This window comes from Prosthecobacter algae, assembly GCF_039542385.1.
Taxonomy (GTDB): Bacteria; Verrucomicrobiota; Verrucomicrobiia; order Verrucomicrobiales; family Verrucomicrobiaceae; genus Prosthecobacter; species Prosthecobacter algae.
The window spans coordinates 173,015-403,700 of sequence record NZ_BAABIA010000001.1 but is presented as its reverse complement, the minus strand read 5'-3'; the positions used below and the strand labels follow the sequence as shown (position 1 = coordinate 403,700).

The 230,686-nt window shown below is 58.2% G+C and carries 174 protein-coding genes (2 of these 174 cut by a window edge); 100 read left to right on the top strand and 74 right to left on the bottom strand.

Translation table 11 applies throughout. The features are described from left to right. Positions 1-577 carry the 5' portion of a TetR/AcrR family transcriptional regulator gene (locus tag ABEB25_RS01540; protein WP_345734614.1) on the bottom strand. 32 nt of this gene lie to the left of the window's left edge, so 577 of the gene's 609 nt are visible here — the first part of the coding sequence; it begins with the start codon at positions 575-577; the stop codon falls past the left edge of the window. Positions 578-678: 101 nt separating this feature from the next. On the opposite strand from ABEB25_RS01540, the gene ABEB25_RS01535 reads away from it, so the two are divergent. Together ABEB25_RS01535 and ABEB25_RS01530 are read left to right on the top strand one after the other, a co-directional pair. After that, positions 679-1,425 carry an SDR family NAD(P)-dependent oxidoreductase gene (locus ABEB25_RS01535; RefSeq protein ID WP_345734613.1) on the top strand — a complete coding sequence of 249 codons (747 nt, stop codon included), beginning with the start codon at positions 679-681 and terminating at the stop codon, positions 1,423-1,425. Between the two features lie 33 nt (positions 1,426-1,458). Beyond that, positions 1,459-1,881: an organic hydroperoxide resistance protein gene (locus tag ABEB25_RS01530; protein WP_345734612.1), complete on the top strand. Its 423-nt coding sequence runs from the start codon at positions 1,459-1,461 to the stop codon at positions 1,879-1,881. A gap of 524 nt (positions 1,882-2,405) precedes the next feature. On the opposite strand, the gene ABEB25_RS01525 is transcribed toward ABEB25_RS01530, so the two are convergent. The 4 genes from ABEB25_RS01525 to ABEB25_RS01510 all read right to left on the bottom strand — a co-directional run bounded on the left by ABEB25_RS01525 (position 2,406) and on the right by ABEB25_RS01510 (position 7,306). Continuing rightward, positions 2,406-2,636 carry an FmdB family zinc ribbon protein gene (locus tag ABEB25_RS01525; RefSeq protein ID WP_345734611.1) on the bottom strand — a complete coding sequence of 77 codons (231 nt, stop codon included), beginning with the start codon at positions 2,634-2,636 and terminating at the stop codon, positions 2,406-2,408. A gap of 149 nt (positions 2,637-2,785) precedes the next feature. Continuing rightward, positions 2,786-4,276 carry an MFS transporter gene (locus tag ABEB25_RS01520; RefSeq protein WP_345734610.1) on the bottom strand — a complete coding sequence of 497 codons (1,491 nt, stop codon included), beginning with the start codon at positions 4,274-4,276 and terminating at the stop codon, positions 2,786-2,788. A 205-nt stretch (positions 4,277-4,481) separates the two neighbouring features. Continuing rightward, positions 4,482-5,996, bottom strand: a complete 1,515-nt coding sequence (locus ABEB25_RS01515) for an MFS transporter (protein ID WP_345734609.1) — start codon at positions 5,994-5,996, stop codon at positions 4,482-4,484. An 89-nt stretch (positions 5,997-6,085) separates the two neighbouring features. Then, entirely contained in the window at positions 6,086-7,306 is a 1,221-nt protein-coding gene (locus ABEB25_RS01510) for an FG-GAP repeat domain-containing protein (RefSeq protein ID WP_345734608.1), read from the bottom strand. A 113-nt stretch (positions 7,307-7,419) separates the two neighbouring features. Between ABEB25_RS01510 and ABEB25_RS01505 the strand changes: the two genes are divergently transcribed. The 11 genes from ABEB25_RS01505 (at position 7,420) to ABEB25_RS01455 (ending at position 20,281) form a co-directional block, all read left to right on the top strand. Then, positions 7,420-7,674 carry a type II toxin-antitoxin system VapB family antitoxin gene (locus ABEB25_RS01505; protein ID WP_345734607.1) on the top strand — a complete coding sequence of 85 codons (255 nt, stop codon included), beginning with the start codon at positions 7,420-7,422 and terminating at the stop codon, positions 7,672-7,674. Beyond that, on the top strand, positions 7,664-8,062 hold the full coding sequence (vapC, locus tag ABEB25_RS01500; RefSeq protein ID WP_345734606.1) for a type II toxin-antitoxin system VapC family toxin: 399 nt from the start codon (positions 7,664-7,666) through the stop codon (positions 8,060-8,062). The genes ABEB25_RS01505 and vapC overlap by 11 nt, the downstream gene beginning before the upstream one ends. Positions 8,063-8,182: 120 nt before the next feature. Beyond that, positions 8,183-10,687, top strand: coding sequence for a DEAD/DEAH box helicase (locus ABEB25_RS01495; protein WP_345734605.1), 2,505 nt, complete (start codon positions 8,183-8,185; stop codon positions 10,685-10,687). A 186-nt stretch (positions 10,688-10,873) separates the two neighbouring features. Further along, a complete protein-coding gene (locus ABEB25_RS01490; RefSeq protein ID WP_345734604.1) occupies positions 10,874-11,521 on the top strand; it encodes a hypothetical protein in 648 nt (215 codons plus the stop codon). 303 nt (positions 11,522-11,824) lie between these two features. Continuing rightward, positions 11,825-13,075, top strand: a complete 1,251-nt coding sequence (gene fabF / locus ABEB25_RS01485) for a beta-ketoacyl-ACP synthase II (protein ID WP_345734603.1) — start codon at positions 11,825-11,827, stop codon at positions 13,073-13,075. 697 nt (positions 13,076-13,772) lie between these two features. After that, entirely contained in the window at positions 13,773-14,117 is a 345-nt protein-coding gene (locus ABEB25_RS01480) for a hypothetical protein (RefSeq protein WP_345734602.1), read from the top strand. Positions 14,118-14,224: 107 nt separating this feature from the next. Next, complete coding sequence (locus tag ABEB25_RS01475) at positions 14,225-14,605, top strand: DUF423 domain-containing protein (protein ID WP_345734601.1); 381 nt, start codon at positions 14,225-14,227, stop codon at positions 14,603-14,605. Between the two features lie 67 nt (positions 14,606-14,672). Beyond that, positions 14,673-17,099 (top strand): SUMF1/EgtB/PvdO family nonheme iron enzyme, encoded by a 2,427-nt coding sequence (locus ABEB25_RS01470; RefSeq protein ID WP_345734600.1) that lies wholly within the window; start codon positions 14,673-14,675, stop codon positions 17,097-17,099. Between the two features lie 231 nt (positions 17,100-17,330). Continuing rightward, entirely contained in the window at positions 17,331-18,167 is an 837-nt protein-coding gene (locus tag ABEB25_RS01465; protein WP_345734599.1) for a ParB/RepB/Spo0J family partition protein, read from the top strand. Positions 18,168-18,179: 12 nt separating this feature from the next. Further along, complete coding sequence (locus ABEB25_RS01460) at positions 18,180-18,614, top strand: nuclear transport factor 2 family protein (RefSeq protein ID WP_345734598.1); 435 nt, start codon at positions 18,180-18,182, stop codon at positions 18,612-18,614. 107 nt (positions 18,615-18,721) lie between these two features. Then, positions 18,722-20,281, top strand: a complete 1,560-nt coding sequence (locus ABEB25_RS01455) for a fused MFS/spermidine synthase (protein WP_345734597.1) — start codon at positions 18,722-18,724, stop codon at positions 20,279-20,281. Positions 20,282-20,539: 258 nt separating this feature from the next. Here ABEB25_RS01455 and ABEB25_RS01450 read toward each other — a convergent pair whose 3' ends face one another. From ABEB25_RS01450 to ABEB25_RS01440, 3 genes are all read right to left on the bottom strand, one after another. After that, positions 20,540-21,880, bottom strand: a complete 1,341-nt coding sequence (locus tag ABEB25_RS01450) for an outer membrane protein assembly factor BamB family protein (protein WP_345734596.1) — start codon at positions 21,878-21,880, stop codon at positions 20,540-20,542. 98 nt (positions 21,881-21,978) lie between these two features. Beyond that, positions 21,979-22,983 (bottom strand): hypothetical protein, encoded by a 1,005-nt coding sequence (locus ABEB25_RS01445; RefSeq protein ID WP_345734595.1) that lies wholly within the window; start codon positions 22,981-22,983, stop codon positions 21,979-21,981. A 334-nt stretch (positions 22,984-23,317) separates the two neighbouring features. Beyond that, a complete protein-coding gene (locus tag ABEB25_RS01440) occupies positions 23,318-24,091 on the bottom strand; it encodes an SDR family NAD(P)-dependent oxidoreductase (RefSeq protein WP_345734594.1) in 774 nt (257 codons plus the stop codon). 159 nt (positions 24,092-24,250) lie between these two features. On the opposite strand from ABEB25_RS01440, the gene ABEB25_RS01435 reads away from it, so the two are divergent. From ABEB25_RS01435 to rpoD, 3 genes are all read left to right on the top strand, one after another. Further along, the gene (locus ABEB25_RS01435; RefSeq protein ID WP_345734593.1) at positions 24,251-25,453 is read left to right on the top strand and encodes a saccharopine dehydrogenase family protein; all 1,203 of its coding nucleotides are present in this window, start codon (positions 24,251-24,253) and stop codon (positions 25,451-25,453) included. A 154-nt stretch (positions 25,454-25,607) separates the two neighbouring features. Then, the gene (locus tag ABEB25_RS01430) at positions 25,608-26,843 is read left to right on the top strand and encodes an exo-beta-N-acetylmuramidase NamZ family protein (protein ID WP_345734592.1); all 1,236 of its coding nucleotides are present in this window, start codon (positions 25,608-25,610) and stop codon (positions 26,841-26,843) included. A 125-nt stretch (positions 26,844-26,968) separates the two neighbouring features. Continuing rightward, positions 26,969-28,837, top strand: coding sequence for an RNA polymerase sigma factor RpoD (rpoD, locus tag ABEB25_RS01425; protein ID WP_345734591.1), 1,869 nt, complete (start codon positions 26,969-26,971; stop codon positions 28,835-28,837). Between the two features lie 36 nt (positions 28,838-28,873). Here rpoD and ABEB25_RS01420 read toward each other — a convergent pair whose 3' ends face one another. Next, positions 28,874-29,191 carry a DUF4339 domain-containing protein gene (locus tag ABEB25_RS01420; RefSeq protein WP_345734590.1) on the bottom strand — a complete coding sequence of 106 codons (318 nt, stop codon included), beginning with the start codon at positions 29,189-29,191 and terminating at the stop codon, positions 28,874-28,876. 75 nt (positions 29,192-29,266) lie between these two features. Beyond that, positions 29,267-30,445, bottom strand: a complete 1,179-nt coding sequence (locus ABEB25_RS01415) for a metallophosphoesterase family protein (protein WP_345734589.1) — start codon at positions 30,443-30,445, stop codon at positions 29,267-29,269. Between the two features lie 168 nt (positions 30,446-30,613). On the opposite strand from ABEB25_RS01415, the gene ABEB25_RS01410 reads away from it, so the two are divergent. Further along, a complete protein-coding gene (locus ABEB25_RS01410; RefSeq protein ID WP_345734588.1) occupies positions 30,614-32,050 on the top strand; it encodes an O-antigen ligase family protein in 1,437 nt (478 codons plus the stop codon). 20 nt (positions 32,051-32,070) lie between these two features. On the opposite strand, the gene ABEB25_RS01405 is transcribed toward ABEB25_RS01410, so the two are convergent. The 4 genes from ABEB25_RS01405 to ABEB25_RS01390 are packed head-to-tail and all read right to left on the bottom strand — an operon-like array spanning position 32,071 to position 35,562. Next, entirely contained in the window at positions 32,071-33,399 is a 1,329-nt protein-coding gene (locus tag ABEB25_RS01405; protein WP_345734587.1) for a dipeptidase, read from the bottom strand. Between the two features lie 28 nt (positions 33,400-33,427). After that, the gene (locus ABEB25_RS01400) at positions 33,428-34,072 is read right to left on the bottom strand and encodes a site-2 protease family protein (protein WP_345734586.1); all 645 of its coding nucleotides are present in this window, start codon (positions 34,070-34,072) and stop codon (positions 33,428-33,430) included. Positions 34,073-34,081: 9 nt separating this feature from the next. Further along, positions 34,082-34,528: a hypothetical protein gene (locus tag ABEB25_RS01395; RefSeq protein ID WP_345734585.1), complete on the bottom strand. Its 447-nt coding sequence runs from the start codon at positions 34,526-34,528 to the stop codon at positions 34,082-34,084. A 50-nt stretch (positions 34,529-34,578) separates the two neighbouring features. Then, a complete protein-coding gene (locus ABEB25_RS01390) occupies positions 34,579-35,562 on the bottom strand; it encodes a lysophospholipid acyltransferase family protein (protein ID WP_345734584.1) in 984 nt (327 codons plus the stop codon). A gap of 42 nt (positions 35,563-35,604) precedes the next feature. On the opposite strand from ABEB25_RS01390, the gene ABEB25_RS01385 reads away from it, so the two are divergent. The 3 genes from ABEB25_RS01385 (at position 35,605) to ABEB25_RS01375 (ending at position 38,343) form a co-directional block, all read left to right on the top strand. Then, positions 35,605-36,609 (top strand): M28 family peptidase, encoded by a 1,005-nt coding sequence (locus ABEB25_RS01385; RefSeq protein WP_345734583.1) that lies wholly within the window; start codon positions 35,605-35,607, stop codon positions 36,607-36,609. 126 nt (positions 36,610-36,735) lie between these two features. Then, positions 36,736-37,941: a glycogen synthase gene (glgA, locus tag ABEB25_RS01380; protein WP_345734582.1), complete on the top strand. Its 1,206-nt coding sequence runs from the start codon at positions 36,736-36,738 to the stop codon at positions 37,939-37,941. Positions 37,942-37,962: 21 nt separating this feature from the next. After that, entirely contained in the window at positions 37,963-38,343 is a 381-nt protein-coding gene (locus ABEB25_RS01375; RefSeq protein WP_345734581.1) for a RidA family protein, read from the top strand. 12 nt (positions 38,344-38,355) lie between these two features. Here ABEB25_RS01375 and ABEB25_RS01370 read toward each other — a convergent pair whose 3' ends face one another. Beyond that, positions 38,356-39,489 carry a hypothetical protein gene (locus ABEB25_RS01370; RefSeq protein ID WP_345734580.1) on the bottom strand — a complete coding sequence of 378 codons (1,134 nt, stop codon included), beginning with the start codon at positions 39,487-39,489 and terminating at the stop codon, positions 38,356-38,358. A gap of 388 nt (positions 39,490-39,877) precedes the next feature. Here ABEB25_RS01370 and ABEB25_RS01365 point away from each other — a divergent pair, with 388 nt between their 5' ends. Beyond that, positions 39,878-42,379 carry an Amuc_1098 family type IV pilus outer membrane protein gene (locus tag ABEB25_RS01365; RefSeq protein WP_345734579.1) on the top strand — a complete coding sequence of 834 codons (2,502 nt, stop codon included), beginning with the start codon at positions 39,878-39,880 and terminating at the stop codon, positions 42,377-42,379. 71 nt (positions 42,380-42,450) lie between these two features. Next, complete coding sequence (locus tag ABEB25_RS01360; protein WP_345734578.1) at positions 42,451-43,998, top strand: sulfatase family protein; 1,548 nt, start codon at positions 42,451-42,453, stop codon at positions 43,996-43,998. A gap of 18 nt (positions 43,999-44,016) precedes the next feature. Here the strand turns inward: ABEB25_RS01360 and ABEB25_RS01355 are convergent, their stop codons facing one another. Together ABEB25_RS01355 and pssA are read right to left on the bottom strand one after the other, a co-directional pair. Next, positions 44,017-45,228 (bottom strand): glycosyltransferase family protein, encoded by a 1,212-nt coding sequence (locus ABEB25_RS01355; RefSeq protein WP_345734577.1) that lies wholly within the window; start codon positions 45,226-45,228, stop codon positions 44,017-44,019. Positions 45,229-45,269: 41 nt separating this feature from the next. Beyond that, the gene (gene pssA / locus ABEB25_RS01350) at positions 45,270-46,148 is read right to left on the bottom strand and encodes a CDP-diacylglycerol--serine O-phosphatidyltransferase (RefSeq protein WP_345734576.1); all 879 of its coding nucleotides are present in this window, start codon (positions 46,146-46,148) and stop codon (positions 45,270-45,272) included. Positions 46,149-46,232: 84 nt separating this feature from the next. Between pssA and ABEB25_RS01345 the strand changes: the two genes are divergently transcribed. Both ABEB25_RS01345 and ABEB25_RS01340 read left to right on the top strand, forming a co-directional pair. Further along, positions 46,233-46,796 carry a rhodanese-like domain-containing protein gene (locus ABEB25_RS01345; protein ID WP_345734575.1) on the top strand — a complete coding sequence of 188 codons (564 nt, stop codon included), beginning with the start codon at positions 46,233-46,235 and terminating at the stop codon, positions 46,794-46,796. Continuing rightward, complete coding sequence (locus ABEB25_RS01340; RefSeq protein WP_345734574.1) at positions 46,793-47,716, top strand: hypothetical protein; 924 nt, start codon at positions 46,793-46,795, stop codon at positions 47,714-47,716. Before ABEB25_RS01345 ends, ABEB25_RS01340 begins: the two co-directional genes overlap by 4 nt. On the opposite strand, the gene proB is transcribed toward ABEB25_RS01340, so the two are convergent. Beyond that, positions 47,696-48,484, bottom strand: coding sequence for a glutamate 5-kinase (gene proB, locus ABEB25_RS01335; RefSeq protein ID WP_345734573.1), 789 nt, complete (start codon positions 48,482-48,484; stop codon positions 47,696-47,698). The genes ABEB25_RS01340 and proB overlap by 21 nt on opposite strands. 115 nt (positions 48,485-48,599) lie before the next feature. Here proB and thiH point away from each other — a divergent pair, with 115 nt between their 5' ends. Next, positions 48,600-49,745 (top strand): 2-iminoacetate synthase ThiH, encoded by a 1,146-nt coding sequence (thiH, locus tag ABEB25_RS01330; RefSeq protein ID WP_345734572.1) that lies wholly within the window; start codon positions 48,600-48,602, stop codon positions 49,743-49,745. Positions 49,746-49,765: 20 nt separating this feature from the next. Then, positions 49,766-49,966: a sulfur carrier protein ThiS gene (thiS, locus tag ABEB25_RS01325; RefSeq protein WP_345734571.1), complete on the top strand. Its 201-nt coding sequence runs from the start codon at positions 49,766-49,768 to the stop codon at positions 49,964-49,966. 32 nt (positions 49,967-49,998) lie between these two features. Here thiS and ABEB25_RS01320 read toward each other — a convergent pair whose 3' ends face one another. Together ABEB25_RS01320 and ABEB25_RS01315 are read right to left on the bottom strand one after the other, a co-directional pair. Continuing rightward, on the bottom strand, positions 49,999-52,395 hold the full coding sequence (locus ABEB25_RS01320; RefSeq protein WP_345734570.1) for a hypothetical protein: 2,397 nt from the start codon (positions 52,393-52,395) through the stop codon (positions 49,999-50,001). Positions 52,396-52,585: 190 nt separating this feature from the next. Next, positions 52,586-54,223 (bottom strand): arylsulfatase, encoded by a 1,638-nt coding sequence (locus tag ABEB25_RS01315; RefSeq protein WP_345734569.1) that lies wholly within the window; start codon positions 54,221-54,223, stop codon positions 52,586-52,588. A gap of 139 nt (positions 54,224-54,362) precedes the next feature. Between ABEB25_RS01315 and ABEB25_RS01310 the strand changes: the two genes are divergently transcribed. From ABEB25_RS01310 to ABEB25_RS01295, 4 genes are all read left to right on the top strand, one after another. Beyond that, complete coding sequence (locus ABEB25_RS01310; RefSeq protein ID WP_345734568.1) at positions 54,363-55,154, top strand: TatD family hydrolase; 792 nt, start codon at positions 54,363-54,365, stop codon at positions 55,152-55,154. A gap of 74 nt (positions 55,155-55,228) precedes the next feature. Beyond that, a complete protein-coding gene (locus ABEB25_RS01305; RefSeq protein WP_345734567.1) occupies positions 55,229-55,891 on the top strand; it encodes a L,D-transpeptidase family protein in 663 nt (220 codons plus the stop codon). A gap of 48 nt (positions 55,892-55,939) precedes the next feature. Next, positions 55,940-56,710 (top strand): 3-keto-disaccharide hydrolase, encoded by a 771-nt coding sequence (locus tag ABEB25_RS01300; RefSeq protein ID WP_345734566.1) that lies wholly within the window; start codon positions 55,940-55,942, stop codon positions 56,708-56,710. Positions 56,711-57,017: 307 nt separating this feature from the next. Further along, a complete protein-coding gene (locus ABEB25_RS01295) occupies positions 57,018-57,335 on the top strand; it encodes a hypothetical protein (protein WP_345734565.1) in 318 nt (105 codons plus the stop codon). An 11-nt stretch (positions 57,336-57,346) separates the two neighbouring features. On the opposite strand, the gene ABEB25_RS01290 is transcribed toward ABEB25_RS01295, so the two are convergent. Then, on the bottom strand, positions 57,347-58,669 hold the full coding sequence (locus ABEB25_RS01290) for a homoserine dehydrogenase (protein WP_345734564.1): 1,323 nt from the start codon (positions 58,667-58,669) through the stop codon (positions 57,347-57,349). Positions 58,670-58,811: 142 nt separating this feature from the next. On the opposite strand from ABEB25_RS01290, the gene ABEB25_RS01285 reads away from it, so the two are divergent. Next, positions 58,812-59,756 (top strand): lysylphosphatidylglycerol synthase transmembrane domain-containing protein, encoded by a 945-nt coding sequence (locus ABEB25_RS01285; protein WP_345734563.1) that lies wholly within the window; start codon positions 58,812-58,814, stop codon positions 59,754-59,756. On the opposite strand, the gene ABEB25_RS01280 is transcribed toward ABEB25_RS01285, so the two are convergent. Continuing rightward, positions 59,741-61,027 carry an NAD(P)/FAD-dependent oxidoreductase gene (locus tag ABEB25_RS01280; protein WP_345734562.1) on the bottom strand — a complete coding sequence of 429 codons (1,287 nt, stop codon included), beginning with the start codon at positions 61,025-61,027 and terminating at the stop codon, positions 59,741-59,743. The genes ABEB25_RS01285 and ABEB25_RS01280 overlap by 16 nt on opposite strands. 139 nt (positions 61,028-61,166) lie before the next feature. Here ABEB25_RS01280 and trpC point away from each other — a divergent pair, with 139 nt between their 5' ends. Both trpC and ABEB25_RS01270 read left to right on the top strand, forming a co-directional pair. Then, the gene (trpC, locus tag ABEB25_RS01275) at positions 61,167-61,949 is read left to right on the top strand and encodes an indole-3-glycerol phosphate synthase TrpC (protein ID WP_345734561.1); all 783 of its coding nucleotides are present in this window, start codon (positions 61,167-61,169) and stop codon (positions 61,947-61,949) included. A 248-nt stretch (positions 61,950-62,197) separates the two neighbouring features. Continuing rightward, the gene (locus ABEB25_RS01270) at positions 62,198-62,686 is read left to right on the top strand and encodes a hypothetical protein (protein WP_345734560.1); all 489 of its coding nucleotides are present in this window, start codon (positions 62,198-62,200) and stop codon (positions 62,684-62,686) included. 3 nt (positions 62,687-62,689) lie between these two features. Here the strand turns inward: ABEB25_RS01270 and ABEB25_RS01265 are convergent, their stop codons facing one another. The 3 genes from ABEB25_RS01265 to prmC form a co-directional block, all read right to left on the bottom strand. Further along, entirely contained in the window at positions 62,690-62,977 is a 288-nt protein-coding gene (locus ABEB25_RS01265; RefSeq protein ID WP_345734559.1) for a hypothetical protein, read from the bottom strand. A 48-nt stretch (positions 62,978-63,025) separates the two neighbouring features. Continuing rightward, on the bottom strand, positions 63,026-64,288 hold the full coding sequence (murA, locus tag ABEB25_RS01260) for a UDP-N-acetylglucosamine 1-carboxyvinyltransferase (RefSeq protein WP_345734558.1): 1,263 nt from the start codon (positions 64,286-64,288) through the stop codon (positions 63,026-63,028). A 193-nt stretch (positions 64,289-64,481) separates the two neighbouring features. Next, positions 64,482-65,330, bottom strand: a complete 849-nt coding sequence (prmC, locus tag ABEB25_RS01255; RefSeq protein ID WP_345734557.1) for a peptide chain release factor N(5)-glutamine methyltransferase — start codon at positions 65,328-65,330, stop codon at positions 64,482-64,484. Between the two features lie 282 nt (positions 65,331-65,612). On the opposite strand from prmC, the gene ABEB25_RS01250 reads away from it, so the two are divergent. Further along, entirely contained in the window at positions 65,613-66,356 is a 744-nt protein-coding gene (locus ABEB25_RS01250) for an ATP-grasp domain-containing protein (protein ID WP_345734556.1), read from the top strand. Positions 66,357-66,366: 10 nt separating this feature from the next. Here the strand turns inward: ABEB25_RS01250 and prfA are convergent, their stop codons facing one another. Then, complete coding sequence (gene prfA / locus ABEB25_RS01245) at positions 66,367-67,443, bottom strand: peptide chain release factor 1 (protein WP_345734555.1); 1,077 nt, start codon at positions 67,441-67,443, stop codon at positions 66,367-66,369. Between the two features lie 117 nt (positions 67,444-67,560). After that, a complete protein-coding gene (gene rpmE, locus ABEB25_RS01240) occupies positions 67,561-67,803 on the bottom strand; it encodes a 50S ribosomal protein L31 (RefSeq protein WP_345734554.1) in 243 nt (80 codons plus the stop codon). Positions 67,804-68,047: 244 nt separating this feature from the next. Here rpmE and ABEB25_RS01235 point away from each other — a divergent pair, with 244 nt between their 5' ends. Next, positions 68,048-70,591 carry a bifunctional serine/threonine-protein kinase/formylglycine-generating enzyme family protein gene (locus tag ABEB25_RS01235; protein ID WP_345734553.1) on the top strand — a complete coding sequence of 848 codons (2,544 nt, stop codon included), beginning with the start codon at positions 68,048-68,050 and terminating at the stop codon, positions 70,589-70,591. Between the two features lie 6 nt (positions 70,592-70,597). On the opposite strand, the gene tilS is transcribed toward ABEB25_RS01235, so the two are convergent. Then, positions 70,598-71,542, bottom strand: a complete 945-nt coding sequence (gene tilS, locus ABEB25_RS01230) for a tRNA lysidine(34) synthetase TilS (RefSeq protein ID WP_345734552.1) — start codon at positions 71,540-71,542, stop codon at positions 70,598-70,600. Between the two features lie 120 nt (positions 71,543-71,662). On the opposite strand from tilS, the gene ABEB25_RS01225 reads away from it, so the two are divergent. The 4 genes from ABEB25_RS01225 (at position 71,663) to murJ (ending at position 77,681) form a co-directional block, all read left to right on the top strand. Then, complete coding sequence (locus ABEB25_RS01225; protein ID WP_345734551.1) at positions 71,663-74,146, top strand: DUF6600 domain-containing protein; 2,484 nt, start codon at positions 71,663-71,665, stop codon at positions 74,144-74,146. A 79-nt stretch (positions 74,147-74,225) separates the two neighbouring features. Beyond that, positions 74,226-74,696, top strand: a complete 471-nt coding sequence (locus tag ABEB25_RS01220; RefSeq protein WP_345734550.1) for a c-type cytochrome domain-containing protein — start codon at positions 74,226-74,228, stop codon at positions 74,694-74,696. Between the two features lie 78 nt (positions 74,697-74,774). Continuing rightward, positions 74,775-76,265: an OmpA family protein gene (locus ABEB25_RS01215; protein WP_345734549.1), complete on the top strand. Its 1,491-nt coding sequence runs from the start codon at positions 74,775-74,777 to the stop codon at positions 76,263-76,265. A 129-nt stretch (positions 76,266-76,394) separates the two neighbouring features. Further along, positions 76,395-77,681 (top strand): murein biosynthesis integral membrane protein MurJ, encoded by a 1,287-nt coding sequence (gene murJ, locus ABEB25_RS01210; RefSeq protein ID WP_345734548.1) that lies wholly within the window; start codon positions 76,395-76,397, stop codon positions 77,679-77,681. Positions 77,682-77,821: 140 nt separating this feature from the next. Here murJ and ABEB25_RS01205 read toward each other — a convergent pair whose 3' ends face one another. Beyond that, positions 77,822-78,241, bottom strand: coding sequence for an exosortase system-associated protein, TIGR04073 family (locus ABEB25_RS01205; protein WP_345734547.1), 420 nt, complete (start codon positions 78,239-78,241; stop codon positions 77,822-77,824). A 128-nt stretch (positions 78,242-78,369) separates the two neighbouring features. Between ABEB25_RS01205 and ABEB25_RS01200 the strand changes: the two genes are divergently transcribed. The 4 genes from ABEB25_RS01200 (at position 78,370) to ABEB25_RS01185 (ending at position 83,538) form a co-directional block, all read left to right on the top strand. Next, positions 78,370-79,398 carry an NAD-dependent epimerase/dehydratase family protein gene (locus tag ABEB25_RS01200; protein WP_345734546.1) on the top strand — a complete coding sequence of 343 codons (1,029 nt, stop codon included), beginning with the start codon at positions 78,370-78,372 and terminating at the stop codon, positions 79,396-79,398. Continuing rightward, complete coding sequence (locus ABEB25_RS01195; protein ID WP_345734545.1) at positions 79,385-80,407, top strand: dihydrodipicolinate synthase family protein; 1,023 nt, start codon at positions 79,385-79,387, stop codon at positions 80,405-80,407. Before ABEB25_RS01200 ends, ABEB25_RS01195 begins: the two co-directional genes overlap by 14 nt. Positions 80,408-80,564: 157 nt before the next feature. After that, a complete protein-coding gene (locus tag ABEB25_RS01190; RefSeq protein ID WP_345734544.1) occupies positions 80,565-82,097 on the top strand; it encodes a PTPDL family protein in 1,533 nt (510 codons plus the stop codon). Between the two features lie 103 nt (positions 82,098-82,200). Next, positions 82,201-83,538 carry a Gfo/Idh/MocA family protein gene (locus tag ABEB25_RS01185; protein WP_345734543.1) on the top strand — a complete coding sequence of 446 codons (1,338 nt, stop codon included), beginning with the start codon at positions 82,201-82,203 and terminating at the stop codon, positions 83,536-83,538. A 7-nt stretch (positions 83,539-83,545) separates the two neighbouring features. On the opposite strand, the gene ispD is transcribed toward ABEB25_RS01185, so the two are convergent. Both ispD and ABEB25_RS01175 read right to left on the bottom strand, forming a co-directional pair. Next, positions 83,546-84,205, bottom strand: coding sequence for a 2-C-methyl-D-erythritol 4-phosphate cytidylyltransferase (ispD, locus tag ABEB25_RS01180; protein WP_345734542.1), 660 nt, complete (start codon positions 84,203-84,205; stop codon positions 83,546-83,548). A gap of 54 nt (positions 84,206-84,259) precedes the next feature. Continuing rightward, positions 84,260-85,090, bottom strand: a complete 831-nt coding sequence (locus tag ABEB25_RS01175) for an NlpC/P60 family protein (protein WP_345734541.1) — start codon at positions 85,088-85,090, stop codon at positions 84,260-84,262. 93 nt (positions 85,091-85,183) lie between these two features. Between ABEB25_RS01175 and ABEB25_RS01170 the strand changes: the two genes are divergently transcribed. Beyond that, a complete protein-coding gene (locus ABEB25_RS01170; protein ID WP_345734540.1) occupies positions 85,184-86,536 on the top strand; it encodes a caspase family protein in 1,353 nt (450 codons plus the stop codon). A 4-nt stretch (positions 86,537-86,540) separates the two neighbouring features. On the opposite strand, the gene ABEB25_RS01165 is transcribed toward ABEB25_RS01170, so the two are convergent. From ABEB25_RS01165 to ABEB25_RS01155, 3 genes are all read right to left on the bottom strand, one after another. Next, positions 86,541-87,848, bottom strand: coding sequence for an ABC1 kinase family protein (locus ABEB25_RS01165; protein ID WP_345734539.1), 1,308 nt, complete (start codon positions 87,846-87,848; stop codon positions 86,541-86,543). Between the two features lies 1 nt (position 87,849). Next, the gene (locus tag ABEB25_RS01160) at positions 87,850-88,512 is read right to left on the bottom strand and encodes a hypothetical protein (protein ID WP_345734538.1); all 663 of its coding nucleotides are present in this window, start codon (positions 88,510-88,512) and stop codon (positions 87,850-87,852) included. Positions 88,513-88,591: 79 nt separating this feature from the next. After that, positions 88,592-90,439 (bottom strand): GreA/GreB family elongation factor, encoded by a 1,848-nt coding sequence (locus tag ABEB25_RS01155; protein WP_345734537.1) that lies wholly within the window; start codon positions 90,437-90,439, stop codon positions 88,592-88,594. 244 nt (positions 90,440-90,683) lie between these two features. Between ABEB25_RS01155 and ABEB25_RS01150 the strand changes: the two genes are divergently transcribed. The 20 genes from ABEB25_RS01150 to ABEB25_RS01055 all read left to right on the top strand — a co-directional run bounded on the left by ABEB25_RS01150 (position 90,684) and on the right by ABEB25_RS01055 (position 109,522). Then, positions 90,684-91,850, top strand: a complete 1,167-nt coding sequence (locus ABEB25_RS01150) for an aminotransferase class V-fold PLP-dependent enzyme (protein WP_345734536.1) — start codon at positions 90,684-90,686, stop codon at positions 91,848-91,850. Between the two features lie 123 nt (positions 91,851-91,973). Next, positions 91,974-92,615 carry a hypothetical protein gene (locus tag ABEB25_RS01145; protein ID WP_345734535.1) on the top strand — a complete coding sequence of 214 codons (642 nt, stop codon included), beginning with the start codon at positions 91,974-91,976 and terminating at the stop codon, positions 92,613-92,615. Between the two features lie 135 nt (positions 92,616-92,750). After that, complete coding sequence (locus ABEB25_RS01140) at positions 92,751-93,416, top strand: c-type cytochrome (RefSeq protein WP_345734534.1); 666 nt, start codon at positions 92,751-92,753, stop codon at positions 93,414-93,416. 18 nt (positions 93,417-93,434) lie between these two features. Further along, positions 93,435-94,811 carry a hypothetical protein gene (locus ABEB25_RS01135; protein ID WP_345734533.1) on the top strand — a complete coding sequence of 459 codons (1,377 nt, stop codon included), beginning with the start codon at positions 93,435-93,437 and terminating at the stop codon, positions 94,809-94,811. 8 nt (positions 94,812-94,819) lie between these two features. Continuing rightward, positions 94,820-95,203, top strand: coding sequence for a hypothetical protein (locus ABEB25_RS01130; RefSeq protein WP_345734532.1), 384 nt, complete (start codon positions 94,820-94,822; stop codon positions 95,201-95,203). 6 nt (positions 95,204-95,209) lie between these two features. Beyond that, positions 95,210-96,703 (top strand): cbb3-type cytochrome c oxidase subunit I, encoded by a 1,494-nt coding sequence (locus tag ABEB25_RS01125; RefSeq protein ID WP_345734531.1) that lies wholly within the window; start codon positions 95,210-95,212, stop codon positions 96,701-96,703. Continuing rightward, entirely contained in the window at positions 96,700-97,389 is a 690-nt protein-coding gene (locus tag ABEB25_RS01120) for a cbb3-type cytochrome c oxidase subunit II (RefSeq protein ID WP_345734530.1), read from the top strand. The genes ABEB25_RS01125 and ABEB25_RS01120 overlap by 4 nt, the downstream gene beginning before the upstream one ends. A gap of 27 nt (positions 97,390-97,416) precedes the next feature. Further along, positions 97,417-98,136, top strand: a complete 720-nt coding sequence (locus tag ABEB25_RS01115) for a c-type cytochrome (protein WP_345734529.1) — start codon at positions 97,417-97,419, stop codon at positions 98,134-98,136. Between the two features lie 267 nt (positions 98,137-98,403). Next, entirely contained in the window at positions 98,404-100,356 is a 1,953-nt protein-coding gene (locus ABEB25_RS01110; RefSeq protein WP_345734528.1) for a cytochrome c oxidase subunit I, read from the top strand. Positions 100,357-100,402: 46 nt separating this feature from the next. Further along, positions 100,403-101,818, top strand: a complete 1,416-nt coding sequence (locus tag ABEB25_RS01105) for a cytochrome c oxidase subunit 3 (protein ID WP_345734527.1) — start codon at positions 100,403-100,405, stop codon at positions 101,816-101,818. A gap of 36 nt (positions 101,819-101,854) precedes the next feature. Then, positions 101,855-102,181, top strand: coding sequence for a cytochrome C oxidase subunit IV family protein (locus tag ABEB25_RS01100; protein ID WP_345734526.1), 327 nt, complete (start codon positions 101,855-101,857; stop codon positions 102,179-102,181). Positions 102,182-102,197: 16 nt separating this feature from the next. Then, the gene (locus tag ABEB25_RS01095) at positions 102,198-102,404 is read left to right on the top strand and encodes a hypothetical protein (protein WP_345734525.1); all 207 of its coding nucleotides are present in this window, start codon (positions 102,198-102,200) and stop codon (positions 102,402-102,404) included. 22 nt (positions 102,405-102,426) lie between these two features. Further along, a complete protein-coding gene (locus ABEB25_RS01090) occupies positions 102,427-102,618 on the top strand; it encodes a hypothetical protein (RefSeq protein WP_345734524.1) in 192 nt (63 codons plus the stop codon). A 20-nt stretch (positions 102,619-102,638) separates the two neighbouring features. Continuing rightward, positions 102,639-103,439, top strand: coding sequence for a cytochrome c oxidase subunit II (locus ABEB25_RS01085; protein ID WP_345734523.1), 801 nt, complete (start codon positions 102,639-102,641; stop codon positions 103,437-103,439). A gap of 84 nt (positions 103,440-103,523) precedes the next feature. Then, on the top strand, positions 103,524-104,552 hold the full coding sequence (locus ABEB25_RS01080; RefSeq protein WP_345734522.1) for a COX15/CtaA family protein: 1,029 nt from the start codon (positions 103,524-103,526) through the stop codon (positions 104,550-104,552). A gap of 12 nt (positions 104,553-104,564) precedes the next feature. Then, positions 104,565-105,509 (top strand): heme o synthase, encoded by a 945-nt coding sequence (cyoE, locus tag ABEB25_RS01075; RefSeq protein WP_345734521.1) that lies wholly within the window; start codon positions 104,565-104,567, stop codon positions 105,507-105,509. Between the two features lie 35 nt (positions 105,510-105,544). Continuing rightward, the gene (locus ABEB25_RS01070; protein ID WP_345734520.1) at positions 105,545-106,249 is read left to right on the top strand and encodes an SCO family protein; all 705 of its coding nucleotides are present in this window, start codon (positions 105,545-105,547) and stop codon (positions 106,247-106,249) included. A gap of 31 nt (positions 106,250-106,280) precedes the next feature. Next, on the top strand, positions 106,281-106,715 hold the full coding sequence (locus ABEB25_RS01065) for a DUF420 domain-containing protein (RefSeq protein WP_345734519.1): 435 nt from the start codon (positions 106,281-106,283) through the stop codon (positions 106,713-106,715). Positions 106,716-106,813: 98 nt separating this feature from the next. Then, positions 106,814-108,223: an ATP-binding protein gene (locus tag ABEB25_RS01060; RefSeq protein ID WP_345734518.1), complete on the top strand. Its 1,410-nt coding sequence runs from the start codon at positions 106,814-106,816 to the stop codon at positions 108,221-108,223. A gap of 6 nt (positions 108,224-108,229) precedes the next feature. Then, entirely contained in the window at positions 108,230-109,522 is a 1,293-nt protein-coding gene (locus ABEB25_RS01055; protein WP_345734517.1) for a tetratricopeptide repeat protein, read from the top strand. Positions 109,523-109,552: 30 nt separating this feature from the next. On the opposite strand, the gene ABEB25_RS01050 is transcribed toward ABEB25_RS01055, so the two are convergent. The 5 genes from ABEB25_RS01050 to ABEB25_RS01030 form a co-directional block, all read right to left on the bottom strand. Beyond that, positions 109,553-112,585, bottom strand: coding sequence for a DUF7133 domain-containing protein (locus ABEB25_RS01050; RefSeq protein ID WP_345734516.1), 3,033 nt, complete (start codon positions 112,583-112,585; stop codon positions 109,553-109,555). A 144-nt stretch (positions 112,586-112,729) separates the two neighbouring features. After that, positions 112,730-115,660: a M28 family peptidase gene (locus tag ABEB25_RS01045; protein ID WP_345734515.1), complete on the bottom strand. Its 2,931-nt coding sequence runs from the start codon at positions 115,658-115,660 to the stop codon at positions 112,730-112,732. Positions 115,661-116,107: 447 nt separating this feature from the next. Further along, positions 116,108-116,872 (bottom strand): 3-keto-disaccharide hydrolase, encoded by a 765-nt coding sequence (locus tag ABEB25_RS01040; protein ID WP_345734514.1) that lies wholly within the window; start codon positions 116,870-116,872, stop codon positions 116,108-116,110. Between the two features lie 46 nt (positions 116,873-116,918). Continuing rightward, positions 116,919-117,527, bottom strand: coding sequence for a phosphatase PAP2 family protein (locus ABEB25_RS01035; RefSeq protein WP_345734513.1), 609 nt, complete (start codon positions 117,525-117,527; stop codon positions 116,919-116,921). Beyond that, positions 117,527-119,095, bottom strand: coding sequence for an ArnT family glycosyltransferase (locus ABEB25_RS01030; protein WP_345734512.1), 1,569 nt, complete (start codon positions 119,093-119,095; stop codon positions 117,527-117,529). Before ABEB25_RS01030 ends, ABEB25_RS01035 begins: the two co-directional genes overlap by 1 nt. A 123-nt stretch (positions 119,096-119,218) precedes the next feature. Here ABEB25_RS01030 and ABEB25_RS01025 point away from each other — a divergent pair, with 123 nt between their 5' ends. Both ABEB25_RS01025 and ABEB25_RS01020 read left to right on the top strand, forming a co-directional pair. Next, positions 119,219-119,773 (top strand): YqgE/AlgH family protein, encoded by a 555-nt coding sequence (locus ABEB25_RS01025; RefSeq protein ID WP_345734511.1) that lies wholly within the window; start codon positions 119,219-119,221, stop codon positions 119,771-119,773. Positions 119,774-119,895: 122 nt separating this feature from the next. Next, positions 119,896-120,543: a transposase gene (locus ABEB25_RS01020; protein ID WP_345734510.1), complete on the top strand. Its 648-nt coding sequence runs from the start codon at positions 119,896-119,898 to the stop codon at positions 120,541-120,543. A gap of 140 nt (positions 120,544-120,683) precedes the next feature. On the opposite strand, the gene ABEB25_RS01015 is transcribed toward ABEB25_RS01020, so the two are convergent. Beyond that, positions 120,684-122,921, bottom strand: coding sequence for a heavy metal translocating P-type ATPase (locus ABEB25_RS01015; protein WP_345734509.1), 2,238 nt, complete (start codon positions 122,919-122,921; stop codon positions 120,684-120,686). A gap of 93 nt (positions 122,922-123,014) precedes the next feature. On the opposite strand from ABEB25_RS01015, the gene ABEB25_RS01010 reads away from it, so the two are divergent. Beyond that, positions 123,015-124,352, top strand: a complete 1,338-nt coding sequence (locus ABEB25_RS01010) for a DUF1552 domain-containing protein (RefSeq protein ID WP_345734508.1) — start codon at positions 123,015-123,017, stop codon at positions 124,350-124,352. A gap of 27 nt (positions 124,353-124,379) precedes the next feature. On the opposite strand, the gene ABEB25_RS01005 is transcribed toward ABEB25_RS01010, so the two are convergent. Next, the gene (locus ABEB25_RS01005; protein WP_345734507.1) at positions 124,380-125,813 is read right to left on the bottom strand and encodes an FAD-dependent oxidoreductase; all 1,434 of its coding nucleotides are present in this window, start codon (positions 125,811-125,813) and stop codon (positions 124,380-124,382) included. Positions 125,814-125,878: 65 nt separating this feature from the next. Beyond that, a complete protein-coding gene (locus tag ABEB25_RS01000; RefSeq protein ID WP_345734506.1) occupies positions 125,879-127,324 on the bottom strand; it encodes an ATP-binding protein in 1,446 nt (481 codons plus the stop codon). Positions 127,325-127,509: 185 nt separating this feature from the next. Between ABEB25_RS01000 and ABEB25_RS00995 the strand changes: the two genes are divergently transcribed. Both ABEB25_RS00995 and ABEB25_RS00990 read left to right on the top strand, forming a co-directional pair. After that, positions 127,510-128,454, top strand: coding sequence for a helix-turn-helix transcriptional regulator (locus ABEB25_RS00995; RefSeq protein ID WP_345734505.1), 945 nt, complete (start codon positions 127,510-127,512; stop codon positions 128,452-128,454). A 109-nt stretch (positions 128,455-128,563) separates the two neighbouring features. Then, positions 128,564-128,935 carry a VOC family protein gene (locus ABEB25_RS00990; protein ID WP_345734504.1) on the top strand — a complete coding sequence of 124 codons (372 nt, stop codon included), beginning with the start codon at positions 128,564-128,566 and terminating at the stop codon, positions 128,933-128,935. A 441-nt stretch (positions 128,936-129,376) separates the two neighbouring features. Here ABEB25_RS00990 and ABEB25_RS00985 read toward each other — a convergent pair whose 3' ends face one another. Together ABEB25_RS00985 and ABEB25_RS00980 are read right to left on the bottom strand one after the other, a co-directional pair. Next, positions 129,377-130,810 carry an FAD-dependent oxidoreductase gene (locus ABEB25_RS00985; protein ID WP_345734503.1) on the bottom strand — a complete coding sequence of 478 codons (1,434 nt, stop codon included), beginning with the start codon at positions 130,808-130,810 and terminating at the stop codon, positions 129,377-129,379. Positions 130,811-130,877: 67 nt separating this feature from the next. Continuing rightward, positions 130,878-132,170, bottom strand: a complete 1,293-nt coding sequence (locus ABEB25_RS00980) for a Gfo/Idh/MocA family protein (protein WP_345734502.1) — start codon at positions 132,168-132,170, stop codon at positions 130,878-130,880. A 137-nt stretch (positions 132,171-132,307) separates the two neighbouring features. On the opposite strand from ABEB25_RS00980, the gene ABEB25_RS00975 reads away from it, so the two are divergent. After that, positions 132,308-133,453, top strand: coding sequence for a cysteine desulfurase family protein (locus ABEB25_RS00975; RefSeq protein WP_345734501.1), 1,146 nt, complete (start codon positions 132,308-132,310; stop codon positions 133,451-133,453). Positions 133,454-133,599: 146 nt separating this feature from the next. Here ABEB25_RS00975 and ABEB25_RS00970 read toward each other — a convergent pair whose 3' ends face one another. Next, a complete protein-coding gene (locus ABEB25_RS00970; protein WP_345734500.1) occupies positions 133,600-134,514 on the bottom strand; it encodes a dihydrodipicolinate synthase family protein in 915 nt (304 codons plus the stop codon). A 96-nt stretch (positions 134,515-134,610) separates the two neighbouring features. Between ABEB25_RS00970 and gpmI the strand changes: the two genes are divergently transcribed. Continuing rightward, on the top strand, positions 134,611-136,161 hold the full coding sequence (gpmI, locus tag ABEB25_RS00965; protein WP_345734499.1) for a 2,3-bisphosphoglycerate-independent phosphoglycerate mutase: 1,551 nt from the start codon (positions 134,611-134,613) through the stop codon (positions 136,159-136,161). Between the two features lie 245 nt (positions 136,162-136,406). Further along, positions 136,407-137,777, top strand: a complete 1,371-nt coding sequence (locus tag ABEB25_RS00960; RefSeq protein ID WP_345734498.1) for an MBL fold metallo-hydrolase — start codon at positions 136,407-136,409, stop codon at positions 137,775-137,777. A 212-nt stretch (positions 137,778-137,989) separates the two neighbouring features. On the opposite strand, the gene ABEB25_RS00955 is transcribed toward ABEB25_RS00960, so the two are convergent. The 8 genes from ABEB25_RS00955 to ABEB25_RS00920 all read right to left on the bottom strand — a co-directional run bounded on the left by ABEB25_RS00955 (position 137,990) and on the right by ABEB25_RS00920 (position 155,856). After that, positions 137,990-139,087, bottom strand: a complete 1,098-nt coding sequence (locus ABEB25_RS00955; RefSeq protein WP_345734497.1) for an aminopeptidase — start codon at positions 139,085-139,087, stop codon at positions 137,990-137,992. Between the two features lie 102 nt (positions 139,088-139,189). Continuing rightward, a complete protein-coding gene (locus ABEB25_RS00950; RefSeq protein ID WP_345734496.1) occupies positions 139,190-140,068 on the bottom strand; it encodes a CvfB family protein in 879 nt (292 codons plus the stop codon). A 128-nt stretch (positions 140,069-140,196) separates the two neighbouring features. After that, a complete protein-coding gene (locus ABEB25_RS00945; RefSeq protein ID WP_345734495.1) occupies positions 140,197-141,201 on the bottom strand; it encodes a ThuA domain-containing protein in 1,005 nt (334 codons plus the stop codon). An 18-nt stretch (positions 141,202-141,219) separates the two neighbouring features. Continuing rightward, a complete protein-coding gene (locus ABEB25_RS00940; RefSeq protein WP_345734494.1) occupies positions 141,220-145,176 on the bottom strand; it encodes a PVC-type heme-binding CxxCH protein in 3,957 nt (1,318 codons plus the stop codon). A gap of 185 nt (positions 145,177-145,361) precedes the next feature. After that, positions 145,362-148,913, bottom strand: coding sequence for a c-type cytochrome domain-containing protein (locus tag ABEB25_RS00935; RefSeq protein WP_345734493.1), 3,552 nt, complete (start codon positions 148,911-148,913; stop codon positions 145,362-145,364). An 85-nt stretch (positions 148,914-148,998) separates the two neighbouring features. Beyond that, positions 148,999-151,851 carry a DUF1549 domain-containing protein gene (locus ABEB25_RS00930; protein ID WP_345734492.1) on the bottom strand — a complete coding sequence of 951 codons (2,853 nt, stop codon included), beginning with the start codon at positions 151,849-151,851 and terminating at the stop codon, positions 148,999-149,001. Between the two features lie 140 nt (positions 151,852-151,991). Then, the gene (locus ABEB25_RS00925; RefSeq protein WP_345734491.1) at positions 151,992-154,403 is read right to left on the bottom strand and encodes a PVC-type heme-binding CxxCH protein; all 2,412 of its coding nucleotides are present in this window, start codon (positions 154,401-154,403) and stop codon (positions 151,992-151,994) included. Positions 154,404-154,449: 46 nt separating this feature from the next. After that, positions 154,450-155,856 (bottom strand): N,N-dimethylformamidase beta subunit family domain-containing protein, encoded by a 1,407-nt coding sequence (locus tag ABEB25_RS00920; RefSeq protein WP_345734490.1) that lies wholly within the window; start codon positions 155,854-155,856, stop codon positions 154,450-154,452. Between the two features lie 217 nt (positions 155,857-156,073). Here ABEB25_RS00920 and ABEB25_RS00915 point away from each other — a divergent pair, with 217 nt between their 5' ends. From ABEB25_RS00915 to ABEB25_RS00890, 6 genes are all read left to right on the top strand, one after another. Next, on the top strand, positions 156,074-165,013 hold the full coding sequence (locus tag ABEB25_RS00915) for a tetratricopeptide repeat protein (protein ID WP_345734489.1): 8,940 nt from the start codon (positions 156,074-156,076) through the stop codon (positions 165,011-165,013). A gap of 152 nt (positions 165,014-165,165) precedes the next feature. After that, on the top strand, positions 165,166-166,827 hold the full coding sequence (locus ABEB25_RS00910) for a hypothetical protein (RefSeq protein WP_345734488.1): 1,662 nt from the start codon (positions 165,166-165,168) through the stop codon (positions 166,825-166,827). Positions 166,828-166,927: 100 nt separating this feature from the next. Further along, positions 166,928-167,917 (top strand): AAA family ATPase, encoded by a 990-nt coding sequence (locus ABEB25_RS00905; protein ID WP_345734487.1) that lies wholly within the window; start codon positions 166,928-166,930, stop codon positions 167,915-167,917. Between the two features lie 159 nt (positions 167,918-168,076). Beyond that, entirely contained in the window at positions 168,077-168,940 is an 864-nt protein-coding gene (locus ABEB25_RS00900) for a DUF58 domain-containing protein (protein WP_345734486.1), read from the top strand. A 12-nt stretch (positions 168,941-168,952) separates the two neighbouring features. Beyond that, positions 168,953-170,725 carry a vWA domain-containing protein gene (locus ABEB25_RS00895; RefSeq protein ID WP_345734485.1) on the top strand — a complete coding sequence of 591 codons (1,773 nt, stop codon included), beginning with the start codon at positions 168,953-168,955 and terminating at the stop codon, positions 170,723-170,725. Between the two features lie 20 nt (positions 170,726-170,745). After that, entirely contained in the window at positions 170,746-173,253 is a 2,508-nt protein-coding gene (locus ABEB25_RS00890) for a VWA domain-containing protein (protein WP_345734484.1), read from the top strand. A gap of 117 nt (positions 173,254-173,370) precedes the next feature. Here ABEB25_RS00890 and ABEB25_RS00885 read toward each other — a convergent pair whose 3' ends face one another. The 8 genes from ABEB25_RS00885 to ABEB25_RS00850 all read right to left on the bottom strand — a co-directional run bounded on the left by ABEB25_RS00885 (position 173,371) and on the right by ABEB25_RS00850 (position 188,626). Continuing rightward, positions 173,371-175,806 (bottom strand): PPC domain-containing protein, encoded by a 2,436-nt coding sequence (locus ABEB25_RS00885; RefSeq protein WP_345734483.1) that lies wholly within the window; start codon positions 175,804-175,806, stop codon positions 173,371-173,373. 149 nt (positions 175,807-175,955) lie between these two features. Further along, positions 175,956-177,290 (bottom strand): DUF1501 domain-containing protein, encoded by a 1,335-nt coding sequence (locus ABEB25_RS00880; RefSeq protein WP_345734482.1) that lies wholly within the window; start codon positions 177,288-177,290, stop codon positions 175,956-175,958. 97 nt (positions 177,291-177,387) lie between these two features. Next, a complete protein-coding gene (locus tag ABEB25_RS00875; protein WP_345734481.1) occupies positions 177,388-177,918 on the bottom strand; it encodes a hypothetical protein in 531 nt (176 codons plus the stop codon). A gap of 111 nt (positions 177,919-178,029) precedes the next feature. After that, positions 178,030-181,113 carry a TonB-dependent receptor gene (locus tag ABEB25_RS00870; RefSeq protein WP_345734480.1) on the bottom strand — a complete coding sequence of 1,028 codons (3,084 nt, stop codon included), beginning with the start codon at positions 181,111-181,113 and terminating at the stop codon, positions 178,030-178,032. 26 nt (positions 181,114-181,139) lie between these two features. After that, positions 181,140-182,435, bottom strand: coding sequence for a hypothetical protein (locus tag ABEB25_RS00865; protein ID WP_345734479.1), 1,296 nt, complete (start codon positions 182,433-182,435; stop codon positions 181,140-181,142). A 355-nt stretch (positions 182,436-182,790) separates the two neighbouring features. Continuing rightward, entirely contained in the window at positions 182,791-184,821 is a 2,031-nt protein-coding gene (locus tag ABEB25_RS00860) for a hypothetical protein (protein WP_345734478.1), read from the bottom strand. Next, positions 184,802-187,558, bottom strand: a complete 2,757-nt coding sequence (locus tag ABEB25_RS00855) for a putative Ig domain-containing protein (protein ID WP_345734477.1) — start codon at positions 187,556-187,558, stop codon at positions 184,802-184,804. The genes ABEB25_RS00860 and ABEB25_RS00855 overlap by 20 nt, the downstream gene beginning before the upstream one ends. Positions 187,559-187,591: 33 nt before the next feature. Then, on the bottom strand, positions 187,592-188,626 hold the full coding sequence (locus tag ABEB25_RS00850) for a hypothetical protein (protein ID WP_345734476.1): 1,035 nt from the start codon (positions 188,624-188,626) through the stop codon (positions 187,592-187,594). A 542-nt stretch (positions 188,627-189,168) separates the two neighbouring features. Here ABEB25_RS00850 and ABEB25_RS00845 point away from each other — a divergent pair. The 6 genes from ABEB25_RS00845 to ABEB25_RS00820 all read left to right on the top strand — a co-directional run bounded on the left by ABEB25_RS00845 (position 189,169) and on the right by ABEB25_RS00820 (position 197,329). Further along, positions 189,169-190,839 (top strand): hypothetical protein, encoded by a 1,671-nt coding sequence (locus ABEB25_RS00845; protein WP_345734475.1) that lies wholly within the window; start codon positions 189,169-189,171, stop codon positions 190,837-190,839. 111 nt (positions 190,840-190,950) lie between these two features. After that, a complete protein-coding gene (gene hflK / locus ABEB25_RS00840; RefSeq protein WP_345734474.1) occupies positions 190,951-192,738 on the top strand; it encodes a protease modulator HflK in 1,788 nt (595 codons plus the stop codon). Continuing rightward, the gene (hflC, locus tag ABEB25_RS00835) at positions 192,735-193,718 is read left to right on the top strand and encodes a protease modulator HflC (protein WP_345734473.1); all 984 of its coding nucleotides are present in this window, start codon (positions 192,735-192,737) and stop codon (positions 193,716-193,718) included. The genes hflK (ABEB25_RS00840) and hflC overlap by 4 nt, the downstream gene beginning before the upstream one ends. Beyond that, on the top strand, positions 193,715-194,812 hold the full coding sequence (gene hflK / locus ABEB25_RS00830) for a protease modulator HflK (RefSeq protein WP_345734472.1): 1,098 nt from the start codon (positions 193,715-193,717) through the stop codon (positions 194,810-194,812). Before hflC ends, hflK (ABEB25_RS00830) begins: the two co-directional genes overlap by 4 nt. After that, on the top strand, positions 194,809-196,731 hold the full coding sequence (locus ABEB25_RS00825) for a heavy metal translocating P-type ATPase (RefSeq protein WP_345734471.1): 1,923 nt from the start codon (positions 194,809-194,811) through the stop codon (positions 196,729-196,731). Before hflK (ABEB25_RS00830) ends, ABEB25_RS00825 begins: the two co-directional genes overlap by 4 nt. A 91-nt stretch (positions 196,732-196,822) precedes the next feature. Further along, positions 196,823-197,329 carry a hypothetical protein gene (locus tag ABEB25_RS00820; RefSeq protein ID WP_345734470.1) on the top strand — a complete coding sequence of 169 codons (507 nt, stop codon included), beginning with the start codon at positions 196,823-196,825 and terminating at the stop codon, positions 197,327-197,329. A gap of 6 nt (positions 197,330-197,335) precedes the next feature. On the opposite strand, the gene ABEB25_RS00815 is transcribed toward ABEB25_RS00820, so the two are convergent. The 4 genes from ABEB25_RS00815 to ABEB25_RS00800 are packed head-to-tail and all read right to left on the bottom strand — an operon-like array spanning position 197,336 to position 200,344. Beyond that, positions 197,336-198,043 carry a QcrA and Rieske domain-containing protein gene (locus ABEB25_RS00815; protein WP_345734469.1) on the bottom strand — a complete coding sequence of 236 codons (708 nt, stop codon included), beginning with the start codon at positions 198,041-198,043 and terminating at the stop codon, positions 197,336-197,338. Between the two features lie 58 nt (positions 198,044-198,101). Beyond that, positions 198,102-199,052: an outer membrane protein assembly factor BamD gene (bamD, locus tag ABEB25_RS00810; RefSeq protein ID WP_345734468.1), complete on the bottom strand. Its 951-nt coding sequence runs from the start codon at positions 199,050-199,052 to the stop codon at positions 198,102-198,104. A 17-nt stretch (positions 199,053-199,069) separates the two neighbouring features. After that, positions 199,070-199,543, bottom strand: coding sequence for a hypothetical protein (locus ABEB25_RS00805; protein ID WP_345734467.1), 474 nt, complete (start codon positions 199,541-199,543; stop codon positions 199,070-199,072). 36 nt (positions 199,544-199,579) lie between these two features. Then, positions 199,580-200,344, bottom strand: coding sequence for an outer membrane protein (locus ABEB25_RS00800; RefSeq protein WP_345734466.1), 765 nt, complete (start codon positions 200,342-200,344; stop codon positions 199,580-199,582). Between the two features lie 238 nt (positions 200,345-200,582). Between ABEB25_RS00800 and ABEB25_RS00795 the strand changes: the two genes are divergently transcribed. The 7 genes from ABEB25_RS00795 (at position 200,583) to ABEB25_RS00765 (ending at position 207,650) form a co-directional block, all read left to right on the top strand. Next, the gene (locus tag ABEB25_RS00795) at positions 200,583-202,172 is read left to right on the top strand and encodes a tetratricopeptide repeat protein (protein ID WP_345734465.1); all 1,590 of its coding nucleotides are present in this window, start codon (positions 200,583-200,585) and stop codon (positions 202,170-202,172) included. A gap of 44 nt (positions 202,173-202,216) precedes the next feature. Then, on the top strand, positions 202,217-203,131 hold the full coding sequence (locus tag ABEB25_RS00790; RefSeq protein ID WP_345734464.1) for a UbiA family prenyltransferase: 915 nt from the start codon (positions 202,217-202,219) through the stop codon (positions 203,129-203,131). Positions 203,132-203,215: 84 nt separating this feature from the next. Continuing rightward, positions 203,216-204,418: a 3-dehydroquinate synthase gene (locus tag ABEB25_RS00785; protein WP_345734996.1), complete on the top strand. Its 1,203-nt coding sequence runs from the start codon at positions 203,216-203,218 to the stop codon at positions 204,416-204,418. Positions 204,419-204,683: 265 nt separating this feature from the next. After that, the gene (locus ABEB25_RS00780) at positions 204,684-205,868 is read left to right on the top strand and encodes a tetratricopeptide repeat protein (RefSeq protein WP_345734463.1); all 1,185 of its coding nucleotides are present in this window, start codon (positions 204,684-204,686) and stop codon (positions 205,866-205,868) included. Between the two features lie 41 nt (positions 205,869-205,909). After that, positions 205,910-206,497, top strand: coding sequence for a hypothetical protein (locus tag ABEB25_RS00775; protein ID WP_345734462.1), 588 nt, complete (start codon positions 205,910-205,912; stop codon positions 206,495-206,497). Then, positions 206,487-206,867, top strand: a complete 381-nt coding sequence (locus ABEB25_RS00770; protein ID WP_345734461.1) for a hypothetical protein — start codon at positions 206,487-206,489, stop codon at positions 206,865-206,867. The genes ABEB25_RS00775 and ABEB25_RS00770 overlap by 11 nt, the downstream gene beginning before the upstream one ends. A 66-nt stretch (positions 206,868-206,933) precedes the next feature. Further along, a complete protein-coding gene (locus tag ABEB25_RS00765) occupies positions 206,934-207,650 on the top strand; it encodes a carboxylesterase family protein (RefSeq protein ID WP_345734460.1) in 717 nt (238 codons plus the stop codon). An 8-nt stretch (positions 207,651-207,658) separates the two neighbouring features. Here the strand turns inward: ABEB25_RS00765 and ABEB25_RS00760 are convergent, their stop codons facing one another. Beyond that, positions 207,659-208,639: a L,D-transpeptidase gene (locus ABEB25_RS00760; RefSeq protein WP_345734459.1), complete on the bottom strand. Its 981-nt coding sequence runs from the start codon at positions 208,637-208,639 to the stop codon at positions 207,659-207,661. Between the two features lie 125 nt (positions 208,640-208,764). On the opposite strand from ABEB25_RS00760, the gene ABEB25_RS00755 reads away from it, so the two are divergent. Continuing rightward, on the top strand, positions 208,765-209,658 hold the full coding sequence (locus tag ABEB25_RS00755) for a TerC family protein (protein WP_345734458.1): 894 nt from the start codon (positions 208,765-208,767) through the stop codon (positions 209,656-209,658). A 111-nt stretch (positions 209,659-209,769) separates the two neighbouring features. Here the strand turns inward: ABEB25_RS00755 and ABEB25_RS00750 are convergent, their stop codons facing one another. Further along, positions 209,770-210,996 carry an aspartate kinase gene (locus tag ABEB25_RS00750; protein WP_345734457.1) on the bottom strand — a complete coding sequence of 409 codons (1,227 nt, stop codon included), beginning with the start codon at positions 210,994-210,996 and terminating at the stop codon, positions 209,770-209,772. 153 nt (positions 210,997-211,149) lie between these two features. On the opposite strand from ABEB25_RS00750, the gene ABEB25_RS00745 reads away from it, so the two are divergent. From ABEB25_RS00745 to ABEB25_RS00720, 6 genes are all read left to right on the top strand, one after another. Further along, complete coding sequence (locus tag ABEB25_RS00745; RefSeq protein WP_345734456.1) at positions 211,150-213,117, top strand: acetylxylan esterase; 1,968 nt, start codon at positions 211,150-211,152, stop codon at positions 213,115-213,117. A gap of 57 nt (positions 213,118-213,174) precedes the next feature. Then, on the top strand, positions 213,175-213,519 hold the full coding sequence (locus ABEB25_RS00740) for a hypothetical protein (RefSeq protein WP_345734455.1): 345 nt from the start codon (positions 213,175-213,177) through the stop codon (positions 213,517-213,519). 228 nt (positions 213,520-213,747) lie between these two features. Continuing rightward, positions 213,748-216,339 carry an ATP-dependent chaperone ClpB gene (gene clpB, locus ABEB25_RS00735; protein WP_345734454.1) on the top strand — a complete coding sequence of 864 codons (2,592 nt, stop codon included), beginning with the start codon at positions 213,748-213,750 and terminating at the stop codon, positions 216,337-216,339. A 193-nt stretch (positions 216,340-216,532) separates the two neighbouring features. Continuing rightward, on the top strand, positions 216,533-217,030 hold the full coding sequence (locus ABEB25_RS00730; protein WP_345734453.1) for a nucleotidyltransferase: 498 nt from the start codon (positions 216,533-216,535) through the stop codon (positions 217,028-217,030). A gap of 114 nt (positions 217,031-217,144) precedes the next feature. Beyond that, positions 217,145-217,681, top strand: coding sequence for a lipocalin family protein (locus ABEB25_RS00725; protein ID WP_345734452.1), 537 nt, complete (start codon positions 217,145-217,147; stop codon positions 217,679-217,681). 77 nt (positions 217,682-217,758) lie between these two features. Next, the gene (locus ABEB25_RS00720; protein WP_345734451.1) at positions 217,759-219,231 is read left to right on the top strand and encodes a protein adenylyltransferase SelO; all 1,473 of its coding nucleotides are present in this window, start codon (positions 217,759-217,761) and stop codon (positions 219,229-219,231) included. On the opposite strand, the gene ABEB25_RS00715 is transcribed toward ABEB25_RS00720, so the two are convergent. Next, positions 219,232-220,167, bottom strand: a complete 936-nt coding sequence (locus tag ABEB25_RS00715) for a YHYH protein (RefSeq protein WP_345734450.1) — start codon at positions 220,165-220,167, stop codon at positions 219,232-219,234. It lies immediately after the preceding gene. Positions 220,168-220,303: 136 nt separating this feature from the next. Here ABEB25_RS00715 and ABEB25_RS00710 point away from each other — a divergent pair, with 136 nt between their 5' ends. Further along, positions 220,304-222,418: a M3 family metallopeptidase gene (locus ABEB25_RS00710; protein ID WP_345734449.1), complete on the top strand. Its 2,115-nt coding sequence runs from the start codon at positions 220,304-220,306 to the stop codon at positions 222,416-222,418. 245 nt (positions 222,419-222,663) lie between these two features. On the opposite strand, the gene bioA is transcribed toward ABEB25_RS00710, so the two are convergent. The 5 genes from bioA to ABEB25_RS00685 form a co-directional block, all read right to left on the bottom strand. Then, entirely contained in the window at positions 222,664-223,932 is a 1,269-nt protein-coding gene (gene bioA / locus ABEB25_RS00705; protein WP_345734448.1) for an adenosylmethionine--8-amino-7-oxononanoate transaminase, read from the bottom strand. Between the two features lie 33 nt (positions 223,933-223,965). Then, positions 223,966-224,352 (bottom strand): type II toxin-antitoxin system VapC family toxin, encoded by a 387-nt coding sequence (locus tag ABEB25_RS00700; protein WP_345734447.1) that lies wholly within the window; start codon positions 224,350-224,352, stop codon positions 223,966-223,968. Beyond that, positions 224,349-224,564, bottom strand: coding sequence for a DUF2281 domain-containing protein (locus ABEB25_RS00695; RefSeq protein WP_345734446.1), 216 nt, complete (start codon positions 224,562-224,564; stop codon positions 224,349-224,351). Before ABEB25_RS00695 ends, ABEB25_RS00700 begins: the two co-directional genes overlap by 4 nt. Positions 224,565-224,728: 164 nt before the next feature. Next, positions 224,729-226,486: an ATP-binding protein gene (locus tag ABEB25_RS00690; protein ID WP_345734445.1), complete on the bottom strand. Its 1,758-nt coding sequence runs from the start codon at positions 226,484-226,486 to the stop codon at positions 224,729-224,731. 213 nt (positions 226,487-226,699) lie between these two features. Continuing rightward, a complete protein-coding gene (locus tag ABEB25_RS00685) occupies positions 226,700-227,635 on the bottom strand; it encodes a histone deacetylase family protein (RefSeq protein WP_345734444.1) in 936 nt (311 codons plus the stop codon). A 93-nt stretch (positions 227,636-227,728) separates the two neighbouring features. Here ABEB25_RS00685 and ABEB25_RS00680 point away from each other — a divergent pair, with 93 nt between their 5' ends. Beyond that, complete coding sequence (locus ABEB25_RS00680; RefSeq protein ID WP_345734443.1) at positions 227,729-230,392, top strand: DEAD/DEAH box helicase; 2,664 nt, start codon at positions 227,729-227,731, stop codon at positions 230,390-230,392. Between the two features lie 4 nt (positions 230,393-230,396). Here the strand turns inward: ABEB25_RS00680 and ABEB25_RS00675 are convergent, their stop codons facing one another. Beyond that, positions 230,397-230,686, bottom strand: partial view of a class I SAM-dependent methyltransferase gene (locus tag ABEB25_RS00675; protein ID WP_345734442.1) — the 3' portion only. Its footprint extends 286 nt past the window's final position; 290 of the gene's 576 nt are visible here — the last part of the coding sequence; its start codon lies beyond the right edge, outside the window — the gene reads right to left on this strand; it ends in the stop codon at positions 230,397-230,399.

Below are 230,686 nucleotides of genomic sequence, written 5' to 3'. Positions count from 1 at the left end.
CCGCACGTTTCAGTTCCTTCGCGCTGGCTCCATTGGAGGCCTGGATGGAAAGCCCATTGAGCAGCATGGCCAGATGGCGCGCCAGATCGCCTGCGTTCACCTCAAGCGTCAGGTCACCTTCTTTCCGTGCCCGCTCAAAACGCTCGCGTATTTTCTCCTGGGCGGCAACACGCCGCGCTCTAGCGTGCTCCAGCACAAAGGCGGAGTCCTTCCCGCCACAGAGCATGCCTTGCAGGGCCATGCAGCCGCGCGGATGCTGAGGATCGCTCAACAAACACACCGAGCCTTGCAGCATTTTTTCGATCACCCCTCGAACCGTGGGTTCATTCAGCGATTCCAGCACGTAGGCCACCGGGCCCGAGCCATAGCGGTCCAGCACCTTGATGAAAAGCTGTTCCTTGTTGCCATAGGTCGCATAGAGGCTGGGGCGGTTGATGCCCATGGCCTCCGTGAGGTCGCTCAAGGAAGTGCCCTCATAACCATGCTTCCAAAAAACCTGCATGGCTTTTTCAAGCGCCACATCCGGGTCAAAGGCACGCGGACGGCCAACTGCGGGGGGTGTTAATTCTTTTTTCATACTGATCGGTAAAATATTCATTGACGACTTTCTGTCCAGCATTATCACTTCCATACCGTTCGATACAAAACGAATCTGCAACACCTCAAACTGATATCCTCATGAAACTCGAAAACAAAGTCGCCGTCGTCACAGGAGCCTCCAAAGGCATCGGAGCTTCCATCGCCAAACACCTCGCCGCTGAAGGTGCCGCCGTGGTGGTCAACTACGCCTCCAGCAAAGCCGGGGCAGACAAGGTCGTGGATGAAATCACCCTCAAAGGGGGCCGCGCCATCGCCGTGCAGGGTGATGTTTCCAAGAAGGCCGACATTGACCAGCTCTTCGCTGAAACGAAGAAGGCCTACGGCAAAGTGGACATCCTGGTGAACAACGCTGGCGTCTATGAATTCTCCCCGCTGGAAGCCATCAACGAAGAACACTTTCACAGGCAGTATAACCTGAACGTGCTGGGCCTACTGCTCACCACTCAGGAGGCCGTGAAACTCATCGGTCCTGAAGGTGGCAGCATCATCAACATCAGCTCCGTGGTCAGCAGCTACACGCCTCCAGGCTCGGCCGTTTACTCCGGCACCAAGGCCGCCGTGGATGCCCTGACGAAAGTCCTTTCAAAAGAACTCGGGGCGAAAAAAATCCGCGTCAATGCCATCAATCCTGGGATGGTCGAGACAGAAGGCGTACACACCGCCGGTTTTGCCGAAGGCCAATTCCGCCAGCAGGTGGAATCCCAAACTCCCCTGGGCCGCATCGGCCAGCCGCAGGACATTGCCACGGCGGCCGTTTTCCTCGCATCAAACGATTCTTCTTGGATCACGGGAGAAACACTCGTGGTTTCAGGCGGTCTTCGTTAAGCTTCATCATCTAACTCCAAACATCATCACCTCATGAAAGTTCTCTACACCACCCAGGCAACCTCGACCGGCGGCCGTGAAGGCAAATCAGCCACTGCCGATGGCGTCCTCTCCGTGACCCTTTCCACACCGAAGGAACTCGGTGGTGGCGGCGGTCCCGGCACCAACCCCGAACAGCTTTTTGCCGCCGGTTACTCCGCCTGTTTCCTGGGCGCACTGAAGTTCGTCGCCGGCAAAGCCAAGATTCTCGTCCCAAGTGATGCCACCGTCACTGGTCAAGTGGGCATCGGTGCCCGGGATGATGGCGAAGGTTTCGGCTTGGAAGTCACGCTCACCATCCATGTCCCTGGCTTGGAAAAGAGTGTGGTGGAAGACCTCGTGGCCAAGGCCCACATCGTCTGCCCTTACTCCAACGCCACTCGCGGAAACATCCCGGTGACGCTGGTGGTGGCCTGAGCAGGCCGTAGCTGCGCCCGCCAAGGCGTGGGGTTTGGAAAGCTCAATGCTCCAGAGCATCCGTCCACCCGCTGGCGCGGGCAGCTACACTCCGTAGCTGCGCCCGCCAAGGCGTGGGGTTTGGAAAGCTCGATGCTCCAGAACATTCGCCCACCCGCTGGCGCGGGCAGCTACAACACGTAGCTGCGCCCGCCAGGGCGTGGGGGTTCGGAAGCTCGATAACACCAGACCAGTCGCCCACCCGCTGGCGCGGGCAGCTACAACAAGTAGTGGTGTTTGGAAGCTCGATAACACCAGACCAGTCGCCCACCCGCTGGCGCAGGCAGCTACAACACGTAGCTGCGCCCGCCAGGGCGTGGTGTTTGGAAGCTCGATAACACCAGACCATTCGCACACCCGCTGGCGCGGGCAACTACAACACGTAGCTGCGCCCGCCAGGGCGTGGTGTTTGGAAGCTCGATAACACCAGACCAGTCGCCCACCCGCTGGCGCGGGCAGCCTACACCTCGTGGTGCATCAATGGCCTAATGGCAGCCACAACCGGTGCCACAGGAACCACCACCAGAAGAGGAGGCGCTGCCTGCACTGCTGCTGCCGCCCATCACCCCGGTGCCACCAATCGGCACACGCCGCACGGGCTGGCCACTGTCGGGGTGCTGAGTCAAAGCATTGTCCTTCATGCTCTGGCGGATTTCAAAACGCTTGGGCAGGTCACCTTCAAACTGAGGGATGGTTTCGTAAACGTAGGTCGGCATGGAAAAGGAGGGGAGGATGTTCTGAGTTCAAGGTTCTGGCTTTTGAGCGATGAGCAAGTGTGAAATGCAGGTGACATCGGGGTGCAAAAAAACGGCGTCCCTGTGAGGGGACGCCGCTGGAAGAAACTAATCGGTAAACGACGTTTCGTTTAGTGCTTCTCGTCTAGCTGAACCGGCTTATAACCGCCGATGGCTTTGAAATAGAGAATCAAAAACAGATAAAGAACGGCCATCACCATCGGCACATAGGCCGTCAGTTTCAAAGCCATCTGTCCGCCAAAGACACCTGCCGACTGCACAGGTTTTTTGTCCTCGGCAGCCATCGGCTGAGCGGCAGCCCACCAAGTAGCGAGCTTCGCATGGTTCTCGTCTTTTTTACCTTCTTTCGCGAGCAGTTCACCCGCGCGGGCCAGCTCCTTACCGTTGTCTTCAAGGACGCCAACCTTGGCACCGTCAAGGCCCACTGCCTTGTAACCCATAAACGAGTTTTCTTTATCAGCCTTGTAACGCTCATAGGTAGCTGGAGCCACCTGCTCAAGATTTTTAGAAGCATTGAAATCTTGTTTGAAGCCAATGGCAGGGCCACCCAGCAAACCAGCCGAGAGCATACCAACACCACCAACCATACCAATCGCTACCGCACCGCCTTTAGGGAATCGCTCAGAAACGACTGCCAGCATGGTCGGCCAAAGGAAGGTTTTGCCACAGGCATAAACTGTTGCAGCAACCACGCACAGAACCACCGTTTGAGCACTGCTAAGGAGCGTCAGACCAGTGGCACCAAGGATGGCACTGACAAAAAGAAGGCCCAGAGGAGAGATCTTGTGGACGATAGGACCAGCGACAAAACGCAGGCAGAACATCAGCATCGAAGTGTAAACGAAGAGCATCAGCCCCTTCATTGGGCTAGCCATGATAGAACCTGTGATTTTGCTGATCCAGGAATCTGTTCCAAGTTCGACATAACCCACCAAAGCGTGAATGATTAGCAACACTAGCATCAAGGGAGCAAAAACAGTCTTGATCATGCCTCCCAAGGTGACACCTGCGCCAGCAGCCTCGGATTTTGGGAACTTTTGCCCAAAGAGCATGAGACCGTAGAGGATCACAGGAACCAGGAAAAGAGACATCTGGATCTTCCAATCCACAGCCGCAGAAATCACTTCTCCAGCTTCATTGGTCTTCGCAGACATGAAGGCTGAGGAAAGACCGCCAATGACCAAACCAGCAGGCCAGCCTGCATGCAGGATATTCAGATAATGCGCCCGGTTGTTAGGGAACAAAGTTGCCGTCAAAGGATTCACCACAGCTTCGCAAAGACCATTTCCGATGGCGAAGATGAACATGCCCCAGAAAAGACAGTTGAATGCCGCTTCCTTGCCACCACTGGCAAATGCTGCAGGTGCAGCAAGCGTGATGACAGCAGAGATGAAATGGAGACCGAAGGCCAGAAGCATCAGTTTGCCGTAACCCACCTTATCAGCGATCAAGGAACTGAGGATGATCACGATACCGAAGCCGGTAAGACCACCACCCGTGATGGCACCGAGTTCTGTCATGGTGAATCCGAACTGTTCAGCCCACTGGCCGAGAATACCTCCACGAACGGAGTAGCCGACGCCGGCGGCGAGGATGGCCATGAATCCGGCCCAGAGGAGCCGGCTGGCGTTAGGTGCTATGCCTTCTGATTTTGCTGACATGTGTGTGTTGTATTGGGTTGATTGCGGATTTGCGATGGGTGAATCGGGAGTGCCTTAACGTCGGGAATGACCCCGTCCTGGCAAAGCGGGCTTGTTTTAGGTGGGGCAAATGGTGCTCACAAGGAAAAAAGTGGGCAGAAACGTATCAATGCCCGCCAATTTCGACGGGTTTATACCCGCCGCGGCTCCGGAAATAGAAGAACAGGCCCAAATAACAGACCAGCATGAAGGTGGGCAAGATGGCGATGGTGGTGAAGGCCCCACGCTTGTTGGCGGCCTGGACGGCTTCCAGCTGCTTCTGTTCAGGCGCAGGCAGCGCCTTGATCTTTTCCTGATCGAGGGTCGGCGTGAGGCCGAACATGCCGTCTTTGGACTCGCCCTTCACCTGAGCATAGAGAGCAGCATGCTCCGTGGAGCTGAGCCTTTTCTCCATGTCCATGTCCTGCTTGTAACCGATGTAGGGGCTGCCCAGAACCCCGAGAAACAAAACGCCCACGGCGGAAACACCATTGAGAGTCAGCGCGCCACCTTTGGGGAATTGCTCGGAGGTCATGCCCAGGGTGGTACTCCAGAGGAAGGTCTTGCCCAGCGCATAGATCGTCGAGGCTCCCAGGATCGCCCAGCCGACGGAATTCGACAGCATGAGCAGACCCACGATGGCAATGGAAGCACCGATAACCAGCAGGCCGATGGGCGAAAAACGGTGAACGATGGGACCCGCGTAAAACCGCAGCACGGTCATGACAGCAGAGACATAAACAAAGATCCAAGTCTCAAAATTGGGAAAATCAGGCCCACTCAGTTTCAGCAGGTCAGGCATCCAGCCATCGGTGCCCAGTTCCGTGGTGGCCAGTGGCCCAATGGTGATAAGCACCACTAGGAAAAGCCAGTTTCCTGGCGAGCGGGTGTAAATGAAAGCAGCAGCGCCGATGACGGCCCCCATGGTCGCCGAGGAGACAAGCGAGACCTGCTTCCCAGCCATCTGCATGATGGCAAAGTAGAGCAAGGAACCCAGGATGAAAAAGCCGACACCGCCCACTTCCTTAAGCATGTCACGGTAGCTGACACCCGCAGCCACACGTTCATTGACAGGGAACATGCGCGGCAGCGTGAGCACCGCGTAAATGACCAGCGGAATAAAGCACAGCGAGTATTTGAACTGCCAGGTCTGCGCCTGACACAAGGCCGTGGCCAGAGCTCCGAGGGCGAGACCCGCAGGCCAGCCAGCGTGCAGGATATTCAGCCATTTGGCCTTATCCCGAGGGAACATGGTGGCAACCACCGGATTCACAAAAGCTTCCACCGAACCGTTGGCAATCGCGATGAGCAGAGTGGCCCAATAAAAGGAAGAGTACCCCGTGGCCTGCACCGTGAGGATCAAGGAGATGCTGTGGCAGGCGATGGCAAAGAGGGCGACCAACTTGTACCCGATGCGGTCAATCACCAGGCTGAAAAATATGATGCTGATGGCAAAAGGCCACATGCCCGCCCCGCCGATGTTGCCTTTCTGCTGCTCGGACAGATTGAACTCATTTTGGAGCTGCAACATGGTATTCGCCCGCACCCCAAAAACAAAGGAGGTGGCGACGAGGGCGATGAAGCAGGCCCAGAACAACTTCATGTCGGGCGCAGTCGAAGGTGCGGCAGATTTGGAACTCATGGTCGGGAGAAACGCGGGGAATTACAGAGAAAAGGCCTCCGCACGGCAATCACTTTTTGCACGTGGGAGGCCCAAAAACACAAATTTGGTTATTCCTGGAGGAAGACGAAGACGCCTTTTTTGTTGCCTATCACGACATCCAGCTTGCCGTCTTTGTTGACATCGCCAGGGGTCACTTCGGTGCCCACACCGCTGTTGTCGTCAATGAGGTTCGCCGTGAAGGAGGCTCCACCTTTGCCGTCAGGCTTGATCTTGAACCAGTAGAGCACCGGGGCAGCATTCGGCTCATCGTCCTTCAGCGGGCCGTGGGCCCAGCGGCGCTTGCCTGTCACCAGATCCAGCACGCCATCGCCATCCATGTCGGCGAGCTGCATGGCGTGGAGCTGGCTGAATTTCACGCCCACCGGGCTGTCTTCCACCGTGCTGCCCATGAGCTTGTGCGCGGTGAAGCTGCCATCTTTGTTCTGCTCATACCAGCTCAGGCCAAAGCCGTGCGCATCATGGCTGCTGATGACGTCGTTGCGACCATCGGCATTCACATCATTGACCAGGATGAAGGAACCGCCGCGTGCGCCTTCAGGGGCAAAAGCTGCCGCGTGGAAAACCCAGTCTTTGTCTTCCTTCATGTCTGCCGGCTGCTCAAACCAGCCTTCTTTGGTCAGCAAATCCGCACGGCCATCGCCATTCACATCGCCAAAGCCATAACCATGAGTGTAGCGGAAATATTTCTTATCATTCTCCTCAGTCACTGGGGTGATGGGGCGGAAGCGGGCCTTGCCAAACGGGGCAGCCCAGTCAATCTCCGCAAAGCCCAGGCGGCCACCTTTGGAAGGCTGGACACCGGCACTCGTGTGGCAGACCAGCTCGGGTTTGCCATCGCCGTTCATGTCGCCCAGCGTGGGGGACTCATTATCTGTGACATCAAAAATGGTGTGGCGCGTCCAGTGACCACCTTTGTTCTGCGGGTTCTCAAAAACCCAGGTCTCCTTGCCTGGCCAGGAAAAGACCAGAATGTCACTCCAGCCATCGCTGTTGAAATCATGGGTGTAGGTCAGGAAATAGTCGCTGTAGCCCTTGCCCGGATCATAAGCCTTGTCGGCAGGCTTGGTGTATTCCACGCGCTCTTTAAAATCTGGGCCCTTCCAGATGTAGGGTCCCGCACAGATGTCGTTGTCACCATCGTGATCGAAATCCGCAAAGTGCGCCCCCTCCGCCACGAATTCCTCCGAGAGGGTCATTTTTTTAAACGTGGGCGCGGCCTGGGCGGACAGGGCCGTGAGAGCGAGAAGGGTAACGAGGCAGGACTTCATGAGCGGAGGCAAGGAACAGGGGTTAGCAGCAGTATCTTGCAGTGAGGTTGCCCTCAGAGGAAAGCAAAAACAAAATCGCTTGCAAATACACATCATTTTAATGATTTATGTGTATGAAGAAGCGAAGCCCTAAAGACGATTCAGAGCCACACGAGGAAATTGAAACCACCAGGACTAACATCGTCATGGAAACCCCCTTGGTGTCGGCCGCTCAGGAAATCACCGGCATCAAGACCAAGGCCGGGGTGGTTCACTATGCTCTGAAGGAGGTCGTCAGAAGATCCAAAATGAAAGAGTTACTTAGCTTACATGGCAAGGTGACTTGGAGTGGAGATTTAAACGAAACGAGAAAAACCCGTGAGTTTTAAGATCCTCCCGGACACCAGTGCCTGGATCAGTTTCTTTCGTGATACCACCGATGAAACCGGGCTTAAATTGCATCGGCTCATCGAACTGGAGGCCGATATTTGTCTCTGCGGCCCCATCGTGACAGAGGTCTTGCAGGGCATTCGCAGTGACAAGGATCATAGGAAGATAGCCAAGCTCTTTGAGCTACCCGAATACCTCATCATGGATCGGGCGGTCTATGAATATGCGGCTGAAATTTATCGTGGGTGTCGGGCAAAAGGACTCACGATTCGTAGCACGATGGACTGCCTGATTGCAGCCACTGCCATTCTTCAAGATGCCCACCTGCTTCATCAGGATCGGGATTATGAAGGCATCGCGCGTCATTACCCCTTGAAAATCTGGTGACGAGCAATTCAAACCCTTGAGAGCGCAGCCAGTCTCAAGAACGCAGAATGATCGCGGGAGAGGCATCCATTTCTTGCGCCCGCAGCTTCCCGTTCGTAACCAGAACAGACGCGTCTTCCAATGCTTCCTTCCTTGAACACCCTCAAGCTCCCTGATCTCTGGCAGCATCAGGCCGTCAACCTGCTGCGCGATGGCACGGATGTGGTGGTCAGCGCACCCACGGGAGCGGGGAAAACTTACATTTTCGAACTGCTGCATCAGTCGCGATCGCTCCAGGGCCAGGCCGTTTACACCGTGCCCACCCGCGCCCTGGCCAATGATAAATACGCCGAGTGGAAAGAAGCCAAATGGGATGTCGGCATCGCCACGGGAGATGTGTCTGAAAACGTCGGCGCGCCGGTGGTGGTGGCCACGCTGGAAACCCAGCTCGAGCGCCTCGTTCGGGGCGAAGGCCCAGCCATGCTGGTCATTGATGAGTATCAAATGATCGCGGATTCCGCCCGGGGCAGTCATTACGAGGCCGCCATCGCCCTGGCCCCGGCGGAGACACGCCTCCTGCTTTTGAGCGGCTCCGTAGCCAATCCGGACGACATCGTGACTTGGCTGCGACGCCTGGGCCGCTCTGCCGAGGTGGTGCAGACCAAAGAACGTCCCGTGCCACTGGAGGAGGCCCCCTGGGAAGCCCTACCCCAGCGGATGGCGCGGCACTTTGAGCACTTTTGGCCCAAGTTCGCCGCCGCTGTGATGCTGGCAGATCTCGCCCCACTCCTGATATTTTCTCCTCGGCGGAAAGAGGCGGAATCCATCGCCCGCAGGCTGGCGGCAGATCTCCCTCATGGCGAATCTCTGGATCTCACCCATGAGCAACGCGCGGTGTGTGGCAAGGACCTCACGGCCCTATTGGAAAAACGCATCGCCTTCCACCACAGCGGCCTATCTTATGCCGCCAGGGCAGGTGTCATCGAGCCCCTAGCCAAAGCCGGGCAACTCCGGGTCATCGTGGCCACCATGGGCCTTTCCGCCGGCATCAATTTCTCCGTCCGCAGTGTACATGTGGCCGCCACCACTTTTCACGATGGCAAGGCTGAGCACAAACTGACCCCGGATGAACTGCTGCAAATGTATGGCCGAGCAGGCCGCCGGGGCCTGGATGAAAAAGGCTTCGTCGTCACCACCCGCCAGAGTCCCACGCTGATGGATGCCCGGCCCGCTCGCCTGCACCGTGGCGAGCTTCTCGCATGGCCCATTTTCCTCCGCGTCATGAAGCACGCCTCCCAGACTGGGGCCTACACGTTTCAGGCGGCGGAACACTTCGCAGGCCGCCTGTATGCCAAGGCCCCGCCATTGTTAGGCCTGGAAGAAAATGCTCCGGAGACCATGCATTCACCCAAGACGGAAAAGGCGCTCTTTGGCCTGGAGGCGACGGAGAAGCAGATCCTCAATTCCAAAGGTGCGTGGGAACGCCGCGCCAACACCCCCTTGCAACGCTTACCGTTAGGCAGCGCCTGGCTGGCGAGCGTGGACAAAATCGGCCCCGCGCTGAGCATCCCTGGTTTCGTGGCGCGCTTTGCCCACGGCATTGGGCGGGTGGGAAAAATCGGAAAAGATCGCTATGGCGTTGAGATTCCCCTGGGGCAGCCTTTGGAGGAAACCCCGGAAAATCTGCGCCCCACAAAAAGCCTGCGCAAGCTGCTGAAACTGCCACGCCAAGTGGAATCGGTACCATTGGAGGAGATCGAGATCCTGCACTCCCCTGCCCTCGCAGCTACTCTGTTGGAAGGTCAAAACGGCGATGTCTTTGCCGAGGCACTCCCGCGCCTCACCGGCACCGTCGCCAAGGAAGGCCTCGTCTTCGCCATCTTTGACCTCGGCGAGGTCGAAGTGCCGGTGTATCACGATTCCCATGACCGCCCGCTGTTTCAGCCCCGGGAGCGCACCATAGTGGTGAAAAATGACACCGGTGTTCACGTGGATGAAACGGCCACCACAGCCACAGATCGTCAACCGCGGCCCGGCTCCCCAATTCACGCTTGGCGCTCGCTGGGCCTCATTGATGAAGCTGGCACGCCGACTCGGCGGGGCGAAATCTTCTCCTTCTTCCAAGGAGGCGAAGGTTTGGCCATCGCGGCCGCTTTGGAGGATGAAGGTTACCCCGTGGATGAAATCATCCCTCACATGGCCAACCTGCGCAGCGGCACCAAATTTGATCTGCCCGTGGCCTGCGGATCTGAACGGCTCGGCGCTGCCTGCCGGAATACGTACGGCTTCATCAATCATCCCGGTTACCTGGAAAATGGCCTGCCGCTGGACTATGGCGAAGGCGCTGCCGAACTGCTGGATACCCTCCTGCACCCGGAACGCCCCGGCACCCGCGAGCTGCGCCAGGAAGTGGCCGAGGGCGACATCTCCCGCGCCTACGTGGAATGGTTGAGCCTGCTCCGCCACATCACTCACGCCCCCGCCCATCCATGGCGGCGCTGGCTGGCCTTGCAAGAAGAGGCACGCCGAGCCCTGAAGCAGCACGACAAAACCCTGCGCCATCTCTTTCACCTGGACCTGCCACCGCTGACGAACAAACAGCGCCATGGGAAGCCGAAGCATTACCTATTAACCAAAGGTATGTAAAAATTGGGCATCACAGCGAGACCGACAGATCGAGAACTGAATGGACTTTCTTGACGGCAAGGGGGCCGTTTCGTGCATGGGGGACGAATTTCACTTGGACCCGCAGCGGGCTCAGGCCGCTTGCATACAACTGACGCAAGGCTGCGGGAAACATCCAAACCCAAAAACCTTCCATTTAAGAAACCCATGAAAAAATCATCCTATCTCCCCTTGGCCGCTGCTGGCCTGTTTTTAGCCCCGTCTCTGATGCTGGCTCAGGCTCCTGCCGGGCAGCCAGCCAAGGCTGCAACTCCGACGGCGACCGAGGAAAAAAAGGTCGATACCAAAGACGCGGCAGCCACGGCGACTGCCGATCCATCCCGTGTCGATGACGCGGCAAAACTCCCCAAAGGTGTGTTGGAGCAATTCGAAAAACTCGATACCAACAAAGACCGGCTGATCAGCATCCTGGAGTTCGCTTCCTACTCGGAAGCCGAAGCCAACCCTGCACGCGATGCCAGCAGTTCCACCGGTGTGGGCAAGAACGGCACGGGCCCAGGCACCGCAGGCAGCACCACCGGCAGCACCGGTGGTATCACCGGCAAGAACAACGATGCCAAGCCCCAAGAATCTCCCAATAAAGAGATTCGTTTTAAGGAACTGGACGTGAATGCGGACGCAAGCCTCAGCATTGAGGAATTTGCCGCCGCCCGTCCCGCCAATATTGAGGCAACGCGCGATGCCAGCAGTTCTACCGGTGTGGGTAAAAACGGCACCGGACCTGGCACCGCAGGCAGCACCACGGGCAGCACAAATGCCAGCACCAAGAACCTGAACGGCAAAGAGGAGAAATAATCTCTTTCGAGCCATTCGCGTTTTCCATGTGAAAACGCACTCACCCACAGGCGGAGCCCAGGCTCCGCCTGTTTTTTGTGGCGATCCGTCTCGGCGGCCCTAACAAAAATAGACTCCAGTGAAAAAAGCAGGCATTTGCCCCAACGGGGGCCCTCCTCTTCACCCCGTTCTCAGCCGTCTGGAGGGCGGTTTGCGTCGTAATCCGCTGTATCAGTACCAGGAATTGCAGCCATTGAAATCTCTTGCCCCCATGGGCAAAGCGTGTTCTCTGAGCACTCCAACTCACCCCATCAACTGCCCAACATGACCGAACGTCGCGTCGTTATCACTGGAATCGGAACTGTTTCTCCCCTGGGGAACAACAAGGACGATTTCTGGAAAAATCTCCAGGCTGGAAAGAGCGGCATTCGCCGCATCCAGAGCATGGACACCACCAACTATGATTGCAAAATCGCGGGTGAGGTGGTGGACTTCGATCCCACCCCTTACTTCAACAATCATAAGGAAGCCCGCCGTGCTGACCGCTTTTTCCAGCTCGCCATGGCCGCCTCCAAGATGGCCGTCAAGGACAGCGGTCTCAACCCCGACAGCCTGGACCCACACCGCATCGGTGTCATGGTCGGCAGCGGCATCGGTGGTCTGAGCACCATCGAAACGCAGTATGAGATCCTTTTGAACAAAGGCCCGAATCGCGTCTCCCCGTTTCTCATCCCGATGATGATCACGAACATCGCCACCGGCATGATCGCGACTGAGTTTGGTTTCATGGGGCCGAACATGTGCATCACCACCGCCTGCGCCACCTCCAACAACAACATTGGCGAAGCCTGGCGCATCATCAAATTCGGCGATGCCGATGCCATCGTTTGCGGTGGTTCTGAGGCCTCCATCCGTCCCTGCGGCTTGTCTGGCTTTGCCAACATGAAGGCCCTGTCCATGCGCAATGACGACCCTGAGCGCGCCTCCCGTCCGTGGGATACCGGCCGCGATGGTTTTGTCATGGGTGAAGGTGCCGGCGTGGTCGTCATTGAAGAACTGGAGCACGCCAAAAAACGCGGTGCCACCATCTATGCTGAGCTCGCCGGTTACGGCGTCACGGCGGATGCCTACCACCTCACCGCCCCGCATCCCGAAGGTCTCGGTGCCTCCAAGTGCATGGAGATGGCCTTCCGCCATGCGAAGATGAACCCGACCGATGTGCAGTATGTGAATGCGCATGCCACCTCCACCCCGGTGGGTGACATGTGCGAACTGCGGGCCATCAAGCGCACCTTCGGCGAATACGCTCAGAAGGGCCTCCTCGTCTCCGGCACGAAGTCCATGACAGGTCACTTGTTAGGCGCTGCGGGCGGCATCGAACTCGCCGCCTGTATCCTGGCCATCCGTGACCAGATCGTCCCTCCGACCATCAACGTGGAAAACCTGGACCCTGAAGTGGACGTGGATATCGTGGCCAACACAGCCCGTGCTGCCAAGGTGAATGCCGCGCTGAGCAACAGCTTCGGTTTCGGCGGTCACAACTCCGCCCTGCTGGTGAAGAAATTCGAAAACTGAGGTTAACTCCTTTTCAGAAGCGGTGCCCCTGCCTGTCAGGAGCACCGCTTTTTTAATGCCCTCACAGGCCAAGCAGCCGCCACCAAACCGGCACTGTGGCAGACAAAAACACCAGGCTCAAAACGCCGGCTGGAGTGCAGGTTTTTCGGTCACGGACATGACGATGCACGATGATGAAACAGAGACCTGTAAGGATCAGGCAGGCCGACAAAACCAGGGTGGAAACATGCCCGGCGACCAAGCTGGAAAGGTCCACTGCCACACCCTCAACCCGTCTTCCTGATGCATAAAGGCCAGTGAGCAGGCCAGAAAGGACGAGAACCGCTCGAGGCCCTGTGCGCAATCCCGGCATCAGGACACCCACGAGAACAGGCAGCCAGACAGGCAGCAGCCACACCCCGAGATAAACCAGAAACACCCACGCGATCATTCCCGCCCCCTCCCCAAGGACATGAACGGGGAAGCCAAAACGGCGCAACCTAACAAATAGTTTGATAAATAATCTTGGGGTGAAAACGGAATCTTATTCATGCCAGACGATGGGTTCGCCGGACTCATGCGAGATTTTCAACGCCAACGGATCACAAGCCCCAATGCCCGCCCCAGGCTGGAAAGATGACCTCTCAAAAAAATTAACGGCGGCCTGAATAAGTTTTTCGGCCATCCAGTCAGAAGCACTGAACTCAAGTTCATCACTATGAAAAAGATCATCGCCATCCTCGCTGTTGTCACCGGTATCGGCTTTATCACCCCCACGGAATCGAGCGCCCGGGACTACTGTCACAATGACCGCCGCATCGTCAGCTACCACCCATGTGGGGCACCGATCTACTCCGTCTACCAGATCTGCGGCTATGACCGCTACGGTCATCCCATCGGCCATTGGGTGACCCAGCACAGCAGCCACAGCTCCTGCCGCAGTTGCTACTCACGCTCCACCCATCATGGCCACAGTCACGGGTACCACCACAGCAGCCGTCGCCCGAGCTTCCCCATCCCGCCACACCACCGCGCTGCCGCCAGCTTCTTCTTTGGCCGCTAATCGGTGAGGCCAGACCGCCACTTGCCACCGCCCCAGAGCCTTGAGCTTCTGGGGCGGTTTTGTTTTCTTGATTTGCATTTCCCAAACGCCCGTCTCCCGTGGTGGCCATGCAACCAGACACGCTACGTTTCCGGCTCTCCGCCTTCCTGGGGCTCACCTCCATCTGGCTGGGTGCATCGGGTGCCCATGGAAAGCTCCATGATGCCATGCTCGCCGCAGGCACCTTGGAAAACTGGAAGACGGGTGTCAGCTACCACCTGCCGCATGCCATCCTCCTTGCCACCCTGGCCCTGGCAGGTGCGGCTGGAGGCAAACGCGGCACCTGGGCCTGGAACTTTCTGTTTGCTGGCGTGCTTCTGTTCAGCGGCTCTCTGTATCTGCATGCAGTCACGCAGACAAAATGGCTGGTTTATGTCACCCCCTTTGGCGGGGTCTTCATGATGCTGGGCTGGCTGCTCCTGCTGCTGGCCCGCTGGCGTCGTGCGTGATTTTGCACGGTTCCCTCAGGCAAAGATTGAGTCTTGGGAGAATGGCACGTATCGTTTTTAAATCTGAATGTCTCGACCAGGCTCTGTCCCCTTCCCCCCACCGGGTCCCTCCGGTGATGAGGAAGCGTCCCCTGCGGACTCGCAGGCAGGCATTCAGCTCCCCGCCCCTCCGCGTGGCCCCCGAGGTCCCCGGGACAAGGACGGCCCGCCCTCCCACCGGGATGACATCCTCATTCCCGACTACACGCTGATCAAACGCATCGGCTCCGGGGCCTATGGCGAAGTCTGGCTGGCGCAAAGTGTCACCGGGGCCTATCGCGCCGTGAAGATCGTCTGGCGTGAGGACTTCGAACTCACCCGCACCTTTCATCGCGAGTTCCTGGGCATCCAGCAGTTCGAGCCCATCTCCCGTGGCCATCCCTGCATGGTCCACATCCTGCACGTCGGCTGGAATGAAGACCGCGGCTTTTACTACTGCGTGATGGAGCTGGCGGACGACGCAGAAGAAGGCCCGAACTTCGAAAGCGTACACACCTACGTCCCCCGCACGCTGGGCACCGACATGAAGAGACATGGCCGACTGGACCTGATCTTCTGCCGGGATGCCGGAGTCTATCTGGCCGATGCGCTCTACTACATGCACAACCGCGGCCTGACCCACCGCGACATCAAGCCCTCCAACATCATTTTCTGCGGCGGCGTCTGCAAGCTGGCCGACATCGGCCTCGTGGCCGGGTTTGGTGAGCGCACCTTCGTCGGCACGGAGGGCTTTGTCCCGCCTGAGGGTCCAGGCACAGCCCAGGCCGATATCTACAGCCTCGGCAAAGTGCTCTATGAGATGAGCAGCGGGAAAGACCGCATGGAATTCCCGGAGGTCCCAATCAATCTCGGCGACGACGAGTGGCCCTTCTGGCTGGACCTAAACCGAGTCATCTGCAAAGCCTGCGCCCCAGATCTGAAGGAGCGCTTTCAAACGGCAGGCGAATTTGCCGAAGCCCTGCAAAGGGTAGGTGAGAAACGGCCTGAAACCTTTTTCCGCCGCTTCAGCAGGGCCGCCGTTTTCACCCTGGTGGGCTCTGCCCTCACAGGGGCTGGAATCACGGCGGCCAAATACCAAAAAGAATGGGCCTACGAGCTGCCACTGCCGATCAAGGCCGCCCCACCGCTGCCCCAGCCGCCGCAGAAAGGCCGCCCCTGGCAGAACATCCATCGCCAGTGGTTCACCTTCAGCAAGGACCGCCATATTGCCGACCTGCCCGTGGAGGTCACCCTTTTCCTCGAGTTCCAGAATGCCACCCAGCGCCCTGCCGAATTCGGCGTGGTGCAGTTTGTCACTCCAGACAAAAAGACACTGAACTGTGTCATGATTCAGGATGCGGATGCCGATGCCTTTTGTGACTGGATGACCACGCGCGACCGCCAGAGCGGCCGCCTGGACATTGAGCACGAATACGCCTGGCGCGTGGCCAACATCCCGCCGCAGAAAGGCACCACCACCCGCTCCGACTGGCATGCCGTCCGCACGGAAATCGTGCGAGTGCCGTATGGCCGCATCAGCCTGGACAGCACACCCCGTGGAGCCGAAGTATTTGATGGTGAACAATCCGTGGGCCGCACCCCGCTGCAACTGGCACGGGTCCGGGCAGACAAGTTCGATTACGAAATCCGGCTCCCGGGCTACAAAAGCGAGTTCGCCCGAGGCAACCTCAAAGAAGGCCAGGCCATGAGCTTTAACCTGCGTCTCAAGGCCACCGGCTCAGTCGTCTTTGGCAAGGCCTGGGAAAACAGCCTGGACATCAAAATGGTGCCCATGGGCCGCGCCATGCTGGCCACCATCGAGACACGGCGAAAAGACTTCGCCGAATTCGCCCGCAGCGCCAATCTGCCACCCGTCGAAGGTCGCGTACTGGATACAGACCCCAATCTGCCCGTCACCCACATCACCCGGGCCGAGGCCGAGCAATTCTGCCGCTGGCTGACGGATCGTGAGCGTGGCAAAGGCCTGCTGGAGCCCGACCAGGAGTACCGCCTGCCCACCGACGATGAATGGAGCATGGCCGCCTACCTGCCCCGTGAAGTCGGAGCCACTCCGGCCGACCGCAGCAACCGCATCGAAGGCATCTACCCCTGGGGATTCACCGCCGCCCCAACGACCAAAGTCGCCAACCTGTTCGACAAATCGGCTGACCCCACCGGCAAAAAATCTGTGCTCGGTTACGACGATGGCTCCGCCGCCCTGGCCCCTGTGGCCAGCTTGCGCGCGGATAGCCGTGGCCTTTTTGACCTTTCGGGCAACGTCTGGGAATGGGTTTCCGATCCCTGGGATGCCGCAAGCCCCGAAGGCGTCGCCCGCGGAGCAGCCTTCACCACCTCGGAGCGCCAACAGCTCCTTGCCTCCTACCGCCGCAAGGTCTCCCCTGCCGCCCGCGAGGCCGATGTCGGTTTCCGCATCTTGCTCAGCGGTTCCGGTCTCAGCGCCCGAGATGATGAGTAAATACGGCCCCATCCCAGGCGATTGCGCACGCCGTCGGTGAATTTACGCCTCCACTCCAGGGCTAGAACCTTGAGGTAAGTCAGCATTTTCTGACAAGAACAGGGTTAATCAGAGCTAAAACTCATTTGCCATCGGGGGCTGAGTCTTTAACCTCGACCCCTTATGGCAAAACCAGCACTCGGAAAAGGACTCGGAGCACTGATCTCGGCACAACCGGCCGGGGGCAGCTCATTGCGTCCGCCAGCCCTGGCCCAGCCTGCGCCTGGGGATGTGGTCAATCGCGTCGGTCTGGAACAGATCGTCCCCAGCCCCCTCCAGCCTCGCAAGGAATTCGTGCAGGAGCAGTTGGCAGAATTGATGGAGTCCATCAAGGAGCATGGCATCATCCAGCCGCTGATTGTCCGTCAGGTGAACGGCAAGCTGGAACTCATCGCGGGTGAGCGCCGTTTCCGCGCCTCCCGTGAACTCGGTCTCAAGGAAGTACCGGTCATCGTCCGTGAAGCGTCTGACAAAGACGTGCTGGAGATGGCGCTGATCGAAAACCTGCAGCGCGAAGACCTCAACCCCATTGAAGAAGCCCGCGCTTATGAGCGCCTCGCCAAGGACTTCTCTATGCGCCAGGAAGACATCGCTCAGCGTGTGGGTAAAAACCGCGCCACGGTGGCCAACACCATGCGCCTGCTGGATCTCGCCTCCCCTGTCCAGAATCTCCTCTCTACTGGCAAGCTAAGCACCGGCCACGCCAAAGTCCTGCTGACCCTGAAGGATGCCGAAAACCAGGAACGTGCCGCAGACGAGATTGTCAAAAAAGGCCTCACCGTCCGTGCTGCTGAAAAGCTGGCCAGCGGCATCCTTAACCCGCCACCGCCAAAACCGGTGCTGGGCGACAATGAAGTCAACAGCGCCATCGATTCTGTGGAGCAGCGCCTCATGCACCACCTGACGACGAATGTCTCCGTGCGTCATGCCGAGAAGAAAGGCCACATCGAGATTGATTACTACGGAGTCGAAGATCTCAACCGCCTGCTTTCGCTCATGGGCGTGCCTGAAGAGCAGGTGGAGGAATAAGCCCCCACGGCCATGCGTTTCCTCTCTGCTCTTTGGCTCAGCTTGCTGCTCACTGCTTGCAGCCCGGCGGCCCCCGCAGACCAGCCCGAGATCGAATCCTTCCTGCAGCGTTATTTTTCCACCTGGTCTGCGAAGGACATGACCGGTTACCAGGCCTGCTTTCACCCCACAGCCCGCATCAGTTTCGTCGGGGCCAAAGGCCAGACCGACAGCCAAGGCCTCACGGATTTCATCCACGGTCAAAAGCTCGGGCATGAACGCTCGCCCGAACCCATGATCGAGGTGCCCACCGACATGAAAATCTCCGGCGATACCCGTGTGGCCCAGGCTGCCGTCAGGTGGAAGCTGACCAAAGGCCGTGAAATCGTGACGGGCACCGACTACTTCACGCTCGTCAAGACACCCGAAGGCTGGAAGATCGCCAGCCTGGTTTTCTACAACGACTGAGGTCGTGACGGGAAAAGCCCAGGCCACTTTGCCGAGGCTGTTGAGAATCTCATCTTGCCAGCCAATCCCGCAGCACTGAATACTGGCGGCACACACTTTTCCCGCTGATGTCCAAAGCCCCCACGCCCGCCTCATCCTCCCCGCAGGGAAACACCGACCGCCTTCGTCCCACCCGGCTTTTCTTGGGCGCTGCCTGCTTCTTTTCTGGAGCTTCCATGATGGTCATCGAAATCAGCGCCGCACGGCTGCTTTCACCGCTGTTCGGCAACAGCGTCTATACCTGGACGGCCCTCATCGGCGTCATCCTCATCGCTTTCAGTGTCGGCGGTTACATGGGTGGGCGACTGGCAGATAAACGGGCAGGGCTGGATGTCCTGGGCTGGCTGCTGGCAGGCGTGGCCGTACTGACTTTTTTCATCCCGGCGCTCAGCACCTGGTTCGGCCCAGCTTTTGCCAAAGGCGGCCTCATTGATGGCCCCGTTATGTTTTCACTTTTCCTCCTGGCCGTGCCGGGGGCCCTGCTCGGTGCCATTTCACCCGCTGCAGTGCGTCTTTACAGCCTCACGTCTCAGGACAGCCACATCGGCGGGGCCGCAGGCACCATCAGCATGCTCGGTTCGCTGGGTAGCTTTGTCGGCACCTTCCTCTCGGGCTTTTTCCTGCTCGGGAATTTCGGTGTACGCAGCATCTTCGTCGGCACCGCCGTGCTGTTGCTGGCCCTGGCTCTAGTGGCCTTCTTTCTCACCGGAAAAGGCAGCGCGCAATCGGCCAAGGTTCTAGTCGCAGGAGTCATCGCCGCCCTCATTGGCTCGCTCTCCACCCCCACACCGGCCCAAGGAGTCATTTACGAGCACGAATCCTTTTACCACCGCATCCAGGTGACGGAGGAAGGCGTGAGCCCGCACCGCCGCCGCTTGCTGAAGCTGGACTCCACCCACGAAGGCGGCATGAACCCGGACACAGGAGATCTCATCCTGGCCTACCAGCACTACTGGCGGCTGGCCATGTTACAAGAACGGCCCATCCAGAGTGCCCTCTTCATCGGTGCTGGTGCCTTTGGCATGCCGGAGGAAGTCTCGCGCACCTTCCCCGAAGCCACGGTGGATGTGGCCGAACTGGACCCTGCCGTGATCGAAACCGGCCGCCAGTTTTTCAAGCTGGATGAATACCCACGCGTCAAAGCCTCGGCAGGTGATGCCCGCCATTACCTGCGCACCAGCGGCGATAAAAAATGGGACCTCATCTTTGGCGATGCTTACAATGGCATGCAGGCCATCCCTGCCCACCTCACCACCAAGGAATTTTTCCAGCTCATCTCAGATCACCTCACCCCGGAAGGCGTTTACACCATGAACGTCATCTCCGCTGTGCAGGGGGAGAAATCGGAGCTCCTCGCTGGCATGCTGGCCACCCTGAAAGAAGTGTTCCCCCACCTCCAAGTCTTCGCCGTTCAAGGCAATCGTACCACCTCCCAGAACGTCATCGTCCTGGCCTCTCATCACGACCTTTCCAAGCTGATCCTGGACCAACACTTCCCCGACAACACCTGGCAGGCCCGCATCCTGCGCACCCACGTTCCGGCCCAGTATCTTCCCACCGATGGCCAAGTCTTCACTGACGACTTCAATCCGGTGGATGCCATCATCGCCCGCGGCCTGATCCGGTAAAAGTGAAGCTGGCACTCCTGCCTGCCTAGCTTTTGAAAAGCAGGTGCTGCACACCAAAAAAATCAGGGCGGACCACTCGGTCCGCCCTGAAATTTTTCGAAGGTTACCAACAGCCAGAAGACAACCCACTATCTGAAATTCGTTACTGAGTCCGCCTTTGCGTTCCTCAATGTGCAGTGATCATAACCGATCCATTTTCAGATGCGTCAGCTCCCGGTAAGAGGCTTGTAAGGAGTGTGTCAGAATCGCTCCCACACCTCACTGGCCCACGCAGTACAGCTTGTCCTGGGTGCGGATGAAGAGGCAGCCATTGGCAGCGGCGATGCTGCTGCGGCAGCTTGCGGCGTCGCCATTCGGTTTGCTGCCATTGCCCATTTCATTCATGCTCAGAAGCTCGAAGCTGTCACCGCCCGCTTTGACCACATAGACCTCGCCCCAGAAATTGGTCATGTAGATCTTGCCATCGGCCACGGTAGGGCTGCTCTCAAACTTGGCCTTGCTGCCGGTTTCACCGGTCCAGATCACCTTGCCCGTCTTCGGCTCCACACGACTCACCGTGCGGCGGCCACTGTCCAGAACGTAAAAGCTGCCTTCATAGAAGGCGGGCGTGGAAACATCCGTGGTCACTTCCTTCGGATTGCTGGTCCACAGCGGCGGCACGTCCTGGCCCTTGCTGTCCAGCGGCATGGCAAACACCGGGGAGTTTTTCGGCGCGCAGACGAGCGCGATGCCATCACCCACGACAGGCGAAGGCACGAGACGGAAGAATTTGTTATACCCTTCACCTGCGAGGTTCCAGGTAGCCAGCCGTGCGTATTCAGCGCCCGTAGCCGCATCGTGCAAAGTCAGCGTGTCACCACCAGAAATCAGCATCACTCGTTTGCCAGCATGCGTGGTGAAAACAGGCGAGCTGAAGGCTTCCAGAGATTCCACTTCCGCAGGGGTTTTGCGCAGTTGTTTCCACACATCTTTGCCCGTCGCAGGATCCACGGCCAAGATGTAGCTGGTCATGTCCTTGCCTGGAGTGCCTTTGGGAAAACCTTGAAACTCAAAGGTCTCATTGCGCTGCAACACCTGGATGTACAGCTTGCCTCCATCCATCATCGGGCTGCTGCCATAGGTCCACTGGGTGGCAAAGGCACCATGAGTTTCCTTGAAATCGCGCTTCCACTGGAGGTTGCCTTCGAGGTCAAAGCTGGCCGCTACCGCATCCGCAAACAGGAACACCACACGCTCCCCATCCGTCACGGATGAAGGGCTGGCGAGGTTGCTCTTGTTGTCCCATTGCAGTCCCCCTTCAGAGACCACCTTGCGCCACAGCTCCTTGCCTGTTTTCGCATCGTAGCACAGGCCCACGAGCTGCTGTTTATCCACGATCGGTGCCGTGATGAAAACTTTATCCCCCCACACCACCGGCACGGAGGCCGAGATGGCAGGCACATCCACGGCCCATTTCACGCCTTCGGTTTTGCTGAACTTCGCGGGCAGATTTTTCTCCGGGCTGGAGCCGTCCAGATTCGGGCCACGCCAGTTGGGCCAGTTTTCAGCATTGGCAAAGGAAGCCGCGAGGGCAAAGGCGAGGAAGAAGGGCAGTTTCATACGTTGGGGCAGAGAAACGAAAACGCGGCCAGTTGTCGAGATGTTTCTCCCTCCGCAAACCAAGGGCCACACATCGTTCTTCTCAGCCAGCCCAGGGCTCACTTTTCCACCTGCGCCTCAATCACTTCACCACCTAGCGGCACCACCAGCCCTTCACGCACTTGGTCAAAGGCCTTGCCACGCAAAGACGCATGCATGTAGAGCTTTTGTTTGCGGCCCTTCAGTTTACGCAGCACGTCCCCCATCACTTCTTCTGAAACAGCATCCTGGAAATCGGCGAACCAGTAAATCGTATCCGCATCCAGGACCTCATTCGACATCAGCGCCACCTGGGTTTGCGAGGTTCCGTTGAAGTTGATGAAGTAGGTCCCAGGCCTTTTGGCCAGGCGTTCGTAGATCGGGGCCAGGGGCATGGGCTGCCCGGGATCATACTTCAGTTTACGGCGTTCCTCCTCAGTCATGCGCAAGGAAGCTGTGCCCTGCCAGTTTTGCCAAAACGTTGCAAAGGCTTCTCCCTCGGCTTTCCGCACCTTATCATCCACACGTCCTTTGGCTTCCCGCAGGCCGCAGCCATAATGCATGACCAGCACGCTCTGGCGGGCGATTTTGTCCAGTTCACTCACCACAGCAGGTAGGTATCGCGTCATGGAACGAGAGACATCAATCACCACCGCGATTTTGCGGGTGTTTTTCAGTTCCATGCCAAACATGGAGATCGGCTGAAATGTCATGCCCGGCATATTGCCACGGCCGATTCCAGATCCTGTTCCCGTCCCAAAACCAGCACTGGAAAGCCCCATACCACGGCCCAGGGAGCCCTTGCTCCCCAGCAGTGAAGTGGAGTCTGGAATGTCCAGCAACTCCGGAGGTGCATCCGGCAGGGTGATCGCCGAATTCAAGCTCGTGGAAACTAGGCGTTGTTTAGGCAGCTTTTGCTGCATCATCGTCCGCCGTCTTTGCTGCACCTTATGTTCCAAAGCCTGATCCGCCGCAGCACCGCTTTTCGAACCGCCCCCTGAGATGAAATCCACCTGAGAGGCGGGGCGGGCCACGCTCAAGACCATCCACCCAGCGACGGCCAAGATGACGGCGTGAATGCCCACGGAAACCAGCAATGAGCCGCCCCCCATCCGCTGCCAAAGAGCCTTAAAACGAGGCTGTTTCTGAACTGATGCGGGTGCTTCGATAGCAGGTGCGAAAGACGGGGGGTATGGGTCGGCGGCCAAAGAAGATATTTCTTCGACCTCGTTCCATCCTGCCTCGGGGGGAAAAGACATGGGATGTTCACTCATCCCCTCACGCTAGGCCGTTGAATCCAGACGGTAAAAAATACCTTGGCAACGAATCCGCCACGCATCCTCCCAGCCCCCAGGAGCGATGAGCAGTTTTAGCATCGCACCCAGGTGGTCCTGGTCAAAAATCATCCCGTCAAATCCATCACCTCAGGTTCACCGCGCCACCGTCAATGGGGTACGCGCTACCGGTGATGAAGCCCGCCTCGTCGCTGCACAGATACAGAGCCAATGCGGCGATCTCGGAGGGCTGCGCCATGCGACCGATGGGCTGGGCCTCGCTGAGTTTTTGGAACATTTCCGCTTCCTGTCCCGGATAAGTCTTGGCCAGATAGCCATCCACAAACGGCGTGTGCACACGGGCCGGGTTGATGCAGTTGCAGCGGATGCCCTGCTTGATGAAATCCTTGGCCATTGAGTAGGTCATGGTCAGCACAGCCCCCTTGGTCATGGAGTAGGCAAAACGGTCCGCCAGCCCCATCTCCGCAGCGATGGAGCACATGTTCAGCACCACACCCCCGCCCTGGGCCACCATTCTCTCAATGGCGGCCTGGGAACAATTAAATACCCCTTTGATGTTGATCTGGTAAAGCCGGTCCATGTCCGCCTCCGTGGTGGTCAAGACGGTGCCAATGTGAGCGATGCCCGCATTGTTCACCAGGATGTCCAGCCGTGGACGGCGGACGCTGATTTCATCAAAGACCTTCTTCACCCCAGCGTGATCCCCCACATCACAGGCCATGGCCCGCGCGCTGCCGCCTTCCGCCACGATTTGATCCACGGTCACCTGAGCAGATTCCAGTTTCAGATCCAGCACCTCCACATGGGCTCCCTGACGGGCAAAAAGCAGAGCAATGGCCTGACCGATGCCTGAGCCTGCACCTGTGATGACAGCGGTTTTATGAGCGAGAGAAAACATGGGAAAGGGAGAAATGATAGGTGGATACGTGGGTTGGGAAATCAAAATACAGCGCCAACGGCCCACTTCTAACCCTCAGCGGCCCACCTTGAGTCCTAAAGTTACTTTCACACCGCGTCGCTTGACTCCCGTTTCATCACCGCCACCCTTGCAGACTCTATGGCAAAAGTTCTCATCATCGGCGCAGGCGGCGTTGGCCGCGTGGTCACCCACAAATGCGCTCAGCTCCCCGACGTGTTTAGCGAGATCATGCTCGCCTCCCGCACCAAATCCAAGTGCGACAGCATCGCGGCGGAATTGAGCCGCCCCATCCAGACCGCCGCAGTGGATGCGGACAATGTGCCGGAGCTGGTGAAGCTGCTGAAGGAATTTCAACCGAAGGTCGTCATCAATGTGGCCCTTCCTTACCAGGATCTCACCATCATGGATGCCTGCCTTGAGGCTGGTGTGCATTACATTGACACCGCGAACTACGAACCTCGCGATGTCGCCAAGTTTGAGTACCACTGGCAGTGGGCCTACCAGGAAAAATTCAAGGCTGCCGGCCTCACCGCCCTGCTCGGCTGCGGCTTTGACCCAGGCGTGACGAATGTTTACACCGCCTACGCGCTGAAGCACCACTTCAGCAAGATTGATACGCTGGACATCCTCGACTGCAATGCGGGTGATCACGGCAAGGCCTTCGCCACCAATTTCAATCCAGAAATCAACCTCCGCGAAGTCACCGCCAACGGTCGCTACTGGGAAAACGGTGCCTGGGTGGAAACCAAGCCGCTCGAAATCAAACGCAGTTTTCCCTTCCCGGACGGCATCGGGCCCAAGAACATCTACTGCCTCTACCATGAAGAGTTGGAGTCTCTGACCACCCATTTCGACATCCGCCGCGCCCGATTCTGGATGACCTTCGGCGATCAATACATCAAGCACATGGAAGTGCTGGTGAACGTGGGCATGACCCGCATTGATCCCGTGATCCACAAAGGCGTGCCGATCATCCCCATCGAATTCCTCAAGACCTTGCTGCCTGAGCCAGGCACCCTGGGTGCGGATACCAAAGGCAAGACCTGCATTGGCAACTGGATCGAAGGCACGGGCAAGGATGGCGAGTTCAAACGCTACTACGTTTACAACATCAAGGACCACGAAGACTGCTACAAGGAAACGAACAGCCAGGGCGTCAGCTACACCACCGGTGTGCCCGCCATGATCGCCGCGAAGCAGCTCCTCACCAACGAAGAGTACCGCCAGCCCGGCGTTTGGAACGTCGAACAGCTCAATCCAGATCCCTTCATGGCCGACCTCAATGAGCACGGCCTGCCTTGGGTGGAAACCTGGCCTACCGAGCCTCTTCCTGGCGAGTAATCCGCCACCTGCCCGATTCAAAAGCCACACCCGCAACGGTGTGGCTTTTTTCTTGGCTTCCTGGCTTCTACATCGGGCCTTCTGCAAGCCCTAGGTGGCAGCTTGTTTCATTCTCCATTTGACCGTTGCACCTGCCACCGCCTCTGTCGCCCGCATGGGTTCACGACGTTCCTTTCTTCTTTCCGGTGCCGCCTTTCTCACGGGGTGCCAGATGATGCCAACCCAGCAGCCCATGCCCATGCAGCAGGGTGGTCCGTTCATGCTGGGCATCGATTTCCTGGCTTCGCGAAACTTTGATCTCCTGCGAGGGAAACGTGTGGGCCTGATTACCAATCATACCAGTGTCAATGGCCGGGGTGAAATGACCCGCGTGGTCATGCAGCGCGCGCTAGGTTCCTCCCTCACGGCCCTGTATGCGCCCGAGCATGGGATTGATGGCACCATCGGCGCCGGCATCCACGTCAGCACCCGGCGGGACAGCGTGACGGGCCTCACAGTTTACTCTCTTTACGGCCCCACCCGGAAGCCTACCCCGCAGATGCTGGCCCCCATCGATGTGCTGGTGTTTGACCTTCAGGACATCGGCTGCCGCAGCTACACCTACATCAGCACCATGGCCGTAGCCATGGAGGCCTGTGCGGAAAATGGCAAACACTTCGTCGTGCTGGACCGCCCCAACCCCATGGGTGGCTGGCGCGTGGAAGGCCCGCCGCTGGAGGCGAAATGGAAATCTTTTGTGGGCCAGATTCCGGTGCCTTACGTGCACGGCATGACAGCGGGTGAGCTGGCCATGATGACCTCCAGCAAAGGCTGGATCAGCCAGGCCCCGCGCCTGAACGTGGTAAAAATGCAGGGCTGGAGCCGCAACATGGTCTGGCAGGATACCGGCCTGCGCTGGTACCGCACCTCCCCCAACATCCCCTACGCCACCTCTCCCCAATACTATGTCGCCACCGGCATCCTGGGCGGCGGCTCGGCGGTGGACATCGGCATCGGCACCGAAAATCCCTTTGGTTATGCCGGTGGCAGCGGTGTGAATCCCCAGGCCATGATGGCCGCCTGCCAGCGCTGGAACATGCCCGGGGTGAGCTTCAGTCCTTATTCCCGCAACGGGTTCGGCGGCGTGCGGTTAAACATCACCCCACGCGCCCAGGCCGACCTGACAGCCCTGGACGTTATGCTCCTCGGCGAGCTGAACAGGCTGACGGGAGGCAAGGTGCTAGGCCGAATGAGCGGCTCCAAATTAAATCTTTTCCACAAAGTCTATGGTAGTGAATCTCTTTACAGCAGCCTACGGCAGGGTGTTCCCACCAGCCGCATCGTCGGCGGCTGGGGCGGCTGGATCAGCTCCTTCCGCAGTGCCCGCCAGCGTTACCTCCTCTATCCTTAATCCGCGCCACCCATTGCCGACAATTCAAAGAATGTCTTGACCATATGGATGGCACCAAGATATTCACCGTTCTGAGCCCATCCGCCGGGCTGTAACTTACCCCCTTAGGAATTCACGGCGTCTCTATGGCCGTCCCCAAAAAACCAGCCCCCGGAAAGTCCCCTTCCTCCAAGACTGCCTCTCCCCCAAAACCTGCCGCCTCTTCCAAGGATGCGGACCAGGAGGAGAAACGCGGCAGAGGACGTCCACGCATTCATCCTTTGAACGATCGGCCCAACCAAACGCCTGTGGTGGGTCCGGATGGACAGCCGATCAAACGCAAACGCGGACGTCCGCCAAAGACTAGCTTTACACCGAGCGCACCCACGGTCGTCTATGACGATATCAATGCGCCCGAGGTCCAGTCGCGGCTGCGTAACCTCATCCTTCTCGCCAAGGATCAGGACCACCTCACCTGGGACGACGTCAATGAAGCACTGCCGCTTGGCATTGTGACGCCCGACCTCATGGACGAGGTCATCAGTCGACTGCGTGCGATGGAAATCCGCGTCGTGGAGGAGGGCGACCTCAGCGGGCAGACCGCGATGAAGCTTCTCGCCCGCGCGGCCGAAGAATCCGCCACCAGCGAACGTGCCGACACCAAGCTGGACAGCCTGGATGACCCGGTGCGCATGTACCTGCGCCAGATGGGCCAGGTGCCCCTGCTCACCCGCGAGCAGGAAATCCAGATTTCCAAACGCATCGAGAAGGCCGAGATCAGCCTCCAGAGCTGCCTCCAAAACGTCGGTTTTGTCGCCCGCAACTTCCTGCAGTTCGCCGAAAGTCTCGCCAACGGCCTGGAGCGGTTTGACCGCCTGGTCATTGACCGCAAGGCTGAAGAGCGTGACAACTATTTCAAAAAGCTGACCCCGCTGCTGGAGCAGGCCAAAGACAGTTTCGAACGCTGCAGCGATCTCTACACCGCCCACACCAAGGCCGCAGAGAAGAAAAAAGACAGCTCCCGCGAAGCCTTCAACAATGCCCGCGGAGCCTACTTTAAGCTCTGTGCGAAATTCTTCTTTAAACAGAAGATCAACGAAGACTTCGTCGCCCTCATCCAGTTGAAGCTGCGTGAGATGGAGCAGTTGGAACACGAGATCCGCCAGCATCCAAAGAACGAGATGGCCATTGAGGCCCTTCACCAGTTCCAGCTTCAGGCCTGGCAGAGTACCGAAGGCTATCGCCAGATCGCCGCCGATGCCCGCCGTTGTGTGGCCGAGTCCACCCGCGCCAAGACCGAGATGATCGAGGCCAACTTGCGCCTGGTCATCTCCATCGCCAAAAAGTACACCAATCGCGGCCTTTCCTTCCTGGATCTCATTCAGGAAGGCAACATGGGCCTCATGCGTGCGGTCGAAAAATTCGAATATCGGCGCGGCTACAAGTTCTCCACCTACGCCACGTGGTGGATCCGCCAAGCCATAACCCGCAGCATTGCCGACCAGGCACGCACCATCCGCATTCCGGTGCACATGATCGAAACGATCAACAAGCTGATGCGGGTGAACAAACAGCTCGTCCAGGAACTGGGCCGCGACCCGACTCCAGAAGAAATCGCAGAGGAAATCCACCTCCCAGTGGAACGAGTGAATGCCGTTCTCCGCATGGCTCAGCAGCCTGTCTCCATGCAGGCCAAAGTGGGCGACAGCGATGGCGACACCGAATTCGGCGACTTCATCGAAGACAAGGAAGCCCATGACCCCATGGAGCTCACCGCGATGAACCTGCTGCGCGACAAGCTGCGTGACGTGCTGGATACCCTCAACCCCCGCGAACGAGAGGTGCTGGAACAGCGCTTTGGTCTGGTGGACGGTGCCGGACGCACGCTGGAAGAAGTGGGCAAACAGTTCCAGGTCACCCGCGAACGCATCCGCCAAATCGAGGCTAAGGCCCTGCGCAAGCTGCGCCACCCGACACGCATCCGCAAACTCGGCGGTTTCTTCGGCGGCTCCTGATCGTCTTCCCTTGTAGCCCGCTTGAACCCAAGCGGGCTATTTTTTGCCACCACCGAAGCCAAAGATTTTCTTCAGGAACCCAACTGAGGCAGCGGGCTTAACCTCCACCACCGGGGCATTGGGCACCAGCCCTCGGGTAATCGGTGGTCTTGTATTCACAACGGCGTCGGCTTGTGTAGCGGTCACTGGCTGCCACCAACTGGGTGCCTGGGCAGCGATTTCCTGCCAGGCTTCACCACCCACCTTCCAGACGAGTGTGTGCCCCTTGATGCGATTTTGCACCAGCAAAGCAGCCATGGCCGCATCCTCATAGGGACCGTCGGCCACACCATCGTTGTTAAAATACCACGTCATGTATCAGACATCATGCTGACATTCCTGCGGAAGAAATGCCATCGAATTCAGCCAAGGACCGAGAGTAATGCCCCCTCAAACCTTTCCTAGCGCTGCATGCAGCACCCGCAGGCCCTGGCGTGCGGTTTCTGCCAAGACCGCATCGGCGGATTTCGTCTCCTGAAGCAGCCTTCCCGCAACGCGAGCGGCCAGCGGAGCTTCGCTGCTGCTCACCAGCGCACTGATCTCGGCCTCTGTCGGGGCGGTTCCCACTTCAGAATGAAGGCGCAACCGCAGCAGGCGCGACCGCCAGGTTTCCAGGGCCTGCTCCAGCAGGGTCCAGCCTGAAATACCCAAACTGCCACGCAACGTGAGCCGCAGCAGATCCTGCCCAGTTTTGCCCTGCACAACAGCCGTGAGTGTTTCATTCAAGCGTGCCACAGCCTCATCATCAGAGAGGTGAAACTCCACATCATGCCAAGCCAAGCGTGCCGTGGGCACGGGCACGACCTTGGCAAGACTGCCTCTTTCCACCGTAACCACAAGTACATGCCCAGGCAGGTTCCCCACTCCGCGCGGGAAGCGATCGGGCTCCGGTGTGCCTGAATACCACGCCGCGCACTTTCCAGAGGGCGATACTTCCTTCATCCCATGCCAGTCCCCTAGGGCCATGTAGTCCAGCTCATCCAGAGGTAGGCGGGCGAGGTCCAGACGATTCGCCGCGTCAGAGGACTCCTCCTCATCACCCGCCGGGCCAAAGTCCTGAACGCTGCCATGGGCGATGACCAGCCTCGGTTTACTGCCGAAAATCGACAAGTCTGCCCCCCGTAGCCAGGCCGTCGTATCACTGGCATCGTGCTGGCGCAGCAACGGGCAAGGCAGGAGCACCACTTCCTCCAGTTCTACAGGTTCGGCCCGAAGCAGCACATGGAGGTTCGGGGCGAGGGCCTGGCATTCCTGCCGGAAAAAGGCCTGCTCCCACAGGCTGCCAGGGCCGCCATGATCATGGTTCCCAGGTATGACATACACAGGCACCCCCAGAGCACCGATGGCCGCACAGGCCGCGGAAACGGTTCCTTTGTCCGGGGTGGGAGAGTCAAATACATCCCCAGCCACCACCACAAAACGGGCTCCGTGGTCTCGGACCACCTGCCCCAGACGCCCAATGGCAAGCAGCCGCTCTTGCCGCACCAGGGCACGCTTTTGCTCATCTTCGATGCGGGCAAAAGGCTTGCCGATCTGCCAGTCGGCACTGTGGAGGAAGGTCACGGGCATGGTGGAGAAAACCCATCAAGGCCACCCGGTCAAAGTCAAGGAGGGGAAAAGGCCCGTAAACATTTGCCGAATGGCCATAAAGTCTCCCCCGTCCCAGCCTAATGAGAAAAATGTGGAGGCTGTTCCGAGCATTGCCTCTAGCCAGATCAGCCCAGATTGCGCTTGTTTGTGAAGGCTGCCAGATTTACAGGCAATGCCTTAGCCGAACTGCCCCTGATGGAATACCGCACGGCCCTGTTTTTCCTCTTTCTTTACTACATCCGGCCTCAGGACTGGATACCTGCCCTCATAGGCTTCAACATCATCCGGCCGATGATCCTGATGTGGATCATCAGCTTTGCGACCTCAAGAAGGCGCAGCGCCACCCCGGGTATCCTGAAGACGCCGCACGACTGGGCCATCCTGGTCTACTACCTCTACGTTTCGTGGAATTCAGGCGACTTCAGCGGCACACTGAAGGCGTTCATGCCTTATGTGGTTTTTTATGCCTTCACGGTTCATTCCCTCACCAGTTGGGAGCGTGTTCTCGGCTACATCAAAGGCTGGAATTTCATGCTCATGGGGGTGGCAGCGATGGCCATTGGCAGCCTGTTCGGAGTGGACCTGACCAATGCTGCCGACGTGACCATGTATTATGAAGGCCGTCTCAGCCTGGGCACCTGGATGCACAACAATCCGAATGCGCTCGCCCACTCGGTCATTGTCGTGATGCCACTGAGCTACGTCCTCTATTTTTGGAAAAAGGGAGTGATCGGCCGACTGATCGTCTTCCCGGCCTGCACAGCACTGGCTTGCTTCTGTGTGTATCAAACTCAGTCCAAAGGGGCCTTCCTGGTAGGCGGGGTGCTCTTTGTCCTCATCTTTGTCGTTGGGCGTCCCAAGTCCATCCAGATTTTGGCCCTTGCCATGGCCGCGACAATCGGCGTCTCAGCCCTGAGCTTCCTTCCGCGTATGGAGCAAATGAGCAACCTGAAGGCCGATGAAGGTGTGCAAGGACGCCTCATGGTGTGGGAACTAGCCAGGAACGTGACCAAAACAAAATCTGAAGGCGATGGCTGGAAGCAGTTCGTTGGCCACATCGTCTGGCAAGGCCAGTGGGAAACCAAAGCCACCCACTCCAGCTACGTGCAAGTCGGCGGGGATCTGGGCATCAACGGCCTGTTTTGCTACTTGCTGCCTTTATGGCTGGCCATTCGCTCTCTTTTGGTCGGTGCTAGAATGACCCGGGATGACCCTGACAAGGAACGATGTCGGCGGGCGATCATGATCCTTGTCATCGCTTACCTCATCTCTGGCTGGATGATCAACCGTGAATATCACACGGAATACTTCCTGCTTGTGGCCGCAGCCGCCGCCATTCACCGCCTAAACTTAGCAGGTGAACTCGGCATCGTGGCCGATACCGAAGAAGACCTGGAGAACGCCACTTTGGCCTCCAGCCAGCCCCAGACCGATGCCCTGACCCTCCCTCCCCAGCCCCTGGAAGAAATCGCAGAAGGCGGCAAACGACTTTGGAACCGCATCACCCTGGTGGATGTCGCCGCCGGTGCCGCCATGACCCAGGCCGTGCTATTCACCTGGGACTACGTGCTCGAAAACCTGTAGTCCCCAGTGAATGATCGGCCTCAGGCTGCGCCCAGTTCCTCCAGCAACACCTGGTTCAGGCGGATGCCGGCCTCAAAATTGGCAATCGGGAAGTTCTCGTTGGGGGCATGGGCCTGGCAGTCAGGGAGAGCCAGCCCCAGCAGCAGCGTATCAGCCCCCAGCACTTCCTTGAAGGCTTGCACGATCGGGATGCTGCCGCCTTCGCGAATGAGGGCGATCTTGCCTCCAAAAGTCTTGGCCAAGGCGCGCTGGGCCGCCTTACCCAGCGGACCCTGAGGATCCATCAGGTAGGCTTGGCCGGTGTGCCCGCGCACGATCTCCAGGCGAACGCTGGCAGGTGCTTTCGATTTCAGATAGGCACTGGCCAGATCCATGATCTCATCTGGATTTTGATCTGGCACGAGACGGAAGGACAGCTTCACAAAGGCCTCGCGCGGAATCACGGTCTTGGAGCCCTCTCCCTGGTAACCGCCCCCGATGCCATTGACCTCCGCCGTTGGCCTGGCCCAGCGCCGCTCACGCTCCGTGAATCCTGGTTCGCCGAAGAGTGCAGGCACTCCGGTGAGGGAAAGAGTCTCGGCATCGCCATCGCCCAATTCCGCCCAGGCACTGCGCTCCCAATCCGCCAGAGGCTTCACAGCATCGTAAAATCCAGGGATGAGCACCTTCCCCTGTTCATCATGCAGGGTGGCAGCGAGACGTGCAGCGATGGTGGCCGGATTCGCCACGGCACCGCCGAAAATACCGGAGTGCAGATCGATGCTGGGACCATGCACCTTCACCTCCATGCAGGCAATGCCCCGCAGGCCATAAGTGAATGTTCCAACGCCCGGCCCCACCATGCCAGTGTCTGAAATGGCCACCACATCACAGGCCAGTTCTTCGCGATGAGCCTCCAGGAAAGGCTTCAAATTGGGGCTGCCGATCTCTTCCTCTCCTTCGAAAAGGAGGGTCAGATTGACTGGCAGATCCCCGTGCTTTGCCAGAGTTTCGGCCAGGCCGGAAACGTGGGCCATGAGCTGCCCCTTGTTGTCCGTCGCCCCACGGCAAAAGATGACGCCGTCGCGAATGGTCGGTTCAAAGGGAGGTGACTTCCACTCCGCATAAGGCTCCGCAGGCTGCACATCGTAGTGGCCATACAGCAGGACCGTGCGGCGGCCAGCGATGTGCTTGTTTTTGGCCACGATGACCGGGTGCCCCGGGGTCTCGTGCAATGTCGTCGTCAGCCCCATGCCCGTCAGTTTGGCCACCAGCCAATCCGCACAGGCCCGGGTATCGGCGTTGTGACGGGAATCGGTGGAGACGCTGGGGAAACGCAGGCAGGTGAGGAGATCGTCGAGAGCAGACATGGCGGTAAAGATACGGTTGGACCAGGTTTCAGGGCATCATCGTCGGCCGTTCACCCTGCAATTCCTTCCAGTTGTTGAAGGCAAAGAGCGCAAAAAAGATAACAATAAAAACTTGTCTAAAGGCCACCGCGACGACGCCAAATCCCACGGCGCAGATGATGCTGACAATCAGCGCCGTTTTCTGCCGCCGTGGTCCCAGCAGGGCCTGCATGATGCGGCCACCATCGAGGGGGATGATGGGAAAAAGATTCAGCACTGCCCAGGAAATGCTGACCTGAACGAAAGAACTCATGAAATGAGTCGCAAGCAGGTTTTGCGGCTGCCAGGCATCCTTCACCCACCACATCACCACCCCGGCTGCAATCTGAAGAAAAGGGCCCGCAGCACTGACAAAGAAACTTTCGCTGCGGCCAAAGGAGCGATCCGGCATGGCGTAGCCGCCGAAACTGTGAAGGACAATTTCAACCCGCCGTGCGCCGTAGTGGCGCATGGTCAGGGCATGCCCCAACTCATGGATGAAGATCGAGAAAAAACCTGCCACCACCCAGGCCAGCACCCGCTGCATCGCTTCCGGATCCCCCGAGGCGCGAAACACCCCGCCCAGCAGCGCCAGGGTGAGCCAAAACATCCATTGGATGCTGACCGGGAACCCTAGAAAGGAAAAACGCAGCATGGCGGTGCGTCAGGCAGCCTGCCGCACTTCCCAGGTGTGGATGGCCGGGTTGCAAATATCGCGAACGAAAGGCTTGGAATCCGCCTTGTCGCCAAACACATAGACCCGCTTGCGAAGCGTGAGTTTCGTGATCTGGAAGCCGGGATTTTCCAGCGCACGGTAGTAGTTCAGGATCATTTCCTTCTCCAGATCCAGCGCGCCACCTTTCATCCCATATTCCAGGGTGAAACTGGCCTTCTCAAAGGCGGAGGTCTCTCCGTTGCGCATCGTCTGGCTGATCGGGTCCAGCAGCACCTGGCTCACAAAAGCCTCCAGAGCAGCCGCATCCCCTTCGAAATCCACCTTGTAAGCCGTGGTCTCACGGTAAGTGAGCTTCTGGGGGAGAGGGGCGTAAAGCAGCTTCTGGCAATCGCTTTCGTGGTCGAACTGGCCGAGGATTTCGAAGAGTTGTGTCATCTGGGATTGCCTAGTGGGTAGCAAGGAAGGCGGGATGCGCAACGGCGGAATCATGCCGCAGGCGGCGGTGCCTCTGCCAGCCCCATCTCCCCCAGCATGGCAGTGAACTTTCGCGAAGGTTTCGCATAGGCCGGGTAGCTGGGAAAGTCGCCACGCGCTGGCAGATAACGCCAGTGTTTGTACATCCAAAGCCAGCATTCGGGATTTTCCCGGATGGCTTTTTCAAAATGGTCCCACACACGTTGCGTCAATAGCGTGACATCATCTTCAGGCTGAGGTCGCAGCGCCTCGAAAATGGAAACTTGATAGCGCCCGTCTGGCAGGGGCAGGCAGACTCCGGTCATGATGGAAAGTCCCAGACGCATGGCCAGTTGTACATGCAGCGTCGGCACACAGGTCAGCAGCCCAAAACAACGGATCGCAGTGGAGGCCTTGCCTGGGGAGATATTCAGGTCGGTCAGCAGTCCCGCATGCCCCTTGCGCTTCAGCGCCTTCATGAGCTTCAGCATCGCATTTTCCTGCGAGATGACATTGTGCCCAGAATGCTCCCGCAGCTTTTTAAAGATGGCCGTCAGGGCCGGATTAGCAAAATCCTGCGCCACCACTGTAAACGGAATGCCCCGAAAGCCCCAGATAAGGCTGACGAATTCGAAATTCCCAAAATGCGGAGTCACCCACACGCCACCCGTTTCGCGGGCCTGTGCCTCCGCCTCCGCATCGCACATCTGAATGGTAATGTGTTGCTGCCAAGTCGTCGGAGTGAGCGAGGAAGCCCAAAAAAGATCCAGGAAGGTGCGGGCGAAATTTTGATAGGACCGCCGGGCGATCCGCCGACGTTCGGCCAAAGTGTATTGGTCTTGGAAAGCGACCTTCAAATTTTCCAGGGCGGTCTGTCGGCCTTTGATGTCCAGGCAGTAAGCGGCAGAACCGACGCCTTTGGTCAGGGCCAGAATGACAGAACGGGGCAGCCGGGGCAGCACCCAGGCAGCAAAAGAGACCAAAACGGTCTCGCAGAAATATCGGAGGTTCTTCACCTTGGCGTTTGTGGGTTGTGAAAAGGTCGTTACGGTGGACACATGGCAGTGCCCAACCTCACAACCATTCTCAAGCGAATTCTAAAGCAGCCCACCGCTCCTTTCCACGAATACCATGTCCGTGCGGAGATCGAGGCTTTGCTGAAGGATTGCCCTCACGTCAAAACCAAGCGTGACAAGTATGGCAACCTCATTGCCACCTACAAGAATGGCAAAAGCAAGAGCAAGCCCACCTGGGTGTTGGGTGCTCACATGGACCACCCCGCTTTCGTGCGGGTCCCGGGCAGCAAAGGCAAGGATGATTTCGAATTCCTCGGAGGCGTGCCCAAGCCAGAAGTCGAGGCCGGCGTGAAACGCGGCCTGCGCGCCAAACCCAAAGGCGACATCGCCACCTGGGTTTTCCCGGCGAATATCACCGATGACAAGATCGAAGCGACCGCTTGTGATGACCTCGTCGGCTGCGCCGTGATCGTCGCCACCTTCTGGGAACTGGCCGCACTGGATCTCAGTACCACCTTCCACGCCGTCTTTACCCGTGCCGAAGAAGTCGGCTTCCTCGGTGCCTGGCACATCGCCCAAAAGTGGCCCTTCGGCAGCGAAGACGTTTTTCTTTCCATCGAAACCAGCCGCCCGGTCAATGGTGCCGTCATGAGCGGTGGCCCCGTCGTCCGTGTGGGTGACCGTCTTTCCATCTTCGATAGCGAAGGCACCGCCGTGCTGATGACGACCGCCAAGGAACAGGGCATCCGCGTTCAGCGCTGCCTGCTAGACGCTGGAGCGTGTGAAGCCACCGCCATGCAGGCCGCAGGCATCCGCAGCACCGGCATCTCCATCCCCCTGGGCAACTACCACAACATGGACGCGAACAAAAAGATCGCTCCTGAGTATGTAATGATGAGTGATGTGCGCGACCTGATCAACCTCCTCAAGGCCCTCGTCGCCACCAAGCACGACGGCATCGGCGAACGCAGCATCCGCGAACGTGTGGAGATGCGCACCGAAGAGTACGCCGCGCACCTGAATGCTGCGGCCAAGCACTTCAAATAGTAGCAGGGACATTCCCAGTCCCCCGCCGCATTTGGATCATGGCGGGGGAAGTCAGGCAGGTTGCGCGAATCATGTGCTTCCTCTTGCGTCAGCGGGCAGGAATAGGCTAGAAGGCAGCCTGCCCACATGAAGTCCCTTTTCCTTACCAACGAATACCCGCCCCACATTTACGGAGGTGCCGGGGTTCATGTCGAATACCTCACGCGCGAGCTGGCCAAGCTGATGGAGGTGGAAGTGCGCTGCTTTGGTGATCAGGAAAGCACGCAGCCCAATCTGACCGTCCATGGCACGGGTCTGGATGCTGCAGGCTGGACCAGCCCGCCTAACTTGAAATCCGTCTTTGGCGCCGTCCAGCGCAGCCTGGACTTCAATACTCGCAACATCGACGCCCAAGTGGTGCATCTGCACACTTGGTATTCCCATTTCGGCGGCATTTTGGCGAAGCTGAATTACGGCCTTCCCATGGTCCTCACCGTCCACTCGCTGGAGCCCCTGCGCCCCTGGAAGCGTGAGCAGCTCGGTGGCGGCTACGACTTTACCGTCTGGCTGGAAAAGACCGCCTTGGAAATGGCCGATGCCATTGTCGCCGTCTCCGAGGAAACCAAATGCGATCTCCTGCGCATGTTCCCGCTGGATCCGCATAAGATCCACGTCATCCACAACGGCATTGATCCTGACGAGTATCACCGCATTGAGGCCCCCGAGGTACTGCGCAAGCACGGGGTGAATCCAGATCTACCCTATGTTCTCTTTGTCGGCCGCATCACGCGCCAGAAGGGTATCATCCACCTCGTTCGTGCGATTGAGCAGATGAACCCGGGCTTTCAGATCGTTCTCTGCGCCGGTGCCCCAGACACCCCTGAAATCGCCGCCGAAATGCAGGCCGCCGTGACCGCGGCCCAGTTGAAACGCGAAGGCATCGTCTGGATCCAGGCCATGCTGCCCGTTCAGGAAAAGATCGCCATGTATTCACATGCAGAAGTCTTCTGCTGCCCATCCATTTACGAGCCCTTTGGCATCATCAACCTAGAAGCGATGGCCTGTGAAACCGCCGTGGTGGCCAGCGCCGTGGGCGGCATCAAAGAAGTCGTCGTGCCTGGAGAAACCGGCATCCTGGTGCCCCTGGACCAGCAGACCGAAAGTCCCTTTGAGGCCGTGGATCCCGCCGCCTTTGCCCATGATCTGGCTGAAGGCATCAACACCCTGATGGCCGACCCGGAAAAACGCCGCAGCATGGCCTTAGCCGGCCGCAAACGCGCTGTGGAACGCTTTAGTTGGACCAGTATCGCCCACCGTACCAAGGCGCTTTATGACAGCCTGGTAAAAGCCTAGAACTCCCCTGCCCTGACAACCATGGAACTCATCAACAACGCCCCCGAAGTACCAGCCGCCGTCGGCCCCTATTCCCAAGCCGTCCGTGCCAACGGCTTCCTTTTCTGCTCTGGCCAGATTCCCATCAACCCCGCCAGTGGCAAAATCGAAGCCACAGAGGTCGAGGGGCAGACCCGTCAGGTGCTGGCCAACATCAAAGCCCTGCTCGCCAGTCAGGGGCTGGATCTCACCCGCGTGGTCAAGGCCACAGTCTTCCTGCAAAGCATGGCCGACTTTCCCAAGGTCAACGCCCTCTATGATGAAGCCTTCAGCGGCCACAAGCCTGCCCGATCCACCGTACAGGTGGCCGCACTGCCTCTGGCTGCACTGGTCGAGATCGAAGTGATCGTCGAGCTGCCCTGAGAAGACCCGCTGCTATTGACTCGGGGAGATGGATTGCACAGGATCCTTTCGGCGGAAGCCCTGGATGCGTCCATCCCCCTTATACAGATAGATTTTCTGCACGTCCTCCACCTTCATCAGCACCCAGGGTGAGAGGAGGTTGCGACCGTTTTTGGTGAAAACAATGCCATCCGCCAGATGCACGCAGGAATGAAAAGCATCCCCCGTTTCATTGCTCAGGAAGAAAAGCACGTCCCCGTATTTATAGGGAGGCTCAATAGGCGTGAAATTTTCCAGCACCGCACTGGTGGCCAGCCGTGAATCCAGCAGGTATTCATGAGGTTCGTAGTTAAAGAAATTGAGCGATGTCCAGTGGCAGTCAGGTAGCATTCCATGCTTGGCCAGGTCCAGCCCCGGATAGGTGTACATCAGCTTGCGAACCAAAGCGGGCAGCAGGTGGGACAGAGGCAGGGCTTCAATGCCATCGGTATCAATGATGGATTGCACAAGAGGCTCAATGTCCTTGCGACGCAGCCCCATGCCCAAAGTCCAATAGCTTACTAACTCATCAACATTGGTGGTGTGATCCACCTCCACCTTGATCATTAGCGAACGGGTGCGGGTAAAGGCTTTGAAGATCGAACGCGCTTCTGAATCTGACTGGGCATAGTTAAGGATGGCTGCCACATCGCTGAAGGCGATAGTGTCTCCACGCTTGTAGGCCATCTGGTCAATTTTCGCGATGATCTCCGGGCGCAGCTTGCTGGTGCGGTACCATTCCTTGACCGTCTGGCCGACGATGAGCACAGGGTCCACGCAAAATTCGTTCGGTGGATATTTGGACAGCTCCGTGTAAATCATCGCCCGAGATTCAGGGGTCAGTGCCTCCAGATCTGGCAAGGGTGGAAAAATATGTACAAAACCGTTTTCCTTGACGATCTGGCTCGAATCCAGAAGGAGGGTGATCAGAGCTTCCGAGAGGGAAGCCTTGCGGAAAAAATCGCCCAAATTGGGCAGCATCTCTTCGGAAAAGGACCAGCGCGGGCGTGTATTAGGCAGAGGAAAACTGTCCACCAAAGTCTTGGGGGCCTCCAGGTAGATGTAAGCACAGCGGAGTTTGCCCCACGGACCTGGATTGGTATAAAAGACATTAGGATTTGTGGACACCGGGGGAGCCTGGGGCGTTGCCTTGGCGGTGACACCTCCATTTTGGCCCAGGAGCTGACGCAAATCATTCAGGTCATTGATCTGCGCCTGTAAGGCGGAGACTTGGAAAAGGCCTCCGCATGCCAAAGCACATGCAAGATGGCGCAGCACCAACGCCAAATTTATACGGCAAGAAAACTCACGAAACGAAAACATGGTTGAGGGGGGGGAGCGTCAAACTCTGCTATTTTTGAAAAGTTGCATCATCTTTATGTATCAATAAAGAATGCGCTAATATCCACAAACCAGACAAGCACAGAACGCATGAAAGATGCGTTCCTCAGAGAAAATGCTTGGGCTGGACTCAAAAAGTTGATATTCCTCGCGTTTCGCCTGCCCCCGACACCGAATGCACAGCCTGAACACCCGCCCCGCCCGCCAGTACGCAGTCTCTGCGGCCGTTTCCTTTCTGGCCTTGGCAGGCAGCCTTTCTCCCTCCTTAAATGCCCAGGCAGGAGAAGGATCCACCTCCAGCCTTGCCGACAAAGAAGTTCAACGGCGGACCACCGTCGTCACCACCCAGCAGGCCCGCCTGCCAGAGGCTGAAAGCCAGCTTAAAAGTGGAAACAGCGCAGCGGCCCTCGTCATCTTTGAAGAAGCCTATCTCACGCTTCCCGATGTCCCTCTCGCCCAGGAAGCCCGAGCTATCGCCCTGGATGGTTATGTGCGGGCAGGTCTCGCACGAGCGAAGGAACTGGTGGATGCAGGAGACTACCCAGCCGCAAACGCCATCCTGGACAAACTGGACCAGGAAAATGTGGCCAAGGGAAACTCACGCATCGCCCGGCTAAGGGAGCGATTCGGTGATCCCGACCGTCATCCGCCAGCACTGACGCCGGAACACATCGCCAAAGTTTCCCAGGTGGAAAAGCTGCTCCTCCTGGCCAATTCCCAGCGCGAAACGGGCCAGCATGACAAGGCGCTGCTCACCTATGAGGAAGTCCTTCGCGTGGACCCCTACAACACGGCGGCCCGCCGTGGCATGGAAACGACTGAAAAGGAACGCAGCAGCTACTTCGACGCTGCCCGCGACCATCAGCGGAGCAAGATGCTCAACGACGTCAATGCAGCCTGGGAAAACAAGCCCCCGCTCCGCAGCCGAGATGTTTCTGGTCTCTTTGGAGACGCGGGTTCCACGACTACCTCCGGGATCCGTGGTGGTCGCGAGGCCATTCAGCAAAAGCTTCGTGATCTGAAAATTTCCCAGATTGATTTCAGCGGTGCCACCTTGGAAGAAGTCATGGAGTACCTCCGCGTACGGGCCCGGGACCTGGATCCCACCGGCAAAGGGGTGGACTTTGTCGTCAGCATTCCCGCCGATCATCCCGCCCGGCCCATCTCTCTGAACCTGAAGGAAGTGCCCATCGAAGAAGTCCTGCGTTACGTGACTGAGATCGCGGGCATCACCTACCGGGTGGAGGACTATGCTGTGCGTCTGGTTTCGCTGACGGAAAATTCCGGGGTGATCATTTCCAAATCCTACCGCGTGCCACCAGATTTTATCACCAGCGCCCCCGTGGGCGGGGCTGCGGCGGCACCTGCCACCGCAGATCCTTTTGCAGCAGCCAACACGGCTGGGACAGCCAGTGGCATTCAGATCAAGCGCATCGGAGCCCAGGAGTTTTTGCAAAGCTACGGCGTCACCTTTGGGGAAGGCACTGGCGCCAATTACAGCCCCTCGAGCAACATGCTGGTGGTGCGTAACACGGCCTCCAATCTGGAAATCGTGGACATGCTGGTGGAGCAGGCGCTCAACCGGTCCCCAAAACAGGTGGTGGTGGAAGTACGTCTGCTGGAAGTGGGTGACAATCGTCTGGACGAAATCGGCTTTGACTGGCTGCTGGGAGCCTTTGGCGTGAACAACGGCCAGGCGGAACTGGGCGGTGGTTCAATCGGTAACGCCCTCACCGGAGCCAACTTCCTGACCGGGGACTTTCCCTTCCAAAAATTAGTTGCCCCAGGCGTCTCCACGGCCATCGGCATGAATCCTCTGACCACCGGTCTCCGCTCCTCGGGTGACCTGGGTAATAACAGCATCGACAGCGTGCTCTTCGGTGCCAAACCCACTGTCTCAAGGCGTTCCCCAGGTGTGCTTTCTGTGAGCGGCGTGCTCTCGAATCCTGAATTCCAAGGCGTACTCCGGGCACTTGCACAAAAGAAAGGCATTGATCTCGCCTCACAGCCCAGTGTCATCACCCGCAGCGGCCAAAAAGCCTCCGTGGAAATCACTCGTGAGCTTATTTACCCGACCGAATTCGACCCGCCACAGATCCCGACAAACTTCGGACAGAGCAATATCATCAACAACAACAACAACCCAAACAACCCCAACAATCCAAATCCTCTCCCAGCCCTCCAAACTCGGCTCCCACCCGCCGTGGTAACACCGAGCACGCCCACCGCGTTTGAAATGCGCAAAACGGGAGTGGTTCTGGATGTCGAGCCTGTGATTTCTGATGATGGACGTACGGTGGACCTGACCGTCACTCCGCAATTCACTGAGTTTTCGGGCTTCGTGAACTACGGCTCCCCCATCCGTACCTTGTTTGAAGGCTCCTTCCTGGAGCTGACCCCCAACCTGATTTTCCAGCCTGTTTTTGACTCCCGCAAAATCATTACCTCCGTCAAAATCTATGACGGTGCCACGGTCGTCCTCGGTGGACTGGTGACGGATCAGGTGGAAATCATCGCTGACAAAGTGCCCCTGCTGGGTGATGCGCCATTCATCGGCCGCCTTTTCAAAAGTGATGTTAAACGCCGCCGTGTCCGCCACGTTCTTTTCTTTGTCACCGTAAAAGTGGTCGATCCCTCCGGTGCTCGGATCAATCAGGCCGCCATGGTCGGTCAGTGATAATAAAAGCCTCGCCGGACAGGAATATTCGGTAGTTGAGAGTTTGCCTGGGCATCCGCGTTTAGAGGGGAATGTCCAAGCGACTATATCTTTTTCTTTTACTGGCCACGGCCCTTTGCAGCACCGCCAACGCTGCCGCAAAGCAGCCTAACATACTGTTCATCTTCACCGATGATCATTCCTACAAGACGCTGTCCTGCTATCCAGAGGCGCTGCCAGGAGTGAACACCCCCGCCATGGATGCCCTGGCGAAAAGCGGGGTCCGTTTCAGCCACGCCTACATGGGGGCCTGGTGCATGCCCTCGCGCGCCACCATGCTCACAGGTCGGCATCCCCATGGTATCGAATCCATGCGCATGAGCGGGAAGTATCCCGGCAGTGAATATGACCCGAAGAAGACACCGTTTTTCCCCGCTGTGTTTCGGCAAAAGGGCTATCACACCGCGCATATCGGCAAGTGGCATACGGGCATTGATTCTGGGTATGGCCGCGACTGGGATTACCAGATCGTCTGGAACCGCCCGAAATACCCAGACAATGCGGGGGCCTATTACGAAGGCCAGATTCTAGAGATCAATGGCGTCAAAGCTAAAACGCTGAACCCCGACTATTCCACCGACAACTACACCCGCTGGGCCGCCGAATACATCCGCGGGCGGCATCGGGATCCCGCCAAACCCTGGTACCTCTGGCTATGCTACGGCGGCGTTCATGGCCCCACCACGCCGGCCAAACGCCACAAAGGCCTGCACAAAAAGGACGAGGTTCCCCTGCCAGCAGACATCCTGCCGCCGCGACCAGGCAAGCCCGATTACCTCAATGAAACCCAGGCTTGGAAAAAGGATGATGAAGGAAAGATCGTCCCGCAAAAGAGCGGCGAGACCTTCGGTGACAATGCGAAGAAGGCACGTCCTTACGCCGACCACATTCACCAGCTCAATGATTGCGTGCAATCCCTGGACGAAGGCGTAGCTGAAGTGATGAAGGCGCTCAAGGAAAGTGGGCAGCTCGAAAACACCCTGGTGGTGCTCACGGCGGATCAGGGCTTTGCCACAGGCGAGCATGGCCTGCGCACCAAACTGGCCCCCTATGACGCCGCCTTTCGCAGCCCACTCATCATCTCCATGCCGGGCACCGTGCCGGAAGGCAAAGTCTGCAACAAACCGGTAAATGGCACAGATCTCGTCGCCACCTTCAGCAGCTTCGCCGGCATCTCTCTTCCCTGGGAAGTTCACGGACGCGATCTCACCCCCTTGCTCAAAGATCCCACAGGCGCAGCATGGCCCCACCCCTGCTTTTATGAAGCCACGGGTGATCACTTCGGCAGTGATGTGACCGAGATTGTCAAAAACAAGCCAGCCGAGGCCGCCCACCATCACGTCCCCTGGTATGCGGCCCTGAATGATGGCCACTACAAGTATGTCCGCTACCTGACGCCCGGCGAGACGGAAGAACTTTACGACCTGCAAACAGACCCTGAAGAACTGATCAATCTGGCCGATGTGAAGGAGCAAAAAGACACCTTGATCAGGCTGCGTGCCACGGCGGTCGAAGAACTCCGCCGTACCCGTGCAGGCTATTCCGAAAATCTGCCACCAACGCGGCAAATGCAGCCCTAACCCGGAGGCCCCAGGACCTCAGAGCACTGAAGCCACGATCTGCTGGCCCAACTGGGGAAGCTGCTCCAGCGCATGTGCAGGCGATGGGCGCATGCCTGCAACATGGAGGCCTTTGGTCGCGACACTGGCCACCAGTTCTTCCAGCGCTTCCGTGAAAGCACGAATGGCCAAGCTCTCTTCAGCATGATCAAAAATGAGGCCGTTCAGCAGCGCCACATGTTCATAGCGCTGCATCCACTCATGAGCACGATGCTTAGCATACCGCTCCAGCACCAACCGCAGCAGCGATTCCGCCGCACGTTCCTCGGCTTCCCGCAAAATCTGCCAGGTCAGGCAGCGAACGACATCTGCAGCGGCGGCAACGAGCCCCTGCTCCAGGCCTGGATTGATGAGCTGGCGGTGGCGATGCTCAAAATGAAAGCCCAAGTCCACCTGGCACTGCTCCGCCGGGGTGAGATGCCGATGAGATTCACACAGCATGGCGATTTCCAGCCCCCAAGCTGGCGGCAGGCTAAAGCCAGCCAAAGTCGGCAGGTCCCCCGCAAATTCTCCAGAAAGTGGATAACGGAAGCTCATCAGATGCTCCAGCAGCGGTTTGCTGCCCAGCACATCCTGAAAGGACTGGATCAAAGGAAAGATGAGCAGGCGTGTGACACGGCCATAAAGGCGGTCTGCCACACGGCTGTAGTAACCTTTGGCAAAGCGGTAGTTCAGGCGTGGATGCGCCACAGGAAAGCACAGCTTCGAAAGCATCGAGGGGCTGTAATTCAGGATGTCCGTATCATGACTGATGACGATGCCTTCATGCCCGGCGGCTTTCAGGTAGGCCAGGCCCATCCAGATGTTCGCCCCTTTGCCGATGCAGGTGCCATCCCAGCCGCCTTCGGCCAACCGATGATGGGCGGCCTGCAGCGCCGGGCCATCATTCCAAAGCACCTCCACCTTTTTGCCACCGGCAGATTCCCGGCACAGTGACAGGGCCGCTTCCACCTGGCTTTCCGCCATGCCATTCATGCTCAGCACCACTTGGCTGATGTAGGGCACCTGGGCCACCTGCTCCAAAATCGCGGGCAGGGCCGGACGCTGTGTTTCCACAAACAATGCGGGCAGCAGTAGGGCGACCGGGCGTTTTTGAGTCAGCTCCACCAGTTCCGCATCACGCGCGGTAGCGTCTGGAGTGGCGAGGTGATGCAGGGTGGGAAGTCGTGCGTGCTGGTAAAAATCCGCCATCCTAGGTATGTCTGTCCGGTGAGTCGCTGCGTGGGGTGAGCTTAGATATGGGCGGATGGGTCCTGGCCATTTTCCACCTTTTTGTCATTTTCGGAAGAGATCTCAGTCGGGGCGATGATGGGGTCATCCGGGGTATCGGCCGCCTCATACTCAATCTCGATCTCCTGCCGCCAGCGGCGGGAAACCCAAGGGCGCACAAGACCATAGAGCAGGTAGCTGACAAACAGCACGGACGGCATCCACTGCCAGTTCCGCACGGCAAAGGCCACAACGATGATGGAAATGAGCACCCAGGCCGGAGAACGGCGTGTGCGCCAGTTGATGGACTTGAAGCTCGGATACTCCAGATCACTCATCATCAGGTATGAGAGCAGGACCATGAGCACTGCCAGACCATATTTCCAGGGGCCGATTTCCTTGTTGCCTTCATCCAACCAGAGCATCAGCAACGTCAGTGAGGCGATCACCCCCGCTGCCGCTGGAATGGGGCAGCCGCGAAAGTGCTTGCTGTTGGTTTTGTCATCACTCGCCGCAATGCAATTGAAACGCGCCAAACGCATGGCCCCACAGACGAGGTAAGCACAGGCGATCAGCCAACCCAGCCCCGCTGGCTTTTCGATGTTGGAAAGAACGATGTCATGAACCAGGAGTGCCGGGGCCACACCGAAGGAAACGATGTCCGCAATGGAGTCCAGCTCCCGCCCGAAGGGCGATTCCTGGCCGCCGAGACGCGCAACGCGGCCATCGAGCACGTCGAACAAACAAGCGGCCAAAATGGCGATGATCGCCCAGTAATAATGTTCCGTGATGGCCCCCTCACGACCTTTAAAAATCTGCAGGATCGCGACGAAGCCAGCCAGGATGTTCCCGGCCGTCATCATCGTGGGCAGCACATAGATGCGAGGTTCGCGTTCGAGCATAAAGCAGAGTGTAGCGCAGGCTTCCCGCTTGCCCACTTGAAGTTTGCAGTTTCGTCACCTGCCACGTGCGTTATTCATTGGGAGATGACCACACCCAGCCTGCAACCCCTTTCCCCTGACACGACGCTTTCTCAGGTCCTGCAAAGTTACCCTGGGGCTCAGCGCGCGCTTTTTGCACGATATCATATCGGAGGCTGCCGCAGTTGCGCCTTCAGCCCCAGTGAAACCCTGGCCCAGCTCTGCGTCCGCAATGACAATCTGGATGTCCAGGAAGTCATCACCCACATTCAGGACAGCCATCAGGGAGATGCCACCCTGCAAATCTCCCCCACGGAATTCGCCGCCCTCAGATCCGCCACGCCCGACCTCAAGGTGCTGGATGTGCGCACCCGCGAAGAGCATGAGGCCGTGACCATCCCTGGCTCCCTGCTGATGACGCAGGAACTCGTGCAGGAAGCTTTTTCCCATTGGGACAAAAACGCCCCCGTGGTACTCTATGACCACACGGGCTCCCGCTCCCTGGATGCGGTGGCTTACTTTGTCGGCCATGGTTTCACCCAGGCGACCTGCCTCACTGGCGGGATTGATGCCTACAGCCAGGAGGTGGACAAGACCCTGCCTCGTTACAAGATCGAGATCGAGGCATGACGTCCGCCGTTTCCAGCATCACCTGGGCTCGGGCAGATTGGCGGGCCCGTCGGGATGCCCACCTGGCGCAGGTGGCCGCCCCTGCCGATGCGTTTGTGGAAAGGCGCAGCCGGCAGGAAAAGCATCCCGTCCACGACTTCCTCTTCACCTATTACAATTTCTCCCCGGCGAAGCTGAAACAATGGCTGCCACCGCTGGGAATCCGCCTGGAGGTGACGGAGGAGGACTTGCTGTCCATGCCCTGGCTGGCTAGCGACAAAATGACACGCGAAGGAAACTGCGTGGAGCTGAACGAATCCAAGCTGGGAGCCCACACTCGCGACCTCGCCCGCTGGGTGGCCACGCTGTGTGCCAATGTTTTAGAACGTGCCCCCCGCTTCCGCTGCTTTGGCCTGCACGAATGGGCCATGGTGTATCGTCAGACGAGGGAGGAAATCCGCCATCAAGGTTATGAACTTCGCCTCGCCCCGGATGACATGGCCACCTTCATCGAATCTCAAAGCATCGGCTGCTCCCACTACGATGCCTTTCGCTTTTTCACCCCGGCGGCGAAGCCGATGAACGTACTGCAGCCCATCCTAGAAACGCGCCTGGAAATGGAGCAGGGAGCCTGCCTTCACGCCAACATGGACCTCTACAAATGGGCCACCAAACTGTGGCCCTGGGTAGGTGCAGACCTCGTCGCCGAAGTTTTTACCCTGGCCTGTGAAGGGCGCGATTTGGACATGCGTGCCAGCCCTTACGACCTCCGCCACCTCGGCTACGAGCCGGTGTGCATCGAGACTCCGGCGGGCCGCCAGCGTTACGAGCAAGAACAGCGAGAACTCGCCGCCAAGGCCGTGCCCCTGCGGGAAAAACTGCGGCAGGCAGCCGAAAAGATGGCCGCCTCTCAGTCATCCTCAGGCCTTGGCCTTCGCTAAAAACCGAGTACACACCCCGCCTCCTGCCACAACGGCGGGCAGTTGCTCCGCATGGCGGCCGCTGGCGATGATGCACTGCACTCCGCCATTCACAGCGTCCTGCACCGCACGCAACTTGGAGATCATGCCGCCGGTGCCCAGCTTGGTTTTCTCCTCCTGGGCGTGATGGATCACCACATCCACATCTTCCACGATGGGGATGGGGCCTTCCTCCGGTTTGTTCATGTCCCGCAGAAGGCCCGGAGCACTGGTGAGGAGGAGCAAAAGATCCGCACCCCACAGACGGGCCACACGGGAGGAGAGCTTGTCATTGTCGCCAAAGCGCAGTTCCTCGATGGCCACGCTGTCGTTTTCATTGATCACGGGGACGACCTGGGGGAACTCCAGCAGGCGCTCCAGCGTGGTTTTAACCCGGCGGGCGCGGTCGTAGTTTTCCAGGTCTTCATGTGTCACCAGTAGCTGGGCCACGTGCAGGTCATGGTCGCGCAGCAGGTTTTCATAAGCGTGCATGAGGTGGGTCTGCCCCACGGCGGCCAGGGCTTGCAGGGTAGTCATGTCCGTAGGCCGCTCGGTCAGGTCCATGGGTTTCAGGCCGGAGGCCACGGCCCCGCTGCTCACCACCACCACGCTGTGACCGGCCTGCTTCAGCAGCGCCACAGCCTCGACCAGCTTGCGTAACTGGACGGGGTCAGGCTCCGGAGCGTGCAGTTTGGTCAAAATGCCGGTGCCGAATTTGAGTACAATGCGCTGGGGAGCCGTCGTGGACATGGAAAGAGGGCCGCCAGTATGACGCAGCCGCCACGGCAGGCAACGGGATGTTTTGCGGGCATCACCATCTCTTGCACCCCCCTCAGACAGGCGTATATCACTTATCCGCCCCCTCATGCTGACTTCCTTCACCCCCGTTCTCGATGCTCTCCCCGCGCGCAAGTCGCCCCTGATGGAGAAATTCTGGACCTTGCTGGAAACCAAATCGCCCAGCCAGCTCGAGGCCATGGCCCGGGAATCCCGCGCCATCACCCGGCGGAATTTCGGCCGGACGATGCGCATGTTTGCTCCCCTGTATGTCTCTAACGAGTGCGTGAACAACTGCTCTTACTGCGGTTTTTCCCGGGACAATACCAGCATCATGCGAGTGACGCTGACGGTGGATCAGGTGGTCAAAGAAGCCCGCCACCTCACGGAGCAAGGATTTCGAAACATCTTGTTAGTCGCGGGCGAACATCCGCGTTTTGTCAGCGACGGTTATCTGGAGGAATGCATCCGCGCCATCCGCGACTTTGTTCCCACCATTGGCATTGAGGTCGGCCCCATGGAGGCCCCGGAATACGAGCGCATGGTGAAAGCAGGCTGCGAAGGCCTGGTGGTTTATCACGAGACTTACGACCGCCCTCTTTATACGGAGATGCACACCGCCGGGCCCAAAAAGGACTTCGAGTGGCGGCTGGCCTGCCCCGAGCGTGGATATGAAGGGGGCTTCCGCCGCATCGGCATCGGGGCACTGTTTGGCCTCAGTGACTGGCGCCTGGAGGCCCTGCGTCTGGCCGCCCACCTGGAGCATCTTTACAAGCACTGCTGGAAGTCCAGCTTCACCGTTGCCTTCCCTCGCCTGCGCCCCGCCGCAGGTGGATTCCAGCCCAAAACCGGATTTCCAGACTGGGCCCTGGTGCAGACCCTGTGCGCCTTCCGCCTCACCTTCCCAGAAGTGGGGGTGGTCCTGAGCACCCGCGAACCTGCCCACCTGCGTGATGCCCTGGCGCCCCTGGGAGTCACCACCATGAGTGCCGGCAGCCATACCGAACCTGGCGGCTACACGGGCGCTGGCAAGGATGACCTGCACCACACGGTGCGCGGCAAGCGGGTGGACCTGGATGGCAAAACTGAAAACGCCAAGGCTGAGGGCCAGTTTGGCATCGCCGACATGCGCTCCCCTGCCGAAGTGGCGGAGATGCTGAAAATGCAGGGCCTGGACGCCGTCTGGAAGGACTGGGACGCAGCCATCCTCACGGAAGGGGCTCTCGCTGCCTAACCAATAACATTTTCATCCGCATGACTATCACCCTCAACGGACAAAAGCGTGAACTCCCTCAGGCCCAGCCATTGTCCGAGCTTCTCGATACCCTCGGCCTCACCGGCAAACCTGTGGTGGTGGAGCAAAACCAGATGGCCCTGCTGCCCAAAGAGATTTTGACAGCCCAGGTGAATGACGGCGACCTCATTGAGATTGTCCAAATCACGGCTGGTGGTTAGGCCGAAAATCTTTGCCTGACAGCGCCCCTTCCTCAAGGCTGGAACGACTGCCTTTGCAGGAATTCCACGCCGAACATGCCTGCTGGAATCCACAGGTCCAACGTCGGCGTCACCGCCGCACGGTCTACCTGCAGTGTCAGGTTCACCGGGGTATCATAGGAGGCTACCGGTGTCAGTTTACCCGTCTCAGAGGCCAAACTGGCGACCTCAAGGTTCCCTGGACCGCTGGCCAGCAGATGGCCGGAAGTCACATGCAGACGGGTGGGTCTGGCCAGAGTGTTCCAGGACGATACTTGCCCCAACCTGCCAGTGATCGAATCGTAACCGACGGCCACAACACCAGCCCGGCCCATTTCCCGGGTCAGATACATCTGCACTCCTTCCACCGCCACGGCGGATTGGAACGACGTGGCCGTGACATAGTCATCCAGCAGGTAGGCATTCACCCCATCGTAAGCACAGGCCTGCACCACACGGGTGGGGGGCAAATCACTGCGTAAAGACATGTCACTGTGAGTCAGCAGCAGCGCCCCCTGGCTGTCGGTTTGAGCGACACTGAGCAGAGGCCCTGGAATGGAAACCGCATCCCGTGGCAGAGGGGCCACACCACGGAAGTCCATCACCTGCATCCAGGTTTGGATTTGGTCTGGGATGGGCCGCAGCGGCACCCGAGCGGTCTCCCCATCTTTGGAGGAAAACAGGTCGGTGTCAGTGGAGATATCGTAGCTGAAAAAAAGAAATCCCGAAGCGACCGTTGCTGCTGAAGTGGCCAGCACCCTGCCTCTCACCCGCAACACTTGCGGTTCGGCGGCATCCAGGATGCCATCCCTCCAATGCACCCGGCAAAGCACCATGACAGGCGATGTGGCCGGGACCAGGCTTCCTGCTTTGCGCTCGGGAGGCTGGACGGACATGGGACTGCTCCACCATAGGCGCGGATGATGGTCGGCTGGAATATACCAGACCAGCGTTTCATCATTGACCCAGAGCGCCTGCACAGCCCCCAAATTGAGGTCCCAGGCATCCAGCCCTTGCAGTTCCTGATCCACCACCCCCAGCCTTGAAACCGAGGCCGGATCGGCAAGATCCAGAGCCCATGTGCGAAGCAGTGGCTGCTGGCTGTGTGAAGCAGGCACCCATTGGGCAATGAGCAGATGCTCTCCTCGCAAAGTCAGGCCCGCTACTTTGCCTGGCCCCAACTGCCATTCTCCCACCAGCAAATCGGGATCGTTGGCGGTGGTGATGCGCACGCGTGCTTGGCCTGGCGCGTCAGCAGCGGTCTCCTGAGCGCCCACCATCTCGGCCGAATGGACATCACCATCCTCCACCTGGATCAAAAAGTCCCCCAATGGCAGCACCCGGTCAGCACGCCAAGCCAGCGACATTTCAAACACCGCTTTGCCTGCTTCCCCCACTTTAAACACGCGAAGTTTGCGGTCCGCGATGCTGACTTCATGACCGTTGACTTTGCTGGTGCCTGCCTGGGCTGCCCGGGCTTCCAACTTTTCCGCCCCGCCTTCCGCAGCCACCTCGTGAAGCCGGTTCTGCCCAGCTTCGCGAACTTGCACCATTAGCTTTCCTTCCTGCGAACGAAAGGCTGGATGAGTTCCTGAAAAATTCAGCCGCTGCATCACCTTCACCGCCTGGAGATCATCCACATTCAGACGAATCATCTGCGTCCTAGTGCCCAGCTTTGCATCCTTAACCGTCCCCAGCAGGCATAGCTGCTGGCCCGTCCACAGGCCATCCGTCAACTTTCCGTCCAAGGGCAATTCACTCACAAGCACCGGCTCCCCGGACTCCACACGCAACAGGAACAGGGAAACCCCGCCGCTGCGGTTCCGGCCATTGGACCTACCCAGCAAGGCCAGCCGTGTTCCGGCGGCATCCAGCACAAACAAGCGCACCCCTGCCGCAGGCAGTCGCAGGACGCCTGTGCGCAGCGGGCTGGCCGGATTCGCAAGATCCATCACCTGCAATCCCCGATACTGATTGTAAACAAACAATTGGTTATCCACCACCTGCCACAGATCCGGCTCCCGCCCTTTGACAACCGATGCAAGGTCAGGGAAAGGAGCGGTTCTCAATCGGTCCAACCCCACCGCCCCATTGACAGCACTCGCAGTATCGGGCCGGAAAAACACCCGTTTGCCATGCACAAAACGGGAGGGAAACTTAGCAGCGCGGTAGCCCAGCACCCGCACATCGGCCTCCTGCACTCCGGGAGGCAGGGTGAAAGTGATGTTGCGCATCTGCTCCCGGCTCAGGGTCCGCGGATACTGCACGGCCAGCGGTTTCCAGCCATTGGCCGTCCGCCTTTCCAGCACCACCTGCTGATAGCTGAGAGCCAGCGGGACAGACAGCGTGTCATCAGACGCAAGAGCCCTCAAGACCGTCGGCACGGCAGGCGGTGATACGGCATGGGACATCCGCACGAATGAAATCGTGAGCCAAACAGCAAAGAAAGCAAGGTGACGGGGGTTCACACAGGTTGTTGAACCCGCGTAATACAAAAAGGCCGCCGCATTGGCAAGATTCTTCGGTGGGCGGTGGCGTGCGTGGACAAGTTCCCTGAACGGTTAGTCAGAGAACGAGGCCTGATCACTGACTGCCTCCCCCTCACTTCTTCTTGCCTTTACCCTTTCCTTTGCCTTTCGCCTGAGGTTTGGGCTGGAGATGAACGGTCTTTTTCGCCAGGGCGGAAAATGCATCGGTCTGCTTTTGCCACACGGCTTCCAATTCCTTCACCTTTTCCGGCATTTGACCAGCGAGGTTATGCGCCTCCGCACGGTCTGTCTTCAAGTCGTAAAGCTCCCAGGCATCGCCTTTCGCCGCCACCAGCTTCCAGTCCCCCACCCGCACAGCGCGGTTGCCTTCATGCAGCCACCAGAGGGATTCGCGGGCAATGGCCGCATCTTTGGCAAAGGCAGGCACCAGGCTCTTTCCGGGTGCTTCAGGGATGGTTTCCCCCTGCCACGCTTTTGGTTTTTCCACCCCGGTGATTTCCAGGATGGTCGGCACGATGTCCACCACGTGGGCTGGGGACGTGCGCAGTTCACCCCGCGCCGGGATGCCTTGGGGCCAATGCGCAATCAAAGGGGTGCTGATGCCGCCTTCATGCACCCAGGTCTTGTGGCGGCGAAAGGGGGTATTGCAGGCACTGGAAAAGCCAGGCCCCAGGCAAAGGTAAGTGGCCGCACTTCCGGGCTCGGCCTTGGGATCATGCCCGCCATTTCGCACCATGATCTCGGCACTGGCCCCATTGTCTGAGGCAAAGAAAATGATGGTGTTTTCATACTTCCCCATGTCTTTAAGCTGCTGGAGAATGCGGCCGATCTCACGGTCCATGCGGTCCACCATAGCGGCATGAATAGCCATTTTGGTGGCCTGAAAACGGCGCTGCTCATCCGTCAGGGCATCCCACGGCAGCGGGCGGTTGATCTCGCCTGAGCCGAGCGTTTTAAAGGCATCGGGGAAGTCATAGGGCGGCCCGACCTCTTTTTCCAAAGCCGATAGCTCTGTGTTGACGATGCCCAGGGTCTTTTGCTTCTGGTAACGGGCCTCCCGCATGGCTTCCCAGCCTTTCAGATACTTGTCCCGATAAATCGCGATGTCCTCGGGAAGTGCATGCAAAGGAAAGTGCGGGGCGATGAAGGGGATGTAATGGAAAAAAGGTTTGTCTGCGTGTTTAGAGGCGTGCTCCTTCAGGCAACTGATGGCATGATCTGCCGTAGCCACAGTGGCGTAGTAGCCTTTTTCATCCGCTGGCACAGTGACGGGCTGGTCATCAATCGCATTGCCCGCCGAGCTGAAAAAGTTGCCCTGGTTTTTCATGTCCAGGGAACGGTCAAAGCCGGCCTCAAGGACGAGGCCGTCAATGTGCCATTTGCCGCTGTGATAGCTGCGATAGCCCGCTGGCTTCAGGAAGTCTGGCAGCAGCCGCGCCCAGGTAGGCCGCACCCCGCGCCCACCACCGCCCAGCCCTGGCAGCTCATCCCGATGAATCTGCTGCGCATAATAACCGCTCATCAGCGCCCCACGGGTGGGCCAGCAGCGGGCGGTGTTGTAGAACTGGGTAAACTGCAGGCCGTTCTTTGCCAGGGAGTCCAGATTCGGCGTGGCAATGTCGCCCCCATAACAGCCGAGGTCTGAGTAGCCCAGATCATCTGCGAGAATGAAAATGACATTCGGCTTTTCGGCTGCCGGGGCGGTGAGCAGGCCGAGGGAGGTGAGGAGGACAGAAAGAAGAACGCGCATGAAGCCATTCTCAACGAAGAGACTCCAGCTCTCTTGCTAGCGATTGCAAAGTGTTGGCTAGTTTGAGGGGCTTCCCCCAAGCCCCTGACGACATTCCCCTCGTCCTTGAACTCCGCCAAATCACCCTCTATCGGAATCCATGTTTTTCGATACTCACACGCATCTCGGCAGCGCCAAGTTTGATGCAGATCTGCCTGCGATTCTGGACCGTGCCCGCTCCGCGGGTGTCACACGGATGCTGGCCCCGGCCACGGATCTGCCCAATGCCCGCAAGCTGCTGGCCCTGGCGGAAAAAGAGCCGGATGTGCGCGTGGCCGTGGGCATCCACCCCTGCGATGTGGACACCGTTTCAGGCGAAGACTGGATCCATGAACTGCGCGCTCTCGCCCGGCATCCCAAGGTGGCCGCCATTGGCGAGATCGGTCTGGACTACTTCCATGCACCGCCCGAGGGTTTCGACCTCGCGGCATGGAAACTCCACCAAGCCCGCTGCCTGCACCTGCAACTGGAACTCGCCGCCGAGCTGGAGCTGAACGTAGTGCTGCACAACCGCGAAAGCTGGGAGGACCTCACCGCCATTGTCCTGCCATACAGCGACCGCCTGCGCGGAGTCTTCCACTGCTACACTGGCACGCTGGAGCAGGCCCAGCCGCTGCTGGAGGCCGGGCATCTCCTTTCCTTCACCGGCATCGTCACCTTCAAAAATCCCGGCCCTGCGGGTGATACCGTGCGCCAGGTGCCCGCAGGCCATTACATGCTGGAGACGGATGCGCCCTACCTGGCCCCGGTACCCCACCGTGGCCAGCGCTGTGAGCCCGCCTACGTGGCAGATACCGCACGGGCCGTGGCAGCCATGCGGGGGCAGCCCGTGGAGGAAGTCGCCGATGAGACCACCCGGACCGGCCAGAGCTTTTTTAAAGGTTTCGCCTGAGCCCCCCTCAGCTTGTGATGGAAAAGCGGCCTCAAATGTGCTCCATAAGCGCGCACTCCTCTCCCACTCCCACTATGAATGCTCTCCGCCGACTGTCTTTCGCCCTGCTGACCCTGACGGTGCTCTTTCAGAGCATGAGCTGCTCCAGCCCTAACTATCGCGAAATCCGCCGCCCAGCCCCTGGTGGAGGTTACTATGTGCAGCGCATCCGGCTGGAGCCCCAGGAAGAAGCTCGGCTGAAAAAGCTGAAGAAGGCCAAAAAAGAGGGCAAGCCGGTGGATGATGGCTCCTACTGGCGTGGCGATGGGGTAGTGGGAAAACCCAGCATGAAGATCAGCCTCGGTGAGCAAAAGGTCTATTTCATGAAGGATGGCGTCGTCGTCGGCATGTCCCCCATCTCTTCCGGCCGTGAAAGCCACGCTACCCGTCCTGGGAAATTCAGCATCATCCAAAAGGACCTGGATCACAAATCCAACCTCTACGGGGACTACGTAGACTCCGCTGGCGTCATCGTCAAAAAAGAGGTGGACATTCGCAAGGATGCCCGGCCCAAGGGAGCCAAGTTTGACGGAGCCAACATGCGCTACTTCATGCGCATCACGGGGGCCATCGGCATGCACGAAGGTTACCTGCCAGGCTATCCGGCCTCCCACGGCTGCATCCGCCTACCCACGAAAATGGCCGAGATCTTTTACCGCGAGTCTTCCCTGGGAACTCCGGTGCAGATCGTCCCCTGAGACCGCATTCGCCGATAGGCCCAGGTGGCATCCTCCGTCTGAGTGAGGATGCCGTTTTTAAAATGTCTCTTCGTTCTCGCCACCCTGTGCTGTCTGTCGCTCAGCGCGACCGAGCCTAACCAACTTTCCGACACCGAAAAAGAACAGGGCTTCCGCCTGCTGTTCAATGGCCGTGACCTCCAGGGCTGGGAGCACGCAGGCAACTGGGTGATCGAAGACGGGGCGCTCGCCTGCCCCACACGCGGGGGTGACATCACCTGGACCGTGGAAAAGGTGCCGGATGACTTCGAGCTGCGCTTTGAATGGAAGGCCAGCAAAGGCTGCAACAGCGGCGTTTACTACCGCCCCGGCCAATATGAGTACCAGGTGCTGGACAACGTGAACAGCCATTACGGCAAAATCCCCCGCCAGGCTGCCGCCTCCCTGTTTTTCTGCATGGCCCCCAGCAAAAACAACGCCCGTCCCCACGATGTCTGGAACGAAGGCCGCATCGTCTGCAAAGGCACCGTCATCCAACACTGGCTCAATGGGGAAGCCGTGATTGACTTCGACTACACAGATCCACGCTGGTCCCGTGAGCTGGAGGTCTTGCGCATTCGCGGTGGAGACCTGACGAAACGCGGTGCCCACCTGCGTCTGCAGGACCACGGCCAGCCAGTCTGGTTTCGCAGCCTGCGCCTACGCCCCATCCCTGCCGAGGAAAGACTGGTCCCCTCCCCCGAGTTCAAGCCCCAGCCCATGTCAGCGGAGGCTCTGGAACTGGAAAACAAACGGCTGGAGCAATTGCTGAAGCCCAAGGCCCCAAAAAAACAAAAGTGACATATTTTTTACAACCCTCTTACCCTCCCCTGACTCTTTGACTGTCAGATGTGGCATAATCCTATCAGATTGAAGAACGCAGCGCGGTTTTCAGTCTCATATTTCAGATAGTGGGTTGTCTTCTGGCTGTTGGTAACCTTCGAAATTAATCAGGGCGGACCGAGTGGTTTGCCCTGATTTTTTTTTGCGAGATGCCTGAAAGCTGAGCATTGTATTGCAAATCGCCTCATGGTAAAACCTGGGATAATTCAGTTCCAAAAAAAGACCGTAAGGTCGAGGGATTGAAAAACTCAACCCACCATGCGCCATGCTGACACCGACAGACATCGCCGAATACGGGGAACGCCATGTGGAGAAATGGCTGATCGAGAACGGATACCGCTGCTACCACAGCACGCAGCGGCATGGAACCAAGGACCTGGAGGCCCGAAGTTCTGAAATCAACATACTGGTGCACATCAATGCCAGCCTGGAGCCCAAGCCTGCCCCGCCCCTCACCCATACGGACCACGATAGCGTATGCTCACGTGCGATGATGCTGGGCTTTGACCCCTGGGTGGCCCAAGTGCAGGTGGACCGCAATGGCGACCTCTTCAGCGACATTGTGTGGACCAAGCTGAAGTAGGGGCGGATTAATTAACCCTGCAGGGTCTCCACGCGCATCCAGCTCGGTTTGCCACGCACACAGGCAAGTGAGCAGAGGGCATCCAGAGCCTTCAGCATGTCGCCCAGGCTCGCATCATGCAGCATCAGCACCAGGCTGGTGCTGCCACTGGTGTCTTCCAGATCCTCCGGCTGGATCATGGAGGAGATGCCGATATTTCGCTGCCCCAGCACGGTGGATACCTGGGCAAGCACACCGGGCACATCGTCCACGGTCAGGCGCAAGTAATAATGGGAAACGGTGTCCTCGATCGGCTTGCTCTTCCCGTAAAGACCATGCGGGACAAACCCGCTGTGGCGCGCGCCATAGACCAGCACGGCGGCGGCTTCACAAAGGTCGCTGATGACGCTGCTGCTCGTCGGGTCCTGCCCGGCCCCACGGCCATAAAAGAGCGTTTCGCCCACGATGTCGCCATTCACCAGCACCGCATTGAAGCTGCCGCTGACATTCGCCAGCACGTGAGAAAGCGGCACCAGCGTTGGCTGGGTACGCACTTCCACCAGCCCCTGCTCATCGGCACGAATCACGGAAAGCAGCTTGATGGTGTAACCCAGGCGCTTGGCAAATTTGAAGTCCACGATGTCAATTTTATCCACGCCCTCCACATGCACGCAGGGAGTCGGGATCCAGAAACCATAGCTCAGCGAGGCGAGGATAATGGCCTTGTGCGCCGCATCCCAGCCGCTGACATCCAGTGTGGGATCGGCCTCGGCATAGCCCTTTTCCTGGGCCTCGCGAAGGGCATCCTCGTAGCTGAGACTGGCCTGGGACATGCGGGTGAGGATGTAGTTGCAGGTGCCATTGATGATGCCGTGGATGGACAGGATGCGGTTTCCCACCAGCCCTTCTTGCAGCACCTGAATGATCGGGATGCCGCCTGCGACAGCCGCTTCAAAATAGATGGGCACGCCACATTGCTCCGCCAGCGCAAACAGCTCCTGCCCGCGCTCGGCTAGCAGGGCCTTATTACCCGTGACCACGATCTTTTTGGCCCGCAGGGCTGCGCACACCAGATCATAAGCCGTGGTGGTGCCACCGATGAGCTCGACCACTACCTGGATCTCTTCATCGGCGATCAAGTCCTGCCATTGGGTGGAAAGCATGGCTTCCGGCACCACCACATCTCGGGGGCGCTGAAGATCCCTTACCACCACGCGCTTTACCCGGATGTCCGCCCCAGTGCGCTGGCGGATGAGATCGCCATTTTGCATCAGGTTTTTAAAGACACCGGCACCCACGTTTCCCAGTCCTGCGAGGCCGATGTGAATGGTGCGTGGGGGGGTAGGAACGGACATGGTCAGGGAAAAGGGCTAAAAAAGGAAGCCCGTAGAGATGCACGGGGATGAGGGCAGGTCAAAGGTCAAGCGGGCCAAAAGATGCTTCTCGGCACTTGCCGTTTGGATTTTGAGGCCGGGTTGACTAAGGTCGGCACTTCGCATGCGCACCCGCCACCTCTTTCTCCTGCTCCGTGCTGCCCTCGCCGTGGGGCTGATGGTGTGGGTGCTGCGAAAGCTGAGGCAGGAGGGGGCCGCGGAACTCTCCTGGTCGGCCATAGACCCAGCATGGCTCTCTCTGGCATTCCTCCTCGGCGGGCTTTCCGTCCTGGGCTGGGCGGGGCGGTGGTGGTGGTTCCTGCGCGTGTATGGGGTAAAGGCCCGCTATGGGGAACTACTGCGGCTGACGCTGTTTGCCGATTTTTTCAATCTTTACTTCCTCGGCCCCATCGGGGCAGACGGCATCAGGCTGCTGCTGCTTTCACGCACCTTCCCAGAACGACGTGGAGCCATTGTCGGCTCGCTGGTCCTCGATCACATCGGCGGGCTTTTTGGCGGGGTGGTGCTCTATGGCCTGTTTTCGCGGCAGGCGGGGTTGCCTGAAGGGGTGCTGGCCACCACCGACATCGCCTTGCTCGCCTTCACGGGGTTATCCTTCCTCGGGCTGGGAGTCATCATGGAACCCTGGCTGCAGCGGGTCTTTGGTCGCATCCCCGGCCTGAGCTGGCTCTCGGCCAAAGCAGCTCCGATCTATGCGGGCACGTTTCGGCATCCTTGGTTATTCTCCGGCTTTGCAGTCTCGGCCCTGGGCACCGCCTGCGCCTATGCTGCTTACTGGGCAGCAGCGCGCGCGCTGGGCACGGATGTTTCACTGCCCAGCCTGCTGGGGCTGATGCCCGTGGTGGATGCCATTGCTTCCTTGCCCATCACCCTGAGTGGTCTCGGTGTGCGTGAAGGGCTGCTGGTGGAGTGGCTGGGCGGGCAGGCAGGCATCGGCAAAGCCAATGCATTGGCGGCCTCCTTGCTAGGATTTGCCGCCTTGGGCCTGTGGGGCCTCATCGGCGGCCTGTGGCTGGCCTTTTGGCGCAGGCGTCACACCACGGCGTAGTCCGCTGGCTCCTCGCCATAAATGGCAAAGCGCGTCATGAACCGCAGCAGATTTCGGCTGTAGGGATGATTCGTCAGCCCACCCCCAGCCATGCCGGAGATGTTTTTCTCAAAGTGCCGCTGCATGACCATGCTGATCTTGCCCGGGAACATCTGAGACATCCTGGTACCCGTGCGCTGAAGGGCAAAAATCTGCCCGCCATAAAACATGTCCACCAACTCCTGCCAGGCATTGAGCATGTCACGGAACCAGTCGAGGTAATTCTTGAAGGCCCGGTCCCAGTCGTCCTTGCGGTTTTGCAAAATGGCATCTGCTAGCATCTCCGCCGAGGTCATGGCCATGCAGAGTCCTGGGGACAGCATGGGATCCACAAAACCAAAGGAATCTCCCACCGTCACCCAGCCATCTCCGTGGCCCTGTTCTGAGATGAGCTGATAATTCGCATAGGTGGTCACGGGCGTGATACGCTTGCGGTTAGGGCAGGCGTCGGCCAGCGGCTTGTTCTGGTCAATCACCGCCTCGAGCTGCTCCTCCGGTGTCTTGCCGTATTGCTTCGCATGCTCTTTATCGAAGACCACTCCGATGCTCAGGGCATGCAGGAGCGGGATGCGCCAGGACCAGCCATGCTTCAGACGCGTGATCACCGTCTGACCCGACGGAACTGGCATGGTGCAATTTTCGTAATGGGCAAAGTGGGAGACGTCTTTGCGATCTCCAATCGCAGCTTTGATGCCCAGCAACTTCGCAAACAAACGGCGCCGGCCGCTAGCATCCACCAGCAGGTCCGGCTGCTTGCCATTCCAGTCAGGCACCAGGGCCAGGGTGGCGGCGCTGAGACGCGGAACCTTTTCGCCACGTTCGGTTAGGCCGACTTCCAGCTTCACATCACACGGCACAAATCGAGCTCCTGCATCCAGGGCGGTCTGGTGAACCAGGTCATCAAATGGCCGACGATGCACATTGTAGGCATAGGTAGGCAGCACCCCGCGCATGGCGGTGAAGGAAAGCTCCAGCGCATCATTTTCATCAAAGATCCAAGTCACTCCCGGCTTGTAGGTACCCAGCTTGGCCACTTCATCCTCAATGCCCAGACGGCGGAAGACATTGACCAGACGCGGCACCAGGGATTCTCCCACCACCATGTCGGGACGCTTGCCGTCATCGAAGAACACCGCGTCCACGCCTTCTTTGGCGAGCAAACAAGCCAGCGTGGCACCAGCAGGACCGGCACCCACGATGCCGACACGGAAAGGTTTTGAGGCGATCTTCATAAGGCAGTCAGAGATTCAAAATAAATGTCTGCCTGCGAGGTGCAACCCTGAGCCACCTCTGTCTAACTTTTTACTGAGAAAAATACCGTGCAAGGTGCAACTTGCACCGCGCCAGATCGCCCCCATCTTCCGCCCCCCTATGAATAAGCTGGACGAAATCATCGCGCACAAACGTCTCGAAGTGGAGAAACTGCTGCCTCGCATGGACATGCTGCGCGCCGCAGCCACCCTGCGTGATGATTTCCGCTCTCTGGAAGACGCCCTTCGCCTGGACCCAACGCGCCTGGGCATGATCGCTGAAGTAAAGCGCGCCTCCCCCTCCGTCGGTACCATTTCAGCGGACTTTGATCCCCTCACCATCGCCCGTGGTTATGAGAAAGCCGGAGCCACCGCCCTCTCCATCCTCACCGATGAAAAATACTTCCAGGGTCGCCTGGAATACCTTTCGCTGATTCGTGAGCAAGTGGACATCCCCTGCTTGCGCAAAGACTTCATCATCCATGAAGCACAGATCTATGAAGCCGTCGTTGCCGGTGCCGATGCCATCCTTTTGATCGTCGCCGCACTGAAGCAGGACGATCTGGTCAAGCTTCTGGACATCGCCCACACCTTCCAGCTCGATGTGCTGATGGAAGTCCACGACCTGCCCGAACTGGAACGCGCGCTGGATACGGACGTCCGCATCCTGGGCATCAACAACCGCAATCTCAAGAGCTTTACCGTGGACATGGCCACCACCGAAGCCCTCGCCGAAGAAGTTCCCGATGACATCCTCCTCGTCTCCGAAAGCGGCATAAAATCCCCCGCCGACGCCGCCCGCCTGGCCGAAGCTGGCGCTGACGCACTTTTGGTTGGGGAAACTCTCATGCGCAGCCAGAACATTATGGTGGATCTGCCAGCGCTGCGGGCGATGAAGATGTAATCAGAATTGTATGCAGGCATGAATACCTGCATGCGGTCTCACTCCTTCATGCGCTCCAACTGAGCGCCTACGGCTGCCAGTTCGTCATTTGGATGCTCGTAGCCGCAGTCCATAGGTCAAGACAGTTGATCTCGTTTGTCTCAAATACTGACTGGGAGAATAAGAAGCTTGCTCACCCTCTAACTTTCATGATCCTATCATCGAACAACTGAGTCCCGGACACTGCGCTTATTCCCCCCCAGCTTGCAATGTCGCAAATTCTCAACAAGAAATTACCATCCGGCTGTGGGTGTGCGGTGAGGTCCTTCTTCGTTTTTGTCGTACTCCTCGTTTTTGTGCGCGCTTTTGTGATTCCGAGTTGGGAAGACTGGAGTGAGACGCAGGATCGCCGCCGCGATGCTTATTTAATGGCCAGCTTAGCCGCGTTCATCAATCATGAGCGACAACTCAACGGTGGGGAAACACTTCAGGAACTCTTCCAAAAAGCTCAAAAGGATCTAGAAGCGTCATGGCGAAAAGATAAGGCCAAAGCGGCACCTATAGATTGGGGCAAAATTGAGCTTCAAGAGGTACCGCCCGCTAAACAGAAAAATCTGCGCCGAATTGAATACGTTCTGATCAATAAAAGCAGTCATTTAATGATGCTCTGTGATGGTCGCTTGATCTACCCTTCCTATAGCCTGGAAAGGATTGCTGAAATGTATCCGTATATGGATCCCACACGAAGCCTTTGGTGAATCTTACGGTTCAGAAAAGCCACAAAGTTCATCGCCTAAGCAAACTTTGTTGGCGAGTTCAATTGGGAAAAACAGCCCTGCTGTGTGCCCATGATCAACGGCTTCAACGGTGCGGTTATATAGGGTGATTTCTTCGACGCAAAACACCACCTCCGATCCTTTATCAGCCGGATTGTGGACACATAACCGATCACCACGCCGCAATTCGTCCCGGCAATTGCGCCCGGCAATCATAAATTTTCTTGAGCCAACAAACTCCAGACGACCAACGGTAAACAACAGCGTCCTCATTCAATTGGCTCTCCGAAGTATGGTAACCCACTTCTGATAAAAACAACCTCACTCCTTCACCCGCTCCAACTGAGCCCCTAGGCCAGCCAGTTTGTCATCGAGATGCTCATATCCACGGTCAATGTGATAGAGCCGATTCACCTCTGTCTTGCCGCTGCCAATGAGGCCGGCGAGCACAAGGGCCGCAGAGGCACGAAGGTCGCTGGCCATGACGGGGGCACCTTTGAGGGCGTTGCCGCCACGGATGCGGGCGGTGGCGCCCTGGAGGTCAATGTTGGCACCCATGCGCTTCATTTCAGCCACGTGCATGAAACGCTGCGGGAAGATGGTCTCCGTGATGGTGCTGGTATCGCTGATCGCACAGGCGAGAGCGCAAAACTGGGCCTGCATGTCCGTCGGGAAGCCGGGATAACAAAGAGTGGTGAGATCAAAACCTTTGGCGTCAGGATTCGGCGCGATGCTGATGCTGTCCTTGCCGATCTCAATCGGAAAACCGCACTTCTTCAACATGTCCGTCACGGCGGTCATGTGCTCAGGCATCACCCGCTTCAGCGTAATGCCATCGCCGATCATGGCCCCGGCGCAGAGAAAGGTACCGGCCTCGATGCGGTCCGGGATCACGGTGTGTTCGGCCCCGTGCAGTTCTTTGACGCCTTCGATGGTGATGCGGTTCGTGCCTGCGCCCTCGATCTTCGCGCCCATCTTGATGAGGAAGTTAGCCAGGTCTTCCACCTCAGGTTCAGCGGCTGCGCCTTCGATGACCGTCACCCCTTTGGCCAAAGTGGCCGCCATCATCACGTTGTCCGTGCCCAGCACCGTGGAGCCGTGCTTGCCCATGAGGTTCATCGGGCCACCTTTGAATCCTTTTTTGGCATTCACACTGATGTCTCCACCATCCACGGTGACGATGGCTCCGAGAGCTTCCAGACCTTTGAGGTGAAGATCCACAGGGCGGTCCCCGATGACGCAGCCACCTGGCAGGGAGACGGTGCATTTCTTCAAGCGGCCAGTGAGGGGCCCCAGCACGCAGATGCTGGCGCGCATCTTCCGCACGAGTTCATAAGGGGCCACGGACTTGATTTTTTCCGCCTTCACCACCACCACGCCGCTGGCGCGTTCCACCTCCGCCCCCAGTTCCCCAAGGATGCGGACCATGTAATTAGTATCGCTGAGATCGGGCACGCGCCGGATGGTGCAAGTGTCTTTGGTCAGCAGAGTCGCCGCCAAAATGGGCAGAGAGGAGTTCTTGCTGCCGCTGATGTTTACGCGACCTTTCAGGGGTGCGCCGCCGTGAACGATAAGTTTTTCCATGTTTCCCGTGTAAGTGCGCCGGGGAGGCTCATGCGCAAGCAGGAAGATTCGCCTCTTTGTGAGAGCGACGCCCACGAGGCTTGCCACCGGAAAAAGCTACCGTGAAAGCCGATTCCTTGCGACAAGCCTCGCAGACATAGGGGATTACTGCATTGGCAAAATCCAGTTACACTTTTTTGGAAAAAAAGTGAAATCAATCAACCAAAGGAGTGTTAGCGAACACGAAACGCTCGATTCCAGCCAGATCTGCCCGCACTTCGGCCCCACCATAGCCCAGGCCGCTGGCATGCTGGGCCGTGGTGTGTCCCTGGTCGTGTCCCACCTCCAGAGCAATCCGGCCGCCGGGTGCCAGCTTGGCAGGGGCATCGGCCAAAAAGCGTCTCACAATGTCCAGCCCATCCGGACCGCCATCCAGCGCCAGCACCGGATCCCGCCGCACCTCCCGGCTCAGGGCCGGAATCTCCCCACTGGGGATGTAAGGCAGGTTGCTCACGATGAGGTCAAAGGGACCGCTCAATTTTTCAAAAAGATCACTGCGCAGAATCTGCACCCGCTCCAGCCCCAGGCGGCTGGTATTCAGTCGGGCAAGATCCAAAGCTTCCTCCGAGATATCGGCCAACATGACTTCACTGTCCTTCCAGGCGCAGGCCAGCGTCAGGCCGATGCAGCCCGAGCCCGTGGCCATGTCCAGCACACGCGCCGGCGGATTTTGGCCGTAGTGTTTGATCAAAAGATCACACAGATACTCCGTCTCCGGCCGAGGGATCAACGCCCGGTGGTCGCTGACGAGTTCGTTCCCCAGAAAGTCCACCGTGCCCAGCAGGTGTTGCAAAGGCTCCCCTTCAGCCCGGCGTTTGGTCAGCCCGCGCAGCTTCTCCAGGTCCACCTCCTGCAGCATCTCACCAAACCGCAGGTAAAGATCCAGCCGACGGCAGCCCAGCACATGGGCCAGCAGATGCTCCATATTCAGCCGCGCCTCATCCACGCCATGCTTCTCCAGGTAGCCAGTGCCAGCGCGGAGCGTATCGAGGAGGAGTTTCATGGGTCAAAAAAAGGGGAAGAGCTAAGGGCAAAGAGCGTGGAGTCAACCCCAGCTCGAACTATGATGCTTAGCTCCCTTTCTTCGCAGACCAGCCACGATCCATCCAATGCTATAGCCAGCCCAAGGGCAGCTTACCATATCATGACGGGGGTGGCGGTAGCGAAAGCAGCCCTTGAACGAGGTCGTCGTGACCCTGCATGATGGCCAGAAAGCGGTGCGGGACTGAAATTCCCTGAACGATCGTGTTGCTAGGTGAAAACGTCTCCGCAGGGTTGCACCGCCATGAAGCCCATTGCCTATGTTCAAACCGATTCAAACGGCCAACCTTACAGTGCTCACGGCGCAGTTGCGGCCAAGGGTTTTGAATTGCTGGGATTTGAAGTGAAATCTTTTCACCGTGAACAACTGGAACAGTTGGCATTGAGCACCGCTACGGTCGTTGTAGGCGGTATGGCAACTGTGCGGGCGGCCTTGCTTCACCTTGGTAAACTTCCCCCTCAGCAGGACTCGGCTCCCGCTTGTCTTCTCTCGTTCTTGGGTCGCACTTGCCAAGTGACCACGCTAAATGACGTCTTGAATGAAGGCCGATTTCCCGTTTTTGTGAAGCCTCACTCCGAAGCCAAACTGTTTAATGGCCAGGTCTTTGAACACCAAGCTGACCTTCGCCGTTTACTCGCCGCCCGCCCTGGATTCCCTGCCATCACGGGAGATCTCCAAGTCCTGGCACAAACCCCCATTCATTTCGTGAGTGAGTGGAGAACCTTCGTCATTCAGACCAAGGTCATCGGTGCCAGTTTCTACAAGGGAGATCCTCTGATTTTTCCTAACGGGAAGTTCATTCATGACACCGTGGCGGCATTTGAAAACGCACCTGCCGGATACAGCGCCGATTTTGGCGTGACCGATGAAGGCCACACTGTGCTGATTGAAATCAACGACGGTTATTCACTCGGTCATGGTGGCCTGACATCCACCCAGTATGCCGAACTCTTGCATGCGCGCTGGACGGAAATTTGTGCAGCCTGATCGGTCTATATTACTTCAACCCCGCCTCAGCAAGTCGCTCATTGAGATCACTGGCCAGAAGAGAATCCAGAATCTGGTCCACCCGGCCTTCCATGAACATGTCCAGGTTGTAAACCGTCATCTCGATCCGGTGATCGGTGACACGGTTTTGCGGGTAATTGTAGGTGCGAATCTTTTCTTCACGGCCACCACTGCCGATGAGATTGCGGCGATGGGCGGAATACTTGGCCGCCTCTTCCTGCTGCTTCTTTTCCAACAGGCGAGAGCGCAGAATCGTCAGCGCCTTTTCCTTGTTCTTGATCTGGCTACGCCCGTCCTGACAGCGGACGATGGTCCCTGTGGGGATGTGCATCACCTGCACGGCAGAGTCCGTGGTGTTCACGCCCTGGCCACCGGCACCGGAGGAGCGGCAGACTTCGATTCGGACTTCATCGGACTTCAGTTCAAAGTCCACTTCTTCAGCCTCGGGCAACACGGCTACCGTGGCGGCAGAGGTGTGGATGCGGCCCTGGGCCTCCGTGGCAGGCACGCGCTGCACACGATGCACGCCGCTTTCATACTTGAGGATGCGGAAGACGTCCTCGCCGGCCACTTTCATGACGATTTCCTTAAATCCGCCCACATCCGAAGGGCTGGACTCCAGCGTCTCCACCTTCCAGCCACGGGTTTCAGCATAGCGGCTGTACATGCGCACCAGATCGGCGGCAAACAGAGAGGCCTCGTCCCCGCCAGTGCCGGCACGAATTTCAACCAGGGCATCGCGGCCTTCCAGGGGATCCGGCGGCAGGATGGAAAACTGCACCTTCTTCTCCAGTTCCTCAATGCGGCTCTGGATGATCGGGATCTCCGCAGCGGCCATGGCGGCAAATTCTTCGTCTCCCGCTTTCAGCATCTCTTGGCTGTCTGCCAGTTCCGTGAGCTGCTTTTGATATTCGTCCCAGCTTTCCAAAAGATTTCCCAGTGTGCGATGCTCGCGCGTGAGTTCCCCGGCCTTTTTCGCATCGTCAAAAAAGCCCGGTTGCCCCATGAGTTCTTCGAGGAGCTCGAAACGGGTGCGTTTAGTGGCGATGATAGGGGCGTAATCCATGGCGGTAGGGAACGAAAAGCAAAGGGCCGCTAGGCAGCGGCAGGGCGGGAAGAAACAAAAAACGGTGCCGAGCTCGGAGGCACGGGCACCGTTTTCTGGTCAAAAGAAATGTCGAGGCTACGCGGAAACGTCGCTGAGCTTCGGAGCAGCGCGGCGGGCGCGGGTGCTGCCGTAACGCTGGGCAAACTTGTCCACACGGCCAGCGGTATCGATGAAGCGCTGCTCACCGGTGAAGTAGGGGTGGCAACCAGCGCAGATACCAATCTTCAGGTTCTGCACGGTGGAGATGGTCTGATACACAGCACCACAGGTGCAGGTGATCGTGGTTTCGTAAACCGTAGGGTGGCCTTGTTCTTTCATGTGGGTAGAGGTCGTGAAATCACGTGGAACCGACGAGGGACGAGGAGTGTCACTTTCGTCGGAGCGTGAGGGAGAGCAGTTTGCCACAGCCCGTTCAGGGGTCAACCAGCTTTTTAGTTCCCCGCGTGACCGGTTTTTTCCATATTGCTCTTCCTCTCAGCAATCCCGCAGCCCCTCACGGCAAATCTTGACCTTCCAAGGGCTAACACTGAATACTGCACACTAATTACTGTCAAACCTCACCGTGACCGCCCCCGTCCGCACAGCCCCCGAAATCCGCGACCACGAGACGCTCCGTCTCATTGGCCGGGGAGCCTATGGGGAGGTGTGGATGGCACGCTCCGTCACCGGGGCCCTGCGGGCGGTCAAAGTCGTCTGGCGGGAGGACTATGACCAAGCGGATTCCTTTGAACGGGAGTTTGAGGCCATCAAACGCTACGAACCCATCTCCCGCCGCCACGCCGGACTGGTGCCCATCCTTCAGGTCGGCCGCAGCGATGCCCAGGGCTTCTACTACTATGTGATGGAGCTGGCGGATGATTTGGAAAAGGGCCGCGACATCACCCCCGATACCTACACCGCCCACACCCTGGGCCTGGAGATGCGCCGGGACAAACGGATCATGGCGGGACGCTGCTTGCAGATCGGGGCCAATGTCGCCGAAGGCCTGCACTACCTGCACGAGAACAAGCTGATCCACCGGGACGTCAAGCCCTCCAACCTCATCTTTATTGATGGCGCCTGCCGCCTGGCAGACATCGGCCTCGTGGCCCTTCTCGGACAGCGCAGCTTTGTCGGCACCGAGGGCTTCGTGGCCCCTGAGGGACCCGGCTCCCCTGAATCTGATATCTTTTCCCTGGGCATGGTGCTCTATGAAGCCAGCACCGGCAAAGACCGGCTGGATTTCCCCGACATCCCCTCCTGCTCCGAAAGTGGAGACAAACTGGATGTCTGGCAGCGCCTGCACCGGGTCATCTGCACCGCCTGCGCGCCGAAGGCGAAGGACCGCTACTCCAGCGCCTACGAAATGACGCTGGACCTGCGCGGGCAGCCCCTGCCCTCACGGCGTCTCGTCTGGTACTGGGCTGCGACTGCCGCCACGACTTTGGCACTCGCCGTCGGCTTTGGCATGTGGCTGGCCCAGCGGCAGGACAATCGCAGCCTGCTGGAAGTACAGAAAAGCCTGCCCATGCTCACCATCAAGACCGAGCCCGCTGGGGCCGATGTCTTTGCTGGGGAGGACAAACTAGGAGTCACCCCATTGGCCCTCAATCCAGAGGAAGGCGTGCCCGTGATCTATCAGCTCCGTCTTCCTGGCCATAAGCAATTGGAGATTGAGCACAGAGCCAGCCGAAATCGCCCCGCCGAGTACGATCTGAAAATGGAGGCCACACGCCTGCCCCAGCCCGGTGAACGCTGGACCAACAGTCTCGGCATCACCTTCAAGCCAGCCCAGCTAGGCCACATCAGCGTCCAGCCCGTGGAGATCAAATTCTTCAAACGCTTCCTCGAAGCCACCGGCCGCTCCTTTGAAGGCAAGGTCGTCCGCGCCTCCCTGGCAGATGCCAGCAAAGATGCCGCCTACTTTGTCGTGGTGCCTGTGGGCGATGCCGAGGCCTTCCGTTTCTGGATGACGGATACGGACCGCGCCGCCGGTGCCCTGAGCCAGGAGCATCATTACGAAGTGGAACCTTTTTACTACGTGGAGAGCAACAGCGGCGGCAATGAGGACATGCCCGAGGACCGTGACACCGACAGCAGCAGCAGCAACGAAGACAAAAACTGGCAGGCTTTCCACCTCCGAGTGGAGCGGCAGACCTACGGCAGCGTCATCATCCGCACCACCCCGGAAAAAGTGCGCATTTTCCAGCACGATGAATTTCTGGGCTATACCCCGCTGGAATTGCCCCGAGTGCGCAGTGGCCCGGTGGAATATGAACTTCGCGAAGAAGGCTTCTCCGATGTTGTCCTGGAGGGCGATGTGAAGTCGGGTGCCCTGCTGGAACTCTTTTCCGATATGCAGACGCGGCAGGCCGTGACCTTTGGCCGTGAGTGGAAGGCCAACGGCCTGGGCCTGCGTTTTGTACCTCTGGGAGATGTCATGATCGCCGCTGTGGAAACGCGCCGCCGCGACTACCTGGAATATGTGAAGGCCACCAATGCCCGCCGCCCGAACAACGTGGATGCCGATGGCCGGGGCGGCACCCAGCCCGTGGTCGGCGTGGACCGTGAAGAAGCCCGCGCCTTCTGCGCCTGGCTGACCGAGCGCGAACGCAATGCTGGCCTCATTGGTGCCAAAGACCGCTATCGCCTGCCCACAGATGAAGAGTGGAGCCGCGCCGTCGGCCTGCCCCTGGAGCGCGGCACCTCCCCGGCGGAAAGAAACGGGCGCATCCGTGGCATCTACCCCTGGGGTTTTGACTGGCCGCCACCTTCCAACATCGAAAACCTGGCCGACACCAATGCGGCAAGGAAGAGCAACTTGGAAAGCTTCATCCCCGGCTATCAGGATCGCTTCCCGCAGCTCGGAGCCGTGGGTGCCTTCCCTCCAAATGAGCGCGGCATCATCGCTCTCGGCGGCAATGCCTCCGAATGGGTAGACACCGATTTCGAACCCGGCAGCCAGCCCAAAAGCGGCAAGGAAAAAAAGATCATCGGCACCGTCCGTGGCGGCAACTGGCAAACGGCGAATCCCGACGAACTGCTCTCCTCCGTGCGCACCCCCCTGCCAGTGGATACCAAACGCCCCACCGTCAGCTTCCGCATCGTGCTGGAGCGCAAAAAGTAGCCCTCTTCACACCGCTTCTGTCACCCAAAGGCAACCCGCCTTCCGGCGTAGATGCCGTCCCCCTTGGAGGTTGATCTTAGCCGGCCCGCCCGGACGCAGCATGGCCAGCGCGTCATCCAAAAGATCCGCATCCACGCCAGGAACCGCCAGCCCACCTAACCAAAAGTGTAAAATCCTCGACAAAACCGCCGGGTGCAAAGAGCGCAGCTTGGTGGACAACAACAGGCGGCCATCCTGCGCAATCACCCCCTCCTGCTGAATGAATTCCCGCGCCTGCTGCTGCAGGCAGTCCTCATCCCTCGCCGCCTGCCTGCCCAGGCGCACAATGAGTGGCGTAACCTCCCGCGCATAGACTTCATTCAGCAAAGGCAGCACCTCATGCCGCAGCCGGTTGCGCCGGTGCGCCGGACTCAGATTGCTAGAATCTTCCCGGTAGGCCAGCCCATGCGCCTTCACGTAGGCTTCAATCTCTGCACGCGGCATTTCCAGCAAAGGTCGGCAGAGAACCGGCGCTGTGGCCGTCTCTGCCACCATGCCCTTCAGTCCGCTGATCCCCGTGCCGCGGCAAAGATTTGCCAGGATGGTCTCCGCCTGATCATCCGCATGATGCGCCAGGTAAATGCACTCAGCCCCATGCCGCAGCGCCATGCGATGCAGAAAATCATACCGTGCCATTCTGGCAGCAGTCTCGATGGAGACCTTTTGCGTCCTAGCCTGTTCAGACACTGGTGTTTTTTCAATCTCACAAGGCAGGCCATACTTCCGACCCAGACGACGCACAAAAGCCGCATCCTGCCCAGACTCACGACCGCGCAGACCGTGGTTCAAATGACAGAGCACCAATCCCTTTTGCCCAGCACTCACCAGCAGGTGCAGCAACGCCACCGAATCCCGCCCACCTGAGATCGCCAGCAAGGCAGGCCCGGAGGCAAAGCTTGGGGAAATGGGCAAAGGTAGGTTCACAGTTGGCAAAAATGGGGCAAAGCGCGTAGGTCATACATTGCACATTTCTGCATTGTTCCTGAACAAGAAAAGAGGCATTCTCGTCGAAGCTCAGGTCTATCAACCGCTATGAAACCGATCACTCCCCTGGGCGCCGCGGCGCTCTTTTCCCTGGCACTCGTCAGTTGCAACCCGCCTGCCGCCCCCCAGGACAATGCCGCTGCTGACGAAGCCCGGCTGAAATTGGAGCAAGCCCAGGCTGCCTACGAACAGCAGGCCGCTGACATGCAGGCCCGCAGTGCCGAATTGCAGCAGCAACTCGCCGACCTGCAACGCAGCATCCAGGAAAAGGAAAACGCTGAGCTCCAGGCCAAGTTGGACGCCATCCAAAAGGAAAATGAGCGGCTCCAGGCCGATGCTGAGGCAGCGCGCATGAAGAGCGAGGAACTGCGCGACCAACTGGCCTCCACTCCATTACCTGCCCCTTACGTCCCCCCGGCCCCTGAACCTGGTGGCCAAGCCTGGACAGATCCAGATGCCGACTACTCCATGTTTTATGAAGAACTGGCCCCCCATGGCGAGTGGCTGGATGTCGAAGGTTACGGTTATGCCTGGCAGCCTCGTCTCGCCTCACGCTCCGCATGGCGTCCTTATGTAGATGGCCGCTGGGTGTGGAGCGACCAAGGCTGGGCCTGGGATACGCCCGAGCCTTTCGGCTGGGCCTGCTACCACTATGGCCGCTGGGTGCGCATCGCCCGCCATGGCTGGGTCTGGGTCCCTGGACGTGAATGGGCACCCGCCTGGGTTTCCTGGCGCTCTGGGGCCGATTGTGTCGGCTGGGCTCCCCTGCCCCCTGAACGTCGGCGTGGCTACACCAGCATCGGTTATGATTGCGACGTGAATTACGGCCTCTCCCCGAGCAGCTACGTCTTCATCCAGTCGTCCAACTTTGGCCGCAACAGCTATGTGAACGTCTGCCTCTCCATCACGAACATCACCAACATTTTCCAGCAGACGGTGAACTTGACCAACATCGTCCGCATCAACCAGCAGCAGACGAATTTCTTCGTTCATCGCGGGGGTCCGGATCGCCGCTGGCTGGAGGAACGTTTTGGCGGGCGTGTCCCCGTGGCCCCTGTGCGCATCGCCCGGACTCTGGAACGTCCCCTTCTTGACCGCGCTGAACGCGACCGCGATGCCGTGCGTCCTCTCATACCCGCCCCGCTGCCTTCTGGCCGCCCAGGCCGACCCGGCAAGCCACCTCGCATTTCCGACAAAGTCACCCGCCCCTCCATTGTGGATGCCTGGACCGAAGTGCCGAACGACCGCCGCCAGAGCCTGCGTGACACCATCTCTCGCCAGGCCCGTGAACCAAAACCCGTCCAGCCCGCCGTGATCACGCAGCCACCTCAGATCCCCGGCAGAGACCGTGACCGCGAGCCAGGCACACGCCCCGGTGCAGAGCGCCCGGACATGCCGCCTCAAGTCCGCCCCGGCATCCCCCTGCCAGGCACTGTGCCCAACACGCCTGACCGTGTGCCAGATCGTGGCAGGGACCGTGAAGATCGCCCCGGTGCTGGTCGTCCAGACATGCCCCAGGAAGGCCGGCCTACACGGCCAGGAGCCACCCCCAATACCCCAGACCGTGGACGGGACCGTGAGGATCGCCCCGGTGCTGGTCGCCCAGGCATGCCCCAGGATGGCCGACCTACACAGCCAGGCACTACCCCCAATACCCCAGACCGCGCGACGGATGCAAAGCCGGGTCGCGAGGGTGTTGGACGCCCTGGCATGGATGTTGAGGCTGCCCAAAAAGCCGAATTGGAGCGCCGGGAAGCCGAGCTTAAAAAACAGCAAGAGGATGCCGCGAAAAGCCGCGAAAACATGACAGAAAAACTCCGTGGAGCCGAGGCTGCCCGCCGTCAGCGCGAAGCGGAGAGTGCCCGCACCCGCGAGGCCGCCATGGCCCAGCAGCAGGAACTCGCCCGCAAACAGGCGGAAAACAACAACCTGGAAAAGCGGAAACAGGACCTCCTTCGCCAACAGGCCGAGGCCCTGAAGGCACGTGAAGCCCAGGCCGCCCAGCAAGGCGAAATGGCCCGCCGCCAGAGGGATGCCCTCACCGAAAAAGCCCGCGAAGCAGCCATGCAGCAACAGCAGGAACTCCAACGCAAACAGGCCGAGTCTGAATCCATGAAACAGCAGATCATGGAGCAGCAAAAGCGCGGTGAAGAAATTCGCCGCCAGCAGGGAGAAGCCATGCGGGCGAACGAAGCCCAGGCCGCCCAGCAGGCGGAGATGGCCCGCCGTCAACGTGACGCTGAAACCTCCCGCATGCGTGAGGCCGCCATGGCCCAGCAACAGGAGGCCGTTCGTCGTGCCCAGGAAGCCGCAGCCATGCAGAAACAGCAGCAGGCAGCCCAACAGGCCGAAATGATGAACCGCCAACGCGAAGCCCTCGCCGAAAAAGCCCGGGAAGCCGCCGCCCGCCAGCAGCAGGAGATGGCCGAACGCCAGCGTGAGGCCATGCAAAAACAGCAGGAGGCCGCCCAGCGCCGAGCCCAGGAAGACAGCTCGCGCCGCCAAGAGGACGGTCGCCGCCGCGAACGCTAAGCAATAGTGGGGCACACAAGGACAATCCAGTCCAACCGACGCATTGACCCGCAGTAGCGACCGTGATAAACCGGGGGCTATGCACAGTCGCTTTATTTCATCGTTGGTTGGGCTGGCCCTGCTCGCCCTCACAAGTTGCGGCACACCTGAGGAATCCGAAACCCGTCCGCAGGGAACCAACGTGCTCTCAGAGCCTACCCTGCGCCAGGCATTGGCGGGCCAGGTGAACTTTGTCGCCCACATCAAACCCATCCTTGAGGCCAAATGCGCCGCCTGTCACAACCGCCAGGCACTTCCAGGAAAGATCAGCCTGGCCAGCCGGGAGGAAGCCCTGCGCACCGGAACATTGCGGGGCTTCATCGTCCCGGGGCAGCCTGAAGCCAGCCCCTTCATCACCCGCATCGGCACAGCCCATGCGGCCGTACAGGCCATGCCCCCTGTGGGCGAAAGCCTGACCCAGGAAGAAACGCGGGTGATCAAACGCTGGATCGCCCAAGGCGCGGCCTGGCCCGCTGGCGAGACAGGAAGCCTGCGTACTAGCCCACACTGAAGGCCGGTAAAAATCCGCCTTGAAGGATGGGGGCATCGCGTGGCATCTTAGCTGCTGCGGTTTCCCAGGCTCCATCTCATGCGTCCCCCTTCATCCAAGACATCCCACCGCGTTTTATCACATCCTCATGCAGGGGGTGCCATGCCTGTGGTGATCGTCCTGCTCGCCCTGGTGGCAAGCGTGGTTGTCTTTTTTGTCTTCACCCGGCCTTCCATGAAGAAAGACGCCGCCGCCGAGGCTGCTCCGGCTGCTAAAACCGTGGTTGCCGCGGCTCCGCAGACACCGCCCACTCCTCCCCCAGCCGCTCCCAAGCCAGCCCCTGTTGTCACGGCCAAGCCCACCTTCGGTTTTGCCCGTCCGCTCGATCTGGGCAAGGAAATGGTTCGCAGCCTCGCCGCCGGTGACTTTGCCCGGGCAGGCGAACTCGCCGCCGCCGGAGATCCTGACCAGGCGAAAGCCGCCGCTGCCGTCTTTGAGCGCATGACCAAATCCCTCCACGCCAAAGTGGGCTTGGAGGATGCCGTGGAACTCATCGGCCTCGTCGAAAACAAAACTCGTGTGGCCATTCCATTGACCCTCCCAGGGTCCCAGGAACCCATGCGCCTGCAACTGGATCTGGAGCGAGATGATAAGATGGGCTGGAAGATCGCCCGCCTGCAACTGCCCAAAGAACTCGGCAGCGCCGTGGTCGCCACCCCCGAACCTGCACCCAGCATGGCCGCCTCAGTCTCGCCTGCCCCAGCACCTGCGGGTGGTACCGCCCGCGCTCCCAAGTCCCCTGCTGTGCCGAACGCTGCCAAAGCACCCCTGTTCACCGTCGAAGAGATGCCCGATGCCCTCACGTTCGGCAGCGATTTTGTGCGTGCCCTGCTCAAACATGATTTCATCGCCGCCCGCAAGTTTGTGGATGAAAAGAAGGTGCCAGCGGAACGCCTCGCCGGACTCTGCATCGTCTTTGAAGAAGGTGCCTATGAGTTCAAGCCGACCAAACCTCTGATCATCACCGTGGCCAATCCAGAAGTCTCCTGGGTCATCGCCCAGGTGCAGTCCCAGAAGCTGCAGCAGTCCACCGAATTTGGCCTCGAAATGCAGCGCAGCGGCGTGGACCAGCCCTGGAAAGTGGTGGGGCTGAACCTGTCCGAAATCCTCAGTTCCTTTGCCTCCTCCGCTGCCAAGATGGGCGTCCCTTACACCCCCATCGTCAGCAACCCTAAAGGCGGTGAATCCCTGGCCCTTTATTTTGAATATGACCAGTCCGAGCTGCATCCCCGCGCCCTCAAGCAGCTCGAAATCGTCGCTGGCCTGCTGAATTCAGATCCTTCCAAAAAGCTTCAGATCGCCGGCCATACGGATGCCAAAGGTACCGACAACTACAACCTCGCCCTCTCCCAGGCCCGCGCTGAATCCGTGAAAAAACGGCTCGCAGGGCTAGGTGTCGCCGCAGCCCAGATCGTCACCACCGGCATGGGCAAGGCCCAGCCTCTTGGGCCTAACCAGAAGGCCGATGGCACCGATGACCCAGAAGGCCGGTCAAAAAACCGCCGGGCAGAGATCTATCTGGATTTTTAGTATCGGCTCTTGCCGCGTGTGTTTATCGTACCGCGCTTGCCTTCTCTCTCTCAGCTCAGATCCCGTATCTCTTCCCTGCTTCAACAGGGGGCAGGTTCTCGAATTGTTTCCGGCTTTCTGCTGGTTGCCATGCTCACGGTCGGCTCCAAGGCCGTCTCCTTTTTAAAGGATGCTGCCGTCGCCCGGCAGTTCGGCACCGGAGATGCCCTGGATGCCTTCCTGGTTTCCTTTGGCCTTCTCACCTTTCTCGCCGCCCTCATTGGCGGCGGGCTGCCAGAATCTTTTCTTCCCGTATATTCGGAGATTTCTCATCTGCGGACGAAACGGCGCGCGCTGCGTCTGGCGGTCCAGGGCTCCTGCCTCCATGCTTTGAGCCTCCTGCTCCTGGCCGTGGCTGTGTACTTCGTGGCCCCCTACTTCATCAGTTGGGCCACCCGGGGATTCAATCCTGAAAAGCAGGCGCTTGCCGTGGGGCTGCTCCGCCAGCTGCTGCCGTTCATGGTGTTCTTTGGCATGAGCTACCAGCTTTCTGCCTGGCTGCGGGCGGACAAACACTTCATCATCGCCACCAGCGCCCCCACCCTGGTGCCGCTGACCATCATCAGCCTGCTGCTCTACGCCGGCAGCGCGGCCGATGTCTCCACACTGGTCACCGGCACTGTCATAGGCTCCATGCTCCATCTGGGCTGGCTGCTCATCACCGTGGCCCGTCAGTTGCCCTGGCAGAGACGTTTTTGGCTGCATTGCCTGCGACTGTGGGAACCCAGACTGGCCAGGGTGCTCCGCCACACCGCCCACTTTCTCTTTGCTGGTGGCATTTTCAGCAGCTCCGTGGTGGTGGATCAAACCATGGCCGCCTGGTTGTCTCCAGGCAGTGTCGCCGTATTGGGCTACACGGAAAAAGTCTGCGGCATCATTCTGGCCGTCACCGTGGCCCCCTCCTGCGATGTGCTGTTCCCCTATTTTGCGGACAAGGTGGCACGCCGCGACTGGCAGGGGGTGAAGCACCAGCTCATCACCAGTGCCGGGGCAATTTTGGCCCTGGCGCTGCCTGCGGTGCTCATGCTCTGCTGGCTCGCCCCCTGGGTCATCAGCCTGCTGTTTGAACGTGGCTCCTTCACCGCCGTGGACACCCAGCGGGTGGCCGAAGTGCTGCGTTTCGCCGCCTTGCAGATCCCCTTTTACATCGTCGGCAGCCTCGCTTCCCGAGTGGTGGTGGCCATGCAAGCCACCCACTTCATCATCTGGATCTCCGTCATCGGCCTGATTGGAAATGCCGGGCTGAACTGGCTGTTCATGCGCAGTATGGGGGCCGCGGGCATCGCTCTTGCCACCGTCCTGGTCCAAATGACCTCCGCCGTTCTGGCCTGCCTGTATGTGCTGCGGCAGATCCAGCATCGGATCAAACAGGGCTAGATAAGCAACTGCAGACTGCATGGGCAGCCTTTTACCAGGACCCATTTCCACTCTGGGCATCGCCCCCTCCAGGCGGTGATCCAGACATAAAAAAGCGCAGGCTTTTCAGCCTGCGCTCTCAAAGGTTACTCCTAAATCAATTACCAGCCCTGAGTGCGGCTGTAATCAGACTGGGACACAAAGCCCATCTGTGGAGAGAACTCCGTGTAGCCCCACCATGGATCGATCTGAGCCTTGCGGTAGTAAGGCGGACGATAGGTCAGCTTCCAGGATGGCAGCGGGAAAGTGGCCATTTCATACACACCGTAACCGGCGCGGACGGTGATGCGCTTCACACCTTCAATGAAGAAGTCGGCAAAAGCGGCATGGGCACCATCGGTCTCAACCGTGCGCTGCCAGACATTGAAAGGCTCGGTCCATCCGTAGAGGACGTTGCCAACGCCACGGCTCAGTTTGCGGCTCCAGTTATAGTGATGTCCAGGAGGCGACTGGATGTCGGCGACGGCGACGCCGCAGAGCGTCAGGGCGGCGAGAATGGTGAGGGCGATGCGATTTTTCATGCGGTCAAAGAGAGTTATCAAATTCGGCAGCGATCTGGCAAGAAGGAATCTCACTTTTTTTCGCGTGCATAGTGGTGACAATAACATGCACAAAGCATGCCCGCCTGCTGTATCTGGATACATTCACCATGAAGCCACTGCTGAACCACGCCGACCTTGAAGACCAGCTCAGCCAGCCGACGCCCGGTGTCCTGGAGACTTTACGCGATTTGGAGGGCGATTTCATGGTCCTAGGCGCAGGTGGTAAAATGGGCCCTTCCCTCGCCCGCATGATCCGTCGCGGGCTGGATGCTCTGGGTCAAAAAGAGCGCCAAGTTTTGGCCGTCTCCAGGTTCTCCACCCCGACCGCAGTGGCCGAGCTCCAGCAGCATGGCGTCCAAACCCTCGCCTGCGACCTCCTGGACCGTGCCTCCGTCCAGGCCCTGCCGGAGGTGCCCAATATCATTTTTATGGCCGGACAAAAATTCGGCACCCAGGATGCCCCGGAACTGACCTGGGTGATGAATACCCTCGTTCCCGCCATCGTGGCCGAGCGTTTTGCCCGCTCCCGCATCGTTGTCTTCTCCACGGCCTGTGTTTACCCCCTGTCCACCGTGGCAGGCACCGGCTCGCGCGAAGGAGATCCCCTGGATCCCCCTGGGGACTACGCGAACTCCTGCGTCGGTCGGGAACGCATCTTCACCCACTTTTCCAACAAAAACGGCACTCCAGCCCTGATGTTCCGGCTCAGCTACGCGATTGATCTGCGCTACGGCGTGCTTCATGACGTCGCCCAGAAAGTGGCTCAAGGCCTACCTGTGGACGTCACCATGGGCTATGCCAATGTCATCTGGCAGGGGGATGCAAATGCCCGGGCAATCCAGTGCCTTTCCCGCACCTCCTGCCCGCCCTGTGCCCTCAATGTCACTGGCCTAGAGCGCGTATCCATTCGCCATCTGGCGGAGCAATTTGGCCGACTTCTGGGCCGCGAACCAACCATCATCGGCCAGGAGGGCACCACCGCCTGGCTCTTCGATGCCTCCCTGTCCTACGACTGGTTTGGCCCGCCCACGGTTACGATGGAGGAAATGATCTCCGCCACGGCCGAATGGGTACGCCAGGGCGGGGCCTCGCTGGGGAAACCCACTCACTTTGAAACACGCGATGGAAAATTCTGACCTCCGCCACCTTTTGCGGCAGGGCCTGGCCATTCCAGCCCACCCCCTGGCGCTCAATCCCCAACGAAAGCTTGATGAGCGACGCCAGCGCGCCCTCACCCGCTACTATTTGGCAGCAGGCGTAGGCGGGCTGGCCGTCGGCGTACACACCACCCAGTTTGCCATACGAGACCCTGCGGTCGGACTCTTCAAACCTGTCCTCACACTGGCCGCCGAAGAGATGGACCGCTGCTCCCGACCTCTAGTGAGGATCGCAGGCATCTGCGGACAAACGGCCCAGGCCGTGGGTGAGGCAGTCCTCTTGCGGGAACTGGGCTATCACGCGGGCCTGCTTAGCCTGGCCGCCCTCAGCCACAGCACGGAGGACGCCCTGATCGCCCACTGCCGCGCCGTCTCCCAGGAGATTCCGGTGATTGGCTTTTACCTTCAGCCCTGTGTCGGAGGCCGCGTGCTGTCCTACTCTTTTTGGCGCCGATTTGCGGAGATTGAAAATGTCGTCGCCATCAAAATCGCCCCTTTCAACCGGTACCAGACCTTCGATGTCGTCCGTGCCGTTGTGGAGGCTGGCCGGGATGACATCGCCCTCTACACTGGCAATGATGACAACATCGTCGCCGACCTCATCACTCCCTTTAAAATCAACGGGCAAGAAAGACGCATCGTCGGCGGGCTGCTGGGACACTGGTCGGTCTGGGCGCACAAGGCTGTGGGACTGCTCGACCGCTGCAAGATGGAGCCCGCCTCACCAGCCCTACTCCAGCTCGGACAGGAAGTGACCGACAGTAACGCGGCCTTCTTCGATGCCGCCAACGGCTTTCGCGGATGCATCGCCGGCCTGCACGAAGTGCTGCGCCGCCAGGGCCTCTTGGAAGGTCTTTGGTGCCTGGACGAAAAAGAAACCCTCAGTCCGGGCCAATTTGAGGAAATCGACCGTGTTTATGCCGCGTACCCACACTTGAACGATGATGCCTTTGTGGCCCGTCACCGCGAGGAGTGGCTGCGCGGCTGACCATCCCCAAAACGGCACTGGCAATCGCTACAGCCTGCACTTTAAGGCCAAATGGAGAGGATTCACTCTTTACTCAGGAAACGAATCCAGATTTAATTCACAAATTCGGCGGGGATTTCCCGTCCTGCACTTCATACCCCACTTCCCACACTGAGCCATGAAACTTAGCCGATCCCGCATCGCCATGCTGGCGTTCCTTTGCGGCACGTCCCTCCTCCAAGCTGACATCTTGATCCTCAAAAACGGCACCAAAGTCGAAGGCAACATCCTGAACGAAAGCCCGACGGCTATTCGGATGAAGTACCGCCTGACCCCCAAAATCTGGGACGAAAAAGACTTCCAGATGACCGAGATTCAGCAGGTCATCAAACAGACCCCTCAGGAAGTGGAACTGATCGAGCTCAAAAAGCTGATTCCTACGGAGGACCTTATTCCTGCCGACAAGTATGAGCAGCTTATCCAGGATCGTGTCCGCCCCTTCATCAACAAATACCAGGGCACACCCGAAGCCAAAGAAGCTGAAGGTATCGCGACGACCCTCCAGGAAGAGAAAAAGCGCGTCTCCAACGGCGAACTCAAGATGGAAGGTCGCTGGCTGAACGCAGGTGAGGCCAAGGGTGAGCAATACAACATCCAGGCCTACAAGCTTCATGAAGAGATGAAGGCTCAGATGGCCAAATTCGAATGGACGGAAGCTCTTACCATCTTTGACAAGTTCTCCAAATCACGCCCCCCTTACACGGCATCCACCTATTATCCGGCCGTCGTTGCCGATGCCAAGATTTGCATGGAGAAGCTTGGTGCTCAGCTTTCCAAAATGGCCCTGGAACAGCCAGCTCTGCTGAAGCAGCGGGAAGATGGTCTCAAAAAACTCGCTGATACCGATAAACAGCGTACCAAGGCAGCCATTGATGACGAAAAAGGCAAATGGCGCGCCCAGTCCGATGCCCAGCGCCGCGCCAATGTCCGCTGGATCGAACCTTACAAGTATGACCTCCCCAGCATCCTCGCGGCGCAAAAGGTCGTCGTTGGCGAGCTGACTAAGTTGGAAGCCACTAACTTGGAGGAAATGAAAGTCCGCAATGAAGCTTTCGTCGCCGTTTACCGTAAGATCGGCGAAGGCGATTACGCTGGTGGTGCTGCCGCTTACGAGCGTGTGCAGGGTTTCTCCAACGTGACCGAGTACCGCGAAATCGTTGCCGATCTCAAGGCCCAGCTCCTGAAGCTTTATGGGGAACTCGTCCGCAAGGGCAGCTCCGGCCCTGCACCAGTCAGTGGTTCCTCCGCTGTCACGGGTCAGACATCCTCTTCCGTGGATGATCGTGTGGCCCGCATTCTCGCAGCCAGCAATGGCGGTCAGCCAGCCGCAGCTCCAGGTACTGCCGCTCCAGCTACCGTCCCTGCTGCCGCACCCGCCATGGCCGCCCCAGGCGCGGCACCCGCTCCAGGCGCAGCCGCCGTTCCAGTCACCACACCTGCTGTAGCTCCTGCAGCAGTCCCAGCCACGAATCCTGCTGTTCAGCAGCGCCCCGCAGTCGCCCCTGCCCCACAGGTTCAGGCACCTGTCGCAGCCCCGGTTTACGCACCGCCTGCGGAGGAGTCCAATGTGCAGACCTACATCATGGTCGGCATGGGGGCACTCCTGGTTCTGTTCGGCATCCTCGCCTTCAAGAAAAAGAAGACTGAGTAACCCGCACCACCCTTGATTAAGCAGGCCGGATCTCTTCCCCAGAGATCCGGCCTTTTTTGTGCTGAAGATCAGACCCTGAATGCCCGTAAAGCCTCTTACCGACATGACACCGCCACTCTCTGCCAGCCTCACCCGCCGCCGCTTCCTCACCCAGGCCACCGGCACTCTGTTTGCCGCACCGTTTATCACCACCGGCATGCGTGCCGCCTCCCCGAACGGCAAGCTGCGCCACGCCGCCTTTGGAGCTGCAGGCATGTCCATGGCGGACATGACCGCCATGTCCAACCACCCCCTCTGGGAACTGGCCGCCGTGTGCGATGTGGACACGCGCAAGTTTGACCAGATCAAGAAAAAATGGCCTAACGCCAAGTGTTACCAGGACTGGCAGGAGATGCTGGAAAAGGAAGCTGGCAATATTGACTCCGTCAACGTCTCCACTCCCGATCACATGCACGGCCCAATGGGGCTGAAGGCCATGGAACTCGGCAAGCATGTTTATGGACAGAAACCCCTGGCGCAAAACCTGCATGAATGCCGCAAGCTCATGCTCAAGGCTCGTGAAACCGGCGTGATGACGCAGATGGGCATCCAGGTTTCCTCGTCCTTCACGGAGCGACTCGCCGTGGCCATCATCCAGCAGGGCACCATCGGCAAGGTCAAAGAAGTGCACACCTTCTCCAACAAGTTCTGGGGCGACATGGATCCCGTGCCCCAGAAGTCCGATCCCGTGCCAGCTCAGTTCGACTGGCAGAAGTGGCTGGGCACCGCTACCGACCGCCCCTACATCGAAGGTTATTACCACCCCGGCCAATGGCGCAAACGCCGCGACTTTGGCACCGGCACCCTCGGTGACATGGGCTGCCACATGTTCAGCGGCTGGTTCCGCGCGCTGGATCTCGCCGCTCCTATCGGTGTGAAATCTAAAGGTCCCGCTCCGCTCAATGCCACCAACTGGGCCATTGATGCCGTGGTGGAATACACCTTCAAAGGCACCGCCCACACCGCCGCCGACACCGTCAAAGTCACTTGGTACGATGGCAATGCCCGCCCGCCTGCCGAGGTCATGGCGCTGGCAGATCCCGCCAAATTCCCAGGCCAGGGTAGCATCTACATCGGCACCGAAGGAGTCCTTCTTTCCCCCCACACCAGCACCCCGCTGCTCTACCCTCGCGACAAGTTCACCGGCTTCAAATATCCGAAGCTGGAGCCTCGCGACCACTGGGCCGACTTCATCGACTGTTGCCTCAAAGGTGGCAGCCAGAAACCCTCAGCCAACTTCGACTACGCCGGGCCGCTCACCGAAGCAGTGCTGCTGGGATGTCTCGCCAGCGCCTTCCCCAATGAAGACCTCAAGTGGGATGCCCCAGCCCTGAAGATCACCAACAGCGAGGCAGCCAATGCCTTGGTGAAACGCCAGTATCGCCCCGGCACCGAGATCTGACCGCGCCTCACAGAAACCTTTCCGCCAGGGTCAAATCTGCCGGAAAGGTGATCTTAGGATTGGGCGAGGTGTTTTCCACCACGGAGACTACCTCGCCCACATGCTGCACGGCGGAAACTTCATCCGTCACCAGGGCAGCATCACGAATCACCGCTTCATAAGCCCGCACCAGCAGATCACGCTGGAATACCTGCGGTGTCTCCATCACCCACACGCCCGTGCGGTCCAGAGATTCCGTGATGCGGCCCGCCGCATCCACCCGTTTGATCGTCTCCGTCATCGGTCGTGCACAGGCCACGGCGGCCAGACTGCGCGCCGCCTCGATGCAGCGGGTGATTTGCTCCGGTTGAATCAAGGGCCGCGCCCCATCATGCACCGCCACCACGTCACTGACCGCCGCACAGGCCTGCAGCCCAGCCCAGACGGAAAGATGCCGTTCCGCTCCACCAGGGAGTATGGCCACCAGCTTGGGAAAATCTGCCCGCCACGTTTCCACGACGGCCCGCACTTCGTCCCCTGCGACGACAAGGATTTCCCCCACCTCCGCACAGGTCTGAAACTGGCCTAACGTACGATGCAACACCGGCACGCCCGCTAGCGGGGCCAGCAGCTTGTTAAATCCCATCCGGCGGCTGCTACCGGCGGCAACGATAATGGCAGAAGTCATAGATGCCGTCCATCATGCCGAGCAGCCCCACCCCTCGCAAGCCTGCGCTCCATCTCAGGGTTCACCCACCGTCGGTTCTGTCACGGTCGCCACCCGCGTGCGGATGGATCGCGTCAGCACCTCCTTGCCTGAAGTGGTCGGCTCATAGGCCATGCCGCGATAACGCAGAGGCTGGTATCCCAGGGCCAGCATCGCCGCCAGAGGTGCCTCCTTCAGCCCAGGTTTCCAGTAGTCTGGGCTGCCCCCGGTTTCATAATAGTAGATCCAGCTCTTGTCAGGTCGGGCCCATCCCGCACAGAGCACCACGTGTTTTTTGGGAATGTTCAGCAGATCTCCAGGACGCAGGTTCGCTGCCTCCAGCGGGTAGCAGACCGAGGGCAACTGGGATGTGTCATGCACCGTCGGCAATTTCAGGCAGCGGGAGACAAACCCGGAGCAATCCACCCCCGCCGCCGCTGCGCTGACAGCCGCATTGTCGGCCCTGCGTTTGGCAGGTGAGGAGACATCCCCACCTGCAGCCCCCTCAGCAATGGCACGGTCAAAGGCGACCGGCTCATCAAAGCCACCCCACTTGTATGGTATGCCCCGGTTCACCTCTCCCGGCAGCCACCAACCGGCTCTCTCAGGAGGATCTTTCAGGCTAATATCAGGGGTATTGACCACCACCCCAGCACCATCTTCCCCATGCAAAATATTGCGGGCAAAGGGCCGCCAAGGGTGGGTGCTGTAACGCTCCGCAATCGCCAGGGCCTCCGTCGGCGTGATTTGTGAGGGTGCATTCGCATTTCCCGGCACCAGTGCCGGAGCCGCTGATTGAGGGACCGCCGTTTGGCAAGAAACCAGAGTCAGAAAACACAGCGAGAGCAAAACAGAAGCGGGATGCATGGAATGGAAAAACGTTGGGGCTTGCCGCCGTGCGTGCCTGTCTCATACTGTGCCGGACTCTGGCTTGCAATGGCAGCCATGCCCTCCCCCTGCATGAATCTCTGCATCCACCTTTTTTTGGGCCTCTGCCTGTTATCCCTGAATTTGCAGGCGGCCACCGAGGCCAATAGACGCACGGCCCTGGTCATCGGCAATGCCCGCTATGAACCCCTGGTGGGCCCCCTGCGCAACACCTCGAATGACGCGAAGGCCGTGGCCAAAACTCTTCGTGAACTTGGTTTTGCGGTCATTGAAAAACACAATGTCACCCGCGACCAATTGCTCAAAGCGGTGCTCGAATTTCGCAGCACTTTGGCCGGGGCTGAGGTGGCCCTGTTTTACTTTGCCGGGCATGGCATCGCCGTGGCAGGTTCCAATTACCTCATCCCTTTAAAGTCCGGCTACAGCCCTGAAGGCGCGGATGACATCACCCTGCGTCTGCTGGCTGAAACCCGCCTGTTCAATGTGGAGCAGGCCGTGGCGGACATGAGCACCGCTGGCGCGCGCTGCAATCTCGTCATCCTGGATGCCTGCCGCACCACCGCCCTCAGCCGAACCGGGCGCACCCGCGATGCCGCCGCTCCGGGGGGACTGAATGAAATGAAACCGCCTGCGGGCTCCCTCATCGCCTTTGCCACCGATGCCGGTCAAACGGCCCTGGATGGAGATGGCACCCATGGCCTCTACACCGAAGAATGGCTGAAGCATCTCAGCACACCCGGCCTAACCATTGAGCAAGTCTTCAAACGCACCCGCGCAGGCGTGCTTGAACGCTCCCAAGGAGGCCAGATCCCGGCTGAATACTCCCGTCTCATCGGAGATGACATTTACATCGCCGGGGCTTCTGCAGCCCCTGCCCCCGCCATGCCAAATACGGCACCCGTCATCCCCAGCCAGACTCAGATCATGAATCTCGCCAAAGCAGGCATGGCCGAAGAATGTGCCGATGCCCTGCTCTCCGTAGCTGAAGCCCAAGGCCCCGGAGCCTATGCCGCCGAACCTCTGGGACTCCTGCTGGAACAGGCCAAAGAAAACCTCAAGGAGGCCACCACAGGAGGCCCGAAAGTCGAAACTGCGGCAACGAACTGCCAGCAGGTGTTGCGGGTGCTGGCCCTGTGTCTGCCCTCCACCCACGAAAGCTACCAGCCTTTCCAGGCCAAGGCGCACAATCGCCATGGCGACGCCCTGCTCCTCCTGGGCCACGCTCCAGAAGCCATCGCCGCCTTTGATACCGCCCAGGCCCTAGATCCCGCAGATGCCTACATCCTCTACAACCGTGGCCGCGCTCATGCTGCTCTCGGCAATTTAGAAAAAGCACGAGCGGACTTCACCTCCGCCAGCAACCCCAAACTCAACCAGCCCAAAGCCCGCAAGCTGGCCGAAGAAGCCTTGGCAAAGTTGAAGTAAACTTCTACTGCGTCTTCACCACCGCCCCCAGCCGATGCAGCAGGCTGAACAGGCCAAAGAAAGCCCGGTTCACATACACGGACTCCGCCCGCCCACGCGCCCCACGGAGAGACCGCAGCTCCCGATCCTGGCGACTCGCCTCGCCCATGGCATACAGCGTTTGCATGAAACCCGGATCGGCAAAATCAAAACGACCCGCGCGAAATGGCCGCGTCAGCACCTCGATGGATTCACGCGCCAGATCCATGATCTTCTTTCGCTGTGGTGCACTGTCCCCCGGCAGCAGCACGTCCATGTCCCGCAGGGACTGCTCCAGCTTGGCGTCAGACTCCAGCAAGGCCGGGTTCAGGAAGGCAAATTGCTGGGCATGAAACTCAGGCGTGATGGCCCGGGTGCAGCCGAAATCCAGCACATACAAAAATCCATCGGCCACCAGGAAGTTCCCTGGATGCGGATCGGCGTGGAAGACGTGCAGCACGTGAATCTGATGCTGATAAAAATCCCAAAGCGCCTGACCGATTTCGTTTCGACTTTCTTGGCTGGCATCACTGGCAGCAAAGCGGTCCAAGGTCAGCCCATCGATCCAGTCCATCGTCAGCACCCGATTGGAACAGCGATCTGGATAAAATGTGGGAAATCGCAACCGCTCTAGGGGCGCACAGGCCGCCGCGATTTCCTGGGAACGACGCAGCTCCGTTACATAATCGGTTTCCTCCAGCAACCGCGTTTCCACTTCTGTGAAGTAGTGCGCGATGTCCTCCTCCCGCAGCCCGAACATTTGGAGCGCCACAGGTTTCACCACGCGCAGGTCACTGCGCATGGATTCCGCCACACCTGGATACTGCACCTTCACGGCCAATTTTTTCCCAGCCCGCGTGGCCACATGCACCTGCCCGATGGAGGCCCCATGGGCTGCCTCACGCGAAAAGGTGTCATACAAGGCTTCCACAGGCTGGCCAAACTCTCGCTCCAAGGTCCGCCGCACGAGGGGCCATGAGAGAGGTGGGGCTGAATACTGGGCCTGGGCAAACTGGCTGGCATACGCGGGCGGCAGCAGATTTTGGTCAATGCTGAGCATCTGCGCCAGCTTCAGCGGCCCGCCCTTGAGACGACTGAAGGAGTCGTAAACCGCCTTGGCATTCACCGCGTCCAGTTCTTCCCTCAAAGCTGGTTGAGCCGTCTGTGGCGTAACGGCACGCTGACCGTAATACTTGAGGTAATTCATCCCCACACGCGCCCCCGTGCCCGCCAGATCCGCCATGCGGGTCAGGGGCGTGCTGCGGATGCTATCCTGGGAAGGGGTGGCGGCCATATCAGGCGCGGTTCATCGCCCCCGGCAAAAGAAAACGCATGAGATCAAAACCCGAATCCAGGGCCTGCCGTCCAATAAGATCGAACAGCACCGTCACGGATTTTTCCACAAAGGCATCCGTGCGCTCAAACTTCGGGCTATCATCCTTCAGGTGAAAAGCCACCACACTGCGCAGCAGCAGCCGCAGCGCCTTTGGATAGGCCGCCGTCAACGGGCCACGATTGACGATTTCCCCCTGGGCCCGACCATGCTGCAACAAAGACTGCGCAAAGACATCAAAGCGATCTTCCAAAGCCGACCACTCAGGAACGGGCTTCATCGGCGAGGTCAATCCATGCCGCAGCAAGAAGAGGCTGCGGTGATCCAACGAGGCCTCCAAAAAGGCAAATAGAAAGGCCAAAGTGCGTTGCCGAGCGCTGAATCCTGCCCACTCGGGCCCGCTCTCGACAGAGGCAATCACATGCTCCAGCATGCCCTTCCACCAGTGTCGTTCCACAGCTTCTAGCGAAGCATATTCAGAGAAAAACTCCCGTTCCGTGATGCCCAAAGTCTGGCAAAAACGGAAAACTGAAAGCGGAGCCCGGCCCTCAGAGCGCAGTTCGTGCAAATAAGCTTCTTCGATGCGGTGACGGAGAGGCGGTGAATCTGGCGGCGAGTCATCCATGATACATGACATACGCCTGACGCAAAAGAGGCGATGCTTTCGCATCGCCTCTTCATCAAGCTAAGTCAGGTCGAGAGGATTAAGCCCCAGGATTGAACGCCCGGATGGCCAGTACCTTGACCTTGCGACCGGTGCCGTCTTCGGTCGGAATGTCGGCCTCGTCGCCAGGAGCCATGCCGATGAGAACCTTGGCGATGTCCGAAAGGTAAGACACGATGTTCTGATCCAGATCACCGTCCCAGGCGCCCAGGATGGTGTAAGTTTCATTTTCACCCGTCGCCACGTCCTGGAAATCCACCACCGTGCCGATGCCCACTTTGTCCGTGTTCACATTGGCAAAGTCGGTACCACGGGAAAGGCTGATTTCGCGCTCCAACTGGTCCTTCATGCGGTTTAGCACGGCCTGCTGCTCGCGGGCAGCCTTGTAGCCGCCGTTTTCACGAAGGTCACCTTCATCACGGGCGATCTGGATCTCGTTCTTATTGTGAGGGATCTTAACGTTGGCCAGTTCATCCAGTTCGGCCTTCTTCTTCTCCAGGCTGTCCCAGGAAACGATGAGGCGGTTGTCCTCACGGGACTCCGCGTTTTCGTTCATCAGGGCTTCCATTTCTGGGCGAGACTTGATCACACGCGCCAGCAAGGAGCGACGGGTCAGTTCATCCAGCACCGAGCTGTTGATCAAACGCTTGGCAAAGTTACGCAGGGACTCGTCATCCGTGTCCACCACCAGCTCATGGATCAGGGTCTTGTCATCGGAAAGCTGGTCGCTGAGTCGGCCCGTGCGTTTTGGCCCGCCCTGCACATGGTCATCTTCCACGGCGTCCAGGATGGCGTTACCCAGGTCAATGCTGAACACAGACTGGGCCAGGCCCTTGCGCTCTTTGCAAATCCAGATCAGCAGATCCGCGCTCAGCGTACGGTTACGCACAGACTTTTTGAGGAACTCGGAAAGCACTTCCAACTCACCATTGGTATCCAGGACCACGGCGATTTCAGCCACGGCGCGGCCACCGGTGCGAGTGAGGTGGTTGAGGATTTCAGGCACCCAGACACGCTCAGGGAAAGCATCAGGGAAAGCGCGGTACATGCGGCCAAGCTGGCTGACGGGAAGTCCACCGATGTTTTCTGCCAGAAGCGGGCGCGCTTCACAAACGAGGTCTGCCACCTTCATCGAGCCCATCGGGGCCGAAGCACCTTCGATGGCATCAATCAGCTCATCGCGGGCCAGAAGCAGTTGCAGGCTGTCCTTGAGATGCAGCTTCCAGGCCTTACGCACCGTGTCAGAAATGTCCTGGAACACAGGCACCAGTTCCGTGCCGGCTTGTTCAAACAGGTCCAAATCTTTCTGGATCAGGGCCAGCACACCCAGCTTGCCTTTGAGGTCACGCTTGGCCAGGAAGTTCTGCACCATCACGCCACCGGGCTTTTCACCGCTGTCACGCAGCACCAGAGGCTCGGTGCGCTTGGAGGGCACCACGATATGGCGAGCCGTCTTCAGGGTCTTCTTCGCCGATTCCCACCACTTCTTGTATTCGGCTTCAGAGACGATGCGCGGCTTCAGCAGGCGCTCCAGATCATCCAGGGACATCGAACTGCCGGAGGATTTCAGGGCCAGCTCGATGAGTTCCGTCACCTTGCCTTTGGCCAGAGCCTTCAAGCCGTCGAGGTCCGAGTGACGGCGGGAAAGCAAATGCTCAGCAGGCAGGATCTCCAAAGAGGTGATGGCGAAGGAAAGCTTCAGCCCGTGACCTGGTTTGCCTTCGAAATCCAGAATGATTCGATCTCCGAGCAGATCCCATTCAGCGACCTTTCCGACTCCCCAGCTTTTATGCAGGCAGAAGGTGCCGGGTTCGAGTTTCGATAATTTTTCGCCGTCTGCGGCGGCGAGTTTGCCAGCCGCGACCAAGTTTTGGACCTCAGAATTCATGGGAGGGCGATGCTAGCGCGCTGAGGCTGTGTAGCAAAGGAAACATTTGGCGTTTGCTGTTAGGTAGCCTGGGAAAAGCCCTCGTTGGGCCTGAAAAATCGCCATTTTCAACTCATTGCACGTCTTCTGGTCGTCTCTTTGCCGTTTTTTTCACTTTCTAGCCGCTTGCCCCTGGTCATTCTGGAATGCCCCAGCCTCCACGCCATCATCTTGCACCGCCGCGCTTCCCAGACGTAAATCAGGCATGTCCCTTTTTCCCTCCGAAGACGCCCGCCTCGCCGAATTCCCCGTTGCTTGCGACAGCATCTTCCTAGCCCATGCGGGTGTCACCATCCTGCCGCGTCGGGTCACTAAGGTGATGCAGGACTATCTGGAGGAAAGCTGCCTGCGCATGCAGGAATTCCCCGAAGCCTGGCGCGCCGTGAATGAGACCCGCGTCGTCGCCGCCCAGATGCTCGGAGCCAAGGCAAGCGAAATCTCCCTCCTTGGGCCCACCTCCCTGGGCCTGAGCCTCGTCGCCAACGGTCTGGACTGGCAGCCAGGAGACGAGGTGGTGTGCTATCAGGACGACTACCCGGCCAATGTTTATCCCTGGACGGACCTGACGCGCCTGGGAGTGGGGGTGCGCCTGGTGAAACCCGAAGCTCCCGGAGCCATCACCCCGGAACTCGTGGAGTCCATGCTCACCCCGAAGACCAAGCTCGTCGCCCTTGCCTCCTGCCACTTCCTCAGCGGCTACCGCATCCAGATTGATGCCATCGGCCAGATGCTGCGCGCACGCGGCGTGCTCTTTTGTCTGGATGCAATCCAGACCCTGGGAGCCTTCGAAACCCGCGTGGATTACGTGGACTTCCTCTCCGCCGATTCCCACAAATGGATGCTCGGCCCCATGGCTGCAGGCGTCGTTTACGTTCGCGAAGAGGTGCAGGAGCGGCTGCGCCCCACCTTGCTCGGCTCCTGGAACGTGCAGAGCCCAAATTTCATCGCTCAAGATACCATCGCCTTTGAAAAAGGCGGCCGTCGTTATGAACCCGGCGTCCTCAATGTCGCAGGCATCCTCGGCATGAAGGCCGGTCTGGAACTGCTGCTGGAGCACGGCATTCCCGCCGTCAGCGCCCAGCTTCTGCGCTTAAAAACGCGCCTGGTTGAGCACCTGGAGCCCCTCGGCTTCCGTTTTCTTGGTCCCACCTCCGGCCCAAATGCTTCCGGCATCACCACCGCCTGGCGCCCCGAAGGCAGCGGCCCCTCTGCCGCAAAGATCTACGATCATCTTACTCGTCAAAAGATCAGCCCCTCACTGCGTTTCGACCGCGCAGGCCAGCCTTACCTGCGCTTCAGCCCGCATTTTTACAACACCGAGGCCGAAATGGACCGCGTGGTGGATGCCATCGCAGCCACTCCGGCGGACTGACCTTTAAAAACAGTCTCAAGGCTCCTCGAAGCACGTTTTCACGGGACTGGCAGCCTCAACACGAGGCTCGACAGCCCCGGCATTTTTCGCATAGCCTAACCGGAAATTTAGAAATTCCGCGTTATGGCCAAAAAAGCGACCCTCAAGAAACCGGTGGCGAAGAAGCCTGCGGGTGCCAACAAAAAGCCCGCTCCAGCCCCCGGCACGAAGGTCGCCCCGCCAAAATCCATCGCCAAACCAGCCTCCAAGCCCCAGGCGAAACCAGGCCCCAAGCCCACCGCCCAGCCTCCCGTCAAAGCCGTTTCCAAACCAGCCCCCCAGAACATGCCACCTCCGCCACCCGTGGCATCTGCTCCCCCTTCAGTCCCCGCCGTCGCAACGCCCGAGCCTGTGGAAACAGTCCCTTACTGCTTGCCCAAAACCGTCCCGCTGAGCGTCAGTGTGCAGACCTCCCAGGGTATGGCGGCCAATGGCAACACCCACCCGGCCAATCTCTTGGTTATTGTCACTTGCGCCGGCTGGCCGGTCACCGAACTAGACAAAAACCATTTCACGCTCATGGAACACTTCGAAGTTCCTGGGCAGGTCGCCCCCTTCAGCAACAGCATCAGCTCCTTCCGCAATGCCGGAACGGGAGCCTACCTCCTCCAGACCAAACCCATCAACGGGGCTCCCTGGAAAACAGGCCATCACCTTGGCCAGCTCTTGGTCTCAAATTCGGAAGACCAGCAGGGACAGGCCGCTTTCAAGCTCATTGTGCGGTAAAACTGCCTGGAGCTTCGATTTTCGGGCCTGAGAAAATCGAAATCGTCCTTGCAATGTGACTGTGAGTTTTTAATCTTCGCATGCTTGTGAAATTTTTCACAAGCTCAGATCAGGCGTCTCTCGCCAGCCCGTTCCATGAAATATTTCTTCCTCAGCTACCTCTTTGTTGCCGCGATCGTCGTCGCTGCCTTTGGCACACGTGGCAGCAAGTCTGAATTGCCGCCCCTGGAAATCTTCCAAGACATGGATCATCAGGCCAAAGTGAAGTATCAAGCCAAGAGCGACTTCTTTGCTGATGGCCTCGGTGCCCGCCGCCCTGTCAAAGGCACGGTCCCAGTCGGTTTCGAAATCCCGGCCAAGCCTGCTTCCGCCCCTGATTTCAAGCCGCCGCAGTATGGTTTCGCCAACGGACTCGACTATTACAGCACTGGCAAAATCGGTGACTACTACGGAGACGGCCTCCCTGCGGAAGTGACCCTGAGCAAAGGCCTTCTGGAGCGCGGTGAGCGCCAGTTTAACATCTATTGCGCCGTCTGCCACGGTGCCTCCGGCAACGGCAAGGGCGTCACCTCGAAGTACGGCATCATGACCGCCTTCAACCTGCACCAAAACGGCAGCACCGACCCAGCCAATGCGGGTGCCTACCGTGCGGACGGTGCCATTTACGATGTTATCACGAACGGCAAAGGACTGATGGGCCCCTACGGCGGCAACATCACCGTTCAAGATCGCTGGGCCATCGTGGCCTACATCCGCGCCATGCAGGTGGCGGTGAAGGAAAACAACGTGTCCGTCCAGTAACAGCAGGCATTTCAAGGCATGAGTCACCACGTCACATTCAACGACCTGCCTCCGGGCGGTGAGAAATTCGAAACCGCCAAAGGCGGCAAGCTCATCAGCGCCTTCGGGGCTGCTGGCTTGCTGGGCATCGCAGGCTCTGCCTACATGTTTTTCGCCAAGCCGGATGTTTTTGCATATAGCTGGCTGTTCGCCTTCTTCTTTGCTTTTACTTTCGTCTGCGGCGGCTGCTTCTGGATCCTCCTCCACAGCGCCTCCAACTCCGGCTGGGGCGTGGCCGTTCGTCGTCTTTGGGAGCAAATGGCCAACATGGTTCTCCCGCTCGCTTTTTTGGGCATCCCCCTCCTCTTCCCTCAGGTGCAGACGCATCTATACGAGTGGATGAACCATCACCGTGAAGCCAAGACCCAGCTTGTGGCTTCGGAGCACGCTGGTGCAGACAAACACGCTGAAACCGCCGCTGCCCCTGCCCATGAAGAAGGCGAAGAGCATCACGCTCCTCACAATATCAAGGAGCAGCTTCATCACAATTCCCTCAGCAACCCACATCTCCACATCCTGGTCGAGAAGTATGGTTATCTGAACATCGATGCCTGGTATTTCCGCTTCGCCTTCTACTTCTTCATTCTCTGGCACATCGCCCGCACCCTGCGCAAGAAGTCAGTCATGCAGGATCAAGATGGTGACATCACTCACACCATCAAATCCCGCACGTTCTCCTGCCGCTGGCTCCTCTTCTACGCTCTGACGGTCACCTTCGCGGCCGTGGATTGGCTGATGACCCTCGACTACTCCTGGTTCTCCACCATGTGGGGTGTTTACATCTTCGCCGGCTGCGCCTGGGCCTCCATGGCCCTTACGATCCTCCTTGTCACTTGGCTCAAGAGCCTCGGTTACATGAAGCAGGTCGTCACCGATGAACACTACCACCTCATGGGCAAGCTGCTCTTCGCCTTCACGGTGTTCTGGGCTTACATCGCCTTCAGCCAGTATTTCCTCATCTGGTACGCCAACATCACTGAAGAAACTCGCTTCTACCTGACCCGTAACACGGAAGGCTGGCGCTGGGTGTCCATGTTTATCGTGGTGGGCCACTTCATCGGTCCTTTCGTCCTTCTTCTCTCCCAGCCCCGCAAGAAGAACCCCGTCGCCGTCTGTCTGATCTGCCTCTGGATTCTCTTCATGCATCTGGTGGACATCTACTGGAACGTCATCCCAGAGCGCGGCCCTTCCCTCGGCCTCGGCTGGTGGGTGGACGGTGCCTGGGTAGGTGATGTGGTCGCCTTGTTTGCCGTTGTCGGCACCATGGGCTTCGTCTTCCTCCGCAGCCTTTCCCGTTACAGCCTCTACCCCTGCCGCGACCCGCGCCTCCTCGAGTCCGCCAACGTCATCAACTGATCCCTTTCATGTCTTCGACTGCAACATCCTCGAAAGCCGGAGCCACCTTCCTTTGGGTGCTTGGCGCATTCGCCAGCTTCGCCGTTTTGTTTTATGTAATCCAGGCTTCCTTTGCCACCCAAGGCGCTGAAGATCCTCGTGCGCCTGAACGTCTCGCCAACAAGGAAGAGATCCTCAAAGCGCAGAATGAGCTCGTCGCCAAGATGGGCCTGAACGATCCCGCCAAAAAGGCCGTCATCTTCACCAAAACGCTCGAAACCCTGAAGGGCAAACCCGCAGGCGTCAGCACCCAGGTCGTCCCTGGTTCCCCCACCCAACTGAAACAGGCGGCCGCCCCGGCCCCTGCTGCTCCGGCTCCCGCCGCCCCTGCAGCCACTCCTCCTGCGAACTGATTTTTCTTGCCCCTGGAACCTATGCAGACCACCCCAGCATCCACGGATACCCTCGCTGACAACCTTCGCCGCGCGGCGATTGATAAGTCAGTGAAAGGCCCGGTGCTCTTCCTCTTCCTCAACGGCGCTTTCTGGCTGATGGCTTCCACCATCCTGGGCGTCTTGGCCGCCATCAAGCAGTTCGCTCCCGACTTCCTCGGCGCTTGCAGCGTGCTTCAATACGGCCGCCTCCAGCCCACTCACCTCAATGCCCTCGTTTACGGCTGGGGTGTTCAGGCTGGCCTCGGTGCCATGCTCTGGATCATGGCCCGTCGTTCTGGTCAGGAACTTCGCACAGGCAAAAGCGTCCTCTACGTGGCCGCCATCTTCTGGAACATCGCCGTCACCATCGGTCTCGTCGCGATTCTCCTCGGCAAAAGCACCTCCATGCAGTGGCTGGAAATGCCGTCCTTCATCTGGCCCGTGCTGCTCATCAGTTTCCTCGCTTTTGCCTGGCCCATGGTGTTCATGTTTGGCCGCGCTTTCCGTCCCGAAGGTTTCATGGTCAGCACCTGGTACATCATCGGTGCGTGCTTCTGGTTCCCCTGGATTTTCGTCACCGCCAATGTCGCCCTTCATTGCCTTCCAGGCCTGGGCGCTCTGGGTGCCGGTATCAATGCTTGGTACGTTCACACGATGATTCTGCTGTTCTTCGCTCCTGTGGCGATTGGTGCAGCTTACTACTTCATCCCGAAAATCACTGGTCAACCCATCGCCAGCTCCCAGCTTTCCCAGATTGGTTTCTGGCTCCTGGCAGTCCTCGGCGGTTGGACGGGTATGCAGCACTACATGGGCGGCCCTCTTCCCGCCTGGATGCCAGCCATCGGCGCTGCCACGGGTGTTCTCCTTCTGATTCCTGTCGGAGTGGTAGGTCTGAACCATCACCTCACCACGCTGGGCAAGCACAGCATGGTCGCCTCCAGCCCAACCCTGCGTTTCGTCTTTTTCGGAGCCCTTTTCTACCCGGTTAGCGGTGCCATCCTGGCCCTGATCTCCAACTTCTCCACAGGTGCCGCCCTCCAGTTCACCCAGGCTTGGTATGGTTTCCAGATCGTCGCCGTCTATGGCTTCTTCAGCATGACCATCTTCGGAGCCATCTACTACATCGTTCCTCGCCTCACCGGCTGCGAGTGGCTCTCCGTCCGCCTCATCCGCAATCACTTCTGGTTCTCCGTTTATGGCATTGGTGCCATCGTCGTCACCAGCCTCGTCGCCGGTGCCCAGCAGGGCGGCGACCTAAACTCCCCCGAAATGTGGGATCAGGATTTCATGCAGCTTGCCCTGAACCTTCGTCCCTACATCATCGCCCGCGCCATCGCATGGGGCCTGATCACTTGGTCCAATGTTTGGTTCCTCATCCATCTCATGCTCATGGTCGCCGGTCTTGGCCGCCGCAGCTCTGCCCCGACGCTGCTTGAGCATGATCACGAAGAAGCCCTTCCCCACGCCGCCCACGCATGAGCCAGTTCCGCACCTTTATTCTCGCCCTGATTGCCAGCTTTGGTCTCCCTTGGCTGTGCCTCATCGTCATCCCGGCGGTCAAATACCAGGCCCTCACCCAAATCGCTTACGACAAAGATCGTGACGGCGTGGAAGGTCTCTACCCACCCGCTCCCATCAATCGTCAGGGCCAGTTGGTCTATGCCCGTGAGGGTTGCGTCCAGTGCCACACCCAGATGATCCGCCCGACGCAGCTTGCTCTCGACGGCTGGCGCAAAGGCTGGGGCCAGGACCAGGAAGGCCGCCCGGCTGCCGCAATCCGTTCCAACAACCTTCGTGACTACCTTGGCGAACCCTTCGCTTTCCTCGGTGTCCAGCGCAACGGTCCAGACCTTACCAACTACGGCTGGCGTGCTCCAGAGCGCAGCAAGATCCACCAGATGCTGTTTGCTCCCCGGTCCCTTCACGATTGGTCCAACATGCCCTCCTTCGCTCACCTTTACACTGAGCGCCTCGCCCAGGGTCAGCCTGCTGACAAAGCCTTGAAGCTGCCGAAGAAATTCGCCGTGAAAGAAGGCTATGAAGTGATCCCGACGCCTGAGGCTGAAGCCCTGGTGGATTACCTCCTCTCCCTCAAGAAAGATTACCCTGTTCCTGGCGAATCCGCCGCTGTCGCTGCAGCCCCTGCTGCTGCCGCCAAGAAATAACCTTCGGAACACTCGCGACCCCCGCCCATGAGCGCTCCTTCCTCCTTCCCCAATCCCGACAGCAACGATCTGGACCGCCTTCACGCCGCCGTGAAGCGTGAAAAGGCCGATCTGGCCCCAGGCACTGAACCCGCACCAATGTGGGTCATCTTCTTGTTCATGATCGTCGCCATCATCGCCGGCGGCCAGCTTGGCCCCATGACCGGTGGATATAGCTTCGATGTCAGCAATCCTTTTGCCTCCAACAAGGCCTCCGACCCTCGTGGTGGTGCAGGTGGCGGAGTTGAAACAGCCGACCCCTTCCAAACCGCCATGAAAAAAGGCGCCAATGGTTACGCTGTTTGTGGTGGTTGCCATCAGGGCAACGGTGCCGGTCTTGCTGGCCAGTATCCGCCACTCGCAGGTTCGGAGTGGGTCTTGGGTGGCACAGAGCGTTTGATTCGCGTTGTTCAACATGGCTTGATCGGTCAGGTCACTGTCAAAGGACAGAACTACAACTTCCCCGGCGGCATGCAGGCCTTCGGTGCTGGCATGTCCGCCACGGATCTCGCCAACGTGCTGACTTACATCCGCAACACCTGGGGCAACGAAGCCCCGATGATCACCAAGGAAATGGTCGAAAAAGTCCGTGCGGATGAAAAACGCACCACTCAGTGGACCATGGCTGACCTTGAAGCTTTCAAAGACAAAAACGTCCCTGGAGACATTCCTGCCGGCCCTGGTGCCACGGCCCCTGCTGCCAAGTAATCGAGATCTAATTTCATGTTTCACAAATGGCAATCCGTCCATGGCAAGGCTCCCCAGGCAGTCTTAGTCGCGGTGTGGCCAAGTGAACAAAATGTTATGTCACCAACGATGGTCCAGCCTGTGCTGAACCATCGTTCTTCGTCGCTGGAAATCACGGATTCTAAGGCCTGTCTTTCAGCCACTTTTATCTCTAACTTTTTTGCCATCTAGGCCACGTCTTTTCACGATTTCGCCACGTAGTTTTCGGGTTCCTTTTTCAATCATCATATGAGCGCCGCCGCCACCACCCACGATCACTCCCACGGAGCTGATCATGCGCATGACCACCACGAGCCGGGATTCTTCGGCAAATACATCTTCTCCTGTGACCACAAGGTCATCGGCATCCAGTACGCACTTAGCGGATTGCTTTTCCTTCTGCTGGGCTTCTTCCTCATGCTGCTCATGCGCTGGAGCATCGCCTTCCCAGGACAGCCCGTCCCAGGATTGCTGTTCGTGGAGAATCTCCCCATCCTCGGCCCTCTTTTCCATGAAACCATCGGTCGCTGGGCTCCTGGCGGCATCGTCAATGGCGAGCTCTACAACATGCTCGGTGCCATGCACGGCACCATCATGGTGTTCCTTGGCATCGTGCCCCTCGGTTTCGCTGGTTTCGTCAATTTCGTCATGCCTCTCCAGATCGGCACGATCGACATGGCCTTCCCGAAACTGAACATGTGGAGCTTCTGGCTCTTCTTCGTCAGCGGCGTCCTGATGATTTACAGCTTCTTCGTCGGCACAGGCCCTGTGCAGACAGGCTGGACCATGTATTCCCCGCTCGCTTCCACCACTACTCTGGCCGTCACAAACGTCTGGGCCCACGGCCACACCTGGTGGCTCACCGCCATGGTGTTTAACATCTCCGCCTCCCTTCTGGGTTCCGTGAACGTGATCACCACCGTGATCAACCTCCGCGCCAAAGGCATGAGCTGGATGCGGATGCCTTTCTTCTGCTGGGCCATGTTCGTCACCAGCTTCCTCCTCCTCCTGGCCTTCCCTCCTCTGGAAGTCGCCGCACTCCTTCAGCTCGTGGACCGCGTCTTCGGTTCTAGCTTCTTCCTGCCGACAGGCCTCATGGAAGGCGGCCAGCACCTCGATATCTCCGGTGGCGGCAGTCCGTTGCTTTACCAGCACCTTTTCTGGTTCCTGGCTCACCCAGAAGTGTACGTGCTCATCCTTCCGGCCTTCGCCATCCTGTCTGAAGTCATCCCGGCCAATACCCGTCGCCCGCTTTGGGGATACAAGTCCATGGTCTATGCAGCCATGACCCTCGGCTTCCTCAGCTTCCTCGTCTGGGCTCACCACATGTACCTCACTGGCATGGGCACCATGATGTCCACCTACTTCCAGATCACCACGGTGCTCATTTCCGTGCCTTCCGTGATCCTGCTCACCGGCCTCATGATCTCCCTCTGGGGCGGTTCCATCCGGTTTACCCCGCAGATGTTGTTTGCATCCGCCTTCCTGCCCATGTTCGGCATTGGCGGTCTTACCGGTCTGCCTCTGGCTTTCACCTTCATTGACCTTGCCCTTCATGATACTTACTACGTGATCGGTCACTTCCACTACGTTGTGGCTCCGGGCACCATCTTCGCCCTCTTCGCAGGCGTGTATCACTGGTATCCGAAGATCACTGGTCGCATCATGAGCGACTTCCTGGGTAAGCTGCACTTCTGGCCTTCCCTCGTCGGCATGAACCTCATCTTTGCTCCGATGTTCATTCAGGGCATGGGCGGCTTCCACCGCCGCTGGTATGACGGTGGTAAGTACTTCGAACAGACCAGCAGCGCTTCCAACTGGGTGACCAAGCTGACTTCGGACTTCTTCGGTATCTTCGGCATGGACGTCCCCAACAACCTCCTTGGCCTGAACGTGCTGATGACCTTCGGCGCGACCATCCTCGCCTTGGGCCAGGTGCCCTTCATCCTGAACGTCTTCCTCAGCATCAAAGGCGGTAGGAAGGCCAACAGCGACAACCCATGGCATTGCACCACCCTCGAGTGGGCCACCCCAACGCCACCTCCGCACGGCAACTTCACGTTCGAGCCCATCGTCACCCGTGGCCCTTACGAATACAGCGTTCCTGGCTGCACCCAGGACTACCTGCCCCAGTGGGAAAGCGAGCCAGGCAAAGCCGCCACCGCTCCTGCTTCCACACCCGCCCCGGTTGCTCATCATTGATCCGAGCCCAGACCTGAGAACTGAACCCTGAGCAATTCCTTTCGCAATGGACATCCCCTATACCGTAACCGCCCGTCCTGACACGGGCCTCTACAATGCCAAAGTGGGCATTTGGCTCTTCCTCGCTTCCGAGGTGATGCTTTTCGGCGGCCTTTTCTCTTCCTACATCTTCCTGCGTGTGGGGGCAGACTATCACTGGCCCGTGCATGAGCTGAACGTGACCATGGGGTTCATCAACACCCTGGTGCTCATCTTCTCTTCCGTCACGGTCTTGCTCGCCTGGGCCAACTTGAAGCTTCGTAACATCGGCAAATTCAAGATGTACATGGCCCTCACCATCCTTTGCGCCATGGCTTTCATGGTTATCAAGGGTTTTGAGTACCGCTCCAAGTTCAATCACTACGCCGTCAAGCTGACCGATGGCACCTTCCTCACGGGTCACCTGGACGAGGGTTATGAAATCAAATTCGGCGAAGCTAAGGACTTCACCCTCACCATCACGGGCGAAAACAAAGCCGTTGATGCTGACCCGGCTGGCTACGTGGTGCCTTTCGTTGACGGCGAACTGCCTTCCTTCAAGCTCGACTCCGGCGAAGAATTCTCCCTGGAAGCCTCCGCTTTCAAAGCCTTCCGCAAGAAGACCGTCGCCGCCGCCAAGGAAACCCTTGAAAAGCGCCGCCAGGAACTGCGTGATCAGGGCAAGGCCGACAAAGCCCGTGAACTGAACATCGTCCCTGACACCACGATCAAGATCGTCGCCAGCCAGCCTGTGAAGTTCAAGGTCAAGCCTTCCAAGCTTCTCGGTTACTCCGCTGATACCATCACTTTCGCCGACGGCACCACCGCCAAAGGCAAGCTGATTGACGACAAAATGACCCTCACCGTGGATGGCGTGGATGCACGATCCGTCCCAGACGCTGAGAAGTCCCTCGCCTGGAGCAGCCAGTATCTGGGTGAAGGCTGGAAAAAAGCTTTCATTGCCAACCGCGACCACGCCCAGGCAGAGTTCAAGGAACACTACCCGAACCGCGATCCTCAAAAGAGCGCTACCCATCAGAAGGAAGCCTTCTACTTGAAGGTTGAATCTGACACGCCCCCTGCAGCCTCTACCGCCCATGGCGAAGGCCATGCAGCCGAAGCTAAGGCTGCTCACGGTGACTCCCATGACGCGCACGCTGGCCACGGTCCTAAAGTGGTCCTGGAAAAGAAAGACATCGCTTTCTACTCCAACTACACGCCAAAACTGAACACCTACTACGCCATCTATTTCACCCTCACAGGCCTGCACGGTCTGCACGTGGTGGCAGGTGCCCTGGTGCTGACTTACTTCCTCCTGTTCGACGGCAAGATGCTTCGCAACGACCCCGAGCGCCTCGCCAATCGAGTCGAAGTCGGCGGCCTGTTCTGGCACTTTGTGGATTTGGTGTGGATCTTCCTTTTCCCACTGCTTTATCTCCTCTAATCGACAGTTTCTCTTCACCCCTTTTCTCTCAAGTTTATGGCCGACAGTCCTGAAGAAATCCACAAGTCGATCAAAAAGATCATCGTCGTTGGGTCCGCCCTCGCGGTCCTCACCGGTGCCACGGTCGGTCTTTCCTACGTGGAATTGCCCACTCACAGCATGAACATCCTGGTGGGCATGATCCTGGCCGCCTTCAAGGCAGGTCTCGTCGCCCTCATCTTCATGCACTTGAATCACGAGGCGAAGCTGATCTACAAAATCCTCGCTTTCACCGCAGCCTTCGCCATCGCGTTGTTCTTCCTGTTCGTATTCTCTGCCAGTGACCCGTTGGTCTTCCACGGCTTTTACGACAGCAACAACTGATCCCCCTCATCCGGCCATGTCCCTCAAGCACTTCCACATCGTCTTTCTCTTTTTCGCCATCCTCGGTGACCTAGGTTTCTGGCTGTGGACTCGCATGCTCCCTGAGCAGGCGGCTTCCCTGGGCGTGACTCGGCTCGGTGCTTTCGCTGGCTGGCTCAGTCTTGTGATGACTGCCTATGGCATTTGGTATGTGGTGAAAAAGAGCCGCACCATCATTGTCTAAATCCTTTCCCCTCGCTTCCTTCATGAACGCTTCCCTTTTCCAGTTTGCCTGCGCCACTTGCCGCCCAGATCCGGGCAGTGTGATGGCCCAGGCCCAAGACTTGGCCGTTCTCGTCATGTTGGGTTTCCTGGCCCTCGGCATGGGTGCTGTGGGTCTGATCTTCTTTAACTTTGTCCGTAAACAAAACCGTCTCTCCGCTGACGCGCAGTTTTAATTCTCCCCTCGCAATCTCTCATGAGCGTCTCTGACATCAATACCTGGATCGGCATCACTCAAAACGCCTCTGAGCACGGCGGTCTTGTGGATCACATGCTCGGCTTCGTCCACTGGTTCATGCTGGCCCTGTTCATCGGCTGGTCGATCTTCCTCACGATCGCCTTCACCCGTTTTCGCAAGTCGAAAAACCCCTCTGCCGACTACCACGGCGTCCGTGGCCATGCATCTACCCACATCGAAATCGGCGTGGTCGTGGTGGAAGCCATCCTCCTCCTCGGTTTCGCCTTTCCTCTCTGGTCCCGTCAGGCCGACGACTTCCCGACCAGCCCAGACACCATCAAAATCCGCGCTTTGGGCGAGAAGTTCCTCTGGAACTTCCAGTATCCGGGCAATGACATGATGCTCAGCACCTGGAGCATGAAGGGCATTACCCCTTCGAACGTCACCGGCCGTGACCTCATGGACCCGAACGGCAAGGACGACTTCGTCAGCCCTAGCACCATGAAGCTTCCTGTGGGCCGCCCCGTCATTGTCGACGTCAGCAGCAAGGATGTGATCCATAACCTGGCCCTCGTGCCGATGCGTTCCGCCCAGGATGCCATCCCCGGTGTGAAAGCCCACATGTGGTTCAAGCCGGTGAAGGAAGGTACTTGGGACATCATCTGCGGTCAGCTTTGCGGCCCGGGCCACGCTCAGATGCGTGCCGTGCTGGAAGTTATGGATGGCAAAGAATACGATGAGTGGGCCAAGGAGCAGTCTGCCACCGCTGCCGCTAAGTCGGCTGCCGCAGCCGCACCGCCTGTGGCTTCCGCCCAGTAATCCGACTTTTCCTGTTCAGCATTTTTTTTCGGGAATGTCCCGCTTCTGATCAGGGAGCGGGACGTTTTATTTTAACCACCGACCATGATCTGGACCCGCTTTCAAAAAATCGCCCTCATCGCCTTCATTACCGTGGAGGTTCTGATTTTTGTCGGTGCCGTGGTACGGGCCACAGGCTCTGGACTCGGCTGTCCTGACTGGCCTAAATGCTACGGCTGCTGGGTCCCTCCGACCAGCGCCGACGACATCGATTTCAGCAAACTTAAGATCGAAAAATTCCGCGCCAAAGCTGCCGCGCATGGACGTGATCCAGCGACCATCACCCCTGAAACCCTAAAGGCAGAGTTCGATCCTGTCGCCACTTGGATCGAATACGTGAACCGCCTCACCAGCATGCCTGTTGGAATAGCGATGCTCTGCCTTCTCATCGCCTCCTTCGGCCAGATCCGGCTTCATCGGCAGCGCGTCTTTTGGGCTTCCTCCGCCTCTTTCATTCTGGTCCTGGTGAACGCATGGCTGGGCATGCGGGTGGTCTTAAGCGGGCTCAAGCCGGGCATCATCACTCTCCACATGGCCCTGGCCATCCTGCTGCAATGCGTCCTGGTCTATACCGCTTGGCGCGCCAATGACAGCCCTTGGAGGCTCCCGTGGAAATGCCAACCCTCCCCTGCCCTGCGCCGGATCGCCTGGGTACTTTTTGCCCTCATCGTCATCGAAGGCATCATGGGATCGCAGGTGCGCGAACTCACGGACCATCTCGCCCACACCCACGCCGGGCATCCTCGCAGCGAGTGGGTGACAGAACTGGAGCAAAGCTGGGTTTACCTCCTGCATCGCAGTTTCTCCTGGCTCATCCTCTTCGCCGGTGCCGCCTTTTTGCACCTCAGCCGCCGTCACCTCACCCGCACTGGTTGGCTGGAGTGGAGCGTCTTTGGCCTGATCTTCAGTCAAATGATTCTCGGTGTGGTCTTGGCCCACGTAGGGATTGTTGGCATCGCCCAGGTGCTGCACATTGGCCTCTCCTCTTTACTCGTCAGTGCCCTCTTCCTCTGGCTTCTGGGTTCTTCCGGAAAGGTTGTCAGTGTTTCTGGCGCATTGTCGCCAGCGCGTTAAGTTGCCCTCCCCATGTCCGAAAGCGCCAGCCCCTCCCCCGAGCCTGCCTCCAAAACCTGGAGCATGAATGACCTGCTTGTGCTCACCAAGTTCCGTCTCAGCGCCCTGGTCATCGTCACCACCTTTGTCGGCTTCTGGCTACGGGCTGGCACCTCGCTCGATGGCTGGCTGCTTTTCCACACCATCCTCGGCAGCAGCCTTGCCGCCTTTGGTGCGGGTGTTTTCAATCAGCTCATGGAGATCGAGCCAGACTCCCGGATGACCCGCACAGCCGACCGTCCCCTGCCCGCGGGCCGCATCAGTCCCAGCGCTGCCTTTGGCATCGGCTGGCTGCTCAGTGCCTTCGCCCTCATTCACCTCGTCGCCAAGGTGAACTTCGAAGCTGCCGCCCTCACGGCCCTCACCCTGGCCACCTACCTTTTTATCTATACGCCGCTAAAAAGGCAGTCCCCGACCAATACCCTTGTCGGGGCCGTTTCCGGAGCCCTGCCGCCCCTCATTGGTTGGGCCGGGGCCGCTGGGCAACTTCCACGGGACGAGGCCTACGTTCGCTGGCAGCTTCTCTTGGAGCCCGGGGCCATCTATCTCTTCGCCCTGCTCTTCCTCTGGCAGCTCCCCCATTTCCTGGCCATCAACTGGATGTATCGGGATGAGTACCGCCGGGGTGGTTTTATCATGCTGGCCAATGATGACGATGAAGGTGTGCGGACGTCCAAACACGCCCTGGCCTACTCCATCGCCACACTGCTGCTCATGTTTTATCCCGTGCAGCAGGGCCTCGTCGTCACCTGGATTTTCCTGCCCCTGTCCCTGGCCCTCGCTGGCTGGCTGTGCAAACTGGCCCTCGATTTCCAAAAGAATCCCGAGCGCGCCTCTGCCCGTAAGCTTTTCTTCTGCACCCTCATGTATCTGCCCGGCATCCTCATCATTTCCTCCATTGCCTGGAAGCGGGCCTGATGCCTCCCGATTTTTAAAAGCTACCTTTCCCAACCATGTCCCAGCCCGCCTCCGACCCCAAACCCTCGCTCACTCCCTGGGCCATCTGGATCCCCATCATTTTCGCCGTGCTCGGCGTGGTGGTGTTCTACAACTACCTGATCGCGATGCAGGACCAGGCGAAGAGCGAGGATAAAAACCGCCCTGCCATCCTGGGCCGCCTGGAGCGCGACCTGGAGCTGACGGAGCGCGACGGTCGCAAAGTCCACCTCGATGAATTGCGCGGCAAGGTCCTGCTAACGTCCTGGGTTTACACTCGCTGCCCGCGCGGCTGCGCTGGCGTCATCGCCAAGCTGAAGAAACTCCAGGAAGAGTACAAGGACAACCCGAACGTCCACTTCATCTCCTTCACCCTGGATCCTGAAGACACCCCAGAAATGATGCAGAAATTTGCCCGTGGCATCAACGTCCAAGACACCGACCCCTGGTGGTTCGTGAATGGAGCCAAGGATGAAGTGCGCAACTACATGACCCAGTTCATGAAATTCCGCCCCGTGCAGGACCTACCCGAGGCTGACCGCCTGTCTCCGGATGACAAGTACATCCACGACCTTCGAGTCGCCCTGGTGGATCACAAAGGCCACGTGCGCGGCACTCAGTACGATCTCATGAATGCCGACCCCCAGTTCGGTGACTACTTCGAAGCCCAGCTACGCAAAGACCTGAACTTCATCCTCAAGGAAAAGGAACAGGGCAAATAACAGCCTCGCTTTTCAACCCACGCACCTCACTATGACTGTTTACGACTTGCCACCGATCAATGCCACCCTGAACGCCTGTGCCACGGTTTTCATTATTCTGGGCCTCATCTTCATCAAGGTCGGCAACAAAAAGGCACATATCGTCTGCATGGCCACAGCGCTGACTTTCTCAGCCGTGTTCCTGGGCTGCTACCTGTATTATCACTTCCATGTGCTGCATGTGAAGTTCGCCGGTACAGGGAACATCAAGACCTTCTATTATGGGTTGCTGATCACCCATGTCTTTTTGGCCATCGTCAACCTGCCCATGATCATCATGACGGTCATCCCGGCACTTCGGCAGCGCTTTGACAAGCACAAGCGACTCGCCAAATGGACCGCCCCCATCTGGCTCTATGTCTCCATCACAGGCGTCATCGTTTACATGATGTGCTATCAGTGGTACGGCCCGCCGCTCCGTTCCTGAATGGGCATGAGGTTGGACACGGAAACCAGCCGCCATTCAAGCGAATGACACGATAATATCTCTTGCGTGCCCCTAGGTCGCACGCTGGACTCAGGGGCATGGCTCAAAACCTCGATGCCCTCCGTCTGGCCCTGCAACATTCTCCCGACAATGTGCCCCTGCTCCTGATCTACGCCGCAGGCTGCATGGAAGAATTGCTGCATGACGAGGCCGAGGCTGCCTTTAACAGCGTCCTCAAACTAGACGCGGACAATGCGGAAGCTCGCACCGGGCTAGCCCAGGTGGCCCTGCTACAGGGGCGTCATTCCGAAGCCGCCGTGCGTGCTGAACAATTGATCGCCAACAAGCCTGACTTTGCCCCCGGTTATCTCCTGCTGGCGCGCATCCTGGTCACCGAAGGCGAACTCGGCCGCGCCCGCAGCCTCTATGACAAAGCCTTGGCCCTGAACCCTTCCCTTTCCGATCCGGGTCTGGAGAAGGATCTTAGCAACATCAAGCCCAGCGACGATGAAACCGGTAGCCGCAAACGCGCCGGCCTCGCCTCCAATGGCGACTACGTGGAGGCTGATGAGGAAGAAGACGAGGATGAAGAAGACAGCCAGCCACGTGGCGGCTCCGCCTCTGACCTGGGCCTCGCCGACTTTGAAAAACCCAAGCTGAACTTCAGCAGCGTGGGTGGCATGGAGGCGCTGAAAGAGGAGATCCGCATGAAGATCATGTACCCGCTTCAGCATGCGGAACTGTTCAAAGCCTACGATAAAAAAGTCGGCGGTGGAGTCCTCCTCTATGGCCCTCCGGGCTGCGGCAAGACCCTCATCAGCAAAGCCACCGCTGGTGAGATCAAGGCCAACTTCATCGCCCTCGGCCTGCATCAAATCCTCGACATGTGGATCGGAAACTCCGAGAAAAACATGCATGAAGTCTTTGAGCTGGCGCGCAAGAACGCACCCTGCGTGCTTTTCTTTGATGAAGTGGATGCCCTGGCCGCTGACCGCCGGGATCTGCGCCAAAGTGCAGGGCGAAATCTCATCAACCAGTTCCTCTCCGAGATGGATGGAGCCGACTCCCAAAACGATGGTGTCCTGATTCTCGGTGCGACCAATGCCCCCTGGCACATTGACCCCGCCTTCCGCCGTCCGGGCCGCTTTGACCGCACGCTGTTTGTGCCGCCACCGGATGAACCGGGCCGCGCCTCCATCATTGAGGTGATGGCCGAGAAAAAGCCTATCGGCGAATTGGATCCGCGTGCCCTGGCCAAGAAGACCCCTGACTTTTCCGGGGCCGATCTGAAGGCTGTCTTCGACCTCGCCACCGAGGAAGTTTTGACCGAAGTCATGCGCACTGGCAAGGTGGTGCCCCTGACCACCAAGGAACTGATCAAGGCCGCAGGCCGCCATAAACCGACCACGAAGGCCTGGTTTGAGAGCGCCAAAAACTACGCCATGTACTCGAATCAAAGCGGGTTCTATGACGATGTGCTGAAGTACCTCGGGCTCCTCAAACGCTAGCACCTCATGTCCGATTACGAAGCCACCAACGCCAGCACGCATTTCGCCCGCGGCCGCCTTTTGCAGACGCAGCACCGCTTCACGGATGCCGTGAAATGCTACCAGCAGGCGCTGGAGCTGGATCCCAATCACTCTCCCAGTTATGTCATGCTGGCGCTGTGCTGGCTGAACGATAACAGCACCGTGGCGAATGCCGTGGATGCTGCCCAGCGCGCGGTGGGACTGGAGCCTGAAGATCCCTTCGCCCATGGAGTCTTGGCCCTAACTTTGAATGCCAAGGCCAAAGATGGCCAGACAAGCGCCATTCAAGACGCGCTGAAGCATGCCGAAGCAGCCACCTCCATTGATCCCGACAGTGACTTCGCCCATGCGGTCACCGCCCGCATCCATCTGCGGCTACGCGACTACCCGCAGGCGGAAGCCTCAGCACGCAAAGCCCTGCAACTGGATACGGAGAACACCATGGCCGCCGAGGTCCTCTCGGCAGCTCTGCTCATGCAGAAGAAGGACCAGGATCATCAAAGCCTGATTGATTACCAGCTCCAACGTGACCCCGATGATGACAGCGCCCACACGAGCGCTGGCTGGCATGCGCTGATGCAGGGAGATCACAAGCGTGCCAACCAGCATTTCATGGAAGCCCTGAGGCTCAGCCCCATGAACGAAAGCGCTCGCATGGGCCTGGTGGAATCCTTCCGTGCACGTTCATCCGTCTATCGGCTGCAGCTTCGCTTTGCCCACTTCATGAACCAGTTCACCGAAGGCCGGCAGAACATGATCATGATCGGTGGTTTCGTGGCCTACAAGGTGGTCAGCACCCTGCTCCAAGATGTGTCTCCAATCCTCAGTTCGATCATGATTGGGGCTTGGCTTTTGTTCGCACTCTGGTCGCATCTAGCGCGTGGGTTCAGCTCCTTCTTCCTTGTTATGGACCGCTTTGCCCGGCAGGCTCTACGGCCTCGAGAATACTGGGAAGGAGTCGTCGTTGGTGGGCTGATCTTTGCCTCGCTGGGTGCGCTAGTGATGGGTTATGTCTGGCAGATTGAGGCGGGCAGCTACTCCGCCCTGATCTTCCTTCTGGCCGCCGTCGCCAATGCGGCAGCCTTCACCAATGACCACCACCTGGGCCGCTACCTTTATGCTATCGCAGCGGGCATCGCCGGCTTTGGCGCTCTTTACATCGCAACTGCCATCTTCGGTAGAGTTGCCCTGCCCTCAGCCGAATTGTTTGGTGTTACCGCCCTGCTCATCGGCGTAGTGGTAAGCTGGCTGAGACCCTTCCGCGTGCTGTATGCATGAGCGACCTAACTATTGATTTGGCAAAATAGCTCACGGCAGCTTCATCAGATAGGCGAAGAAGTCCTTCAGGTCGGCATCGCTCATGCCGATGGTGAGGGACTCGGGCATGAGAGAGACAGGGGAGGCTTCGAGTTTCTCGATTTCGGGCTGCTTCACGGGAGTCTTGTTACCCGCGATGTCCTTCAGCACGATGCCGCTGGCATCCTGGGCATCCATGATGCCGGTGAGCATCTGGCCGTTCTTCAGCTTGACGATGTAGTTGCCGAAACCTTCGCGGATTTCGAGACTGGGGTTGAAGATGTTATCGAGCCAGAAGTCCGGGTTGGCGCGGTCATAACCGGTGAGTTCCGGGCCGATGATGTTGCCTTCACCGAAGAGCTTGTGGCAGATGGCGCAGCGGGCCATGAACTGAAGCTTGCCTTTGTCGGCATCGCCCAGACCCGTTTTGATGACGGCCTTGATGCGGGCCATCTCCTTTTCCTTGGCTTCGGTAGGCCCAGTCATAAGGAGCCCCTTCCAATGCTTCTCGATGGCCGCATCCATCTCAGGATCCTTGTAAAGGCTGAGCTGCCGAGCAGTATCAATGGTGATGTGTTTGGGCTGCACTTTGCCATCGTTGACAAAGTTGACCAGCAGGAGTGCCCATTCCTTGCGGCCCGCCAGCGTGCGCAGGGCATCCTCGCGCAGGGCTTTGTCCCCGGCGATTTGGGCCTCATAACCGGTGAGCAGGGCTTCGGGAATGCGGCGGTCGTCAAACTTCGCCGCCGCCTGCAGGATGCCGCGTTTCAGGCTCGGTGCATTGGCTCCGCCTTTCAAGATGGCCACCATCGGGGCGACGGATTCCTGTTTGCCCAGCTCCGCCAGGGTCTTGGCGATGGAGATACGCTGGGCGTTCGAGGCTTTGGAGTCCGAGAGGAGCTTGAGCGCGTCCTTGAGGGCAGCGGCACTGCCTGTGCGTAGGGCCAGGGCCAGATTGCCTCCGGACTGTTTGGCCATGTAGTCGTTCAGGGCCTTGGACAGGCTGTCCGGCAGCGGAGGCATTTCAGCGCCTTCAAAAGCCGCCGCGATTCCTGCGATGATCTTACCGCGAACGGCATCACCCGGAGCCAAAGTGAGGAGATCCGAACAGGATTGCAGATTCTCCTCACCACCTGCGAGGGCATAACGCTTGGCCAATTTCTCTGCGAGGTGATCTCGGAAAGCGGCGGTTTTTACCATCGCTGCATCGGTTTTCAGGAAGGCGAAAACGGCTTCCTTCTCTTTCTCAGCTTTGGATTCCAGGGCCCACCAAGCCAGCAAAGGAAGGTGACCGCTGATGTCTTCTTCGCCTTCAGCAGCCCAGAGCAAGGGCAGTGCGTCAGAAGCTTTCAGGCGTTTGGCGGACGCGAGGATTTGCGCCCGCACCTCCAGGTTCTTCTCGGTTTTGGCGAGGCTGGCCAGGGCTTCGGATCCACGACGTTGTTCGCCCAGGATCTTCACCGCCCAGCGGCGGATGCAAGGGTCTTTATTGCCTAACAAGGAATCCACCAAGGCCTCATTAGCAGCACCTAGCATGTCCAGCGTCCACAAGGCATCGAGAGCATACGCATCCGATGTTTTGACCTGGGTGACGAGGCGGTCTTTCAGTTCGACTAACCCGCGCCAGCCGATCTCCAGGGCAGCCTGTTTGCGGAACCATTCGTTGGTGTGGCTGAGGTGGCCGAGCAGTTCCTCAGGGGAAGCCTTGGCCAGATCAAAGGGCTTCAGCTTGGGGGCACCTGCCGCTGGGCGCACACGATAGATGCGGCCGCTGGTCTTGTGCCAGTCATCCACTGGGCTGACGTGGCTGAGGCGGGTGTCATACCAATCGGCCATGTAAAAACCACCATCGGGGCCAACGCCTGCCCAGACCGGGCGGAACCAACGGTCGGGGGAGCTCATCAGATTTTCCTCGTCCTTGCTGCGAAAGGTGGAGCCATCGGGAAAACGCTCGCTGACATAGACGACATTGGCCAAGGAGTTGGGGGCGATGATCTTGCCTTCATAACCGCTGCCGAGCAGACCGCCTTCATAGATCGCGAAGGCCTGGGGGAAACGTTTGTTGTCCCCTTCATGCTTCATGTGCTCGAACCAGCCGAAGGCGTAGGGGTTGGTCAGAGGACCGTGCTTGCCCCAGCCTTTGATGCCGTAGCTGCCCTGCTCGTAGTGCATGCCACGGGTGCTGCCGTTGTTGGTGCCGGAGAAGACACGGCCCTTGCTGTCGATGTCCAGGCTGAAGGTGTTGCCACCGCCCTCGGCGTAGATTTCGAAGAGCTTTTTGTTAGGATGATAACGCCAGATGCACTGGCCTTCCCACTTCACATTTTTGGTATTGGCGCTGCTGACGTTACCTGTAGTGGTGCTGCCATTGGCCCCATAAAGCCAGCCATCCAGGCCCCACTGGAGATTGGTGGCCACGGCGTGGGTATCTTCCAAGCCGAATCCGGTGAGTTCCACTTCAGGATCGCCATCGGGCAGGCCATCCTGGTTGGCATCAGGATAACTGAGCAGGTAAGGCGGATTCAGCACCCAGATGCGGCTCATGCCGGGCAGGGCGGCGCTGGCGATATTCAGGCCGGTGATTACATCCGTATGCTTGTCGAAAGCGCCGTCGCCATCGGTGTCTTCAAAGACGGTGATTTTGTCCCCGCCCTTTTCACCACGTGGCGGTGGCAGCGGTGCCTTGTCAAACTTGGCGCGCAGGTGCTGGTCGTAACTGACGATCTTCAGCCCCGCCGGAAACTGATACTGGCGATACTGCGTGACCCACATGCGGCCTTTGGAATCCCAACTGGCGTAGAGCGGTTGCTCCACGGCAGGTTCCGAGGCCATGAGATCCACCGCCACATCGCTGCGGGTGATGAATTTTTTCACGGCATTCAGAGGAGGGGTCGGCGGGGTGTCATCCGCCATCACGCCACGACCTTTGCGCGTCTCCATGATCTTTTTGACCTCTTCATTGCCGGCCACGGCCCCGAGCTGCTGCGCAGACACGGGCAGGCTAAGGCCAAGCAAGGCGGGGAGGAGAATACGGGCGGATGTCATTAAAGATAGAACAGCAGAGGAGATGAGGTTTCCGGCGGGCTTGTGGCGGGTTGGCGTATTCCTGTGACTTTGGGCGTTGGCGGAAGATGGAACGAAGCAAGGGAGCAAGGTAGATGTTGCACCCGGAGAGTGCAGGATACTGTACTATTCGCGTGAGCCTGGAGTGATCTTCAGTTCGACCTCCTTGCCTTCGCGGATGACGGTGATGGAGGTTTCTTTACCGATCTTCAGTTCGCCCATGAGGGAGGTGTAATCATAGATGTTGAGAACGTCCTTCCCGGCGAGCTTGACGATGATGTCGCCGCCTTTGACACCCGCTTTGCCCGCAGGACCAATGGGGGACACGCCGCTGAGTTTCACGCCTTTGACGTCGCCCTGGGCATAGTCCGGGATGGTGCCAAGGTAAGCGCGCAGGCCGCCACGGCTGTCTTTGTTTTTCGGGGCCTCCATGGCCACGAAGTCGGGATTGGTATCCGCTGTGGCAACACCGCGTGCAATGAGGCCCATGAGTTTGGTGATCTTGGCGGCATTGACGTAGTCAATCTTGTCCGCTGTATCGCTGGGTTTGTGATAGTCCTCATGGCTGCCCGTGAAGGCATTCAGCGTGGGGATGCCACGCTGGTAAAAGATGGTGCTATCGGTCGGCAGGTAGGCATCGGTCTGCGTGGTGATGGGCAGGCCGATGGGGGCATTGCGTTTCTCGATTTCCTTCGGCCACCAGGTGCTGGAGCCGACCCCCTGAAGCACGAGCGTTTTCTGGAAACGGCCGATCATGTCCATGTTCAGGCAGGCGGCGAACATGCCGGTGAGCTTGCCATTCGGATCGCCCTTGAACATCTTGGCCAACGCCTCAACGTAGTGACTGCTGCCTAACAAACCGAGTTCTTCACCGGACCAGGTGGCGAAGATGACGTCACGGGTGAGCTTCACCTTGCCCTGCTTCTTTTGCTCGGCCAGCCATTGGGCGATTTCGATCACGCCGGCCACGCCGCTGGCATTGTCATCTGCACCATGGTGGATCTTGTTGGACTCATCCCCTTTGGCGCGTGAATTGCTGCCACCTTTGCTGCCCAGGTGGTCAATGTGGGCGCAAACGATGAGCGGGGCGACATGCGGGTCCGGTTTGTCCCGGGCAGGCAAAACGCTGATGACATTGCGTCCGGTTTTCTTTTCCTGACGAATGTCAATCTGGGCGCTGAACTTCAGGCCCTTGCAGTCAATGCCACCCATGAGATCGCCCGTATCCAGCTTGTCCTGAAGTTCCTTCAGGGTCTTGCCAGCAGGTTTCAGGAGGTCATTGGCCACGGCATCGGTGATGCTGATGGCGGCGAGGCCCGAGCTGGCCAGGGAGGCATCAAAGGACATGGGCACGAGCTGCTCCACCACCTTGCTATTCGGCCCGCTGACGATGATGAGGCCGCGCGCGCCTTTCTGGCGGGCGACGAGGGCTTTGTGGCGCAGGCTGGCGTAGCGAGTGAGTTCATTGCGCCGTTCCTGGGTGATTCCTTCCGGCAGGTAACGCAACACGAGCACCCATTTGTCCTTCACCTCCAAGTGAGCGTAGCTGCTGTAAGTCTCCATCTTTTTCCCGTTCTCGCTGGTGGCTTCATCGGGAGTTTCGATGCCGTAACCTGCAAAGACAATATCGCTGGCCGCCACTTCTCCTAACTGAGAGAATGACAAGGGACGCCAGTCTTTGTCGGTGACGAGGCTTTTGCCTTCAGGCTGGAGGGTCAAACGGTTACCATCGCCCAAGGCGACGCCAGCGGTGAATTCGAAGGGCTCGAACCATTCCTCGTCTCCATAGGGCACAAGGCCGATGCCTTTAAACACATCCGCCACATACTGGGTGGCCAGCTTTTCGCCAGGAGTGCCGGTGAGGCGGCCATCCATCGCATCGCTGGCGAGGTAGGTCACATGCTGGCGCAGGTCGGCCTCGGTCACCTCGCCCTGAGTGATGGCGAAATCGGGCTGTTCAGCCGGTTTGGCGATGTTGACCGTTGGCTCATCCTTGGCCAATCCCAGGGCTTTCCTCGCCGCTTCATGGTTCCAGTCGGCCAGGAAAATCTGGCTCTGGCCATTGCTGGTGCGGCCGGTGGTCCAGGAGAGTTTTTTGCCATCGGGCGTGAAGACTGGCAGACCGTCAAAACCATCCGTAGTGGTTACACGAACGGGGTCGTGCTTGCCTGCGGCATCCACGATGTAGAGCTCGAAATTGGCGAAACCATTGAGGTTGGTGGTGAAGATGAGGTAGTCGCCGCTGGGGTGAAAATATGGAGCCCAGCTCATGGCGCCCAGCTTGGTGATGGGGCGTGCATCGCTGCCATCGGTGTTCATTGTCCACACTTCCGCCACATCGCCCTTCGGGGTGAACCGGCGCCAGCAGATGCGTTTGCCATCGGCACTGAAAAAAGGTCCACCATCGTAACCGGGCACGTCGGTCAGCCGCTTCACGTTCTGGCCATCGGCATCACTCACGTAGATGTCCATGAAGTACTGCTTGTCCACCTTCAGGCGCTCCGCGTCTTCTTTGGACAGTTCCTTTTCATAGGCCGAGCGGTTGCTGGCAAAGACCAGTTGTTTGCCATCTGGAGACCAGCCGCCTTCGGCATCGTAACCGCGTGTCTTTGTCAGGTTTTTCAGGCTTTTGTCCGCCAGGGTGTACTCCCAGAGGTCGTAGTTTTCATCGTAGTCCCAGGAGTATTTGCGCACGCGGCTGGTGGCGCGGTCCTTGATTTCAGCCTCCTGCAGTTCCTTGGATTTCGGATCTGTGTGCGTGCTGGCGAAGAGGACCCGTTTGCCATCGGGATGGATCCATGCGCAGGTGGTCTTGCCCATACCAGGAGAGATGCGTTCCTGATCGCCCGTCTCCAGGTCCATGAGGTAGATCTGGTAAAAGGGATTGCCCTCCTCGCGCTCCGATTGGAAGACCATCTTTGTCCCATCGGCGCTGAAGTACCCTTCCCCGGCCCGGCGTCCTTCAAAGGTGAGCTGGCGGATGTTCGTGAGGTAATCGGCCTCCGTCTGGGCGAAGGCGGTGGTGAGGGTGAGGCAAAGTGAGACGAGCAGGCGCATGGCAGATAGGTCAGAACATACGCACGACGGGGCGTATTGCAGTCAAGGCAACGGCGGAGAATGAAATGCCATTGGAGCGAGATGGGGAAAAAGGCGAAAAAATCCCCATTTGGGGAAGAATCCTCATCAAGCCCCTGACAATCAACAAACTAGGATGGGGATTTTGATCCCCATGGCATCCCCAAAGATTCCCCATGCGATCCCCATGGGGAATGAACGATGTCAGCGCGTGCATTGAGGAAGGAAAGGAGGAGAACCTCCGGTGAACTGACAATATCCGGGAGGCACAAAGGGTGTGCAAGCCTGGGAAAGGCGACTTTGGGGGCGGGGTATTAGCCCGCTACTTGGGGCATGTACAAGCTGACGAAGTACTGCATCGAATCCGAAAGGGGATTTCGCCGAGCTAAAGCTCTGGAGTACTTTGGCTCCACCTGTTTCCAGCCTTGGCTAGAAATCCGTGTCTGGCGTGGCGAGGTCGAGTTCCTTGATCCAGGCGTTGCGGTAGCGGACGTCGTGGCCTTCGCACTGGAGCTTCAGGCCCTGGGGGGTATCGGTGATGCCTTTGCCACCGTCGTTGCCGCCATCCACACCGGAGTTGGGGCCGCCCCAGACTTGTTGGATCTCGACATTGGTGTGTACTTTCTGGCCATTGAAGTACATGGAGACGCGGGGTTTTTCGACCATGACACCGTCTTTGAAACGAGCGGCGCGGAAGGTGATGTCGTAGGCGTTCCATTTGCCGAGGCCCGCGAAGGCGTGGTAGGGCGAGTCGGTTTCATTAATCACAGCGCCCATGCCATGCTTGGTGCGGTCGCCTTCCTGGATCTGGATTTCGTAACGGTTTTGCAGATAGACGCCGCTGTTGCCACGAGGGTTCATAACGAGAAACTCGATGTGCAGACGGAAGTCGCGATAGGCCTTGTTGGTGACGATGTCCGCAGCGCCGTACTTGCCACCATCGGCAGCGCGATCATCGGTCATGATGCAGGTGCCGCCATTGATGGGATCTTCGACGACCTTCCACTTGATGGGCAGGGCGGAGGCAAAACGGGGGCCTTTCCAGTAGGTCCACTTGCTGTCCAGAGTTTCGCGGGTGCCGTCGAGGATGACCTCGGCTCCTTCAACGGGTTTGGCCCCGAGGCCGATGGGCTTGTCTTCAGCGTGGAGGGCTGTGACGAGGAGGAGGCAGGCGGAAAAGGTGCTTTTGAGCATGGTTGTCTCTACCAACGCTGTTCAGAGTCCTGAAATTCAGACGAACTCAGGCTCGGCCAAAACGTCTCTGCATGGCGCGGACTGCCCACACGGTGCTGAGCCCCACTAATACGCCGAGGGCCATGGAGGGAGGGATGTCCGAGGGCCAATGGGCGGCGACGTAGAGGCGGGAATAGGCCACCAGTGCGGCTAGGCCATACAGAAGGACGCCCCAACGGCGGTGGAAAAGCGCGACCACGGTGGCGAGGGCAAACATATTAACGGTGTGGCTGCTGGGGAAGGACTTGCCGCGAGTTTCCTTGCGAGGCTTGCTGGGGTGTTGCTCGGGCGCTTTGAACAGCCGCAGGATGTCGGGTTTGCCAGGTGCGAGGTCGCGGACAACGAGGCCTTCCACGGCATCGCGGGCACGGACGCGGCCGATGGTTTTCTTGAGCGTATTGGAGACGATGCCATCGCCGATGCCGATGGCCAGGGCGATGCAGAGGAGTAGCCAGCGGCCCTGTTTCCCACCACGCCAGAGAACGAGCATGGCCACGATGGCGAAGAGGGGAATCCAGGCATTGATGGCGGAAACAGCGGGCATCAGCCAATCCAGCACTGGATGGGTCCAGTCGAGATTGATGCGCTGCAGAAGCTGGAGGTCCCAGGGGAACATCAGGGGGCGGGAGCCGTGGGGGTGGCGGGGGCTTTGCCGGGTTTCACCCACTTGTGGAGTCTGTGGCCGAGGAAGACGTCAAAGATGCGGGGGTCGCCTTTGCCCAGAGTGACATTGACCTGGCCGAGGAACTCGATTTTTTCAAAGCAGGTGGAGATGGCGGGAAAAACGTTGCCGGGCTTTTCGCGGCCATTTTGGAAGATGAGGGCATCGTCTCCCAGGCGTTCCTCGGGTCCGGGCCAGACTTCATACTGGGACAGGACCTGGCCGGAGCGCTCCCACCGATAGACGCGCGGGTGCTGCGGCATGGTAAAGGCAAGTTGGGCGGCATCGGTCCGCAGATTGCTGGTAAGGACGAAGGTGTTTTGCGGGCGTGGGACGCGATCCAGGAAGGCTCCAGCTTGGCGGCCAGTTTCCGTCCAGCCGCACATCTCATGAAGTTTTTTGAGCTTCTTGTTCCCTTTCAGATCGGTGAGGAGGACCGCGCCCACGGCGAGATGGGCGAGGACAAAAAAGGCGATGCCGACGCGCAGGGGCCAGGTCTTCCAAAACGGGCGGGCCGTGAAGGGCAGCTTTCCAGTCAACCATGCGGCGAGAAGGATGAAGGCGGGCACATAAAAGACGGCAGGCCAGTTGGGATTGATCTCCTGCCGCAGGGACAGGCCCAGGATGGCGAGCAGGGCAGGCACGGAACAGAGCAGGAGGTAATGCGAGCGGCGATCCAACAAACGGCAAGATTTGACCGAGAGGAAGAGGACTGTCATCAACCCGGCAAAGGTTAAGGGAGAATACACCAAGGTTTGCAGCGCCGGATACTGAAGGGTGCGGCCGAGCCAGTCAACGAAGTCGAGCTTGTCTCCCTGAAAGTGGTGCTTGGTATGCTCCAGGGTGATCCAGTCGTGCTGGGTGTTCCACCAGAGGACGGGGGTGATAAAACCGGTACCGATGATGACGGTGAGCCAGAGGCGCGGGTTCCGCAGCAGGGCGCGATCCTGCCTGGACACGATGGCAAAGACGACCATGAGCAGAGGGAAAACGAGCATCATCTGCTTGCTCAAGGTGCCCAGGCCGATGGTCAGCGTGAGGGCTGCCCAGCGCCAGAGACAGGTGGGTTTTTCCATGGCCAGCCAGAACAGCAGCAGGGCCAGCGACCAGAAAAACAGGAGGGGGGCATCAATGGTGAAGAACAGATTCAGCCCGATGTTTCCCGGAGTAAATAGGATGAGCAGTGCGGCTAGGAAAGCGGTGGCGGAGCCAAAGAGGCGACGACTCAGCGCAAAAAGGGTGGCCAGGGTGGCCGTGCCGAAAAGCAGCGGTGCCAGGCGGATGCCCCATTCCGCATCGCCTGTGAGGCGACCGATGAGGCCCATGAGCCAGCCAATCATGGGTGGCTTGCTGAAGTAACCCCAGTCCAGGCGGCGGCCCCAGTCCCAGTAGTAGGCTTCGTCGCCAGCCAGATCGGCCTGGGAGGTGAAAAACAGCATGAAACCCAGGCGAAAGACCAAAACGCCCGCCAGCAGCCAGGCAAAACGGCGGTTCCAGAGAGCATCGGGGGAGGAGTCGGTCAAAGAGGTCAAGAGGGCAGGCTAGGCGGGGATTGGGCGCTGGCAAGATGTGGCATGTTCCGGTGCCGATGAATTTCCATGCAAAAGTGCAACGTTGGCCTTACCTGTGCGGTCAGAATCCACATCATGCCGACCACCCCCGACGCGCCGCCCCTCACCGGGAATCTGCTGCTGGCTGTGCCCTCCATGCAGGACCCGAATTTCAAACGCACGGTCATCTTTGTGGCTGCGCACAACCACGAGGACGGGGCCTTTGGCTATGTGCTGAACCGTCCACTGGACCAGCGTGTGGCCGACCTGCTGCCCGACCAGGACCTAGGCGCACTCGGCCAGGTGCCCGTGTACATTGGCGGCCCCGTGGCTACTGACAAGCTGGCGTTTGCCTCCCTGCAATGGAACCGGAAAAAGAGCACCCTCCGCTGCCAGACCCACCTTTCCGTGGCGGATGCCATCCATGAACTGAGCATGGGACATGAGGTGCGTGGATTTGTCGGTTACTCCGGCTGGTCGAGCGGCCAGATCGAGGGTGAGATCGAGCGCAAATCCTGGATCATTTCGCCTGCGAAAAAAGTCATTCTGGACGTCGAGCAACCTGCGGCCATGTGGGGTGCTGTTTTGGATGAGATGGGCCCTATCTACCAGCTCATGGCGAACACGCCTGAGCGAGTGGAGCTGAATTAAGGCATATCAAGTGATGCGGGCACTCTTGCCTGCAAAACCTGGGGCCAAGAGAGGCCATTATAGGAATGAGCACCGTCAAAGCAGTGCAGGCAGGAGTGCCCGCATCACTTATTTTTGCCTGAATGAAGGTCATTACACGAGCTGACTTCACGCCTTTTGATTGGGAGGCTGTCATGATTTCTCGACGCAGGAGACTCCCACATGTGACTTTACCAGGAGCCATTTATTTCGTGACATTTCGACTCGGCGATGCAGTACCTTTGGAAGTGCCACAGCAGTGGAAACAAGCACGCACGGCATGGTTGGAGCAAAATCCGCCGCCCTGGTCCGAAGAGACCGAAAAGGAATATCACCGCCGTTTTACGATGCGAATGGAAAAGTATCTGGACGCTGGGTACGGGGCTTGTGATCTACGCACAGAAAATCTACGTGAAGAGGTGCTGGCGAGCTTGTACCACGATGATGGTCGCCACTATGATCTAGGCGATGTGGTGATCATGCCTAACCATGTGCATGTTTTATTAAAACCGCTTTCGCCAACACCCGTCTCGAAGTTGATGGGGCCTGCCAAAGGAGCGAGTGCGAGACGGATCAACCAGATGACCGGCAGGTCAGGTGTGCTATGGATGGACGAGTCCTTTGACCACATCGTGCGCAGCCTGGAATCACTGAAAAAATTTCAGCGCTATGTGGCAGACAATCCCACCAAGGCAGGTCTGCCGAAAGGAGCTTATTTCTATGAACAACGATGGGAGATTCGGGACGAGTGAGGTTACATTTTTCCGACGCCGGGCTTTGAGAAGTGATGCGGGCACTCTTGCCTGCAAAACGAGGGGCCAAGAAAGACACTTTGGGAAATGAGCGCCGTCAAAGCAGTGCAGGCAGGAGTGCCCGCATCACTTTTGCTGAATTAACCTTCTTTTACAAACAGGAGGCGCAGGCTGTTGAGGCACACGATGACGGTGCTGCCCTCATGGGTGAGCACACCGAGCGTCAAGGGGACGAGGCCGAACAAGGAGGCGACGGCCATGATGATGACGGAGCCCAGGGAGATGGCCAGATTTTGCCGGATGATGCGGCGGGCCTGTTGGCTGATGTGGCGGGCAGACAGGAGCTTTTCGATCTTGTCCTGCATCAGGACGACATCCGCCTGCTCCAGCGCGGCATCACTGCCACGAGCGCCCATGGCGATGCTGACGTAGGCGGCAGCCAGACTGGGGGCGTCGTTCACGCCATCGCCCACCATGGCCACCTTTTTCCCCTCGAGAGTCAGCTCGCGGATGGCTTTCACTTTGTCTTCGGGGTGCAGACCGGCGCGTACATCGGCCACGCCCAATTCCTCCGCCACCTGCACCGCGGCGGCGCGGCGGTCCCCGGTGAGCATGATGGTGCGCACGTTTTCAGCCGCCAAGGTGGCGAGCACGGCCTTGCTGCCGCTGCGGATTTCATCCTTCAGCAGCACCCGGCCCATGGTCTGGGCATTCAGAACCCAGACTTCGGAGAAGCCCAGGGGCGCATCCGGCACATCTTTTAACCAGCGGGCAAAGTCGCCCTGGTTCATCAGCTCGCGCCGGCCCACGTAGGTGACGCCATCTTTGGTTAGGCCACGAAGACCCTGGCCAGGGATGGACTGGAACTCCTGCAACTCGCCCGGCTCGATCCCCTGCTCTTTGGCATGACGTGTGATGGCATGGGCGATGGGGTGATTGGAATTGGCATCCAGCGTCACGCACAGGCGCAACACATCCGTCTCACGTCCCGGAGGAAAGCTTTCCACGAGGGCTACCTTCAAATTACCCTCCGTCAGTGTGCCCGTTTTATCCATGGCGATGACGTCCACCTCGGCCAGTTTTTCGATAGCGGCACCGCCACGGAAGAGAATGCCACGCCGCGCCCCCCAGGCGATGGCCGCCAAGATGGCGGAGGGAATGGAGAGCACCAGGGCACAGGGGCTCATGACCACCAGCAACGTCATGGCACGGTAGAAAGCCGACTTTGAGGCCTCCGTATTTTCAAAGGGAGGTATGCCCAAGGCCAGCCACCAAACCAGGAACATGATCGCGACGGTTGCGAGGGTGAGCAGTGTGTAGTTGGTGCCAAAGCGATCCGTGAAACGCTGACTGGGAGCCCGCAGATGCTGGGCGGTCTGGATCATGGTGATGATCTTCGCCAAGGCGCTTTGGGTGGCGAGACGGTCCACACGCATCTGGATGAGCCCCCAGAGATTCAGGGTACCCCCGAAGACCTCGGCCCCCACAGCTTTATCAATCGGCACAGCCTCACCAGTAAGGGTGGATTCATCGGCGGCCGACTCCCCCAGTGTGATGGTGCCATCCACAGGGAAAAGTTCGGCTGGGCGGACCTGCAGTACATCGCCAATGCGCAAAGCGGAAACTGCACGCTCTTCGGTTTTGCCATCGGGCAACAACACGCGAGCATGCTTGGGAGCTGCCTTGGTCAGGGCATTGATCTCTCGATGGGTGCGATGAAGTACATAATGCTCAAGAGCACCGGAGGTGGAGAAAAGGAAGAGCAGCAAGGCCCCCTCTTCCCAGGCACCAATGGCCACAGTGCCCGCCGCCACAGCCAGCATGAGGAAATGCACGTCCAGGCGCTTCTCTTTGAGGTTTTCCCACGCATCCTTGGCCGCATCCCAGCCGCCACTGATAAGGGCGACACCGAACAAACTTTGCACCAACCAAGCAGGCGAAGAAAAAACCTTTTCGGCAAGCAAGCCACTCACGAGCGCCACCCCACAGATGGCAGCCTGAACGGCCATCTCCTTCCATTCCTCCTCGCTTTGACGCTCGATTTCCTCGGCCTCGGGCCACTCGAAATCACGCCATTTCCAAAAACGCGGTGCTGTGATGCAGCTCGGTTTTTGCAGGGTCAGCTCGCCCTTTTTGCTGGTCAGCGTCAGACCGCTGACCGTCGCATTGGAGGTAGTGACCAGTATTTTCGCATCCAGAGCCCGAAGAACTTCATTGAGCTGTGCCTGGAGCAACGCCGCATCAACGTGCCCCAGCGTGGCGATCTGGACACTGCGCTCTTCGGGGTTTAGGCGAATGGCCTCCACCCCTTGCTGTTCGAGAAGGAAATCCGCCAGAGCGTCTGTCCACGAGGTGTCTAGCGAGGTCAAATCAGCCATGGGCTGGAAAATACGCGGGATCGGGCATATTGCTACCTGGCTTATTGGCCGAAAACTTGCGCCCTTTTGCGACGTAGTATCTGTATCCCCCCAATGAAAAGCTCTTCCCAGTTCTCCCGTCGCCAGTTTTTACGTGGTGCCGGCATCATGCTCGGCCTGCCGTGGTTTGAGTCGGTGTCGTCCTTTGGCGCTCCGGTGGTCAAAGGCACGCCACAAGCCCCCCGGCGTCTGGGCATCTGCTTTTTCGGCAATGGGGTGAACCCTCATCACTGGGGTGCTTCGAACAGCCCCGGCGGCCTAGAGTTTCTGCAAACGCTGAAGCCGCTGGAGCCCGTAAAGACCAAGGTGATGGTCTTCAAGGGACTGTGGAATCCCTCCACAGTGGCGGGCCCAGGTGGCCACTACCCGAAGATGAACATCCTTTCTGGCCTGAAGGTGAAGCAAACCACCACGGACGTGGAAGTGGGGCTGACCATGGATCAGATCATCGCTAACAAGATCGGCCAGCAAACGCCGGTGGCCAGCCTAGCTATTGGCACGGAAGGCCCTAAGTACAGCACCGACAGCGGTTACACTTCCCTTTACTCCGCCTACCTTTCCTGGAGCAGTCCCACGACACCGGCCCCCAAGGAAATCTATCCGCAACAGGCCTTTGACCAACTCTTTGACGACGGCAGTAAACGTGCCCGTGACAAGAGCGTACTGGACCTGGTGATGCAGGATGCCAGCAGCCTCCGGGGCAAGCTGAGCCGTCGCGATGGCCAGAAGCTGGACGAGTATCTCACCTCCGTCCGGGATCTGGAGCAGCGCATCGAACGTTCCGAAAAACTCAGCACGGCTGAGGCCACGACCCGAGGCTGGCAACCAAGCGTGAAGACACCCTGGCTAGCCCGCCCTGCTTCGGGCATTCCTGCCCAGCAGGAGGAGCATGTGAAACTCATGCTCGATATCATGGTGTTGGCATTCCAGATGGATCGCACTCGCGTGGTGACGAACATGCTGACGAACGATCTTTCTAACATGAACTTCGGCTTCCTAGGCGTAAAAGGCGGTCAGCATGAGCTGTCTCACCATGCCAATGATGCTGATCGTCTGGCCTCCTACCAAAAGGGCAATGAATACATGGTGAAGGTGTGGTCCGAGGCCCTGCAGAAAATGGAAGCGACCAATGAAGGTGAACGAACCCTGCTGGATAACAGCATGATCATGCTGACCTCGAGCCTTTACGATGGCAATGCCCACGACTCCACCCAGCTTCCCCTCATCCTTGCCGGTGGTGGTGGCGGCACCCTGCGCGGAGGCCGGTACTTCGATTACAGCAAGGATCCGAACCGCAAGCTCTGCCGCCTGCATTTGGCCATGATGGAACGTATGGGCGTGAAGACGGATCACTTTGGCGATGCCGACAATCCACTGCCTGATCTGGCGTGATCTGGGAGCTCTGCCCGAGGGTGGGATTTACACCCGCTGGCCTATGGTTTTGAGCTTCGCCTCGGCCTCTTTCCACTCTACCTCGTGGGGTAGGCGCTTGGACACGGCGGCCAGTGCTGCGGTGACGCCAGCGGCTTCGCCCATGGCGACGGCATTGCCCGTGACACGGTAGCTGGCGTGAGCCACGAAATCGCCACTGATGCAGCGGCCTGCCATCATGAGGCCGTCCACATCCTTGGCAATGAGCGCACGCAGAGGAATGTCATAGGGGGTGAATTTCTTCACTCCACCCCGCTCGATGGTAAGCTGGTCATTGTCTTTCTTGGACTTCGCGTGGATATCCACACCGAAGGTCACCCGGGCGACGCCGTCTTCATGGCGAGCTCCATTAACGAGATCGTCCTTCACCACGGTGTAACGGCCATGGATACGCTTGCCATCCCGCACGCCGATCTGCTCCGCCGTGGCGATGACCTGGAAACCGTCCCACACACCACCCAACTTCCGCAGGGCACGGGTGATGGCAAAGATCTCTTTGCGCGCACGAACGGTAGCGGCCGTGAGGGCATCGGCATCATCTGGCCGGATGCCATACTCATGGTTAGCCATGATGAGCACCACATTGTCCCGCACATGGAAAATAGTAGGCATGCCATAGGAGGGATCAATGCCTGCCTTTTGAATGTCGGCCTTGAAGTTTTTGGTGGCCTCCACATGCCATTTCAGGTCACCTTCATAAAAGGAGATGTACTTCTGCATCTGCGTGACGTCTTTCACCACGGCCAGGGCATTCATGGTGAGCGGCTGGCACAGGCACTGGCTGGATTTGTCCTGCCCCATGTCCCCCAGATCCCAGGAGCAGCCGGCCAAGGCCCCGAGCACCCCATCGCCCGTGGTATCGATAAAGACGGGCGCGCGCCAAGCCTCGCGGCCTGAGGGAGATTCCGTGATGACGGTGCTGAGGCGTTTGCCCTCTTTGTAGGCGGCCACAGCCCGTGTTTGCAGGCGGAATTTCACCCCGGCGTCCACGCAGAGATCTTCCAGCAACAGCTTCATTTCATCGGGCTCATACACAAAGCGGCCATTGTCACTGCCGCGTCGGGCACCACGCTCATCCAGCTTGGCGATGATCTCGCGAGTGAGGCCCGGTTTATCAAAGTCAAAGATCCAGGTCAGCAGCCCGGCGGTCCATACACCGCCCAGGCAACCATGCACCTCAAACAAGCGCACCTTAGCCCCTGCACGCGCCGCCGTGATGGCAGCCGCCACACCCGCTGGCCCGGCACCACAAACAATGACATCCGCATCCTGCACACAGGCCAGATCATGCCCTGGTTCTGCAAAGCGTGAAGGGTCCACGTGCGTCGCCGCTGCAGCTTGGCCGAGTGCGGGAGCCGCAAGAACACCTCCCAAAGCGGTTTGAAAAAAATGGCGGCGATTGAGGTCGGTCTTAGCAGGCATGGCAAATAAATACTGAGCCGACATGGGGGCTCTTGCCAAGAACGATTGAGAGCAAGAGAAGGACTTCACAAAGACAGCAAAGGGCCTTCATAAAGAAGGACGTTTTCTTTCTTGGCGACTCGTGTCAGCTCCGCCGTAAAACCAGATTTTGAAAACAAGACAAAGTGCTTCTTCCACTTTTTGAGACGCGGGAAGCTCTCCGCCTTGGCCAGCAATTCCGTCAGTGTGGATATGTCCATTTTGCGGGTGTTCCAGCGGCACTCACCAAACAAGGCCGTTTGCGATTTGCGGCTGATGGCAAAAACATCCACGTCAGCACGTGGGGTCCAGGCACGCCCCACGGTGTCCGGTTTGAAAGGCAGTTTCCCAGCCAAACCAAGAGCCTCCAAATGACGGCGTGCCAACTCCTCATAACCCGTTTTACCCACGTAAGCATCAAAGCGCTGGGTTATTTTTTCCATGTGCTCCGTCATCCGGTTTCTCTCTACCAGATCTGGATGAGGATGAATGAATTCAAAATGAAAGCGCATGAAGGGATCGCGGATCTCATATCGACTGAGGCGAGTCTGCGCCACATTGGGAGCCTCGGCTGACTGCACCCGGCGCACCAGTTTGAGAGCCAGGAGATGATGCAGGTATTTGCCCACATGCGTGATTGGCAGCCCTGTGATTTTAGCAATGGTCACAGGTGTGCGTAACCCACCGCCAATGGCCTCCAGCAAGCCCAAATAAGTACGCGGCTCGGCGATTTCATCATGAATCAAAAACAAGGCCTCATGCCTGAACAAAGTAGCCGGAGACAGCAACAGTTCGCGAATGTTAGTTAGCACAGGCGACCGGTCATCCCACATCTCCAGGTACTTTGGCACCCCACCCAGCACGCTGTAGGTTTCGACAATCTGGGATGCACTGTAGTGCGGTAGAAATTGACTGAGATGGGCCGGCGAAACCTCATCAAGCAACAGCGAAGCCGTGGCGCGACCATAGAGCGGCTGCTTGGGAGTAAAAAACTGCTCATGCATCATGTGATACTGGGAGCCGCACAAAATCAGTTTGAGCTGAGATCCTTGTTTATGCCCATCCCAGATTTTTTGCAGCAATGATGCGAGACCAGGGACACTTTCCAGCAGGTACGGAAACTCATCAATCCCCGCCACCAAAGCCTCCGTTTTGGCGAGAGCAAACATCTGCTTAAAGGCATCCTCCCAGGTGGCAAAGCTAAGCCGAGCCGCAATTTCAGCCTCAAGACAAGAAGCTAAGGCTTCAGAAAAACTGCGCAGCAGGATCTCGGGCGTACTGCGATGAGCCACCCAGTAAAAACCACGAATTTTCGTCCGGGGACGCCCAGACATCCAGTGGGTGATCAACGCGGTCTTGCCTATCCGCCGCCTTCCATAGACCACCATGAACTGTGCACCAGCCTTACGGCGAAAGGCATCCAACAAACCAATCTCCTCCTGACGATTCACAAAAACCGGGCGGTCCAGCATTGGATATTCTTCAAGTGACATAATTTTTAATATACTCACAATGTCACTTGTTCAAGACCTCATTCTTAGCTTATTTTTACCCAACAATTACTACATTGTGTAATATACTCATGTTGTCACTTGTTGTAAAAGTCGTTTTATGACTGCATTCGCTTCTTGTGCGATGAAAAATCTGCGGCCAGTTTTAAGGCTCGTCTCCCCACTCCATGAATCGCATTGACCGCCTCACGGGCATGATCCTGCTGCTGCAAAGCCACCGCGTCATCACGGCGGAGCAGATTGCCGAGCACTATGAAATGAGCGTGCGCACGGTGTATCGGGATCTCGCGGCGCTGGGTGAGGCAGGGGTGCCCATCGTGGCAGAGGCGGGGGTGGGCTACAGCCTCATGCGCGGCTATCACATGCCGCCCGTGATGTTCACTGAGCATGAGGCCAGTGCCCTGTTCATGAGTGGTGAGGTGACGGAACAGGTAGCGGATGATTCTCTGCGAGGCTCCCTGCGCTCCGCCTTGCTCAAGATCCGGGCCGTCCTGCCCAAGGAACGTCAAGATCAACTGAATCGGCTCAAGAATGCGGTGGGCGTGTGGATCTCCTCGCCTCGCAAGGATGATGAACAGCGTTCCATCATGCCGCTGCAGCAGGCGGTTATCCACCGCCGCTGTGTGAGCCTGGGCTACAATGCCGGAGGACGTGGCGAGATCACCAGCCGCACGGTGGAGCCGCTGGGCATGATGTTTTACGCGCGGGAGTGGCACCTCATCGCCTACTGCCGCCTGCGAGGTGATTTTCGCGACTTTCGGCTAGACCGGATGGTACGCTGGGAAGTGCTTACCGAAGGCTTCCAGGGGCATGAGGGCTTCTCTGTGAAGACCTTTCTTGCCAACACTCTGGACGAGCATGAAATCGTGCCGACCACGGTCCTTTTCAGCCCCGCCATCATGGATCGGGTGCGGCGTGAGATGCCCTGCACGTGTGCCCCGGAGCAGGTGCAGCCCGATGGGCGTACGCGGATTGAGCTGCTGGCCTGGTCTCAGGAATGGCTGATCGGCTGGCTTATGAGCCTGGGCCCACAGGCAGTGGTGGAGCATCCGCCCGCGATGCGGCAGCAGATGCGGGAGGCAGCGCTGAAGATGGCAGCCTTGCATACCTGAAGTTTTTTCAGTCATTCAGAATCACTCCTGACATAGGGTTGTCAGTCGCCCCTGCTTTCATGTGGGTGTCCTGCAAAAACAGCAGGCCTGAACTCCAATCCCACACACCATGAAAAACAACGCCATCAACTGGTTCGAAATCTTCGTCGCCGATCTCAGCCGCGCCCGCGCTTTTTACGAAACCATCCTGAACGCCAAGCTCCAAGACGCTGGCATGGACTGCTGCGAGATGGCCATCTTCCCCTATGACAACATGCAGGGCATCGGCGGTGCCCTGACCAAAATGGAAGGCTGCAATCCCGGCCCTGGTGGCTCCATGGTTTACCTCAATGTCGAAGGCGACCTCGACGGAGTGCTCTCGCGCATCTCAGCGGCCGGAGGCAAGGTGATCCGCGACCGTTTCGCCATCCCTCCCCATGGTTTCATTGGCATCCTTGAAGACACCGAAGGCAACGTGCTGGGGCTGCACAGCATGGTTTAAACTTACCCGGTCAATGTTCACGGTCTGAGGGATATTGATCACCTCAGGCTGCTGAATATCTAGGCTAACGCCTCATCACAGCCAAAGACTATGCTACCACTAGATAATCTGCGAGGGAGCGCCCCGCACAAGAAGCTGGATGGTAAGTTGTGCAGAAAACCCATTCCCTCACCTCTTGATCATCAATCATAATTCGAGGCTTGGGTAAGAAGGCGACGAAACAATCCGTTATCCCGAGCTCAGCAGCAGTCTCCTTGCAATATTCGGCTCCACCTGCACTCCAAAGGTACAATTCAGCTCCATCCGCTTTAAGTCGCCTCACATGCTCGACCATTGCGACCATGGGTATCCGCTTCGTTCCCACACTGCGAATCAGGGTGTCATCAACATCAATGTAAACAACCATGGGGTAGAGGTCTGCTGATGGCTAAAAGTCTAATCTCAAACGCGCTGATTCATCTCGCGTAGCTTGGCCTCCCCCTCAGCCCACGTCACCTCATGGGGCAGGCGCTTTGACGTGGCAGCAATTGCGGCTACCACGCCTGCACCTTCTCCCATGCCCACGGCATTGCCGGTCACCCGATAGCTGGAGTGGGAAATGAAGTCACCGCTGATGCAGCGCCCTGCCATCATGAGGCCATCCACGTCGGCGGCGATCATGGCGCGCAGAGGGATGTCATAGGGCTTCACTTTGATTTTGGTGGCATGAATGGGTGCCTGCTTATTGTGATCCGCCGTGGTGGCATGGACATCCACCCCAAAGCTGGCCCGGGTGACCCCATCTTCATGGCGGGCACCCACAATCAAGTCGTCCTGCTTCACCGCATAACGGCCCACGATGCGGCGACCATCCCGCACGCCGATTTGTTCCGCCGTGGCGACGATTTGAACGCCCTCCCATGCTCCCCCGAGGCTGCGCAGTCCGTTGATCATCTTGTGCATCTCCGCGCGAGCCCGCACCGTGGCGGCAGTGATCTCCGCCGCATCCCAGGGCTTAATCCCATACTCATGATTAAACATGGCAAACACCAGATTGCCATGCACATGCCACAGCGTGGCCCCTGCATAGGAAGGGAAATGCCCCGTGCTGGCGATGGTTTCCTTGATGAGCTTTTTCTTATCCGCATCTTTGTTCTCATCAGGCTTAGGCACACCGAAGCGGACAAACTCCCGCATCTGCTCGACATCCTTCACCATCAGCAGAGCATTCAGCGACATGGGCTGGCAGGGACACTCGGCGGCCTCGCCGATTTCAAACTGGCAGCCAGCCTGTGCTCCCAGGTCGCCATCACCGGTGGCATCAATGAAAATGGGGGCGGTCCAGGCTTGGCGACCGGATTTGGACTCTGTCACAATCGTGGTTAGGCGACGACCTTCTTTAAAAGCGGCTGCCACGCGGGTATGGAGCTGGAATTTCACGCCCGCCTCCACACAAAGTTCCTCCAGCAGTTGCTTCAAAGCCTCGGGATCATAACAGAACCGGGAGGTGCTGGTGGAATTCGCTCGAGCTCCTCGTGCGTCCAGTTTATCGCGCAATTCCTTAGCGAAACCCGGTTTGTTAAAGTCGAGAAAATAACCCAGCAGCCCCGCTGTCCACACCCCGCCCAGGCAGCCACGCCATTCAAACAGGCGCACACGTGCTCCCGCCCGTGCAGCCGTAATGGCCGCCGTCACCCCAGCAGGCCCTGCACCGCAGACGATGACATCTGCATCCTGCACCAGAGGCAGTTCATGGGCAGGCTCCTGAAAAACGCCCGGTTTGGCTTCCCCCTCCTCTGCGGCCAGCGTCAGTCCAGTCGGCAGAATGGCCCCGGAAAGGGCAGCACGAAGAAAGGCGCGACGTTTAAAATCGGAGGAGGAAGTGAGGTCAGACATGGCAGGATATGACAAACGCTGCCACGCACCTGCGTTTTACCAAAGGTTTTCCTCGCCTGGGCATGCCCTAAACCACAGGCAGTTTCCAATCGCCACGCAATTCACGGCACTGCATCAGTCGATTGGCCTCTTGATCGGCACCAAAGTCTTCCTTCTCCGGATTCCACGTCAACTTGCGCTGCGTCTTGAGACAGATGGAGGCGAGCTGAGGCAGGGTGTCACTACGTAGAGCGGTTTCGATGTCGCAGATGGTCTTGGTCTTCCCCTGGATGGCATCCACAAAATTGCGAGTGTGCTCCAGGCTCACGGGCAGTTTGATCGGCATGGCACCCACTTTGTTGGCGGGGTCTCGAAGTAGCTCGGGATTACTGGCCGTGATGACGCCTCGTTTTACATGGACCCAGCCTTTTTCACCGATGAATCGCGCCCCATGCGCCACTTCCGCGCTTTCATTGGCAAAGAGGATGGGAGCCGCAGCGGCGTATTCAAAACGCACCTGCCAGGAGAGTGCGGTATCGCACCCGCCTGACTCCGGATAAAGGGCGCTGCCTTCAACGCTGACTGGCCCGGAATGATCTGTGCCATTGCCCCACTGGGCGATGTCCAGATGGTGGATGCCCCAACAGGAAATCATGCCCAGGGAAAAGGCACGGATGTTTTCGTGATTGTCACGCTTCAGTTTTTCTTCATGGAAGGATGACATCGGTGCCGGGCCTACCCAGCGATCCCAGTCCACATGCTCAGGCACGGGTTGCTCGGACCAAACTGGAGCCGTTTTTCCACCGGGTACGCCTACCTGAATCTCGCGCAATTTGCCCAATCGGCCATTTTGAGCCAGCTCCGCCGCCCAGCGGAATTTTAAATCCGAACGCTGCTGGGTCCCGAACTGAAAGGTCACCCCCATCTTCTTCACGGCCGCGCGCACCAGCTTGGACTCCTGCAAGGACAAGGCCATGGGTTTTTCATGGTAGATGTGCTTACCGTTCAGAACGGCATCCGCCGAGGGAATGCTGTGCCAGTGCACTGGCAGCGCCATCAGCACCGCATCCACCCCGGGATCTCGATTGAGTTCCCGGAAGTCTGAATACACGCGGGCATCGGCCTTGCCATATTTTTCCTTGAGGTAGTAGCCATTGGCTTTCTCGATGTTCTTGCGGTTCACGTCGCAGAGCGCCACCACGCGTACATCGTCGTGGTTTAAGAAGGCGCGCAGGTCCACCATGCCCTGAGACCCGCAACCGATGACCCCCAGGGTGATTTTGTTCGAAGGAGCAGTCTGCGAACGCAGCACATGCGCGGGTACAATCCAGGGGGCGATGCCCGTAGCGAGGATGGTCTTAAGCGAGGAGCGACGATTCATGGAGACTTTATACCGAAAATCGTCTGCTGTTTGTCGGTCAACTTTTAGGCCCGATCGGACATGCCTAACAGAGGCTCTGAGGCTCGAAGATACTGGCAAACCTGGCATTCCCTGTGTAGGAATGCTACACCTCCACTGTGCCTGCTTACTTCGACTACAACGCTACCACGCCCCTGTCCCCGGCGGCCCGCGCGGCCTGGTTGCGGGCCAGTGATCAGCATTGGCACAATGCCTCCAGTCTTTATCGTGAGGCAGGTCTCACCAGTCAGGCTCTGGAAGCAGCACGCGAACAGTTCGCCGATCTCCTGGGCGTGGAGCCTGAGCGCGTGGTCTTCACCTCCGGCGCGACCGAGTCTAACAACACCTTATTTGCCGGGCTTTCGAAATGCCTCCCTGCGGATGGGGTCGTGGCCATTTCTGCGATTGAACACCCCAGCGTCCGCGAGGCCGCGCGTGCTTGGCTTGGCCGGGGACGCGTGATCGAAATCCCCGTGGATGATCAGGGCGTGGTCCAACCAGAAGTGTTGCAAGGAATTCTTCAGCAGCATTCCCCTGCCCTGGTTTCCCTGATGGCTGCCAACAATGAAAGCGGCGTGCTCCAGCCCTGGGAGGAACTGTTGGAAATCTGCCGCGAATCCGGCGCGCGCTTCCACAGTGATGCCGCCCAGTGGATCGGCAAGCAGCCCGCAGGCCAGATCGGCACTTGTGATTACCTCACCGGCAGCGCCCATAAATTTGGTGGGCCCAAAGGCATCGGCTTTCTCATCCTGGCTGATGCGGAAGAAAGCTTTCCCCTCCTGCACGGTGGCCCGCAGGAAAACAGCCGCCGCGCAGGGACTGAAAACTACCCCGCCATCGCTGCCATGGTCGCTGCCCTTGAGACTGCTACTGAGAATATCAAAGCCGCTCAACAGGCTCAAAGCCAGCACCGCGGCAGCTTTGAGGCTGAAATGAAAGCTGCCTTTCCTGGGCTGCGCGTGATCTCTGAAAAGGCTTCCCGCCTTAGCAACACTTCGTTGTTGGTGATGCCCCGACACGACAACCTCAAATGGCTCACCCGCCTTACCCGGCGTGGTTTCGCCATCTCCACTGGATCCGCCTGCAGCTCTGGCAAAGAAGGATCCTCCGTCGTGGTTCAGGCCCTCGGGGCCAGTTGGGAGGAGTTGAAGCGAGTCGTTCGGGTCAGCAGCGGCCCCGACACCTCGGCGGAGGACTGGCAGGCACTTACTGCCGCCTTTTCAGAAGTCGGGGCGGAGCTGGATGCGGGTGGCAGGCCGCAATGATAGCCTTTCCCGTGAGGGCTAAAGATCAATCCAACCGGCTAACAATATTCAAAACAAAGAACCAAGAAGCTTTCCGATGCTGTTAGCACCGTGGAGAAAGACTTCTTGGTCTTGAGTGACTTTTTTCTGGGGCGCAGGCCAGCGACTCACGCCGCGTTCACCAACAGGTCCTTCGCGGCTTTTTCGATGCCGGGGAGGAGTTCATCTGGCAGCTCAGTGAGCAGAGGCAGGACGGGGCCGGTTTTGGCGATGCCTGCGAGGGCGACGGCGTGGTGCAGGACCAGAATGGGACTGTGGGCATTGCGCTGGTCTTCCAGAGGCAGGAAGATCTCGCGGATCTGCTCGGCGCGGTCGTAGTCCTTGGCGTCAATGGCGCGGAGGAGATCCATGCTGAGGCGTGGAGCGACGCAGACGCAGCCTGCGGTGAAGCCGGTAATGCCGAAATCGCGCAGATGGATGATGGCAGGCTGCTCGCCAATGCCGCTGACGATCAGGTCTGGGTTCACCAGGGAGACCAGCTTGGTGAGGTAAAGGTCATCGGCCGGGTTAGGCTTCACCACGGCGTATTTGATCCAGGAAATGAGGCCATCATTGACGAGCTCTGCCGCGTGTTCCGGGGTGATGTAGGATTCGTCCTTGATGTAGAGCACCAGCTTCATGCCTGCTTTTTCCACCAGATGGCGGATGGCCGTGGCCACACCCGCAGGCTTGGAAGGGAAAAGAGTCGGCAGCAGCATGGCTGTCGGGAACTTGTGATCCTTCAGGATGGCTGCCTGGTCCATCGCCGTGCCGTACATCGGCCCGATGCTAGGCACCATCCAGAGATCGGCCGGGGCGAGATCTGTGAGCATGGAGAGCAGAGCGTCGTATTCGGAGATGGCGATGTTGTAGAGATTCGCATTGCCGCCATAAAGCAGGGTGCGGATGCCACCCGCGTACATGTGGTCGATCAGCTTTTTGTTCTCCTCACGGCTGAGACTGAGGTCCGCATTCCGGCACAGCGGCGGGACGGCGATGACGGAGCTGCGGAGGTCGGCGGTGGTGACAGGCGTGGTCTTCATGAAGTGTCGCGCAGGAAAGAGGTGGCAGGCCAGAGGTCAACTAGAATCACCCGAGGTTGCAGAATCGGTGATTCTGACGGATGAGAAGGAATTCTTATGGCCAAAAAACCTGTTGTTCTGATTATCCGTGATGGCTGGGGCATCAATCCCGGCGGCAAAGCGCAAGCTGAAGCGAATGGCGATGCTACCCTGCTGGCACGCACTCCGTTTCACGATCACCTCTACGCCACCTACCCGCGCGGCACCGTGAGCGCCAGTGGCGAAGATGTGGGCCTGCCGGACGGCCAGATGGGCAACAGCGAAGTCGGCCACCTGAATCTGGGTGCCGGGCGCGTGGTGTACCAGGACCTGACCCGAATCAACAAAAGCATCCGCGATGGCGAGCTGGCCACCATGCCAGCCTTGGTAGAAGCCTTCCATAAAGCCAAAGGTAAGCGTCTGCATTTCATGGGGCTCATCAGCGATGGAGGGGTACACTCCCACCAGGAGCACCTCGTCGCCCTGTGCAACTCCGCCAAAATGGCGGGCGTGGATGACATCATGGTACACGCCATCACCGATGGCCGCGATACCGACCCGAAAGGCGGCGCCGCCTATGTGGCCAAGCTGGAAACGGACCTGACCTTTAGCGGGGCCAAGATCGCCACTGTGATCGGTCGTTACTACGCCATGGACCGCGACACCCGCTGGGACCGCAACAAGCTGGCCTGGGACGCCATCGTGCTGGGCCGGGGTGAAAAACGCAGCGATGCGCCCCACACCGCCATTCGCGCGGCCTATGATCTGGACCCACGCGGCGATGAGTTCCTGCTGCCCATGATTTTCTCCCATGCCGATGAGCAGCGTATCCGCGATGGGGACGTCATCGTCTGGTTCAACTTCCGCGCCGACCGTGCCCGCCAGTTGAGCGACGCCTTTTTGAAGACTGGGTTTGAGGGCTTTGACCGCGAAGTCCACCCGCTGGTGAATTACTACACCCTGACGGAATATGACGCGACTTACTATGCCCTAGGCTGTCGCGTCATCTTTGGCCCTGAAAGCCTCAGCAACAACCTGGGCCAGATCATCGCCGCCGCCGGGCTGACCCAACTGCGGGCGGCTGAAACGGAGAAGTACCCGCACGTGACCTTCTTCTTTAACAGCGGGGTGGAGGAACCGAATCCTGGCGAGGACCGCTATCTGGCCATCAGCCCGAAGGAAGTGCCCACCTACGACAAAAAACCGCAGATGAGCGCCCCGGACCTCACCTTTGAAGTCCTGCGCCGGCTGGAAAACTACGATGCGGTGATCATGAACTTCGCGAACCCCGACATGGTGGGCCACACCGGCGTGGTGCCTGCCGGGATCCATGCCTGTGAGACGATCGACTTTGGCGTGAAGCTGATCGTCGAAAAAGTGCTGGAACTGGGTGGCAAGCTCTTCATCACCGCCGACCACGGCAACTGCGAACTGATGCGCAATCCTGATGGCAGCCCGAACACCGCCCACACTACCAATCTGGTCCATGGCATCTATGTGGCTGCCGATGCCGCCAATTACACCGTGAAAAACGGCAAACTGGCTGACATTGCCCCGACCCTGCTGGACATGCTGGGGGTGGCCCAACCTGCGGAAATGACAGGTGAATCCTTGATCGCCCGAAAGTAATTCGGTGACGGCATCCCCCCACTTTCCGCCTTAAAACTAGGCGGAAAGTTGGGGAAAATGTCGTTTACAGGTGGTCGAATCACCGCCGAGACGCGTACTGTCTTCGTTCCCTGTGATTGCACTTTGCCCGACAATGAAGCGACTCGGGTTTGAGTTGGCCTGCAATGTTAGGCGTCTCAAGGCTTGCAGTTTCGCCACATGCCCCTAGCTTCGCCCCTTCCCTACGTCTCTTTTCAAACGAACACATGCGTTTCCGTAATCTTACCCGCCGCCGCGAGATCGGGGCCAACTGCTACCTTCTCGAGTCCGGTAAAAATCGAGTCGTCCTGGACGCCGGGATGCACCCGAAAGAGGTGGGTTTCAATGCTCTGCCAGACTTTGGCGCCCTGCCGCATGAGACGGCAGATGCCCTTTTCATTACCCACGCTCACCATGATCACATCGGCGCGCTGCCGGTTCTGATGCGCAAGCAGCCAAAGAGTCCGGTGTTCATGACGGAGCCGACGGGGGAGATCACCAGCGCCATGCTGCACAACTCGGTGAATGTGATGACCTCCCAGCGTGAGGAGCAAAGCATCCATGAATACCCGCTTTTCACCCACCGTGAGCTGGATGAAAACCGTGCCCAATATGTGTATCGTGACCTGGAGCGCCCGTTTGAGGTGCCTAACAGCGATCTCATGGCCAGCTTTCACGATGCTGGCCACATCATGGGCTCCGCAGGGATCATGATCCGGCAGAATGGCAGCAGTCTGTTTTACACAGGCGATGTGAATTTCGAGAACCAAACCATCACCCGCGCTGCAGATTTCCCCACCGAAGGCATTGATGTGCTGGTGGTGGAAACGACCCGCGGCACCTATGAACGGCCTGCCGACTACAGCCGCAAAGGTGAAAAGGAGCGTCTCGCCGCGCTGATCCGTGAAACGTTTGATGCCAATGGTTCCGTCCTCATCCCGGTCTTTGCCCTGGGCAAAACCCAGGAAGTGATGCTGATGCTGCATGAGCTGCGTGAGGAAGGTCTCATCCCTGAAATGCCGCTGCGAATCGGTGGTCTGGGCACCAAAGTGACTGTACTCTATGATCACTATGCGGACCGTGTGCGCCGCAACTACCCCGGCTTCCGCTTGCTGGAAGACGTGAGCATGCTGGTGCCACCGCGCCGCAAACGCGGCCCAGGTCGCCCGCAGATTGATTACCAGCCCCGCACCATTTATGCCCTCTCCAGCGGCATGATGACGGAAGGCACGACTTCGAACTCCTTCGCGAACAAGTTCATTGATAACCCGCGCAATGCCGTCGCTTTTGTGGGTTACACCGATCCCCTCTCCCCAGGCTATCGCCTGCGTACGGCGAAGGCGGGTGAGAAGATCAAGCTCTCGGCCGACCTGCCAGCCGTCGAGCTGCATGCCCGCATCGAAAGCTTTGACCTCAGCGCCCACGCCACCCGTGAGCAGATCGCCGAGTACGTGGAAAAGGTGAAGCCTAAAAAGCTGCTTATGGTGCACGGCGAAGAACCTTCCCAAGCGTGGTTCAGCGCCCGTTTTGCAGAGACCCTGAACCGCGACACCGAAATCATCCGGCCGGAGACCCACGCGCCGATTGATCTTTGGTGATTTTCTTCCGTAGCTGCCCGCTTCAGCGGGTGGTTCGGGTAGATACTCTCACGCTTCTGACAAGCCAAACACCCCGCGTCCTGGTGGACGCGGCTACACCGTAGCTGCCCGCGCCAGCGGGTGGTCCGGGCGATAGCTCTCACGCTTTCGCCCCCCCCAAATCCTGCGTCCTGTTGGACGCGGATAAACGGCATTACCTCAATTCAGGGGCTTCAATTCAGGGGCTTCAATTCAGGCAGCAGAAACTGACCGTTTTTGCGAATGAGCTCGCCGTCGAAATAGATCTCACCACCACCGTAATCAGGACGCTGGATGCACACCAAGTCCCAGTGGACCTGGCTGCGGTTGGTGTTATCCGCCACGCCTTCGTAGGCCTGACCCGGGGTGAAGTGAAAGCTGCCGGCGATCTTCTCATCAAAGAGGATGTCACGCATGGGCTCGCGAATTTCGCGGTTAAACCCGATGGCGAATTCCCCGATGTAACGGGCACCTTCATCGCTGTCGAAGATCTTGTTAATCGCCGCCGTGTTGTTTGAGGTGGCATTGACGATCTTGCCTTTGGAGAACTCCAGCTTCACGGAATCAAAGGCGATGCCCTGATAAATCGTCGGCGCATTGTAGCTGATCACACCTTCCACGCTGTCCTTCACGGGCGCACTGAAGACTTCCCCATCCGGGATGTTATGTCTACCACCACAGACGATGGACTTCAGACCCTTGAGGCTGAAGCGCAGATCTGTCCCTGGGCCTTTGATGTGTACGTCCTTGGCCTTATCCATGAGCTTTTTCAGCGAGTTCATGGCGGGGATGAGAGCGGCGTAATCCAGGAGGCAGACTTTGAAGTAGAAGTCTTCGAACGCACGTGTGCTCATGCCTGCCTGCTGGGCCATGGCACTGGTAGGCCAGCGGAGCACACACCAGCGGGTGTTGTTCACGCGCTCATTCTGCAGAGGGCGCAGCTTGGCCATCACCAGCTTCATGCGGTCGGCAGGCACATCGCTGTTCTCGGTGATGTTATGGCTGCCTCGCACTGCGATGTAGCAATCCATTTTTTTCATGAGCGCCAGCTCACTTTCAGCGATGACGTCGTATTGCGTCTCATCGGCATGGATCATCAGCTCGCGCGTAACGGTGGTGTCATGCAGCTTCACGATCGGGCGAGCCTTGGCCTCCACCACAGCACGGATCATGGCGTGAGCCACGTAGTTAGGCACGTCAAAGCAGTCAATCCAGACAAAGTCCCCCTTTTTCACTTGGGTGGAGTAACGGACAAGTTGGCGAGCGAGCTGGTCAACGCGTGGATCGTGCATGATCGCGATATAGAGGGGAAAAACGTCTGGGTAAAGACCGAGTTTTGCTGCTACTACCTGAGTTCGTCCACGCCGTAGGCGGGTCCAAGAATACTTTTGGGACTACTCCCCTGGCCGCCACTCCTGCCCGGTGCTTTCGCGGATGTCCACATAGGCGATGCCGGGATTCGTGAAGCGGATACGGCGCTGGCGAAACAAGGCCCCGAGCGCCTGCTTGAAAGCTTTTTTGCTGCAATCAAAGTTCTGCCGAATGACCTCGGGTGAGCTATCGTCATCAAAAGAAAGCTGCCCGCCATTGGCCTGGAGAGCCTGCAGGATCTGGTCGGTCAGCGGGGCCACACGTTGATACCCCCTCGCATCCAGGCTGAGATCCAGCTTTCCCCCTGGGCGGATAGCAGTGACAAAGCCCTTCAACTTCTGCCCTATCTCCAAGGTCGCACCCACATTGCTGTGGTAAAGCAGGCCCTGGTGAGTGCCTTCGACGATGGCATTGTAGCCCAGCGGAGTCTCTGCCAGGATGACCAAGGCAACCGGCTGCCCAGGCTTAAAGCCGACGGGTTGGGCTTTGTTGAGGTGTTTGTTAATCTTCGTTGTGGCGATGATGCGGTCTGTCTTTGCATCCACCATGACGTGGGCGATGACCGTGTCCCCCACAAAAACCTGTTCTGCCTGCTGGCGAAAAGGCAGCAGCAGGTCCTTCGGGAGGCCCCAGTCCAGAAATGCCCCAACATTGCGGTTCACGCTGACTACGCGCAGCGGGGCGGATTCCCCGACCATTGCAAGCGGGCGTTCGGTGGTGGCGACCAGACGGTCTTCAGAATCCCGGTAAACAAAGACCTCCAGGATATCGTCAATCTGGGTTCCCCGTGGCACGTAACGGTTTGGCAGCAGAATCTCTCCATGATCTCCGCCCCCCAGATAAATGCCCTGCGAGGTGCTGTAGAGAACGGGGAGTTGATTGAGTCTGCCAAGGTCTGCCATGTCGCCGACAGAGTAATGCGTCTGATGAACTTCGAAAGGGGCTTGTTGGGCATGTCCTCACCACATCCATCAAAAAACAAAGGGCGACTTCGCAGTCGCCCTTTGCATAGAGATGAAAGCTTGGAGCCCTACTTCAAATCGCTGATCTTCAGGCCTTTTTTGAAGCCGTTAAAACCGTAGGCCGTGGGGTTGTAATCACCCACCAGGGAGACATCTGCCTTTGTGGGCACGGGCAGGCCGAAACCCCAGTAAACGCCATTCAGCACCAGACGACGCAGGCTTTCGTTGGTCAGATCCGTGGCGGCACCCATGGTGGTGGTGAAGATCTTATTCTCCGTGCCAGCCTCGTTCTTCACGCTGCGAGTCCAGGCGATGGGCATCATGGGCTCATTCACAGGCTGCTCCTTCTTGTCCGTCGCGCGGGCCTTGACGGTTTCCAGAGAACCGGAGTCGGGGGTCATGCCTTTGAGCACGCGCCCGCGCATCAGGATCTTCGCATCCGCCGGAGGGTAGGCCTCATAAACATCGCTAGTGCCAAAGACATCAGTGACTCCGTTGAGAAGGGAGTCGCTGGCATTGGCGGCCTCGATGACGCCTTGAGTGGCTTCAAACTTGTGATGGCCCCAGTGGCTTACCCAGGTCTCACCCAGTACTTTTTTGCCCCAGCCACCGTCCTTGTTCCAGTTCCAGGAAGCGAACTTGCTGTCATTGGGAATCCCTGCAAAAGCGTGGGTGCTGGTGCGCAGGGCGATGACGGGAATGCCACGTTTGATGGCGGCATCGAATTTGCCCAGAGTCTCCTCATTCCATTTGCGGAAACGCAGCAGCATGACAATCGCATCGGCGCTGTCCAGAGCCTGAGGATTGGTGAGGCTGCCTCCTGCAGTGGGATCCACGGTGCCATCTGCACCTACCGAGAAGAGCACTGTGGTTTTAAAGCCATGGCGCTCGCTCAGCACCTTAGCCAGCATCGGCAGGGCTTCTTCACTGCGGTATTCTTCATCGCCTGCCAGGAGCACGATATGCTTGCCCTTTGCCTCGCCTTTCGGCTCATAGCTCAGGAAATCTTCGGCTGCGAAACAGGTGCCCAGCGGTAACGCAGCGGCAAGGGTGAGAAAGGTACGACGGATCATAGGTTGGGTTGGGAAAGGTTACTTCGTCACGGTGAGGGTACCCCACATGATGAGGGCATGGCCTGGGAAGGTGCAGACAAATTCATAGTCGCCTGGCTGGTTGGGCGCACGCACTTTGAGCTGTTCCTTTTGACCTGGCTCCATCAGCTTCGTGGCCGCGATGATGTCTTTTTCAAAGGCCGCAGGCAGGTAGGCCCGGCCTTGTTTGTCCAGCTTATCAGGCGTCATGGTCATGGCTGCATTGCCGATTTCCATGTGTTTGCCGGGAGGAACGATGACGAAATTATGCGGCATGACGTCGTCGTTTTCAAAGATGACCTCAAAGGATTTCCCAGCCTTCACGGTCAGCTTGGTCGTGTCGTAGCGAAGCTGCTCATGGACGGTATGAACGATGAAGACATCCACACTGACGGCACTGAGTTCCTTCAGCACTGCCTCGGCAGCAGCACCTTGCAGTGCGGCCATTTCTTTGGCTGCTGTGATGACTTCGACATACTCCTGCTTGGAGCGATCTCCGGCAGGCACGGTCTTAGCATAGGCCAGAACACTGTCCGTGAGAGGCTTGGCCTTCGCGGCATCCCAGTTGGCTTTCGGGAACTTCAGCAGTGCCTTCGCCGCAGCATTGCGTTCCTTGCCTTCGATCAAGTGATCGGCAGCGAGGGCGAAGTTGGCGCTGGTTTGATTCCCCGTCATCAAAGGCAGGGCAGCCAAGACGGCGCGCAAAGTTTGCCCATCCGTTTTACCTTCTTTCAAAAGAGCTATGAGCAGGGGCTGGAATTTGTTTCTCAGGCCTGCGCTGCTGGCCGGAATGAGGCCGATGGACTCAATGAGGTAATGCCGGGATGATGCGTCCGTGGCTTTCCAGATTTCATCTGGCCCCAGATCCGTCACGACCAAAGCGGCATAGGCAGCGCGGATGACCGGGGCTTGTTTACCTTGCTTCGCCAGAGCTACCAAGCCATCACGATGACGGGCAAGATGCCCACGATTTTCCAACACCAGGATTTTTCCAATTTCCTCTGCCGTGGCATTCAGACGACCTTCTGCAGCATCAATGCGCTGGAGCAATTTCACGATTTCCAGGGTGCGATCTTGCCCCGTGAGTTTCACCAATTCGATCAGGGCTGAGGCGCGCATGTCCGCAGGGAGCTTCGGGCGGGTGAGTTTTTCGATCAGCACGGGCTCCACATCGGGCAGGCCTTTCAGATCGGCATCGGTGGTCTTGGCAATGAACTCCGCCAGGGCGGCGGGATCTTTGGGCAGCAGCTTGGTCTTCAACACACTCTGGAGGCCTTTGCGGCATTCGCTAAAAACGTGATCAATGTAGTAATCCGTCGGGTGCTTCAGCACATCGTAGGCGATCTCCAGCGCCTTCTCCGCCTCATCCGTCGGCTGGTAGAAACTGAGGGCACGGATGCCATGCATGCGGACACGTGGGTCGGCATCATTGACGGAAACACGCAGCAGATCCAGCGCGCCAGGCACACGATCTTTCCAGTAGCAAAGAACACGTGTGGCGGCAGCGCGGGCACGTGGCTCGGGCGAGGCCAGCACCTCTTTTAGCAGGTCCACATCCACCACGTCCACCCACTGGTGAGTCCACAGGGCCTCTAGGCGATGGTGCTCATACTCAGCGTCCGTTTTGTCCAAAGCGGCGGCCCATTTTTTTGCAGCGCTGGCGACTTCTTTCGGCTCATGTTTCGCCAGTTCCACCTTGGCCAGTTGGCGGGTGCCATCTTCCCATTCCTTCAGCAGTTCAAGCAAGTTGGCGATCGGCTCACCGTCAATCTTCTTCGGCTTCAGCAGAGGACGGCCTTCATAGGTCATTTTGTAAATGCGGCCATGTTTGTGGTCGCGGTTCGGGTCACGCAGATGGTGCTGCATGTGACCAATGATGGCATTCGACCAATCGCAGAAATAAAGCGCGCCATCCGGCCCCACGCTCACGCAGGCAGGGCGGAAGGTTGGATACACCGCCGGGTCTGCCTTCACCAGGTCTTCAACCGTTTCTCCCTTCATGCCAGAACCGTCCTGGTCCAGCTTCACCCGCCAGATGCCCTGGAAGCCGATGACGTTGCAGTTCAGGAAATTGTTCTGAAACTCTTCCGGAAAATGGCGACTGCTGATGATGCCATTGCCTGGGCTGGGGCGGGCAGGACGATCCCAAAAGGGTTTCATCTTGGCGCTGCCACCCCCTTCACGAGGAAGATAGCTGGAGGAGGCTTCGGCAAAGGTGTTCACGTTGCCCGTCGCATCGGTGAAGTAGGCATTGCCCCAACGATCCCAGATCTTGCCATGCGGGTTCACCGTGGCATCCGTGGTGAAACGTTGCAGCTCATTGCGATTCAAATCGTAGCGATAAATGGCTCCGTTGGTATTGCGTACCACGCCGTAAATCGTCTCGACCTGAGTGCGATGAAAGACGCCATCGCTTGGGTAAATGGCACCACCATTGTCATAGCTCAGGTAACACGTTTCATGATGGCTATCCGCCGCGCAGAGGCCCATGAGGATGCGCTCGCGTTTGTCGGCTTTGCCATCGCCATCGGTATCAGCGATGTAGAGCAGGCTGGGGGACTGCATGACGATGACGCCATCTTTGTAAATCTGGAAACCCGTGGGGCAATTCAGGTCATCGGCAAAGGTGGTCATCTTGTCGGCCTTGCCGTCACCATCCGTGTCTTCAAAGATCAGCAGGCTGTCACCCTTCGGGCTGGTAGGCGTGCGGCCGGGATAATTCAGCCAGGCGCTCACCCATAGGCGGCCCTTGGTATCCCACTGCATGGCCACGGGATTCACCAATTCTGGGAACATTTTTTCATCGGCAAAGAGTTGGATCTTCATGCCGCTGTGGACCTGGATGTCCTTCATTTTTTCCGCCGCGTCCGGAATGGCCACCAGCCCATCTTCAGTGAAGGTCATGCCCTTCATCGGCGTCTTGTTAAAGTCTTTGCCATCCTTCGGGTTAGGCATGTTGGTCGGCACGGATTCTACCTGGGGCAGATTGTCATCCTTCACGACCAGATCGCCGCCCTTGGCGATAGCCCATACCCGCAGGTCGCGGTTGGCGGTTTTCACATCCCGCTGAGACATCTCCTGCTGCATCACCTGAAAATTGGAGGTGTAAGGCTTGGCCGGATCTTTCTCATTCTGCTTGAACGCACCCACCCCTGGGGCATAGGCCAGTCCGCTGCGGCCACCATAGACATTGTAACCATCCACCGTCCGATAGCGCTGATGCCACTCCCAGTTCTTTTCCACGATGGCTTTACGCAGCTTGTCGTTGACCGGAGGGGCCTCTTTGCCCGTGATGCCTTTGAATGCTGCTTCTGCCACGGCTTTGTCGCCTTGCTCATTCAGGTAGAGACCATTCAGGCTCAACGGCGCTTGGCTCGCGATCTTTTGGCTGGGAGCAAAGAGATCCACCAAGGTCACCCCATTCGCGGCGGCCACTTCATTCATGGCCGCTGTGTAGTTCTGCAGATTTGTGTTCTTTTCTTCCACCGGAGGCAAGCTGGGGTTCGTCAGCTTTTCCAGCGCGATGGGCGAGAACAGCACGATCTTCGGCGCTCCTTTGCCGTTATATTTCTTCGCCTTGGTCTCCTTCAAAAAGGTGTCCAGGTTCTTTTTGAAGGCGTCGAGACCTTCATAGCCTTTGAAAGACTCATTGTTACCGTAGAAGGCGAAGATGACATCGGCCTTCACTTTGGACAGCCACTCGTCCCGGGAGCCAAAGCCATCCACGCGATGCCAGGTCTGCACTTCATCCCCAGAAAAGGCCAGATTGCGAAAGGTGAGGTCTTTGTCCGCATTCGCCTGAGTCAGCATGGCCTCCAGCCAGCCATAATGCTGGGAGCGATCTGGCAAGACGTTGCCCAGAATGGCAATGGAATCGCCCTTTTGAAACTCGACCTGTGCGCGCAGTGGCGCGACCAAGCCGAGAATGGCGAAGAAGATAGAGAAGCTAGTTTTCATGCAAAGGTTGGAACAAAGCGGCGAGTGGATACGGTCCCAGGGCCTGATCCTTTCGCGCCAGTGAAGCTTCCCACACGAAGGAGAAGAACCGGACAATCAAATACTCTTCTTAGACGCTGCCCCTCAAAACAAAAACACACGGAAGAAACTTCCGTGTGTTCTGTTTTAAATGGCTGTTTGCTACGTCACTTCGGCAGCATGGTGAAATACTGCTCTTCCATCTGCTTCACCTTCGTGCGAAGAGGATCGAGCTGAGGCTGCATCTTGGCGAGCTCGGCATTGATCTCGGCGAGGTTTTTATCGCGCTGAGGCGTGTCTTTCTCAGCAGCGGCGATGGAGGCCTCGGCTTCTGTCTTTTTCTTCTTGGCGGCTTCCAGGGCGGTGATGCTCTGGCCGACTTCCAGCTTCTTGGCCTCCACCACTTTCATCTCGGCCTCAAGTTTTGCATGGGCTTCAGCAAAGGCCTTTTCCAGCGGCGGTTGCGCGGCTTTGAGTTGGGCGATGGCCTCATTCAGAGGTTGAGATTTTGCCGCAAACTCTGCCTGTAAAGCGGCTGGAATGGCCTGTTTGGCGGCAAGCGCTGCCTTCTGGGCCGCGATTTCCTTGGTCAGGCTTTCATGCTGACCCCGATGAGGAGCGGCGGCCTTTTCAGCAGCCGCCAGTTCGGCTTTGCTCTGAGAGATCTGTTTTTCCGTCTGCGCGATGGAGGTATTGGCAGCGTTCAGTTCATTCTTGGTTTTGCCCAAGGTTTGACGAGCTTCAGCTAAGGTCTTTTCAGCAGCTTCACGGGCGGCACGACGAGCATCAAAATCCCCCTGAGCATCGGCCAATTTCATAGCAGAATCTGCGGCCTGTTTTTCCACGGTCGCCAGCTTTGCCTGAGCAGCCGCCTGGGCCTGCTCGAGTGGCTGAGCATTTTCGTTTTTCGCCTTCGCATCTGCCACAGCTTTTTCAGCTTTGGTGATTTCCTGACGCGCAGGTTGGATGCCGCGTCCAGCCTCGGCAGTGGCACGACGAACTTCGCTGAGTGTTTTATCCGACACTTGAATAGCTGCCATCAGCGGAGGCAGGGCTGCTTCGGCATCTTTGACAGCTTTCTCTCTGGCTGGAAGAGCAGTAGTGAGATCCGCAGAAGTCTTTTTCGCCGTGGCATGGTTGGTCTCAAATTTGGTGACGTTCGCTTGTTTGCTCTTCACCTGCTCTTCGGGAGCCTTGAGCTTTGCAGTCACTTCCGCCAGCTTTTTTGCCAGCGGGTCAATGGCTTTTTGAATCCCTTCCGCAGCCGTCTTGGCAGCGGCAGTGCCATCGTCACGAACTTTCGCCAGTGCGGCGACCTCGGCCTCGCGGGCAGCAATGGCTTTCTTATTTTCGTCCAGCTTAGCGGCGGCAGCAGCATCTGCCGCGCGGGTTGGCTCGGTGGCTTTTTCGATGCCGTCCAATTCAGCCTTCAGCTTGGCCAAGGTGGCCTCGTGCTGGGGGATCTGATTGGCAGATTCCGCGATGACTTTTTTGGAGGATTCGATGCGGGCGACATTGGCCACCTTGGCTTCTTCATTCTCTTTCTTCGCAGCCGTGTAGTCATTGAAGTCACCTTCCAGCTTGGCCAGTTTTTCCTTCTCCGTCAGCACACCCACATTGAACTGGGCCGCTTTGAGGATGGTAGGCAGCTTTTGCAGAACGGCGATCTGAGCCTTGTGATCCGCAAGCTGTGTCTGGATGGCAGGCACAGCGGCCTTGGCGTCAGCGATCTGCTTTTCATTATCAGCGACAGCTTTCGGCCAGGCTTCCAGGCCTTTTTTCAAGACTGGCAGCTCTTTCTCCTTCGCTGGTTTGGCCGCTTTCAGGGCAGCCACTTGGTCTTGAGCCGCCTTGATGACCTTGTCAAAATCAGCCACTGGCTGCGGTGCCGCCGCCGCTGCTTTTTTAAGGGTCTCGAGCTTGGCCGACTGTTCAGCGATGGACTTGGTCAACTCAGCCACTTTCGGGGCGTCTTCAGGCTTTGTCAGTGCAGCCTTATCGGCATTCAACTTGGCCAGGGCAGCTTCTGTTGATTTGATCTCCGCCAAGGATTGATCGTACTTTTTCAGCAGTTCAGCCTGGGCGGCTTTCTTGGCCTGGGCTTCAGGCACGGCTTTCTCAGCAGCAGCGATCTTAGCTGGCAGCTCTTTGACTTCGGTTTCCAAAAGAGCGACGCGAGCCTGAGCATCGGCTGCTTTCTTTTTGGTTTCTACCAGACGGGCTTCGGCAGCCTGAACAGCATCCTGGGCCTTCTTGAGCTTTGCCTCTACTTCAGGCAGTTGCGCGACCATGGCCGTGGCCTGTTTTTCAGATTCGATGATGCGCTGGGCAATCAGCGGCGGATTGCTGGAAAGCTGTCCTTTCTCGGCCATCTTAGCCTCCACGGACCAGACTTTGATCTCTCCGCGCCAGTTGGCGGAGATGGTGGACTGGGAGTCGTGCAGAGCGATGACCTTAGTGACTATGTCCCCCTGGCTGGCAGCTTCGCCGATCTTGTTGCCATTGATATCCCAGATGCGGACGAGACCGTCGTTGCCGCTGGAGATCAGCTTACCATCAGGCGTGAAGGACACAGACTGGACACCTCCGCCATGGGCGGCCCAATTTTTCACCTGCTTGCCCTCATTCATCTCCCAGAGGCTGATGGTGCCATCCATGGAGCTGGAGGCGAGGATGTTGGAATCGGCGCGCCAGGCCAGGTCTGTGCATGAGGCCTTGTGCTGGCCCAGAACATAAAACTCTCCGCCATTGGCGGCCTCCCAAACCATGACGTTGCCATTGCGGTCTGAGGTGGCCAACAGCACGCCATCGGGACTGAAGGCGGTGCCCATAATCCATTCCGTGTGCTTGCTGATCATGTACAACTCTTCGCCTGAGGCGGTATCGTACACCTTCACCTTTTTCGACGGGCTGCCGATGACGACCATTTTGTGGTCGGGGCTGATGTCAGCGCTCATGACTTGGTCGAACTCCTTGCCGACTTCAACGATGCGTTTGCCCGTCTTCACATCCCAGACGATGGCGTGCCCCAGCTTGCCCCCTTTGCCACCGCCCATGACCAGGAGGGAGCCGTTGCGGCTGAAGCTCAGGCTGCGGGCATAACCTTCCGTGTAAGGGAAGATACCAGCGAGCTGACGGGTGTCGGTATCGTAAAGAAGGATCTGCTTGGTCCCGGCAATGGCGGCCAAGGAGGTCCAGGGACTGGCGGCCATGGCCGTAACAGCCGTCGTGCGCGGTGTCACCACCACAGGCTCCAGCAGAACGTGCTCTGGTTTGGCGATAGGGCCTTGAGGTTTGCCGCTGGTGACGGCCACAGCCATGTCCACCTTCGGCTTGGACGATTTTTTGGCGACGCTGGACTTGGTTTCCAACAGGCCGCCGCTGATCCATTTGGCCAGAATTTCCAGTTCCTTGGCATTCAGAGGTGCGCCTTCCGGCGGCATGAAAGGCTCCTCTTTCTTAGCACAGGTCGTCCACAGACGGCTGGCATCCGAGTTGCCGGAATCCACGACGGCACCACCACCGCCGCCCGTCATGACTGCACCAAAGCTGGTGAGGTCGAGGTCGCCCTTCTTCTTGTCCGGGCTGTGGCAGGAGAAACATTTGTTCTCCAGCAGCGGGCGGACGTGGTCCTCATAGGTGATCTTTTCGGCATCCTGCGCCACCGCACCGGCGGCGGTGAAAAGGCTGAGGGAAAGGATCTTGGCGTGGGTTTTCATGGCTAGGAAAAAGGGTGGAGAATCTCAGCGAATGCGAAAGCATCCGAGGGAAAGGCAGGCAAGGGTGCCTGCGCTCCGACAAGGCTTAGTGATTGAAGTAAAACTCCTTGGAGTTTAGCAGTGCCCAGAAGACGTCTTCCAGGGCCAACTGACGCTGGTCACCTGCACCCGCGAGAGTCTGATTGATAGCTTCCTTCTCCTTGTCCTTTGGTAGTCGACCAAAGACGCGCAGGTAAAGATTTTCGATGATCTCGGCATCGGTCTTCTTCTCTTTGATGAGTGTCGCCACCACTTTACCCTGCTTGATGCGGTCGTTGACGGCATCGCCATTCATCAAGTGGAGAGCTTGAGACAGAGTTGGCTCCATCTTCACTTCGCAGGAGCAGACGGACTCACGTTTGGCGCGGCCGAAGGTGGTGAGGAAGTAGTTGCTCACGGCACCGTCAGCGATCTGCACCGCACGGGCACCCAAAGGCAGGCCCTGGAACTTGTTCGGCGTTTCAGTGATCTGCGAAATGGCATCCAGCAGGATCTCAGCGCGCACGCGGCGGACCTGGGCATGGGAGAAGTTTTTCTTATCCCCGGCATTGGTCTCATTGACCTTGGTGCTGCGCTGGTAGGTCATGGAGGTGCAGATGTCTTTCACGAGACGGCGCATGTCATACTTGTAGTTCGTCAGATTTTCCGCCAGGGCCGCAAGAAGCTCAGGATTGGAAGGAGGGTTGGAGACGCGCACGTCATCTACGGGATCCACAATGCCGAGGCCGAAGAAATGAGCCCAGACGATGTTGGAGATGTTGCGGGCGAAGTAAGGGTTCTTCGGCGAAGCAATCCACTCGGCAAGGATCTTGCGGCGGTCTTCGCCAGGCTTGATCTCCGGTGATTCGCCACCCAGGAACTTGGGCTTCATGACAGCCTGGGTGAGGAAGTGACGGGACTCGCCGCCCTTATTATTGAAGATGATGACTTCCTGAGGGTCGTCCGTGGCCTTGCGCCCAATCTGGGAGAAGAAGGCCTTGAAGCCGTAGTAGTCATCCATCGTCCAGCGGTCGAAAGGATGGTTATGGCACTGGGCGCACTGGATGCGCATGCCCATGAACACCTGGGCCACGTTTTCAGTCAGCTTGAGCTGATCGAGCTCAGTCTGGTAGAAATTCACAGCCGGGGTGGAAACGGTGCCGCCCGTGGAAGAAAGCAGCTCGGTCACGATCTCATCCAACGGCACGTTTTTGCCGATGCGGTCGCCCAGCCAGTTATAATACAGAAGAGCATTCTTGTAGAAGGGCGGCTGATTGTTGTTGCCAGCGATGCCTGAGCGGATCTGGAGCAGCTCTGCCCACTTCATCACCCACACTTCAGTGAATTCTTTGCGCTGAGTCAGCGAGTCCACCAGGGCCTCGCGCTTCTTCGGATTGGCATCGGCCAGGAAGGTCTTGATCTCGTCAGGCTTCGGATAGATGCCGATGACGTCAATGTAGGCACGACGGACGAATTCCTCATCGGTGCAGACGCCGCTGGGAAGGATGCGCAGCTTGTGCAGGTTCTCATTGACCAGAGTGTCAATGTAGTTGTTTTCCACCAGCTTCGGACGCTCGTATTCCAGCTTGGCAGGGATGACGAGAACCTGGGCAGTGACGCTGTATACATCGAAGCGGGCCAGGGTAAAGGCTGCGCCACGGTCACCGCTGGTCACAAGGCCATCTTTATTGATGGAGGCCGTGGGATCGTTGTTGGACATGAACAAGGCCAGCTTGGTCACGTCACGGTCACTGCCATCGGAATAAGTCGCGCGGACGGTGATCTGCTGGGTACTCCCCTGCCCTTCGAGAACGATCTGTTTGGGGAAGACTTCGATACCCGTCACCTTGGCGACGGTTGGCGGGTCATACTGAGCACCGTTGCTGATCCATTCCAAAATGGCTTTGTTATACTGGGACTCGGGTTCATAGCATTGATTTCCCGAGTGAGGCACCGCGCCCACAGCCTTTTCCACCAAGGTGCTCTCCTCAGGGATGGCGAGATTCACACGACGTCCGACCATCTCACGGGTGAGACGAGTGTAGTCGCCCTGTGGATCCATGCCGAAAAGGCTTAGACGGAAACCATCTTTACCGCGAGCCGCGCCGTGGCAGCCGCCAGCATTGCACCCCCCGCGGAGGAACACCGGCATGACATCCAGATTGAAGGAAATGGCACGCTCCTTCTGCCCGCCATTCAGGCTCACGGGAGCTTTCACCGTGGTGCTACCCAAGGTCGCCAACAACTCGGTTGAGCCAGCATCGGCGACCGGTTGCAACACATCGCCTGTCAGGCTGGCGACCTTTGCATCTGCCACGCGCAGGTTGGAAAATTTGGTGACGTCACGGGTGGTGGCATCCGCAAAGGTGGCCATGACGACCACCTGATGAAAGTCACGCTTGGTTTCGAGAGCAAACTTGTCTGGGAAGATCTCCAGCTTGGTCATGGAAGGCAACTTGGCATTCAGCTCCGCCAGTGCCTTGATCTCCTCGGGGCTTTTGGCACGAAGGGTCAGCCCCTGGGGCCAGTGGGCACCTTCGGCGATCCAGCGCTTCAGCAGGTCAATTTCATTCGCCGCGAGAGGACCACCTTTTGGGGGCATGATGTCATCGTGATCCGCAGGGAGGACCACACGCTTCAGCAGTTCACTCTCATCCGGTTTGCCGGGAACCAGTGAGGTGCCGGAGGAGCCGCCTTTGATCATGGCCTCCGCCGTATTCATAAGCAGCTTGCCCTTCACCTTGTCCGGATTGTGGCACTCCAGGCACTTGCTTTCCAACAGAGCCTGAACCTGGGCAAAATCCACCGGTGCAGCGGCTGCCGGAGCAGCAGATGCTGGGGCCGGGTTGGCGAACGCCAACGAGGGCGACACGGCAAGGCCTAGTAGGGTGAAATGGCGAACGAATCGAGGAGTTGTCATGGAGACGAGAAGGGGGCTTGAGACATACCTACGCACTCAACTGCGCTTTTTTTCGATAATGGACAAAAATCACACAGACCAAGTAGGTGAACTGCAACGAAGGATCCTGGTCAGAGAACGAAAATACGCGCCGGACAGCCTCAGCGAAGCTGAATCCGGGCCAGTAAATCGGCCGTTTCCTGGACGGTGAGTGCGGCCTCCAACCCCTCTGGCATCAGGGAAAGAGGCAGTGTTTTCAAGCTCCGGATTTTGCTTCTCGGCACGGCCACATCCACGCCGCCTGGGAGGCGGAGACTGAGACCGCCGGGGGTATCGGCCGAAACCAAGCCCGCCAGCACACTGCCGTCCGTCTGGGTGATTTCCGTGGCAACATTGCGCTGCTCCACCGCTTTGTTGGGGTCGAAAATCGCTTCCAGGATCTGTTCCATGGGTTTGGCCGCCACGGTTTCCAGATTTGGCCCTACCTCAGCGCCAGAACCGTTCAATTGATGACAAGCCATGCAGGCTTTTTGATACACTTTTTCGCCCCTGGCAGCATCCCCCTGAAGCTTGGAGACCTGATCCAGGTAGCGTTTCACCACCGCCACACGGTCCGGGTTGCTGCGGGTGATTGCGGGCAGACTGGCCGCAGCGGCGGGGATATCTGATTTGGGGAACCAAGTGGCGAGTTCAGCCGAAGAAATGTCCTGACTGCCTGCTGCGACCAGGGCCGCCCCTCGCACCTGAGGGTGGAAACTCTGCAACAAGGCGAGCAGCGCCGAACGATGCCTTTCTTCCAGCAGGGCCGCCGTCCAGGCCGCCTGAAGACGCACCCTGGGTGTCGCCTGCACCTCTTGAGCAAGAGCCAACAGCCAGGGCAGGGCCATGAGATCTCCAGACTCCAGCAAGCGTCGCTGCGCTGAATCGCGCTGCCACCGCTGGGCCGAACGCATGGCTGTAGGCAAGTCCTCCAGCACCCTTTTGCGGACCTGGCGGGCCGAAGGTCCTGCGATGCGGAAAATGCGGCCACGATCCTCCCCGGCACGCAGATCCAGTCCCTTCACGATGTCGGCAGGTATCCACTCGGGGTGCTCCAGCACCAGCCGGTACACATCCACAACATACAGAGCGCCATCGGGTCCCTCCCGGACCAACGAGGGGCGAAACCAATTGTCGGTGCTAGCGATAAACTCCGTCTCCGCATCGTCAGGATGCCGACTGCTGGTGAGCGGAAAACGGGTGTAATTGAGCACATCCCGGCGGACTAGGTTGTTGGCCGGTTCGCAGATCAGCAGGCAGTCATGTTTACCGTCTGACCAAGGCATAGGCGAGCAGGCCGCCGTGAGCACCTGCGTGGCCCCTGCCCAGTTAAAGCGACGTACAGGAGGACTGATGGTGAAGACACGAGTGTCCGCATTCAGGACTGAACGCACCGATTTGGCCACCAAGTCTCTGTGCTGTTCTAGATACTGCATGGGCACATGGTAGTGCCAGCCGAGGATGCTGTTGTTGTTACCAAACCAGTTGCCGTAGTCGTCCCGCCACTTGCCGTACTGGGAGCGCCCGGTTTCGAGCCGGAACTCGCCGGTGACAGGATGAAAGCGGAAGTCATGGGTGCCAAGTTTCACCTTGGCCCCCGTTTTCAGACAGGTGATGTCGCCACCGCTGTCGCCATTGGCCCCATAAAACCAACCGTCCAGCCCCCAGGCAAAGCCGTTCACAAGATGCTGGGGGTTCCCTGCCGTGAAGCCGGTGAACCAAGGCTCGCGTTTGTCGCACACGCCATCTCCATTGGTATCCTCGGCATAGAGGATGTCTGGAATGGCAGAAATGAAGATACCCCCTTTCCAAAAAGCCAGTCCGGTAGGATGCCGCAGTCCCTCCAGAAAGAGGGTGGCGCGGTCATAGACACCGTCTGCATCCGTGTCCTCCAATATCTTGATGCGGCCATTTTGCAGGGGAGTGACTTTTTCCTGCCCGCCACGGCCATCGGTGGTTTTTTCACCCGGGGCAAAGGGGTAGTCGCCCATTTCAACCACCCACATGCGCCCCTGCGCATCCCAGTCCACAAAGACGGGGTCCTGCACCAGCGGCTCATGAGCCACCAAACTGGCAGCGTAGCCCTGTTTCACCCGCAGAGCTTTGAGCGATTCCTCCGGCGAAAGGGGGAGAGGACCCGGCACGCGCAGCAGCTCGGCCAGCGGCATGAGTACGGTGCCCTGGGCATCCCGAAGAGCCCCGTCTTTAAACTGCACTCCGGTCCCCTGTCCCTTCACATCTACCAGCAGAGGCAGGCTGGAGGCATCACCCGCGCGGCCTTCGCGCAGGACCTGCGTCCAACCTTTTTCCCATTGGACATTCTTCTTGGCCACAGGGTTGAAAAGATAGACGCCATAACTCTGCGGATTGGAAATGAGGAGGTCCTCATGCCCGTCCGCGTTCAGATCCGCAAAAAGCAAACCTCCCTGCTCGGCTGCGGTGGGCAGTGGTGCGATTTTTGCCGCCGATTCGGGAGTCAGCCCAGCCTGGGATAGGGGAAGCAGCAGACCGCAGAAAAGGAGAACTTTGATCATAAGAGGCGGGAGGAGGGAGGGCCCAGACAGCGGAAATGATCCCCGATCATGCCGACAAACGGTCTAACAAATTGCGAGTGATCTTTTGCACAGCCGCATCGCCACCTTGCAGACCGTGCGCCCAGTCCGTGGTGCCTGCGGTGAAAACAGTGCCCCCGCGTGTGTAGAGGCCCATGCAGGCCGCCCCTGTGCGGCCTTTTTCCCAGCGTTCATACCATTCCGCGTCATCGGGATGCCAGCGCACCGGGCAGGTGGCCAGCACCTCAAAAGATTTCGGCGTGCCATCGCGGCCTGTGGGAAATGGCAGCCCGTCCTTCCACTCCAGCTCACAGCCATCGCACTCATAACCCACCACCGTGTCCTTGTCGCCAAACAGAGCTCCGGTTTTCAGACCCGTTCCCGCCAGCGCCCAATGATCTGGGCGATGGACCTGATAGGCAGCGTGATCCTCCATGAACTGGCCGTGGCTGCGCCGATATCCACCCCAGAGGAACCCTACTCCTGTGAGGGCATTTTCCGGTCGTTGCAGCAGGTGATGGCTCCACAGCGTGCTCAGCGTCTGAAACTCCCGTGTCTGGAAAATGGGATCGAGATGGTAGTTTTGCTTCCAGCAGGTGAAGGCACGCCCCTCATCCTCACTGCGCACCTGCCAGCAGCAGGTATTGCCGCTGAAGAAGGCCACGTTTCCGCCCTTGCCGATCCAGCTTTCCAAATGGTCCCGCATCGGGGTGGACCAATATTCATCATGCCCCACGCTGAGCACCAGCTTGTAACTGGCCAGCATTTCGGGATGGAATTCGAGATCGGAATTGGCCGCGTATTCCAGTTCGTAACCATTTGCCTCGGCCCATTTTACAAACGGCAGTTCCCAGCGGGAGAACTGGGAGGCCGGGGGTCGTTCAAAACTGACGCGGTGCCCCTGGTTGTTGGACAAACTGTTATACGCATACACGCTGAAGCCGCCCCAGTTGTTATACGCATTGTAGGTGTTGGTGGCCAGTTGGATAAGGATCTTGGAGCGGCTGCCTGGCTGCGCTGCGCGAACAATGAAAAAAGCGCTGCCTTCCGCTGTTCGTCGGCTGCGATGCGTCCATTTACCCCCAGCATCAGCCGTGCGAAAGGTGACTTCGTAATAACCTGATTTCCAATCCTTCGCGACGGGAACTCGCAGGCTTTCAGGCCAGCGGCAGCCCTGGGAGGAGGCATCCTCCGGCACCGGGTGGTTCACACCCAGCACTCCGGCCTTTTTCCAAACAACCACCCGTTCGGCACCCAGTCGGGCGATTTCCACATCAAATTTTGCCCCGCTGGTGTTGACATGCAGGGCCATCTCCTCGCCCTGGGCGACACTCAGGTGATCTGCGTAACCTTCGATGAAAAGGGGAGCTGGCTCTGTGGCGGAGGCAAGGGCGGGTGCAGCGACCAGCAGGGACAAACAACGGCGTCTTTTCATCCACCCACTACGGAAAATCGGCCTAACAGCTTTCATTTCCAAGAGATGCCCGGCTCAATCGTTTGAACTGAGTGAACAAAAAGGCAGCCGAAATCGTCTGCATCAGCTTAACGGAGCCGTGACCCGTTTTGCAAACCGTTCATAAGAACAAGACTGCCATCCAGTCTTGTCCCTCAGGATTGATTCTGATAAACCGCTTCGGAATTCTCGTCACGATATGCCCCCCAGGATCCGCATCACCCGTTTGCAGCAGACTCCCGTTCACCGCGCTCATTCGAGCCGATTTTATGCCTGGCTGAAAATGGGAGGGCTGAGCCTAGCAGGCATTCTTGGCAGCCAGGTGACTTCTCTTCACGCTCAGTCTGAGCAAGCCACCCGCTACCATGAAATGCTGCTCAAGCGTCCACAGACCGGATTGGTTCTGGACCGATTCATTGGAGCATGGCTGGAGACAGGCACGCCTGCATCCCTGGCCACTTTCCTGAAACAGCGCGGCAGCACGGCCGCAGACCTCCTGGTGCTGGCGCTCTTTCATGAGTACGAGGGGCAGGAGCAGGACGCCCTGAAAGCCTACACTGAAGCCTTAACTAAAGATGCTCAAAACGCCAGCGCCTGGCTGCAGCGAGCCAAACTGGAGGCACGCCTGCTTGAATTTGAGCCCGCCTTGAAATCCCTGGACCAGGCTACTGCCCAGAAACCGGAGGCTGATCTCGCCCTGGAAATCGGGAAATTCCGAGGCCGTCTGCTGGTGCGTACCGGACGAACAGAAGAGGCCTTAAAAACGTGGCAAATGCTCCTGGCCAGCCGGCCGGAAGATGAAGACCTGACGGAAGAAGTCATCGAACTGCAACTGGATGAGGCCCTCTTTAATGAGGCAGCAAACCTGACCCTCAGCCTCATTGAGCGCAGCAAAGACGCCTCAGTCAAAGTCACCCGCCGCCTGATGCTGGGCGACATTTTGATGCGCAACGGGAAGCAGGCCGAGGCCCTGAAAGTCTATGGTGAGGCACTTGTCCAGTCAGGCCAGGATACCTGGGTGGAACGTGAGGTCCTGGCCCAGATCGAAACCGCTTTTCGTCGCGGAGGCGACCTCGCGGGGCTGCTGGACCACTTGGATAACCTGGCCAAGGAGCATCCGCAGCGCACAGGGTTGATCCAGCAACGAGCCCGTCTCCAGGCGGAAACCGGGGCCGGAGAAAGAGCCCTCGCGACCTATCAAGAATTGCTTCAACGCACACCAGGCCAGAGGGAACTGCGGGAAACTTACCTGGACCTGCTCACACGCCAGCAAAAGTACGCAGAGGCCATCACCCAGACGAAGCTCCTACAGGAACAGAATCCCACCGATGGAGAACTGCACCTGCGCCTGGCCAGCCTGCATCAAAAACAACGCGACATCCCCGCAGCCAAAGCAGCCCTGGGAGTTTACCTGACCCAGCCTGGCATCGGTGAATACGAGCACCTTCGTGTCGCTCGCCTGCTGGAAAGCTGGGAGCTGAAAGCCGAGACCAAGGCCGCCTATGAAACCTTGGTCAAAGCCTTTCCCGAAAGCCCGACCGCCAAGGATGCCCAGGCCCACTATCTGCACCGCACGGGCGAGCGCGAGCCTGCTCTGGCTATCTGGAGTGAACTGGCCAAGACGGAAGATCTGGACCAACTCCTCGCCGTCACCCAGGCTTTGATGACACGCCAGGAGTCCAGCACTGCCAGGGAGATTCTTCATGCACATCAAAAGAAATGGGGGCAGAACGACCGCTTTCTGACTGCGATCATCGCCGCGACATTAACGGCCCGGGAAGTGGCACCCAAGGACACGGAAGACGCAGCACAAACCAGGCTGACGCAGCTTACAGAAGCTGTGCCCTGGGCACTAGAAAGCGTCCGCTTGTCCCAGGATAGCAGCCAGTTGGACGATGCCATCCGCCAAGCGACCGATGTGATCACCCAGGCGGCGGCGGTAAAGGAAACCATAGGGCGGTTGGGGGATCCAAAAAATCTGAAGATTCAAGAGCGGTCCCTCCTTTCTGCCTTGCAGGAGAGCCTGGGTGAAACGGAAGCCGCCGAACAAACTTTGCGTTCTTCAGCCCCGCAGGACCTTCTGGCGGCGCAAGGGAGGCTGGTGCGACTGCTGGAAAAACGCCAAGACTGGCCCAGAGCCGCCACAGAGGCTGAAAAGCTGATGGACATGCCTGAGGGCCGAACTTCTGCAAATGCCCAACGGCTCGTGGATTTCCACCAACGCGCCGGTGAAACCGAAAAGGCGCTGGCCAGGATTCCCGACTGGAAGGCGCTCTCTCCATCGGCATCCCAGCCTTGGTTGATTGAGGCCCAAATTCTCAGCAACAGCGGCAAAGCCGCGGAGGCCATCAAGATTTTACGCACTGCCGTGCGCAAATTTGAAGAGGAAGAGGTTCTTGGAGTTGCCTTGGCCACAGCCCTCAATTTTGACGGACAGTCGGCGGAGGCGCAGCGGATCTACCTGCGTTTTTATGAGACGGCCGAATCCCCCGATGAAAAAAAGCGCTGGGTCACCGCGATGGCTCAGGCTGCTTACTCGCGGGGAGAACTGAGCCGCCTTTTGGATCTTTTCAAAGAACGGCAGCGCATGAGCCGAGAGGATGCCATGGCCTGGCTGGCTCTCGCTGAAATTCATCGGGTAGGCCAAAATGAGAGTGACTATCGCCAGGCTCTGGAGGAGGCCTCACGCCTGCAACCGAGGGACGTAGGCCTGCTGCTGCAACTGGCCCGAGCAGAAGAGGAAAGCGGCCAGTGGCAGCAGTCTCTGCGCACCCTCGAAAAAGCAGCCGCTCTGGATACTAGCAACCGCAGTCGCCAGCAAATGGCTACGGTGCACCTCACCTATGGGGATGAAAACACCGGTTACCGGATGCTCTTCGAAATTGCCGGTGGCAGCAAAATGGACCCCAAAGACGTGCTACGCATGGCAGATGCCATGGCTGCAAAAGGAGACTGGGCCCGCCTGAAAGAATTTTTAGAACCTCTGAGCCAAGCGAATCCTAAAGACTACCGCCTGGCTTATTTCAGAGCGGTTGCCCTGGAGGAAAATGGCCAGGTACCCGAGGCGATTCAGGCTTTTCTTGCGTTGATCCATCTCAAAGAAGAGCTGCCCGAAATCACCAAGGCAACTGCGGGCACGAACCCTCTCACGCCCTTTTATATGCGCATGCAGAAGGCTGCTGAAGAGAGCCTGCCGCCAAACTTCAAAACCTTCATGACGCTCATGGGTCAAGGAGTGTACCAGAGCTACTACCACCAGTATGTGAAGCGGTACAATGTGCGCAGCAATTCAGGCATCGTCCGCATGCCCAGCACGCTGGCTGAAGTGCCTTCGCTCGTCGCCCACCACTTGATCATGCTCAGCCAGTCCTTGGATGCAGCCCGGGCGGCAGAGCTCTGGAAGAAAGCCGCCGCTGCGGGACTGCCCAACACCCAGCAACTCAAGCATCTGCAAATCGACATCAGCCGTCTCAACGTAAGAACGGCTGAAGACGCGATGGAAAAGTCAGGCTGGGATCCCCTCCTGCTCGCCTATGAGGCGACACGCAACGCCAATGAGCTGTCGCCTGAAGCCCTCCAACGCGTTTATCAAATCTTTGGCGCTAAACATCCCAGCATCGCCTTTCCAGCCGCCATCATCGCCCTTCGCAACCAGCCAGAGCTGGGCAGCAAGTGGATGGATCAAATTTTGGATGTCTATGAAAAACGCCCGGATGCCCCCATTGACTGCCTCTATCCGTTCAGTCAACTCCTGGGAGGAGGCCAGCGCATCAATGAATCAGCAACACCTCCAGGACTCACACAGACGCAGAAGGGCAGATTCCAAAAACTGCTCATCGCCATCCTCAAAGTGCATCCTGTGGATGCCACGCGGGTGATGCCTTTTGCCTATGTGGCCAATTCACTGGTGGCCTCCGAAGGCTGGAAGGAACTGATCCCTTTGCTGGAAGAGGAGATCCGCCTTTATGACAGCGAAGGTCAGAAACATAACGGTGCCGTCAAAACCATGATGGCGCAATATGGTGGTTCCCAACAGCCGCTCCTTGAGTCGCTGCCCTTCCCAGTCGCCATCGCATTCCCGGGCCACTTGTCTTTGTGGCTTTACCGCAAAGACATCTACAACCCCAATCCCACCGAAGATGGCCAGCCCGACGCCGCCTTTGCCGGCATCAAGCCCTTCCTCGGAGAGATCAAACACCCCCTGTTGCGTATGGCGCTCGCTTACAAGGCCGATGAGTTGAACCAGATCGACAAAGAGCTATCGACTCGCGCAAATTCCCCGGACGCCACCCAGGTGGAGTTCCTCCAGGCAGCGGCCCTCGCCCAGCGGAAAGACGACCATGACCGTGCAGTCAACCTCATGATCCAGGCCCTCGAGCTGCCCATGGAAAAGTCTCTGCGTGAAGATGTGGATGCCGCCTTGCTGAAATCCATTCTTCTGATCCCTTCCCCCACCACCGCTCAAATCGGACAAGGTGTGCAGTCCGTACGAAGACTGCGCACAGGCAGAATGACGCCCCAGCAGCGGGACGAACTCATCGCGGCAATGACCAGCCTGAAAATGACGGAGGAAGCCGCGCAGTGGTCCCGCATCGCAGCCATGACACCGGCCCCAGCCGCCCCAGCAAGGAGTGTTTCCTACTCTTCGAGCAGCAGCAGCCGCATCCAGACGCTGATCTCTCAAGGCAATCAGGATGCCGCCGTGCGTGAGACGGTGAAACAGCTCCAAACATTGCTGCAAAGCAACTTCCTCAGCGGCAACACCAGCTACGCCAAGTCCGAAACGAAAAAGCTGATCAGTCTTCACAAGGTTAAAGACGCGAGGAAAATGATCATTGAAAAGCTCAATCCAGGAGACCAGGCCCCGCCCACCAAAAGGCGCGAGTTCGCTGGCATTCTGGAGATGCTGGAAGAAAGCCCAAAAGCCCAGGAGATCTATGAAACCTTGCTGGAGGCCAACCCAAGAGATGAATCATCCCTTGTTAGGCTCATGATCATCAGCGCCAAAAAGGACCCCAAAAAAGCTGGCGAACTGCTACAGCGCATATCGGTCAGATCTCTCGGCCAAGGTTTCGGCGAAGAACTGACCAATCTCCTGAACAACTCCTATGACATGGAGTTGGAACCTCGACTGGGCCTGACGGAAGCCATCGCCCAAAGACTGGAACAGGTAGCCGATGAAGTCTCCGCACTGAATTCGCCGAACGGTGCCCTGGACTGGGCTGGCAATCTTCCCTCCATTCTCGCCAACAGTGTGTGCAATGGCAACAATGCCCTGCCCTATCTCCACGGACGCACAGCCCGCCGAGGCTCCAGCGAGGCTGTGGACCGCGACTCCCCCAAAATGAAGAGGCTGATCGAGGTTCATCAGCGGCTATGCCAGGCCTTGATGAAGCACCCTTCCCTGGCGGATATCGGCTTCAGTTGGTATGCTTGCAGTCGGCTTCAGGAAAAGGGGGATGCCAAAGCCATCCATGATGACCTATCGCAGCGAGCCGAGGGCATCTTGAAAGAGGCCGCTACGTTGAATCGCCCGCCAACCCCCATCCGCTCTCGCTACGGCTATTCCAGGGAGATCACTGCTCACTGGAATCCCACTCCTGTGGAGTTTCTCCTCTGGCGCGCCTGGAAAGAAGGGGCCGGCGAACGCATTGAGAAGGAGCTTCTTCCTTTGGCCGAAAAAACACGAGGCAAATCAGAAACGGACATCTACCGCCTTCAGACCCGCCTCTGGGCAGCTCCTGCTGAGGAATTTGCCTCCGTGGCGAGCAGCTACGCCAAAGTCACTCCCGCCAATGCCAACAACTCTTTTGGTCCCCAGCGTCAGCTCATGCGGCTGATTGATCATTGTGTGGAGCGCCAGCTTCCGGGCACCGTATTGGACAGCACCATTCTGGCCACCCAGAAGACGTCATCAGGAGGCTACTCCACGTATTATTACCTGCCCAGTTTTCTGGCCATGCGCCAAAAACTGGCCCCAGAGGCAAACCTGGAGGCATTTCTCAAGCAATGGCTGACAGTCACCCTCGGCCCTGAATCCAACTGGGAAAAACGCATGAACAACTGGGTCACCAACTGGTATAGCCGGGGTGGCAACAACAATGACCGCCCGGCCTACAATGTGGGGCAGACCCTGCAGCAAATCCTGGACGAAGAGGGAGCCATGTCCGTCGGGCTGAAACTCGCCAGCATGACAGGCCTGACCAAGAACGAAGCGTGGCTGGCTAACAATATTTACCAAATGAGGAGCAACGTCACCCGCAACAGCGCCGATGCCCTCGCCTTTCTGGAAGCTATCAATGCCTTCTCTGAAGTGGATACCTTCATGACCCTGCAAAGCAGCCGGGCCAACCATCCGCTCACAGAAATCATCCAAAGCGTGCGTGGCAAACCTGCGATCTTGAAGGCACTGCGCGAAGCGATGGCGAAACGTCAGCCACGCACCTTTGGCACCGACATGGTGGAAGCCATGCTAAAAGAAGACACGGCCATCGCTGCCAGCAACGTGGCCAAAAAAAGGGCGGAACAACTGAAGACCGTGCGCCCGGAGCGGGTGGCCACTCTCACCGCTCTTTTCAAGAGCAACATCCCCAGCCTCAAGACACCTGAGACGGCCGATCCTTATCTGCTGAAGGCACTCGCACCTCTGTTAAGCGTGGAGAATGCAGCCCAGATCAGTCTGGCTGATAACATCGTCAAAGCCACGAAGCTCAGCGACCTCAACCTCACCGACGATGGCTTTGAGGATCAGATCCCACGCCTGATGCATGATCTGGTAAACAGTGACCGGGAAAAAGCCAAAGCCCTCTTTCTCCAGGGTGCGAAACTGATCGAGGCCAAGGCCAGCAGCAACGGCTGGGGTGGCGATACCTGGACTATGGGCTGGACCTACCGCAGCGAACTGGTGGATGATTTTAACGATCTCACCCCCGGCCTGCCCGCCATGGTACTGGCAATGCAGCTTTGTCATGAAGATGAAACGGGCATGCTGATCCTGGATGGCCGATGTGAAGATGGCACCTGGGGCCAGACGCTAGCGGATGCCTGGAGGAAAGCGGGGGGCAATGCACGCCCGGCCCTGGCGACAGACGATTTGCTCATCACTCTACAAAAAGAGTTAGGCCAAACCCCTCCCACCCTGCTCGCCCTGGGATTCTACGAATTCTTTGCCAAGTTGCCCGCAGGTGCGCGAGTACCGGTGCTGAAGGCCGCGCTCAAAGAAGACCCAGGTAACACTGCCAGCCTGCGGGCAGAACTGGCGGCAGCGGCACGCCTGTTCCTGAGCACTGAAAACAGCTCTGCCACAAACGAAGCCCTTCAAAAGACTCTGACTGAGCTCGGCGGTACAGCCCCGGCCTGGACTCACTACCGCCAGACGATGCTCGATACAAAGCTCAATCCCCAAGTACGCATTGCCCTGGCTGCCCATCTTTGCCGCAAAGAACTGCGCCGGCCCGATGACGAAGTGGTGCGCACAGCCATGGCCTTGGTAACGAACGAACATCGTGAATTTCATGCGGTGAGTGGCAGTTTCCATTTCTCCCCGCTGGCCAGGGCTTACTGTCGTCTGCCGCTGGACGATGCTTGGAAAACCGCCGCGAATGAGCAGTGGGAAGCTTGGCTGGTGCGCAACAGCCGCAACAACGAAAGCACCAGTCGCAACCGGGCCTACAGCCCACGCGAGGAAGCGCTGTGCGCCATGCTGGGCATCACCGCACGCCTGGGAAGAGAAGAGGCCGTGAACACGCTCTTAAACAGCAGTTCCAACGAGGCACTGGAAGATGATCCCACAGCCTTCTTGATCCTTGTTTCCAATGGTGCCCACACAGCCGCCAAGCTGTGGCTGGAAAACCACTGGGAAACCTTTCTTTACGACCCCGCCGCCGGCATCGAATTCACCCAAGCATTGGCCGAGGAGCTGCCAAAATTTGCTGCCGCTTGCACTGACAGGCCAGATCTCGCTCTGCTCGGTGAGATGATCTGCGTGACACTCAAAGACCCTCCAAAGCCTACCCAATGGACTGGCTTCACCGATCGCAACAAGCGAGTGATGGCACTGGTGCCGCGCCTGAAATCCACACGTTTTGCAGATGAATCCATCCTCGCCCGCTGCCTGGAGCACACCTCCGAAATCTACGAAACCTACGTGCCGCTGAAAGATCAGTATGATGCCATCGCCGGCAAGGCGGATGTGCTGGCCATCCTGGAACTGGGAGATACCTGGAAAACCCACAAGCGGATGAAACCCACCGCCGCCAGCCTTGCCATGAAGCTGTGGGAAAAAGGCGAATCCGCTGATCTCATCTCCAAACTGGAAAAACTGGCCCAGGCCAGCACCTCCGGCAGCCGCCAGGAAGAGGTGCGCGCCTACACCTTTTCTTACCTCGCGGGTCCTGTGCTGGATTATCTGGCCTGGCACTGGGGCCGGGGAGACAAATGTGATCTGCTGCCCTTGATCACCTTCACAGACAAGGTCATCGCCTGCGCACCGCGCCATGAGGACTGCTATGTCCTAGGCACCACCATCCTGCTAAAGAACATGCTGCACGCTTCGCAGGGAGACAGCGCAGCCTACACCACGTGGCAAAAAGGCCTGAAACCCGCTGAAGCGGAAACCCTGAAAGCAACAACCCTGAAAAGGAACACCTTCTTTGTCTGTGCAGGTTTCTTTGGCAAACCCAAGCCCAAACTTTCACTCGAAGATCGTCATAAGATCCTCCTCCAAATGATGACGGATCCCTGGGTGCAGGCCAAGTTTCCCAGCTCCGGTCCTGGCGTGCCCAATCTGATCGGCATGCTCGTAAACACACACAAGCTGATCACGCTGGAGGAACTGCCCACCAGCACGCCCTTGCTGGAGAAAGCCATGCCGCGAAAAGGCCGCACCGCAGCAGAGGCAGGCGACCTCCTGGCCCAAAATGGAAAGGCGGAGGGGCTCGAACTTTACGATTTCGCGATCAAAGAAGCGGGCAGCGATCTGGGCCTCCGCTGCAATTACACCCTTCGTAAAACAGACCTGCTGGAACGCCTGAATCGCCAGGAAGAGGCACGCAGACTGCTGACGACATTGATTCAGGAACCCAAAATGGGCCCTGGCCTGAAGCGCAATGTCGAAGCTTCGCTAAAGCGCCTCAAGTAAGCGCCTCCCACTGCTACTCATGAATCTTTGGACTGACTCAACGCCCATTCATACCCCGAGGTCTATGCTTGTGGGAATGCGTGGCCGGTCCCGCCTCCAGGCTTGCCTTTTTAAGTCCATTCTGATAAACCCCGTCCGAAATCCATCGCGCCATGCCTGCTGAATCACGCATCCAGATTTTTCTCATCGCAGTGCGTGCCCGGCTGGACCGGGTGAGGCTGGCGAAAACCATCTCCTTCGCCCTTCTCATCACGGGGCTTTTATTGGCCGCCTGGTGTCTGCTTTGGGTCCTCAGAGGTTACGCCGTGCCACGCCTGGGCTATGGGGTGGCAGCCATCGGCTTTCCCCTGCTCACACTTCTCGTCTGGTGGCTAGGTCGGGATGGTGAACGTCAAGCGGCCCGTTTTGCGGACGATCACTTTGGTCTCAAGGATGCCCTGACCTCCCACCTGGGATTCAGCGAACAGCAGCGCGAAGGAGAGTTCATCGCGCTTCAGGTGGAAGATACTGCCCGCCGTGTGGCCACCTGCCAGCCAGCCACCATTCCGGTGCGCTGGTCTCGCAGACTGCTGAGCATTGGGGGCATCCTGCTGCTGAGTTCGCTGGTCATGGGATTCAAAAAGCCCTCCCCCATTGTCATGGAGCGCCTTTCCCTGGAACAGGAAACCTCCCGCAAGACGGAAGAGATTAACAAGGAGCTGGAAAAAGAAATCGAGGAACTGCTCACCCAAACGCCCGATGATGAAAAGGAGCTCCTCAAACCCGATGAATGGCGCCAGTGGCTGAAGGAGCTGCGGGAGACCAAGGATCAAAAAGAGGCCATGCGCCAGTATGCCGAACTGGAGCGCCGCATCACAGAAGCTGCCCAGAAATTGAGCCTGCGCAGCCAGGAGCAGCTTCTCGCCAAAGCGGCCGAAGAATTGCAGCAGGAAGCGCCGCTGCGCCCCCTGGCCAAGGCTTTGGAACAAAAGGACTACAAACAGGCGGCTGAACAACTGCGCCAGATGCAGCCCCAGACCGAAGGCCAAAAACCCGATGAAGCCCGCCAGGAGCTGGCCAAATTGAAGTCTGCTGCCCAGCGCATGGCCGCCGCGGCACGCAATTACCAGCAGCGCAGCGGGCAGCAGTCCCAACAAAAGGCGGGCAGCCAATCACAGTCTGCAGCCGGGGCCAACAGCAGCAAAAGCGGCCAGTCCAGCCAGCAGGCCCAGGGCAGCCAGGGTACCCCAGGCCAGGAAAGCATGGACGAACAAATGATCGCCCTGGAACAGCAGGTGAATCAGCTCGACCAACAAATGCAGAAGGACCCCAGCAGTTCCGAATGCAAAAACTGCCAGAGCCTAGTCCAGCAGCAGCTTTCCAAACTCTCCCAAAGCCTGTGCAAATCCGCCGCCCAATGCAATGCCGCCAAGAAGCTGAGTGCCCTAAGCCAGTGCGCCTCCAAGTGCCAGGGCTATCTGGGCAACAAAGAATGCAACTCACTCAGCCAATGTCTGGGCGAAAAACCAGGTGGTAAAAAAGCAGGCATGGGCAGCAGCGAGAGCCGCCGCAATGAGAGCGAAGTCACCCAGGACAATGGCAACCGCGACCAACTGCAAGGACAGAAGGGCGCTGGCCCCAGCAGCACCAGCATCGAATCTGCCGACAGTGGCTCTGGTGCCGCCAGCCGCCGTGCAACCGAAAGCGAACGGGCCTGGCAGCGGCAGGTGGAAAGCTTCGTCCAGCGTGAGGATGTGCCTGCCGAGGTGAAATCAGGCGTGAAGGAGTACTTCAAAGCCATCCAGCAGGTGGGCGAGGAGCAACCGCCCAAATAAGAAACGCCCTCCATGATTGCATGGCCAGGGAAGGTTTGAGCCAGCCCTTTGCCGCGATCATTACCTCTTCGCTACTTTTTGTTTTCACCTCCCTTTTCACATGTCCTCCAGTCCTGAAACCACCGCCACCGTTCAGCATTTCCATGACACTTTCGAAAAACTGCGCGCTGAGATCGCGAAGTTCATGGTGGGGCAGAGAGACGTCATCGAAAATGTCCTCATCTCCGTCATGTGTGGCGGGCACGTGCTGCTGGAAGGCGTGCCTGGACTTGGTAAAACGGCGTTGGTCAATACCCTCGCCAAAGCCCTGCATCTGAAGTTCCAGCGCATCCAGTTCACCCCAGACTTGCTCCCAGCAGATATCGTAGGCACACAGATTCTGGTGGATCGGGATGGGCGCAAAGTTTTTGAGTTTCAGCAAGGCCCCGTCTTCTGCAACGTGCTGCTGGCAGATGAAATCAACCGCGCCACACCAAAGACCCAATCTGCCCTGCTGGAAACCATGCAGGAAAAACGCGTAACGGTGGCGGGCACCACCCATACGCTCGACAGCCCCTTCTTTGTCCTTGCCACCCAGAACCCCATCGAGCAGGACGGCACCTACCCGCTGCCGGAAGCCCAACTCGACCGTTTCTTTTTCAAGCTCTTTGTCCCCGTACCGAGTCACGATGACTTCCACGAAATCCTCAACCGCACCGGGGGCAGCCATGTCCCCCAGATCAACGCGGTAGCGAGCGGCGAAGACATTCTCAAGATGGGCCAGATAGTACGCGAAGTCCCGCTGGATACCAGCATCCAGGACTACCTCGTCAAGATCGTCCGCGCTACACATCCCACGGACGTGAATGCCACGGAGCGGGTGAAAAAATACGTCCGCCATGGTTCTTCGCCTCGCGGTGCGCAGACTATCCTAGCCGCCGCCCGAGTACTGGCCCTGCTTGACGGTCGCTACCACGTCGCCCGAGAAGACATCGCCAAAGCAGCCCTGCCCGCCCTCCGTCACCGTGTTCTGCTTTCTTTCGAAGGCGAAGCCGAAGGGGTGAAGACGGATGCCGTCATTGCCGATGTCATCGAGAAGGTGAAGGCCTGAGTGCCAGCCCAGCAAGTGCGACGAGGTTCAGGATGGGCGGGTCGTTGAATCCAAGGTTTTCCAGTCTCCACTTCGGCTTTGAAAATCAAATCCAAGTTACTCTGACCACCTTGTTTGCCCCATAAAAACAGCCTCTCTTTTGCCATCTGAAATCGAATCATGCTAACTGACCCCGCCTTCATTCGTCGGCTAGACTCCCTGTATCTTCTCGCGAGGAAGATCCTCGGCGGCTCGTTGCAGGCAGACCGGCGCAGCAACAAAAAAGGTGCGGGCATCACTTTCGCAGACTATGCGCAATATTCGTTAGGCGATGACTACCGCAGCATTGACTGGCGGGTGTATGCGAAGTTTGAATCATTGCTGATCAAGCTCTTCGAACTCGAAGAAGATGCCACGATTTACCTTCTGCTGGATTGCAGTCCCTCCATGAATTCCAAGCAGGAGTATGCCAAGCAGCTCACCGCCGCGCTGGGCTACATCGCGCTCAACACACTTGATCGGCTAGCGGTGTATGGACTGGTGGACAGGCTACAGCCATTGTTTGAACCCAGCCGTGGACGCAATCAGGTGCTGCCTTTTTTGAAATCTCTGGAACTGGCCCCCACCTTTGGCGGCGGCACCGACCTTTCTGCCTGTGCGCGCGAGTTTGAAGCTCGGCACCGCCGCAAAGGACTCGTGTGTGTCGTGTCAGACTTTTTGTTACCCGGAGGTTTTGAAGAAGGCCTCAGCCGCCTGCAATGGCACAAGCATGAAGTCTTTTGCCTGCAAACGCTAGACACCAATGACCTTCACTGCGAATGGAAAGGCGATGTGACTCTAGAGTGCGTGGAGTCTGGTCAAGCCCAGCGCGTCACCATCTCTCCTCGCGAGGCCAAACTCTATGAGCAGGCAGTGGCGGAGTGGAATGAGAACCTAAAAAGCACCTGTGCCAAGCGTGGCATCGGGCATATCCGCGCCACACCCGACCGCCCCTTTGAAGATGTCATCACCGACCTCCTGCGGCGCGGTGGTTTGGTCACTTAATTTCCAATTCTTGTGACCTTTCTCAACCCAGCACTTTTATGGACACTCGCAGCGCTCGCCCCGCTGGCAGCGATCTATTTCCTGAAGGTGCGGCCAAGGAAGAAGCCCGTGACAGCCTTCTTTCTATGGCAGAAGATTTTCACCGAGAAACGTTCTTCGGCATTGTTCAAAAGGCTGCGGGACATCTGGTCCCTTCTGCTGATGGCGCTGGCCTTTGCCGCCGTTGCACTGGCTTTGGCAGAGCCTGACCTGGAAGGCGATGAACGGAAAGATCTGCTCATCCTTGTGGATCACTCCGCCTCCATGTCCGCCAAGGAAGGCGGAGCGACGAGGCTGGAACTGGCCCAACAAAAAGCGCGGGAACTCATCACTGCGCTCCACGGCAGCCAGCGCGCTGCGGTAGCCAGCGTGGCAGATCGCCTGACCATGCGTGCCCAGCCCACGAGGCATCGGCGCAGCCTGCTGGAGGCGGTGGAGAGCATCCAGCCCAGCCAACTTCCCTCCGCTGCTGAGGCCCTGCGTGCCGTGCAACCGGGACAGGATGGCCTGAAAAACACGCGTGTCATCTTCATCACGGATGGCTGTGTGGATGATCCCAACCTGCTATCCCAAGTAGAAGTGCTGAAAGTCCAAAGTGAAACCCCGAATCTCGGCATCGTTCGGGCAGATCTCCGGCCGGTGCCTGGTGAGGGGCTGCGTCTGGGCCTGTTCATCGTGATGCAATCCACCTTTAAAGAAGCTGTCTCGGTGGATCTGATGCTGCGTCATGAGGACAGCAATCAACTCATTAAACTCATCCCCATGCAGGTGCAGCCAGGTCTCAATGCTGCGATCACCCTTACGCTGGAGGATGCGCAAACAGGCAATTGGACAGCCCGCATTGAAAAAGAGGATGCCCTGGCCCTGGACAATCAAGTGTGGCTGAATGTGCCCGCGCGCGATCCTCTGCCCGTCGGAGTGCTGGCAGAAAATGCCTTCTTCCTGGAAAATGCCGTGCGCGCCTTTGAACGCAGTGAGCAGAATCTACAACTGGCCACCAAGGCCAGCCAAGCCCGCCTCTTTTTAGCCTTGGGTCGTGCACCTACCTCAGGCTCAGCCTTGATTTTCCAGCCGCAGGGGGAGAGTCCACTGTGGAGTGAATTGGGAGATGAACTGGCTACACCCATTCCTCGCGTTCTGATCAAAGATCACGCCTTGATACGCTACCTGGATGCTGAAACGATGAACTTCACGGGTGCCCGCAAACTCGAAGCCCCAGCAGGCTCCGTGATCCTGGTGGCAGATGAAAGTGGCGTGCCTCTGATCTACCTTGTGCGTCAGGGAGAGGCCAGCCTCTGCGTGGTGAATCTGGATCCCCTCGCAGCTCAGTTTTATCTCTCCGCCTGGTTTCCAGTGCTGACTCATAATGCCGCCGCTCATTTGAGTCATCGTGAAGCTCCCCTGCCCGCCACCTTCCCCACAGGCAGCCTCACACGCATCCCAGGAATGGCCGCAGAAGAAACGGCCAAGATCCGCACGCCAGCAGGCCAAACCTTTGCCCTCGGGGCAGATGTGCCGTTGCGACTTGAGGAAGTCGGCTTCTACCAAGCCCAGGTCAAAGATCGACAGACCACCGTAGCCTGCTCTCTCATTTCACCCGCTGAATCCAGCGCCGCAGTGGCCAGCATGCAAACCACCACCCGCCCCCTAGCTCAAGGCCAGTCCCCTAGTTATTGGCTGCTCGTACTCGGCCTTGTAGCCCTGGTGGGCGAGTCCGCCCTCTATCATCGCCGGAAAGTCGGCTAACTAACTTTGCCATCTCAAGCATGACCTTTACCACCTTCACGCCCCTGCTTTGGCTACTCCTGCTCCTGGTAGCAGGTGCCGCCTACTGGCGTTCATTGGTGGACCGTCCGACAGGCTTGAAACTCGCCTCATTCCTCCTACGAGTGCTCGGCGTGGTGCTGCTGGCCCTAGCTCTATGCCAGCCCTTCATTCAGGATGAGACAGAGGAAGCCCATGTCGTATTTGTCATGGATGTCTCGCAGTCTGTGGAACTGAAAGCCGCTTTGGAGGCCTTGAAGCCCATCGAAGAAGGCATCCGCCAATTGCGTCCCGGTGACTCCTTCAGTCTCTTTGCCATGGCCAAAGGAGTGCGTGAGCAAACACCGACGGAGATGCGGACCCTCTTGGAAGGCTGGATGAAAGGATTGGCCGATGATGCTTTCCGCTCTGAATCCCGCCTGGGCGATGCACTCCTAAGTTCCCGACTCTCCTTTCCTGCCGGGAAGGCCAAACGGCTCATTCTTTTTAGTGATGGCGTGGAAACAGATAGCTCTCTGACAGAAGCTCTGGAACAACTGCGGCGAGAAGAGGTGGACGTGCGCTTTGTCAAACTCAGCACCCTGGAGCAACCGGAAGCCGCACTGGTGGCCCTGGAAAGCACCACGGGTTTTGCCTTTCAGGGTGAGATGCTAAGGCTGAATGCCAAGGTGCGTGCCAACCGCGACATGCAGGCCCGGGTGCGGCTGCTGAACAAAGGCGTGATGGTGCAGGAAAAGCCTGTGACCCTCAAAGCTGGGGAAGAAACCAAGCTGCCCTTTGACCAGGAAATGACCACGCCCGGCCCCGGGGTCTGGACGGCGGAAATCGTGCCGGAGAAGGATCACTTCCCTATCAATAATCAGGCCTCCATGACCCTGAATGTGCAGGGTCAACCCCGCGTGCTGGTGCTGCATGAAAAGGAGCGCGACATGCGCGCCATCGTCCGCGCCTTGAAAGAGCAGGATTTTGAAGTGGATCTGCGTGGCAAACGCGGCCTGCCAGATCGCATGGAGGAACTGCTGGCCTTTGACTGCATCGTCATCGCCAATCTGCCTGCCACAGAGATGAGCGCGCGCCAGATGAACCTGCTGCGCAGTTATGTGGCAGACTTTGGCGGCGGACTGGTGATGCTGGGCAGTGACAACAGCTTTGGCCTCGGCGGTTACTACAAGACGCCGGTGGAGGAAGTGCTGCCACTGGTCTCCCGCTACGAAAAGGAAAAGGAGAAGCCATCTCTCGCCATGGTCCTAGTGATGGATAAGAGCGGCTCCATGCAGGGCCAGCCCATCGCCCTCGCCCGGCAGGCGGCCAAGAGCGCCGCCGAGTTGCTTTCGGCGCGGGATCAGATCGCCGTCATCGGTTTTGACGGGCAGGCCCAGGTCATCTGTGACATGACACCAGCCTCTCAGCAGAGCACCATCATGGCCGCCATTGATTCCCTGGAGGCCAGCGGTGGTACCTTCATGTATCCGGCGATGGAGGCCGGGCGCGAGATGCTGGACCGAACCACCGCCAAAGTGAAGCACATGATCTGCCTCACCGATGGCCAGACCCAGGAGGCAGACCACATCGGCCTTACGCAACAGATGGCAGACTCCGGCATCACGGTCTCTACCATCGCTTTGGGAGAGGGCTCCGCAGGGGAACTGCTACAGCAGATCGCCGAAGTGGGGCGCGGACGGTTTTATGAAAGCAATGAGGCTGAGTCCCTGCCACAAATCTTCACCAAGGAAACAACTCAGGCCTCGAAATCCGCCACCCAGGAAGGCTTGTTTCCGCACATTCAGATCACGGATCATCCCATGCTCTCCGGTTACGATGCCGATGGCCTGCCCGTGACACTGGGTTACGTCATGACGGAGGCCAAACCGGCTGTGCAGGTATTGCTGGCCGCTGAAAGTGGAGATCCCCTACTGGCAGTGGGCCGTTTTGGTCTGGGTATGGGTCTCGCCTACACCGGAGATCTCACGGAGACCTGGGGCGGAGAATGGCTGGCCTGGGATGGCTGCGGGCGCTTCTGGGCCCAGGTGCTGCGCAGCGTGGTGCGCAAGATGGACCGAGCCGGCCTCGATGCCCGCAGTGAAATCATGGATGGACGCTGGAAAGTACGGCTGGACCGCCGGGATGAAGCCGAAGCCCCCCTTTCCGGTCTGCGCATGGAAGCCCAGGCACTGGATGAAAACGGTCGCCCGTTTGACATCAAAGTGGAGGAAACCGGCCTCGGCCGATACGAGGCCAGCATCCCTCTTGGCACGCGCCAACACATCGCCCTGCGCCTGCATGACCGGGATCATGACAAGCTGGAAGTGCGCCATTACCACGCCGCCTACCCGAACGAATATCGCCTGGATGGCAAGCCGGCCGATTCCCTGAGCACCCTCGCCGGTTATCAGCCCGCCAGCATCATTGCAGCCCTGCCCACAGCTTTTCAGCTACGTCCCATCAGCTCCTGGTTCGCTTGGCTGGCTCTAAGCCTTCTGCTACTCGGCGTTCTGCTGCGCCGGATTTAATCGCTGTCCAGGCGACGACTAGAGGTCTAAAAACAAAAATAAGAAGAGCCAAGCTTTAGAGATCTCTATTCGAGACATCCTAAAACCTAGCCCTTCACAAAAACTGATGACCTCAGGTCATTTCGCGCCGGAGGCTTCCTGACGAAGCTGCTCCAGCCGGGAGAGCGGCTTGGGGGCTGCCGGCTTGGCAGCTTCCTTGGGCTTGTTTTCAGCCACCACGGGAGCGGCAGGCTTGGCGACCACTTTGCGTGGCGCATCAATGCGAAGGGTGGACCCCAAAGCGATGCGGTGGGTGGTGGTGCCACCAGGTACCGGAACATCCACACGCACAAATAGGTTCCCCTGCTTGCCCACAGGTGATTTGTCGTGAGTCTTCACCTTGAAAGTGACTTCCTTGGTGTCCTTGTTGACCTTCGCAGACTCAATCGGGATCGTTTCAGGCACGCCAACGATGGAGGCTTCCGCTTCGCCTTCGAAGGGTTGCAGGGTTTCCAGCTTGGCCACCATGACGGTCTCCTGCCCCTGCTCGACAGCCGTCAACGGAATCGCTGGAGCATTGACGTAAGCGGGGGCCGTGGTGACTTCACAGAATGGAGAGGCATTGTACACGCGGCCATTGCCAGCTTCAGCCTCGCCCATGACGGTGAATTTCCAGGTGCCGGCAGGTGTATTGGCATTGGCATCCAGCACAAATGTGCACTCATTCTGGCCCTCGGGGATGGTCTGCTCACCCAGGGTGCTGATGCCATTGGGCTTCCAGACCATGAGCACACGAATGGGAGCCTTGAAGCCTTCTTTGCGCTTGGAGACGACCTTCAGGTTGAGAATGCCATTGTTCACCAGAGGCACCGTTGGCTTGACGATTTCGAGGGAGTAAGGAGCCTCTTCCACAACAGCCACCGGCAGCTTGTCCTGGATCTCGGTGTAGAAAACCACGTTGCCCTGGCGGACGATGTCGAATTCCTGACGCAGGGCGCCCACGACTTTCACGTTCGGATCCACAGCCTTCAGTGTCACTGGCACCGTCGCATGCCCCAGAGGTGCATCCGCAGCAGCCTCAAACATCAATGGCATGCCTGGCTGATCTTTTGGCGCGAGTTCCGTGAGCAACTTTACTCCGGCAGGCAGATTTGCGGCATCAAAGGTGAAATCGCCCCCCACGTTGTTACGAGAAAAATTCACCAACAGCGCCATACGGCCGCCCTTGGGGATCGCCATGAACTGACGGTAGTGGGAATCATTCACCGAATAATGAGGAGAGGAGAAGGTCAACTCAGGCTGGCTGGCCACCAGTTCCACGCGATAGACAAAGTTGGCTCCGCCACGCTCCAGGTGGTCGGCAATGCTGACGAAGTACTCGCCATCCGCAGGGATTTTGACCGTCTGCTTGCTGTCCAGACGGCGACGGCCACCACCGTCGTCATTGGAGGCCACACGACCGCCTTTGGCATTGTAGATGCCGATGACGGTATCCAGAGGAGAGCCCAGGCTCTGGGCAAAGGCCTGCACAACCACCTGCTGATCTTTTTTCAGAGCAATCTTGAAGTAATCAATGTCGCCAGGAGTTTCAATGACGCCATTGAGCGCCACAGGTTCCCCGACGGTCACAGGAGTGGCTTTAGCCTGCTCATTGTTAGGCTCAACTTCCAGGGAGTTGTCGAAAGGCACCAGACGGAATGGATTACCGGAAGGGGCGGCCTCAGCGCCTTTCGCAAAGATCATGAAGCCAGGATCTTGAACCTCAGGCAGCTTCACTTCTTCTTCAAAAACGCCATCTTTGTCGATGAAACGCACTTTGGTGCTGCTGCCCAGTTTACCACCGGCAGGGTAAACCACATCCGGACGACGGAAGCTGCCCACGTGAAGACGGTAGAAGTTGTTGCCGCCACCGCGATAGGAGGACTCACGCACCATCACGTAATAGTCACCATCGTATTCAGCGACGAAGCTGCAGTAACCGTCCTGGCGATGCAGGATGGTGTCATCAGAGAAAGCTTTTTCGAAGCGGTCCTTGTCGAGAATCGCGATGTAGGGATCAAACACGGTATAGCCGAGGCGCAGACCATCAGCTTCCAGGCTGATGCGCTGCCCCTTTTTCACGGTCAGCTTGAAGTAGTCCACATCTTCATTGGTGATGAGACCTTCCACCGTCTGGTCAAAGCCGATCGCCTGAGCGGTATCGAACTCTGAGTTAGGCTCCTTTTCCTCCACATTTGGGAAAGGCCCCACAAAGAACTGACGGGCGTGAGAGATGCCCGAGCGAGTGCGGATGCGCATCAGGTGATTGCCCGGCTCCACATTCGGCGCGATGGCAAGGGTCAGCTCCACCTTGTTCTTTTCAACCTTTTCCACGCTCTTCTGGGTGAACCCAGGTGAGAAGAAAATCAGGCTCTCAAAGTCATCCAGACGAGTACCGGTGACGGTGAGTTTCATTTCCGTACCGCGCTGGGCACCGTTGGGCTTGGTGGTGCCAAACTCAGGATAGGCCGCATGCAAAGATGCTCCGCCGAGGAGAAGCATCGAGAGATGGGTGAGGAGAGGGCGGACGTTCATAGGCAGAAAATTGATTCAGGTATAACTACGTGAGGATGACGCTGCCTTATTGCAGAAATCAGCGATCCTATGAGGAAGGGATGGCAAGTAAAAGGCGGCATGGATAACTCCACACCGCCTTCAAATTCAGGCATTCCGAAAGAATCGCATCAGGCGATCCACTCGTTCATGATGCGACCGCCGTTGACGATATCAATCGGGCGAGCACCATCGGACATGATGCGCTTCTCGCTGTTGATGCCAAGGAGGCGATACATGGTCTTGGCCAGATCTTCCGGACCCACAGGGTCACGGTCAGGCTCACCGCCGAGGGAGTCCGAAGCACCATGAATGTAGCCTTCTTTGACCCCACCACCAGCCATGGCGACTGAGAACACGCGAGGCCAGTGGTCACGGCCGTTGGTGCCGTTGATCTTCGGCGTGCGGCCGAATTCAGAACTGACCATGACGAGAGTCTTCTTCAGCATGCCGCGGTCTGCCAAGTCGGTGATAAGACGGGCAAAAGCCTGATCAAACTGAGGGGCCTGACCATCGAAAGCGCTCTTGATATTGCTGTGGTGATCCCAGCCCCCAAAATTGACCGACACCATGCGGACTCCTGCCTCAACGAGGCGACGAGCCAGAAGGAAGCGCTGGCCAGCACTGTTGCGACCATATTCGTCGCGGAGTTTGTCGGTTTCCTTGTTCAGGTCGAAGGCTTCTCGCGCCTGGCTGCTGCTGATCAGGCCGTAAGCTGCCTGATAGAAGCTGTCCATGGCGTTGATGGAATCTGCCTTCTCGACGCTGCGGAAGTGCTCATCCACAGTGCTAAGAAGGGAACGGCGACGGTCGAAACGCTTGTCGTCAATATCCTTCGGAGTCAGGAGGTCGCGGACAGTGAAGTTCTTGTCCGCCGGATCGCTGCCCAGGGCGAAGGGACCAAAGGCGCTACTCATGTAGCCAGTGCCCTGCTCAGGAGCAATGACGTTTGGCACAGCCACGTAGGGCGGCAGATTGTTCCGGGAACCCATCTCATGGGAGATGATGGAACCGAAACTTGGGAACTTGATGGCCGGGCTGGGGCGGTAGCCCGTGAACATGTTGTGGGTGCCGCGCTCATGAGCGGCTTCACCATGAGTCATGCTGCGGACAACCGTCAGCTTGTTCATGATTTTGGCGATGTTCTGGAATTTTTCACCCACGTATTCCCCAGGAATGGAGGTCTTAATCGGGGTATATGGTCCACGGTAATCAGGCGAAGCAAAAGGCTTCGGGTCCCAGGATTCGTGCTGTGCCATGCCCCCAGGCAGGTAGATATGGATGATCGAATCTGCGATCGGCTTGAAGGTCTCCACCTCTGGAATGCTATTGGCTGCCTGAAGACGCAGCATTTGAGGCAGTGTCAGGCCGAGTCCGCCCATCATGCCGACGTACATAAAGTCACGGCGACTGGCTCCGACACGGAGATCTATGTGATTGCCTTGGCAGTTGGGATGCATTTTCATGGCGAAGGGAGGAGGAGTTTTATACTTGAGCAGTGGGGATTACGCCTGCCAAAGAGCCTTCTTACAGAATCGGAAAAAGTTTTTTCCGAGTTTTGGCCTATTCTCCTGAACTGCCAGCGACTCTTTCCGCCAATTCGGACTTACGAGCTTTGACGATTTCTTCGAAATCGAGTGGCCGGGAGAGCATTGGAGGAAGATGCTGGGGTTTTAATGCCGGCTGTTCGATTTTTTTGACCAAAATCGGTTCGGTGGCTGCTGTGGCCTCCGCTTGAGCAGGTGCCCCCCAACTGGCCAAGACGCTCCACACTGTGGCCATCAGAATCAGGGACATTACTGCGGCAATTCCCAGGGAAAGACGACGGCTGGCCTTGGCTACTTCAGGATCGGCACGCATTCGGTCAAAAGCTTCACCCAAGAATTGCTTTGGGGCGAAAGCATCCATTTCCAGGTAATCCTCGTTTGTCTCCCGGACCAGAAGAGCCTTGCGTTTGAGTCCCGTAGAGCGCTCTGCAACCTGTAACATCAGGCCCTCCCCACATGAAGGACAAGCCCGTGAACGAGCCACATCGGTGACGTGGACCTGCACGGACTTTTCACAGTGAGGACAGATGATGGGAACCAAAGGCATCTGAGAGGTGGGGGAGCAAGGATCATGCCCAGAGAGCTAACGATGGCAACACCAGATCTCTTTACACCCATGTAAGCATTTCGGAAGTCAGGGAGCTAGCCCATCACAAGCCTACCAGTCCACCGTCATGCTGAGGGAGAAACCGATGCCAGTCTGACGGGTAGAATGAATTGGGCGCCCTTGGTTGTTAAAGTAGCGAGTCACCTGGGCGTTCAGAACATTTTGAGCACGCAGGCTAACACGGCTATTTTTAGTCATTTTATAGGTGACTCCCAAATCCAGAGTGGTGAAGGGCTCCTGAAAGACATCCGGGTCCTCGGGGCGACCACCCACCGCGAAAAGCTGCGGACCTGTAATGTTCAAAAACGCGCCATAGGACAACGGGTATTCCGGATTGTCATATGTTAGATTGAAGTTCACGATGTAATCGGGCTGGCCCTGGAGGCGACGGCTTTGACCGAAAAGGCTGGGCACCGTTTCTGGTTCACCAGTGGCCGGATCCACCGTATTGCCGATGAAGTCGGGGCGAGTGGCCTGAGACTTGATGTAGGAATAGTTCGCACCGAGAGAAAAATGCCTCAAAGCGTCCCCGATAAAGCCGAGATCACGCTGAATCTCGAGCTCCAGACCATAGACGGAGCCTTCCTTGGAATTCACATAACGGATGATGTCCACAGCACCACTTTCCTGGGATAACTCGATGGGCTTGTTGATGGCCTTGGCAAAGAAGCTGACGCCAATAAGACTGCCTGCGGTAGGAAACCATTCCCAGCGCACATCGTAGTTGGTGATCTGGGACATTTCCAAATCCACGTTTCCCACGAAAAGATCTCCTGACTCCACATTCAGGAAAACAACGGGAGCTAGCTCCTTAAAGGATGGCCGGGCTACCGTACGCGCGATGGAAGACCGGACTCGCATGGTTTCCGTCATATCCCAGTTCAGGGCAAAGGCAGGCAAAAAATGCTGCTCTTCGATCGCAGCCTGACTACGCCCGGTGATGCGGGGATCATTACGGGCCGCAACACTGCCATTGAAGGCAGCATTGACGAGCTGACGCACCGTATCATCCTGGCCAAAACGATCCTTATCGCTCAACAATGCAAAGCGGAGCTGCTCATCCGCATACTGGTAGATAGGGGTGGATTGAACCTTGATGTCTGTGCTCTCCAGACGACCGCCAAGACTCACATTCAAACTGGGCCCGAGATCAAACTCCAGCCCCACGTAATTCGCTGCCAAGATCTGCGACGCTTCGTAGGTCTCTTTATCATTGGCCCGATAAAGAAAGGTAAACTGCCCCACGCTGCTCAAAGGTCCGTTATTCGGGATGCCGTCGGGGTCTGCACCTACAGGCAGGTTCCCAGAAAGGAACTCGTCCCCCCATGTTCTTCCTGGAAGCAAAGGCTTGAAGGGATTCGGGAAAGACTGGTTTTCGGCCCCTCGGTTGTAAGTGAATGAATCGGCCCGGTAGTTACGGTTGCTCACATCCAGCAAGGAGCCAAATTTAAGCTTGCCGTTAAAACCTTCAGCGCCCTCAAAAAGGTCTGTGGTCACGTCAAAACGTCCAGAATAATTCTGGTCATACAGCTCACGCCACAGGCGCTGGAATTCCGGCACCACCGGGTTCCCTGGCACAGGGATGTAGTTCCCCGCATCCTCATTAAAAATCCCGCGCACAAAACGGTGATCAGGCTCCAACTGCGAAGACTGATTGTAGGCCATCGCCCATTCCAGAAGGAATTCCTTGCCATTGATATCATTGAGATGCTTGCCTGCGAGCTGCATCACCTTGAGTTCACGCTCTGTGTAGGCCAGGGATTCACGGTAGTCCCGTTGGGTTGGCAGAAAGCTAGAGTCCAACTGGCCGTCCTGAAGCGTCGCACGGTCCTCTGCGATACGGTTAAAAAAGTAGGTGAAGATGATCTCGCTGCCTTCTTCTGGTTCGATCCCTGCTGCCACCAAAAGACCTGCGCGCATGGTCTCCTGACCAGAACGCACGGTAGAAAGGCGACGGATCTCCTGCACCTCCCCTGCATTGGAATCACCAGCTCCCACAAAGGTGTATCGGCCCACCAGATCGTCATCATTATAAAGGTACTTTTTGGAATAATCCACTGCCACCGTCACCCCGGCTGGCGCACCCATGAATTCGGTGCGATGGCCCAGACTCGCCTCCAAGGTCACATCCACCGGGGCACTCACTTCTTGAGTGCCCATGACGGGACTCAGAGCATCATTCACCCGCTGGCGCTCGACTCGAGTCGGGTTGTCCAAACGGGTGAGTCCATTGCCCACACCACTGGCTGAAAAATTCGTCAAGTTCGGCAAGGCGGCATTCTTGATGAAATCTGGTAATGCCCTTGAATCTGCGGTGCCAAAGGTTCCCGTACCGCCGCCTTGGTAGCTCAGAAACTTGTCATTGCCCGTGGATTGGGTGTTGAAACCCGTACCTGCTTTAAATTTCACGAATTCTTCATCCGGCACTGCTTTGGTGATGATGTTGATCGTGCCTCCTGTCGATTCGCCATTCAGATTCGGGACGAAGGTTTTACTGGTACGCACATCTTCGATCACTGCGCTTGGGAAAAGATCCAAGGCCACTGCACGTCGGTCTGGGTCTGAACTGGGCACACGCAGAGAATTCAGGCTCACCACGTTGTAGCGGTCATTTAGACCACGAACGACTACAAACTTCCCGTCTGCCACGTTCACACCCGTTGTTTTCGCAAGCAGCTTCGCGGCATCGCTCGCCCCAGTTTGGGCGATGAACTTAGCGCCGAGGACATCGGTAAAGCTCTTCATCTCGGTGCGCAGCGTCAGTGCAGAAGCCGCCGAGCTTGTATCCACCAGTTCCTCTGCGGACACCACAAATTCATCCAATTCCACGACCTCAGCCGTCATGCTTAGGGAGGCCTCGCTGACGCTGCCAGGCGTCACCACGATGCCCGTTTTACGTTCGCGAATAAAACCACCGCCGGTAGCCAGCAAGGCATACTGACCGGGAGGCAAATTGTTGATGAAGAAATTGCCATTTTCATCCGTCGTCGCTGCAAAACCTGTGCCTTCCAGTTGCACAGAGACCCCGGGCAAAGGCACATAGAAATCAGCATCCTGCACACTGCCACGCAGACCACCATTGGCACCTTGTGCATGCAGATGACTGCAACTGCACCACAGGCAAAGAACAACCATCCAGTAAAAACGCCGCGCCATCATCTTCAGGGCTTCACCTCCACGTCCGCAGGATTCAGAATGCCAGTCACTTCCGCTGAAACTGGTGTAGAGACGGCCTCAGCATGCAGACAGATCCGCACTGCAGTCTCTGCCAGGAAACGAGGGTGACTGTGCGATCGGCCTGCCCTTGCCGACGCCAGTAACAACGGCTCAGCCGAATCCGGACCGTCCAATTTCGCCCTTTGACGGGCGATGGCCAGCATGGCAGCAGGTGCATCCATGACAAAGATCTTGGGGATCGTGGCCTCGGCAGCTTTCAGCCATGCGCGGGCTTCATCAAGACGCTTCCATTCGATCAAAATCTCCGCAGCGGCGGCTAAAAATGGAGCCTTCCATTCCGCATTGTCCGAATAGCCCTCACAGCACTTTAGAAAGAGATTCATGCTCTTGTTCGCCAACAGAGCCTGCCCTCCCGCGTGCGCTGTGCGAGCCAGATCCAAAAGCACTCGCTGAGCTGTGGGTAAACCGCGCTCCATGGCCATGGTCCCAATCTCTTCCAAAAAAGGCTTCGCCAGTTCAGGGCTGCCTTTTTTGAAATGCTGTTGCGCACAGGCTAACAAAAAACGCGCTTGGCGTTCATCGTTTCCCTGCTCAGTCAAAGTCACCAGAAGCCTTTTTGCGTCCAGCAGTGAGATAGCAGGAAGCAGATTAGCTTCATGAAGCCGTGTATTGAGGGACAGCAGCTCCAGCTTTCCAAGCTCTGCCTCCAAGCTCATTGCTTCGCTTTCGCGGCCCAAATAATACAGAGCCAGTGCGCAGCGCGCACGCATGAGCTCTGCGGGCAATCCAGAGACCTGATTCAGTTCCTTGCGCGCAACTTTCAGATAAGACTCGGCTTCGCTTTGCCGGCCCGGGCTGGCGGCCAAGAGAGCGGCAATCTCAGCATGAGCGAGACCGTTGCCACTACCCGGCAGACGTTTGGCCAGATAGGCGGCACTGTTAAAATCCCCCCGATGTGCATACGCCTTGATGATCTCAATCATCCAAACATTGAATTCAGACACGTCTGCGGCAAGACCTGCGGCATAACTTTCGGCCTGAAAGAGCGGATCCGTAGGGCTAAGATTGCGCGGGATGGCGTGTTTTTGCGACTCTTGTACCAACCGAGCAACGAGATCGTCACTTGATTCCTGCCCCCAAACCGCCGGAGCAGAAGTCATCATCATAGCGGCAATGAGAAGACTGCTCAGTCGCATTTGCACCTGGGATGAGTCCTCACGGCCCACCTGGTTTTGACGGTCACTGATTGCAAAAGGGAAATCCATAAATGAGCCGCCCAAATCTTGAAAGGCGGCCTGGATATGTGCTGTGCCTCGGCATCGGAGAAACCTGATTAAGGTGACAAATCAGACACTTAACGCCCAACGGTTTTGTCACAGAACGTCAGATTCTCCCCCTTGCTCTAGGTAATGGCTCCTGAGCAGATACTAAGGCGAAAACCGCCGAGACCAAATTTTGTGAAACAAAGATGTCTCTTTTTCTAGGTCTATGGGAAGAGGCTAATGTCACACAAATGCTGTCGTGGGGCAGGTAGGAGAGGAGTAAACTGGATCGCCAAAGACTTCTCGGTGGCCAAAAAAACGGGGCGACCCACATGGATCGCCCCGCTCACAGGTTGAATGATATAGAGTCGGTTTACTGAGGAATCACGCGGTAGTGCACCGGGCTGCCTGTGTAGGCATAGCCAGAGTCGGCAACTGTGATTTGGCCAGCGGTCGCATTGCTGTCGGCAAACACCTTGTTAGGGACATCTGCTGCGGAATCGTCCTGAACGGTGCCGATCGGGGCCCAAACGCGACCATCGATGGAGCGTTCAATGACGTAGAGTACTTTGTCAGCACCGGCGGTTTCATCCATATCAGCGGCAAAGGAGACGGAAACCGTTTCACCTGCGACGGCCAAGCTCACGCGAGGGCGATCGACGTTGGTGGTCGGCATCAGTTCAACAGCGTGAGTCCAACCCCAACCGAAAAGCCAGTTGTTATCGCGCATGGCCCCCCGGTACCGCACAGGAGAGAAGAAGTCTGTGACACCAACTCTGGAAGGCAGTGGCAGGGTGAAATCACGGGCAATGCTGCCCACATCCGCATCATTCACTAGGCGAGGGTCCAAACCATTTTTGGTGGCATGGCCTTTGCCGCGGAGTTGTGCGATGGTCGCAGGAAGCACCGTGCTAGTGTCATTTTCAGCATCTGCACCGCTGACGACGGTACCCACATTGAAATAGAGGGTATTGAACACATCACCTTTGGTGCCATCTGGATCGGCGGTAGCCGTGACGGACTGAGAGATCAGAACGACAGGACCGAAGATGTCTTCGGCCACACCATTAGACCACTGGGCCGTGGTGCCTTGCAACAGGTTGAGGGAACTGTCGCTGGCAGCAGGGCTTGTAGCACCATTAAAGGACTTGTTGCCGATGAAGGTGAAGTTGAAGGAGAACGAGTTTGTCTGAGGAGTCACACCACGAAGGTTTTCCTCAGAACCATCCCACTCCACCATCTTGTCACTCTGTGCAGCGCTGTTACGGCCCACGGCTGTACCATCCGTGCCATTGCCGAAACCCGAACGCAGATAGATCTCGTTGTCATTGATTGCGAACAGGTGCTGCAAGTTGCCTGAATAGCCAAAGTCACCGTCAAAGCAGTCGTCACCATTCACCACGGAAGCCAAGTAACGACAGTTTACATACCCGCCGAACCACTCGAAACCGTCATCAGCATTCTGCACCACTTCCTGGAATTCGAACACTGTACCACGGCCTACACCACCCAGGGTCACGCCGTTGATTTCATTGTTGTTGGCAATGTTGAAACCGCCGTAACGATGAGACCAGAACCGGATCACGCCACTGTTGTCGTTCTCGTCCACACCACCGAAGAACCCGAGGGGGAAAGTGATATCTGGAGCAAACACCGTGCCTGCGCCATCCGCATCAAAGGGAGTGGCCAGAGTCGTGGTCGTGGAAGTCAAACCTTCGATGAGGGCAAAGCCGGTGCCGTTGCCAGTCGCAATCGTGAAGTTGGTCGGATAGGCGATGTTATCACCGCTGAATTCCGTACCATTCCACTGAAGGTAGTTCGCGTCGTCGCGGTCATACCCCAAAGGCGTGCGCCCCAGGATCACCAAACCGCCGCACTCTTTAGAGTAGGTGAAGGCATTGGCCCCTGTGACACCAGATGTGGAATAATCCTTCGGGCTGATGACGACCGTGCTGCCACCATTGCCAACCACCGACACAGGGATGGTATTGCCACCACCCGGAACATACGGATCATCCAAAGAGGTGAAGATGATCGGATCATCCACGGTACCGTTACCAATGATTTTGGCACCACGTGTGACCACCAGGGAACCTGGGTTATTGAGCAAACCAGTCGTATCGGAACTGGCAGCACGGATGACGGTGCCTGGCTCGACCGTCAGCTTAGCGGGCGGCAAAACATAAATGATCTTGGTGATCACGTAAACGTTATCACGGGTCCAACGGGTATCGGAGGCGATGTTATCGCTGATCTCGATGATGTCAGCACGCGCCGTGCTGAAGGCACAGCCGAGGGCCGCGCAGGCGAGACCGAAGGCTTTCAGATTGGGTAGCTTCATAAAGGAATAAATGGAGAGTTCGTCGTCAGTTTCTTCGAAGGGCTTATTCAGCAGCAGGAACATCCATGCTCATGAGACCGGAGAGGATTTTCGAAGTGGTGATGGTTGGGGTGGCTTCTGGGAGGGTGTAATATCCCAGACCGATGAGCTTGCTGCCTTCAGGGATGACCACGCCTTCGAATTTGCCAGCGCGCTTATCCGTCAGTGCAAAGCTGCCAGTGATGAGACCGGTCTTTGGATTGATGGCCAGCTTCGTCTTGGCGGTATTCGTGCCGACGAGGATCTTGTTAGCCGCCTGCAAGGTGACCAAAGCTTCAGCAGCAGAGGCATCTGCACCACCGCTCAGGCTCAGCTCCACATTCGTGTTGGCAGCCTTGTTCAGCAGCACCAGCGGTGAAACAGGAGCCACATAGAGGCCACCCAGGATCACGTAGGCTTCAGCAGGATTGGTGATGGAGAACCCGGCAGCGTAGGTACGCTGTTTGGCCGAGATGTCGAAAGGACGGTTTTGAGTCGCCGAGCCTTCGATGAGATTGTCGTTCGTGGAGTCAATGATCAGGCGACCATGGATGGAACCCTTCGTGACGGTCTTGTAGAGAGTCTGGAAGAGGAAGACATCCCCAGTCGGGCTGACAAAGGAGGACGTGGTGAAGGCTTCGCCATCGGCAGTTTTGCCTTTGATGCTCAGCTTGCCATCCGCAGCGACGGTGAAGGAGCCGAAACCAGCGCCCTGTGGCACGGAGGCCTCGCCGACGTTTACATTGCCTTCTTCAAAGCCAATCGCGAAGTTGTAGAGACCTTTGTAGTCGTCGGCAGGATTGAGCTTGGTGCTGAAAACATTGCGATAACCATCAAAGTTCACTTCGTCTTCCGTGTCGCTGATGAAGCCGTTGACGAGGTTGTCGCCTTCGATTTCAAAACCGACCACCAGGGGAGTCAGACCGCCGGTGCGGGCCACGGAGAACGCGGCATATGGGACGTCGTCATTGAGTTCCAGGAAGCCTTTCACAGGCAGTGTCACAGCTCCAAGGTAAAGCTTACCGGTCAAAGCCCCCAGGGTCGAGACGGTCATTTCAAAACGCCCCCCCAGCTCTGCACCAGGCAGACCAGAATCGGTGTTGCGATCAATCGGGCCAACGTAGCTGCCAGCCAGACCGGCCAGTTCAGGAGAGGCATTGACATTGATGACGACCGTTTCGGTATCTGTGCCAGCACGGTTCGTCACGGTCAGTGTGACGGTGATGTTCTCTTGGGCTTTGGTCGGGCGGCCAGTGATCAGGCCAGTTTTGGCATCCATCTTCAGACCTGCTGGGAGACCACGAGCAGCGTAGGTGAGAGGAGCCTTCACAGCACCACCGAGGACTGGGACACTGAAGTAGTATGTGGAGCCGATTTCAGCATCTGGCATAAGAGCCACTGCTGCTGCATCCAACTCAGGAGCCTGGGTGAAGACGCTGAGAGTGCGGATACCGGAGTTCTCAGTGTCCGTGCCGGAAGTGATGACGCAGAAGTAATCACCGGAATCAGCTTCTTGGGCACTGCGGACGAGGAGGGTCTTGGTGGTGACGCCGGAGTATTTGGTGCCGTTCTGCAGAGCATTGATCTCGCCCACTTTGAACCACTGGAAGCTCTGCACCTTACCCGCGGTCAGCGTGGTGAGGGACACATTGCCACCGACTGCGCTAGCGACCACGGCTGGAGTTTTGTCAACGACGACGACTTCCGCCTTAGCGCTCGTGACGGTGCCTGTGCCAGCGCCTGGGGCATTGGTCACACTGACGGTGTAAGCACCTGCCTGGGCGAAGCTCATGTTTGGGAGCACCAGTTCTTTGGTGGTAGCACCAGCGATGTTGGCGCCTTTTTTCCACTGGAACTGGAGGTTGCCCGCAGCCACGGCTTCGGTGTTCAGTTCCAGTGTTTCACCCACAGCGAGGACGGTGGACAGAGGCTGGGTGAGAATCGTGGGCTTCGGCGTATTGACTGTCAGAGAGACGGTGTTGCTGGCGACGTCTTCAGCAAGGTTGTTGCTGACGAGAACGTCATAAACACCAGTGTCTTGTGCCACGGAAGTGGCGATAACCAGGGTGCTGGCAGTCTGACCAGCGATGACCACGCCGTTTTTGCGCCATTTGTAAGTCTTCACTGGGGAGCCGTCTGCGACTGCGGTGAATGTCACTGCGGTTCCTGCATTAACGACACCCATAGGGGCGACGCTGACAGTGGCCTCAGTCACAGCTGTCTGAGCACCGCCGAGCACATGGGAGGCTGCACCCGCACCAATGTCTGCACCACCGGGGCTGCCGACATGGAAAGTCAGACCTGCCACACCCGAATCAGGGGAGGCAAAGGTATCTGCGACCACCGCATCTGCGGCTGCCCAGGTCTGATTCGAGGAAGCGATGAGCTGCTGGCTCACTTCTTCGGGGATCACACTATTGAGGATCCAGATGTAAACCTTTTTACCCGCGATTCCAGAGGCATACGAAGTGCCTTCGTAGCTGATGGATGAATCGTAGCTGATCGCCTGCTGGTAGAATCCATTGATCGCACTGACGCTGAGATCGCCGCTGAAAGAGGCTACCTGAATGAAGGCAGCGTCAAGAGCGTTAAAATCTCCAACGTTGGCATTGAAATCGAAGCCGTCTGGAAAGACACCGAAACGTACGGTGCCAGAGGCAATACCGGCAAGGTTACCGTCCAGGGAGACACCGTTACCCAGGTTGCTGGAGTAAAGATTGGCCGCCTGGCCACTGCCCAAAGTACCCAACGCCAAAAGCGCGGAGAGGAATATTTTTTTCATGGGTGAGAGAGGAATGAAAGAGTTTGAGAGGGATTACTCAGCGAAGGGCTCCTGAAGGACGAACTTCACCGTGCCAGCCTGCTCCTTGAAAAGGATGGCCTTGCCGGGGGAGACGAGCGTTGCGCCCGCATCTGCCACGTTGTTTGAAAGGGCACGCCAGCCGATGCCGCCAACGCCGCCTGTTTTGTAATAGTAGCCGGAGAGGACACCGTCCTGCTCAAGGTAGATGACATCAGCGCTGGCTGCACCTGTGCCGCCTGTGATAGCGCTCTGTAGGCCGCTAGCTGCCAGGGTGGTGCTGACGCTGTAGGGATTGTTAATGACCTGGAAACCAGAGTTCACATCAGACACCTGACGGCCAGGGAGTGTATCCCCCGTGACGGTGAGTTCGATGTTGGCCGCACCATCCGCCTTGCGTGCCACAAGAATGGCTGCGCCAGGGGCGATTTCAGTCGTGCCTGCATCACCCGTCGTAGGGGTGGCTGTAGCGCGCCAGACATCCGCCGTGCTATGATAGAAATAACCGACCAGTTCACCAGCGGAGGCCAGATACACGATGTCGGCAGTGGCGGATGTTTCGCCTTCCTTGAGGTTGGCGCTATTGGTCGCACCAAATAGGGAGGAAAGCGTAGCCAACTTGTAGATCACGAATTCATCACCCACGTTAGGCACCACAGAAAGGGCTGCCGTGACGGCCTGATCGGCCTGGGCAGTGATCTTGGCGGCGTAACCATAAGCATTGGTGCTGGATCCGGCAGGAGCATTGGTGCCTGTTCCCCGCTGATCCACGCGGCTGGTAATCTTGATGGCATGAGGAGCCGCCGTCAGGGAAGGAAGCACTGCGGGGGATGAGACCAGAGTGAGTTGACCGGCATTGACCGAACCGACGGTGCCACTCGCCACGATACTCGCAAACGGCATCCCCACGAGGGTGGATTTGCCTGCGGGCAAATCAGCCGTCAGCACACCGGCTGTGCGGCTGACAGGCAGCATGTTTTCCTGGCCGCACAGAGGGCTGGCGCTCAGCGCCGCCAGTGCCAGCCATCCGAAGGGAGAGCGTAATTTCATTGTCATGATTTTGAGGTGGTCGTGAAGGTGCGAGGGTTCTGAAGCACCGTCCGCCGACATGACCCCACTTCGCGACATGGGACAAAAGCTCCTCAGCAACACTTTCGTCACCTACCCCATTTCTTAATGAGGCTCAGTACTTCGCTAGGTCTTTTGGGTACGTGGGGTAGCTGCCAAACAATGGTTTCCGTGCGACGTTTTCGTCACACCGACTTTTGGCACACTCACTTCTCGTTCGTCCCCCACTCTCAAAATGGATGATCCCCGCCCGCTGAGTTGTTTCGAGCAGCTCACTGTTTTTGTGACATCAGGCTGACCCAATAGAGTCATTTGAAAGGCATCTAACAATCAATCATCCGATTAAATCTTATTATTTCGCTTTTGGTTAGGTTTGAAGGTCGGCCACCAAGCGCCTTCGCGTGACATTTCTGCCATGAGGCGGAAGTGTTACGCAGGCTTGTTTGTCGACAGCTTGGACATGGGGTTGGGATGAGAGTGCCGATGGAATGACATTTCCTAACGCCTCCTTGACTCATCCTCTCATGAAAACATCCACCACCTTTGCTGCGAGCCTTCTGCTCGCTTCCGCCGCCTTCGGACAAGGCTTTCAGACTTCGGAGTTCTCCTATTTGACTCCGGCTCCAGGCGCTGATTTCACGTATCAGCCCATCGTCACCGTTGGTGACCGCGTGCCATTGACTGGCGATGCCAGCAAGGATTTCGCTTTTGTGGGCATTCCTGATGCCATGGGTCTCTACAAAGACACCGTCAGTGGCCAGAACATTCTCTTCGTGGCTCATGAAGTCGGCAATACCGTGCTCAGCGAACCCATCCCTGGCCAGACTAAGTTTAAGGGGGCCTTCGTCTCTCGCTACGTGTTGGCCAATAATGGAGGTGTGGTCAGTGGTGCCCCTGCCCACGCCAAACTTTTCCTCGAAAACACGGAAGTTTCCGCCACCCCTCCCCTGGAAGGTGCACTGAATTCCTTCACGCGCTTTTGCTCCGGCTCATTCGCCAGCCGCGCTCATGGCATGGATCGCCCCCTGTTCTTCACCAATGAAGAAACCTTCGGTGCTCCAAGTTATGAAACCGCCAAAGGTTCTCAGACCGTGGTCATCGCCAATGGGAACATGCACACCGCGCCTGACCTGGGCCGCATCGGTCGTGAAACCACCATCATCCAACCCCGCCGCGATAGCCTGACTGTGGCGATCTCCACGGAAGATGCCGGTTCCCCTTCCTATGTTTATATGTATGTAGGGCGCAAACAACCTCGCTCCACCAGCCCGCTGGATCGCAATGGCCTGACGGATGGTAAAGTTTATGTGCTTTGCGGCCGCAATGCCCAGCACAACGAAGGTACCTTCACCTCGGGTCAACTGCCCGTTAAGTGGGTGCAGATCCCGAACGGCGGTAACCTGACCGATGCCCAGTTGCTGACCGCAGCAGATGCCGCCGGAGCCTTTGGTTTCGTGCGCGTTGAAGATGCCGAATTCGACCCTGCCAAGCCTACTCGTAGCCTCTTCCTCGCCACCACTGGCGGCAGTGGCCCGAATCGCCTGGGTCGTCTTTATGAACTGACGATGAACCCAACCAACCCAGTGGCGAATGGCACGCTGAATGTCGTGTACAATGCAGATACCATCGTCACTCCTGGTGGCACTTACAACGGTACCGTGGGTAAATTGGTGGCAGCCAATGGCATCACCGGTTCCCTGGGTAGCTACACCGGTGGCGACGTCAACAACGGCGTGGACTTCCCCGTCAGCATTGACAACATCGCCATCTCCAACAACTTCATCATGGTGCAGGAAGACCGCAACAGCCCTGCGGATGCAGTCTTCGCCAAATACGCCCGTAATGGCGGTCTGTGGAGCCTGAATCGCAATCAGCAGTATGCAGCCAAACTGCAGAGCACCTTCAATTACGCAGGTGTGGAGGCCCGTGACGGCCACTCCGCCATCACCACACGTGGACTTTGGGAAAGCTCAGGCATCATCCGTGCCGATGAGATCTTTGGCCCAGATACCTTCGTGGTGAACGTCCAGGCCCACCGCACCAATGTCACCCTGACTCCTGCAAGTGGTGATCTCGCGACCTCCATCCGCTCCAACATCCCGAAACCGACCGGTGGCACCTACACACGCGCAGAAGCCGTGAGCCTCTTCGCTGAAGATGGTCAGGTGCTGCTCATGCGCCCAGTCGCTGACTGATGACCGGCCACTCTCCTGGTTAGTTGCACCATTCCCGGTTAGGCCCAGGCCTAACCGGGAATCTGCATTTTCAATCGGGTGGGTCAATCCACTCACTTCACTTCGCTCTTCATGAATCGCCAACATCCTTTGTTTAGCTTCGCCCTTGGGCTGGAGGCTATCGGCTTAAGCGTACTCGCTTTGGCCTTGAAGATGTATTGGCTCTTACCTTTGGTGGGATGCACGGCCCTTCTGGCTGGCATTGCAGGTCGCTGGCTGGGAGTGGGCATCGTGGTCTGCATCGTCGCCACCGGCGGCTGGGTTTGGACACTAGGGCAGAACATGCCAGACGGGGCCATTTTGACGGCCCACCCCATCGGGGCCCTGCTCATCGGGGCGGCCCTTGCTTTTCTCAATATTCACACCGCCTTAAAAAAGCGTGACGTTAGCCACGTCCAGCTCTGCCTGGCCCGCTTGGCGGTATTTCTTCATTTCATCACGGCAGGGGTTCTGCTCGGAGCCCTGTATCTGGGCGGCAGTTGGCAGCGTTGGCTGGCCCTTGCTTATGCGGTGCTGAATGCCCTGCTGGTGCTGGATTGTCTGCTGCGCCTGGTGGGCCGGCTCTACACGCCCAAGCGCCACTGGCAGACACTGCCAGAGCCGGGGGCCTTCTTTTTCTATCGTTTGTTAGGCGGCGAGTGGCGTGCCTGCCTGCCTGAAACGACGGCACGGGATGAGAGCTTTGACCTGAAACTAGCGGAGATGTGGATGTGGCCCACCGTGCGGGGGGCCCTGCCCGCTTTGCTTAGCACCATCGCCCTGCTGGTCTGGCTACTCAGCACTGTGCATGAGCTGCCTGCTGGCCATGCCGGGGTGCGTCATCACCTGGGAACTTGGGAGAGCCGACCTCTGGCCCCTGGCCTGCATTTTTCGCTGCCCTGGCCCCTGGGCAGCATCCAGGCCGTGGATACAACTCGCCTGCGCGAAATCGTGCTCGGCTTTCGCACAGATCCTGGCCAGCCTATCCTCTGGGAGAAAGCCCACTATGAGGGAGAGCAGCATTCGCTCGTGGGCAGTGGAGATGATTTTCTCTCCATCAGCGTGCCGGTTTTTTATCGGGTCGGGGATGCCGCGCTGCATCTGCGGTCTTCCTCCGATGCGGAAGCCCTGCTGCGGAGCCTGGCCCAGCGGGTCCTGCTCAATCTCACTCTGCGCCTGCCCGCACGCGATATCATGACCACCTCACGTGAGACGCTCCGCCAGCAGTTGCACCGAGATTTGCAAGCCGCGCTGGATGAGCGCCAGAGTGGGCTGGTGCTGGCCGAGGTGTATCTGCGGGACATCCACCCACCGGTGAGTGTGGCCCCGAATTTCCAGGAAGTGGTCAGCGCCCTGGAAGAAAAAGAGGCGCTGCTGCATGAGGGGGAGGCCTACCGCCGGGACATCCTCACCCGAACGGAGGGAGATGCCAAAGCCATCCTCATCACCGCAGGTTCCAGTGCGAGCAATCGCCTGATGCAGACCGAGGGCCAAGCACACCGTTTCACCGCCATGCAAAAATCCTGGGCGCTAAGCAAAGATCTTTACCAATGGCGCGAAGGTTTCCGGGTGCTGGATGAGACCCTCAGTGGGGCGAAGAAGGCCATCTTCGATGAATCCATGCGCGGTGATATGCCCACGCATGTGGATCTGCGCAAGGTGCTGAATCCCGACTTTGTGGATACCGCCGCTGTGCGCCCGCAGACCCTGGTGCCGCGCCCGGTAAAATCCACCGACGCCTTTGATCTCGACATCGAAGGCTACCTTCGCGCAGACCAAGGCGAGGTGCCTGCCCCAGACTTTTCACCCGCGGATGCAGACAATGTTCTGAAAGCCTCATCCTCCATGCCCACTCCGCCACCCGCCCAGACTCAGCCATGAGCGAAGCCACACCATCCCCCTCTCGAAACCGCCTCATCAGCCTGCGCCTCGGGCTCATCCTGGCCGTCGTTTTCAGCGTCATCGCCTCCGCCTGCTGCTTCATCGTGAGCGAGACGGAGCATGCGCTGATCCTGCGATTTGGTAAACCTGTGCGCATTTTGAGCGCCCCCGGCCTTTACTTTCGCCTGCCCATGCCGGTGGAGCAAATCGTCCGCGTGGATCGCCGCTTGCAGCACGCCGACATCCGCCTCAGCGAAACGCTGACACGAGATCAGCGCAATGTCATCGTGCCCATGTTTTTCACCTGGCGCGTGGCAGATCCCCTTCTGTTCTACACCTCCGTGCGTGAGCTGAAGCAGGCCCACATCAAGCTGGATGCCCTGGTCACCAGCGCACGCAACTCAGTGTTAGGCCGTCACGACTTCACCGCTCTGCTGATGAGCGAAAATCAAAAAAGCCCGCTTGAGAAACTAGAGAGCGAAATGCAAGCCCTGGCCGCAGGAGATGCCGCAAAGCAACTGGGCATCGAGCTCATTTCCACCGGCATCACTCAGATCCAGCTTCCTGAGGCCAATACGGAATCCGTCTTCCGCCGCATGCGTGCAGAGCGAAAACGGGAGGCCACACAGTATCGCGCCGAAGGCCGCGCCAAGACGGCCGAGATGAAAGCCGAAACGGACAAGGAAGCCACGCGAATGATCGCCGATGCTAAACGGCAGGCCGAAGAGATGCGCGGCAAGGCCGAAGCGGAAGCCTCCGCCATCTATGCAGCGGCCCATGGTCAAGATCCGCAGTTTTACAAATTCCTGCGGGAGCTGCAGAGCCTGCGCAGCGTGGTGGATAAGAACACCACCGTGATCCTGGACACCAGCGTGGCCCCCTTTCACTGGCTGAAGGCCACGGAACCGGGAGCCGTCGCCAATGGCAGCGCTGCCCCTATGCCCTCCCCTGCCCCAGCCGCCCTGGATAGCACGCCATGAAGCCCGCCCACACCCCCATCAGCCTGCGGGATGAAGGCCACGTCGTGGAGGCGCTGCTGCTGTTCTTAAAGCAGCTCACCGCTCACGCCCGTTGGGTCTTTGCGGCATTGCTGCTTCTTTATGCGGTTTCCGGCATTCATACCATCCAGCCGCAGCAGACGGCGCTGGTGAGGAGACTGGGACGCCTGCAACCTCACCTGCATCAGCCAGGCCTACTGGTGGGGCTGCCACGTCCCTTTGATGAAGTGCTGCTTTTTGAGACTGGCAAAGATACCAGCCTGCCACTCGATGCCTGGGCACTCATCGGCACCAAGATCGGGGATCCAGACAAGCAGATCGAACCGACCAACGAAGAGCTGATTCAGCAGATGAATTCCCGTGACGTGGAAGGGGCCAAATACCCCACCTACGACCACACCACACTAAATCCGCTGGACCATGGCTACACGCTGACCTTAGACACCAATGTCATCCAGGGGCAGTTCAATCTACGTTACCGAATTGACGATCCTTTTCGTTATACCATCGCAGGCGACCGCATCGAAATCCTGCTCGCGAGACTTAGTTACCGAGCCTTGACAGCTCAGCTCGCCCGCAGGCGCATTGATGCCAGCCTGACCGATGATCGCCGCGATGTGGCAGCGGAGGCGACGAAACAGGTGCAGGCTGAAGCCAGCCGGCTGCACCTGGGTGTGCGCATCACGGGTCTGGACATCCGCGCTCTTTCGCCACCTGCCCAGGTTCTGGCGGCCTTTGAGGAGGTGACGAATGCACGCCAGTTTGCCAAAACGATGTTTGAAAATGCCCGTCAGTACGATGCGGAAACACGCACGAAGTTTGAGGGTGAAGCCGCCTCCATTCTTTTCCGTGCAGAAGGTTATGCCACGGGCCTGGTGGAGTCTGCCAAAGGTGAAGCGTCCTCCTTCACATCCCTGCTGGGGAACTATCGCCTGAATCCCCAACTCGTTTCCCAGAGACTGCTGCGGGAGACGCTGGATGGAGTGATGGGCCAGGTTTCCTCCCGCACCCTGCTGCCGATGCAGCAGGCCCGCCCCACCGTCATCCTAGAGCCTGCCCCTGAATTTGCCCGATGAATGATCTCGACTCAACGACCCGCCAGCGCCTGCTGCTGCTCTTTGTGGCCACGGCTCTCATGGCTGCCTCCGTCATCACCGGGTGGCTGCGCCCAGAGCAGGAGACCGTGAAGGGAGCCCTGGCTCTCCTGGCCACGCTCATTGTGGCCACCCCCATCGTTCGCGGCGTCATCACGGCCATTCGGGCCACGGGATTTGGCGCTACTCAGTTTTACATGGACCAGTATGTGGTGCTCGCACTGGCGGCATGTTTAGCCACGGGCAAGTATCTCACCGGGGGCATCGTGGCCATCATCCTTTTGTTTGGCCAGATGCTGGAAGAACGCACCACAGTAGGCGTGGAAATGGCCTTGTCAAAACTGCGCCAACTCACCCGCCTGCGCGCCCGGCGTAAAATCGGAGATACCGACGAAGAGTGTGAATCCAGCGAGCTACGCATCGGTGATGAGATTCTCATTCGCCCCGGCGAAATGGTGCCTGCCGATGCCACGGTCGTGACCGGCCAAGCGATGGTGGATCAAAGCCGCATCACGGGTGAATCTGTGCCGGTGGAGGTTGCCCCCGGCAGCGAGATCTACGCTGGCACGGCCAATCTCAATGGCTTTCTCCAGGCGCGCGTAACCGGGGCGGGCATGGATACTGTGATGGGCCGAGTGCAGAGCATCATCGAGCAGGCAAAGGAATCCGAGGCCCCCATCATCAGTCTCGCCGAAGACTACGCCCGCTACTACACCCCGCTCATCTTGCTCATCGCCACGAGTGTGTTCTTTTTCACTCAGGACATGGAGCGCGCTATCGCCGTACTCGTTGTCAGCATCCCCTGTGCTTTTGTGCTGGCTAGCCCTTCTGCCATGGTCTCGGCCATTGCATCCGCTTCACGTCTCGGATTGCTTGTGAAAAGCATCCGCCATCTGGAAACGGCCCGTCTGGTGGACACGGTGGTGTTTGATAAAACCGGTACGCTGACGCTGGGCCAGCTCGAACTGGAGAAGGTGCTGGTGCATGATGAAACCTTGACTCGAGAGCAGGTGATCCAACTGGCCGCCGCGCTGGAACAGCAGTCGAATCACCCCGTAGCACGGGCTATTGCTGCCGCAGGTGAGGGACAGCAGTTGCCCGCCATCACCCACTTCACCGAGCATCACGGCCTGGGACTGGAAGGCGAAAGTGAGGGTCGGCGTTTGCAGATCGGGCGCAGCTCCTGGTTGATGAAAAGCGGCACGCCGTTAGCCATTGACCCGGCAAATTTCACCCGCCACAGCCTCGTGCTCCTGGCGCAAAACGGTCGCCACATCGCCACCTTTTTGTTAGCCGATCAAGTGCGTGCCGAGGCTCATGAGGCCCTGGAACGATTGCGCTCTTTAGGCATTCAGGATTTCCACATGCTCACCGGAGATCGACTGGAAGTGGCTCAACACATCGCGGCTCAGGTAGGCATCACCCATCTGCATGCTGAGTGCCTGCCGGAGGATAAGGTGCGCCAAATCCGTGAACTGAAAGCCGCAGGCCGCCGGGTGTTGGTCATCGGCGATGGACTCAATGATGCCCCAGCTTTGGCGGAAGGCGATGTGGGCGTGGCCATGGGCACCCTGGGCAATGATGTCACCGTGCATACTTCCGACGTGGCCCTGATGACCCATGACCTCCGCCGCCTGCCAGACCTACTGCTGCTTTCCGCCCGCACGGTAGGCATCATCAATCAAAACTTGCTGTGTGGATTTGCCTTCATCATCCTGGCCATCACGCTCAGCAGCCTTGGCTTTGTCAACCCCATCGCCGCTGCTTTCATGCATGAGTTCAGCGCCTTCTTTGTGATCTTTAACAGCGCACGTTTGCTCCGCTTTGACGGCCTGGAAACGGAGCCTCAGGAGGAAGCTGCCACCGCTCCGTCACTATCACTCACGCCGGCCCATGTCTGAGAAGTCTGCGAGTCTTTTACTGATGGTTTCTGCGCTGCTGATGGCCGCCGGTTGGGGTCTTTATTTAGGCCAACCTGAGGGGACCAAAGTGATGCCTCCCAGCCCAATCAAGGTGCAGCCCCAGGCAATGGAGCGCCCTTTTTGGGAGGAGGCCAGCGTGCCGGATCTTGTCACTTCGGATGCACCTGCCCAAGTGGTCCTCCAACCACGTAGCGGTCCTTTAGTTCAGCGAGATTATGAGGCCGAAGTACGTGCACTGGAGCCAAACGGCGAGGCACGCCAGCTCAATGACAGCTTGCTGCTTTGGTTTGACCAAAATCCGAAAGCCGCCACGGACTGGATCAACCAAACCGAGCGCTTTGACGATCTCGTTCCCAGCCTGTCTTCACTCGCGCTTGGCATTGCCAATCAGGGGCAGATGCAGACGGCTCTCGCGTGGGTCGAAGCCATCCCGGACGAAGCCCACCGTCATGAGGCACGGCTACGTCTTTACGCGCAGCAAGCTCGCCAAAGAAAAGTAAATGACGAAGGGCTGAAGGCTGCGGGCTTCAGTGCCGATGACATCGCCATCATCCGAGGCGGCTCATTGGGAGATTAAAACTACTCACTCCACTTCATCCACGATGTAAAAGCCTCGCTGGTTATCTGAGTCCACATAAAGGTGGCGAGGGCCATCACTCGTGACCGATATCTCAGAGCTTACGGCGAGACCATTCGGAGTCACTGCGAAGGGGACAGTGGAAAAAGCAGAAACGACATCCGCCTTGAATCGGAGCTGATAACGCCGTCCCGACTTGCCCTCAAAAGTCAACTTCAAGCGCAGGCGATTTCCAGCGCGGCGGTAAAGCTGGATGGGCTTCACATCCAGGGGCAGGTTCGGCAGCGTGATTTTCAACTCATCAGCCCCGTCAAATTCAATGCCAAACGAGGCCAGATTTTCTTCCGCAGGCCCGCGAACCACTTGGCCTTGAATGTCATAACGGGAACCGTGGCAAGGGCATTGCATGTAACCCTGCTGCTGCACAAAGGTGCCCACGGTGCAGCCTGCGTGCGTACAAACAGAATCAAGCGCATGGAAAGAGGAAACCGAAGCACGTGTCACGATGAGGGCCGTATCCACCGCACTGAGATTCACCTGCACGGAGCCGCCTACCGACTGCAAAGCAGGAAAGCTGGCCAAGGATAAATACAAAGCGCCCGGCCCTGTTTGCAAAGCGGCCACCTCCATCACCATCCCGCGCGCCCAAGCCAATCCCGTGACTGTACGCGCAGTCCCGATGAGCCAGCCCTGAAGCCATGTGCGACGCAACATCTACCCTTAAGATGCGCGAAAACGGACGATGAACGACTCAAAGAGCGTGACACTTCCCTCACCTCACCGGGCCGACCGTTTCGGCGGCAGGTTGGGTTTTCAGGATCTTGTCGGCAAGGGTCTTATCCGCCACGACGGCTTCCGGAAAACGCTCAGCCAATTGTTCATAATACACCGCTGCTGCTTTTTCATTCCCCCGGCCTTCATAATAACGAGCGAGGCCTAACAACTCACGCATTTCAGAAGCTCGCACCTCCGAGAGGCAAGAGCGGGCTTGGGCCACCTTATCACTCTCAGGGAAACGAGCGATGAACCACGCCAATGAGATAGCTGCCCCTTCGCGCTGATGCGGGCTATTGCTGCGCATGGTCTTCCAATCTTTGTAAGCGATGTAGGCCACCTGGTAGCCGGCATCATCCGCCAACTCATGCTTGGGGTAGGTTTCCGTAAAATCTTCATGGGTGGCGATGGCCACCTTCTTTTCACCGGCCTTTTCTTGGGCAATCGCCAGGTAATAATGCGCCTGGATTCCAACCTCGCTCTGCGGGCCATTTTTGATCACCGTCTTCAGCATCTCCACCAGGATCTCAGGCGGCGTGATCTGAGATTTCCGGGCCACTTCCAGCGTGCGGCGGCTTTCTTTGCCACTGCCGAGTAGGCGCTGCACCAACTGAAGCTGTGCGGCATGGGCTTTTTCAAAATTCCCGGGCTGCTCCACAATCAGACGGTTCAGGGCCTCAAAGGCGGATTCATCATCACCGAGGTGAATGTTGATACGATACACTTCCCACAGTGACAGGGCCGACCACTCCGTGCGGGGGTAATGTTTGACCACGTTGAGAAAGCGTTCCAGAGCCTCTTCAGCCTCGCCTTCCGACATTAATTTCTGTGCGCGAGAATACAGACGACGCACGGACTCATCAGCATCCCTAGCCTGCACGGGCAGCAGAGCACCGAGCACTAAAAAATAAAGCAGCCCTGCTCGAACAGGGCTGCTAATGAAAGGCATCGCTGAAGATTTAAAGATCATTCGCCAGGAGCGTTCACCGCTTCGAGCACAGGCAGCGGGGAGGCACCACCACCTGTCGAGGAGGCAGGCAGCAATGTGCTTGGCTTATACTGCTTGGCCAGCTCTTCTGTGCTGCGTTTGCCAAAGGTCACACGACCCAGCGTGACGAATTCACCGTTCTTATCCAGAGGGTTCTTCACCTTGGCTTCAGCACCGGGATAAAGATTCTCTACGAGGCCGGAGTTTGGCCCCAGGCAGTCCACGTGAGGGATTCCAGGTTCATCGGAGATGGTGTAGTCAAAACTGACGATCTGCTGCCCCAAGTTGCGGAACTTGATGGTGTTTTCGATCGTTTCTTCATCCACCATATCGCTCACCAGTTGATAGCTCACAGGGGCGTTAGGGAACGCGAGACGCTCCGAGGTGATGGTCTTGCAGGAGGCCAGTGCGACGGTGGCAAGGCCCAAAGTAAACAGGCGGGAGAACTTCATGGGTGTGGGTTGAGTGAGAGCCGGGCGAAATGAAAATTAGTAGCGGTAGCGGAAGCCGATGAGGTAGCCATCGGAAGCAAAGTTCGTCAGCTCCTCAAGGTCACCCACATGGAAGTCACGATATTCAGCGAAGATGGAATACTGGTCTTTCCAGGTCCACTCGACGCCTGCATACCAGTTCCAGGAATTGATGAACTCATCCACACTGAAGGGCGTGTTGCTGGCGGTGTTGTTACCCGTATTGTTAAACTGGGCACGGGACTTAGCCGTGGCATTGCGATACCACACCTGGCCACCACCGAAGCCTGCTCCCACGTAAGGACGGAAACCAGCGGCAAATTTGCCGATGCGTGCCCGGTAACGATAGAGATCTAGGGCAAGTGTGCCGTTCAGGTTAAAGAACAAGGAGTTCATATCGGCCTGATAAGCCACCGTGTCGGTCGCCAGACGCCCACCACCTGCAGGCTGATTGGCATCCGCCGAACGACCCTTGAGTTCGGTGGACATGAAGGTGCCCTCCACATCCACAGAAGCGAGAATTGGCAGACGTTTCATCTTCCAGCTCTTGCCGACTTCGATGCTAAAACTGGCAGCACCGTCGGAATCATCCAGACTGAATTTTTTGTCGCCGATCTTAACGTCACCTGTCTGGCTCAGGGACTCGCCAACAGATACGCCGACGAAAGGACCATATTTGCGCTTCTGGGCCGCGCCTTCACCGCCGAGTGACTTGAGTTCAAGCTCGGCCGCTGGGGCAGCCAAGGTGCAAAAGGTAAGAGTGAGCAGAGCGAGGGAACGCATGATGGGATGGAATTGCCGCGTCTATTAATCCGCGCTTTCACCTGCTGAAATGAGTTCGATGTGAAGAATTCGTCACACGTTACCCGCCGCAAAGTGTCACATTCTGCTCACACTCTGCCACATGATGAGACCTTTATTGATGCTCTGCCTGGCCATTTTGACAGCCCCGTTGCTTGCCCAGCAGCCTGGCGGTTCGGCCCCTGTACCTGCGGCTGTTTTAGATCCTATCTCCCCAAATGTGCCCGCTGCCCCAGGTGAACCGGCCCTGCCGCAGAACGCAGGATTTCCAGTGGACGTGAACAATTACGAAAACCCGCTCCTGCTTTTCCAAGGCGAGAAGCGCGACCTGCCCATGGCCGATGAGGAGAACCTGGAGCTGCTGCCGCCCATCTCGCCATATCTTCCAGGCGAGCAAGCCCCCGCAGGAACGCCCGACAAGCCGCTGACGCCCGAGGAGCTTGAACTGCGCAGCCTAGGGGCCAAGGTGGCCGCTTCCGTCGTCGGCATCCGTGTCTGGGATGAATTTGGCAACCAGATCAGCAGTGGCATCGGCTGCTTTGTGACAAAAGACGGCGTTATCCTTACCGACACTGGTTTGCTTCATCCGGAGATCGCGGAAAAGGTGGACTACATCACGACCACGGGCGCGGATGGCACCAATCATAAAGTGGCCGGTTTCTACCTGGCGGATCTCGTCACTGGGGTGACGCTGCTGCAAAGTGAAACGAGGGACACGACACCGCTGGAGCTCGCCCCTGACACTGACTTTGCCCAAGAACGCGCCTGCCATGTCCTGGCCGTCTCTGAAAAACGCGGCCTCGTGCTGGCGGATGCGAAGGTGCAAATGGACCCCGCCCTCACTGGCCTGGGCTGGCTGAATCTAAAAGGCACAGACTCCCCTGGCGCGGTGGGTTCCCCCGTGTTGTCGAAGGCCGGGCGTGTCATGGCCGTGGTGGGCATGAAGGTGCCGCTGCAGAGCTGGATGAACTTTGCCCTGCCCTGCGATGCAGCCGCCTTTGAACTGCGCAAAAACCGCGCGCCCATGCAGCCGCTGTCGAAACTGCCCCAGAGCCCCAAGCTGCGTGAGGTGGCCAACGATCCCGAGTTCGTCGCCGCTTTTGCCACCCTCCAGCAAAAACGTGTGGAGTCCGCCATGCGCAAGCTGGTGCAGCTCACCCGCAAGTACCCGCGCAGCGCAGAATGCTGGGCTCTGCTGGGGCTGAGTGCCACCTATCTAGGGGCCTCGCCTGAGGCGCTGAACTGCCAGCGCAAAGCTGTAGCGCTGGACCCCAAGGCGGGGCTCTACTGGCATCAACTTGCCTTTGCTAAACTGCGCGAATCCCCCGGCGGCCTGCCAGACAGCACGGAGGACCGCGAGGCGCTGGAACTGGCGGTGGAGCAGCGGCCGAATGATCAACTGGCCTGGCTGCTGCTGGCCAGCCGCCACGTGCGTGACGGAGATCTGGGCAAGGCCGATGATGCCCTGCGCCGCGTCACCCTGCTGGCTCCCGGTTATGCCCAGGCGCATTACTTGCAAGCCTATGTGCGAGGTCGTCTAAAGGACTATGACGGAGCCCAGGCCGCCATTTCTCAAAGCCTGAAGCTGAACGCTGGCTACTCCGAGGCCTGGTACTATCAGGGGCTGCTTTTTGATAAGCAGGGGAATCCGGGCGAGGCCACCAAAGCCTATCGCAACACCGTGCGCCTGCGCCCGACGCACCCCCAGGCCTGGATGAATCTGGCCTACGCCTATAAAAAGATGGGCCGTGAAACCGAGGCGCGGGAAGCTTTTAAAGAGCATCAAAAGCGGACGATGAAGGGGAAATGAAGCCGTGCCTTTGCGTGATACGCAGCCTGCGCTAGGGTCGGCCCATGCTCCGCGCCTGGCTCGAACTCGCCCGCATCTCCAATCTCCCCACTGTCTGGACCAACGTCACGGCGGCTTGGCTACTGGCAGGTGGCCCCTGGCTGGATGTACGGCTGGGCTGGCTGCTGCTGGCAGGCTCCCTCCTTTACACAGGCGGCATGATCCTCAATGACGCGGCGGATGCCAAATTCGACCGCGAGCACAAAAAGGAACGCCCGATCCCCAGCGGTAAAGTCAGCGCCGGCACCGCCTGGGGCGTGGGGCTGGGGATGATGGCACTGGGAGCAACGACGGCCATCTTCACTGCCGGAGCCAGCCTAGTGATCACGCTCGTTCTTGTGGCGGCCATTCTGTTTTATGATCTTTACCACAAACCCTGGCCTGGAGCCGTGTGGGTGATGGGGTCCTGCCGGGTGCTGCTTTATCTCATGGCCAGCTCTGCCATTCCTGGCGGTGAAGCCAGCATTCACTGGTGGCTAGATAATGACGTGCTGATTTTTGCCCCCACATTAGGAGCGTACATTGTCGGTCTCACCATGGTCGCCCGCATGGAGGCTAAAGGGGCGGTCACCTCCCCTCTGCGCGCCTTTTTTGCCAAAGGTTTGCTGTATGCCCCTGCGGTGGTCGCCATCGTTTTCTGGATCAGCCGAGCGAACTGGCAGCTCATACCTCTTTTGGGGGATCTCACACCGCTCGCCCCACTGCCCTTCATCTTTCTTTTCATCGGCATGGTGGCCTACGCCACACGGGTCATGCGTCAGGGCGGGCCTGCTATCGGCCGGGCCGTGGGCATCCTCCTGGCAGGCATCGCCGTGGTGGATGCGCTAGCAGTCATGCAGGTTTCCCTATTTCTAGCCTGTGGCTTTGTCCTAATGGCCCCACTGCTGCGCCTCTGGCAACGTTGGATTGCGGCCACTTAAGCGTGCATTTCCAGGTTTCCTGGCTGCATGAAACGGCGGTTAACATCGTTCTAGTCTTTCCCTTTCGTCACCTTTGACGTAAGGATTAATGAGACCCAACCGCCCATGCTGGAGAAGAAAATCAGGCTCGAATACGCCCATCGCATCCTTTTCACCCGCGATGTGTTTGCTGCTGCAAACACGACCATCTGCGATCTCCTCTTGCTGGACCACCCCAACAAGGTCCCTCGTGTGCTGGTGTTTGTGGATGATCATGTGGCCTCAGCCAACCCGCAACTTCTCGACAGCATCCGCTCGTATGCACGGGCTCATGCCGAGGTGCTGGACCTAGCGGGCGAGCCGGTGATCCTACCCGGTGGGGAACCCTGCAAGAATGACTTCTCTCTCGTCCAGCAGTGCTGGCAGGCCATCAACGATGCCGGGCTGGACCGCCACAGTTACGTCTTTGTCATCGGTGGTGGAGCCGCATTGGACCTCGTTTGTTTTGCGGCGGCCACTGCCCACCGGGGCATCCGCCACGTGCGCTTCCCCACCACCACCCTCAGCCAGGGTGATGGCGGCGTGGGCGTGAAAAATGGCGTCAATTACTTCGAGAAAAAGAACTGGGTGGGCAGCTTTGCCGTCCCCTTTGCCGTGGTGAATGACTTTGCCTTTCTGGAGTCCCTGCCTGAGCGCGAACGCCGCAATGGCATCATCGAAGCCATCAAAGTTTCTCTCATCCGCGACCGCGCCTTTTTTGAAGAGATCGAGCAGATAGCTCCAGCCCTCGCCCGTCTGGAGCAGCCTGCGCTTGAGCGGGTGGTCCAGCGCAGTGCCGAACTGCACGTGGAGCACATCGCCACCGGGGGCGACCCCTTTGAACTCGGCAGCGCCCGCCCGCTCGACTTCGGCCACTGGGCCGCGCATAAGCTGGAGCAGATCACCCACTTTGCCGTCACCCATGGCGAAGCTGTGGCCATTGGTATGGCGGTGGACCTCCTTTACTCCGTGAAAAAGGGCATCCTTGATTCCCCCACCGCGCAGCGTGTCCTGCGCCTGGTGGAACAGATCGGCTTTGATACCTACCACCCCAGCCTCATCGCCGAAGGCAGGACCGGCGAGCCCACCATTCTCGAAGGCCTCGAAGAATTCCGCGAGCACCTCGGCGGCGAACTCACCGTCACCCTCGTGCCCAAAGTGGGTCAAAAACTCGAAGTCCACGAAATGGACCGCGAGCTGATTCTTGAGGCCGTTGAGGAACTGCGCATGCATGCCGAGGCGAACCACCTCGCCCCGGCGGGCAGGTGATTTTGCCAGTCATCGAGACCGTTCAATGAAGCGTTACTCTAACGCCTGATTCGCTCTGTTGGTGTTTAGCCTTTAGGCGATTTTAGAGAGCATCGAATACAGAAGCATCGCCTAAAGGCTAGACACCAGCAGAGCTAGCGAATCTTCTCCCGAGCTCCTTCAAAGCACCCTGTAAGCACGCGCATGGAGATCCCTCATCGTGAAGGCCTAGGAGATTTCGACAAATCGCCTTGTTGATTGGATGTTTTAAGAGCATCAGAATCCGATGTCCTTCGCCCCTGGTCAGGATCCCGAATCTGGTGCAGAAGCATTGGATATCCACCCCTCTGTGACTGTTCTCAATCACTTGATTGAGGCCAAACAATGGGAGCGTCTGCTAACCATGGCGAGAGAGCGACTGGCCCAAAAGGTCGAAGATGAAGCCGGGCATCGTTACGCAGCGGTTGCCTTGATCCAACTTCGTCAAAGTAAAGAAGCGAAGCAGCACGTGGATTGGCTTCTGCGAAAGGATCCTGAAAACCCCTTTCACTACGTTCTAGCTGCGCAGATCGCCGTTCAGCAATCCGCGTTTCGTCAGGCTCGCAGGCACTTGGAACGAGGCTTAGCATTGGACCCAGAATACCCGACACTCCATCGGCTGATGGCTACGGTGATGTCCGTCCTCGGCAAAGTAAAACAGGCTCAAACACACGCTGATAAAGCCAAAAAACTGGATGCAGGGTCCGTCGAAACTTGGCGTACCGCAGAATTTGTTTTTCGTGCCAATTCCGGGATTCATGGCCATTGGAAAGAGCGTATCGAGGCGCTCCAAAATGCCCTTCAATATGATCCGGAAGATCCTGTGGTTTTATGGCAAGTGGGAACACTCCTCCAGGATCTCGAGAGGCCTGCTGCTGCCGAGCACTGGCTGTCCCGCTCATTGGCTACTCAGCCCACTTGTGCCGTGGTCATCCAAGACTGGAAAGAGACCTTTGAGAGAAAAGCATTTGTCTATCGCTGCCTTTCCTTTCCCTGGCGTTCACTCCACGCTTTTAGGGTCAGTTTTGACAGCATCGCTCAATCCAAACCCTGGCTGCTGCTCCTGCATCTCTTGGCCGTTAAATTTTGGACTGCCGTCATTCTTTGGTGGTTAGCCACATTGATGCTTTTAGCGCCCGTTGGCTGGGTGGCACGGTATTTCATGATCCTCCACCCGGCTTTCGACCTTCGCTTTTTGCCTCATTCATGGATACGCAATCAGTCAAAGAAAGCCCGCATCGCGTGGATGATGACCACCATTGCCGTAGCCTCAGGCTTGGCCATTCTGCTGACATCGCCAGAGTTTGTAGGCTTTTGGGCTTTCCTCAGTCTGACAATGTTCATCCTACAGGCCGCAGCCACAGGCCTCTTTATTCTTGTCCGGCGAACCATGTCGCCCTTCCCACCTCGGACATGGCTTTCCTTTCAGTAAGTGCTCGGCCCGCAATCCAAACTGACCCATTTTCTAAGCACATGATCGACACCTATAACCGTCTGCAAATCCTCAAAGGCGTTCTGCTGCTGGCTGCATCCATCGTCTGTTATGCCGTAGCCTGGATGTTTTTCCGCTATGGCTTGGCTTTCGTTTTTCATTCCTTTCGTCTGCCTGCGACACTCGTTCCATGGCTCAGTCTCGCGGCACTCGCGGCCGTGACCTATGGGGGCTGGCGGCAGTGGCAGAGAGGCGATGGATTCAACAGCTACATTGAGTCCTCTTTGTTTCATGATTTGGGCGATTCCGGAGGGGCCTTCATGGTGGAGCAGCAGACCCATCGAATCACAGGACCTGCCTACCTTCTGAGTCAGATCTTCCTGGGCGGCCCGCTGTTGATTTTGCGGGCTCTAAAGCACTTGTGTCAGCGCCTGCCGACGGCAAACGGGCTCGAAACCCGGCTTCATGAGACACTCGGCATCCTACGGGCAGCAAACAAGTGGCAGTCCATCGAGGATCATCCTGAACGGCGGTTGGAGATCCTGATGCTGGCGCAGATGCGCAAGATTGATTTCAGCACCCACACAGGCATCATGCGCATCAAAGCCTTGCCAGCCCATGGAGTTTAACTTTGATTTCCGCCGCCTGCTGCTCTTCGCCATTCTTCTGGGAGGGTTCGCCTTGCTGGGTGGCTTTTCCAAGCCTGAGCTCCCGCCGGAGTCCCTGCATCAGGCAGCCAGAGTGTATAAAGCCTGGTTTTTCTGCATGGCTATTTTCACCCTGGGCGCAGCAAGTTTTTCGCTGGTAGACCATTGGGCTGGCACCATCGAACCCGTCAATCTCCGGCCTGTTTACGTGCTCCTTGGCGGCCTGTTAATGCTGGCGGGTGGGCTCTGGCTTCGGTCGCTGAAACAAAGCGTGGAGTCGCCCCAAAAAGTGGTCGCCCAAAGCTTCATGCACGCCCCCGCCAGACGAGTCCCTCCGTTTCAGCGGGCTTAATTTCCAGCCCTGTATTTCTCCTTAAAACCGCAAGACTTTACCTTCTTCCACGTTCGTTTGCCCACCATGATCCGTCCTCTTTTCACCAGCCTGCTGGCCCTCACCATGACCGCCTCCCTTTCCGCTGCGGAACTGACCCCGCAGACCTTTGCAGGCGAGGTCTCCCTCAAGGTTGGCTATTCCTACCTTCTCACACTGCCGGAAGGTTATGAGACCGATACCGCCAAAAAATGGCCTCTGCTCGTCTTCCTTCATGGCGCGGGCGAGCGTGGCAGCGATCTGGAACTGCTCAAAAAACACGGCCCGCCGAAGCTCATGGCCGCAGGTAAAAAGTTCGAGGCCATCGTGGTCTGCCCCCAGGTGCCGACTGCCAACATCTGGAATGAGCACGGGGTGAAAGCCCTCACGGATGAGATCATCCGCACGCATCGCGTGGACACTTCCCGCCTCTACCTCACTGGCATCAGCATGGGTGGATTTGGCACCTGGGATACGGCACTGGCCTACCCGGATACGTATGCCGCCATCGCCCCCATTTGCGGTGGTGCCGGAGTCGGGTTCGTGATGGCCGAACGGATCAAAGACCTGCCTTGCTGGATCTTCCACGGCGACAAAGACGGTGCCGTCTCGGTGGATTTCTCCACCAGAATGCACAGTGCCCTGCAAAAGGTAGGCAGCTCGGCAAAGCTAACCATCTATCCAGGTGTCGGCCACGATTCCTGGACACAAACCTACAACAACGAGGAATTCTGGAACTGGCTCTTCGCGCAGAAGAAACCTTGAGCACTCCACTACCTCACGATCACCCGCGAATCTGGCCGGACCAAAGTGGGCAGTCGGATGGCGTCCCAGTTCGCCAACCTCACACAGCCTGCGCTCTGGCTACGCCCGATGGTGCGGGGATTTGCCGTGCCATGCAGGCCAATGCCTGACTTGCTGAGTCCGCACCAAAAGATACCCACCGGACTGTTCGGTCCAGGGGGCAGTTGATAGGCTTCCTTGCCTCTCACTCCAGCTTCCAGGAACTGCTTGTCATAACGGAAACTAGGGGTGGTCATCATCGTTTTCACACTCCAGGTGCCTACCGGAATGAACTCCGGTTTACCCGGAGTGATGGGAAAGGCGGCCAGGAGTTTTTCGTCGCTGGTATAAACCGCCGCCATGCGTTCGGTCGTGTCCACCACGATGGTGTGATTGCTCAATGCAGGGTCTTTGCCAAAGCTCTGTAGGGGTTTCACTTCCTCGATGCGAAAGGAGCGCACATTCGGCACCACCACCACGTCTCCCGGTGTCAGCTTGGCCATGTCCAGCTCCGGATTGCACTTGGCCAGGAAGCTCTCGTCCGTGTGAAAGCGTTCCGCCACGAGTTCGACATAGCTGCGGTAGGCCATGTAGGGGTGCTTCACCTGTTCTTCAGGCTTTTCTGGCAGCTTCGGATTCACAAACTTTTCCAGGTCGCTGCGGATCTTGAAGGCCGCAAAAATCACCGGCACCTCCTTCGTGGCCGCTTTCAGGGCAGGCTCCCAGTCATAGAGATCCGAATGGCCGTTGGCGAAATTGTAATTCACCACCGCCTTATAAGTGAACTCCCCCACCGCCCCGTCCAGTTTTCCAGGACCAAAGAGGTGTTTGTCCAAAAAGATCTGCAACTGCAGAATCGTGTTACGGTCTTTCGGCACTGGCCCCCCATCCTGGGCTGCGGCTTTCAGGACAAAGAACGGCAGCCCGGCCACGGCCAGCCAAGCACAAACAAGTCGGGAGAAATTTCGCATTTCTTAACTAATAATCGATTTTTCATCGAAGGCCAGTCCGGGATGTCCCAGGAATCTTTTGCGGAATTAAAAAGACGTTTGGATTCGACCAGTGGCCATGTAGTGAAAGGCAGCCCGTCCTGTTCATGTTTCCCCTCTTCGATTCCATTCTCGCTTTCCTGCCTTCGTCAGCCGACCTCGCGTCCGCAGTACCAGCCATTTTGATGCTGATCGTTATCGAGGGACTTCTGAGTGTGGACAACGCCTTGGCCATTGCCGCCATGGCCAACCATCTTCCCGAGAAACAGAAGTATCTGGCCCTGAAACTGGGCATCATTGGGGCCTATCTTTTTCGCGGCATCTGCATGTTTTTTGCCGCATGGATCATCGAAAACCCATGGCTCAAGATCTGTGGTGCGGCCTATCTCGTTTATCTGATGAGCGAGCACTTCACCGGTGCTGGCGATGAAGACAACGATGGCAACAAAGATAGTCCCAACCAGCGCGGTCTCTGGGCCACTGTCATTGGCATTGAGCTGATGGACCTCAGCCTTAGCGTGGACAATGTGGTGGCCGCAGTGGCGATTGACCCCCGTCTCTGGGTCGTCTGTACCGGCGTTTTCATCGGCATCCTGGCCCTCCGTTTTGTTGCCGGGGCCTGCATCAAGCTGCTGGAGAAATTCCCCATTCTGGCCGATACGGCCTTTGTCCTCATCGGCTACGTAGGCGGCATCCTCGTCTTTGAATTGCTCAGCGATCCTACCACCAGCTTCCAGGTTTTTGAGGGGCCTGTCCATGTGGGGCCTGCCCGCAAATTTGTCGGGATTGTCCTCATCCTCGGAATCTCCATTCTGTATGCCAAAGTACCTGCCGTGCAGGTGGCTCTGAAGCCGCTCTTCAAAGCTCTCCACGTGCCAATGAAGATCATCGCCATGACCGTGGGTCTCATTCTGAAGGTCATCTTTCTGCCCTTCACCTTGATCATGAGCCTGTTCAAATCCAAAGCCGTCGCCGAAACGACCCCGCCGCCGGCGATGTGAGGTGGGGTAAACGGAAAGGCGAAAGGCCCATCCATCCATAAAAAATGGGCAGTCCGATAAGGAACTGCCCACATTAGGGATCTTTCCCGTCATTTGACGGGTTGACGTGGCTCAGGCTGCATCCAGACCGAAGGCGGTATGCACGGCACGGGAAGCGTTTTCAATATCGGCCTCCTGGACGATGACGGCGGTCTTGATCTCACTGGTGGAGATCATGAGGATGTTCACGCTGACGTCGGCCAGGGCTTTGAACATTTTGGCGGCGACACCACTGTGGCTGCGCATCCCGATGCCGACCACGCTAAGTTTGGCCACTCCAGACTCGGTTCGCAGGGTCACTTTGTCACCGAGGGTGGAAAGGATCTCGCGCAGGGCTTTCTCGGCCTTCGGCAGGTCTGCAGCGCTGAGGGTGAAGGAGATGTCCGTTTCGCCATCGAAAGAGACGTTCTGCACGATCATGTCGATCATGATGTTAGCACCGGCGATGGCACCAAAGATGACGGACGAGATGCCCGGGCGATCTGGCACATCGTCAATGGTGATCTTGGCCTGATTGCGCTCAAGGCTGACGCCGCGCACGACGACGGATTCCATACCGGGGGTTTCTTCTTTCACGAGGGTTCCTGGGTTGTTGTTGAGGCTGCTACGCACTTCGAAGCGCACGCCAAATTTTTTCGCAAACTCGACGCTCCGGCTCTGCATCACTTTGCTGCCGCTGCTGGCCATTTCCAGCATCTCGTCATAACTGATTTCTTCGATCTTAGTCGCACACTTCACCACGCGAGGGTCACAGGTGTACACGCCGTCCACATCGGTGTAAATCTGGCAGAGGTCGGCCTTGATGGCGGCGGCCATGGCGATGGCGGTGAGGTCACTGCCGCCACGGCCCAGCGTGGTGATCTCGCCACTGGCGGTTTCACCCTGAAAGCCTGCCAGCATGACGATGTTGCCTTCATCCAGCATCTTATGCACGGCATCGGGCGTGATGTTGACGATGCGTGCCTTCGTATGCATGCGGTCCGTGGAGATGCCGGCCTGCGCTCCAGTGAGGGAGACGGCTTTGCCTCCCAGGGCATTGATGGCCATGGCGGTGAGGGCGATGGTGGTCTGCTCTCCGGTGGAAAGGAGGACGTCCATTTCACGCTCGCTGGGGTCCTGCTCAAGGGACACTTCTTTGGCCAGGCGGATGAGGTTATCCGTCACGCCCGACATGGCGGAGACGACGGCGACGACCTGGTGGCCAGCACGCTGAGTTTCCAGAATGCGGCGTGCGCAGTTCCGGATGCGTTCTGGATTGCCGACGGAGGTACCGCCGTATTTCTGGACAATGAGGGCCATGGCTGAGAAAGGGCGGCGAAAGTGGCACGCCCTGCGGGGGGTGCAAACGGGAAATCACGTTTGCTGGAGCCATTGCGGGCCGGGAACCTGTGGAATGGCTGCAATTTTCCTTCCCAAAGCGCGATCTTCTCTTTCATCCTGCGCATCTCCACCATGAAAGCCCGGCTCCTGCTCCCCTGCCTCCTTTTCCTCACGGCCTCCGCTTCCGGCATGGATACTGCACGACCGATGCGGGATCTGAATGGCTACTTTCCCTTTACCCCGGTGGCGGATGCGGAGGCCTGGCAAACGCGGCGGGCGGAGATCGAAAAACGCGTGCTGCTGGCCAATGGCCTGTGGCCGATGCCGGAAAAGACGCCGCTGAAGGCCACCATCCATGGTCGGGTGGAGCGGGATGACTACACGATTGATCGCGTATTTTTTGAAAGCCTGCCCGGCCACTACGTCACCGGCAGCCTGTATTTGCCCAAAAAGCACAGCGGCAAAATCCCCGGCATCCTGTGCCCGCATGGCCACTGGCCGGATGGCCGCTTCATGGACGTAGGTGCGGGCAGTGAGGCGATGAAAAAACAGATCGAAACAGGGGCTGAGGAGCGCGAATCTGCCGCCCGTTCCCCGCTCCAGGCGCGCTGTGTCCACCTGGCCCGCATGGGCTGCGCGGCCTTCCATTACGATACTCTGGGCAATGCCGACTCCATCCAATTTCCACTCCATCGCCACGGCGCGGGGCAGACCGGTTTCCTCAGCCCACAGGCAGATCTGCGCCTACAGACCTACCTTGGCCTGCACACCTGGAACAGCGTGCGCGCGCTAGATTTCCTGCTGAGTCTAGAGGGCATCGACCCGGACCGCATCGGCTGCACGGGGGCCAGCGGGGGCGGCACCCAGACGATGATGATCACGGGCATTGACCAACGGATCAAAGCGGCCTTCCCCTGCGTGATGGTCTCCACTGCCATGCAGGGCGGCTGCACCTGTGAAAACAGCCACTACCTGCGCATCGGCCAGGGGAATGTGGACATCGCCGCGCTCACCGCCCCGCGCCCGCTGGGCATCACCGCTGCCGATGATTGGACAAAGGAAGTGGCCACCAAAGGCCTGCCAGATCTGAAGGATCTTTATGCCAAACTCGGCGTGCCAGACAAGGTCACCGCCCACATCGCCACCCAGTTTCCGCACAACTACAATCTGCCCTCCCGGTTGGCGATGTATGAGTTCTTCAATCAACACTTTCAGCTCGGCCAAAAAAGCCCCATTCAAGAGCGCGACTTCACCTTTTCTACCAAGGCCGACATGACCGTCTGGACTGCCGAGCACCCTGCCCCCACGGGCGAGGCGGTGGGAGAGGCCCATGAAAAAGCCGTCTGCGACTGGATGACGGCGCAGGATGAAAAGAACATTACCGCCCTCATCCAGAAGGACGATCCCACCGCGCTGCGCAACATCGTGGGCGAAGCCTGGAAGACCATCGTGGGCCGCCTCCAGCCCACCCCGCAGGAAGTCGCCTATGAGATGGTGAAAAAGGAAGAAAAGGCCGATCACTTCATCCTCCAAGGTCGCATCCAAAACAACCGCGAAGAGGAAACCTTGCACGCTGTTTTCCTCTACCCGAAAAACTGGCAGGGCGAGGCCACCCTGTGGCTGAGCCTCAAGGGCAGCGACTCCGTCCTCACTGCCGCAGGCCCCACCCCCGCCGCCCAGAAGCTACTGGATCAAGGTATCGCCATCGCCTGCCCGGACCTCTACCTGCGCGGCATGGAGGAGCAGCCCAAGGCGGGTGACAATCTGAAGGCCAAAGCCAACGACTTCCGTGAATTCAGCGGTTACACCTTTGGTTATAATCCCACCCTCCTGGCCCGCCGTGTGCACGATGCCATGACCATGGTGACCATGATGCAGAACCAGGAAAAGTATCCCGTGAAGCAGCTCAAAATCCACGGCCTGGAAGGCGCGGGCCCCATCGCCCTGGTCACCGGCACCGTCCTCGCGCTAGATGGCGTCACTGCGGACCTGGAAGGCTTCCGCTTCGCCGATTTGAAGTCCCCCTGGGATGTGAATTTCGTCCCCGGTGCCGTCAAATATGGCGATGTGGACGCCCTGCTGAAGCTGACGAAGGAGTGAAGAAAGCGCGGGCTTTATGCACCGACAGTGCAAGCCTTCACAGGATGCTTGGTGGGATTGAACAGCATCGTGCGGCGTGCATCTGAATGGAAACCCCACTTCCAAATTCTACTGGCACCAGCCCAAGCCGTTTCCTGGAACTATTTACATTTATTTGTTGCCCTGATTGCTGGGTTTTTCCTTCAGATGCTGGTGCTCCCATGCATGTATGGCATTGGTATCTGGAGAAATGAAATGGCGATGTATTTCAACGCCATGATTTTGCTTCGCATTGGGGTGGCGTGCCTATTGAAAGAAACGGGCAATGCCTGGATCATTTACGCCATTCTTTGTTACACTTCAGCTTTTTGGCTCCTCGCGTTGACGGACCTAATTCTTTTCTTTGATGGGCAAAGCCATTAAATCATTCGGGAGAGAATATCTCAGAAAGAGCGCTCGCTCAAAGTGCACGATTAAAATGCCATCCTGTCACAGTTGATCCGCTTTTTTGAGCCAAAAGGAAACTTTCTTCAGTTTTCCCATTAGCAGGCAATGCACGCCCTTCCCTTGCCAAATAAAGGCTAGCGCAACATTGCGCCGCTGTGGCACAGTCTGAGCATAGGATCAGGGAAACAACCAACCCTCAAAATTATGTCTCCTGAAAAATTTACCGTTAAGCTCCAAGAGGCCTTCAACGCCTCGCAGTCTGTGGCTACTCGCCATGGGCATCAAGAAGTCAAACCTGCCCACCTCCTTTCCGCGCTGCTGGATCAGGAAGGGGGCATCACCAAGCCGTTGCTGGAAAAGGCAGCGGTCAATCCTGAAAAGGCCACGCAACTCCCTGAGCAACTAGCTCAACTGCTGAACCGCCAACCCAAGGTCACGGGGGCAACGGGTAGTCTTTACCTGTCCAGCGAGTTCCGAGATCTGATGACCAAGGCGGAAGATGAGCAGAAGAAACTCAAGGATGACTTCCTCAGTGTGGAGCACGTCCTCCTGGCCCTGTTCAAGGCCAAGTCCGAGGTGTCCGATCTGCTGAAGCAGGCGGGCCTCACTTATGACACCGTTTCCAAAGCCCTCACCGCCGTGCGGGGCAGCCAACGTGTGGTGGACCATGACCCGGAAGGCAAATACCAGACCCTGGAAAAATACGGTACCGACCTCACCGCCCGTGCGAAGCAAGGCAAGATTGATCCTGTCATCGGTCGAGATGAGGAGATCCGCCGAGTGATGCAGGTGCTGAGCCGTCGCACGAAAAACAATCCTGTGCTCATCGGTGAACCCGGTGTGGGTAAGACGGCCATCGCCGAAGGCCTGGCCCGCCGTATCGTGGCTGGGGACGTGCCGGATTCCCTGAAAGGCAAACGTCTCATCAGTATGGATCTGGGCGGCATGATGGCAGGGGCCAAGTTCCGTGGCGAGTTCGAAGAACGCCTGAAAGCCTTCCTCAAGGAAGTCACCAGCAGTGAGGGAGAAATCATCCTTTTCATTGATGAGCTGCACACCATCGTGGGTGCAGGCAAGGCGGAAGGGGCCATGGATGCGGGCAACCTGCTGAAGCCTCAATTGGCCCGTGGGGAGCTGCGCTGCATCGGCGCGACCACGCTGGATGAATACCGCAAATACATCGAAAAAGACCCCGCGCTGGAGCGTCGCTTTCAACCTGTACTGGTGGGTGAGCCGAGTGTGGAGGACACCATCGCTATCCTGCGTGGTTTGAAGGAACGTTATGAGGTGCACCACGGTGTGCGCATTCAGGACGGGGCCATCATTGCTGCTGCCACGCTGAGCAACCGCTACATCACGGATCGCTTCCTGCCGGACAAGGCCATTGACCTGGTGGATGAAGCCGCTAGCCGCATCAAGATTGAGCTGGATTCCATGCCTACAGAGATTGACGTCATCGAACGCCAAGTCATGCAGGGCGAAATGGAGCGTCAGGTTTTAAAAAAGGAAATAGATCCAGCCAGCAAGACCCGCCTGGAAAAGCTGGAGAAGGAAATCGCCAATCTCAAAGAACAATCCTCGGCCCTGAAAGCCCAATGGCTGAAGGAGAAGGAAACCGTGGACGCCGGCCGCAAGGTGAAGGAGGAGATTGATCGCCTGAGAACCGAACTGGAGCAAGCCCAGCGCCGAGGCGACTTCAGCCGCGCTGGGGAGATCCAGTATGGTCTCATCCCGGATCTGGAGAAGAAGCTTCAAAACGAGTCGCTCACCGAGACTCCTGATAAACCCAAGGCCCAACCCACATTGCTCCGCGAAGAAGTCACCGAGGACGACATCGCCCGTGTGGTGGCCAACTGGACGGGCATTCCTGTCTCTCGCCTGCAAGAGGGAGAGCGCTCCAAGCTAGTGAAGATGGAGGAACGTCTGGCAGATCGTGTCATCGGCCAGCGGGATGCCATCGTGGCGGTGTCCAATGCCGTGCGCCGTGCCCGTGCGGGCATCCAGGATGAGAATCGCCCCATCGGCAGCTTCCTCTTCCTAGGCCCCACCGGCGTGGGCAAGACTGAGCTGTGCAAGGCCCTGGCTGAGTTCCTCTTCGATGATGACAACGCCATGACCCGCATCGACATGAGCGAGTACATGGAGAAGCACAGCGTCAGTCGCCTGATCGGTGCGCCTCCCGGTTACGTGGGGTATGACGAAGGTGGCCAGCTCACCGAGGCCGTGCGCCGCCGCCCTTACAGCGTGGTGCTGTTTGACGAGGTGGAAAAGGCCCACCCCGACGTGTTCAACAGCCTGCTGCAAGTGCTGGATGATGGCCGCATCACCGACGGTCAGGGCCGCACCGTGGACTTCAAAAATACGGTCATCATCATGACCAGCAACATCGGCAGCAACGCCATTCAGGACGTGAACAATGCCGAGCAACGCGACGCCCTGGTGCGTGAGTCGCTCAAGCAATTCTTCCGCCCCGAGTTCCTCAATCGTATTGATGAAATCGTCATCTTTGATCGCCTGGATGCCGCCCAGCTCGACAAGATCGTGAAGATCCAGCTTCAGCGTGTGATCACTCGTTTGGCCAAACAAAACATCCACCTCACCGTCACGGATGAGACCACCCGTTACCTGGCCGACGCTGGTTTTGATCCGGTCTATGGAGCCCGCCCGCTGAAGCGTGCCATCCAGAAACATCTGCTGGACCCGCTAAGCTTGGCAGTGCTGGAAGGCGGCTTCAAGGATGGCGATGTTATCATCGCCACGATGAAGGATGGGAAGCCTGTGTTTGAGAAAGGGTAAATTTTAGCCCCCTCTCCTTGGATTCAGAGCTCCTGAATCCGAGGAGACACATCTCACGCGTTCACCTTGTATTTTACAGAGTATTCATTATGTTCATCCATGCCTGACGATTTACAGGAGACCTTGCGCCGAACCGTGGGTGGCAGCCTTTCCAGTCTGCCACCACTGAAGCGTCTGGAAATGCTGTGGAAAAATGCACAACGGCTGCGTGGCGGTGTTTGGCGAACTCCTGAATCCGATGGAACCCTCATTCGAAAAACTGTTGGTGCGCCTCGCTGATCACGATGTTCAATTCATCGTCGTCGGTGGAGTGGCCGTGGCCCTTCAAGGCTACATGCGAATGACGGAGGATGTGGATATTCTCATCGAGGCAAGCACTCAAAATGTATCCCGCTTGCTCGATGCACTGTCGGATTATGGCGAGGGATTTGCCCGTGAACTATCCATGGATGACTTCACGGATGAAGAAGGAGCTATTCGTGTAGTGGAAGAATCTGAATACTGCCAAATTGATATCTTCACTCGCATGACGGGTCTGTATTACAGCGACCTACTTCCCGATGCTGGCACTTTGGAAATCGGAGATCGCATTGTTCGTTACGCTTCTAAAGCGGCCCTGATCCGGCTCAAATCGACCTCAGTCAGGGAAAAGGATCGGTTAGATGTCATCGCCCTGGAACGATTGAAATGAAGCGCAAAACCCATTTAAAGGCGATTGTCGTTTGATTGCCCTACAGGAGAATCATACGCTGCACAGCTCGCATTTCCTTGCCCCTTTTGGTCAGTGCGAGGCGTTCTCTAGGATGTGAAAACTTTTTACTACCTGCTCGCTGCGGCGTGCCTGTTTTCTTTCACCTCATGCTCCACCGCCGTGAAACAGCCCCCACTCAAAACCGTCGCCCACGTGGATCTGCCACGTTACATGGGGGACTGGTATGTCTTTGCCCACATTCCCTACTCGCTTGAAAAAGGCAAGGTGGGCACGCTGGATCGTTACACCCCACGACCGGATGGAAAGATGGACAACATCTTTCTCTTTCGCAAAGGTTCATTAGACGCCCCGCTCCAGCAGTGGAAAGGCAAGGCCTGGGTGCACAATAAAGAAACGAATGCCGAATGGCGCGTGCAGCTCCTGTGGCCCTTTCGCATCCCCTACCTGATCATTGATTTGGACCCCGATTATCAGTGGAGTGTCATTGGTTATCCCAATCGCAAGCTGGCCTGGGTGCTGAGCCGGAAGCCCAGCCTGGATGAGGCGACTTACCAGGGCATCCTGAAACGTTTGGAGGCCCAGGGTTATGACCGGGCGAAGCTGGTGAAGGTGCCGCAAAATCTTCACTGAGGCGAGAGATCGCCGCATCTCCCACATCTGAGCTTGCTGTGGCAAAGGCAGGGTGCATGAAAAGGGAACCTTATTTCATGAACGAGTCCCCTCTTTCCTCCGCCGACGCTGGCTGGCGTTTGGAACACAGCTATGCGCAGCTTCCCGCGCTGTTTCACTCCCTGGCTAAACCGACGGCAGTCGCCACACCGCGCCTAACCATTTTTAATCACGCCTTGGCACATGAGCTAGGCTTGAAACCCGAGCTGCTGGATCGGCCGGAGGCGGCGGCACTTTTTACGGGCAATGAATTGCCTCCTGGGGCCCACCCCATCGCCCAAGCCTATGCGGGGCATCAGTTTGGCAACTTCACCACGCTGGGAGATGGACGCGCCATTTTGTTAGGCGAGCAAATCACGCCGAGTGGGGCGCGGTTCGACATCCAGCTTAAAGGTCCCGGTCCCACCCGCTATTCGCGACGGGGAGATGGCCGCGCTGCGCTGGGGCCGATGCTCCGTGAATACATCATCAGCGAGGCCATGCACGCTCTGCGTATCCCCACCACGCGCAGCCTCGCTGTGGCTACGACGGGGGAGGCGGTGTATCGCCCGCAGCCCCTGCCGGGGGCGGTTCTCACTCGGGTAGCGGCCAGTCACATTCGTGTGGGGACCTTTGAGTGGGCTGCGGCGAATCAAGACAAAACCGCGCTGAAGGCCCTGGCTGACTACACTTTGGCACGGCACGACCCGGCGCTGGCGGGTGAGGATTCGCCTTATCTAGCTTGGCTCCATGCCGTCATTGGACGTCAGGCCTCCCTCATCGCCCAGTGGCTGCATGTGGGCTTCATCCATGGCGTGATGAATACGGACAACATGGCCCTCTCGGGCGAGACGATCGACTATGGCCCCTGTGCTTTCATGGACGCCTATGATCCCGGCGCAGTCTTCAGTTCCATTGATCATCATGGCCGATATGCTTATGGCAATCAGGCCCCCATCGCCCAGTGGAATCTGGCCCGGCTTGCGGAGGCGCTTTTACCCCTGCTGCACCCCGATGAAAAGCAGGCCATTGATCTGGCCAATGCCGCGCTGGAAAGCTTCCGCAGCCGCTTCGATGAGGCCTGGCTCGCCGGCATGAGGAAGAAGCTAGGCCTGTTCAATGAAGAAACCGAAGACAAGGCCCTGGCGGATACCCTGCTGAGCTGGATGCACACGCAGGAAGCCGACTACACCAACACCTTCCGCGCTCTCTCCGCGACCGTCGGGGTGAAAAACCACCTAACCAATGATGCATCTTTTTCAGACTGGCTGTCTCAATGGAAACTGCGGTTAACTCGGCAGCCACAATCTGCCACTGATGTGACGACCTTGATGCAAGCGCACAACCCCGCCTTTATCCCGCGCAATCACAAGGTGGAAGAGGCCCTGGCAGCCGCCATGCAAAACGAGGACCTCAGCGTCATGCAGCGACTGCTCCAAGTGCTGGCCACGCCTTATGATCACCGCGTGGACTTACCCGAATACAGCCAACCGCAGCCAGCGGAAGATTACCGCACCTTTTGCGGCACCTAATCAGGGACGAGGGGGTGGACCGTCACCTCTGGGGCCACCTGGAGGCCCCATTCCAGGAGGCGGGCCAAATCCTGGGCCACCGCGCCGCCCCCGGCGTGGCGGGCCACCACCGGGAGGGCCGCCACCTTGTTTTTGAAAGCTCTTGTCCGGACTGCCTTTCCACTGGCGGCCCATGTAGGGGAACTCATCGGTGATGCAGTAGTGGTAGATGCCAGCGGGATATTCCGGCGTGACGCCGAAGCGCCCATGGCATTCATCCAGATCTCCCAAACCTGCCACGTACTCATAGTCCTGGGTGTAGTAACCATCGTAAGGGCCACCGGGGCCGTCATCGCCACCGGGACGCTCACCCGCTTTCAGGCGGTAGCTGCTGCGCATCTTCACCAGGGGGCTGGTGGCATCTTTAGGGGCTTGATGCGCACGGCTGGAGTAGATGGGAAAACCATCGGCCGCCCAGCCTAACAACTGCATTTTATCCGCCGCATCTCCGCCCAGATTTTGAATTAGCCCGGTGGGTAGGCCGTGGTAATGGTAGGCCCCATTGGGCTGCACGTGGGCATCGTTTTGGTCCAGCCCCAGGTCCACCTGGCCACTTTTGGCCTCAGCCACCCAGCCGGAGCGGGGATCGCGCTGCCAAAACTCCGCCGTGCCCGGTTCAAAAGGCACGCCATTCACTGCCACGCCAAAAAAGGCTCGCTCTGCCCGGGTGGGCTGGGCGGCGACCTGGGGCTTCAACGTGACGCGAAACTCGTATTTCTGAGGGGCAATTGCGTTCGGATTGTGCGCATTGGGAAACGCCCCCATGACGTGATTGGCAATGCCATTGGAGGACACCATGCGCCACCCGGCCTGCTCTCGCACGGTGGCCTCAGGAGGCGGAGTTTGGGAAAAAACAGGCCCAGCGCACAGCCAGAGAAGAATCGTCGTTCGTTTCATACTTCCTCTTGAACGCCCGACTCCTCCAGATGACTTGGACCTTTACCCTAGCTTAACAAAATTCATTCCTGCGCGTTCATCCTTGCCACCCGAGCCTCCCCGCCGATAATCGCGGCTCCTACGCCTACCACCCCCTATGGCTCAACCGTTCCTCACTCAGGACTTTCACATCCGCTGGTCCACCCTGGATTCCAACTGCATTCAGGCGGATATCAAAACCGCCCTGGAGCAGGCCGACGCGAACATCAATCGCCTGATCGAGCAAGATCGCGGCAAGATGAACTTCGACACCGTCGTGCTGGCGCTGGATGAGTCCACCCGCTCACTCAATGAAGCCTGGGGCCTGGTGCAGCACCTGGATGCCCTGTGCAACTCCCCCGCCATGCGGGAAGCGCACAATGCCATGCTGGCGGAAGTGAGCTCTTTTTTCGCCAAGATCCCCCTAAATGAACACCTGTGGGATCTGCTGGAGACCTACAGCAAAACGGAAGAGGCCCGCGACCTGCCGCCTGTGCGCAAACGGGCGCTGAAGGAGACGATGGAAAGCTTTATCCAGGCGGGATCCAACCTGCCACCGGAGAAAAAGAAGCGCCTGGAAGAACTGGAGTCCGAGCTGTCTCAGGCCACCCAGAAGTACTCTGAGAACGTGCTCGATTCCACCAACAAGTGGGAGCTCATCCTGACGGATGCGGATCGCCTCAAAGGCATGCCGCAATCGGCCATTGATGCCGCACGCGCTGAGGCTGCTGCCAAGGGACTAGGCACCCCTGAGGCCCCGCAGTATCGACTCACACTCAAGGCCCCTTCCATGATCCCGGTGATGGAGTATGCGGAAGATGAAAGCCTGCGCAAAGCCGTGTGGGAAGGCTCCACCGGCATTGGCCGTGGCGGTGACCATGACAACACGGAACTCATCTGGAAGATCCTGCGTCTGCGTCACGAAAAGGCCCAACTCATGGGCAAGTCGAACTTTGCCGACCACGTGCTGCAGCAGCGCATGGCGAAGAATGGGCAAACGGCGCTCCAGTTCATCGAGAACCTGCACGCTAAGGTTAAGGGAGCCTTTGATCGCGAAACGATCCAGCTTCAAGAATACCGTGCCGATGCCGTGGGCCAGGCAGCCGATCTCCTGCAACCGTGGGAAGTGGGCTACTGGGCGGAAAAACAGCGCAAGGCTGAGTACGACTTTGATGAGGAAGAACTGCGCCCTTACTTCCCGCTCGATAAGGTGCTAGGCGGCATGTTCAGGCTGGCGGAGATGGTCTTTGACCTCCGCATCGTGGGTCGGGATGTGGTGCACTACCCTGCCGGGGAATCTGGCCCTGCCAGCACCCAACCTGGGGAACTGGGCCCGGTAGAAGTGTGGCACCCGGATGTGAAATTCTACGAAGTGCGTAACGAAAAGGGTGTCCACATCGGCTCCTTCTACGCAGACTGGCACCCGCGCGACTCCAAGCGTGGCGGTGCCTGGATGAACTATCTCAAAGGCGGCGTGCCCCCGAGTGGCGAGCGCGACCGCCGCCTGCACCTGGGCCTCATCTGCGGCAACATGACTCCCCCTGTGGATGGCAAGCCTGCCCTGCTGACGCATGATGAAGTGTGCACCGTCTTCCATGAATTCGGCCACCTGTTGCATCAATTGTTAGGCAATGTGGAGATCCCCTCTCTCAATGGCGTGAATGTTTACTGGGACTTTGTGGAGCTACCCTCCCAGATCCTAGAAAACTTCTGCTGGGAGCGTGAAAGCCTGGACCTGTTTGCCCGTCATCATGAGACAGGAGAGACCATCCCTGCCCGCCTCCTCAAGAAAGTGCTGGCTGCCAAGAACTACCGCAGCGCCAGCGACATCGTGCGCCAACTTTCCTTTGGCAAGCTGGACCTGGAGCTGCACATGCACCACGCCACCGACGAAGGCGCAGATCTGGATCAGCTCTCACGCCAGTTGTTGAAGCCTTACCTCATGCCGCTGAAGACAGAGACGCCCTCCATGGCGCGGCGTTTTGGTCACCTATTCAGTAGCCCAGTCGGTTATGCCGCCGGCTATTACAGCTACAAGTGGGCGGAAGTATTGGATGCCGATGCCTTTACCCGCTTCCAAAACGAAGGGGTGCTGAATCCCAAGGTGGGCCGTGACTTCCGTGACAAGGTGCTAAGCAAGGGCAACTCCGAGGACCCTGCGAAGCTCTTCCGCGATTTCATGGGCCGTGATCCGGACCCGATGGCCTTGCTGATTCGCGCGGCCTTGGCGTAATTTTGAGTAGCTGCGCCCGCCAGGGCGTGGGGATGGTGAAACTCGATGCTCAAGACCCTTCGCCCACACGCTAGGCGGGCAGCTACAACCAACTCTACCCCAAGAAAGCCTCGCTTTGCGCCAAGCAGAAGAGATAACAAGCCGAATGGAAGGTGGAGCTTTGGCGAGCTAAAGCTCTGGCTACTTTGGCTCGCCTGAATCGCCACTCTTTTGGTTATACCGATTCTTTTACCTTGAGGTCCAATTTACGCCGTAGCGGCGATGGTCACGATGGCTTGGCGCAAAGCGTTCACCATTTTTTCCAGCTCGGACTCCGTCGCAGCGAGCGGTGGCATGAGCACGAGCGTATCCACCACGGGCCGAGTCAGAAGGCCATGCTGGCGGGCTTCCAGGCAGGTCTTCACGCCGATGAGGGCCTCAGGTGCATAAGGTCCGATCTCGATGCCCGCCACCAGCCCACATTGGCGAATGTCCATGACGCAGGGGATATCTCGCAGAGCACCGAGCAGAGCCGTGAAGACGCGGATCTTTTCCGGCAGATGCTCCATGACCTGTTCTTCCCGGAAGACTTGCAAACTCCCCAGCGCAGCAGCACAGCCGAGTTGGTTCGCGGTATAACTATGACCGTAATAAAAGGCACGCCCGGCCCCGAGAAACCCTTCAAACACACGCTCCGTGGTCATCGTCGCAGCCAGCGGCAAGTAGCCACCCGTAAGGCCCTTGGCCAGGCAGAGAAAGTCTGGAACCACGTCCTCATGCTGACAGGCAAACATCTTTCCTGTGCGACCAAAACCCGTCATCACTTCATCCAGGATGAGGAAGATATCGCGCTCGCGACACCAGTCGCTGAGGGCCCTCAACATCCCGCTAGGCCACAGGCGCATGCCTGCGCTGCCTTGGATGAGAGGCTCAATGATGACGGCGGAAAGACGCGACACTTCCTCGGGGGACAGTTGATCCAAAGCCTCAAAAGTGGGCACACGCTGAACGCGATAACCGAAGTCATTGCCGCTGCCTTTGAAGACCGGGATGCCCCCCACACTGGCCGCCCCCAGGGTATCGCCATGATAAGCGCGGTCAAAGGCCAGGATGGTATCCCGCTGCGACTGCCCATTTTGTTTCCAATACTGCAAGGCCATGCGGATGGCACACTCGATGGCGGTAGAGCCATTGTCCGAATAAAACACCCGGCTCAGGGCGCTGCCGGGCAAGAGATCCACCAGTTGCTGACCGAGCTGAATGGCAGGCTCATGCGTGAAGCCGAGGAAGGACGTATGCGCGACATGATCCAACTGAGCCCGGATGGCAGCATGGATGGTGGGGTGGCTATGCCCGTGAATGTTCGTCCAGATGGAGCTGTTGCCATCCAGGTAGTCACGCCCATGCTGATCCCGCAAATAACAGCCCTGACCCGACACCAACATCAGTGGCTCATGTCCATCCTCACACCACGCCTGCATGGGCGTGAAGGGATGCCAGAGATACCGTTTTTCAATCTGGAGAAGGTCGGTCATTGGGGGCGCATGGGTGCCGCGAAGGGCGGCACATTACCAGAGCAGTTTGACGCCATAGGCTGGAAACTGCGAATCGCAGGAGACAATGGTGAGATCATCCGCCAACGCCTGTGCTATGATCAGGCGATCAAAAGGGTCATTGTGATGGAACGGCAGCCTTCGATGAACATGAAGATGCGGAATCAGAATGGGAAGAGTAATGATGTTTGAAACATCAAGTCGCGCGGGAAAAAGCTTTTCAAAGGGTTCCGGCAAAGTGAGTTTTCCCAAAGAATCCTTAATGCCGATCTCCCACAAGGTCGCGGGGCTCACGAAGAGGGTGTTCTGCGCATCTTGAATGAACGCCAGCGCCTTGGCACTGAGTTGGCTGCTACCGGACAGGAACCAAAGCAGCGCATGAGCATCCAGAAGAGCAGTCATGGGCGATAATCCGCAAAAGCTTCGAGCGGCGCTTCAAAGTCATCGGCCAGCTTGATTCCTGGAACAGAACCAAAACCAGGTCGAACAGACGCCTGTTCATGAGGCTCCATGTTCGCCTTCGATTTGAGAAAATTCAGGTAATGCCACACTTCACGCAGCAGCGGCTCCGGCTGCTGGGAGACTTCAGTGATGAGGAGTTGTTGGAACGACATACCGCATTGTAACACGGCCCGTCTCGCTGCCAAGCTGACGTTTACCGGGGTGGTTGCCCGCAGGAGTGGTTACCCTTGCCATCTGGCAAGTCGGCAGCAGGTACTTCACCACTATCGCCGTCCACCTTCACAGTTGCGCGCAAGCCGATGAAATATTGCAGGGATTAATTGAGGTTAGACGCAAGCTCTTTGAGCATCCGCTCCAACTGCGTCTTCGCAGTTGAGATGACGGCTCGGTAACTGGCAAAATTGGTTTTCTTGCCTGTGTATTCGTCAACGAGCTTGGCATCAACCTCTCCGCCGATGATGAGGATTTCGAGGGACATGCCAAGTTTGCCAGTGAGGGTGTCGGCGTACTTTTTGGCCTGATTCTCGGCGTCGCGTCCTACTGTGAGTGTGGGCTTCTTGAACTCGATGAGGAGGTGTTGTTTGAGGACGTTGCCTGCGAGGAAGAGGTCCGGGCGGTCGGTGGCATCGGAGCCGATGTAGTCTTCAATGATGGTGCGGAGCTGGCGGTTACTGGCCATGAGGCTATATTCCGGACCGAAGACCCAGAGGTTGGTGGCGAGTGCCTTGTGCATTTGAGCCTCGCTCGTCTTTGGGTCGTTGGCGAGTCGGTCGAGTCCATCAAGGAACTCCAGTCGCCGCTTGGCCTGTGTGCCCATGAAGGCGAGGTCGCATAGACCGAATTCTTCAAGAGCGGTGGCGAAGTGGAATACATCCACTTTTTCTGCTTCGTGGACGTGCTGGCAGACAGTCCAATATTCATCAATCTCCAAGGCATCGAGCACGAGAGCGACGAGGGCTTCGATACGCTCCAGCTTTTCACCCTCCTGAAAAGACCGCTGCATGAGGCGGGTGATGCGTTCCTCGGCAATGGCTCGACGGTGCTCTGGTACGTTTTCCAGTCGCCTATTCATCGCTTGAGTAAGCCTGCCTTTTGCGAGGTCGAACTCTCTCTTGTGTGTGGCTTCGAGGTTCCGTTTCAATTCGGCGGGAATTATCTGCATCAGCATTTCAAACCCCTTGTCACTTTCAATGACATCACCTCCGGCAGCGGTTAGCTCGAGCGAGTCGGCTGGGAGATTGATTTCCCCAACGATTCGGCGACGGAGTCGGTCTGAAAGAGCTTCGTCATTCTCGAGGCCAAAGAGGTGTGGGTTACCGATGCTTTTGCCCCCGACACGGAGAATCAGGCCAACTATCCTAGTTGGTAGAGGGTTCTTGGCGATTGTGTAGGAGACCTTGGCGATCAGTCCGTTAGGCAGTGTGATTTCCGTCTGAAATTTCTCGCCCTGAATGTCGTGGTGGAAGACTCTTTCCCCATTCACAAAGATGACGAAGGAAGGTTCCCGGCCATAATCGAGTGCAAGTAGCTCTTTGAGTTTGTCGGGCTGGATGTGCGAGAGCTTGGGATTGAGGTTTCGCAGGGTGATAGTAGTTCCTTTAGCATCCGGTGCATCTGAGTCGGCGACATCGAGGGGCAAGGGCACTTTCTCTAGGTCGCCAAGAGCCTCCATCAGAACAAGTTTGGAGATGAGGACTCTGGTGCGCTTCCCGGCAGCTTGGGTGATAAGTTCCATCTCACAGGCAAGGATGAGTCCTGCGAACTTGCCTATGCCTTTGCGGCCTTTGACAGTGCGGTTGAGATTGGGGGTGCGATCACCTTTGCGACTGAATCGCGGGCTGGCGATGTTGAGGTATTCGGACTCGACCTCCGCCGTCTTCATGCCGCTCCCGTTGTCCTGTACGATGATGGGGGAATCTGTGAGGATGTTTGGAACTGTGACATGTATTTCGGTAGCCTCGGCGTCCCATGCATTGTCGATGAGTTCTTTCAGTGCTTTTTCGCTCGACGTGTAGTTTTCGCCCAGAACGTGGGCGAGTTTTGGATCAACTCGGAAGTGAACAGATTTTTGCATGGGCTACCGGATTACAGCAGGAAATGGTGAATTTACTACAGAGTAAGCACCGAATCTTGGTACTCTCTACCTCATGCGTATTTCGTGCATGGAAACGATGACATGAAGATGCGAGGCTTTCGATCCATGCCGGGAGGTGGTTTACCAAAGTGGGTTTGACAATGAGGTCTCAAAGAGATGCGTGACTCTACACGCGGCAATCGCGCTGTTGAGTCAGATCAGGGCGGTGACGTGCGAGGTCACGGCACTGGCCAAACCGGTGAGGTTGTAACCGCCTTCGAGGACGGAGATGAGGCGGCCTTGGCAGTGCTCATCCGCAGCGGCCATGAGCCATCGGGTCAGCTGGGCAAAGTCGTCATCGGTGAGTTTGAAATGGCCGAGGGGATCATCCACGCGAGAATCAAAACCAGCGGAGATCATGATGAGATCGGGCTTGAATCGAGCGAGCGCGGGCAGGAGGTGGTCTTGAAAAGCGGCACCGATTTGTTTCATGCCTGCCCCGGCGGCGAAGGGGAAATTCAGGGTGGTTCCCTGGCCTTTGCCAGCACCGGTTTCTTCCTTGGCACCGGTGCCGGGATACCAGGGGGACTGGTGGGTGCTGGCAAAGAGGACGCTGCCGTCATCGTAGAAAATGTCTTGGGTGCCATTGCCGTGATGCACGTCCCAGTCCACAATGGCTACCTTGGCAGCCCCGTGTTTTTTCTGAGCGTGGCGGGCCCCCACGGCAATGTTGTTAAACAGGCAAAAGCCCATGCCCTGAGCGGGCCGAGCATGGTGGCCAGGCGGACGCACGGCGCAAAAGGCGCGGCTCAGTTTGCCCGTCATGACGGCATCCACCGCATTCAGCACGGCCCCCACGGCATGGGTGGCCACGGTGTAGCTCTTTTCGCAGATCTGGGTATCGCCCGTGCTGAGGGTATCCAGCCCCGCGGCGACTTCATCCCGAGCCAGTTCGATGTAGTGGCGCGGGTGGCAGAGCTCGATCTCAGGCAGCTCCGCCTGGCAGCTGGGGATGGAGGCCAGCTTTGGTAGTAGGCCGGAGGTGCCCAGAGCCTTCAGGATGGCGGTGTAGCGGGCGGGGCTCTCCGGGTGGCCTGGGCCGGGATCGTGATCCGTGTAGAGAGGGGCGAGGTGCAGGCCGGTGGTCATGACGGGATGATTTTTGGCAGGTTGAACAAGATTTTAAAGATTAACCGGAAAGGCGAGCCATCTTTTCCATTCCCGCCCCTTCATTCTTCGTTCATGCCCCTCGCTCTAGACGCCTCCCTTTCAGATGTTCCCGGCCTGCCCTCACGGGTGGTGAAGGCACTGGCCAAGGAGCAAGTGCTGACGGTGGGGGAGATCGTGAACTGGCTGCCGTTTCGCCATGAAGATCGGCGGCAGATGGAGGGGGCCACCTTTCAGGTCAGCGAGCTGCCTGCCTGCTACCAGGTGCTGGTGACAAAGACGGGGAACAAGTACTTTGGTGCGCGGCGTGGGGCGGGGCTGTTTGAGGCGCAGGTAGAGCCCATCGGCGGCGCGGCCATGGGTAGGCTGCTGACGCTGCGCTGGTGGAACATGCCGTTCATGAGCCGGGCCATCGCGGAAGGCCAGGAGCTGATCATCTACGGCAAGGTGAAGGAATCGAAGGATCGCCTGCTGATGGATCACCCCGAGTATGAGGTCTTGGGCGATGAAGAGGAAACCACCCGCATCCACAGCGGCCGCATCACGCCTGTTTATCGGCTGAAATCAGGCGTGACCCAGAAGACGCTGCGCACGGCGACCTGGCATGTCATCCAGGCCCTGGGCGATGACTTTACCCGCGATCTTTTACCGCCCCCGAGCCAGCAGGGAGAGTTCGCCGGCTGGAGCCGCGCGCGGGCCATCAAGGCGGTGCATTTCACCGAGACGATGGAGTACCTGGAGAAGGCCCGTCGTTACCTGGCCCTCGAGGAGTTTTATGGCTATCAACTGCGGGTGGTGCGGCGGCGGCGCGCAGTGTTAGAATCCGGCGGTCACGCGCATGCAGCCGGCCCTCTGGCACAGGAGTTCGAGGCTTCCCTGCCCTTTCAAATGACGGGCGCACAAAAGCGGTCGCTGGAGGAAATCCAACGCGACATGGCCAGCAACGCGCCGATGAATCGCCTCCTGCACGGGGATGTGGGCAGTGGCAAAACGGTGGTGGCTTTTGCTGCGATGCTGGGCGCTGTGGAGGCGGGCAAACAAGCCGCCATGATGGCCCCCACGCAGATCCTGGCCGAGCAACATTTCCTCACCGCGCGCAAGTGGCTGGAGCCGCTGGGACTGAATGTCTCCCTGCGCACGGGGACGCGAGCCGAGGATGGGGGGACTGAGCTATGGAGCGCACGCGTCCCGCGTGCAGTTTCACGCGTCTCGCGGGAAACCGTTCTCAAGGCCGCCCGCGAGGTCCACTATGCCAAACGACGCCTCCCACACTTCGAGCGTCCCTGGGGGAAATACTTTCTGACGTTTACAACGGCCTTGAGAAGGCCCTTGCCACCGGAGGCTCGCAAACTCGCCCTGGAGGCTGCGCTGCATTTTCATGGTCAGCGCTATCAACTGTATGCGGCCTGCGTGATGCCTGATCACGTGCATTTGCTCTTAGAACCTGGGGTGAAAAATCGCGACCCAGAAACAGGTGATCCTGTGTTTTATCCACTCAGTGAACTGCTGCACTCCATCAAATCTTTTAGCTCGAAAGCTATCCTGAAACTGGGATGGGAAGATGCGCGTGTTTGGGAAAAGGAGACCTTTGACAGGCTGATCCGTTCTGAGGCAGACCTGCAAGAGACCTTCGGGTACATCGTTAGCAATCCTCGTGAGGAAGGCCTCGTCACTCATGCGCAGGAGTATGAGTGGTTATGGCCTCCTTTGGACGGAGTTCCGCGGGACGCAGAACTCAGCACGCGAGACGCGTGCGCTCCATGTAAAAAAGGACCCGAAATCGTCATTGGCACCCATGCGCTGCTGCACGACGAGGAACTGGTGCGGAACCTGGGTTTGGTGGTGATTGATGAGCAGCACAAATTTGGCGTGGCCCAGCGCGCGCGTTTGATTCAAAAGGGGAACACGCCGGATGTGCTGGTGATGACCGCCACCCCCATTCCCCGCACCCTCACCTTGACGATCTATGGGGACTTGGATGTCTCCACCATTGATGAGCGACCCAAAGAGCGCGGCAAGATCATCACCAAAGTGCGCCCGGCCACGAAGCAAAAGGAAGCGGCGAAATTTCTGAAGGAGCAACTGGAAGAAGGCCGCCAAGGCTACCTGGTGTACCCACTCATTGAAGAGTCTGAAAAGCTGGATGCCACGGCGGCCAAAAAAGGCCACGAGGAGTGGACAAAACTTTTACCACACTTCCAGGTAGGCCTACTGCATGGGAAACTCAGTGGCGAGGAGAAAGAGCTGGTGATGCGGGACTTCCGCGCTGGCAAGCTGGATGTGCTGGTCTCCACCACCGTCATCGAGGTGGGGGTAGATGTGCCGAATGCCACGGTGATGTACATTCACAATGCCGAGCGGTTTGGCCTCGCGCAGTTGCATCAGTTGCGCGGCCGCATTGGCCGTGGTGAGCACACCTCTTATTGCGTGCTCTTTGTGAAGGATAAAGATGAGGAGGCGAAATCCCGCCTGGCCATCATGGAAGAGACCACGGATGGCTTTCGCATCTCAGAGGAAGACCTGAAACGCCGGGGGCCGGGTGATGTGCTGGGCAAGGCGCAAAGCGGGCAAGCACCGCTGAAATTCGCCGAGCTGCTGGCAGATACCCGTCTGGTGCGGCTGGCGCGCCAACTCGCAGAAAAGACCCTGGATGAAGACCCGCAAATGCAGGCCCCGCGACTGGCGGAGCTGCGGCCCTTTGTCTTCCAGGAAGACACCCCGCAGGCGATGATGCAGTGAGGCCTTATTTACGCGCCACGTAAACAAAGGCCGGCGGCACATTGCCCCACACCACACGGCTGGTTTCCACCCCGGGCAGCAGATCATGCAGCAGGCCCCGGAAACGCTGACCGCTGGGCAGGCGATGAAAGCCGTAGTAGGCGAAGGTGGCAAAACGACCGCCTTCACGCAGATGCGGCAGCACATTGCCCAAAATCGCCTCCTGCAGCCCACGTGGGAAAGCCGTCCAGGGCAGACCGCTCACGATGACATCAAAAGGCTCGCGATCCGCCAAGTAGCTGGCGAAATCGAACT

Bases quoted from the DNA above. Each gene is read 5' to 3' on its own strand.
- ABEB25_RS01365 (WP_345734579.1), top strand. From the start codon at position 39,878: ATGCACAGCCTGAACACCCGCCCCGCCCGCCAGTACGCAGTCTCTGCG.
- ABEB25_RS01190 (WP_345734544.1), top strand. From the start codon at position 80,565: ATGAAACTTAGCCGATCCCGCATCGCCATGCTGGCGTTCCTTTGCGGC.
- ABEB25_RS01305 (WP_345734567.1), top strand. From the start codon at position 55,229: ATGAATGCTCTCCGCCGACTGTCTTTCGCCCTGCTGACCCTGACGGTG.
- ABEB25_RS00900 (WP_345734486.1), top strand. From the start codon at position 168,077: ATGCTAACTGACCCCGCCTTCATTCGTCGGCTAGACTCCCTGTATCTT.
- ABEB25_RS00990 (WP_345734504.1), top strand. From the start codon at position 128,564: ATGAAAAACAACGCCATCAACTGGTTCGAAATCTTCGTCGCCGATCTC.
- ABEB25_RS01530 (WP_345734612.1), top strand. From the start codon at position 1,459: ATGAAAGTTCTCTACACCACCCAGGCAACCTCGACCGGCGGCCGTGAA.
- ABEB25_RS01135 (WP_345734533.1), top strand. From the start codon at position 93,435: ATGAGTCACCACGTCACATTCAACGACCTGCCTCCGGGCGGTGAGAAA.
- ABEB25_RS00700 (WP_345734447.1), bottom strand. From the start codon at position 224,352: ATGACTGCTCTTCTGGATGCTCATGCGCTGCTTTGGTTCCTGTCCGGT.
- ABEB25_RS01215 (WP_345734549.1), top strand. From the start codon at position 74,775: ATGCGTCCCCCTTCATCCAAGACATCCCACCGCGTTTTATCACATCCT.
- ABEB25_RS01080 (WP_345734522.1), top strand. From the start codon at position 103,524: ATGATCTGGACCCGCTTTCAAAAAATCGCCCTCATCGCCTTCATTACC.
- ABEB25_RS01470 (WP_345734600.1), top strand. From the start codon at position 14,673: ATGTCTCGACCAGGCTCTGTCCCCTTCCCCCCACCGGGTCCCTCCGGT.
- ABEB25_RS01025 (WP_345734511.1), top strand. From the start codon at position 119,219: ATGCCGACCACCCCCGACGCGCCGCCCCTCACCGGGAATCTGCTGCTG.
- cyoE (WP_345734521.1), top strand. From the start codon at position 104,565: ATGTCCGAAAGCGCCAGCCCCTCCCCCGAGCCTGCCTCCAAAACCTGG.
- ABEB25_RS00790 (WP_345734464.1), top strand. From the start codon at position 202,217: ATGCTCCGCGCCTGGCTCGAACTCGCCCGCATCTCCAATCTCCCCACT.
- glgA (WP_345734582.1), top strand. From the start codon at position 36,736: ATGAAGTCCCTTTTCCTTACCAACGAATACCCGCCCCACATTTACGGA.
- ABEB25_RS00685 (WP_345734444.1), bottom strand. From the start codon at position 227,635: ATGACCACCGGCCTGCACCTCGCCCCTCTCTACACGGATCACGATCCC.
- ABEB25_RS01400 (WP_345734586.1), bottom strand. From the start codon at position 34,072: ATGCTGCGTTTTTCCTTTCTAGGGTTCCCGGTCAGCATCCAATGGATG.
- murA (WP_345734558.1), bottom strand. From the start codon at position 64,288: ATGGAAAAACTTATCGTTCACGGCGGCGCACCCCTGAAAGGTCGCGTA.
- ABEB25_RS01015 (WP_345734509.1), bottom strand. From the start codon at position 122,921: ATGGCTGATTTGACCTCGCTAGACACCTCGTGGACAGACGCTCTGGCG.
- ABEB25_RS00870 (WP_345734480.1), bottom strand. From the start codon at position 181,113: ATGGTTGTTCTTTGCCTGTGGTGCAGTTGCAGTCATCTGCATGCACAA.
- ABEB25_RS01065 (WP_345734519.1), top strand. From the start codon at position 106,281: ATGACTGTTTACGACTTGCCACCGATCAATGCCACCCTGAACGCCTGT.
- ABEB25_RS00690 (WP_345734445.1), bottom strand. From the start codon at position 226,486: ATGCAAAAATCTGTTCACTTCCGAGTTGATCCAAAACTCGCCCACGTT.
- thiH (WP_345734572.1), top strand. From the start codon at position 48,600: ATGCTGACTTCCTTCACCCCCGTTCTCGATGCTCTCCCCGCGCGCAAG.
- ABEB25_RS00765 (WP_345734460.1), top strand. From the start codon at position 206,934: ATGATCCGTCCTCTTTTCACCAGCCTGCTGGCCCTCACCATGACCGCC.
- ABEB25_RS00850 (WP_345734476.1), bottom strand. From the start codon at position 188,626: ATGAAATTACGCTCTCCCTTCGGATGGCTGGCACTGGCGGCGCTGAGC.
- ABEB25_RS00905 (WP_345734487.1), top strand. From the start codon at position 166,928: ATGTCCTCCAGTCCTGAAACCACCGCCACCGTTCAGCATTTCCATGAC.
- ABEB25_RS01150 (WP_345734536.1), top strand. From the start codon at position 90,684: ATGTCCCTTTTTCCCTCCGAAGACGCCCGCCTCGCCGAATTCCCCGTT.
- ABEB25_RS01040 (WP_345734514.1), bottom strand. From the start codon at position 116,872: ATGCTCAAAAGCACCTTTTCCGCCTGCCTCCTCCTCGTCACAGCCCTC.
- ABEB25_RS01120 (WP_345734530.1), top strand. From the start codon at position 96,700: ATGAGCCAGTTCCGCACCTTTATTCTCGCCCTGATTGCCAGCTTTGGT.
- ABEB25_RS00885 (WP_345734483.1), bottom strand. From the start codon at position 175,806: ATGAACGTCCGCCCTCTCCTCACCCATCTCTCGATGCTTCTCCTCGGC.
- ABEB25_RS01270 (WP_345734560.1), top strand. From the start codon at position 62,198: ATGTCGCAAATTCTCAACAAGAAATTACCATCCGGCTGTGGGTGTGCG.
- ABEB25_RS00760 (WP_345734459.1), bottom strand. From the start codon at position 208,639: ATGCGAAATTTCTCCCGACTTGTTTGTGCTTGGCTGGCCGTGGCCGGG.
- ABEB25_RS01280 (WP_345734562.1), bottom strand. From the start codon at position 61,027: ATGAAGATCGCCTCAAAACCTTTCCGTGTCGGCATCGTGGGTGCCGGT.
- ABEB25_RS01525 (WP_345734611.1), bottom strand. From the start codon at position 2,636: ATGCCGACCTACGTTTACGAAACCATCCCTCAGTTTGAAGGTGACCTG.
- ABEB25_RS00710 (WP_345734449.1), top strand. From the start codon at position 220,304: ATGGCTCAACCGTTCCTCACTCAGGACTTTCACATCCGCTGGTCCACC.
- ABEB25_RS01155 (WP_345734537.1), bottom strand. From the start codon at position 90,439: ATGAATTCTGAGGTCCAAAACTTGGTCGCGGCTGGCAAACTCGCCGCC.
- ABEB25_RS01115 (WP_345734529.1), top strand. From the start codon at position 97,417: ATGAGCGCTCCTTCCTCCTTCCCCAATCCCGACAGCAACGATCTGGAC.
- ABEB25_RS01000 (WP_345734506.1), bottom strand. From the start codon at position 127,324: ATGTCACTTGAAGAATATCCAATGCTGGACCGCCCGGTTTTTGTGAAT.
- ABEB25_RS00680 (WP_345734443.1), top strand. From the start codon at position 227,729: ATGCCCCTCGCTCTAGACGCCTCCCTTTCAGATGTTCCCGGCCTGCCC.
- ABEB25_RS01340 (WP_345734574.1), top strand. From the start codon at position 46,793: ATGACGTCCGCCGTTTCCAGCATCACCTGGGCTCGGGCAGATTGGCGG.
- ABEB25_RS01050 (WP_345734516.1), bottom strand. From the start codon at position 112,585: ATGACATCCGCCCGTATTCTCCTCCCCGCCTTGCTTGGCCTTAGCCTG.
- ABEB25_RS01315 (WP_345734569.1), bottom strand. From the start codon at position 54,223: ATGCGCGTTCTTCTTTCTGTCCTCCTCACCTCCCTCGGCCTGCTCACC.
- ABEB25_RS01160 (WP_345734538.1), bottom strand. From the start codon at position 88,512: ATGGATGACTCGCCGCCAGATTCACCGCCTCTCCGTCACCGCATCGAA.
- prfA (WP_345734555.1), bottom strand. From the start codon at position 67,443: ATGGATTACGCCCCTATCATCGCCACTAAACGCACCCGTTTCGAGCTC.
- prmC (WP_345734557.1), bottom strand. From the start codon at position 65,330: ATGAAACTCCTCCTCGATACGCTCCGCGCTGGCACTGGCTACCTGGAG.
- ABEB25_RS01290 (WP_345734564.1), bottom strand. From the start codon at position 58,669: ATGTCCGTTCCTACCCCCCCACGCACCATTCACATCGGCCTCGCAGGA.
- thiS (WP_345734571.1), top strand. From the start codon at position 49,766: ATGACTATCACCCTCAACGGACAAAAGCGTGAACTCCCTCAGGCCCAG.
- ABEB25_RS01385 (WP_345734583.1), top strand. From the start codon at position 35,605: ATGGCAGTGCCCAACCTCACAACCATTCTCAAGCGAATTCTAAAGCAG.
- ABEB25_RS01105 (WP_345734527.1), top strand. From the start codon at position 100,403: ATGGACATCCCCTATACCGTAACCGCCCGTCCTGACACGGGCCTCTAC.
- ABEB25_RS01250 (WP_345734556.1), top strand. From the start codon at position 65,613: ATGAAGCCCATTGCCTATGTTCAAACCGATTCAAACGGCCAACCTTAC.
- ABEB25_RS01480 (WP_345734602.1), top strand. From the start codon at position 13,773: ATGAAAAAGATCATCGCCATCCTCGCTGTTGTCACCGGTATCGGCTTT.
- ABEB25_RS01300 (WP_345734566.1), top strand. From the start codon at position 55,940: ATGCCGTTTTTAAAATGTCTCTTCGTTCTCGCCACCCTGTGCTGTCTG.
- ABEB25_RS01450 (WP_345734596.1), bottom strand. From the start codon at position 21,880: ATGAAACTGCCCTTCTTCCTCGCCTTTGCCCTCGCGGCTTCCTTTGCC.
- ABEB25_RS01170 (WP_345734540.1), top strand. From the start codon at position 85,184: ATGAATCTCTGCATCCACCTTTTTTTGGGCCTCTGCCTGTTATCCCTG.
- ABEB25_RS01440 (WP_345734594.1), bottom strand. From the start codon at position 24,091: ATGTTTTCTCTCGCTCATAAAACCGCTGTCATCACAGGTGCAGGCTCA.
- ABEB25_RS00775 (WP_345734462.1), top strand. From the start codon at position 205,910: ATGATCGACACCTATAACCGTCTGCAAATCCTCAAAGGCGTTCTGCTG.
- ABEB25_RS01515 (WP_345734609.1), bottom strand. From the start codon at position 5,996: ATGAGTTCCAAATCTGCCGCACCTTCGACTGCGCCCGACATGAAGTTG.
- ABEB25_RS01360 (WP_345734578.1), top strand. From the start codon at position 42,451: ATGTCCAAGCGACTATATCTTTTTCTTTTACTGGCCACGGCCCTTTGC.
- ABEB25_RS01430 (WP_345734592.1), top strand. From the start codon at position 25,608: ATGGGTTCACGACGTTCCTTTCTTCTTTCCGGTGCCGCCTTTCTCACG.
- ABEB25_RS01265 (WP_345734559.1), bottom strand. From the start codon at position 62,977: ATGAGGACGCTGTTGTTTACCGTTGGTCGTCTGGAGTTTGTTGGCTCA.
- ABEB25_RS01020 (WP_345734510.1), top strand. From the start codon at position 119,896: ATGAAGGTCATTACACGAGCTGACTTCACGCCTTTTGATTGGGAGGCT.
- ABEB25_RS01455 (WP_345734597.1), top strand. From the start codon at position 18,722: ATGTCCAAAGCCCCCACGCCCGCCTCATCCTCCCCGCAGGGAAACACC.
- ABEB25_RS00845 (WP_345734475.1), top strand. From the start codon at position 189,169: ATGAAAACATCCACCACCTTTGCTGCGAGCCTTCTGCTCGCTTCCGCC.
- ABEB25_RS01205 (WP_345734547.1), bottom strand. From the start codon at position 78,241: ATGAAAAATCGCATCGCCCTCACCATTCTCGCCGCCCTGACGCTCTGC.
- ABEB25_RS01510 (WP_345734608.1), bottom strand. From the start codon at position 7,306: ATGAAGTCCTGCCTCGTTACCCTTCTCGCTCTCACGGCCCTGTCCGCC.
- ABEB25_RS01375 (WP_345734581.1), top strand. From the start codon at position 37,963: ATGGAACTCATCAACAACGCCCCCGAAGTACCAGCCGCCGTCGGCCCC.
- ABEB25_RS00825 (WP_345734471.1), top strand. From the start codon at position 194,809: ATGAATGATCTCGACTCAACGACCCGCCAGCGCCTGCTGCTGCTCTTT.
- ABEB25_RS01055 (WP_345734517.1), top strand. From the start codon at position 108,230: ATGTCCGATTACGAAGCCACCAACGCCAGCACGCATTTCGCCCGCGGC.
- ABEB25_RS01435 (WP_345734593.1), top strand. From the start codon at position 24,251: ATGGCAAAAGTTCTCATCATCGGCGCAGGCGGCGTTGGCCGCGTGGTC.
- ABEB25_RS00855 (WP_345734477.1), bottom strand. From the start codon at position 187,558: ATGAAAAAAATATTCCTCTCCGCGCTTTTGGCGTTGGGTACTTTGGGC.
- gpmI (WP_345734499.1), top strand. From the start codon at position 134,611: ATGGCCAAAAAACCTGTTGTTCTGATTATCCGTGATGGCTGGGGCATC.
- hflK (WP_345734474.1), top strand. From the start codon at position 190,951: ATGAATCGCCAACATCCTTTGTTTAGCTTCGCCCTTGGGCTGGAGGCT.
- ABEB25_RS00780 (WP_345734463.1), top strand. From the start codon at position 204,684: ATGTCCTTCGCCCCTGGTCAGGATCCCGAATCTGGTGCAGAAGCATTG.
- ABEB25_RS00980 (WP_345734502.1), bottom strand. From the start codon at position 132,170: ATGAATCGTCGCTCCTCGCTTAAGACCATCCTCGCTACGGGCATCGCC.
- ABEB25_RS00815 (WP_345734469.1), bottom strand. From the start codon at position 198,043: ATGTTGCGTCGCACATGGCTTCAGGGCTGGCTCATCGGGACTGCGCGT.
- ABEB25_RS01095 (WP_345734525.1), top strand. From the start codon at position 102,198: ATGTCCCTCAAGCACTTCCACATCGTCTTTCTCTTTTTCGCCATCCTC.
- ABEB25_RS00715 (WP_345734450.1), bottom strand. From the start codon at position 220,167: ATGAAACGAACGACGATTCTTCTCTGGCTGTGCGCTGGGCCTGTTTTT.
- ABEB25_RS01005 (WP_345734507.1), bottom strand. From the start codon at position 125,813: ATGCCTGCTAAGACCGACCTCAATCGCCGCCATTTTTTTCAAACCGCT.
- ABEB25_RS00960 (WP_345734498.1), top strand. From the start codon at position 136,407: ATGCGTTTCCGTAATCTTACCCGCCGCCGCGAGATCGGGGCCAACTGC.
- ABEB25_RS01520 (WP_345734610.1), bottom strand. From the start codon at position 4,276: ATGGCCATCCTCGCCGCCGGCGTCGGCTACTCCGTTCGTGGAGGTATT.
- ABEB25_RS01035 (WP_345734513.1), bottom strand. From the start codon at position 117,527: ATGTTCCCCTGGGACCTCCAGCTTCTGCAGCGCATCAATCTCGACTGG.
- ABEB25_RS00985 (WP_345734503.1), bottom strand. From the start codon at position 130,810: ATGTCTGACCTCACTTCCTCCTCCGATTTTAAACGTCGCGCCTTTCTT.
- ABEB25_RS01420 (WP_345734590.1), bottom strand. From the start codon at position 29,191: ATGACGTGGTATTTTAACAACGATGGTGTGGCCGACGGTCCCTATGAG.
- ABEB25_RS01490 (WP_345734604.1), top strand. From the start codon at position 10,874: ATGAAAAAATCATCCTATCTCCCCTTGGCCGCTGCTGGCCTGTTTTTA.
- ABEB25_RS01090 (WP_345734524.1), top strand. From the start codon at position 102,427: ATGAACGCTTCCCTTTTCCAGTTTGCCTGCGCCACTTGCCGCCCAGAT.
- ABEB25_RS01460 (WP_345734598.1), top strand. From the start codon at position 18,180: ATGCGTTTCCTCTCTGCTCTTTGGCTCAGCTTGCTGCTCACTGCTTGC.
- ABEB25_RS00955 (WP_345734497.1), bottom strand. From the start codon at position 139,087: ATGCACGATCCACGCGTTGACCAGCTCGCTCGCCAACTTGTCCGTTAC.
- ABEB25_RS00730 (WP_345734453.1), top strand. From the start codon at position 216,533: ATGCACAACGGCTGCGTGGCGGTGTTTGGCGAACTCCTGAATCCGATG.
- ABEB25_RS01110 (WP_345734528.1), top strand. From the start codon at position 98,404: ATGAGCGCCGCCGCCACCACCCACGATCACTCCCACGGAGCTGATCAT.
- rpoD (WP_345734591.1), top strand. From the start codon at position 26,969: ATGGCCGTCCCCAAAAAACCAGCCCCCGGAAAGTCCCCTTCCTCCAAG.
- ABEB25_RS01165 (WP_345734539.1), bottom strand. From the start codon at position 87,848: ATGGCCGCCACCCCTTCCCAGGATAGCATCCGCAGCACGCCCCTGACC.
- bioA (WP_345734448.1), bottom strand. From the start codon at position 223,932: ATGACCGACCTTCTCCAGATTGAAAAACGGTATCTCTGGCATCCCTTC.
- ABEB25_RS01495 (WP_345734605.1), top strand. From the start codon at position 8,183: ATGCTTCCTTCCTTGAACACCCTCAAGCTCCCTGATCTCTGGCAGCAT.
- ABEB25_RS00890 (WP_345734484.1), top strand. From the start codon at position 170,746: ATGACCTTTACCACCTTCACGCCCCTGCTTTGGCTACTCCTGCTCCTG.
- ABEB25_RS00880 (WP_345734482.1), bottom strand. From the start codon at position 177,290: ATGAAAATGCATCCCAACTGCCAAGGCAATCACATAGATCTCCGTGTC.
- bamD (WP_345734468.1), bottom strand. From the start codon at position 199,052: ATGCCTTTCATTAGCAGCCCTGTTCGAGCAGGGCTGCTTTATTTTTTA.
- ABEB25_RS01060 (WP_345734518.1), top strand. From the start codon at position 106,814: ATGGCTCAAAACCTCGATGCCCTCCGTCTGGCCCTGCAACATTCTCCC.
- ABEB25_RS00770 (WP_345734461.1), top strand. From the start codon at position 206,487: ATGGAGTTTAACTTTGATTTCCGCCGCCTGCTGCTCTTCGCCATTCTT.
- ABEB25_RS01285 (WP_345734563.1), top strand. From the start codon at position 58,812: ATGCGCACCCGCCACCTCTTTCTCCTGCTCCGTGCTGCCCTCGCCGTG.
- trpC (WP_345734561.1), top strand. From the start codon at position 61,167: ATGAATAAGCTGGACGAAATCATCGCGCACAAACGTCTCGAAGTGGAG.
- ABEB25_RS01225 (WP_345734551.1), top strand. From the start codon at position 71,663: ATGAAACCGATCACTCCCCTGGGCGCCGCGGCGCTCTTTTCCCTGGCA.
- ABEB25_RS00920 (WP_345734490.1), bottom strand. From the start codon at position 155,856: ATGAAAAGACGCCGTTGTTTGTCCCTGCTGGTCGCTGCACCCGCCCTT.
- ABEB25_RS01475 (WP_345734601.1), top strand. From the start codon at position 14,225: ATGCAACCAGACACGCTACGTTTCCGGCTCTCCGCCTTCCTGGGGCTC.
- ABEB25_RS01395 (WP_345734585.1), bottom strand. From the start codon at position 34,528: ATGACACAACTCTTCGAAATCCTCGGCCAGTTCGACCACGAAAGCGAT.
- ABEB25_RS00755 (WP_345734458.1), top strand. From the start codon at position 208,765: ATGTTTCCCCTCTTCGATTCCATTCTCGCTTTCCTGCCTTCGTCAGCC.
- hflC (WP_345734473.1), top strand. From the start codon at position 192,735: ATGAGCGAAGCCACACCATCCCCCTCTCGAAACCGCCTCATCAGCCTG.
- ABEB25_RS00720 (WP_345734451.1), top strand. From the start codon at position 217,759: ATGAACGAGTCCCCTCTTTCCTCCGCCGACGCTGGCTGGCGTTTGGAA.
- ABEB25_RS00950 (WP_345734496.1), bottom strand. From the start codon at position 140,068: ATGGCAGACCTTGGCAGACTCAATCAACTCCCCGTTCTCTACAGCACC.
- ABEB25_RS01100 (WP_345734526.1), top strand. From the start codon at position 101,855: ATGGCCGACAGTCCTGAAGAAATCCACAAGTCGATCAAAAAGATCATC.
- ABEB25_RS00745 (WP_345734456.1), top strand. From the start codon at position 211,150: ATGAAAGCCCGGCTCCTGCTCCCCTGCCTCCTTTTCCTCACGGCCTCC.
- ABEB25_RS00860 (WP_345734478.1), bottom strand. From the start codon at position 184,821: ATGTTCCTGCTGCTGAATAAGCCCTTCGAAGAAACTGACGACGAACTC.
- ABEB25_RS01310 (WP_345734568.1), top strand. From the start codon at position 54,363: ATGTTTTTCGATACTCACACGCATCTCGGCAGCGCCAAGTTTGATGCA.
- ABEB25_RS00915 (WP_345734489.1), top strand. From the start codon at position 156,074: ATGCCCCCCAGGATCCGCATCACCCGTTTGCAGCAGACTCCCGTTCAC.
- murJ (WP_345734548.1), top strand. From the start codon at position 76,395: ATGCTCACGGTCGGCTCCAAGGCCGTCTCCTTTTTAAAGGATGCTGCC.
- ABEB25_RS00925 (WP_345734491.1), bottom strand. From the start codon at position 154,403: ATGATCAAAGTTCTCCTTTTCTGCGGTCTGCTGCTTCCCCTATCCCAG.
- ABEB25_RS01145 (WP_345734535.1), top strand. From the start codon at position 91,974: ATGGCCAAAAAAGCGACCCTCAAGAAACCGGTGGCGAAGAAGCCTGCG.
- ispD (WP_345734542.1), bottom strand. From the start codon at position 84,205: ATGACTTCTGCCATTATCGTTGCCGCCGGTAGCAGCCGCCGGATGGGA.
- ABEB25_RS01175 (WP_345734541.1), bottom strand. From the start codon at position 85,090: ATGCATCCCGCTTCTGTTTTGCTCTCGCTGTGTTTTCTGACTCTGGTT.
- ABEB25_RS01010 (WP_345734508.1), top strand. From the start codon at position 123,015: ATGAAAAGCTCTTCCCAGTTCTCCCGTCGCCAGTTTTTACGTGGTGCC.
- ABEB25_RS00875 (WP_345734481.1), bottom strand. From the start codon at position 177,918: ATGCCTTTGGTTCCCATCATCTGTCCTCACTGTGAAAAGTCCGTGCAG.
- ABEB25_RS01045 (WP_345734515.1), bottom strand. From the start codon at position 115,660: ATGCGCCTGCTCGTCTCACTTTGCCTCACCCTCACCACCGCCTTCGCC.
- ABEB25_RS00800 (WP_345734466.1), bottom strand. From the start codon at position 200,344: ATGCGTTCCCTCGCTCTGCTCACTCTTACCTTTTGCACCTTGGCTGCC.
- ABEB25_RS01200 (WP_345734546.1), top strand. From the start codon at position 78,370: ATGAAGCCACTGCTGAACCACGCCGACCTTGAAGACCAGCTCAGCCAG.
- ABEB25_RS01185 (WP_345734543.1), top strand. From the start codon at position 82,201: ATGACACCGCCACTCTCTGCCAGCCTCACCCGCCGCCGCTTCCTCACC.
- ABEB25_RS01195 (WP_345734545.1), top strand. From the start codon at position 79,385: ATGGAAAATTCTGACCTCCGCCACCTTTTGCGGCAGGGCCTGGCCATT.
- ABEB25_RS01295 (WP_345734565.1), top strand. From the start codon at position 57,018: ATGCTGACACCGACAGACATCGCCGAATACGGGGAACGCCATGTGGAG.
- ABEB25_RS00910 (WP_345734488.1), top strand. From the start codon at position 165,166: ATGCCTGCTGAATCACGCATCCAGATTTTTCTCATCGCAGTGCGTGCC.
- ABEB25_RS01535 (WP_345734613.1), top strand. From the start codon at position 679: ATGAAACTCGAAAACAAAGTCGCCGTCGTCACAGGAGCCTCCAAAGGC.
- hflK (WP_345734472.1), top strand. From the start codon at position 193,715: ATGAAGCCCGCCCACACCCCCATCAGCCTGCGGGATGAAGGCCACGTC.
- rpmE (WP_345734554.1), bottom strand. From the start codon at position 67,803: ATGAAAGAACAAGGCCACCCTACGGTTTACGAAACCACGATCACCTGC.
- ABEB25_RS00805 (WP_345734467.1), bottom strand. From the start codon at position 199,543: ATGAAGTTCTCCCGCCTGTTTACTTTGGGCCTTGCCACCGTCGCACTG.
- clpB (WP_345734454.1), top strand. From the start codon at position 213,748: ATGTCTCCTGAAAAATTTACCGTTAAGCTCCAAGAGGCCTTCAACGCC.
- ABEB25_RS01220 (WP_345734550.1), top strand. From the start codon at position 74,226: ATGCACAGTCGCTTTATTTCATCGTTGGTTGGGCTGGCCCTGCTCGCC.
- ABEB25_RS00940 (WP_345734494.1), bottom strand. From the start codon at position 145,176: ATGAAAACTAGCTTCTCTATCTTCTTCGCCATTCTCGGCTTGGTCGCG.
- ABEB25_RS01405 (WP_345734587.1), bottom strand. From the start codon at position 33,399: ATGTCTGCTCTCGACGATCTCCTCACCTGCCTGCGTTTCCCCAGCGTC.
- ABEB25_RS00945 (WP_345734495.1), bottom strand. From the start codon at position 141,201: ATGATCCGTCGTACCTTTCTCACCCTTGCCGCTGCGTTACCGCTGGGC.
- ABEB25_RS00750 (WP_345734457.1), bottom strand. From the start codon at position 210,996: ATGGCCCTCATTGTCCAGAAATACGGCGGTACCTCCGTCGGCAATCCA.
- ABEB25_RS00995 (WP_345734505.1), top strand. From the start codon at position 127,510: ATGAATCGCATTGACCGCCTCACGGGCATGATCCTGCTGCTGCAAAGC.
- ABEB25_RS01070 (WP_345734520.1), top strand. From the start codon at position 105,545: ATGTCCCAGCCCGCCTCCGACCCCAAACCCTCGCTCACTCCCTGGGCC.
- ABEB25_RS01355 (WP_345734577.1), bottom strand. From the start codon at position 45,228: ATGGCGGATTTTTACCAGCACGCACGACTTCCCACCCTGCATCACCTC.
- proB (WP_345734573.1), bottom strand. From the start codon at position 48,484: ATGTCCACGACGGCTCCCCAGCGCATTGTACTCAAATTCGGCACCGGC.
- ABEB25_RS00820 (WP_345734470.1), top strand. From the start codon at position 196,823: ATGCCTCCCAGCCCAATCAAGGTGCAGCCCCAGGCAATGGAGCGCCCT.
- ABEB25_RS00930 (WP_345734492.1), bottom strand. From the start codon at position 151,851: ATGACAACTCCTCGATTCGTTCGCCATTTCACCCTACTAGGCCTTGCC.
- ABEB25_RS01505 (WP_345734607.1), top strand. From the start codon at position 7,420: ATGAAGAAGCGAAGCCCTAAAGACGATTCAGAGCCACACGAGGAAATT.
- ABEB25_RS01140 (WP_345734534.1), top strand. From the start codon at position 92,751: ATGAAATATTTCTTCCTCAGCTACCTCTTTGTTGCCGCGATCGTCGTC.
- ABEB25_RS01085 (WP_345734523.1), top strand. From the start codon at position 102,639: ATGAGCGTCTCTGACATCAATACCTGGATCGGCATCACTCAAAACGCC.
- ABEB25_RS01130 (WP_345734532.1), top strand. From the start codon at position 94,820: ATGTCTTCGACTGCAACATCCTCGAAAGCCGGAGCCACCTTCCTTTGG.
- fabF (WP_345734603.1), top strand. From the start codon at position 11,825: ATGACCGAACGTCGCGTCGTTATCACTGGAATCGGAACTGTTTCTCCC.
- ABEB25_RS01415 (WP_345734589.1), bottom strand. From the start codon at position 30,445: ATGCCCGTGACCTTCCTCCACAGTGCCGACTGGCAGATCGGCAAGCCT.
- ABEB25_RS01345 (WP_345734575.1), top strand. From the start codon at position 46,233: ATGACCACACCCAGCCTGCAACCCCTTTCCCCTGACACGACGCTTTCT.
- pssA (WP_345734576.1), bottom strand. From the start codon at position 46,148: ATGCTCGAACGCGAACCTCGCATCTATGTGCTGCCCACGATGATGACG.
- ABEB25_RS00695 (WP_345734446.1), bottom strand. From the start codon at position 224,564: ATGTCGTTCCAACAACTCCTCATCACTGAAGTCTCCCAGCAGCCGGAG.
- ABEB25_RS00935 (WP_345734493.1), bottom strand. From the start codon at position 148,913: ATGAAAACCCACGCCAAGATCCTTTCCCTCAGCCTTTTCACCGCCGCC.
- ABEB25_RS00970 (WP_345734500.1), bottom strand. From the start codon at position 134,514: ATGAAGACCACGCCTGTCACCACCGCCGACCTCCGCAGCTCCGTCATC.
- ABEB25_RS01320 (WP_345734570.1), bottom strand. From the start codon at position 52,395: ATGTCCCATGCCGTATCACCGCCTGCCGTGCCGACGGTCTTGAGGGCT.